The organism is Pseudochrobactrum lubricantis (assembly GCF_041929865.1).
Taxonomy (GTDB): domain Bacteria; phylum Pseudomonadota; class Alphaproteobacteria; order Rhizobiales; family Rhizobiaceae; genus Pseudochrobactrum; species Pseudochrobactrum saccharolyticum.
In genome coordinates, this window is record NZ_JBHEEE010000001.1 from 749,729 (window position 1) to 980,414 (window position 230,686).

At 51.6% G+C, this 230,686-nt stretch carries 217 protein-coding genes, 1 tRNA gene and 2 pseudogenes (1 of these 220 only partly in view); 99 read left to right on the forward strand and 121 right to left on the reverse strand.

Going from position 1 to position 230,686, the window contains the following annotated elements; translation table 11 throughout:
* A protein-coding gene (locus tag JNC80_RS03210) for a C40 family peptidase (RefSeq protein WP_376709494.1) crosses the window boundary here: on the forward strand, positions 1–439 show its 3' portion. It extends 422 nt beyond the left edge of the window; 439 of the gene's 861 nt are visible here — the last part of the coding sequence; its start codon lies beyond the left edge, outside the window; it ends in the stop codon at positions 437–439.
* Between the two features lie 49 nt (positions 440–488).
* Here JNC80_RS03210 and JNC80_RS03215 read toward each other — a convergent pair whose 3' ends face one another.
* Entirely contained in the window at positions 489–1,490 is a 1,002-nt protein-coding gene (locus tag JNC80_RS03215; RefSeq protein ID WP_075653989.1) for a 2-hydroxyacid dehydrogenase, read from the reverse strand.
* Between the two features lie 214 nt (positions 1,491–1,704).
* On the opposite strand from JNC80_RS03215, the gene JNC80_RS03220 reads away from it, so the two are divergent.
* The 17 genes from JNC80_RS03220 (at position 1,705) to pnp (ending at position 23,116) form a co-directional block, all read left to right on the forward strand.
* Complete coding sequence (locus tag JNC80_RS03220) at positions 1,705–2,358, forward strand: SH3 domain-containing protein (RefSeq protein WP_376709495.1); 654 nt, start codon at positions 1,705–1,707, stop codon at positions 2,356–2,358.
* Positions 2,359–2,517: 159 nt separating this feature from the next.
* Positions 2,518–3,945, forward strand: coding sequence for a tRNA (N6-isopentenyl adenosine(37)-C2)-methylthiotransferase MiaB (gene miaB / locus JNC80_RS03225; protein WP_376709496.1), 1,428 nt, complete (start codon positions 2,518–2,520; stop codon positions 3,943–3,945).
* Between the two features lie 229 nt (positions 3,946–4,174).
* A complete protein-coding gene (locus JNC80_RS03230) occupies positions 4,175–5,215 on the forward strand; it encodes a PhoH family protein (protein ID WP_033315941.1) in 1,041 nt (346 codons plus the stop codon).
* Positions 5,216–5,308: 93 nt separating this feature from the next.
* The gene (ybeY, locus tag JNC80_RS03235) at positions 5,309–5,818 is read left to right on the forward strand and encodes an rRNA maturation RNase YbeY (protein WP_022710346.1); all 510 of its coding nucleotides are present in this window, start codon (positions 5,309–5,311) and stop codon (positions 5,816–5,818) included.
* Between the two features lie 2 nt (positions 5,819–5,820).
* The gene (locus tag JNC80_RS03240; protein ID WP_022710347.1) at positions 5,821–6,858 is read left to right on the forward strand and encodes a hemolysin family protein; all 1,038 of its coding nucleotides are present in this window, start codon (positions 5,821–5,823) and stop codon (positions 6,856–6,858) included.
* Between the two features lie 241 nt (positions 6,859–7,099).
* A complete protein-coding gene (gene lnt, locus JNC80_RS03245; protein WP_376709497.1) occupies positions 7,100–8,701 on the forward strand; it encodes an apolipoprotein N-acyltransferase in 1,602 nt (533 codons plus the stop codon).
* A gap of 139 nt (positions 8,702–8,840) precedes the next feature.
* Positions 8,841–9,254, forward strand: a complete 414-nt coding sequence (locus tag JNC80_RS03250) for a helix-turn-helix domain-containing protein (RefSeq protein WP_022711333.1) — start codon at positions 8,841–8,843, stop codon at positions 9,252–9,254.
* Between the two features lie 384 nt (positions 9,255–9,638).
* Positions 9,639–10,904 carry a methionine adenosyltransferase gene (metK, locus tag JNC80_RS03255; protein ID WP_022711334.1) on the forward strand — a complete coding sequence of 422 codons (1,266 nt, stop codon included), beginning with the start codon at positions 9,639–9,641 and terminating at the stop codon, positions 10,902–10,904.
* A 195-nt stretch (positions 10,905–11,099) separates the two neighbouring features.
* Complete coding sequence (gene trmB, locus JNC80_RS03260) at positions 11,100–11,816, forward strand: tRNA (guanine(46)-N(7))-methyltransferase TrmB (protein ID WP_376709639.1); 717 nt, start codon at positions 11,100–11,102, stop codon at positions 11,814–11,816.
* A 178-nt stretch (positions 11,817–11,994) separates the two neighbouring features.
* A complete protein-coding gene (gene rimP / locus JNC80_RS03265) occupies positions 11,995–12,672 on the forward strand; it encodes a ribosome maturation factor RimP (RefSeq protein ID WP_376709498.1) in 678 nt (225 codons plus the stop codon).
* A gap of 107 nt (positions 12,673–12,779) precedes the next feature.
* Complete coding sequence (gene nusA, locus JNC80_RS03270) at positions 12,780–14,393, forward strand: transcription termination factor NusA (RefSeq protein WP_075653983.1); 1,614 nt, start codon at positions 12,780–12,782, stop codon at positions 14,391–14,393.
* Positions 14,394–14,698: 305 nt separating this feature from the next.
* Positions 14,699–15,352 carry an RNA-binding protein gene (locus JNC80_RS03275; RefSeq protein ID WP_084664797.1) on the forward strand — a complete coding sequence of 218 codons (654 nt, stop codon included), beginning with the start codon at positions 14,699–14,701 and terminating at the stop codon, positions 15,350–15,352.
* Positions 15,349–18,372, forward strand: a complete 3,024-nt coding sequence (gene infB / locus JNC80_RS03280; protein WP_376709499.1) for a translation initiation factor IF-2 — start codon at positions 15,349–15,351, stop codon at positions 18,370–18,372. Before JNC80_RS03275 ends, infB begins: the two co-directional genes overlap by 4 nt.
* Before the next feature lie 227 nt (positions 18,373–18,599).
* On the forward strand, positions 18,600–19,043 hold the full coding sequence (rbfA, locus tag JNC80_RS03285) for a 30S ribosome-binding factor RbfA (RefSeq protein ID WP_075653979.1): 444 nt from the start codon (positions 18,600–18,602) through the stop codon (positions 19,041–19,043).
* Entirely contained in the window at positions 19,043–20,017 is a 975-nt protein-coding gene (truB, locus tag JNC80_RS03290) for a tRNA pseudouridine(55) synthase TruB (protein WP_376709501.1), read from the forward strand. The genes rbfA and truB overlap by 1 nt, the downstream gene beginning before the upstream one ends.
* 323 nt (positions 20,018–20,340) lie before the next feature.
* Entirely contained in the window at positions 20,341–20,610 is a 270-nt protein-coding gene (rpsO, locus tag JNC80_RS03295) for a 30S ribosomal protein S15 (protein ID WP_022711344.1), read from the forward strand.
* Positions 20,611–20,974: 364 nt separating this feature from the next.
* Entirely contained in the window at positions 20,975–23,116 is a 2,142-nt protein-coding gene (gene pnp / locus JNC80_RS03300) for a polyribonucleotide nucleotidyltransferase (RefSeq protein WP_022711345.1), read from the forward strand.
* Positions 23,117–23,211: 95 nt separating this feature from the next.
* Here the strand turns inward: pnp and JNC80_RS03305 are convergent, their stop codons facing one another.
* Entirely contained in the window at positions 23,212–23,445 is a 234-nt protein-coding gene (locus JNC80_RS03305; RefSeq protein WP_376709502.1) for a hypothetical protein, read from the reverse strand.
* A 132-nt stretch (positions 23,446–23,577) separates the two neighbouring features.
* Here JNC80_RS03305 and JNC80_RS03310 point away from each other — a divergent pair, with 132 nt between their 5' ends.
* Positions 23,578–24,600, forward strand: coding sequence for a class I SAM-dependent methyltransferase (locus JNC80_RS03310; protein ID WP_376709503.1), 1,023 nt, complete (start codon positions 23,578–23,580; stop codon positions 24,598–24,600).
* 153 nt (positions 24,601–24,753) lie between these two features.
* Here JNC80_RS03310 and fabI read toward each other — a convergent pair whose 3' ends face one another.
* From fabI to fabA, 3 genes are all read right to left on the reverse strand, one after another.
* Positions 24,754–25,572, reverse strand: a complete 819-nt coding sequence (gene fabI, locus JNC80_RS03315; RefSeq protein ID WP_075653974.1) for an enoyl-ACP reductase FabI — start codon at positions 25,570–25,572, stop codon at positions 24,754–24,756.
* A 12-nt stretch (positions 25,573–25,584) separates the two neighbouring features.
* Positions 25,585–26,808 (reverse strand): beta-ketoacyl-ACP synthase I, encoded by a 1,224-nt coding sequence (fabB, locus tag JNC80_RS03320; RefSeq protein WP_075653973.1) that lies wholly within the window; start codon positions 26,806–26,808, stop codon positions 25,585–25,587.
* 181 nt (positions 26,809–26,989) lie between these two features.
* A complete protein-coding gene (fabA, locus tag JNC80_RS03325) occupies positions 26,990–27,505 on the reverse strand; it encodes a 3-hydroxyacyl-[acyl-carrier-protein] dehydratase FabA (RefSeq protein WP_075653972.1) in 516 nt (171 codons plus the stop codon).
* A 268-nt stretch (positions 27,506–27,773) separates the two neighbouring features.
* Here fabA and irrA point away from each other — a divergent pair, with 268 nt between their 5' ends.
* Entirely contained in the window at positions 27,774–28,211 is a 438-nt protein-coding gene (irrA, locus tag JNC80_RS03330; RefSeq protein ID WP_022711350.1) for an iron response transcriptional regulator IrrA, read from the forward strand.
* 90 nt (positions 28,212–28,301) lie between these two features.
* Here irrA and olsA read toward each other — a convergent pair whose 3' ends face one another.
* Genes olsA through tsaB form a run of 3 tightly spaced genes read right to left on the reverse strand, consistent with a single transcriptional unit; the run spans position 28,302 to position 30,309 of the window.
* The gene (olsA, locus tag JNC80_RS03335) at positions 28,302–29,117 is read right to left on the reverse strand and encodes a lyso-ornithine lipid O-acyltransferase (RefSeq protein ID WP_075653970.1); all 816 of its coding nucleotides are present in this window, start codon (positions 29,115–29,117) and stop codon (positions 28,302–28,304) included.
* A complete protein-coding gene (gene rimI / locus JNC80_RS03340) occupies positions 29,114–29,614 on the reverse strand; it encodes a ribosomal protein S18-alanine N-acetyltransferase (RefSeq protein WP_116088684.1) in 501 nt (166 codons plus the stop codon). Before rimI ends, olsA begins: the two co-directional genes overlap by 4 nt.
* A complete protein-coding gene (gene tsaB, locus JNC80_RS03345) occupies positions 29,611–30,309 on the reverse strand; it encodes a tRNA (adenosine(37)-N6)-threonylcarbamoyltransferase complex dimerization subunit type 1 TsaB (protein ID WP_376709504.1) in 699 nt (232 codons plus the stop codon). The genes rimI and tsaB overlap by 4 nt, the downstream gene beginning before the upstream one ends.
* A gap of 271 nt (positions 30,310–30,580) precedes the next feature.
* Between tsaB and dps the strand changes: the two genes are divergently transcribed.
* Complete coding sequence (gene dps, locus JNC80_RS03350) at positions 30,581–31,078, forward strand: DNA starvation/stationary phase protection protein Dps (RefSeq protein WP_116088682.1); 498 nt, start codon at positions 30,581–30,583, stop codon at positions 31,076–31,078.
* 63 nt (positions 31,079–31,141) lie between these two features.
* Here the strand turns inward: dps and JNC80_RS03355 are convergent, their stop codons facing one another.
* Together JNC80_RS03355 and JNC80_RS03360 are read right to left on the reverse strand one after the other, a co-directional pair.
* Positions 31,142–32,359: a serine hydrolase domain-containing protein gene (locus JNC80_RS03355; protein ID WP_376709505.1), complete on the reverse strand. Its 1,218-nt coding sequence runs from the start codon at positions 32,357–32,359 to the stop codon at positions 31,142–31,144.
* Positions 32,360–32,521: 162 nt separating this feature from the next.
* Positions 32,522–33,787 carry an aminopeptidase gene (locus JNC80_RS03360; protein WP_376709506.1) on the reverse strand — a complete coding sequence of 422 codons (1,266 nt, stop codon included), beginning with the start codon at positions 33,785–33,787 and terminating at the stop codon, positions 32,522–32,524.
* Positions 33,788–33,939: 152 nt separating this feature from the next.
* On the opposite strand from JNC80_RS03360, the gene JNC80_RS03365 reads away from it, so the two are divergent.
* Positions 33,940–34,227 carry a hypothetical protein gene (locus JNC80_RS03365; RefSeq protein WP_022709241.1) on the forward strand — a complete coding sequence of 96 codons (288 nt, stop codon included), beginning with the start codon at positions 33,940–33,942 and terminating at the stop codon, positions 34,225–34,227.
* Between the two features lie 70 nt (positions 34,228–34,297).
* Here JNC80_RS03365 and JNC80_RS03370 read toward each other — a convergent pair whose 3' ends face one another.
* The 9 genes from JNC80_RS03370 to JNC80_RS03410 form a co-directional block, all read right to left on the reverse strand.
* Complete coding sequence (locus JNC80_RS03370; RefSeq protein WP_022709194.1) at positions 34,298–35,248, reverse strand: cell wall hydrolase; 951 nt, start codon at positions 35,246–35,248, stop codon at positions 34,298–34,300.
* 546 nt (positions 35,249–35,794) lie between these two features.
* Positions 35,795–36,481, reverse strand: coding sequence for a phosphate regulon transcriptional regulator PhoB (phoB, locus tag JNC80_RS03375; RefSeq protein ID WP_022709193.1), 687 nt, complete (start codon positions 36,479–36,481; stop codon positions 35,795–35,797).
* Between the two features lie 123 nt (positions 36,482–36,604).
* The gene (phoU, locus tag JNC80_RS03380; protein ID WP_022709192.1) at positions 36,605–37,327 is read right to left on the reverse strand and encodes a phosphate signaling complex protein PhoU; all 723 of its coding nucleotides are present in this window, start codon (positions 37,325–37,327) and stop codon (positions 36,605–36,607) included.
* A 117-nt stretch (positions 37,328–37,444) separates the two neighbouring features.
* Positions 37,445–38,218, reverse strand: a complete 774-nt coding sequence (gene pstB, locus JNC80_RS03385; RefSeq protein WP_028233202.1) for a phosphate ABC transporter ATP-binding protein PstB — start codon at positions 38,216–38,218, stop codon at positions 37,445–37,447.
* A gap of 67 nt (positions 38,219–38,285) precedes the next feature.
* Positions 38,286–39,602 (reverse strand): phosphate ABC transporter permease PstA, encoded by a 1,317-nt coding sequence (pstA, locus tag JNC80_RS03390; protein ID WP_022709190.1) that lies wholly within the window; start codon positions 39,600–39,602, stop codon positions 38,286–38,288.
* Complete coding sequence (gene pstC, locus JNC80_RS03395) at positions 39,599–41,086, reverse strand: phosphate ABC transporter permease subunit PstC (RefSeq protein ID WP_022709189.1); 1,488 nt, start codon at positions 41,084–41,086, stop codon at positions 39,599–39,601. The genes pstA and pstC overlap by 4 nt, the downstream gene beginning before the upstream one ends.
* A 76-nt stretch (positions 41,087–41,162) precedes the next feature.
* The gene (locus JNC80_RS03400) at positions 41,163–42,209 is read right to left on the reverse strand and encodes a PstS family phosphate ABC transporter substrate-binding protein (RefSeq protein WP_022709188.1); all 1,047 of its coding nucleotides are present in this window, start codon (positions 42,207–42,209) and stop codon (positions 41,163–41,165) included.
* Positions 42,210–42,414: 205 nt separating this feature from the next.
* On the reverse strand, positions 42,415–43,488 hold the full coding sequence (locus JNC80_RS03405; protein WP_075654715.1) for an AI-2E family transporter: 1,074 nt from the start codon (positions 43,486–43,488) through the stop codon (positions 42,415–42,417).
* Positions 43,489–43,754: 266 nt separating this feature from the next.
* Positions 43,755–44,603 carry a DMT family transporter gene (locus JNC80_RS03410; protein WP_255560391.1) on the reverse strand — a complete coding sequence of 283 codons (849 nt, stop codon included), beginning with the start codon at positions 44,601–44,603 and terminating at the stop codon, positions 43,755–43,757.
* Positions 44,604–45,287: 684 nt separating this feature from the next.
* On the opposite strand from JNC80_RS03410, the gene JNC80_RS03415 reads away from it, so the two are divergent.
* On the forward strand, positions 45,288–46,610 hold the full coding sequence (locus tag JNC80_RS03415; RefSeq protein ID WP_075653963.1) for an MFS transporter: 1,323 nt from the start codon (positions 45,288–45,290) through the stop codon (positions 46,608–46,610).
* 58 nt (positions 46,611–46,668) lie between these two features.
* On the opposite strand, the gene guaD is transcribed toward JNC80_RS03415, so the two are convergent.
* The 4 genes from guaD to JNC80_RS03435 form a co-directional block, all read right to left on the reverse strand.
* The gene (gene guaD, locus JNC80_RS03420; RefSeq protein WP_376709507.1) at positions 46,669–47,994 is read right to left on the reverse strand and encodes a guanine deaminase; all 1,326 of its coding nucleotides are present in this window, start codon (positions 47,992–47,994) and stop codon (positions 46,669–46,671) included.
* A 53-nt stretch (positions 47,995–48,047) separates the two neighbouring features.
* Positions 48,048–49,280, reverse strand: coding sequence for a urate hydroxylase PuuD (locus tag JNC80_RS03425; RefSeq protein WP_306402203.1), 1,233 nt, complete (start codon positions 49,278–49,280; stop codon positions 48,048–48,050).
* A 94-nt stretch (positions 49,281–49,374) separates the two neighbouring features.
* Complete coding sequence (locus tag JNC80_RS03430) at positions 49,375–50,559, reverse strand: aminotransferase (RefSeq protein WP_376709508.1); 1,185 nt, start codon at positions 50,557–50,559, stop codon at positions 49,375–49,377.
* 54 nt (positions 50,560–50,613) lie between these two features.
* The gene (locus tag JNC80_RS03435; RefSeq protein ID WP_376709509.1) at positions 50,614–51,087 is read right to left on the reverse strand and encodes a YbaN family protein; all 474 of its coding nucleotides are present in this window, start codon (positions 51,085–51,087) and stop codon (positions 50,614–50,616) included.
* Between the two features lie 800 nt (positions 51,088–51,887).
* Here JNC80_RS03435 and JNC80_RS03440 point away from each other — a divergent pair.
* Positions 51,888–52,175: pseudogene (locus JNC80_RS03440) on the forward strand (septal ring lytic transglycosylase RlpA family protein); the annotation flags it as partial.
* A 245-nt stretch (positions 52,176–52,420) separates the two neighbouring features.
* On the forward strand, positions 52,421–53,050 hold the full coding sequence (locus tag JNC80_RS03445; protein ID WP_116088675.1) for a transglutaminase-like cysteine peptidase: 630 nt from the start codon (positions 52,421–52,423) through the stop codon (positions 53,048–53,050).
* A gap of 26 nt (positions 53,051–53,076) precedes the next feature.
* Here JNC80_RS03445 and JNC80_RS03450 read toward each other — a convergent pair whose 3' ends face one another.
* The 11 genes from JNC80_RS03450 to JNC80_RS03500 all read right to left on the reverse strand — a co-directional run bounded on the left by JNC80_RS03450 (position 53,077) and on the right by JNC80_RS03500 (position 64,652).
* A complete protein-coding gene (locus tag JNC80_RS03450) occupies positions 53,077–54,612 on the reverse strand; it encodes a YifB family Mg chelatase-like AAA ATPase (protein WP_376709510.1) in 1,536 nt (511 codons plus the stop codon).
* A gap of 128 nt (positions 54,613–54,740) precedes the next feature.
* Positions 54,741–55,682, reverse strand: a complete 942-nt coding sequence (gene gshB, locus JNC80_RS03455) for a glutathione synthase (RefSeq protein WP_376709511.1) — start codon at positions 55,680–55,682, stop codon at positions 54,741–54,743.
* A 101-nt stretch (positions 55,683–55,783) separates the two neighbouring features.
* Positions 55,784–56,077, reverse strand: a complete 294-nt coding sequence (locus JNC80_RS03460) for a DUF1330 domain-containing protein (protein WP_121992300.1) — start codon at positions 56,075–56,077, stop codon at positions 55,784–55,786.
* 22 nt (positions 56,078–56,099) lie between these two features.
* Positions 56,100–56,819, reverse strand: coding sequence for an orotidine-5'-phosphate decarboxylase (gene pyrF / locus JNC80_RS03465; protein WP_376709512.1), 720 nt, complete (start codon positions 56,817–56,819; stop codon positions 56,100–56,102).
* A 67-nt stretch (positions 56,820–56,886) separates the two neighbouring features.
* Positions 56,887–57,447: an NADPH-dependent FMN reductase gene (locus JNC80_RS03470; RefSeq protein WP_022710327.1), complete on the reverse strand. Its 561-nt coding sequence runs from the start codon at positions 57,445–57,447 to the stop codon at positions 56,887–56,889.
* A 131-nt stretch (positions 57,448–57,578) separates the two neighbouring features.
* Positions 57,579–58,178: a phospholipid N-methyltransferase PmtA gene (pmtA, locus tag JNC80_RS03475; RefSeq protein ID WP_028233481.1), complete on the reverse strand. Its 600-nt coding sequence runs from the start codon at positions 58,176–58,178 to the stop codon at positions 57,579–57,581.
* A 200-nt stretch (positions 58,179–58,378) separates the two neighbouring features.
* The gene (dnaJ, locus tag JNC80_RS03480) at positions 58,379–59,524 is read right to left on the reverse strand and encodes a molecular chaperone DnaJ (RefSeq protein WP_376709513.1); all 1,146 of its coding nucleotides are present in this window, start codon (positions 59,522–59,524) and stop codon (positions 58,379–58,381) included.
* Positions 59,525–59,914: 390 nt separating this feature from the next.
* Positions 59,915–61,822: a molecular chaperone DnaK gene (dnaK, locus tag JNC80_RS03485; protein WP_022709398.1), complete on the reverse strand. Its 1,908-nt coding sequence runs from the start codon at positions 61,820–61,822 to the stop codon at positions 59,915–59,917.
* A 317-nt stretch (positions 61,823–62,139) separates the two neighbouring features.
* Entirely contained in the window at positions 62,140–63,111 is a 972-nt protein-coding gene (locus JNC80_RS03490; RefSeq protein ID WP_376709514.1) for a Gfo/Idh/MocA family protein, read from the reverse strand.
* Between the two features lie 15 nt (positions 63,112–63,126).
* Positions 63,127–63,753: a nucleotidyltransferase family protein gene (locus tag JNC80_RS03495; RefSeq protein ID WP_151158809.1), complete on the reverse strand. Its 627-nt coding sequence runs from the start codon at positions 63,751–63,753 to the stop codon at positions 63,127–63,129.
* Between the two features lie 14 nt (positions 63,754–63,767).
* Positions 63,768–64,652, reverse strand: a complete 885-nt coding sequence (locus JNC80_RS03500; protein WP_376709515.1) for a LysR family transcriptional regulator — start codon at positions 64,650–64,652, stop codon at positions 63,768–63,770.
* 100 nt (positions 64,653–64,752) lie between these two features.
* Between JNC80_RS03500 and JNC80_RS03505 the strand changes: the two genes are divergently transcribed.
* Positions 64,753–65,733, forward strand: coding sequence for an aldo/keto reductase (locus tag JNC80_RS03505; RefSeq protein ID WP_376709516.1), 981 nt, complete (start codon positions 64,753–64,755; stop codon positions 65,731–65,733).
* A 53-nt stretch (positions 65,734–65,786) separates the two neighbouring features.
* Here JNC80_RS03505 and JNC80_RS03510 read toward each other — a convergent pair whose 3' ends face one another.
* Positions 65,787–66,983, reverse strand: coding sequence for an MFS transporter (locus tag JNC80_RS03510; RefSeq protein WP_245257276.1), 1,197 nt, complete (start codon positions 66,981–66,983; stop codon positions 65,787–65,789).
* A 136-nt stretch (positions 66,984–67,119) separates the two neighbouring features.
* Here JNC80_RS03510 and JNC80_RS03515 point away from each other — a divergent pair, with 136 nt between their 5' ends.
* The 3 genes from JNC80_RS03515 to JNC80_RS03525 are packed head-to-tail and all read left to right on the forward strand — an operon-like array spanning position 67,120 to position 68,496.
* Complete coding sequence (locus JNC80_RS03515; RefSeq protein ID WP_022709392.1) at positions 67,120–67,728, forward strand: TetR/AcrR family transcriptional regulator; 609 nt, start codon at positions 67,120–67,122, stop codon at positions 67,726–67,728.
* 20 nt (positions 67,729–67,748) lie between these two features.
* Positions 67,749–68,135 (forward strand): GFA family protein, encoded by a 387-nt coding sequence (locus JNC80_RS03520; protein WP_075653950.1) that lies wholly within the window; start codon positions 67,749–67,751, stop codon positions 68,133–68,135.
* Between the two features lie 7 nt (positions 68,136–68,142).
* A complete protein-coding gene (locus tag JNC80_RS03525) occupies positions 68,143–68,496 on the forward strand; it encodes a VOC family protein (protein WP_376709517.1) in 354 nt (117 codons plus the stop codon).
* Between the two features lie 76 nt (positions 68,497–68,572).
* Here the strand turns inward: JNC80_RS03525 and pheT are convergent, their stop codons facing one another.
* The 5 genes from pheT to infC all read right to left on the reverse strand — a co-directional run bounded on the left by pheT (position 68,573) and on the right by infC (position 73,776).
* On the reverse strand, positions 68,573–70,990 hold the full coding sequence (gene pheT / locus JNC80_RS03530) for a phenylalanine--tRNA ligase subunit beta (RefSeq protein WP_376709518.1): 2,418 nt from the start codon (positions 70,988–70,990) through the stop codon (positions 68,573–68,575).
* Between the two features lie 20 nt (positions 70,991–71,010).
* Positions 71,011–72,120, reverse strand: coding sequence for a phenylalanine--tRNA ligase subunit alpha (gene pheS, locus JNC80_RS03535; RefSeq protein WP_376709519.1), 1,110 nt, complete (start codon positions 72,118–72,120; stop codon positions 71,011–71,013).
* A gap of 178 nt (positions 72,121–72,298) precedes the next feature.
* Complete coding sequence (gene rplT / locus JNC80_RS03540) at positions 72,299–72,700, reverse strand: 50S ribosomal protein L20 (protein WP_022709387.1); 402 nt, start codon at positions 72,698–72,700, stop codon at positions 72,299–72,301.
* Positions 72,701–72,724: 24 nt separating this feature from the next.
* Complete coding sequence (rpmI, locus tag JNC80_RS03545) at positions 72,725–72,928, reverse strand: 50S ribosomal protein L35 (protein ID WP_028233248.1); 204 nt, start codon at positions 72,926–72,928, stop codon at positions 72,725–72,727.
* 308 nt (positions 72,929–73,236) lie between these two features.
* Positions 73,237–73,776 (reverse strand): translation initiation factor IF-3, encoded by a 540-nt coding sequence (gene infC, locus JNC80_RS03550; protein WP_075653946.1) that lies wholly within the window; start codon positions 73,774–73,776, stop codon positions 73,237–73,239.
* A gap of 367 nt (positions 73,777–74,143) precedes the next feature.
* Between infC and JNC80_RS03555 the strand changes: the two genes are divergently transcribed.
* The 9 genes from JNC80_RS03555 to JNC80_RS03595 all read left to right on the forward strand — a co-directional run bounded on the left by JNC80_RS03555 (position 74,144) and on the right by JNC80_RS03595 (position 83,106).
* Positions 74,144–74,911 (forward strand): alpha/beta hydrolase, encoded by a 768-nt coding sequence (locus JNC80_RS03555; protein ID WP_376709520.1) that lies wholly within the window; start codon positions 74,144–74,146, stop codon positions 74,909–74,911.
* 33 nt (positions 74,912–74,944) lie between these two features.
* Entirely contained in the window at positions 74,945–76,090 is a 1,146-nt protein-coding gene (locus JNC80_RS03560; RefSeq protein ID WP_213599644.1) for a benzoate/H(+) symporter BenE family transporter, read from the forward strand.
* A gap of 180 nt (positions 76,091–76,270) precedes the next feature.
* Positions 76,271–76,702: a DUF2852 domain-containing protein gene (locus tag JNC80_RS03565; protein ID WP_151158819.1), complete on the forward strand. Its 432-nt coding sequence runs from the start codon at positions 76,271–76,273 to the stop codon at positions 76,700–76,702.
* 102 nt (positions 76,703–76,804) lie between these two features.
* Positions 76,805–77,602, forward strand: coding sequence for a M48 family metallopeptidase (locus tag JNC80_RS03570; protein WP_376709522.1), 798 nt, complete (start codon positions 76,805–76,807; stop codon positions 77,600–77,602).
* A 69-nt stretch (positions 77,603–77,671) separates the two neighbouring features.
* Positions 77,672–78,334 (forward strand): phosphoribosylanthranilate isomerase, encoded by a 663-nt coding sequence (locus tag JNC80_RS03575; protein WP_376709523.1) that lies wholly within the window; start codon positions 77,672–77,674, stop codon positions 78,332–78,334.
* Between the two features lie 49 nt (positions 78,335–78,383).
* A complete protein-coding gene (trpB, locus tag JNC80_RS03580; protein ID WP_022709381.1) occupies positions 78,384–79,628 on the forward strand; it encodes a tryptophan synthase subunit beta in 1,245 nt (414 codons plus the stop codon).
* A gap of 2 nt (positions 79,629–79,630) precedes the next feature.
* A complete protein-coding gene (gene trpA, locus JNC80_RS03585; protein WP_151158822.1) occupies positions 79,631–80,470 on the forward strand; it encodes a tryptophan synthase subunit alpha in 840 nt (279 codons plus the stop codon).
* A gap of 130 nt (positions 80,471–80,600) precedes the next feature.
* Positions 80,601–81,506, forward strand: coding sequence for an acetyl-CoA carboxylase, carboxyltransferase subunit beta (gene accD, locus JNC80_RS03590; RefSeq protein WP_151158823.1), 906 nt, complete (start codon positions 80,601–80,603; stop codon positions 81,504–81,506).
* Between the two features lie 262 nt (positions 81,507–81,768).
* Positions 81,769–83,106, forward strand: coding sequence for a bifunctional folylpolyglutamate synthase/dihydrofolate synthase (locus tag JNC80_RS03595; RefSeq protein ID WP_376709524.1), 1,338 nt, complete (start codon positions 81,769–81,771; stop codon positions 83,104–83,106).
* A gap of 72 nt (positions 83,107–83,178) precedes the next feature.
* Here JNC80_RS03595 and trxA read toward each other — a convergent pair whose 3' ends face one another.
* The 12 genes from trxA to JNC80_RS03655 form a co-directional block, all read right to left on the reverse strand.
* Positions 83,179–83,499, reverse strand: a complete 321-nt coding sequence (gene trxA / locus JNC80_RS03600) for a thioredoxin (RefSeq protein ID WP_022709960.1) — start codon at positions 83,497–83,499, stop codon at positions 83,179–83,181.
* Positions 83,500–83,609: 110 nt separating this feature from the next.
* Positions 83,610–87,140 carry a double-strand break repair helicase AddA gene (addA, locus tag JNC80_RS03605; protein ID WP_376709640.1) on the reverse strand — a complete coding sequence of 1,177 codons (3,531 nt, stop codon included), beginning with the start codon at positions 87,138–87,140 and terminating at the stop codon, positions 83,610–83,612.
* A complete protein-coding gene (gene addB / locus JNC80_RS03610; protein WP_376709525.1) occupies positions 87,137–90,265 on the reverse strand; it encodes a double-strand break repair protein AddB in 3,129 nt (1,042 codons plus the stop codon). Before addB ends, addA begins: the two co-directional genes overlap by 4 nt.
* 32 nt (positions 90,266–90,297) lie before the next feature.
* Entirely contained in the window at positions 90,298–91,038 is a 741-nt protein-coding gene (locus JNC80_RS03615) for a nucleotidyltransferase family protein (protein WP_376709526.1), read from the reverse strand.
* An 11-nt stretch (positions 91,039–91,049) separates the two neighbouring features.
* Positions 91,050–92,570 carry a tRNA (adenosine(37)-N6)-threonylcarbamoyltransferase complex ATPase subunit type 1 TsaE gene (gene tsaE / locus JNC80_RS03620; protein WP_376709527.1) on the reverse strand — a complete coding sequence of 507 codons (1,521 nt, stop codon included), beginning with the start codon at positions 92,568–92,570 and terminating at the stop codon, positions 91,050–91,052.
* A gap of 87 nt (positions 92,571–92,657) precedes the next feature.
* Positions 92,658–95,273, reverse strand: a complete 2,616-nt coding sequence (locus tag JNC80_RS03625) for a sensor histidine kinase (protein WP_376709528.1) — start codon at positions 95,271–95,273, stop codon at positions 92,658–92,660.
* A 199-nt stretch (positions 95,274–95,472) separates the two neighbouring features.
* A complete protein-coding gene (gene ahcY / locus JNC80_RS03630) occupies positions 95,473–96,873 on the reverse strand; it encodes an adenosylhomocysteinase (protein ID WP_075653932.1) in 1,401 nt (466 codons plus the stop codon).
* Positions 96,874–97,042: 169 nt separating this feature from the next.
* Positions 97,043–97,354, reverse strand: coding sequence for an HPr family phosphocarrier protein (locus JNC80_RS03635; protein ID WP_022709257.1), 312 nt, complete (start codon positions 97,352–97,354; stop codon positions 97,043–97,045).
* Between the two features lie 52 nt (positions 97,355–97,406).
* Positions 97,407–97,808 carry a PTS sugar transporter subunit IIA gene (locus JNC80_RS03640; protein ID WP_022709258.1) on the reverse strand — a complete coding sequence of 134 codons (402 nt, stop codon included), beginning with the start codon at positions 97,806–97,808 and terminating at the stop codon, positions 97,407–97,409.
* A 285-nt stretch (positions 97,809–98,093) separates the two neighbouring features.
* A complete protein-coding gene (locus tag JNC80_RS03645; protein WP_376709529.1) occupies positions 98,094–98,576 on the reverse strand; it encodes an HPr kinase/phosphorylase in 483 nt (160 codons plus the stop codon).
* A gap of 19 nt (positions 98,577–98,595) precedes the next feature.
* Positions 98,596–100,437 carry a sensor histidine kinase gene (locus tag JNC80_RS03650; RefSeq protein ID WP_075653929.1) on the reverse strand — a complete coding sequence of 614 codons (1,842 nt, stop codon included), beginning with the start codon at positions 100,435–100,437 and terminating at the stop codon, positions 98,596–98,598.
* Between the two features lie 164 nt (positions 100,438–100,601).
* Positions 100,602–101,321 (reverse strand): response regulator transcription factor, encoded by a 720-nt coding sequence (locus JNC80_RS03655; RefSeq protein WP_022709262.1) that lies wholly within the window; start codon positions 101,319–101,321, stop codon positions 100,602–100,604.
* Positions 101,322–101,632: 311 nt separating this feature from the next.
* Here JNC80_RS03655 and JNC80_RS03660 point away from each other — a divergent pair, with 311 nt between their 5' ends.
* The 3 genes from JNC80_RS03660 to lysM all read left to right on the forward strand — a co-directional run bounded on the left by JNC80_RS03660 (position 101,633) and on the right by lysM (position 104,379).
* Positions 101,633–103,243: a phosphoenolpyruvate carboxykinase gene (locus tag JNC80_RS03660; protein WP_376709641.1), complete on the forward strand. Its 1,611-nt coding sequence runs from the start codon at positions 101,633–101,635 to the stop codon at positions 103,241–103,243.
* A gap of 103 nt (positions 103,244–103,346) precedes the next feature.
* Positions 103,347–103,787 (forward strand): alternative ribosome rescue aminoacyl-tRNA hydrolase ArfB, encoded by a 441-nt coding sequence (gene arfB, locus JNC80_RS03665; protein ID WP_376709530.1) that lies wholly within the window; start codon positions 103,347–103,349, stop codon positions 103,785–103,787.
* Positions 103,788–103,929: 142 nt separating this feature from the next.
* On the forward strand, positions 103,930–104,379 hold the full coding sequence (gene lysM, locus JNC80_RS03670; RefSeq protein WP_022709265.1) for a peptidoglycan-binding protein LysM: 450 nt from the start codon (positions 103,930–103,932) through the stop codon (positions 104,377–104,379).
* Between the two features lie 63 nt (positions 104,380–104,442).
* Here lysM and coaA read toward each other — a convergent pair whose 3' ends face one another.
* The 7 genes from coaA to hisB form a co-directional block, all read right to left on the reverse strand.
* On the reverse strand, positions 104,443–105,399 hold the full coding sequence (gene coaA, locus JNC80_RS03675; protein WP_022709266.1) for a type I pantothenate kinase: 957 nt from the start codon (positions 105,397–105,399) through the stop codon (positions 104,443–104,445).
* 52 nt (positions 105,400–105,451) lie between these two features.
* Positions 105,452–105,775 carry a phosphoribosyl-ATP diphosphatase gene (locus tag JNC80_RS03680; RefSeq protein WP_376709531.1) on the reverse strand — a complete coding sequence of 108 codons (324 nt, stop codon included), beginning with the start codon at positions 105,773–105,775 and terminating at the stop codon, positions 105,452–105,454.
* A 171-nt stretch (positions 105,776–105,946) separates the two neighbouring features.
* Positions 105,947–106,735, reverse strand: coding sequence for an imidazole glycerol phosphate synthase subunit HisF (hisF, locus tag JNC80_RS03685; protein ID WP_075653925.1), 789 nt, complete (start codon positions 106,733–106,735; stop codon positions 105,947–105,949).
* On the reverse strand, positions 106,732–107,475 hold the full coding sequence (gene hisA, locus JNC80_RS03690) for a 1-(5-phosphoribosyl)-5-[(5-phosphoribosylamino)methylideneamino]imidazole-4-carboxamide isomerase (RefSeq protein ID WP_376709532.1): 744 nt from the start codon (positions 107,473–107,475) through the stop codon (positions 106,732–106,734). Before hisA ends, hisF begins: the two co-directional genes overlap by 4 nt.
* Positions 107,472–108,122: an imidazole glycerol phosphate synthase subunit HisH gene (gene hisH / locus JNC80_RS03695; RefSeq protein ID WP_376709533.1), complete on the reverse strand. Its 651-nt coding sequence runs from the start codon at positions 108,120–108,122 to the stop codon at positions 107,472–107,474. The genes hisA and hisH overlap by 4 nt, the downstream gene beginning before the upstream one ends.
* Position 108,123: 1 nt before the next feature.
* Positions 108,124–108,657: a DUF2628 domain-containing protein gene (locus tag JNC80_RS03700; RefSeq protein ID WP_376709534.1), complete on the reverse strand. Its 534-nt coding sequence runs from the start codon at positions 108,655–108,657 to the stop codon at positions 108,124–108,126.
* 2 nt (positions 108,658–108,659) lie between these two features.
* Positions 108,660–109,262, reverse strand: coding sequence for an imidazoleglycerol-phosphate dehydratase HisB (gene hisB / locus JNC80_RS03705; protein ID WP_151158839.1), 603 nt, complete (start codon positions 109,260–109,262; stop codon positions 108,660–108,662).
* A 265-nt stretch (positions 109,263–109,527) separates the two neighbouring features.
* Here hisB and hslV point away from each other — a divergent pair, with 265 nt between their 5' ends.
* From hslV to JNC80_RS03725, 4 genes are all read left to right on the forward strand, one after another.
* Positions 109,528–110,085: an ATP-dependent protease subunit HslV gene (hslV, locus tag JNC80_RS03710; protein ID WP_022709154.1), complete on the forward strand. Its 558-nt coding sequence runs from the start codon at positions 109,528–109,530 to the stop codon at positions 110,083–110,085.
* 57 nt (positions 110,086–110,142) lie between these two features.
* Entirely contained in the window at positions 110,143–110,742 is a 600-nt protein-coding gene (locus JNC80_RS03715; protein WP_220158740.1) for a DUF2585 domain-containing protein, read from the forward strand.
* Positions 110,743–110,747: 5 nt separating this feature from the next.
* On the forward strand, positions 110,748–112,055 hold the full coding sequence (gene hslU / locus JNC80_RS03720; RefSeq protein WP_221720603.1) for an ATP-dependent protease ATPase subunit HslU: 1,308 nt from the start codon (positions 110,748–110,750) through the stop codon (positions 112,053–112,055).
* A gap of 181 nt (positions 112,056–112,236) precedes the next feature.
* Positions 112,237–113,205: a DUF1402 family protein gene (locus JNC80_RS03725; RefSeq protein ID WP_376709535.1), complete on the forward strand. Its 969-nt coding sequence runs from the start codon at positions 112,237–112,239 to the stop codon at positions 113,203–113,205.
* Positions 113,206–113,423: 218 nt separating this feature from the next.
* On the opposite strand, the gene JNC80_RS03730 is transcribed toward JNC80_RS03725, so the two are convergent.
* The 4 genes from JNC80_RS03730 to JNC80_RS03745 all read right to left on the reverse strand — a co-directional run bounded on the left by JNC80_RS03730 (position 113,424) and on the right by JNC80_RS03745 (position 116,427).
* Positions 113,424–113,801, reverse strand: coding sequence for a helix-turn-helix domain-containing protein (locus JNC80_RS03730; RefSeq protein ID WP_022709150.1), 378 nt, complete (start codon positions 113,799–113,801; stop codon positions 113,424–113,426).
* Positions 113,798–114,487, reverse strand: a complete 690-nt coding sequence (locus JNC80_RS03735) for a Smr/MutS family protein (protein WP_213599582.1) — start codon at positions 114,485–114,487, stop codon at positions 113,798–113,800. The genes JNC80_RS03730 and JNC80_RS03735 overlap by 4 nt, the downstream gene beginning before the upstream one ends.
* Positions 114,488–114,545: 58 nt before the next feature.
* Complete coding sequence (mltA, locus tag JNC80_RS03740; RefSeq protein ID WP_376709536.1) at positions 114,546–115,661, reverse strand: murein transglycosylase A; 1,116 nt, start codon at positions 115,659–115,661, stop codon at positions 114,546–114,548.
* Positions 115,662–115,722: 61 nt separating this feature from the next.
* The gene (locus tag JNC80_RS03745) at positions 115,723–116,427 is read right to left on the reverse strand and encodes a Tim44/TimA family putative adaptor protein (protein WP_376709537.1); all 705 of its coding nucleotides are present in this window, start codon (positions 116,425–116,427) and stop codon (positions 115,723–115,725) included.
* Between the two features lie 490 nt (positions 116,428–116,917).
* Here JNC80_RS03745 and JNC80_RS03750 point away from each other — a divergent pair, with 490 nt between their 5' ends.
* Positions 116,918–117,460 carry an FxsA family protein gene (locus JNC80_RS03750; protein ID WP_376709642.1) on the forward strand — a complete coding sequence of 181 codons (543 nt, stop codon included), beginning with the start codon at positions 116,918–116,920 and terminating at the stop codon, positions 117,458–117,460.
* Between the two features lie 324 nt (positions 117,461–117,784).
* The gene (gene secB, locus JNC80_RS03755) at positions 117,785–118,270 is read left to right on the forward strand and encodes a protein-export chaperone SecB (RefSeq protein ID WP_022709144.1); all 486 of its coding nucleotides are present in this window, start codon (positions 117,785–117,787) and stop codon (positions 118,268–118,270) included.
* 67 nt (positions 118,271–118,337) lie between these two features.
* Here the strand turns inward: secB and dnaQ are convergent, their stop codons facing one another.
* The 5 genes from dnaQ to JNC80_RS03780 all read right to left on the reverse strand — a co-directional run bounded on the left by dnaQ (position 118,338) and on the right by JNC80_RS03780 (position 122,139).
* The gene (gene dnaQ, locus JNC80_RS03760; protein ID WP_376709538.1) at positions 118,338–119,039 is read right to left on the reverse strand and encodes a DNA polymerase III subunit epsilon; all 702 of its coding nucleotides are present in this window, start codon (positions 119,037–119,039) and stop codon (positions 118,338–118,340) included.
* Positions 119,040–119,058: 19 nt separating this feature from the next.
* On the reverse strand, positions 119,059–119,649 hold the full coding sequence (gene coaE, locus JNC80_RS03765) for a dephospho-CoA kinase (RefSeq protein WP_376709539.1): 591 nt from the start codon (positions 119,647–119,649) through the stop codon (positions 119,059–119,061).
* Between the two features lie 11 nt (positions 119,650–119,660).
* Positions 119,661–120,512, reverse strand: a complete 852-nt coding sequence (locus JNC80_RS03770) for a shikimate dehydrogenase (protein WP_376709540.1) — start codon at positions 120,510–120,512, stop codon at positions 119,661–119,663.
* Entirely contained in the window at positions 120,505–121,104 is a 600-nt protein-coding gene (locus JNC80_RS03775) for a Maf-like protein (RefSeq protein WP_022709833.1), read from the reverse strand. Before JNC80_RS03775 ends, JNC80_RS03770 begins: the two co-directional genes overlap by 8 nt.
* A 111-nt stretch (positions 121,105–121,215) precedes the next feature.
* Positions 121,216–122,139 (reverse strand): pyruvate, water dikinase regulatory protein, encoded by a 924-nt coding sequence (locus JNC80_RS03780; protein WP_370627017.1) that lies wholly within the window; start codon positions 122,137–122,139, stop codon positions 121,216–121,218.
* A 330-nt stretch (positions 122,140–122,469) separates the two neighbouring features.
* Between JNC80_RS03780 and hemE the strand changes: the two genes are divergently transcribed.
* The 3 genes from hemE (at position 122,470) to rho (ending at position 125,535) form a co-directional block, all read left to right on the forward strand.
* Entirely contained in the window at positions 122,470–123,495 is a 1,026-nt protein-coding gene (gene hemE / locus JNC80_RS03785; protein WP_376709541.1) for a uroporphyrinogen decarboxylase, read from the forward strand.
* Complete coding sequence (gene hemJ, locus JNC80_RS03790) at positions 123,495–124,025, forward strand: protoporphyrinogen oxidase HemJ (protein WP_237121190.1); 531 nt, start codon at positions 123,495–123,497, stop codon at positions 124,023–124,025. The genes hemE and hemJ overlap by 1 nt, the downstream gene beginning before the upstream one ends.
* A gap of 244 nt (positions 124,026–124,269) precedes the next feature.
* Positions 124,270–125,535, forward strand: a complete 1,266-nt coding sequence (rho, locus tag JNC80_RS03795) for a transcription termination factor Rho (protein ID WP_022709829.1) — start codon at positions 124,270–124,272, stop codon at positions 125,533–125,535.
* A 160-nt stretch (positions 125,536–125,695) separates the two neighbouring features.
* Here rho and JNC80_RS03800 read toward each other — a convergent pair whose 3' ends face one another.
* On the reverse strand, positions 125,696–127,720 hold the full coding sequence (locus JNC80_RS03800) for a thioredoxin domain-containing protein (RefSeq protein WP_376709542.1): 2,025 nt from the start codon (positions 127,718–127,720) through the stop codon (positions 125,696–125,698).
* Positions 127,721–127,811: 91 nt separating this feature from the next.
* Here JNC80_RS03800 and mnmE point away from each other — a divergent pair, with 91 nt between their 5' ends.
* The 5 genes from mnmE to JNC80_RS03825 all read left to right on the forward strand — a co-directional run bounded on the left by mnmE (position 127,812) and on the right by JNC80_RS03825 (position 133,669).
* The gene (gene mnmE, locus JNC80_RS03805; protein WP_376709543.1) at positions 127,812–129,140 is read left to right on the forward strand and encodes a tRNA uridine-5-carboxymethylaminomethyl(34) synthesis GTPase MnmE; all 1,329 of its coding nucleotides are present in this window, start codon (positions 127,812–127,814) and stop codon (positions 129,138–129,140) included.
* 219 nt (positions 129,141–129,359) lie between these two features.
* Positions 129,360–131,255: a tRNA uridine-5-carboxymethylaminomethyl(34) synthesis enzyme MnmG gene (gene mnmG, locus JNC80_RS03810; protein WP_376709643.1), complete on the forward strand. Its 1,896-nt coding sequence runs from the start codon at positions 129,360–129,362 to the stop codon at positions 131,253–131,255.
* The gene (gene rsmG / locus JNC80_RS03815; RefSeq protein ID WP_376709544.1) at positions 131,252–131,884 is read left to right on the forward strand and encodes a 16S rRNA (guanine(527)-N(7))-methyltransferase RsmG; all 633 of its coding nucleotides are present in this window, start codon (positions 131,252–131,254) and stop codon (positions 131,882–131,884) included. Before mnmG ends, rsmG begins: the two co-directional genes overlap by 4 nt.
* Positions 131,885–131,938: 54 nt before the next feature.
* Positions 131,939–132,739 (forward strand): ParA family protein, encoded by an 801-nt coding sequence (locus JNC80_RS03820; protein ID WP_022709109.1) that lies wholly within the window; start codon positions 131,939–131,941, stop codon positions 132,737–132,739.
* 51 nt (positions 132,740–132,790) lie between these two features.
* Positions 132,791–133,669, forward strand: coding sequence for a ParB/RepB/Spo0J family partition protein (locus JNC80_RS03825; RefSeq protein ID WP_075653913.1), 879 nt, complete (start codon positions 132,791–132,793; stop codon positions 133,667–133,669).
* 59 nt (positions 133,670–133,728) lie between these two features.
* Here the strand turns inward: JNC80_RS03825 and holA are convergent, their stop codons facing one another.
* The 7 genes from holA to JNC80_RS03860 all read right to left on the reverse strand — a co-directional run bounded on the left by holA (position 133,729) and on the right by JNC80_RS03860 (position 140,733).
* Complete coding sequence (gene holA / locus JNC80_RS03830) at positions 133,729–134,775, reverse strand: DNA polymerase III subunit delta (protein WP_376709545.1); 1,047 nt, start codon at positions 134,773–134,775, stop codon at positions 133,729–133,731.
* A 108-nt stretch (positions 134,776–134,883) separates the two neighbouring features.
* The gene (locus JNC80_RS03835) at positions 134,884–135,678 is read right to left on the reverse strand and encodes an ABC transporter ATP-binding protein (RefSeq protein WP_022709106.1); all 795 of its coding nucleotides are present in this window, start codon (positions 135,676–135,678) and stop codon (positions 134,884–134,886) included.
* On the reverse strand, positions 135,675–136,556 hold the full coding sequence (locus JNC80_RS03840) for an ABC transporter permease (protein WP_022709105.1): 882 nt from the start codon (positions 136,554–136,556) through the stop codon (positions 135,675–135,677). The genes JNC80_RS03835 and JNC80_RS03840 overlap by 4 nt, the downstream gene beginning before the upstream one ends.
* A gap of 348 nt (positions 136,557–136,904) precedes the next feature.
* Complete coding sequence (locus JNC80_RS03845; protein ID WP_075653910.1) at positions 136,905–137,873, reverse strand: ABC transporter substrate-binding protein; 969 nt, start codon at positions 137,871–137,873, stop codon at positions 136,905–136,907.
* 221 nt (positions 137,874–138,094) lie between these two features.
* A complete protein-coding gene (locus tag JNC80_RS03850) occupies positions 138,095–139,222 on the reverse strand; it encodes an NAD(P)-binding domain-containing protein (RefSeq protein WP_376709546.1) in 1,128 nt (375 codons plus the stop codon).
* Positions 139,223–139,307: 85 nt separating this feature from the next.
* Positions 139,308–139,384, reverse strand: a tRNA-Arg gene (locus JNC80_RS03855).
* A gap of 152 nt (positions 139,385–139,536) precedes the next feature.
* Positions 139,537–140,733, reverse strand: coding sequence for a M20 aminoacylase family protein (locus JNC80_RS03860; protein WP_376709547.1), 1,197 nt, complete (start codon positions 140,731–140,733; stop codon positions 139,537–139,539).
* 425 nt (positions 140,734–141,158) lie between these two features.
* Between JNC80_RS03860 and JNC80_RS03865 the strand changes: the two genes are divergently transcribed.
* Together JNC80_RS03865 and JNC80_RS03870 are read left to right on the forward strand one after the other, a co-directional pair.
* The gene (locus tag JNC80_RS03865; protein WP_151158998.1) at positions 141,159–142,241 is read left to right on the forward strand and encodes a D-alanyl-D-alanine carboxypeptidase family protein; all 1,083 of its coding nucleotides are present in this window, start codon (positions 141,159–141,161) and stop codon (positions 142,239–142,241) included.
* Position 142,242: 1 nt separating this feature from the next.
* Positions 142,243–143,412, forward strand: coding sequence for a CobW family GTP-binding protein (locus tag JNC80_RS03870; RefSeq protein ID WP_376709549.1), 1,170 nt, complete (start codon positions 142,243–142,245; stop codon positions 143,410–143,412).
* 110 nt (positions 143,413–143,522) lie between these two features.
* Here JNC80_RS03870 and JNC80_RS03875 read toward each other — a convergent pair whose 3' ends face one another.
* The 15 genes from JNC80_RS03875 to JNC80_RS03945 form a co-directional block, all read right to left on the reverse strand.
* Complete coding sequence (locus tag JNC80_RS03875) at positions 143,523–143,756, reverse strand: sulfurtransferase TusA family protein (protein ID WP_022709333.1); 234 nt, start codon at positions 143,754–143,756, stop codon at positions 143,523–143,525.
* A gap of 1 nt (position 143,757) precedes the next feature.
* Complete coding sequence (locus JNC80_RS03880; protein ID WP_225685459.1) at positions 143,758–144,987, reverse strand: hypothetical protein; 1,230 nt, start codon at positions 144,985–144,987, stop codon at positions 143,758–143,760.
* Between the two features lie 342 nt (positions 144,988–145,329).
* Positions 145,330–146,283 (reverse strand): acetyl-CoA carboxylase carboxyltransferase subunit alpha, encoded by a 954-nt coding sequence (locus tag JNC80_RS03885; protein WP_376709550.1) that lies wholly within the window; start codon positions 146,281–146,283, stop codon positions 145,330–145,332.
* Between the two features lie 134 nt (positions 146,284–146,417).
* Positions 146,418–147,353 (reverse strand): site-specific tyrosine recombinase XerD, encoded by a 936-nt coding sequence (gene xerD / locus JNC80_RS03890; RefSeq protein ID WP_376709551.1) that lies wholly within the window; start codon positions 147,351–147,353, stop codon positions 146,418–146,420.
* Positions 147,343–147,570: a hypothetical protein gene (locus tag JNC80_RS03895; RefSeq protein WP_376709552.1), complete on the reverse strand. Its 228-nt coding sequence runs from the start codon at positions 147,568–147,570 to the stop codon at positions 147,343–147,345. Before JNC80_RS03895 ends, xerD begins: the two co-directional genes overlap by 11 nt.
* A 154-nt stretch (positions 147,571–147,724) precedes the next feature.
* Positions 147,725–149,131 (reverse strand): dihydrolipoyl dehydrogenase, encoded by a 1,407-nt coding sequence (gene lpdA / locus JNC80_RS03900; protein ID WP_151158856.1) that lies wholly within the window; start codon positions 149,129–149,131, stop codon positions 147,725–147,727.
* 72 nt (positions 149,132–149,203) lie between these two features.
* On the reverse strand, positions 149,204–149,737 hold the full coding sequence (locus tag JNC80_RS03905; RefSeq protein WP_075653903.1) for a hypothetical protein: 534 nt from the start codon (positions 149,735–149,737) through the stop codon (positions 149,204–149,206).
* A gap of 62 nt (positions 149,738–149,799) precedes the next feature.
* Positions 149,800–150,459: a LysE family translocator gene (locus JNC80_RS03910; RefSeq protein WP_376709553.1), complete on the reverse strand. Its 660-nt coding sequence runs from the start codon at positions 150,457–150,459 to the stop codon at positions 149,800–149,802.
* Between the two features lie 99 nt (positions 150,460–150,558).
* Positions 150,559–151,800: a 2-oxoglutarate dehydrogenase complex dihydrolipoyllysine-residue succinyltransferase gene (odhB, locus tag JNC80_RS03915; RefSeq protein WP_376709554.1), complete on the reverse strand. Its 1,242-nt coding sequence runs from the start codon at positions 151,798–151,800 to the stop codon at positions 150,559–150,561.
* 79 nt (positions 151,801–151,879) lie between these two features.
* Entirely contained in the window at positions 151,880–154,876 is a 2,997-nt protein-coding gene (locus JNC80_RS03920; protein ID WP_116088615.1) for a 2-oxoglutarate dehydrogenase E1 component, read from the reverse strand.
* 314 nt (positions 154,877–155,190) lie between these two features.
* Positions 155,191–156,093: a succinate--CoA ligase subunit alpha gene (gene sucD / locus JNC80_RS03925; protein WP_022712276.1), complete on the reverse strand. Its 903-nt coding sequence runs from the start codon at positions 156,091–156,093 to the stop codon at positions 155,191–155,193.
* 3 nt (positions 156,094–156,096) lie between these two features.
* Complete coding sequence (gene sucC, locus JNC80_RS03930; RefSeq protein WP_376709555.1) at positions 156,097–157,293, reverse strand: ADP-forming succinate--CoA ligase subunit beta; 1,197 nt, start codon at positions 157,291–157,293, stop codon at positions 156,097–156,099.
* Between the two features lie 152 nt (positions 157,294–157,445).
* On the reverse strand, positions 157,446–158,408 hold the full coding sequence (gene mdh / locus JNC80_RS03935) for a malate dehydrogenase (protein ID WP_022712278.1): 963 nt from the start codon (positions 158,406–158,408) through the stop codon (positions 157,446–157,448).
* Positions 158,409–158,847: 439 nt separating this feature from the next.
* On the reverse strand, positions 158,848–160,032 hold the full coding sequence (gene zapE / locus JNC80_RS03940) for a cell division protein ZapE (RefSeq protein WP_376709556.1): 1,185 nt from the start codon (positions 160,030–160,032) through the stop codon (positions 158,848–158,850).
* Between the two features lie 96 nt (positions 160,033–160,128).
* Complete coding sequence (locus JNC80_RS03945) at positions 160,129–160,671, reverse strand: protease inhibitor Inh/omp19 family protein (protein WP_028233952.1); 543 nt, start codon at positions 160,669–160,671, stop codon at positions 160,129–160,131.
* A gap of 568 nt (positions 160,672–161,239) precedes the next feature.
* Between JNC80_RS03945 and dapF the strand changes: the two genes are divergently transcribed.
* From dapF to JNC80_RS03975, 6 genes and pseudogenes are all read left to right on the forward strand, one after another.
* Positions 161,240–162,124: a diaminopimelate epimerase gene (gene dapF / locus JNC80_RS03950; protein ID WP_376709644.1), complete on the forward strand. Its 885-nt coding sequence runs from the start codon at positions 161,240–161,242 to the stop codon at positions 162,122–162,124.
* A gap of 2 nt (positions 162,125–162,126) precedes the next feature.
* On the forward strand, positions 162,127–163,407 hold the full coding sequence (gene mtaB, locus JNC80_RS03955) for a tRNA (N(6)-L-threonylcarbamoyladenosine(37)-C(2))-methylthiotransferase MtaB (protein ID WP_376709558.1): 1,281 nt from the start codon (positions 162,127–162,129) through the stop codon (positions 163,405–163,407).
* A gap of 451 nt (positions 163,408–163,858) precedes the next feature.
* Positions 163,859–164,866: pseudogene (ftsY, locus tag JNC80_RS03960) on the forward strand (signal recognition particle-docking protein FtsY); the annotation flags it as partial.
* Positions 164,863–165,537 carry a septation protein A gene (locus JNC80_RS03965; protein WP_022712285.1) on the forward strand — a complete coding sequence of 225 codons (675 nt, stop codon included), beginning with the start codon at positions 164,863–164,865 and terminating at the stop codon, positions 165,535–165,537. The pseudogene ftsY and the gene JNC80_RS03965, both read left to right, overlap by 4 nt.
* A gap of 15 nt (positions 165,538–165,552) precedes the next feature.
* Complete coding sequence (gene gloB / locus JNC80_RS03970; protein WP_376709559.1) at positions 165,553–166,317, forward strand: hydroxyacylglutathione hydrolase; 765 nt, start codon at positions 165,553–165,555, stop codon at positions 166,315–166,317.
* A gap of 28 nt (positions 166,318–166,345) precedes the next feature.
* Positions 166,346–166,849 (forward strand): hypothetical protein, encoded by a 504-nt coding sequence (locus tag JNC80_RS03975; RefSeq protein WP_022712287.1) that lies wholly within the window; start codon positions 166,346–166,348, stop codon positions 166,847–166,849.
* A 24-nt stretch (positions 166,850–166,873) separates the two neighbouring features.
* Here the strand turns inward: JNC80_RS03975 and JNC80_RS03980 are convergent, their stop codons facing one another.
* Positions 166,874–167,722: a DUF3108 domain-containing protein gene (locus JNC80_RS03980; RefSeq protein ID WP_376709560.1), complete on the reverse strand. Its 849-nt coding sequence runs from the start codon at positions 167,720–167,722 to the stop codon at positions 166,874–166,876.
* Between the two features lie 337 nt (positions 167,723–168,059).
* On the opposite strand from JNC80_RS03980, the gene rpmB reads away from it, so the two are divergent.
* Together rpmB and JNC80_RS03990 are read left to right on the forward strand one after the other, a co-directional pair.
* Positions 168,060–168,353 (forward strand): 50S ribosomal protein L28, encoded by a 294-nt coding sequence (rpmB, locus tag JNC80_RS03985; RefSeq protein ID WP_022712289.1) that lies wholly within the window; start codon positions 168,060–168,062, stop codon positions 168,351–168,353.
* An 81-nt stretch (positions 168,354–168,434) separates the two neighbouring features.
* On the forward strand, positions 168,435–169,103 hold the full coding sequence (locus JNC80_RS03990) for a VUT family protein (protein WP_075654701.1): 669 nt from the start codon (positions 168,435–168,437) through the stop codon (positions 169,101–169,103).
* Positions 169,104–169,181: 78 nt separating this feature from the next.
* On the opposite strand, the gene cobT is transcribed toward JNC80_RS03990, so the two are convergent.
* From cobT to JNC80_RS04005, 3 genes are all read right to left on the reverse strand, one after another.
* On the reverse strand, positions 169,182–171,068 hold the full coding sequence (cobT, locus tag JNC80_RS03995) for a cobaltochelatase subunit CobT (protein ID WP_376709561.1): 1,887 nt from the start codon (positions 171,066–171,068) through the stop codon (positions 169,182–169,184).
* Between the two features lie 94 nt (positions 171,069–171,162).
* The gene (gene cobS / locus JNC80_RS04000; protein ID WP_022709759.1) at positions 171,163–172,149 is read right to left on the reverse strand and encodes a cobaltochelatase subunit CobS; all 987 of its coding nucleotides are present in this window, start codon (positions 172,147–172,149) and stop codon (positions 171,163–171,165) included.
* A 318-nt stretch (positions 172,150–172,467) separates the two neighbouring features.
* A complete protein-coding gene (locus tag JNC80_RS04005; RefSeq protein WP_022709758.1) occupies positions 172,468–173,091 on the reverse strand; it encodes a J domain-containing protein in 624 nt (207 codons plus the stop codon).
* 180 nt (positions 173,092–173,271) lie between these two features.
* On the opposite strand from JNC80_RS04005, the gene JNC80_RS04010 reads away from it, so the two are divergent.
* Together JNC80_RS04010 and JNC80_RS04015 are read left to right on the forward strand one after the other, a co-directional pair.
* On the forward strand, positions 173,272–173,601 hold the full coding sequence (locus JNC80_RS04010; protein ID WP_022709757.1) for a BolA family protein: 330 nt from the start codon (positions 173,272–173,274) through the stop codon (positions 173,599–173,601).
* A 201-nt stretch (positions 173,602–173,802) separates the two neighbouring features.
* Positions 173,803–174,063 carry a DUF2798 domain-containing protein gene (locus JNC80_RS04015; RefSeq protein WP_022709756.1) on the forward strand — a complete coding sequence of 87 codons (261 nt, stop codon included), beginning with the start codon at positions 173,803–173,805 and terminating at the stop codon, positions 174,061–174,063.
* Between the two features lie 67 nt (positions 174,064–174,130).
* Here JNC80_RS04015 and aroB read toward each other — a convergent pair whose 3' ends face one another.
* From aroB to JNC80_RS04030, 3 genes are all read right to left on the reverse strand, one after another.
* Complete coding sequence (gene aroB / locus JNC80_RS04020; RefSeq protein ID WP_376709562.1) at positions 174,131–175,255, reverse strand: 3-dehydroquinate synthase; 1,125 nt, start codon at positions 175,253–175,255, stop codon at positions 174,131–174,133.
* Between the two features lie 22 nt (positions 175,256–175,277).
* Positions 175,278–175,886: a shikimate kinase gene (locus tag JNC80_RS04025; RefSeq protein WP_022709754.1), complete on the reverse strand. Its 609-nt coding sequence runs from the start codon at positions 175,884–175,886 to the stop codon at positions 175,278–175,280.
* A gap of 112 nt (positions 175,887–175,998) precedes the next feature.
* A complete protein-coding gene (locus JNC80_RS04030) occupies positions 175,999–176,970 on the reverse strand; it encodes a tyrosine recombinase XerC (RefSeq protein WP_376709563.1) in 972 nt (323 codons plus the stop codon).
* 91 nt (positions 176,971–177,061) lie between these two features.
* Here JNC80_RS04030 and rimM point away from each other — a divergent pair, with 91 nt between their 5' ends.
* From rimM to JNC80_RS04085, 11 genes are all read left to right on the forward strand, one after another.
* Entirely contained in the window at positions 177,062–177,685 is a 624-nt protein-coding gene (gene rimM / locus JNC80_RS04035; protein WP_376709564.1) for a ribosome maturation factor RimM, read from the forward strand.
* Positions 177,685–178,380, forward strand: a complete 696-nt coding sequence (trmD, locus tag JNC80_RS04040) for a tRNA (guanosine(37)-N1)-methyltransferase TrmD (RefSeq protein ID WP_376709565.1) — start codon at positions 177,685–177,687, stop codon at positions 178,378–178,380. The genes rimM and trmD overlap by 1 nt, the downstream gene beginning before the upstream one ends.
* Positions 178,380–178,733, forward strand: a complete 354-nt coding sequence (locus JNC80_RS04045) for a DUF4260 domain-containing protein (protein ID WP_151158869.1) — start codon at positions 178,380–178,382, stop codon at positions 178,731–178,733. Before trmD ends, JNC80_RS04045 begins: the two co-directional genes overlap by 1 nt.
* Before the next feature lie 212 nt (positions 178,734–178,945).
* On the forward strand, positions 178,946–179,380 hold the full coding sequence (gene rplS, locus JNC80_RS04050) for a 50S ribosomal protein L19 (protein ID WP_022709749.1): 435 nt from the start codon (positions 178,946–178,948) through the stop codon (positions 179,378–179,380).
* Positions 179,381–179,626: 246 nt separating this feature from the next.
* Positions 179,627–181,036, forward strand: a complete 1,410-nt coding sequence (leuC, locus tag JNC80_RS04055) for a 3-isopropylmalate dehydratase large subunit (RefSeq protein WP_213599517.1) — start codon at positions 179,627–179,629, stop codon at positions 181,034–181,036.
* Between the two features lie 448 nt (positions 181,037–181,484).
* The gene (locus tag JNC80_RS04060) at positions 181,485–181,952 is read left to right on the forward strand and encodes a GNAT family N-acetyltransferase (protein WP_022709747.1); all 468 of its coding nucleotides are present in this window, start codon (positions 181,485–181,487) and stop codon (positions 181,950–181,952) included.
* Positions 181,953–182,383: 431 nt separating this feature from the next.
* Positions 182,384–182,785, forward strand: a complete 402-nt coding sequence (gene sdhC, locus JNC80_RS04065) for a succinate dehydrogenase, cytochrome b556 subunit (RefSeq protein WP_376709567.1) — start codon at positions 182,384–182,386, stop codon at positions 182,783–182,785.
* A gap of 12 nt (positions 182,786–182,797) precedes the next feature.
* Complete coding sequence (gene sdhD, locus JNC80_RS04070; protein ID WP_022709745.1) at positions 182,798–183,181, forward strand: succinate dehydrogenase, hydrophobic membrane anchor protein; 384 nt, start codon at positions 182,798–182,800, stop codon at positions 183,179–183,181.
* Positions 183,182–183,189: 8 nt separating this feature from the next.
* The gene (gene sdhA, locus JNC80_RS04075) at positions 183,190–185,025 is read left to right on the forward strand and encodes a succinate dehydrogenase flavoprotein subunit (RefSeq protein ID WP_151158870.1); all 1,836 of its coding nucleotides are present in this window, start codon (positions 183,190–183,192) and stop codon (positions 185,023–185,025) included.
* A 17-nt stretch (positions 185,026–185,042) separates the two neighbouring features.
* Complete coding sequence (locus tag JNC80_RS04080) at positions 185,043–185,822, forward strand: succinate dehydrogenase iron-sulfur subunit (protein WP_022709743.1); 780 nt, start codon at positions 185,043–185,045, stop codon at positions 185,820–185,822.
* A gap of 172 nt (positions 185,823–185,994) precedes the next feature.
* The gene (locus JNC80_RS04085; RefSeq protein ID WP_376709568.1) at positions 185,995–186,366 is read left to right on the forward strand and encodes a VOC family protein; all 372 of its coding nucleotides are present in this window, start codon (positions 185,995–185,997) and stop codon (positions 186,364–186,366) included.
* A 151-nt stretch (positions 186,367–186,517) separates the two neighbouring features.
* On the opposite strand, the gene JNC80_RS04090 is transcribed toward JNC80_RS04085, so the two are convergent.
* Both JNC80_RS04090 and JNC80_RS04095 read right to left on the reverse strand, forming a co-directional pair.
* On the reverse strand, positions 186,518–186,955 hold the full coding sequence (locus JNC80_RS04090; protein ID WP_376709569.1) for an OsmC family protein: 438 nt from the start codon (positions 186,953–186,955) through the stop codon (positions 186,518–186,520).
* 93 nt (positions 186,956–187,048) lie between these two features.
* Positions 187,049–188,320: a ubiquinone biosynthesis hydroxylase gene (locus tag JNC80_RS04095; protein ID WP_376709570.1), complete on the reverse strand. Its 1,272-nt coding sequence runs from the start codon at positions 188,318–188,320 to the stop codon at positions 187,049–187,051.
* A 306-nt stretch (positions 188,321–188,626) separates the two neighbouring features.
* Between JNC80_RS04095 and tesB the strand changes: the two genes are divergently transcribed.
* The 5 genes from tesB (at position 188,627) to JNC80_RS04120 (ending at position 195,710) form a co-directional block, all read left to right on the forward strand.
* Positions 188,627–189,490, forward strand: coding sequence for an acyl-CoA thioesterase II (gene tesB, locus JNC80_RS04100; RefSeq protein WP_033315854.1), 864 nt, complete (start codon positions 188,627–188,629; stop codon positions 189,488–189,490).
* 215 nt (positions 189,491–189,705) lie between these two features.
* Positions 189,706–192,264 (forward strand): FtsK/SpoIIIE family DNA translocase, encoded by a 2,559-nt coding sequence (locus JNC80_RS04105; protein ID WP_376709645.1) that lies wholly within the window; start codon positions 189,706–189,708, stop codon positions 192,262–192,264.
* Positions 192,265–192,358: 94 nt separating this feature from the next.
* Positions 192,359–193,000 (forward strand): outer membrane lipoprotein carrier protein LolA, encoded by a 642-nt coding sequence (locus JNC80_RS04110; RefSeq protein WP_376709571.1) that lies wholly within the window; start codon positions 192,359–192,361, stop codon positions 192,998–193,000.
* 157 nt (positions 193,001–193,157) lie between these two features.
* Positions 193,158–193,964 (forward strand): exodeoxyribonuclease III, encoded by an 807-nt coding sequence (xth, locus tag JNC80_RS04115; protein WP_376709572.1) that lies wholly within the window; start codon positions 193,158–193,160, stop codon positions 193,962–193,964.
* Positions 193,965–194,117: 153 nt separating this feature from the next.
* Positions 194,118–195,710, forward strand: a complete 1,593-nt coding sequence (locus JNC80_RS04120; RefSeq protein WP_445482803.1) for an ABC-F family ATP-binding cassette domain-containing protein — start codon at positions 194,118–194,120, stop codon at positions 195,708–195,710.
* A 27-nt stretch (positions 195,711–195,737) separates the two neighbouring features.
* Here the strand turns inward: JNC80_RS04120 and JNC80_RS04125 are convergent, their stop codons facing one another.
* Both JNC80_RS04125 and JNC80_RS04130 read right to left on the reverse strand, forming a co-directional pair.
* On the reverse strand, positions 195,738–196,193 hold the full coding sequence (locus JNC80_RS04125; RefSeq protein ID WP_022709734.1) for a cyclic nucleotide-binding domain-containing protein: 456 nt from the start codon (positions 196,191–196,193) through the stop codon (positions 195,738–195,740).
* A 187-nt stretch (positions 196,194–196,380) separates the two neighbouring features.
* Positions 196,381–197,061: a response regulator transcription factor gene (locus tag JNC80_RS04130; protein ID WP_028233341.1), complete on the reverse strand. Its 681-nt coding sequence runs from the start codon at positions 197,059–197,061 to the stop codon at positions 196,381–196,383.
* 310 nt (positions 197,062–197,371) lie between these two features.
* Here JNC80_RS04130 and JNC80_RS04135 point away from each other — a divergent pair, with 310 nt between their 5' ends.
* Entirely contained in the window at positions 197,372–197,935 is a 564-nt protein-coding gene (locus JNC80_RS04135) for a L,D-transpeptidase family protein (RefSeq protein ID WP_376709646.1), read from the forward strand.
* A 12-nt stretch (positions 197,936–197,947) separates the two neighbouring features.
* Here JNC80_RS04135 and JNC80_RS04140 read toward each other — a convergent pair whose 3' ends face one another.
* Positions 197,948–199,321, reverse strand: coding sequence for an aminotransferase-like domain-containing protein (locus tag JNC80_RS04140; RefSeq protein WP_376709647.1), 1,374 nt, complete (start codon positions 199,319–199,321; stop codon positions 197,948–197,950).
* A 237-nt stretch (positions 199,322–199,558) separates the two neighbouring features.
* Here JNC80_RS04140 and JNC80_RS04145 point away from each other — a divergent pair, with 237 nt between their 5' ends.
* Positions 199,559–200,440: a DMT family transporter gene (locus tag JNC80_RS04145; RefSeq protein WP_116088596.1), complete on the forward strand. Its 882-nt coding sequence runs from the start codon at positions 199,559–199,561 to the stop codon at positions 200,438–200,440.
* A gap of 125 nt (positions 200,441–200,565) precedes the next feature.
* Here JNC80_RS04145 and JNC80_RS04150 read toward each other — a convergent pair whose 3' ends face one another.
* The 5 genes from JNC80_RS04150 to tsaD form a co-directional block, all read right to left on the reverse strand.
* Complete coding sequence (locus tag JNC80_RS04150) at positions 200,566–201,249, reverse strand: class I SAM-dependent methyltransferase (protein WP_376709574.1); 684 nt, start codon at positions 201,247–201,249, stop codon at positions 200,566–200,568.
* Between the two features lie 90 nt (positions 201,250–201,339).
* On the reverse strand, positions 201,340–201,768 hold the full coding sequence (locus tag JNC80_RS04155) for an EVE domain-containing protein (protein WP_022709673.1): 429 nt from the start codon (positions 201,766–201,768) through the stop codon (positions 201,340–201,342).
* Between the two features lie 32 nt (positions 201,769–201,800).
* On the reverse strand, positions 201,801–202,091 hold the full coding sequence (locus tag JNC80_RS04160; protein ID WP_376709575.1) for a YciI-like protein: 291 nt from the start codon (positions 202,089–202,091) through the stop codon (positions 201,801–201,803).
* Between the two features lie 12 nt (positions 202,092–202,103).
* Positions 202,104–203,081, reverse strand: coding sequence for an NAD(P)H-dependent glycerol-3-phosphate dehydrogenase (locus JNC80_RS04165; protein ID WP_376709576.1), 978 nt, complete (start codon positions 203,079–203,081; stop codon positions 202,104–202,106).
* On the reverse strand, positions 203,078–204,169 hold the full coding sequence (gene tsaD / locus JNC80_RS04170) for a tRNA (adenosine(37)-N6)-threonylcarbamoyltransferase complex transferase subunit TsaD (RefSeq protein WP_022709670.1): 1,092 nt from the start codon (positions 204,167–204,169) through the stop codon (positions 203,078–203,080). Before tsaD ends, JNC80_RS04165 begins: the two co-directional genes overlap by 4 nt.
* 214 nt (positions 204,170–204,383) lie before the next feature.
* On the opposite strand from tsaD, the gene hemC reads away from it, so the two are divergent.
* The 5 genes from hemC (at position 204,384) to JNC80_RS04195 (ending at position 209,991) form a co-directional block, all read left to right on the forward strand.
* Complete coding sequence (hemC, locus tag JNC80_RS04175) at positions 204,384–205,313, forward strand: hydroxymethylbilane synthase (protein ID WP_376709578.1); 930 nt, start codon at positions 204,384–204,386, stop codon at positions 205,311–205,313.
* Between the two features lie 3 nt (positions 205,314–205,316).
* Complete coding sequence (locus JNC80_RS04180; RefSeq protein WP_376709579.1) at positions 205,317–206,027, forward strand: uroporphyrinogen-III synthase; 711 nt, start codon at positions 205,317–205,319, stop codon at positions 206,025–206,027.
* An 80-nt stretch (positions 206,028–206,107) separates the two neighbouring features.
* Positions 206,108–207,526: a COG4223 family protein gene (locus tag JNC80_RS04185; RefSeq protein ID WP_376709580.1), complete on the forward strand. Its 1,419-nt coding sequence runs from the start codon at positions 206,108–206,110 to the stop codon at positions 207,524–207,526.
* Positions 207,527–207,550: 24 nt separating this feature from the next.
* Entirely contained in the window at positions 207,551–209,260 is a 1,710-nt protein-coding gene (locus JNC80_RS04190) for a heme biosynthesis protein HemY (protein ID WP_376709581.1), read from the forward strand.
* A 194-nt stretch (positions 209,261–209,454) separates the two neighbouring features.
* On the forward strand, positions 209,455–209,991 hold the full coding sequence (locus tag JNC80_RS04195; protein ID WP_022709665.1) for a tellurite resistance TerB family protein: 537 nt from the start codon (positions 209,455–209,457) through the stop codon (positions 209,989–209,991).
* 62 nt (positions 209,992–210,053) lie between these two features.
* Here the strand turns inward: JNC80_RS04195 and aqpZ are convergent, their stop codons facing one another.
* Entirely contained in the window at positions 210,054–210,740 is a 687-nt protein-coding gene (gene aqpZ / locus JNC80_RS04200) for an aquaporin Z (protein WP_028233318.1), read from the reverse strand.
* Positions 210,741–211,132: 392 nt separating this feature from the next.
* Between aqpZ and JNC80_RS04205 the strand changes: the two genes are divergently transcribed.
* Together JNC80_RS04205 and JNC80_RS04210 are read left to right on the forward strand one after the other, a co-directional pair.
* Positions 211,133–211,402, forward strand: coding sequence for a hypothetical protein (locus JNC80_RS04205; protein ID WP_075653856.1), 270 nt, complete (start codon positions 211,133–211,135; stop codon positions 211,400–211,402).
* A 69-nt stretch (positions 211,403–211,471) separates the two neighbouring features.
* Positions 211,472–212,251, forward strand: a complete 780-nt coding sequence (locus tag JNC80_RS04210; RefSeq protein WP_376709648.1) for a methyltransferase domain-containing protein — start codon at positions 211,472–211,474, stop codon at positions 212,249–212,251.
* A gap of 22 nt (positions 212,252–212,273) precedes the next feature.
* Here JNC80_RS04210 and metW read toward each other — a convergent pair whose 3' ends face one another.
* The gene (metW, locus tag JNC80_RS04215; RefSeq protein ID WP_220158698.1) at positions 212,274–212,945 is read right to left on the reverse strand and encodes a methionine biosynthesis protein MetW; all 672 of its coding nucleotides are present in this window, start codon (positions 212,943–212,945) and stop codon (positions 212,274–212,276) included.
* A gap of 4 nt (positions 212,946–212,949) precedes the next feature.
* Positions 212,950–214,131: a homoserine O-acetyltransferase MetX gene (metX, locus tag JNC80_RS04220; protein WP_225685374.1), complete on the reverse strand. Its 1,182-nt coding sequence runs from the start codon at positions 214,129–214,131 to the stop codon at positions 212,950–212,952.
* A 427-nt stretch (positions 214,132–214,558) separates the two neighbouring features.
* On the opposite strand from metX, the gene hisC reads away from it, so the two are divergent.
* Positions 214,559–215,668 (forward strand): histidinol-phosphate transaminase, encoded by a 1,110-nt coding sequence (gene hisC, locus JNC80_RS04225; protein WP_376709649.1) that lies wholly within the window; start codon positions 214,559–214,561, stop codon positions 215,666–215,668.
* A gap of 1 nt (position 215,669) precedes the next feature.
* Positions 215,670–216,608, forward strand: coding sequence for a prephenate/arogenate dehydrogenase family protein (locus JNC80_RS04230; RefSeq protein ID WP_376709582.1), 939 nt, complete (start codon positions 215,670–215,672; stop codon positions 216,606–216,608).
* Positions 216,609–216,789: 181 nt separating this feature from the next.
* Here JNC80_RS04230 and JNC80_RS04235 read toward each other — a convergent pair whose 3' ends face one another.
* Positions 216,790–217,806 (reverse strand): DUF2125 domain-containing protein, encoded by a 1,017-nt coding sequence (locus JNC80_RS04235; protein WP_376709583.1) that lies wholly within the window; start codon positions 217,804–217,806, stop codon positions 216,790–216,792.
* Positions 217,807–218,118: 312 nt separating this feature from the next.
* Between JNC80_RS04235 and JNC80_RS04240 the strand changes: the two genes are divergently transcribed.
* Both JNC80_RS04240 and JNC80_RS04245 read left to right on the forward strand, forming a co-directional pair.
* Positions 218,119–218,658: a gamma-glutamylcyclotransferase gene (locus JNC80_RS04240; protein WP_376709650.1), complete on the forward strand. Its 540-nt coding sequence runs from the start codon at positions 218,119–218,121 to the stop codon at positions 218,656–218,658.
* 170 nt (positions 218,659–218,828) lie between these two features.
* Positions 218,829–219,122, forward strand: coding sequence for a YggT family protein (locus tag JNC80_RS04245; RefSeq protein WP_022709656.1), 294 nt, complete (start codon positions 218,829–218,831; stop codon positions 219,120–219,122).
* 84 nt (positions 219,123–219,206) lie between these two features.
* Here JNC80_RS04245 and ppa read toward each other — a convergent pair whose 3' ends face one another.
* The 5 genes from ppa to ftsE all read right to left on the reverse strand — a co-directional run bounded on the left by ppa (position 219,207) and on the right by ftsE (position 223,292).
* Complete coding sequence (gene ppa, locus JNC80_RS04250; RefSeq protein WP_022709655.1) at positions 219,207–219,740, reverse strand: inorganic diphosphatase; 534 nt, start codon at positions 219,738–219,740, stop codon at positions 219,207–219,209.
* 112 nt (positions 219,741–219,852) lie between these two features.
* A complete protein-coding gene (locus tag JNC80_RS04255; protein WP_022709654.1) occupies positions 219,853–220,662 on the reverse strand; it encodes a lysophospholipid acyltransferase family protein in 810 nt (269 codons plus the stop codon).
* Positions 220,663–220,797: 135 nt separating this feature from the next.
* Complete coding sequence (locus tag JNC80_RS04260; protein ID WP_245293535.1) at positions 220,798–221,520, reverse strand: YdcF family protein; 723 nt, start codon at positions 221,518–221,520, stop codon at positions 220,798–220,800.
* A 124-nt stretch (positions 221,521–221,644) separates the two neighbouring features.
* A complete protein-coding gene (locus JNC80_RS04265; RefSeq protein WP_022709652.1) occupies positions 221,645–222,640 on the reverse strand; it encodes a cell division protein FtsX in 996 nt (331 codons plus the stop codon).
* Complete coding sequence (gene ftsE / locus JNC80_RS04270; protein WP_033315839.1) at positions 222,633–223,292, reverse strand: cell division ATP-binding protein FtsE; 660 nt, start codon at positions 223,290–223,292, stop codon at positions 222,633–222,635. Before ftsE ends, JNC80_RS04265 begins: the two co-directional genes overlap by 8 nt.
* A gap of 300 nt (positions 223,293–223,592) precedes the next feature.
* Here ftsE and hpt point away from each other — a divergent pair, with 300 nt between their 5' ends.
* A complete protein-coding gene (gene hpt, locus JNC80_RS04275) occupies positions 223,593–224,138 on the forward strand; it encodes a hypoxanthine phosphoribosyltransferase (protein WP_022709650.1) in 546 nt (181 codons plus the stop codon).
* Positions 224,139–224,301: 163 nt separating this feature from the next.
* Here hpt and JNC80_RS04280 read toward each other — a convergent pair whose 3' ends face one another.
* From JNC80_RS04280 to argH, 3 genes are all read right to left on the reverse strand, one after another.
* A complete protein-coding gene (locus JNC80_RS04280) occupies positions 224,302–226,821 on the reverse strand; it encodes a TIGR02302 family protein (RefSeq protein ID WP_376709584.1) in 2,520 nt (839 codons plus the stop codon).
* Positions 226,822–226,939: 118 nt separating this feature from the next.
* Positions 226,940–227,122 (reverse strand): lipoprotein, encoded by a 183-nt coding sequence (locus tag JNC80_RS04285; protein ID WP_022709648.1) that lies wholly within the window; start codon positions 227,120–227,122, stop codon positions 226,940–226,942.
* 170 nt (positions 227,123–227,292) lie between these two features.
* Complete coding sequence (gene argH, locus JNC80_RS04290) at positions 227,293–228,693, reverse strand: argininosuccinate lyase (RefSeq protein WP_075653840.1); 1,401 nt, start codon at positions 228,691–228,693, stop codon at positions 227,293–227,295.
* A gap of 45 nt (positions 228,694–228,738) precedes the next feature.
* Between argH and tlpA the strand changes: the two genes are divergently transcribed.
* Both tlpA and JNC80_RS04300 read left to right on the forward strand, forming a co-directional pair.
* Positions 228,739–229,452 carry a thiol:disulfide interchange protein TlpA gene (gene tlpA, locus JNC80_RS04295; protein ID WP_376709586.1) on the forward strand — a complete coding sequence of 238 codons (714 nt, stop codon included), beginning with the start codon at positions 228,739–228,741 and terminating at the stop codon, positions 229,450–229,452.
* 80 nt (positions 229,453–229,532) lie between these two features.
* Positions 229,533–230,153, forward strand: a complete 621-nt coding sequence (locus JNC80_RS04300) for a LysE family translocator (protein ID WP_376709587.1) — start codon at positions 229,533–229,535, stop codon at positions 230,151–230,153.
* Positions 230,154–230,161: 8 nt separating this feature from the next.
* Here JNC80_RS04300 and JNC80_RS04305 read toward each other — a convergent pair whose 3' ends face one another.
* Positions 230,162–230,662 (reverse strand): YaiI/YqxD family protein, encoded by a 501-nt coding sequence (locus JNC80_RS04305; RefSeq protein WP_376709588.1) that lies wholly within the window; start codon positions 230,660–230,662, stop codon positions 230,162–230,164.
* Positions 230,663–230,686 lie beyond the last annotated feature (24 nt).

Here is a 230,686-nt window from a genome sequence, read left to right on the forward strand (position 1 = left end):
CCGTTACGGCATGCTGCCGGATGGCACAGCGATTTTCGCCAAGCATCTGCGGGCGATCAACGAGACTATTGCCGATTATGTCACCACAGCCGAAAGCCTGATTAACACGCCTTATCTCTGGGGTGGCACCTCCGGTTTTGGCATTGATTGCTCCGGACTGGTACAGCTTGCCATGCTGGATGCAGGGCGCGATGTGTTGCGCGATTCCGATATGCAGGGCGATCATCTGGGTGATGTGATTGATGCCGGTAAGGATTATGCCAATCTGCAGCGTGGCGATCTGGTGTTCTGGCCGGGTCATGTGGCGATTATGGCAAGCCCCGATATGATGATCCATGCCAATGGCCACACCATGACCGTAGCCTATGAGCCGCTGCGTGAAGCAATTGAGCGAATTGCGTATCTTTACGATTTACCTTCTCACTTCCGCCGCCCATAAAATAAAAAAGCCGCCGGAAATTCCGGCGGCTTTTTTTGTAAGCTCTATCTCAAACCTTTGGCGGCAATACGCGGTCCGGTGTGCGATGCCCGTCCCAGAAGGCGCGGATATTGACGATGACCTTATCGCCCATATCAATACGTCCTTCCAGCGTGGCAGAGCCCATATGCGGCAGCATCACCACTTTGCCCTCAGAGGCCAGTTTCAGCAGGCGCGGATCAACTGCCGGATGCTGTTCAAACACATCAAGACCGGCACCGGCGAGCTTGCCCTGCTCAATCTGATGGATCAGCGCATTTTCATCAACAATCTCACCGCGTGACGTATTCACCAGATAGGCATTGGGCTGCATCAACTCGATGCGGCGTGCAGACAAAAGGTGAAATGTAGCCGGTGTCGAAGGGCAATTGACGGAAATAATATCCATCCGTGCCAGCATCTGGTCGAGGCTGTCCCAATAGGTCGCTTCCAGCTCTTCCTCAACTGCCGCATGAACCCGCTTGCGGTTGTGGTAATGGATAGCAAGGCCAAAAGCTTTGGCACGGCGTGCAACAGCGGTGCCGATACGCCCCATGCCGACAATACCGAGGCGCTTGCCCCAGATGCGCCGGCCGAGCATCCATGTCGGTGACCAGCCCGGCCATTCGCCGGAAGTGGAAAACACATTGGCTCCCTGCACAAGACGGCGCGGCACAGACAGAATCAGCCCCATCGCCATATCGGCAGTATCTTCTGTCAGAACATTCGGGGTATTGGTCACGGCGATCCCGCGCTTGGCAGCAGCGGTTACATCCACATTGTCCACGCCATTGCCGAAATTGGCGATCAGCTTCAGATTGGGGCCTGCCTGCTCAATCAGCTCCGCATCAATCACATCGCGAATCGTCGGCACCAGCACATCGGCCTCGCGCATGGCCGAAGCCAATTCTTCACGCGACATTTTATGATCATCAATATTCAGGCGCGCATCAAACAATTCGCGCATGCGCGTTTCAACAGGATCCGGTAATTTCCGGGTAATGACGACCAATGGTTTCTTTTTGCCCGACATTTCTACCCCTTTGATGTGTCGCGTTGAGACCTCCTTAACCAAGAAGGTGCAGAGTGCGGCATTGTCATGGTTCATACACTGTCTAGCAAGGCAGACGAACAAAGACAAAGAAAAAGCGCCGGTTCTGGTCTCCTAACGTCATATTGATCTTACAGACCAATCTTGCAAACCGTCGGGACGACTATACCAGAATATAAGCCGGTCAGGACTGCGAATGAAACAGCATATGCATAAAACAGAAAAATCAAATTTTTGTCTGTTACTGGCTATAGGCCTGCTTTCCTGCCTGTTTCTGCTGTCACCTTTATCCGGCTCGCATCATGCCTATGCACAGGACGCTTCCGAAGGTGCAGAACCGTCTTCCGCGGAAGAAGGTCCTTCCGGTGAAGATGCACCGAGCAAAGAAGCAGCCTCATCTGCCAATCTTGGGCCAAGCGGCCTGCCGATCCCGCGTTTTGTCAGCCTGAAGCCTGCCCGTGTGAATATCCGTGTGGGTCCGGGGCGCGATTATGCGGTGTCATGGCTTTATACCAAATCGGGACTGCCGGTTGAGATCATTCAGGAATATGACAACTGGCGCCGCATCCGCGATGCCGATGGCACAGAAGGCTGGGTCTATCAGTCACTTCTGGCCGGCAAGCGCACTGCTATCGTTGCCCCGTGGGAGCGCGGCAAAACGGATAATGTGATTGATCTTTACGCCAGCGCCAGCGACACATCCCGCGTTGTTGCCCGTGCAGAAGCAGGTGTCATCGCCACTATCCGTGAATGCACCGGCCAGTGGTGTCAGCTCGAAACACAGGGCACACGCGGCTGGATCCGTCAGGGAAAAATCTGGGGTGCCTATCCGGATGAGGTTTTTGACTAGAGCATAATTTTAAAATGTTAGAACGACCATTGTGTGCCAAGCTGGCACACGGCGCTCTAACCGGAGCCTTGATCCGCTTTTGAATATCTGGTCTTTCATGGTGTTTTGCGCGCATCTGTCCCCTTCTCAAGCTAAGGGAAAAGCGGTAAAAGCCGCGCCATGAAGGATCAAACAGCACCCAACCCGCATCATCCGGCTTCTGACACTCCGTTAACTGTCGCTGCCTCCGGTAATAATCTGGCCAATAGCCGTAAGGTTTTTGTCAAAACCTATGGCTGCCAGATGAATGTCTATGACAGCCAGCGCATGGCCGACAGTCTGGCTGCAGAAGGTTATGTCACCACAGACAGCCCCGATGATGCGGATATGGTTTTGCTTAATACCTGCCACATCCGCGAAAAAGCTTCTGAAAAGCTCTATTCTGCGCTGGGTCGCCTGCGTAATTTGAAAAATAAGCGTCAGGCGGACGGCAAAGATCTGATTATCGGTGTTGCCGGTTGTGTGGCACAGGCGGAAGGCGATGAAATTCTGCGCCGTTCGCCGACTGTTGACCTTGTGGTCGGCCCGCAGACCTATCACCGCTTGCCGCAGGCGCTTGCTCAGGTGCGTGAAGGCCGTCAGGTTGTCGATACCGAATATGCAGTTGAAGACAAATTCGAACATCTGCCGCTTGCCAGCCGTGAACAGGTACGCAAACGTGGCGTTTCCGCATTTCTGACGGTGCAGGAAGGCTGCGATAAATTCTGCACCTTCTGCGTTGTGCCTTACACACGCGGTTCAGAGGTTTCGCGTTCCGTTGCCCAGATCATCAATGAAGCGACAAAGCTGGTTCAGGCTGGTGTGCGTGAACTGACCCTGCTTGGCCAGAATGTCAACGGCTGGCATGGCGTTGGCGATGACGGCCGCGAATGGGGTCTGGGCGAATTGCTCTATCGTCTGGCGGAAATTCCGGGCATTGCCCGTCTGCGCTACACGACCAGCCATCCGCGCGACATGGATGATGCGCTGATCAATGCCCATCGCGATCTCGATATTCTGATGCCTTATCTGCATCTGCCGGTGCAGGCCGGTTCCGATCGTATTCTCAAAGCGATGAACCGCAAACATAAAGGTGAGGATTATATCCGCCTCATCGAGCGTATCCGGTCCGTGCGCCCTGATCTGGCACTGTCCGGTGACTTCATTGTCGGTTTCCCTGGTGAAACCGATGAGGATTTTGAGGACACAATGCGTCTGGTGCGCGAAGTGGGTTATGCGCAGGCCTATTCGTTCAAATATTCCTCCCGTCCGGGTACTCCCGGTGCCGATCTGCCCAATCATGTGGAAGAATCCGTGAAGGACGAACGTCTGCAGCGCTTGCAGGTGCTACTCAGCGGACAGCAATATGCATTTCAGAATAGTCTTGTCGGCACGGAAATGGATGTACTGCTTGAAAAGCCGGGACGCTTTGAAGGGCAGATGATAGGCCGCTCACCATGGCTCATTCCGGTAATCATTGAAAATATTCCGGGCGAAGTCGGTGATATGATCCGCGTACGTGTCAATTCCACCGGCACCAACAGCCTTGTCGCCGAAAAATTAGCTTAAATAACGCTAGCCGTTGTCCGGCTCTGCTTTCCCGCGTGACAGTGTCATTAATCTGTACCATAATCGTGTCAGATATGATCCGTCACGGCGGATCAGCGCACTGACAATTAAATAAAGCTAAACCGCAATCAAGGAGAGCCGGTTGAACGTCACCACGGGCAAACAGGTTAGCAAAGAACTGAAAAAACCCGCCACCACAATCCCTGCTCTGCAGGATGGCGCTTCTGATATGGCTCATATAGTCCTCGATTTCGACAGCAACCGGCTGGCGAGTGCGCTGTTTGGCCAATTCGACGAGAATCTCGCTTATATCGAGCAAAAACTTGGTGTCGATGTCCGCTCCAAAGGTAATCAGCTGATCCTGCGCGGTGAAGCAACTGCCACAGCACAGGCGCGGATGGCACTGGATCACCTCTATTCGCTTTTGCAAAAAGGTCATGACCTGAGCAAATCCGATGTCGATGGTGCCCTGCGGATGGCTGCAACTGCAACGCCGGTGCGTGATGACCAGCTGAGCCTGCCAACCCTTGAAACCAAAACCCGCCTTTCCGCGGCACAAATCTCCACACGCAAAAAGACCATCTTTGCCCGCACGCCGACGCAGGATGCCTATATGCGTGCGATGGAGCGCTCGGAACTGGTTTTCGGCACCGGCCCTGCCGGTACCGGTAAAACCTATCTCGCTGTTGCCCATGCCGCCATGCTGCTGGAGCGCGGACTGGTTGAGCGGATTGTATTGTCCCGTCCTGCGGTTGAAGCCGGTGAACGGCTCGGCTTTTTGCCGGGCGACATGAAAGAGAAGGTCGATCCTTATCTGCGCCCGCTCTATGATGCGCTTTATGACATGATCCCTGCGGATAAAGTCGAGCGAGCACTGGCCGCCGGTGTGATTGAAATTGCACCTCTGGCCTTCATGCGCGGTCGTACACTGGCACATGCGGCTGTTATTCTTGACGAGGCGCAAAACACCACATCCATGCAGATGAAAATGTTCCTGACCCGTCTGGGTGAAGGTTCGCGCATGATCGTCACCGGTGATCCGAGCCAGATCGATCTGCCCGCCGGTCAGAAATCCGGCCTTGTGGAAGCGCTGGAGATTTTGGGCGATGTTGAAAACATTGTCACTGTGCGCTTCAGCGATAAAGATGTGGTGCGCCATCCGATGGTTGCAGCTATTGTCCGCGCCTATGAAAAGCGCGGTGCTGCCAAAACGCTGAAACATCATAAAGTTAGTGTGACTGAGGGTGAAAACACGCCTTCGGAAACCTAAATAGGTTCTTGGATTACAAATTGACTTTTATAACAGCCCGTCTCTTTGCAGGCGGGCTGTTGTCTTAACAATAAACCGGTTCACGAAACAAAAATGATTACAATCGACATTCTCATTGAAAGTTCTCTTTGGGAAACCCCGTCGGGGGACGACAATGAAACCTATGAAACGCTTGCCCGATCCTGTGTCGATGCCGTCTGGGCGCGGCTTGAACTGCCGCAGCAAGAAACCGAGCTCAGCCTTGTTCTGACCGACGATGCCTCGATCCGCACGATTAATGCGCAATGGCGCAATAAAGACAAAGCCACCAATGTGCTGTCTTTTCCGGCCTTTGACATCGCGCCGGGCGATGCTCCGGGGCCGATGCTCGGCGATATTATTATTGCGCGGGAAACTGTCGAACGTGAAGCTCTTGAAGAAAACAAAAGCTTTAATCAGCACCTGCATCACATGATCGTGCATGGCCTGCTGCATCTGCTGGGTTACGATCATGAAGATGATGAGGAAGCAGAAGAAATGGAGGGACTGGAGCGCGAAATTCTTCATGCTCTTGCCATACCTGATCCTTATACTGTACATTCAACCGATAATGAAAACGATTGACCATGGCTGATCAGACTAATCACAATTCTTCAACGGGCGCTGTTCACAGCGACGCCGTTTCTCAGAACGATCCGGAAGCGCAGAGTACGGGGCAAAATCCTGCACGAGCGGCAGGATCTGAAAAACGCTCACTCCTTTCCGGATTATTTCCGTTTCTCCGTTCGCGCCAGACCAGCTCGATCCGCGAAGATCTGACGGATGCGCTGTCCGATGATGCGAACAGCGACACAGCTTTTTCCGCCGAAGAAAAGGCAATGCTCAACAATATTCTGCGCCTGCGGGAACTTCGCGTCGATGACGTGATGATCAGCCGCGCTGATATTGAAGCTATCGAATATTCAACACCGCTGGGTGAATTGCTGGAGCTGTTTGAGTCCTCCGGCCATTCCCGTATGCCGGTTTATGTTGAGACGCTCGATGATGCGCGCGGCATGATCCATATCCGCGATGTTCTCAACTACATCACCCGCATGAGCAGGCAACAGCCTGCCGGTTCGGAACAGCCAGCCGCTGCCAAGCGCTATGATCTGTCCAAAATTGATCTCACAACACCAATCAATGAACTGAACCTGATGCGCAAGGTGCTGTTCGTGCCTTCCTCCATGCTGGCAAGCAGCCTGATGGCGCGTATGCAGGCGAGCCATATTCAGATGGCGCTGGTTATCGACGAATATGGCGGCACAGACGGCCTCGTTTCGCTGGAAGACATTGTTGAAATGGTTGTCGGCGATATTGAAGACGAACATGACGATGAAGAACTGTCGCTGATCCGCAATCCGGACGGTTCCTATACAGTTGATGCCCGCGCGGAACTGGAAGAGCTGGAACAACTGATCGGCGCAGGCTTTACGCAGGGCGAAGACAGTGAAGATGTGGATACGCTCGGCGGTCTTATCATCTCGGCTCTGGATCATATTCCGGAAACCGGCGCGATCATTGATGTGTTGCCTGCCTACGAGCTGGAAGTACTGGAAGCCGATTCACGACGCATCCATAAAGTGCGCATCACACCGCGAAACGGGGATTATTTCCAAGGCTAGAGCGGTTTACGTCCAGATTGGAATCATAGCGCTCGCTCTGGATTCTTTATTTGGTCGCATTATCACGGGCGTCAAGTTGATCCAACTTGACTGTGAAATGCTCTAACAGCATCATAATCTATTAAAACACCGCCGCAACACCGGCGGTGTTTTTTATCGCTGTATTCTCTTCTCAGTTTTTCTTAATCTTCGGCTCATAAACTGAGTAGAGCGCCTTATCCCCATTGAGAGACCGAATATAGTGAACAGCCTTTATCTCCGCCTGACTGAAAACCTCACCGGCTGGCGTAAAGCGCTCCTGACCATTCTCGCCGGTGCAAGTGTCACGCTGGCATTGCCGCCTTTTGATTTTTTGCCCGCCGGATTTATCGGTTTTCCGCTGCTAGTGCTGCTGATTGACAGTTCGGGTACAACAACCGCAACCGGATGGAAGCGCCTGCTCCCTGCTTTTCGCACCGGCTGGTTGTTTGGTTTCGGCTATTTTCTCGCCGGTCTCTGGTGGATCGGCATGGCATTGCTGGTCGATGCAGAAAATTTCGCCTGGGCATTACCATTCGCTATTCTCGGCCTGCCTGCCTTTCTGGCGTTTTTCTTCGCTTTTGCTGCGGCATTTGCACGGGTTTTCTGGGGGGCAGGTCTCATCCGTATTCTGGTGCTGGCCATCGCACTCGGCGTTACAGAATGGCTGCGCGCTTTCATTCTCACCGGTTTTCCTTGGAATGCGCTCGGCTATATGCTGATGCCGACACCATTGCTGATGCAGTCAGTTACGATTACCAGTCTCTATGGCATGAATATTCTTGCTGTGGTGATTTTCGCCATGCCTGCTCTATTGTTTGGCAATAAACGACAGCGCTATGGCTGGCGCAGCGGATTAATTACCGCCTGTGCCCTGTTGATTGCCCATGCCGGTTATGGCGCATGGCGCTTACAGCAGGCTCCCGCTTTGTCAGAGCAAGGCGCTGATGCACCTGTTATCCGTTTGGTTCAGGCCTCCATTGCACAGGATGCCAAATGGGATAATCAGCTGCGCCGCGCGATTTTCGACAAGCATCTTGATCTCAGTACCCGCCCGCCTGCCAATGGCCAGCCGGTGCCTGATGTGATTATCTGGCCGGAAACCTCCGTTCCCTATGTGCTGCCACAGGTCGAGGAAGCCTTGAGCGCCATCGGCAAGGCACTTCAGCCGAATCAAATGCTGCTGGCCGGAGCGGTGCGTGGTGAGGGAGAGGATCTCTCCGCCTATTATAACAGTATTTTCGCGGTAAATGCCGCCGGTCAGGTGACCGCAACTGCCGACAAAGTGCATCTTGTACCATTCGGTGAATATCTGCCGCTGGAGGGTTTGCTACGCTCTGTCGGCATGCAGGAAGTGGTGGAATTACCCGGCGGCTTTACCGCAGCACCGGCGCGCCATGCCCTCAATGTCAGCCCGAGCCTGACCCTGCTGCCTTTGATCTGCTATGAGGCGATTTTCCCGTCCGAGCTTGGCTATCAGGGCAAGAGTGTTGATGCGATCATCAATATTACCAATGACGCATGGTACGGCAATACACCGGGGCCTTATCAGCATTTCCGGCAGGCACAATTGCGCGCTGTAGAACAGGGACTGCCTTTGCTGCGCGCAGCCAATAACGGTATTTCAGCGATTACCGATTCTTACGGTCGAATCACCAAACATCTCAACCTGAATGAAGTCGGATTTATTGATGGCCGTCTGCCACCAAAAGCGACAGGCTTCTGGCGCAAACCGGCAGGAGAAACACAGTTCTTCACACTTCTGTTCATCTTGCTCGTAATTTCATGTGGTTTACATGCCATCCGTACCGAGCGTTTCGGTTGACATCATATTTTTGATGTTATGATATACACATGAAACTGATGAAATTTCAGATGAACCCTATAATTCTCCGAAAAATATGCTGATTTAAGCAAACCATTTTTCATCAAGGAAAGCTCGCATAAGCGAGGAGCATTTGTGAATGACTGAGAATAAAAAGAAACCCAATCCCATTGATGTTCATGTGGGCAGCCGCATCCGGTTGCGCCGGAACATGCTTGGCCTCAGTCAGGAAAAACTCGGTGAAAATCTCGGTATTACCTTCCAGCAGATTCAAAAATATGAAAAAGGCACCAACCGCGTCGGTGCCAGCCGCCTGCAAGCCATTTCATCCATTTTGAGTGTACCGGTTGCCTTCTTTTTTGAAGATGCACCGGAGCAGGCCGGACAGCAGAACGGCGGTTTTGCGGAAGACAATGAAACAACCTATGTTGTTGATTTTCTTCAGACAAATGAAGGCGTGCAGCTGACACGCTATTTTACAAAAATCACTGATCCGAAAGTGCGTCGTAAAATCATTGATCTGGTAAAAACCCTTGCCAATGATGATGATTAATCTCTGAAGCGCCAGAGGCGCGAATTCGGTAAAAACAGAATCCCTGAAACTGCCCTATCCTATTGTTTTGTCGCATTATAGCAGGTGCTTAATGCGACAATTTGGCAGCTTCTTGCGTTAAATCTCGCACATAAACACATGCAGATAGTTGTATATCTTGTCATTTCGTGCTGATTATACGCGCAAATAACGTCTGATTTCTTTATAGAGCGATTGCTTCACTTTCATTCCGTAGCAGACAGGCTTTTCTGAAAGCGGCCTGAAACGGTTTGAAAACGGCGCGCAATGAATTATCAGCAGTTCGTGCGCAGAAATGCACAATGCTGAAAGCAACTGTTTCTCCGGAGAGTACAATGCTCCGCAGATTTTCAAGAGGGGTTTCCCGTGTCACGCAGTTCATATCTTTTCACCAGTGAATCGGTATCCGAAGGTCATCCGGATAAGGTTTGTGATCGTATTTCCGATGAAATCGTAGACATGATCTACAAGGAAGCACGTAAAACCGGTGTTGATCCGTGGTCTGTACGTATTGCCTGTGAAACCCTTGCCACTACCAACCGCGTCGTGATTGCCGGTGAAGTGCGTGTGCCGGACACATTCCTGAAAAAAGACAAAGCCGGTGAAATTCTGCTCGATGCCAAAGGCCATAAGCAGATCAACCCTTCCCGCTTCCGTTCCGCTGCCCGCAAAGCCATCCGTGAAATCGGCTATGAACAGGAAGGCTTCAACTGGCGCAATGTGAAAATTGACGTGCTGCTGCATCCGCAATCAGCGGATATTGCGCAGGGCGTTGATAATGCTGCCGACCGTCAGGGGGAAGAAGGTGCGGGCGATCAGGGCATTATGTTCGGTTATGCCTGCCGCGAAACGCCGGATCTGATGCCGGCACCAATCTATTATGCCCATAAGATTCTTGAGCTGCTTTCTGCTGCCCGCCACAAAGGCGAAGGCGATTATGGCAAGCTCGGCCCTGATGCCAAAAGTCAGGTCACAGTGCGCTATGCCGATGGCAAGCCTGCGGAAGTCACACAGATTGTGTTATCGACCCAGCATCTCGATGCTTCATGGGATTCCGCGAAAGTCCGTCAGGTCGTTGAGCCGGTAATCCGCGAAGCCCTTGGTGATCTGCCGATTGCTGCAAATTGCAACTGGTACATCAATCCGACCGGTAAATTCGTCATCGGCGGACCGGACGGTGATGCCGGTCTGACCGGACGTAAGATCATTGTTGATACTTACGGCGGTGCAGCTCCGCATGGCGGCGGCGCATTCTCCGGCAAGGACACGACCAAGGTTGACCGCTCCGCAGCCTATGCCGCGCGTTATCTGGCCAAGAATGTGATTGCTGCCGGTCTTGCCGACCGCTGCACCATTCAGCTGTCCTATGCGATCGGCGTTGCCCAGCCGCTCTCGGTCTATGTTGACCTGCACGGCACCGGCAAAGTTGCCGAGAGCGATGTGGAAACCGCGCTGCGTCAGGTGATGGACCTGTCGCCAACCGGCATCCGCAAACATCTCGACCTTAACAAACCGATCTATGCCAAGACCGCATCCTATGGCCATTTCGGCCGTAAAGCTGGTCGCGACGGCTCTTTCTCATGGGAAAAGACAGATCTGGTCAAAGCACTGAAAGCTGCGCTTAAGGTCTGATTTCATTCTCCATATTCCGGGTTTCAGGGCACCATGTTTCTCTCATGGTGCCCTGTTTCTTTAACAGCCACACAAAAAATCAGTAGACTTTCCGTCGCTGATTATGTGTAAAGCGGCTTATTCCGATTATCTGAACCATAAAGAAACGTGCCGATGTCTGATACTGAACGCAACTGTGACCTCAAGGATGAAGCCATGAGTGCAGAGTCCTCTGAACAACAGCCACGCGGCTCACGTGCGACGGAAGCTTTTTATGGCCGCCGTAACGGCAAACCTTTGCGCCCGCATCAGCGTTTTCTGCGCGAAGACCTGTTGCCGCAGCTCAAACTTGATCTTCTGAGCCCTGCGCCGCAGGATCTGCGCACACTATTTATGACCGATGTTTCGAAAGTGCGTATGGAAATCGGTTTCGGCGGCGGCGAGCATCTGGTGCATGAAGCCACCCGCAAACCGGAAGCCGGTTTTATCGGTGTTGAGCCTTTCGTCAACGGTATGGCGAAAATGCTTGGCGCACAGGATGCCAATCCGCTGCCGAACCTGCGTCTCTATGATGACGATGCAACGCTGGTACTCGATTGGCTGCCGGATGCCTCACTTGACGGTATTGATCTTTTCTATCCTGATCCGTGGCCGAAAAAGAAACATTGGAAACGCCGTTTTGTCAGCCAGAAAAACCTCAGCCGCTTCGCCCGCGTGCTGAAGCCCGGCGCTTTGTTTCGCTTTGCCTCCGACATTGATACTTATGTCAACTGGACACTGCAGCATTGCCACGACCATGGTGCGTTTGAATGGCAGGCACAAAGTGCTGCCGACTGGCACACACCATATGAAGCATGGCCGGGCACACGCTATGAAGCCAAAGCTTTCCGTGAAGGCCGTCAGGCTGCTTACCTTACCTTTATCAGGCGATAATTCGTCCTCAAGGACAAGGCTTGTCACAGGCGGCTTTTTTCTGTATAGTTGCCTCAAATTCTTGGTCGGTAGAACAAGAGTGGGTCCCACCGGTCCCGCTCTTTTTTGTTTGGTACACACTGAAAACTGCGCAGACTGCCGCCGGAAATCCTATTGCACGTATTTTAAGGAATACAGGGTGAACGAACAAACACAACAGGACCAGATCATTACAGCGCTTGACGCGACACAGGATGAACCACGCATTATCCGTGAAACGGGTATTGATGCAAAAGTGGCATCGCTGATCGAACCTGCGATTAATGCTGCGGGTTTCCGTCTTGTGCGCGTGCGTATTTCCGGCCTCAACGGCCTCACCCTGCAGATTATGGCTGAGCGTCCGGACGGCACCATGACCGTTGAAGATTGCGAAATTGTCAGCCGTACCGTTTCTCCGGTTCTCGATGTTGAAGATCCGATTGACGGCAAATATCACCTTGAAATTTCTTCACCGGGCATTGACCGCCCGATGGTGCGCAAATCTGACTTTTCCAACTGGCAGGGTCATATTGCCAAACTCGAAACCTCGATGCTGCATGATAACCGCAAGAAATTCCGCGGCCGCATCATCAAGGTTGAAGCTGAGACTGTCACTCTCGAAACCGATCAGGCCACTTACGGCGCGGAAGCTCAGACCACAATTCCTTTTGAGCTGATCGCTGATGCAAGACTGATCCTGACCGATGATCTGATCCGTGATGCGCTGCGCAAAGACAAAGCTCTGCGCGAAGGCCGTATTCCGGGCGACGAATTGAGTGATGAATTCAATCTGGACAGCGGCAATGCCGATGCTCCGGAGAGCGATAAAGACAACTAAGCATTTCACGGGCGAATGACTTCATTTGCTTGTCATGATAATGCGACAAAACAAAAAAGCTTTCGCACCCAGAAGCAAAAAACGGGTGCTGCACCAAGGAGAGACCAATGGCAGTCAGTGCAAACAGGCTAGAGCTTCTTCAGATCGCTGATGCGGTTGCGCGCGAAAAATCCATTGACCGCGAGATCGTGATTGCAGCGATGGCCGATGCCATTCAGAAAGCTGCCCGCTCCCGTTATGGTCTGGAAACCAATATCCGCGCGGATATCAATTCCAAGAGCGGTGAAATCAAGCTGCAGCGTCTGCTTGAAGTGGTTGAAACTGTAGAAGATTACGCCACACAGATCGCTCTGGAATCCGCACGTGAACGCAATCCGGATGCACAAGTAGGCGATTTCCTTGCCGACCAGCTGCCGCCAATGGATTTCGGCCGTATTGCTGCCCAGTCCGCCAAACAGGTAATCGTACAGAAAGTGCGCGAAGCTGAGCGTGACCGCCAGTATGACGAATTCAAAGACCGTCTGGGTGAAATCATCAACGGTACTGTCAAGCGCGTTGAATATGGCAATGTGGTTGTTGATCTCGGCCGCGGTGAAGCCATTGTCCGCCGCGATGAACTGATCCCGCGTGAAGCATTCCGCTACGGCGACCGCATCCGCGCTTATGTCTATGATGTCCGTCGCGAACAACGCGGCCCGCAGGTATTCCTGTCGCGTACCCATCCGCAATTCATGGCGAAACTCTTCACCATGGAAGTGCCGGAAATCTACGACGGCATTATTGAAATCAAATCGGTTGCCCGTGATCCGGGTTCGCGCGCCAAAATGGCCGTTGTGTCCCGTGACAGCTCGATTGATCCTGTCGGCGCCTGCGTTGGTATGCGCGGTTCCCGCGTTCAGGCCGTTGTCGGCGAATTGCAGGGCGAAAAGATCGACATTATTCCTTGGTCGCCGGATGCAGCGACTTTCATCGTTAACGCCTTGCAGCCTGCGGAAGTGGCCAAGGTTGTTCTGGATGAAGATGCAGAACGTATCGAAGTTGTAGTACCTGATGATCAGCTGTCGCTGGCCATCGGCCGCCGCGGTCAGAATGTGCGCCTTGCCTCGCAGCTGACCGGCTGGGACATCGATATTATGACGGAAAACGAAGAATCCGAACGCCGCCAGAAAGAATTCACAGAACGCTCTGCTTTGTTCATGGAAGCGCTGAATGTGGATGAAATGGTTGGTCAGGTTCTGGCTTCCGAAGGTTTCGGTTCGGTTGAAGAAATCGCCTATGTCGAAAGCGACGAAATCGCCTCGATCGATGGTTTCGATGCTGATACTGCTGCCGAAATTCAGGATCGTGCGAAAGAATATCTGGATCGTCTCGAAAGCGATCTGAATGATCGTCGTCTTGAACTGGGCGTCAGCGACGAATTGCGCGATGTACCGGGTCTGACCAGTGCAATGCTTGTTGCAGTCGGTGAAGACGGCGTGAAGACCATGGATGATTTTGCCGGTTATGCGGTAGATGATCTCGTGGGCTGGCGCGAGCGTAAAGACGGCGAAACTGTTACTCATGCCGGTGTTCTGACACCGTTTGAAGTTTCCCGCACAGACGCAGAGCAGATGGTTCTCGCAGCCCGCCTTAAAGCAGGCTGGATTACAGAAGATCAGCTGGAAGAAGCTGCCAATGAACTGGCTTCGACAGGCGATGATGAAGAGCAGGCAGATGCTTAATCAGCATCTTGCAACTGCCGCTCGCGCGGGCGGATTTTGATGTCCGCGCATCGGCATCTACAGCAATTTCAGGAAAAGTGGAAACCGGTTTTCCGTCCGAAATTGCGTCATAAAAACGGAAATAATGCCTGTGTCAGCTTTTTTGATACAGGCCTGTTTTCCGACAAACTGCATACAGCCGGAACCGCTCGGTTTACGGCTGTCTTGCGCACACATATTGCAGGGCTTCTTGCCCTTGCACTCATATTAAAGTAGAAAACAGTTCCTCTCCACCGGCGCTGTTTTCGAGCGAAGTGGAGTTCTGGTTGAAACCGGATAAAAACGACAGGACCTGTATTGTTACGCGCGAGAGCGGCCCGGCTGTAGATCTCATCCGGTTTGTGGCTGCACCCGACGGTAGTGTTGTACCGGATCTGAAGCGCAATTTACCCGGACGCGGATGCTGGATTAAAGCAGAACGGCATATTGTTGATGAAGCGGTTAAACGCAAACTGCTGCCCCGCGCACTGAAAACGCAAGTTTCGGTGCCGGCGGATTTGGGCTCTCTGGTCGACAGGCTATTGACAAAATCCGCGCTGGGCAGTCTAGCACTGGCCAGAAAGTCCGGTGCTGTGGTGACAGGATCGGCGAAAGTTGATTCTGCTGTGCGTACCGGCCGCGTTACAATGGTGCTTCATGCGACAACAGCGGCTCCCGACGGCATCCGAAAGCTGGATCAGGCGCGTCATGCGAGGAAGATGGCAACCGGAGCAGATATAAAAGCCTATTCCCTTTTTACAGGGGATGAAATGGATTTGGCATTTGGCGGCGGAAATGTAATACATGCCGCCGTGATTGAAGGAACGGCAGCAACCGGGTTCGTCACGCGGGCGCTTCAGCTGCATAAATATCGCGGCGAGAGCGCAGCGAACTTGGAAAATCTGGCAGCCACTGCTGCGAAGGAAACGGAATCAGAATGAGCGACAGTAATTCAAACGACGACAAGACGCTGAGCGTCGACACAAAAAAGACGCTGACCATCAAGCGGCCAGGAGTCGAACAGAGCACTGTACGGCAAAATTTCAGCCACGGACGCAGCAAGTCGGTTGTTGTTGAGACGAAAAAACGTAAGTTTACCCGTCCTGACGAAAAACCTGAAGCTGCAGCCGCTCCGGCTCCTGTTCAGCCAGTTGCACCGGCTCCGACACCGGCACAAGCTGCTCCTGCTCCGGTTGCTGAAAAGCCGGCCGTGATTGCAGATGCGCCTAAGCCTGCGCCTGTTACAGAAGCTGCTGCGCCTGTTGCAAAAACAGAAAGCGCACCGGTTGCTCCGCAGGCTGCCAAGCCTGTTGAAGCCGCAGTTGCAAAACCTGTTGCACCTAAACCTGCAGCGCCTGCTGCTGCCCGTCCGGCAGCACCGGCTGCTACAGCCCGTCCGGGTGCCCCTGCGGGCAATCGTCCGGCCGGTGGTGGCTATAACAAGCCGCAGGGTTCCCGTCCGGGTGGCCGCAATGAACAGCGCAACCGTTCCAATGACCGTCCGGGCATGGTGTTGAACACCCTGTCCTCTTCGGAAATGGATGCACGTCGCCGCGCCCTTCAGGATGCGGTAATCCGTGATGCGGAAGATCGCAAACGCGCAGAAGCAGAAGCTATCCGCCGCGCAGAAGAAGAAAAGCGCCGTGAAATCGAGCGTCTGGAATCTGAGCGCCGTCAGGCTGAAGAAGATGCACGCCGCAAGGCAGAAGCTGAAGCCAAGGCTAAAGCTGAAGCTGAAGCACGCAAGCGTGAACCGGCTGCACCTGTACGTCCTGCTGCTGCACGTCCAAGCGGCGATCGTCCTTCGGGTGATCGCTCTGGCGGCCAGAACCGTGGCCCTGCCGGTCAGAACCGTCCAAATCAGGGCGGCTACAACCGCACCGGCGGCGCACCTGCCCCACGCGATATTAATGCTGAAGCACCGCTGGCCGACAAAAAGCCGACCCAGCAGGTTCTGAACCGCAAGCCGCAGAATGATGATGATGATGATCGTCGTGGTGGTGCAGGCGTACGTCGTAACGTACCTGCGAAACCGGAAGTGCGCGCTACAAAACCGACCAAGGCTGAAGAAGATCGCCGTCGCGGCAAACTGACCCTGAACAGCAATCTGGAAGACGAAGGCCGTTCGCGTTCGCTTTCGGCTATGCGTCGCCGTCAGGAAAAGTTCAAGCGTTCGCAGATGCAGGAAGTCCGTGAAAAGATTTCCCGTGAAGTGACTATTCCTGAAACCATTACCATTCAGGAACTGGCACAGCGTATGACGGAACGTGCCGTTGATATCATCAAATACCTGATGAAACAGGGTCAGATGATGAAGCCGGGCGATGTGATCGATTCCGATCTGGCACAGCTGATCGCGGAAGAATTCGGCCATACCGTTAAGCGCGTTGCGGAATCCGACGTTGAAGAAGGTATCTTCAACGTGGAAGACAATCTCAGCGCAATGCTGCCGCGTCCGCCGGTTGTTACCATTATGGGTCACGTTGACCATGGTAAAACCTCGCTGCTCGACGCAATTCGTCAGGCAAATGTGGTCTCGGGTGAAGCCGGTGGTATTACCCAGCATATCGGTGCTTATCAGGTTGAACAGAACGGCCAGAAAATCACCTTTATCGATACGCCTGGTCACGCCGCCTTTACGCAGATGCGTGCCCGTGGTGCGCAGGCAACGGATATTGCCATTCTGGTGGTTGCCGCGGATGACAGCGTGATGCCGCAGACGATTGAATCGATCAACCACGCCAAAGCGGCCGGTGTTCCGATCATCGTGGCGATCAATAAGATCGACAAGCCGACCGCTGATCCGCAAAAAGTACGCAATGCCCTGCTGCAGCACGATGTGTTTGTGGAAACCATGGGCGGTGAAGTGCTTGATGTGGAAGTTTCCGCCAAGAACAAAATCAACCTCGACAAGCTGCTTGAAGCCGTTCTGTTGCAGGCTGAAATTCTTGATCTTAAAGCCGATCCTGAGCGTACAGCTGAAGGTGTGGTTATTGAAGCTCAGCTTGACCGCGGTCGCGGTGCGGTTGCAACCGTTCTGGTTCAGAAAGGTACATTGCATCCGGGCGAGATCATCATCGCCGGCAGTGCATGGGGTCGTGTTCGCGCCCTCGTCAATGATCATGGCGACCATGTGAAAGAAGCATCCCCTGCAATGCCGGTGGAAATTCTCGGTCTGTCCGGCACTCCGCAGGCTGGTGACCGCTTTGCGGTTGTTGCCAACGAAGCCAAGGCACGCGAAATTTCTGAATACCGTCAGCGTCTTGCCCGCGATAAGGCCGTTGCCCGTCAGGCAGGCTCGCGCGGTTCCCTTGAGCAGATGATGTCTAATCTGCAGTCGAGCGGCCTCAAAGAGTTCCCGCTGGTTATCAAGGGTGACGTGCAGGGTTCGGTTGAAGCGATTATTGCTTCTCTCGACAAGCTCGGCACTGATGAAGTCCGCGCACGTATCGTTCATTCGGGTGCCGGTGGTATCACAGAGAGCGATATCTCGCTGGCTGAAGCATCAAATGCTGCCATCATCGGCTTCAACGTCCGCGCCAATAAACAGGCCCGTGATGCAGCTGAACAGCAGGGTATCGAAATCCGCTACTACAACATCATCTATGATCTGATTGATGATGTGAAAGCAGCGATGTCCGGTCTTCTGCCGCCAGAACGTCGTGAAACCTTCATCGGTAATGCTGAAATTCTCGAAGTCTTCAACATCACCAAAGTCGGTAAAGTTGCCGGTTGCCGTGTTGTTGACGGTAAAGTCGAGCGTGGCGCCGGTGTACGCCTTATCCGCGACAACGTGGTTATCCACGAAGGCAAGCTCAAGACACTCAAGCGCTTCAAGGACGAAGTTGCCGAAGTGCCGATGGGTCAGGAATGCGGTATGGCATTTGAAAACTACGAAGATGTACGCGCAGGCGACATCATCGAAGCGTTCCGCGTTGAGATGATCACGCGTACGCTGTAATCAGCAAAGCAGCGGCAGTTATCAGAACTGCCGCTGCTTCATTTCTCGGGCGGTTTACACTCATCTTCAGACATAGTGCCGCTCTGAATTTTTAATTGGCCGCATTGTCATAATTGTCAGGCTGTATCAGTCTGGTTGTGCATAGGATGAAAGCCTCGCAGGCTTTTCCGCAATCATGCAATTTGTACAGTTGCCGACCGATATTTGGCTCAGATTTTGGAGTCCCCATGTCCCGTTTTTCTTCCACAGGACCATCACAGCGTCAGTTGCGCGTCGGCGAGCAGGTTCGTCATGCCGTGGCTCAGGTGCTGTCACGCGGCGAAATCCGTGACGATGTTCTGAATAATACCGTTGTTTCCATCACCGAAGTGCGTATGTCGCCTGACTTGAAAATTGCGACCTGCTTTATCAGCATCGTCGGCAATACAGATGTGCAGACAGTCATTAAAGCACTGGCAAATAATGCGAAATTTCTGCGTGGCCGCGTTGCGCCGCAACTGCGCCAGATGAAATATATGCCGGAATTCCGTTTCCGTCCGGATACCAGTTTCGACAATTTTGCCAAGATCGATGCCCTGCTGCGTTCGCCGGAAGTTGCGCGTGATCTGCAGCAGGATGACAGCGATGAATCCGACACAGAAACACATAAAGATAACGAGAATAACGGCTGATGGCACGCAGAGGTAAGAAAAAAGGCCGTCCGGTTTCCGGATGGGTGATTTTTGACAAGCCGAAAGGCATGGGCTCAACCGAGGCCGTTTCCAAAATCAAATGGCTTTTCAGTGCTGAAAAGGCCGGTCATGCCGGTACGCTTGATCCGCTTGCCTCCGGCATGTTGCCGATTGCTCTGGGCGAAGCCACCAAAACCGTACCTTACGTGATGGACGGCACGAAAATCTATTCCTTCACCGTGACCTGGGGCGAAGAACGCTCCACGGATGATCTGGAAGGCCCGGTCACCAAAACCTCTGACAAGCGCCCGACTGAAGAAGATATTCTGGCGCTTCTGCCAAATTATATCGGTACTATTCAGCAGATCCCGCCGCAATTCTCCGCCATTAAAATTGACGGTGAACGTGCCTATGATCTGGCACGCGGTGGTGAAACAGTTGCTATTCCTTCCCGTGAAGTTGAAATTTTTCAACTTGAGCTGGTGGAGATCAACGAAGCCGGACAGGCCGTGTTTGAAGTTGAATGCGGTAAGGGCACCTATGTGCGCTCGCTCGCCCGCGATATGGGACGCGATCTCGGCTGCCTCGGTCATATTGCGGAGCTGCGTCGTCTGGAAGTTGCGCCTTTCAACGAAGATGATTTTGTAACGCTTGCAGAGCTTGAAGCCGCATGGCCGCCACTGCCGCCGAAATCTGATGATGAAGATGCGGAACCTGCGCCTGTTGCACCGCGTGATTTCTCAGCCCTTGATGATTTTATCATTGATACCGGTGCAGCGCTGGAAGATCTGGTACAGGTTGCCTTGTCCGACGATCAGGCTCACCGTGTGCGTATGGGCAATCCGGTCATCTTACGCGGTCGCGATGCACCGCTGGAATCCGATGAGGTTTGCGCCAATCACAAAAACCGTTTGCTGGCTATCGGTTACATTGAACAAGGTATGTTCAAGCCGAAACGCGTTTTCACTTATTAAACTAGAGCATTTCACAGTCAAGTTGGATCAACTTGACGTCGGGATAATGCGACAAACTAAAGAATCTAGAGCGAGCACTGCGATTCAACATAAACGTAAACCGCTCTAGCGATTACAGCTTAGCGCATTTTATTAAAAAGCCTGCATTGCAGGCTTTTTTGAAATGTGTCTGGAAATAAGCCACAGTTTCGATTATATGATCCTCAGGTTCCGTATAAGGCATTCGTCAATGCTGACTGTACAGAACTGAAGTAAACGGCCCCGGCTGGACGACATCTTGGCCACGGGCGACATTTCTCCTCTTAAACAAAAAGGACATTCCGATGTCGATTACTGCTGAACGCAAACAGGCTCTTATCAAAGAATATGCAACCAAAGAAGGCGATACCGGTTCTCCTGAAGTACAGGTAGCCGTTCTTTCGGAACGCATTTCCAACCTGACCGGTCACTTCAAAGGCCACAAGAATGACAACCATTCCCGTCGTGGTCTTCTGAAAATGGTTTCTCAGCGCCGCAACCTGCTCGACTACCTCAAAGGTGTTGACGAAGCGCGCTATCAGAACCTGATCGGCCGTCTCGGCCTGCGCCGCTAAGCGCATCATCCGGCGAAAACCCGTAACGGTTTTCGCCGGAATTTTTACCGGAGCAGGACTTTTCATTAAATCTCTCCGGCAACAGGGTATTTACGGCTCAACAGCCTGAAAACGCTCTGTATTATACAATAATGCATTCTCCGTGCGTGTAAGCGCCAAAACGGGAAAAATGCAGCAGGGCTTTAACAATACTGTCGTAAAAGCCCGATATGGAACTGTATTGAACAGGTTCCGCAGGCAGGATTGCAGGCAGCTCGTCCTTATCCGAGCTTCTTGTTGTCTTGCCCGCTCCCTGTTCCAAACCGGAATATTACATGCGCTGACATCAGCGCAGAACATAAATATTCCAAACCAAGGACAAGATATGTTCAACACTCATAAAGTTGAAATCGAATGGGGCGGCCGTCCGCTCATTCTCGAAACCGGCAAAGTCGCCCGTCAGGCAGACGGCGCGGTTATCGCCACTTACGGTGAAACAATGGTGCTGGCCACCGTCGTTTCGGCCAAGGAGCCAAAGCCGGGTCAGGACTTTTTCCCTCTGACTGTAAACTATCAGGAAAAAGCCTATGCAGCCGGTCGTATTCCTGGCGGCTATTTCAAGCGTGAAGGCCGTCCGAGCGAAAACGAAACTCTGGTTTCCCGCCTGATCGACCGTCCGATCCGCCCGCTGTTTGCTGACGGCTATAAGAACGACACACAGGTTGTTATCACCGTTATTCAGCACGATCTGGAAAACAATCCGGACGTATTGTCGATGGTTGCCGCTTCCGCAGCGCTCACCCTTTCCGGCGTGCCTTTCATGGGTCCGATCGGTGGTTCGCGCGTTGGCTACATCAACGGCGAATATGTTCTGAACCCGCATCTCGACGAAATGGCTGAATCCAAACTGGATCTGGTTGTTGCCGGTACCAGCGATGCTGTTCTGATGGTTGAATCCGAAGCGCAGGAACTTTCTGAAGAAGTCATGCTCGGCGCTGTTGTTTTCGGTCAGAAAGGCTTCCAGCCTGTGATCGATGCAATCATCAGCCTTGCTGAAGTTGCTGCAAAAGAACCACGTGACTTCCAGCCGGAAGACCTGTCGGCTCCTGAAGCCGCAATGCTGGCAATCATTGAAGATGATCTGCGCGCAGCTTACAAAATCATCGACAAGCAGGCTCGTTATACCGCTGTTGATGCTGCCAAAGCTAAAGTTAAAGCGCACTTCCTGCCGGAAGATGCGGAAACAACCGAATATACTGCTGAGCAGATCGGTACTGTTTTCAAATCGCTGCAGGCTAAAATCGTTCGCTGGAACATTCTGGATACCGGCAGCCGCATCGACGGCCGCGATCTGGTAACCGTTCGTCAGATCGTATCCGAAGTTGGCGTTCTGCCACGCACACACGGTTCGGCTCTGTTTACCCGCGGTGAAACACAGGCAATCGTTGTTGCAACACTGGGTACCGGTGAAGATGAACAGTTCATCGACACTCTGGCTGGCCTGCAGAAAGAATCCTTCCTGCTGCACTACAACTTCCCGCCATATTCCGTTGGTGAAACCGGTCGTATGGGCTCACCAGGCCGTCGTGAAATCGGTCACGGCAAACTGGCATGGCGCGCAATTCATCCGATGCTGCCTGCCAAAGAACAATTCCCGTACACTCTGCGTGCAGTTTCTGAAATCACTGAATCCAACGGTTCGTCCTCCATGGCAACCGTATGCGGCACCTCGCTGGCGCTGATGGATGCCGGTGTACCTCTGACCCGTCCTGTAGCCGGTATTGCTATGGGTCTGATCAAAGAAGGTGACCGTTTTGCAGTTCTTTCCGATATCCTTGGTGACGAAGATCACCTCGGCGATATGGACTTCAAGGTAGCCGGTACTGAAAACGGTATCACTGCTCTGCAGATGGACATCAAGATCGACGGTATTACCGAAGAGATCATGAAAACCGCTCTGGAACAGGCTAAAGGCGGCCGTGTTCACATTCTCGGTGAAATGGCGAAAGCACTGTCCGGCGCGCGCGCTGAACTCGGTGAATTTGCACCACGCATCGAAGTGATGAACATTCCGACCGACAAGATCCGTGATGTTATCGGTTCCGGCGGTAAAGTTATCCGCGAAATCGTTGAAAAGACCGGTGCCAAAATCAACATCGAAGATGACGGCACAGTCAAAATTGCTTCTTCTTCCGCCAAGGAAATCGAAGCAGCGAAGAAATGGATCCACTCCATTGTTGCTGAACCGGAAATCGGCGAAATCTACGAAGGTACAGTTGTTAAAACGGCTGACTTCGGCGCATTCGTAAACTTCTTCGGCCCGCGCGATGGTCTGGTACATATCTCGCAGCTGGCTGCAGACCGCGTTGCCAAGACCACTGATGTGGTTAAGGAAGGCCAGAAGGTCTGGGTTAAACTGATGGGCTTTGATGAGCGCGGTAAAGTGCGCCTGTCGATGAAAGTCGTTGATCAGGAAACCGGCAAGGAAATCGTTGCCGAGAAGAAAGAAGAAACCGCAGCTGAATAAGCTGATTTCGAGTTTCAAAAAGCCCCGCATAGAAATATGCGGGGCTTTTCATTTAAGCATGGAGTAACTACAGTCTCAGTTCAGGAGTGCGTTGTTTAAACCGGATCAGCCTGTGTCTCAGCTTTTATGCCCTTTTGCAGCCAAGCCTCCTGATGGGCACAATCGACAATTGCCTGTGCCTCACTGACAGCCATAGTCAGCAAATAGGCAAAGAAACTCTGTTTGCTTTTATGGGCCTGTGAAATCATCTCATTCAGTTGCAACAAGCGCGCCTGATGTTGCAGCAGACATGTTGCAAAACATTGCGGCTGACAACATTTGCGCGCCATAGTACTACTCCCCCGCGAGCAACACAGCATTACAGATAGTTTGAAACTTTAACCGATAATAAGTTCAATATAATATCTGCCAGAAACCACCTACTGTCATCCTTCTCAGGTAGAAAAGACCAAAGAAATTTTATGATTACCGGCGCCCAAAACACCCTCTTTCTGCCCTTTGAGAATGAAACACTTGATCTGCCGCAGGCGGGAGAAAAATATCTCTGCTTCGGCATCAGTGCCGACACGACACTCAGCACAGAGTGGAAACAGGCAATGCATTGTATTCAGCCATTGAGGCCGGAATGGCTGGCGCTCAATAAAGCCGGATTTCATGTCACGCCGCAGATCAGCGAAAATCAGACCTATGACGGCGGTATGATTTTGCTCGGCAAACATCGCGGCCGCAATGAGGAATGGCTGGCGGCACTGCTGACCCAAGTCAAAGCCGGCGGGTTGATTATTATCGCCGGTGACAAAAAGCTTGGCATTGACAGTTTCCGCAAGCGCAGCGACCAGATTTCAGCTTCCATCGACCGCATGTCCAAAAACCATGCTGTAGCCTATTGGCTGGCGCGCCCTGAGGCGATTGATGCCGGGATCTCACAAAGCCTCATTCCGGAGCAAAAACGCGTAGACGGGCGTTTCTGGACGAAAGCAGGCATGTTCTCCCATGGCGAAGCCGACAAAGGTTCCGCTCTGCTGGTACCGCATCTCAAAAACATCGCCTTCGGTCATGTAGCGGATTTGGGGGCTGGCTGGGGTTATCTCAGCGCCGCCTGTCTCGACAATCCGGCCAAGATCAGCCGTATTGATCTTTATGAAGCGGATTTTGAGGCACTGGAAATTGCCAAAAGCAATCTGGCTGAACTCAACATTTCAGTACCGCTGCACTATTACTGGCATGACGTCGCTTCCGAGCCGATGACAGAGATTTATGACACGGTTATCAGCAATCCGCCGTTTCATACCGGTCGCAACACTGATATTTCGCTCGGCCAAAGCTTTATTACGGCTGCTGCCAAACGTCTTAAATCCGGCGGACGTTTCCTGATGGTGGCAAATCGCCAGCTCCCTTATGAGGCTGTCTTGAAACAGCATTTCCGGCAAGTGATGCCGCTCACTGATAAAGACGGTTTCAAAGTCATCGAAGCACGAAAATAAAGCAGTTTCAGGAAAAGTGGGAACCGCCTTCGCGGGGAAAATAGTTCACTGGACTATTTTCTTGTCCCGCTTCGATCCGTCCGAAACTGCGTTAAAATAAATCACAAAAAAGCCGCGCAATGCGCGGCTTTTTTCATATCATATGTAACAGGCTTATTCAGTGCCGGTTGCATCCGAGCTTTTCAGCTCTTCAAGCGTCGGCATGGAGACGATGTTGTAACCTGAATCCACAAAGTGAACTTCACCGGTTACACCGCTCGACAGATCCGACAGCAGATAGACTGCGGATTTACCCACATCATCAATATCAACGGTACGGCGCAGCGGCGAATTGCGGCGCTGATACGAGAAGATCGCACGTGCATCACCGATACCGGCACCGGCCAGTGTACGCACAGGGCCAGCCGAAATTGCGTTAACGCGGATATTCTGCGGGCCATAATCGGCAGCCAGATAACGCACCATGGCTTCAAGAGCAGCCTTGGCAACACCCATCACATTATAGTTCGGAATGGTGCGGGTTGAGCCGCCATAGGTCAGTGTGAGGATCGAACCGCCGTCTTTCATCAGCTTCTCAGCACGCTGAGCAACTTCCGTGAAAGAATAAGCAGAGATCACCATTGTACGGCTGAAATTTTCACGGGTGGTGACATCCGCATAACGGCCTTTGAGCTCTGTCTTGTCAGAAAAGCCAATGGCGTGAACGATAAAGTCGAGCTTGCCCCATTTTTTCTCGATCTCGTCAAAGACCGCATCAACGGTTGCAATATCTTCCACATCGCAAGGCAGTACGAAATCCGATCCGACCTGCTCCGCCAGCGGCTTCACGCGCTTGCCAAGAGCATCACCTTGATAGGTGAAAGCCAGCTCAGCGCCCTGATCGGCAAGATGTTTGGCAATACCCCAAGCAAGAGAATGGTTGTTTGCAACACCCATAATCAGCCCGCGTTTGCCCTTCATTAAATCCTGCATACTCTCTCTCCGTCAGCCCTGATAGCGCTGGAACACCAGCGTTGCGTTCGTTCCACCAAAACCGAAGGAGTTGGACAGTACCGTGTTAATTTCTGCATTATCGATGCGCTTGCGCACAATCGGCATATCCGCGAAATCCGGATCCAGCTCATCAATATGCGCGCTTTCGCAGATGAAATTATTATGCATCATCAAAAGCGAATAGATCGCTTCCTGAACGCCGGTTGCACCCAGTGAGTGACCGGTCAGCGATTTGGTTGCCGCAATCGGCGGGCAGGCATCGCCTGAACCAAAGACTTTACGGATTGCTTCAATTTCCGGTGCATCGCCCGCAGGGGTCGATGTGGCATGCGGATTGATATAGTCAATCTTGCCGTTCACGGTTGACAGCGCCATGCGCATGCAGCGCTCTGCGCCTTCGCCCGACGGGGCAACCATGTCATAACCGTCTGATGTCGCGCCGTAGCCGACAACTTCACCGTAAATCTTGGCACCGCGCGCCAGCGCAGTTTCCAGATCTTCCAGCACCAATACACCGGCGCCACCGGCAATTACAAAACCGTCGCGGTTTTTGTCATAGGCGCGGGATGCACGTTCCGGCGTATCATTATATTTCGAAGACATCGCGCCCATGGCGTCAAACAACACCGAGAGGGTCCAGTCGAGGTCTTCACAGCCACCGGCAAACATACGGTCCTGTTTGCCATACTGGATCATCTCAACCGCATTGCCGATACAATGGTTCGAGGTCGCGCAAGCCGAGGAGATCGAATAATTGATGCCCTTGATCTTGAAGAAAGTCGCCATCGTGGCCGATGCGGTGGAGCTCATGGCTTTCGGCACTGCGAAAGGACCAACGCGTTTCGGGCCTTTGTCGCGGGTAATATCAGCGGAATCCACGATTGTGCGGGTGGAAGGGCCGCCGGAGCCCATGATGATACCGGTGCGATCGTTGGAAACCTGTTCTTCGGTCAGGCCTGCATCGGCAATCGCCTGATCCATGGCCACATGGTTCCATGCGGTACCGCGACCGTGAAAACGCATTGCGCGGCGGTCAACCAGCGCTTCAACATCAATCTGCGGTGCGCCCGAGACCTGACAGCGAAAACCGAGTTCCGCCTGATCTTCAGCCCGCCGGATACCCGATCTGGCCTCAAACAAAGAGGTCAGCACCTCTTCGGTATTATTGCCAATCGAGGATACAATCCCCATTCCGGTAACGACAACACGCCGCATTGCGTTCTCCTTTGCACCTGTTCCCTGAATGACATCCTGTTTTTGCGGATGCCGCTACGCGGTTACATAAGTGCGACTTTTACATATTTTGAGAGCGGCCACATAAAAGCTTTCAATTAAATGTGGTCGCGCCCGTGGATAATACTCTTTTTGAGGCTATGCCCGTCGCGGTCTTTACGACTTACGACTCACTGTCTTTCGACAGGCCTACGCGCAGGTCAGTTGCCTTGTAAATTGTTTCACCGTCTGCCTTGAGCCAGCCGTCAGCTGTACCCAGAACCAGACGACCGCGCATTACGCGTTTGAAGTCGATACCATATTGCAGAAGTTTGGTATGCGGACGCACCATGCCTTTGAATTTTACTTCGCCGGTGGACAGCGCCATACCGCGACCCGGTTCACCGAGCCAGCCGAGGAAAAAGCCGGTCAGCTGCCACATACCGTCGAGGCCGAGACAGCCAGGCATGATCGGATTGCCCTGAAAATGGCAAGGGAAATACCAGTCATCCGGGCTCACATCATATTCAGCGCGGATATAGCCTTTGTCGAATTCACCACCGGTTTCGGAGATTTCGGTGATACGGTGTACCATCAGCATCGGCGGCAGAGGCAGCTGGGCATTGCCCGGACCAAACATTTCACCGCGAGCGCAGCTGAGAAGCTCCTCATATCCGTAACTTGACTTCTGCTCTGCCATTACCGACTCCAATCATTTATCTGTCTGTTGTCTGGACAGCCCGAAACGAACATATTCGTCGGGCTCAGACAAAATCTTTGCACACCCCTAACACAGAGTGTTTCCTGCTGTAAAACACCTGCAAGAAACTATTTGCCTGTCAAGATATACAGGAATAGCTATTGCCAGTCATTCGTTCAGCGCATATATCAATCTTGTGACAGGATGGGCAACAGCCCTCAAGCATTAATTTTGAACCAATTTGTTTCAAGCTTCTGACAGGTCAGTGATGAATATTCATTCCTCCCATGCCAGCAACGCTTCGATTGAGGAGCGCCTTCGGATCGCCGGTCTCAGACCGACGCGTCAGCGGGTTGCGCTTGCCAGCCTGATTTACGCCCATGGTGATCGCCATCTTTCCGCAGAAGAACTGCATGAAGAAGCTGTTTTTGCTTCCGTGCCGGTTTCTCTTGCCACCGTATATAATACGCTGCACCAGTTTACTGAAGCCGGTATGCTGCGGATTATTTCGGTCGAAGGATCGAAAACCTATTTCGACACCAATATTTCCGACCACCATCACTTTTTTGTCGAAGGCGAAAATATTGTCTTCGATATTCCTGATGGTGAAACCGGCCAGCCTGTCGTCAGCAATCTGCCGAAAGCTCCGGAAGGCATGGAAATCGTCAATGTTGACGTTATTGTGCGGTTACGTCGTAAAGATTGATACCACCATATATCGGCACCGCACGGGTTGACGTTATTGTGCGCTTACATCGTAAAGACTGACACGCCTGCTTAAAATAAATCCGGAAATTTACTGATCTTCCGCTGACGGGGTGATTTCGCGCCCCATCAGTGAACTTTGCAGCATTGTGGTCACGCGCTCTTCCATGATGCGTGCCAGTTCCTTGCGACTGGTATCCGCAGACACGCGCATCGGTTCACCAAAGCGGATCTCAACATCAATCGCGCCTTCTTTGAGAATACCTTTGAGATGCGGCATCAGCTGCACATCGCCCGGCCATGAGGCAATCGGACGGTGAAAGCGCCCCATCGGCATTCCGTGAACACCCGTATAGGCGATGGAAACCGGCTGTACGATCACCTGCTCCTCGCCTGCCTCACGGATGGCCGCATGGGCTGCGCCGAATAATGACGTTTTAAACGGCAGCACGCGGTTACCATCCGACGTTGTCCCTTCCGGAAACAGAACCATCGCATCACCGCCAGCCAGACGCAGGGCAATATCCGAGGCCTGCTGCGCTGTCCGGCCTTTTTTCTCACGTTCAACAAAGACAGTACGCTGCAAAACCGCAAAAGTACCGAAAACCGGCCATTTGCGCACTTCGGATTTGGCGATGAAACAGACATTGGCTACGGAGGATAAAACGACAATATCGCTCCATGACACATGATTGGCGACCAGCAGTAACGGGCGATCCTGCACGATCTCGCCCTTTACCTTCACGCGAAAGCCCAGCAACCATGCAGCAATCCGATGGAAAAAACGCGGCAGCGATTGCTGCCAGCCCAGACGCGCTTTGACAAACAGATATTGAAACGGCACCAGCGAAATAACCAGACTGACAAACAAGCCGAGTATGACCGCAATGCGTATGGCACCGATCATGATACGCTCATCGCTTCCGGAAATTGCCGGCGCAAAACCAGCGCATTGCTGCGTCCGTGACCGGTTTCATAATAAGCGGGCCGCTGCCCGACCTGAATAAATCCGAGGCGCCGGTAAAGCGCCTGCGCTGCCACATTGCTCTCATCCACCTCAAGGAACAGACTTTCCGCCCGCTCATGATGCAAATGGCGCAAAACAGCTTCCATCAAATCCCGTCCGATGCCACGACGCTGAAAAGCTGATGACACTGCAATGGTCAGAATTTCCGCCTCACCGGCGACCAGACGCGCCAGCACAAAACCGGCAGCCTGTTTTGGTTTACCCACAGGACGGGCGATAAAACCGAAAATATTGCCTTGCGAGAGCATGCCAGCAAAATCTTCCTCGCTCCATGCATGGTGGAAAGCCGGTGCATGGAGATCCGCAAGCTCAGCGCAATGTGCCTGCATCAGCGATTCATAGGCAAAACTCTGACGCGAAAAAGGAAGACCGATCATCCGCGCTCCTGATCCGACTGGCGGCGGGGCAGTGCAAATCCGGTCTGGGGCTTCACATCCGGCCCGCGCATATAAAGCGGCTCAGGGGGCGTGCCTGCATCACGCTGTGCCGCAAGACGCGAAAAAGTACCGATGGATGCATAGGCGGATGCAGTGATGATCCGGCGTTCGCTGCCCTCTGCTGCCTGCAATTGCTCTGCACCACTACCCGCCAGTGCATAATCATCGCCAAGCTGCTGCAAAACCGGCAGCAACTCTGCCGCACTGCCTGCAAGCGGCGTTGTGGAGGCGATACCATCGGCATCAAAACCCTGCGCATAAATATCACCGCGATAAGCAGACAGGGCAATCAGGACAGGTTGCGCCGGTGCCCCGACCTGTATTTCATGGCACAGCGCTTCAAAACCGCTCACACCAATCACCGGACAGGATAATGCCAGCCCGAAGCCACGTGCCGCAGAAACACCGACACGCACGCCTGTGAATGAACCGGGGCCGATATTAACCGCGATACGACTAACCTCATTGCGGGAGATTTTTGCAGCCTCAAAACACTGCGCAACATAGTCCAGCAGCAATTCCGCATGGCCTTTGCCGATATCATGGCTGACCTCAGCAAGAAGCTGCTGCGTCTGCGGGTCATAAAGGGCGGCAGCACATAAACTGCCTGCGGTGTCGAGAGCAAGTATAGTCATGGCTTACGACCTAAAACAGAATTCGGTTATCGGCAAGTACAGGCAGTCAGGTTGCGTAAGAATTCTGCCTTGTCAGCTCAATAGGGCAACACCGATATCTATACAGAATGATGCACAAAAATCTGCTTAAACTCTTTAAATCACTGGGAACAATCCTATCTTTGATACGTTAGGTTTATAGCAGTATCTGCTGCTTCCGGTTTCTTGTGCTGCCACCTCCCGGCAGCCCCTCAGGCAAACGAAAATTTGTCCCTTCATAAAGGAAATCACTATGTCTGCATCCAAACTGAAAAATCATCCGACAAAAAACAATCTGCCGACCAATGCCAAAACCACGGTTATTGCCCTGCTGAACAAAAATCTGGCTGCGATCCTTGATCTTGCGCTGATAACCAAGCAGGCACACTGGAACCTCAAAGGCATTCAGTTCATTGCCGTGCATGAGATGCTGGATACATTCCGCACCGATCTGGATGAACATTCGGATGCAATTGCAGAACGTGCCGTTCAGCTCGGCGGCACTGCGCTTGGCACAAGTCAGACCGTGACTGAGGCGAGCATTCTCAAGCCATATCCGGAAGATATTTACGCCATCAAAGACCATCTTCATGCGCTGATCGATCATTACGGCGCTGTGGCCAATCTGGTGCGCCAGTCCATCAAAGATGCCGCTGAGGCAGGCGACGATGACAGTGCGGATATTTTCACCGCTGCATCCCGCAGCCTCGACAAATCCCTGTGGTTCCTTGAAGCGCATATTCAGGAATAATCAGAACAGATTTCCGAAACACCGCCTGTCCCGGGACAGGCGGTGTTTTAAATTGGTGACGATTTAAAGAGCGTCAGCAATGGCCTGAAAAACAATAATGCTTTCATCTTTCATTTTCTGACCATCCTTATTATAATCCGCATAGGTGGAAGTTTTGGCAATCACCACTTTGCGCTCGGGATTGACGTAGATAAACTGCCCGTAAATACCGACAGCGACAAAATCCCCCTGCGGTTTCCCCGGTATCCACCACTGATAGCCATAGCCCAGCGGCTTGCCCTGTACAGGATCATCCCTGCCCGGCATCAGATGCGGTGCATCCGGTGTAACGGAAGCATGTACCCATTCAGCCGGCACCAGTTGCTCACCTCTGAAATTACGCCCTCCATTCATATAAAGCAGGCCGAAACGCGCATAATCACGCAACACTGCATTCAACCCGCCTGCCGAGACTGCATCGCCCTTTGCATCAGCCAGCCAATAGGCATCAGCTTCTGCGCCCAGACGCGACCATAAATTTTCCCTGAAATAATCAGTCATCGGTTTGCCGGTTGCGCCTTCCAGCACCATAGACAGCACCTGCGTATCGGCGGAAACATAAATATTGACCGTGCCCTGCTCCCGCACTTTCTGCAGATGAGCAGTGAAGTCCTTCACCGAGCCGGTCAAAATCTGAATAATGTAACGAACAATATCGGATGAGAGATCGCCATAATCCTCGTTAAAGCCGATTCCTGATGACATTTGCAGTGCGTTTTTGACGGTCACCCCTTTATAGCCGCCCTCCGCCAGCTGCGGTGCATAATGATCCACAGTCTGATTTATATCGATCAGACCATCCCGCACAGCATTGCCAATCAGAAACGAAATCATGGATTTCGACATCGACATGGCGATTGCCTGCGTTGCAACCGTATTGCCCCGCTCATAGCGCTCATAGGCAACAGCACCGTCTTTCAGCACGATGAAACCGGTCGTCTGCGTGCGTTCCAGCCAGTCCGCGATCCGTTTTGTCTCTCCCTGATAAAGATAGGTTTCAGGCAAAGGTTTTTCATTCTGCGGCAAGGGGCTGACTTCGCCGCTATGTTCTACACGGATAGACGGGTAAATTTTATAAAGTGAGCGGAAATTTTCATCAATCACATCGGGTTTGAATGTATTGGCATATTGATAGACCGCATAATATTCATGGATTTGCTTACGAAAAACAAAGCCCACACCTGCCGCGATAATCAGCAACAGAGCCAGACTATATAAGCTCATGCGCAGCGGTCTTTTCATGATACAGCCCCTCCCGACACAATTATCAGCCCGCTTACGATAAACCGGATTATCGCTCCGGCAAGCTGCAATTCCCGAAATGCTTTTAAAAATAAAAATAGCCGCCGCTTGTTAAAAAAAGCGGCGGCTATTGTTATGAAAGTATCGGGAATTCAGATACTATCAGGCAACCCATTCGCCTTTGCGCATCACAGGCACAGATGTACCATCCTGTGCAATGCCATCCACATCGATCTGATTGGAACCGATCATCCAGTCGATATGGATAAAGCTCTTATTGCCGCCCTGTGCCGCAATCTGTTCCGGCGTGAGATCAGCACCATTGATGAAACATTTGGAATAGCACTGACCAAGCGCAATATGGCTGGCAGCATTTTCATCAAACAGCGTGTTATAGAACAGCAAGCCGCTCTGCGAAATCGGTGAGGAATGCGGCACCAGTGCCACTTCACCCAGACGACGCGCACCTTCATCCGTATCCAGTACCTTGTTCAGCACGGATTCGCCCTTGCTGGCTTTGGCCTCAACAATCCGGCCGCCTTCAAAACGCACACGGATATCATCAATGATCGTACCCTGATGTGACAGCGGTTTGGTGCTGGAAACAGTCCCTTCCACGCGCAGAGCATGCGGCGTTGTGAAGACTTCTTCTGTCGGAATATTCGGATTGCAGGTAATGCCGTTTTTAGCGGTCGATGAGCCGCCATGCCATTCATGGCCATCAGCCAGACCAACGGTCAGATCTGTATCCGGTCCGGTGAAATGTAGCGCGCGGAAATTACGCTCATTGAGGATTTTAGTACGTTTGCGCAATTGCGCATTATGATCTGCCCATGCGGCTACAGGATCCGCATTATTCACGCGCGATGCGGCGAAAATTGCTTCGGCCAGTTTATGCGTCGCCACATCCGGCGCATCATCCGGAAACACCAGCTTTGCCCATGACGGGTTCGGATAGGAGACGATATTCCAGTTAATGTCGAAACCGGCAATTTTTTCCAGCGCAGGCTGATAGGCCATCGACAGCGCTTTATTGGCGCGGGCAACTTTTCCTGCATCCTGTGCGGAAAGCAGCATCGGATTATCGCCGGTGATTGCAAGGCGCGCTGCACCGCCTGCATAGGCTTTGGCCATGCCCTGATAGAGCCAGTCACTCGCGTGGTCGAAGCTCTCATCCGGCGCATATTGGAAACGCGACAGCGCCATATCTTCATCGGAGAAAAACGGCGTTACCAACCCTGCACCGGCTTTATAGGCATGTTCCGCAATACGGCGCACCAGCGGCAATGCGATAACCGGCGCGGTAATGACCAGATCCTGCCCTTTACGCAATTGTAGTCCGACTTTAACCGCGACCTCGGCCAGCTTATCCAGTTTAACCGGATCGATAATTGCATCCGCGTGATTGTTTTGGCTGAAATCTGTCATCACATACTCCGCTTATTTTCATTGATCATCACAGATACTCCTGCAAGAGCCTGTAAGCTAGAGCTTTGGCAGGATTTTATATTGTCGCTGTAGCCACCGATGCGGAACAGCGTTAATATGCCATATGAAGTCATATTTATCGGAACAAATCCATGAACCGAAACTCCAATAATGCGCGATCATTTCAGAAGCTGAGTCTTGTTGCAGGACTGTTTGCGATAGCGCTGGCAGGCTGCACGACACTTACACCGGAACAGCAGCGTGCTGAGGATGAGAAAACCTGTCTGAGCTATGGTTTTAAACCCAAGTCTGAAGCCATGGCCAATTGCCTGCTGCAAATCCATCTCGACCGCCGCGCCGATATCCGCGCATGGCAGAATGAACGGCCGCAATTCTCCACACCGATGGTTATTTACCAGCCGGTGGTGGTGCCGCGCTGATCTTCATCTCCATAAACAAAAGCCCGCTTCGAGCGGGCTTTTTCATTTCAGTCGATAAACAAGATGGGGATCAGCTTGCCGGTTCAGGACGATCCTGCGTCAGCAACAATGCACCGATTGCATCAACTTTCTGCTTGTTCATATCTTCCGCACCCGCTGCAAAAGCATTCTGCGTTGCAGAAGCTGCAACCGGTTTGGTTTCAAACGGAAGCTGCGCCGGAACCGGTGTGTTTACAGCCGGCGCATGATAGGCAAGCTGCACCGGTGCTTCCGCTGCAACCGGTTGTGCAGCCTGCACATCCTGCGCAGCCTGTCCGGCAGATGCCACCATCACCGGAGCAACGACAGGCAGGCGGTCGCCTTTACCGGCCTTAGCCGTATCCGTTACATCATAAATGCTATCCGGCATGGACTGGTTTCTTGGCTCATAGGCAGCCGCCAGATTATACGGGGTTTCAGGCAGCGGCGATTCCAGCGTACCGTCTCTGCGGCGCTTTTCGTAGAAAGAATTGCCACCGGCAACCAGCACATAATGCATATTTCTATACGGGAATTTCAGACCGGCCGTATGGAAGAACATTGCATTCTTCAGTTTCGGATGGCGTTCGCCTTTCAGCACCGAATCTGCGGCTTCTTTCACATCCGGCAAGGCTTTGGAATTCATGGCACGGGTCATAACGCCCGGTGCAAACTGGTTCTTCTGCCCGACAACGCCGCAAATGGTTTCCGGATATTTTTCCGAGACCAGACGGTTCATCACCACCGTGCCGACTGCAACAAGGCCATCACGGCTGGAGCGGGCAGATTCAAAGAACATTGCGCGCTCAAGGCACTCGCGGTCTCTGGAAGTGTATGTGTAGGTCTTTTTGCCATTACGGACAGTTACACCGGATTCCTTGGCAGGCTGTGCAGCCTTGGCAGATTTGGAACCGGTCGAAGTCGTGGTGCAGCCAGCAAGGATAAACGGCGTGGCAACCAGAGCACCGATAAACAGTGTTTTCGCTAAATAAGAGCGTTTCAACGGTTCATCCTTATCAATAATTTCCCGTACACCCGGGTCACACAGAGATCCTGTGCGCGAGCCCCGGGAAATTCGGGGGCTATTAGGGCTAAATAAAGGCGCAAGGCCCGATTTATATTCGTGTTCCGGTTAACGACAACCGGTTAAAATTTACCCCAAGAAAATGCGCCTCATTAGTTAACGCTTTGTTAACGCATTCTTTTGAGTGATTACTAAAATACGCAAGATTACGTAAAGACTTCACTAATCTTGTGAAATGAAGCAGTTTGCCGGATCATGGCTTTGCAGCAATTCCGGTGCGATATTGCCTTATTTCACAACCTGATAGCGCCTCAGACACGGGCGCATCATGCAATTGACCGCCCCGTTGCGTTAGTCATAATTCATTACAGCGCGTTACAAATGGCTGATATTTTGTGAAAGCAATTTGCTTTTATGACGCTATAGCCTTTGCAGACACGGCTTTTCACAGAATCAGAAATATAAAAACCGGCGTGAATTTTCTTCACACCGGTTCAGTATTTTTCACAAATATCCGGCCGGTTATCAGCCGAAAGCATAACCGGCACCGCGAACGGTGCGAATCGGATCCACCTCACGACCGGTATTGATCGCCTTGCGCAGGCGGCCGATATGCACATCCACCGTGCGGTCATCGACGTAAATATCCCGCCCCCAGATACCATCCAGCAATTGCGTGCGCGAGAAAACGCGCCCCGGTGCCATCATGAAATATTCCAGCAAACGGAACTCTGTCGGTCCGAGTTTGATTTCGCGTTCCTTGCGGTAAACGCGGTGCTGCTGACGGTCGAGAACAATCTCGCCGACTTTCAGCACATGGGAAAGCACACTCGGATTGGCGCGGCGCAACATCGCCTTGATACGTGCCAGCAGTTCCGGTGTGGAGAATGGCTTGACAACATAATCATCCGCGCCAACGGCCAGACCACGCACACGCTCGGATTCCTCACCGCGTGCTGTCAGCATGATAATCGGCAAACGTTCTGTCTCTGCGCGCTGACGCAGACGGCGGCAAAGTTCGATGCCGGAAACACCAGGCAGCATCCAGTCGAGAACCAGAAGATCAGGGACGTTTTCGCGTAAATAAATTTCGGCTTCATCGCCACGCAGGATCGTATCGACCTGATAGCCTTCAGCCTCAAGATTATAGCGCAGCAATTCGCTGATGGCTTCTTCGTCTTCAACAACCGCTATTCTTGGCGTGTGTGACATTGCGTATCCACTATTCGTTTAGACATAAGGGGGCATTTGCATTCCGGCGCAGCCGGAATGCATGACGTTTATTCTGACAGGCAGGGCTGAACGCCCTGCATATCCGCTGCCGGTTAGAACAGCTTAGTTTTTATGCAATTCGTCGAGAACGACGTCATGGCTCAGATCATCTTTCGGACGATCCGGAGGCATCTGATTACCGGTGACAATGTAATAGACTGTCTCGGCAATATTGGTGGCATGATCGCCGATACGCTCAATATTCTTGGCGCAGAACAGAAGATGCGTACAGGCCGTAATATTGCGCGGATCTTCCATCATATAAGTCAGAAGTTCGCGGAACAGCGATGTGTACATCGCATCAATTTCATCATCGCGGTCGCGGACAATATTGATCTGGGTCACAGAACGGGTTGCATAGGCATCCAGCACATCTTTAAGCTGGGTGCGGGCAAGCTCTGCCAGTGTTTCCAGACCGCGATAAAGCTTCACCGACTGGCGTGTTTCCGAAACGGCAACAACACGCTTGGCAATGTTTTTGCCCATATCGCCAACGCGTTCCAGATCCGCTGAGATACGGATCGCGCCGATAATTTCGCGCAGATCCACAGCCATCGGCTGACGCTTGGCGATAATCATAATCGCCTTATCATCAATTTCACGTTCGCCTGCATCAAGGATCAGATCCTCGGAAATGACCCGCTGTGCCAGCGCATTATCGGCAGTAACAATCGCCTTGATGGACTGCTCCACCATACGCTCCGCATGACCGCCCATTTCGGCGATTTTACGGGCGAGAAACTTCAGTTCTTCATCATAGGACGTAACCGTATGCTGTGACGGCATGGAAATTTCCTTATCCTGTGGCACTGCCAAAGCAGTCTGTAAAACTTCAGAGCATTTCCGGCTTATATTGCCTCATAGAAAATGCTCTATCTTGTTTGTTTTTACGCGTAAGCTCGATCAGCCGAAACGACCGGTGATATAATCCTGCGTACGTTTTTCTTTCGGCGTGGTGAACATCATATCCGTGTCACCGACCTCTACCAGATTGCCCAGATGGAACATGGCTGTGGTCTGCGAAATACGCGCAGCCTGCTGCATTGAGTGGGTCACGATGACAATCGTATAGTCACGGCGCAACTCGTCAATCAGCTCTTCCACTTTCGCGGTTGCAATCGGGTCAAGCGCCGAGCAAGGCTCATCCATCAGAATAACTTCAGGGCTCACCGCAATGGCGCGGGCAATGCAAAGACGCTGCTGCTGACCGCCGGAAAGACCTGTGCCTGCATCATTGAGGCGGTCTTTCACTTCTTCCCAGAGGCTGGCGCCACGCAGGCTCTTCTCAACGATGACATCCAGATCCGCACGACTGCGGGCCAGACCATGAATGCGCGGGCCGTAAGAAACATTCTCATAGATCGATTTCGGAAACGGATTTGGCTTCTGGAACACCATGCCGACACGGGCACGCAGTTCCACCACGTCGATTTTCGGATCGTAAATATCCTCGCCATCAAGCGTGATAAGTCCTTCAACGCGGCAACCTTCAATCGTGTCATTCATACGGTTGAGCGAGCGCAGGAAAGTCGACTTACCGCAACCGGACGGGCCGATCAGCGCGGTCACGCTGTTTTCTTCAATATCCAGATCAACGCCGTGCAAAGCCTGTTTTTCACCGTAGAAAACTTTGACCTTGTCCCCGCGCATTTTGATTTTTTTTGGCAAGGCGTTCATCTTTTCTCCGAGTGTTTTCTCTAAAGTATAATCATTCATCAGGTTCATGATCGCAACTCCGTCCCGATTACCATCTGCGCTCAAAACGGCGGCGCAGAATGATTGCGGCAATATTCATCACAGCGAGGAACAGGAGGAGCACAATAATCGCACCCGATGTCCGCTCTACAAAAGCACGTTCTGCTTCATTAGCCCACATGAAAATCTGTACCGGCAGCGCAGTCGCAGGATCCATAGGGGTAACAGGAGCATTGGCAACAAAAGCAACCATACCGATGAGCAGCAGCGGCGCTGTTTCACCCAATGCCTGAGCCAGACCGATAATCGTGCCGGTCAGAATGCCCGGCGCGGCCAGCGGCAGCACATGGTGGAACACAACCTGCGTTTTGGAAGCACCAAGCCCCAGAGCCGCAGCACGGATTGATGGCGGCACCGCACGCAAAGCTGCACGCGTTGCAATAATGATTGTCGGCAATGTCATCAGCGTCAGCACCAGACCACCAACCAGCGAGGCCGAACGCGGCATACCGAAGAAGTTGATGAAAACCGCCAGCCCCAGCAGACCGAACACGATGGACGGCACCGCAGCCAGATTGTTGATGTTCACTTCAATAATATCGGTAAAGCGGTTTTTACGCGCATATTCTTCTAAGTATATCGAAGCAGCAACGCCAATCGGCAGAGCAAACACCAGCACGATCAGCATCATATAGAGCGAGCCGATCAGCGCCACGCCCAGACCAGAGGTTTCCGGACGGCTGGAAGCACCCATTGTAAACAGGCCGGTATTGAAGGACTGACGCATAACGCCTTCATCCTTCAGTGTCTTCATCCAGCCAACCTGAAGATCGGAGACTTTGCGCTTGCTCTGGTCAACCGACAGGTCGATCTGACCTTTATTGGCCGAGTCAATATCCGCAGCCGCAAGGAATTTGATTGTCTGGGTTGTGCCGATCAGTTTCGGATCAGCCATCACCATTTCACGCAATTGCAGACGAACGCCATCCGAATAGAAACGGGTCATATCGCGCATGGCAGGACGGTTGGATTTCTCCACACCGAGCTTATCAGCCAATGCATTGCGCACCAACAGCGGATAATTCGCTGTAATCAGCACATTCGGATTGCTGGCACGTTCATTGGAAGGATCGATCACTTTCTCATCCAGCAGCACCGGAATTTCGATCGTTGTCTGCCAGAAGGCTGTGTAGCCTTTGGAAAACACCGAGAAAAACAGCGCGCAGAGGAAGAAGATGCCGATTGCAATTGCAATCACACCATACATGCGGAAGCGGCGTTCGGCAGCATAGCGGCGCTTGATGCCAATATCACGGCGGGCAGGTGCGGTTGAAGTTGTCTTGGGAGTGAAAACAGCGTCGGTCATTCATATTGCTCCCGATATTTACGCACAATGTAGAGAGCGAAAATATTCATCAGCAGGGTCAGGAAGAAGAGCGTAATACCCAGTGCAAAAGCCACCAGTGTCTGCGGTGAGTTGAACTCAAGGTCACCGGTCAACTGGTTGACGATTTTTACAGTGATCGTCGTCATTGCTTCAAACGGGTTGAGCGTCAGATTGGCGGCCACACCGGCAGCAAGCACCACGATCATAGTCTCACCAATGGCGCGGGAAGCGGTCAGCAGCAGCGCTCCGACAATACCCGGCAGTGCAGCAGGCAGGATCACACGTTTGATGGTCTCGGAGCGGGTGGCACCCAAGCCCAGAGAACCGTCACGCAGGGAGCGAGGCACGGCAGTGATAATATCGTCGGACAAAGAGGATACGAACGGGATCAGCATCACGCCCATCACTAAGCCGGCAGTGAGCACACTCTGCGCCATGATGAAACCCTGACCACCGGTCAGTGCGGCACTCAGGTCACGCAGGAACGGGCCGACTGTGACCAACGCGAAGAAACCGTAAACGATTGTCGGAATACCGGCCAGCACTTCCAGCAGCGGCTTGACGATAGCGCGGGTTTTGGCACCGGCATATTCCGACATATAAATCGCGGCGAACAGACCAACCGGCACCGCGAAGACCATCGCGACCAGCGCGATATAAAGCGTACCGGCAAGCAGCGGGATCAGACCGAACTGACCATGGGAATCTGTGGCACCGGCAGCGGCAAAACGCGGATCCCAAACCGTTCCGAAGAAAAATTCGTAGGCCGGAACATCGCTGAAGAAATTGATTGTCTGAAACAGCATCGAGAAGACGATGCCGACAGTGGTAAGAATGGCGATGGTTGAGGCAGCGATCAGCCCCCACAGCACAATGCTTTCCACATTGTTGCGGGCGCGGACGCGCGGTGCAATTGTCATCCAGCCAAAGATAAATCCGGCAATAGCCAGAGCAATCGTCAGACCTGCGCGGATATTCGAGGATAAGGCGGCTGCCTTGTTCCATTGTACCGCAACCGGCACCATCACATCCTGACCTTCTGTCGCCAGCGCGATGCCTTTTTCAGCCATCAAAGCGCGAACTTCAGAATAGGTCTGCGGCAGGTTTTCACGGCTCGACGGATCAAGACGCTCAAACCCGTGTGCGAGGCTTTTCACCACGCCGAGCGACAGGCTTTCGCTGTAATTTTCAGTATTGCCGAGAGCATCCTGCAACTGCGATTTGGCAGTCTGCTCCAGATAGACGGTGGCACTCAGCGACCAGACGACAAATAAAATAATTGCCGGCATGACTGTCAGAGAGAAAACCCACCATCCGTGATAATGTGGACGGGAATGTGGTTTCTCTTTTTTATCTGCCACGTTTTTTACGGTATTCAATTGTGCAACCGCTTTGGCGCGGCCAAGGAAAAATCCTGCGACGCCCAGCACGAAGACAATTGTTAAGACCAGCATGATCGACATTTAAATTCCCTGATCACCGTCCACGACAAAAGACAATCCGGGCGCAGAGCTTGTCTGCACCCGGACCATATTCAAATTATTTAACCTGCATTACAGTACCGGCTGCAAATGCATCGCGCTGTTCTTTGCGCTCTGCTTCCGGTGCCGGAACCAGACCATAGTCTGCCAGCGGGCTTTCATCACCAATCATCTGATCGGAAAGGAAGAATTCCACATATTCTTTCAGACCAGGGATCACGCCCAGATGCGCTTTCTTCACGTAGAAGAACAGCGGACGGGAAACCGGATATTCGCCTTTGGCAATGGTTTCAACGCTTGGAACGATATCGTTCACAGTTGCAACCTTCAGCTTGTCAGCATTGTTTTCATAGAAGGACAGGCCGAATACGCCAACGCCGGTTTTATTGGCGCTGATACGGGCGAGTGTTTCGCTGTAGTCACCGTCAATATCAACAGCCTTGCCGTCTTTACGTACAGCGATACAGGTCTTGGCAGCTGCCTTGTCATCTGCACCACCGGCTTTGATGACTTCCAGCGCGCCGCTTTCTTTACAACCGTCAGCGAGCAGCTTTTCTTCGAAAACTTCACGGGTACCGTGCTTTTCGCCCGGAATATAAGCAGCAATATCCCAATCCGGCAGAGCGGCGTTAACCTGATTCCACTTGGTGTTCGGATTATCTACCAGCTTACCGTCTACAACGATTTTCGCTGCAAGAGCCTTGTAAACATCAACCGGAGCCAGCTTCCAGTCCGGACCGTTAATGTCGGTTGCGAAAACGATACCGTCATAACCGATGCGTACTTCCTGAACATCTTTTACACCTGCATCAATGCAGGACTGCAGTTCAGAAGACTTCATTGCGCGGGATGCATTGGCGATATCGATTGTGTTTTCGCCTACACCTTTACAGAAGTCTTTGATGCCTGCGCCCGAACCGCCAGATTCAATAACAGGGGTTTTGAAATCCGGATAGGTTTCGCCGAAAGTTTCAGCAACGATCTTGGCATATGGCAGAACGGTTGACGAACCGGCAACCTGAATCTGGTCGCGAGCCTGAGCGGCAGTAGCACCGGCTACAGCAGCAATTGCCAATGCAGCAGTCGTTGTAATCAGCTTGTTCATAGGAGCAGCTCCAGTTAGAAGAATGAGGTAACGTTTTGGACGTTACCAGCCATCTACGCGCTCTATATAACAGCTATATGACACTAATATTACAGGTTTGTATCAGTGCTCAATTCAGCATTTTATAATAAAAAAATGCAGTTTCCCGAACGACCAATACAGAGCCAAAAAATTCAGACCTTGAAAGCAAAATGAAAACAATCGGTTAGGATGGCTTCGCTTTTTCCTCACCGGTTTCGTTCTCATCTTCTGTGGTCTGCGCCGACAAGAAATTGCCCACATGGCGCAATGTTTCAAAGTGGTCACAGAAAACTTTTATGACAACCAGAAGCGGCACCGCTATCAGGGCGCCGATGAAGCCCCACAGCCATGACCAGAAGGCAACGGCTACAAAAACCGCAACCGTATTCAGTTCAAGACGCCGGCCGATAATGGTCGGTGTCACAATCTGCCCTTCGAGAATATTACAGGCCAGCACAAAAGCCGGAGCCAGCATGGCATAGGCGATCTGGTCAAAGGACACGATGGCAATGATCCCGACCACGACAATTGTCGTCAATGCGCCGATATAGGGCAGGAAATTAAGCAGCGCCGCCATCACACCGAAGACAAACGGTGTCGGCATCCCCAATGCCCACAGCCCAAGACTGATTGCCAGTCCCAAAAGCCCGTTAATAACCGTGATCGTCAGCAGATAGCTGGAAATAACCTGTTCCACATCATAGACGACACGCAAAGCACGCTTCTTTTCGCTCAGTTTGCCAAAAGACTGGATGATCTTTTCATAGAACATGGTTCCCGAGGCAAGAATGAACAGCGTCAGGATAAATGTCACTGCAATTGTTGTGCCTCCTGACAAAACATTGCCCGCAGCCTGTGAAAGAATTCCGGGCTGCGCCAGCGAAACTGTCTGCACTTTCGGGTCTTGTCCCATTTGTGCGACCTGATCGACCTGTTTGCTGATATTGAGCAAATGTTCTGCGGGTGCGCGCAACCGGTGCAGCTTCTCTGTCAGCTCCCGCCCGATTTCCGGTGCTTCACTCACCATTTCCGTAACCGGCCCGCTTAAAAGATAGCCGGTCACTCCGATGAAGGAGAAAGAAAAGACCACAAGCAGAGTGGCCGAAATAGCTTCAGAAATGCCGAGTCGTTTTTTAGAGAAACGGACAATAGGTGTCAGCATCAGCGCCAGCAAAATGGCCAGCGTGACCGGCATGAAAAAATCCCGCGCAAAATACAGCGCATAAACCAGCATCATCAGAAAAATACCGGTCAGCATTGCGCGGCCTGTACGCACATATTTCGTCAGATTTTGCAGATTTCCGCTTTCAGGCAAAGGATGCGCCGGATAAATCAGCTCATTTTCAGCATCGGATATCGACGTCTTATTATCATGCGGCATCTGCATCCGCCTCCCCCTCATTCCTATGCGGATTATTCCCGCTATGCCGGTAAATTAAGGGAGACAGCAATGCCGTCAATATAAAGCGATAAATATAGTCCGCCAGCCGGCATGATCCGGCTGGTTTAAAGCAAAAGCATATCTTAATTCAGCACCAGCCAACCGGAAATCAGGATGACGACGGCACCGGCCAGCATGTGAATTTCCACCGGAGCGTTAAACAGCAGTGCGCCATAGAACAGCCCCCAGATAATCTGGCTATATTGAACGGGCGCAACAATCGCGGCAGATCCCAGACGGAAAGCTTTAACAATCATCGTCTGCGCAAAAGCAATCAGCCCGCCGCCGAGAAGCGCCAGCCCCAGATCCTGCCAGTCAGGTGTAATCAGACCATTATACAATGCCAGCAATCCGGCAAAACAGGACTGGACAATCAGCAGAGCAACAACCAGCGCCTTATCGGACTCATCGCTTTTGGCACGGCGCAGCAAAACCTGCGCAATGGCGAAAAACAATGCCGAGCCCAAAGCGGCCAGATGCCCCGCAGACAGTGGTGCCGCGCCCGGTTGCAAAATCCAGATCACACCGGCAAAACCGAGAAGAACGCCGAACCAGCCCCGCAAGGAGAGGCGCTCTCCCACCATGATAAAAGCAACAATCGCGACAAAAATCGGAGACAGAAAGCCCAAAACATAGGCTTCAGCCAGCGGCAAAGCCGAAAACGCATAATAGATCAGCAGCGTATTCATCGACAACAACAACGCACGGCCAAAGGCCAGTTTTGGATAAACCGGCAGCAAACGCTTGGCCTGCCCGCTGAGACAGCCATGAACAACAATGAAAGACAGAGCAAAAACGGACAGCAAAAATGTTGTCTCATAAACACCGATGCGGGCGCTCAGTGTTTTTACAATTGTATCCGCCCCTGAAAATGCTGTGAAAGCAATAAAGGCGATCAAAGCTGCGCGGAGATTATGCGTTTGCGTATTCATATTGTCACTGCCGTAAAGGTGCCTGGCCTTAAAAATATGGGGCCATAAATGTGCGGGTTTTCGGAGAGTATTCCGGCAGACTGGCGCTCCCCACACTCAGCCCCCTTCACATTAAGCATGTGACGTCAGATCAATTATCGGCACCAAAGCATAGTCTGAAACATAAGGCTCTGTTGCGAGCGCGACGTTACTGTTTCTTTTGAAGAAAGCAAGAGAGCTGTTTCGATTTCAACAATGGCCCGTATCTATTCTTTTCAGCAGCTATGCAGATGCAATTTTATAACATTTTAAAACTCTCATACGCACGAAACTTTCAAGCATTTAAAGAATACAAGCCAATGCCTCATAAATTGCCCGCCAGCCAGTAGACAAAACCGATTTATCGGCATAGGCCGTTTACGTTAAAGTCAAAGAACCTCTCTGTTCAGGCATTTTTCAGGCTGCATCTCCCGATCAGTCAGGCTGTTGTTAAACACATGGTCTGGCTCTGTGCGCCGGATAATATCTGCGGCAGCAGAGTGTTTTTCGTTTCCTTTTTAGAGAACGGCAACACCGGATAAAGCGTATCGCCTGAAACAGAACGGATAAACGTGTCTCCCAAGACGTTTCCGTTTTCAGTTTCTCAGGCCGATATTTCGCTTTGCAAAAACCGGTTTTGCTTTTTGGTGTAAGATTGGATTTGAAATGTCGCCTAAAGACAATGCTTCACCGGCTCATTCGCCGGCGCCGGAGCTCGACCGAAAAACCCGCATAAAATCTATTCTCGGCGGTTCTGCCGGTAATCTTGTTGAGTGGTATGACTGGTATGTCTATGCTGCTTTTACGCTTTATTTTGCGCCTAAATTCTTCCCGTCAGGCAACCAGACAGCAGAGCTGCTGAGTGCTGCGGCTGTGTTTGCAGTCGGCTTCCTGATGCGCCCGATCGGCGCATGGATCATGGGTATCTATGCCGACCGCAAAGGCCGCAAAGCCGGTCTGACCCTTTCTGTTACGCTGATGTGTATCGGCTCGCTGATTATTGCAGTGACACCGGCCTATGAAACAATTGGCGTTATGGCTCCGGCATTGCTCGTTTTTGCCCGCCTGTTGCAGGGTCTGAGTGTGGGTGGTGAATATGGCGCCAGCGCCACTTATTTGAGCGAGATGGCTGGCAAAAGCCGTCGCGGTTTCTTCTCCAGCTTCCAATATGTGACCCTGATTGCCGGTCAGCTGACCGCACTTGGTGTATTGCTGATCCTTCAGCGTCTTCTCACACCGGAACAGCTCGGTGAATGGGGCTGGCGTATTCCGTTTTTCATCGGTGGTCTGCTGGCGATCTTCGTATTCTGGGTTCGCCGTGGTCTTGTGGAAACAAAATCATTTGATAATGCCAAAACCAGCGACAAACCACGCTCCAGCGGTTTTGCCCTATTTAAGCATTATCCGAAAGAAGCCTTCACCGTTCTGGCACTGACAGCCGGTGGTACGCTGGCATTCTACACATACACAACCTATCTGCAGAAATTCCTCGTCAACACTTCCGGTTTCAGCAAGGAATCCGCCAGTGAAATCACGGCGCTCGCGCTGCTGATCTTCATGCTGATCCAGCCGCTGGCCGGTGCGCTTTCCGACCGCGTTGGCCGCAAGCCGCTGATGATCGGTTTCGGCGTGATGGGCGTATTGTTTACCTATCCGATCTTCTCCACCCTCTCAACAACAACCAATCCATATGTGGCTTTCGGTCTGTCGCTGGCAGGTCTGATTATCGTGACCGGTTACACCTCGATCAATGCGGTGGTGAAGGCAGAAATGTTCCCTGCACATATCCGTGCGCTTGGTGTTGCTCTGCCTTATGCACTGGCCAATACGATCTTTGGCGGTACCGCTGAATGGGTAGCGCTGAAATTCAAACTGTCCGGCTATGAAACATGGTTCTTCTGGTATGTGACAATCATGATCGGTCTTTCGCTGATTATCTATATCCGTATGAAAGAAACCCGCGATCACAGCCTGATCCACGAAGATTGAGAATAATGAGCCGGCCGGAAATCACTTTCCGGCCGGTTTTTCTTTAAACTGTTTTTTGTCAGTGAGCCGTTTTCACAGGCTGACCAGACACATAGGTTTCCACAATCGCACGGTCATCCCCGAGCGTCTGCAACAGGAACAATTCCTGCGCCAGACTGGAGCCTGCATCCATACGCAGCCGCATGGCAGATGTGGCACGACTGTCCAAAATCACGAAATCCGCTTCTGTACCCGCATCCAGCGTACCGATCTTGTCTTCCATCGACAGTGCCCGCGCATTACCCAAAGTCATCATATAGAATGAAGTGAGCGGATTGAGCCGCTGGCCACGCAATTGCAGCACTTTATAGCCCTCATCCAGCGTGCGAAGCATCGACCAGCTGGTACCGCCGCCAATGTCAGTCGCTACGCCAATACGCACACCGGCATCGCGCAAGCCGTCGCGGTCAAACAATCCGCTGCCGAGAAACAGATTGGAGGTCGGGCAGAACACCGCCACAGACCGGCTATCAGCAAGCACCTTCACTTCCCGCTCAGACAAATGAATGGAATGCCCGAGTAAGGTCTTATCCCCGAGCAGGCCGTAATGCTCATAAATGCCGGTATAATCCGGCGCATCAGGATAGAGCGAACAGGTAAATTCAATCTCGGCATGGTTCTCAGACAAATGCGTCTGCACATAACATTCCGGATGTTCACGCACCAAAGCCTGCGCTGCCTCAAGCTGTTCCGGTGTGGAGGTGATCGCGAAACGTGGCGTAATCGCATAATCCAGACGCCCTTTACCACGCCAGCGGGCAATCAGCGCCTTACTGTCATCATAGGAAGATTGCGCCGTATCGCACAACGCAGCCGGTGCGTTGCGATCCATCATCACCTTACCGGCAATGTTGCGCATATTCAGCCGCTCACTGGCGCGGAAAAATGCATCAACGCTTTGCGGGTGCACAGAGCCATAGGCCACAACAGTCGTCGTACCATGACGCAGCAATTCATCAATAAAGCGTTCGGCAATATGCTCGCCGAATTGCTCATCGGCATATTTCTGCTCTTCAATGAAAGTGTAATCATTGAGCCAGTCCAGCAGTTCCGCCGCGTAAGACGCAACCACCTGACTTTGCGGAAAATGGATATGCGTATCAATAAAACCGGGCAGGATCAGATGCGGGCGATGATCGGTTTCCGGTGTGTCCGCTGATTTTTGTGCCGCAACAGCTGCATAATCGCCGACTGCTTTAATTAGCCCGCCTTCAACAAGCAGTGCACCGTCCTCATGATAGATATAAGACGCTGTATCGCTGATATCCTGCGGCTCACGGATAAAACTCAAAACACGCCCGCGGATAAGACGCTGATTATGCTTTTGTGTCATATTCACAGACATGAAAATACCCTCGCTGAAAAGCAGAAATAGTCAGTATTACAACATAGTTTTGATCAGGGTTTAGAAGCTGACGCCGTCTCATACCAGCGACGCAGCAACAGACGCTCCTCCGCACTCATACCGGTGAGATTGGACGGCGGCATGGCATGGGAGCGCGCTGCATTGAGATAGATTTCTTTGGCATGGGCAGCGATCGCGACATCACTGTCGAGAATGACACCCTTTGGCGGCACCAGAATACCCTCCCATGACGGCTCCGCCGTATGGCACATGGAACAACGCCCCAGAACCGTATCACGCACTGTCTCAAATTCCGGCGTATTGATGTATTTTTGCTGGATTGTTGACGCCTGCGCTTCACCCGCATTGTCCAGCTGTTTCGGTTCGGTGGACAGCCACATAATCACGATAAACAGCAGCACTGTTGCCAGCCATGTCCAAGTCGGGCTGCCCTTGCGCGCGTGACGGGTATTGAACCAATGGCGAATTGTTACCCCCATCAGAAACACCAGCGATGCAATAATCCAGTTATATTTCGTGCCGAATGCCAGAGGATTATGGTTCGACAACATCAGGAAGATAACCGGCAGCGTCAGATAGTTATTATGGGTGGAACGCTGCTTGGCGATCACGCCATATTTGGGGTCAGGTGTGCGCCCCGCAATCAGATCCGCGACCACTTTCTTCTGGTTCGGAATGATAATCATGAACACATTGGCGGACATAATCGTGGCGGTGAAAGCGCCCAGATGCAGGAAGGCCGCGCGTCCGGTAAAGAGTTGTGTATAGCCCCATGCCATAAGAACCAGCACGAAATAGAGGATCACCATCAATTGGGTGGTATTGCGCCCGAGCGGGGATTTGCACAGCAGATCATAGATGATCCAGCCACCGGCAATGGAAGCCAGTGAAATGATGATCGCCGTGGTGCGGGAGACATTCAGCACCTGCGGATCAATCAGATAGAGATCAGCACTGCCGTAATAGACAATGGCCAAAAGCGCAAAGCCTGACAGCCACGTGGCATAGGATTCCCATTTGAACCAGATCAGGTCTTCCGGCATCCGCGACGGTGCCACCAGATATTTCTGAATGTGATAGAAACCGCCACCGTGAACCTGCCATTCCTCACCATAGGCACCGGGCGGCAGATCGGGCGCTTTGCGCAAGCCCAGATCAAGAGCAATGAAATAGAAAGATGAGCCGATCCACGCAATTGCGGTGATAACGTGGAGCCAGCGGGCAGCAAAGCCAAGCCAGTCCCACGCGATTGCCAGTTCAAACATGCATTCCTCCCCGATATGCAGCAGACCGTCTGCCACTATAGGGGAAGAATCAGCTTAAGCGCCAGATGGTTATCTGCGGCAGAATAGGCCCGTGTTAAAACCGCAGTGCAGCTACACGTTCCGGCAGTTTTGTAATGGTTTCCGCATCCACATTGGCAAAAGCAAAGCGCAGGAAATCCTGTTGACCTTCCCCGAAATACGCTCCCGGAATGGTGATAATCCCGCAGGTCTTTGCCAGTTTTTCTGACACAGCCGCAGATTCCACTCCTTTGAAGGGATGGCGGACAAAGGCGAAATAGGCGCCTACGGAAATGGCTTCCCAGCCTTCCATTTGCGCAATTGCACTACGCAAAGCCTGTGCCCGATGCGCAATTTCACGGCGGTTTTCATTACGCCATTCGGTCAGCGGTTCAATCGCCTGCGCAATGGCAGCTTGAGGCGGCAGCGGCGCACAAATCTGCAGATTGTCCATGATCTTGGCGATTTCTGAAATCACAGCCTCAGCCGCAATAATCGCACCAAGGCGGTGACCCGGAATACAGAAGGATTTGGAGAAGCTGTAGAGCTGGATCAGATAATCATTCCAGTCAGCCTCATCGAATAAATGATGCGGCACCGCATCGGCATCTTCGAGAAAATCGCGATAGGTCTCATCGAGAATCAACCATGTGCCATTGGCACGGCAAATTTCATAAATCTGCTTCAGCACGTCCGGTGAATAGACGGCGCCGGTCGGATTATTCGGCGTGACCAGCGCCAGCACTTTAATACCGGCATGCAGAACCTGTTTCAGTTCCTGCGGGTCAGGTACAAAACCATTTTGTGCACGACATGGCATCAGCTCCAGCTTGATACCGAGCATCGCCAGCGAAGTTTCATGGTTGAAATAGAGCGGATTGCTCAACATCACCGTATCACCGGCACCAGCCAGCGCCATCACGGCTGCGATAAAAGCCTGATTGCAACCGGCTGTAATCTGCACCTGCGCTGCATTGAGTTTGGCTTTGTAAAGCTGGCTCACATGCGCGGCATAGGCTTCACGCAGAGCCGGCAGACCTTCAATCGGCCCGTAATTGGCAAAAGCTTTGGAAGATGCCGCTTCGCCGGAAAAACGCAGCATTTCATCATGCGGCGGATAACCCGGTACGGCCTGCGACAAATCAATCAACGGCCCCAAAGCACCGTCATAGGCCTGCGCCCATGCTTTAACAGCAGGAATTGGCGGCAAAGATAAAGCAGAAACTGCCGGATTAATCCGCGGCGCAGCATTGTCACTCATAATAGGCTCCCAGATATTATGCATCCGGCAGCACCATCAGATATGCGCCGGATTTTACTCCTCTGGTCGGGATACCACATAGTAAGCACAAGCCAACATAAAAAGCGCAACGCCTGCGCCTAAATATAATCCGGGCTGAGCACTCCAGAGAAAAATCGCATAGCCGATCATCATACCGCCACAGGCAAATTTCTTGGCGCGGCGCGGAATCGCTCCGCGATCGCGCCACTTAATGACCAAAGGCCCGAATTGCGGGTGCGCCAGAATGCGCTTTTCCAGCTTGGGTGATGAGCGGGCAAAAAACCATGCTGCCAGAATAATGAAAATTGTCGTTGGCATCACCGGCAGAATTGCACCGATAATCCCTAATCCCAGCATCAGAAAACCGAGACACAGATAAAGAAAGCGTTGCGGGCCGGACAGAACAACCTCTTGAGCAGGCGTCTGCTCTTGCTGCACGCTCTCCGGTGTCGTGACCGGCTTGAGCTCAGGCCTGCTCTGGGAATGATCCGATGGAGGAAGCGACATAATACGATCCGATATAATCTTCTGTTCCGGCTTTTGCCTGCCAACGTTTGCTTGCCTACGTTTTCGGGCTGAGTTTGCACATTTTTCAGCAGCAAAACCATCCTCCCCGATTCTGCCTGCCGGTCTTATTGTGCATCCAAAAACGCCTGTATTAAGCTCTAAACCCAAAAGATGAGACAAGCAATCAGCTTTCAAAAACGTGATCACCGGCCAAAATCACAATTTCGCCACAATATTTACACCTTGGCGGAAAGCTTTTTAAACTTGGCCTGCAAACACAGATTGTACCGGCCGCCCCTTGGACTCAGTCTTGAATCCGAAAGTAAACATGTCCAGTTCTTGAAATGCGATCAGACGCAGAGTCATATTTTCATAAAAATAAATAATGGCAAATACATTTTCGATTCATAAAAGACAAACTTGAAAATATAAAAGTCTTAACTCATAATATATACTCAATATAACGAAATTTTACAGATTGTTAACCTAAAATTCAATCCAAAATATATTCCATTTGTGACCATTTCAGCGCCACATTTACATTGCAGTTGAGCGCCTGAACTTCTGTTACTTCAGATTATTGATAACGACAGACCGGATGACTGACTGCAATTTATCAGCATTCTGCGCCCGCGCTCTGACACAACCGTCGCGCCCGATATTTTGTACAATGATTGTACAACCTCCGGCTGCTGACACCGGTACGACCCATGACGACAATCCGCACCAAGCGCCTGCCTGCCCTCTTTGCATTTTCCGCCGCTGTCTTTTTAGTTTCTGCTTTTTCCAGCAGTCAGGCTGAAGCTGCTGCTGCCAATTGCGGCCGCGCCTCCTGGTATGCACTGACATCAAAAACCGCATCAGGTGAACGCATGAATCCGGCAGGTATGACTGCCGCACACCGCACCCTGCCGCTCGGCAGCAAAGTCCGTGTGACCAATCAGAACAACGGAAAATCGCTCGTGGTACGGATTAACGACCGCGGCCCATTCATCAAAGGCCGTGTTCTGGATCTTTCCAAAGGCGCAGCGCAGAAACTCGGTTTTGTCGGCGCAGGCCATACCAAGGTTTGCTACAACAAGCTGTAATCAACGCCGGAGCATTTCCTGTTCATCCTGACACACCGGAAATGCTCTGCCTGTTTGCTTTCACGCATTTCCGGTCGCAAACCGGTTTCCGCTTTTTCGGGAATATTAAAGGGGCAAAACTGCCCCTTAATGCTTGTTAACCATTTCTTAATAAACTCGGGTGCAGCGCGCCCCGCACAATTGACTCTTACCTGTTACCGATATTAACATTTCGTTAATAAGTAGCTGTGGCTGAGGCGTTGTGTATGTTCAGTTTTGTAAAATTTAAAAATCTGACACTGTCAGCCGCAGGCTTGGTAGCAAGTTTGGTATTGGCGCTTGGCTCATCAGCACTTGCAGCACAAACAGGCAGCCCGTTCATGGCAACCGGCGGTTTGACATCACAGCCAATCGGTCATTACGAATTCTGTAAACGACTGCCAGCCGAATGCAATGTTACTTCTGCGCAGACAGCGCCGGTCAAGCTCGATCAGGCAACATGGGCGAAAATTGTTCAGGTCAATATTGAAGTCAACGCGCTGATCCAGCCCATGACTGATATGGAAATCTACGGTGTAGAAGAATACTGGACCTATTCCACCACTGTCGGCGATTGTGAAGAATATGTCCTGCTCAAGCGTCGTGAACTGGCCAAAGCCGGTATTCCGCTCAGCTCATTGCTCATCACTGTTCTGCGTAAGCCGGACGGTGAAGGTCATGCGGTTCTGACCGTGCGCACTGATCGTGGTGATTTCATCCTCGATAATCTGACCGATGCCGTGAAAAACTGGCAGGAAACTGATTATACCTATCTGAAGCGTCAGGCTGCCAACCATACCGGTCGCTGGGTTTCCATTGAAACTCCAGGCAATCTGGTTGTCGGCGCTGTTAAATAAACCACTGCGTAATATAAACGGCCTGGTCAGGCACTAACCATTTCCGTCGATGTGCGATAGGAAACAGCCTCAGCCACATGTCTGCGCTCCACATGCGCCACCGCTTCAAGATCAGCCAGTGTACGAGCAACTTTCAAAACACGATGATAGGCACGCGCTGACAGTCGCAATTTCTCACTCACATCATAGAGCAATCTGCGTCCGTCATTGCTGACTGCGGCTACCTCCTCAAGAATATTGGGTGGACAGGCCGCATTGGTCATAATATGCGCCATACCTGATTGCCTGTAACGCGCCTGCTGGATTTGCCGCGCCTGCGCCACACGTTGTGCAACGGAAGCGCTGCTTTCTGCCTGCCCTGTTAAAATCAGATCAGAGGGTTTGAGAGCAGCCACATCCACCCGCAGATCAATACGATCCAGCAATGGCCCTGATATCCGCGCCTGATAATCGCTGCGACAACGCGGCCCCCGCGCACAAGTAAAGCCCGGTTCTCCCGCCATACCGCATTTGCACGGGTTCATCGCCGCTACCAGCTGAAACCGTGCCGGATAGCTGATGCGATGATTGGCACGGGCGATCATACATTCACCTGTTTCCAAGGGCTGACGCATCGAATCCAGCACCTGCGGAGAAAACTCCGGTAATTCATCAAGAAACAGCACCCCGTGATGAGCCATAGATATCTCGCCGGGCTTGGCTTTATGCCCGCCGCCAACCATTGCCGCCATTGATGCCGAATGATGCGGGCTGCGAAACGGCCGCCGGTCTGTGAGCCTGCCGCCGGATAACGTGCCGGAAACTGAGGCAATCATCGAGACATCAAGCATCTCCCGCGGCGACAAAGGCGGCAGAATACCGGGCAGACGCTGCGCCAGCATCGATTTACCCGAACCCGGAGGGCCGACAAACAGAAGATTATGATTACCCGCAGCAGCCACCTCCAGAGCGCGCTTAGCCGTCTCCTGCCCCTTCACATCCGCCAGATCAGGAAACATCTCCTGCCCCTCTGAAAAGCTCTGTATGGCCGGTTGCGGACGGGACAGCACCTGTGTACCGCGAAAATGATTAGCGAGCGCGATCAGACTACGCGGATTGAGGATCGGCATATCCGCATCAGCCCATGCAGCCTCCGCCCCGCAAGCCTGCGGGCAGATCAATCCGAGATCATGCATATTGGCGGTTATCGCTGCGGGCAGCACGCCGGCAACCGGCGCGATTGTGCCATCCAGAGCCAGCTCTCCCAGCACGACAAAGGATTGCAGGCAATCTTCCGGCAAAGCACCGACCGCCACCATCAGCCCCATGGCAATCGGCAGATCATAATGCGAGCCTTCTTTGGGCAAATCCGCCGGTGCCAGATTGATGGTCACTTTCTTCACCGGCATTGACAGACCGGAAGCATGAAGCGCCGCCTGCACCCGCTCACGGCTCTCAGCCACAGCCTTGTCCGGCAGGCCGACAATCGACATGCTCATCTTGCCCGGTGCAGCCATTACCTGCACATCAACAAGCTTGGCCTCTATGCCCTGAAAAGCAACTGTACTGACCCGTGCAATCATTTCATGCCCCCACCCGATACATCATTTTAAGCAGGGGAAATGCGCAACATCAACAAACAAAAACACCGGAACTGCAAATGAGTTTCCGGTGTTTTATTAATTATATCAATTAGTTATAAAGATGAAATTTAAGCGCGCTTGGCCTCAACCACATCCCAGAACAATTGTGCAATATCCGCACCGCCGAAGCGTTTAATCTCACGAATACCGGTCGGTGAGGTTACGTTGATTTCGGTCATATAGTCACCGATCACATCAATGCCGACGAGAATAAAGCCACGCTCTTTCAGCGATGGTCCGATGCGTGCGCAGATTTCTTTTTCACGTGGTGTCAGTTCTGTGGCTTCAGCACGGCCGCCGACATGCATGTTGGAGCGGGCATCGCTCTCCGCCGGTACGCGGTTGATTGCCCCCACCGGTTCACCATCAATCAGAATAATGCGCTTATCGCCGGAGCGTACATCTTTCAGATAACGCTGCGCGATGAACGGCTCGCGATACATCTGCTCGAACATTTCCAGCAGTGATGTCAGATTGCGGTCATCTGTCGTCAGATGGAACACGCCTGCGCCACCATTGCCGTAAAGCGGTTTGATGATGATATCGCCGAACTCTTTGCGGAATTTGAGCACTTCCTGCAAGTCTTTGGTAATCAGTGTTTCCGGCATCAGATCCGGAAATTCTGTGACAAAGATTTTCTCAGGGCTGTTACGCACCCATGCCGGATCATTCACCACCAATGTCTTCGGATGAATACGCTCCAGAAGATGCGTTGTGGTGATATAATTCATGTCAAAAGGCGGATCCTGACGCAGCAGGATAACGTCCATTTCCGACAAATCCGTATGCACGGCTTCACCAAGTGTGAAATGATCGCCTTCGATATCACGCACCTGCAACGGCTCCAGAGCCGCACTGACCACACCATCACGCATCGACAGGCGATCCGGTGTGTAATGATAAAGCTCATGGCCACGCTCTGCTGCCGCAAGGCACAAAGCAAAGCTGGTATCACCCGCGATACGAATGGAATTGATATGGTCCATCTGAACCGCAATTTTCAAAGCCATGGTGCCCTCTGTCTCATAATTTCAGTAACTGCTACGCATATTTAATACAAAATACCGGCCAGTAAAGGCCGGTATTTATAATGCTAACTACATTAATGTGATCAGGCTGCATTGCCTTCAACAATTATAACCTCACCATCGGCAACAGTCTGACGAATTACCACCGCTGCCTGATATTCCGGCGAATTATAACAATCCAGTGCATGCTGCATGCTTGGAAATTCAATGATGACGTTGCGCGCGCGGCCTTGTCCTTCTACCGCATGGGCAGCACCGCCACGGGCAATGAAATTGGCGCCGAAACGCTCAAAAGCGGGTTTGGCTGTGCTGATATAATCTTTGTAACGCTCAGCATCACGCACATCGACACGGGCAATCCAGTAAGCTTTCGTCATCATTTACTCCCATTCATGATTTTCACACAGCTGCAGCCATTTCTTCCAGAATACTCTGTGCCGCCGCTTTACGATCTGCAGCACCAACAATCGGACGCGCCACAACCAGATGGCTCGAACCGGCGCGAAGTGCATCTGCCGGTGTCATCACACGTTTCTGGTCTCCGGCTTCACTGCCCGCAGGACGGATACCCGGCGTGACAATCGCCATATCCGGCCCGACTATTTTACGGATAGCGGCCGACTCAGCGGCAGAGGCTACAATACCGCCCATACCTGCATCACGTGCCTGCTGTGCACGACGCAAGACCAGTTCTTCCGGCGACATAGTGTAACCGGCTTCCAGCATATCTGCCTGATCCATCGAGGTCAGCACAGTCACACCAAGCAGGCAGAGGTCTGAGCCTTTGGCAGCTTCCACAGCGGCACGCATCGCTTTTGGGTAGGCGTGCAGCGTCATCATGGTCACACCGCGCTTGGCGATATTTTCCACGCCCTTAGCGATTGTATTGTCGATATCGAGCAGTTTCACATCAAGAAAGACTTTTTTGCCCATTGAAAGCAGGCGTGAAGCAAAATCCAGACCGCCACCTTGCGCTGTCTGTGAGAAGACAAGCTGATAACCGATTTTATAGAACGAAACCGTATCGCCAAGTTCCTCAACGATCTTTTCCGCTGCAATTACATCCGGCACATCAAGGCCAACGATCAACCGGTCGCGCACGCTGCTCACATCCATCATCTTTCTCCGCACTTCATTCTGATCTGAAATTTATCCCTCATCGCACAACAAGCGCTGAGTGAAAAGATCAGATCTTGCTGATAAGGCTGCGACAGACACGGGCAAGGGTCTGCGCCGTGCGTTCATCGCGCAAAGCGCCGTCTTCATTGAATGCCTGATGGGCATGAGGAACAGAACATTGCTCGGAAATAATCTGGGTATTGAGCATCATCATAACCGAGCGCAGATGATACAGACCGCGCATACCGCCAAATCCGCCAGGTGACGAGGAGCACAGCGCCACTGTCAGATGCGATGTCGGCTGAAACGGCTTGCCACCATCCTCATGAATGCGGCTGATCCAATCCAGCGTGTTTTTCAGCAAAGGCGGGATTGAGGAATTATATTCAGGCGAAGCAATCAGCAGGCCTTTATGCGCCGCAAACAACCGTGCAAGCTTATAAGCATTTTCCGGAATGCCCTCTTCCGCTTCCAGATCCTGATCCATAATCGGCAACGGATAATCTTTGAGCGAAATATAGGTTACGTCTGCGCCCTGCCGCGTCAGTTCCTGCACGGCAGCTCCGGCAAGCTGACCGCTATAGGCATTTTTACGGGTGGATCCGGCAAAAACGAGAACTGAGGACATAGGGCTGATCCTTTCAATGGCGGCAAAACAAATAGTCAGAACATCACTATTTAGTGCCGCATATAAAAAAGCAACGCCGCATCAACATTCTGATACGGCGTTCTGTGCTGCATTTTACGGTTGGTCGTAATCTATACCAGAATCCGGCGATAAACCCACAGGCGCGCAGGCGGCAGGTTGCGCAGAATAAAATCAAAACCTTCGACACTATAGGCACCGCGCCCGACCGGCAGCGGTGAAACCGGCCCGTAAGAAATCTGCATCACCGGACGGCCGGCAGGAATACGGGTCAGCAAATCGCCAAGAAATGCCAGTCGTTTTTCCATCGGGAAATTGAGCAGCGGCACAGCGGAAATCACGCTGTCAAACTGCTGATCCCGCGCTTCACCGAGCACATTATCAAGATCAAAGGCATCGCCCTGCAGAAAGTTCACACCTGCATAAGTGCTCTGCAAATGGTGGAAAAACTCAGCCGAATATTCAACTGAATACAGGTTCTGCGGCTCAATTCCGCGCTCAAGAATGGCTTTGGTAATCACACCGGTGCCGGGCCCCAGTTCCAGAACCGGCAGCCCCGATGACGGGTTAACAATGCTGGCCATGCGACGTGCTGTAACACCACTTGTCGGCAGAATGGCACCGACAGCTTTCGGCTTATCGATCCAGCCTTTGAAGAAGCGGATCTCTTCATCGAATTTTTGTGCAAGTTTCTTTGGTATCAGCCCAGCCATCAAATACTCCCATATGTCGCCAGCAGACAAAGAATTGCCGCGTTTCGCGGCGGAAGCAAGGCAAAAACGGAGAGAGATGATATTTTTCTTTGTGAACCCCATAAAATAGGGCGCATAAAAAAAGCGGCATTTGCATGAAATACAAATGCCGCTCCGGTTATTTTCTGTAATAAAAGCGCTTAGAGCATAATTTTAAAGCTCTAATCGCGGATACCTTCAAAGAATTCTTTCATCCGCGAGAAAAAGCCGGTCGATTGCGGGCTGTTTTCCTTTGACGAAATCTGCTCAAACTCTTCGAGCAATTCACGCTGACGCTTGCTCAGATTCTGCGGTGTTTCAATCGCAATCTGGATATAGAGATCGCCCGTTGTCTGCTGGCGCAGCACCGGCATGCCCTTACCCTTGAGGCGGAACTGTTTGCTGTTCTGGGTGCCTTCCGGCACTTTCACACGGGTCTGCGTACCATCAAGCGTTGCCACTTCAAACTGACCGCCCAGTGCTGCTGTCGCCATTGAGATCGGCACTTTGCAATAAAGGTCTGATCCGTCGCGCTGGAAGAATTCATGCGGCTTGATCGACAAGAAAATATAAAGATCGCCGCTCGGTCCGCCGCGTGTACCGGCTTCACCTTCACCGGTAAGGCGAATGCGTGTGCCGTCTTCAATCCCTGCCGGAATATTGACCGACAGATTGCGTTCCTGACTGATACGTCCCGCACCGTCACATTTCGGGCACGGATCTTTAATCATCTGGCCACGGCCGTTACAGGTGTGACAGGTACGCTCCACAGAGAAAAAGCCCTGCGCCACGCGCACACGACCGGCGCCGCCGCAAGTTGTACAGGTAACCGGCTGTGTGCCTTTCTTGGCACCGGTCCCCGTGCATTCCTCACAGGAAATAGAACCCGGCACACTGATCTGTGCCGTTTTACCGGCATAAGCTTCTTCGAGCGTTACTTCCATATTATAGCGCAGATCGGCACCGCGCTCACGGCCGCCGGAGCGACGGTTGCGACCGCCACCCATAACATCGCCGAAAATATCCTCGAAAATATCCGCAAAGCCACCGGCACCAAAACCGCCGCCGCCAAAGCCACCAAATCCGCCGGCACCGCCGCCGCCATTTTCAAAGGCTGCATGACCGAAACGGTCATAGGCCGCACGTTTTTGCGGGTCTTTCAGCACGTCATAGGCTTCGCCCAGCTCAAGAAATTTGCGCTCTGCTTCCGCATCATTCGGATTGCGATCCGGATGATATTGCATTGCCAGTTTGCGATAAGCGGTCTTGATAACCTTATCATCCGCAGTTCTGACAACGCCGAGCGTTTCGTAGTAATCCACTTTCATAAACCATTCGTCCCGATGGCTGTTGTCTGATGATGCCGCCCCGATCAGAACATTTTCAGACAGTCATTGAAGGTTGTCGCAGCCCTAGAGCGTGTCGCGTTTAATCGTATCCACGGCTCTCGCTCTAACGGTTTGTTTTACGCATGTCTTAAACCCAAAACCGGTACCCACTTTTGGGAGACATGCTCTAGTTTTTAACAAACCAATATCCGGCGCTGACCTGTTCATCCCGTCCGGTTTATGTGGTGACACCGCAAACCGATGTCCAGAGACGGGTAAATTCATGTGCCCGGAATTTTGCATTTTGCCGTAAAAGACATGCAAAACCGCAGGCAACTGAATGGACAAAAGCCCGGCACTAAGCCGGGCTTTGCCTTTCAACCTGATAAATCAGGATTTCTTTTTGTCTTCGTCGATTTCTTCGAAATCGGCGTCAACAACATCGTCCTTATCAGCGCGGGCATCAGCAGCGTCTTCGCCACCTTCTTCAGCCTGTGCTGATTCATACATAGCCTGACCAAGCTTCATGGAAGCTTCAGCAAGGGTCTGTGTTTTCGCTTTGATGTCTTCCGCATCATCGCCTTCAACAGCGGTTTTCAGTGCAGCAAGAGCTGTTTCGATCGCAGCCTTGTCATCACCGGAAACTTTATCGCCATAGTCTTTCAGCGACTTCTCGGTCGAGTGGATCAGAGCTTCAGCCTGGTTCTTGGCTTCCACAGCTTCACGGCGTGCCTTATCGGCATCCGCATTGGCTTCCGCATCTTTGATCATCTTCTCAATATCAGCATCGGACAGACCGCCGGATGCCTGAATACGGATCTGATGTTCTTTACCGGTGCCTTTATCTTTCGCGGTCACGTTCACGATACCGTTCGCGTCGATGTCAAAAGTCACTTCAATCTGCGGTACGCCGCGTGGTGCAGGCGGAATGCCAACCAGATCAAACTGGCCGAGCATCTTGTTGTCTGCAGCCATTTCACGCTCGCCCTGCGAAACGCGGATCGTCACAGCCGACTGATTATCTTCAGCGGTCGAGAAGGTCTGCGATTTCTTGGTCGGAATGGTTGTGTTACGGTCGATCAGACGGGTGAACACACCACCAAGTGTTTCAATACCGAGCGACAGCGGTGTTACGTCGAGCAGCAGAACGTCTTTAACGTCACCCTGCAGAACACCGGCCTGAATAGCAGCACCCATCGCAACCACTTCATCAGGGTTCACACCCTTATGCGGTTCCTTGCCGAAGAAAGCTTTAACAACTTCCTGAATTTTCGGCATACGGGTCATACCACCGACCAGCACAACTTCACTGATTTCACCGGCTTTGAGGCCAGCGTCGCGCAGCGCAGCTTTACATGGTTCAATGGTGCGCTGAACCAGATCATCCACCAGGCTTTCAAACTTCGCACGCGACAGTTTGATGGCAAGGTGCTTAGGACCGGTTGCATCAGCGGTAATGAACGGCAGGTTGATTTCGGTCTGCTGAGCAGAAGACAGTTCGATCTTCGCTTTTTCAGCAGCTTCCTTGAGGCGCTGCAGAGCCAGCTTGTCGTTCTTCAGATCAATGCCCTGCTCTTTTTTGAATTCTGCTGCCAGATATTCAACCAGACGCATGTCAAAGTCTTCACCGCCGAGGAAAGTGTCACCATTGGTGGACTTAACTTCGAACACGCCATCGCCGATTTCGAGGATGGACACGTCGAATGTACCACCACCAAGGTCGTAAACAGCAATGGTTTTGGCTTCGCTCTTATCAAGACCATAGGCCAGAGCCGCAGCGGTCGGTTCGTTGATGATACGCAGAACTTCCAGACCGGCAATCTTACCGGCATCTTTGGTTGCCTGACGCTGAGCATCGTTGAAGTAAGCAGGAACTGTAATAACAGCCTGTGTTACATTTTCACCGAGATAGGATTCAGCGGTTTCCTTCATCTTCTGAAGGATCATCGCGGATACCTGCGAAGGCGAATATTTCTTACCATGGGTTTCTACCCATGCATCGCCATTGTCACCCTTAACGATCTTGTAAGGTACGAGATCTTTGTCTTTGGTGACCATTGGATCATCAAAGCGGCGGCCGATCAGGCGCTTAACAGCAAACAGTGTGCCTTCCGGATTGGTAACAGCCTGACGTTTCGCAGGCTGGCCAGCGAGACGTTCGTCACCATCGGTAAAAGCAATAATCGAAGGCGTTGTACGTGCACCTTCAGCATTCTCAATGACCTTCGCAGTCTTACCGTCCATAACGGCGACGCAGGAGTTGGTCGTTCCCAGATCGATACCAATTACTTTAGCCATATTTATTCTTCTCCATTCAGCGAACTGCCGGGACCTCTGCCGAGCATTCCATGTGGCAGCCCCTATCGGGTTTTTGACAAAACGAACCGGCTTTTAAACGCCTGATCGCCACGAGTCGAGGGGTATATAAGAAGGGGGGATTTTCACTGCAAGCCACAAGCCCGCGGTTGCGACAAAAATCCCGCATTTTGATGCGTTTTTTATCTGTTTTGAGCGATTTTGACGGTTTTTTCAGAATTTAAAAAATTATTACAGCACGAAGCATGCCGCACATCTTATCCAAAAACCGGTTTCCGCTTTTTAGGATGCGCTTTATGTCACTGCTTTTCGGCTGCTGCATAAATCCTGTCAATAACATGTTGGTTGGCTTTTGAGTTTTCAAGACTGAAAAGCACTTCTTTCTCTCCGCGGGCAAAGCGCACAAAAGCATCTGCCTGCAGGCTATATTGGTTGATATTGGAAAAAGTCCATTCCTGTGAAGCAGTGTGTGAACTGTCATACCATGTGACCCGTGCATGATCGTATTTTCCGGCGTTAAACGGTGCATGAACCGTAATCATCCCCTGATCGCCATGGAAAACCATCTGCTGACGCCCAGATAGCTGTGTTGCCACATAAAAACTCAGATCAAAAGCCGCGAAACGCGCCAGCACAGTTGCATAACGGTCGGTGCCGAAATCCGGATCGCGTTCAATACGGGCAAAAATCTCCTGCGGTTCCTGCCCCGCGACCATCCGCGTCACTACAGTCGGATAGACCCCGATATCCGGCAAGGCACCGCCGCCAAGTGCAACCTGATTGCGCATATTCGCCGGATCATTATTAAAATATGTGAAGCAACCCTGTACCATGCGCAAACGGCCGATCTGGCCGGAGGAGATCAGTTCACGCACCTTTGCCCATTGCGGATGATAATAGACCATGAAAGCTTCTGAAATCACCACCTGATGGCGATCACGCGCAGCGATCAGACGGTCAATCTCCTCCGCCTTCAAAGCGATTGGCTTTTCACAGAGCACATGTTTGCCCGCCTCTGCCGCTTTCAACGACCATTCAATATGCTGCGATGTCGGCAGCGGAATATAAACGCCGTCAATCTGATCGCTTGCCAGTAATTCTTCATAGGAGCCGAAGCTCAAAGGTGCGTTGAACCGGTCGGCCACAGCACGGGCACGCGCCGCATCACGGCTGGCAATGCCCTGAACCACACCGGTTTCGGATGCCGCGATTGCAGGAAGTACCTGCGTGATACCAATATTGGCGGTCGATAAAATACCCCAGCGGAACATAAGGATACCTTTCCGTTATGAATTGAGTGCGGTCATTTCAGGCCACGGAACAACCGTCACTTCCGGCCAGTTCTTCTGTGCCCGCAGACCTTTGACATGATGTGTTTCACGATTATCAGCCACCGGATTGGGTGTCATCCGAAGCGAGAAAATATCATCCAGACCGAAAGGCGCATAGAGTTTCAAGCTGCCATCCTGTTCAAGCCTTATGCCGACCGCATGGGTTTTCGAAGCAAAGCGGTCAATGCTGTTTTCACTGGAGCGCAAAGGCGGACAAACCAGTCCGAAATGCTTTTCATACCACAAATGCACCCGCGCCTGATTGCGGATTTCCACCGGCAAGGGCACAGCGGAAAACACCCCGTCACCTGTCTTGATGATCCGGTCTTCTGCCTCGTAGGATATGTCGGAAGCATCATAATAAAACAGGTCAATATCTTTGATAGCATGGGTTTCCGGCCTGCCGGTCAGCACATTCCACACCAGATTATAGAGCGCGCCGGATACAATATACCAGTCCGGCAGGTTCAGCTGCTGTGCGCGGCTCAGCACATCCTTCAGAAGCGGGCTGTTTCGGATAATATCCAGAAAAATATCTTGCTGCTCCTGTGCGGGCAGTCCGGAAAAACGCAAATGGGACATAGGATTTCCGACGGTTATAATTTGAAAAAATCAATAAAAGCACGAAGCGCCGGACGCATGTTACGCCGGTTCGGATAATAAATATACATGCCCGGAAATTGCTGTGTCCAGTCCGGCAAAACCTCTGTCAGCGCACCTTTCTGTATGTATTCTTGCACATAAGGTTCCAGCAGCGAAACCAGCCCTGCACCATCCAGTGCCGCCTGCAACAACAGGTGATTATCATCCAGTATCAGCGGGCCGCTCAGCTTGACATCCAGCCGGTGCCCCTGTTTTTCAAACTCCCAGTGATAAAGACTGCCGGAAGAAAACCGCTTGAGAATACAGCGATGTGTCATCAGATCCCGCGGATGCAGCGGTGTGCCATGGCGCTCAAGATAGGCCGGAGAACCGACTACCGGACTGCGCAATGCCTGTCCGAGCGGCACCGCAATCATATCTTTCTCAAGACTTTCTCCCAAGCGGATACCGGCATCAAAACCGGCAGCGACAATATCCACAAACTGATCTTCAATGTGGATATCCAGCACCACATCCGGAAAGGCCTCACCGAATGCCTGAAATTTCGGTGCCAGAAACAGATGCGCGGCAGAGCGTGGCGTGCTGATCCGCACCGTTCCGGCAGGTCTGGCACGCATATCCTGCACGGCCAGCAATGCGGCATTGATCCCACCCAGCGCCGGTGAAAGCTCCCCCAGCAAACGCTGCCCCGCCTCTGTCAGATGCACGGAACGGGTAGTGCGTGAAAGCAGCGTAATGCCAAGATCAGCCTCAAGCTGGGCAACAGCCTGACTGACGGCTGAGGGTGCAATAGCCAGTTCTTTTGCCGCCGCACGAAAACTGCCATGATCGGCAACTGTGGCAAAAACCGCCAATTGGGAGAGCTGAGAGCGTTTCATTGATCTGTTTTACAGAACAGGGCGTAAAAATAAAACCGGATTATCGAACAATCAAAACAAACATATGTTTTCGTCACCGGATGAAATAAGGAAAATCACCATGAAAATGCGCAAACTCGGCTCTGAACTGACGGTCTCGGCTCTTGGTCTTGGCTGCATGGGTATGAGCCATGCCTATGGCGGGCAGGATGAGGCAGAAGCCATTCGCACTCTGCATCATGCGGTGGACAGCGGCGTGACATTCTTTGACACGGCAGAAGTCTACGGGCCTTTTGAAAATGAAAAACTGGTTGGCAAGGCACTGAAACCGCATCGCGATAAAGTGACTATTGCCACGAAATTCGGCTTTAAAATTGAAGGCGGCACATCAAATGGTGTGAACAGCCATCCCGATCATATCCGCGCTGTGGCAGAAGCCTCCTTACAACGCCTTGGTATTGAGGTGATTGATCTGTTTTACCAGCACCGCGTTGATCCGGCAGTGCCGATTGAAGATGTGGTCGGTACATTGAAAGACCTGATTGCTGAAGGAAAAATCCGCACCATAGGCCTGTCTGAAGCGGGGCCTGAAACGCTGCGCCGCGCCCATGCAGTACACCCGATAGCTGCATTACAAAGCGAGTATTCGCTCTGGGTGCGCGATCCGGAAACCACAGTGCTACCGGTCTGTCGTGAGCTGGGCATCGGCTTTGTGCCTTACAGCCCGCTTGGCCGTGGTATGCTGGCAGGCAGTGTCCGCACACAGGCTGATCTGGCAGAGAATGATTTTCGCAAAACCCTGCCACGCTTCCAGCCGGAAAATCTCGCTGCCAATAATGCACAGATTGATCTGATCGAACAGATTGCAGCCGGTAAACAGGTCACCCCGGCACAGCTGGCGCTGGCATGGGTGCTCAATCAGGCAGAATTTATCGTGCCGATCCCCGGCACCCGTAAAATCAGCCGTCTCAATGAGAATATCAAAGCTGCAGAGATTGATCTCTCGGCTGAGGAGTTAAAACAGATCGGCGCTATCATCACGCCCGATCAGGTATCAGGCAAACGCTACACGGATGCTTCGCTGGCCATGACGGGTCTTTAAACAAAATGACGCTGTTTCAACGGATGAAACAGCGTCACTCAATCACACCCCCATCACAGACGGCGCAATGAACGGGGTGCCAGTGTCAGCAATGCTGCCAGTGCCATGCCAAAACCAACCCAGAGCGGGGCATGCAGGCCGGAGCCGTTTTCCAGCGCCAAACCACCTGCCCAGGGGCCAAAGCTCAGGCCGATATTAATCACCGAGGCATGCATGGCATTAACCAGTGCACCGGGATGGGCAATGCGCATGATACGGGCAACCAGCGGAGGATTAAGCGCAATCCCCGTCAGACCGATCAGAACAACAGAAAGAAGTGCCGCCGGTTTTGATTCTGCGAAACACGCAAAAATCAGCATTGCAACAACCATGACCGCGATACCGCCAATCAGAAGCGGCATCGTATAGCGATCAGCAAAACGACCGTTCAGAAAATTACCTGCAATATTGGCAATACCATAGAGGGCAAGCAGAAACGGCATAAGATGAACCGGAAACTGTGCCAGATCAGTCATAATCGGGGAGAAATAGCTGTAAAAAGCAAAGGACGAGCCGATTGCCAATGCGCTGGTGGCATAAGCTGCCCAGAGAGCAGGGTTGCGCATATCCTGAAGCTCAGTCTGCAATGTTGCCGAGTGACCCGCAGGGCTTTTCTCAATTTTCAGCGCAACAGTCAAAGCGCAGAATAATATCACCAGCACAATCAGCCAGAAGCTGACGCGCCAGCCAAACAGGCTGTCTATCCATGTTGCCAGTGGCACGCCCAATGCTGTCGCCAGCATCAGCCCTGCAAACACCAGCGACACGGCACGCCCCCGCATATTGGCAGCAACCAGACGCGCAGTGATTGCCAGCATCAGGCCAAATCCTGCCGCAGCTGCAATACCGGTGAGCACACGGGCAATCATCATCACCTCAAAACTTGAGGTCGAGGCTGCAACGCTTTGAGCAATGGCATAGAAGATCAGGAGACCAAGCAATCCGTTTTTATGTTCAACACGCAAAGCCAGAAACAGCAGCGTCACCACCGGCCCGCCAAACACCATACCCAAGGCATAGAGGGAAATCAGATTGCCGATATCGGCAATAGACCGGCCAAAGGCCTGCTGCAGCGACGGCAACAGACCGGAAATCATCAATTCGGATGTTGTTAAAGCAAAAACACCCAGCGATAAGCAATAAACAACCAGCGGAATTGCTGGTTTATGCGCTTCAGAACGCGTAATCGTGTTAACAGCAATATTAGTCATTCGCTCCGCGGGCAGCGCGGAATCGCAAATATCAGTCATCGTGAATCTCATTATGTAGTGATGATTACATAATTCATAGCAACTTGAATGCTGCGGTCAAGTGAATTATATAAGACATACTAAAGAAAGGTATGAAATGGCTTTACGCGGCAGACCGCGCAGCTTTGATCGCGAAGATGCGCTGGACAGAGTTATGAAAGTTTTCTGGGAAAAAGGCTATGAATGCGCCCAGATTAACGACTTTACTGCGGCTATTGGCATTACCCCGCCGAGTTTTTATGCCGCTTTTGGCTCCAAGGAGCAGGCCTTCCGTGAGGCGGTGGATCATTACACCGCAACAATCGGCGGAGCGCCTCTGGTTGCGCTGGATAAAGCGGAGACGATTCAGCAGGGCATCCGCGCCATGCTGGAAACTCATGCGGATAAAACCTATGCTTGTTCTGCAGGCGGCTGCATGGTCAGCGTCAGCAGCATCCAGTGCAAACCGGAAAACAAACAGGTCAAAGAATTTCTCAAAACCATTCGTCAAACGGCTTTTGAGCGGATTTTCGCCCGCTGTGAGCGCGCGCTGAAAGACGGCGACCTGCCGCAAGGCACAGACCTGACGCAGATGGCAGAATTCTACCATGCCATGTTGCAGAGCCTGTCCTATGAAGCCCGTGACGGCGGCAGCCGCGAGTCTGTGCAAAGCATTATTGAAATGGCTATGCGCGCCATGCCGGAGCGTGTAACAGTACCGGCCTGACAAACGGGACATCAGAAGAAATGATGAAAACCTATAGTGGCGGCTGTCTGTGTGGCTCCATCCGTTTTGAAGCGCAAAGTGATCCCTTAAAGCTCAAGCCCCATGGTTGCTGCTGCAAGAACTGTCAGCAACATACCGGTTCACTCACAGCCGTGTGGGTGGAGTTTGCGGCTCAGGCCGTGCGCTGGACAGGGGAAGGCGGCGAGCCTGCCACATATCGCTCCTCCCATTATTCCAAACGCGCTTTTTGCCCTGCTTGTGGCAGCTCTGTCGGAGCGATTGATGATGAACCGGTTGTGGCGCTGCTGCTCGGCTGTTTCGACGATAATAATCAGCCGGAATTCGCACCGGAATATACGTCTTTTGAAGATATGAAGCCCGACTGGTGGCATCCGGAACGCCGATAGAACTACAATGACCAGCCAGACAATCGCCTCCGTCCTCATCCATGTCAGTGATGTTGCTACAGCCTTGCAATGGTATCAGCGGGCTTTTCCGCAGGTTGTAGCCTGCCGACTAGATGAGTTTGATTTCAACTATCTCAAAATCGGTTCTGTTGATCTGGAGATCGTGCCTGCGGATGAAAAAGTGGCCTCAGGTACTGCCGGTTCAGTCGTCTATTGGCAGGTGGAGGATTTCGATCAGGCTGTCGCGCATATGCTTTCAGTCGGCGGAGTTCTCTATCGCGGCCCGTTAAATATTCAGGACGGATTGCGCATGTGCCAGATCCGCGATCCGTGGGGCAATTGCATAGGCCTTCGTGGCTAAATACAAAACTATAAAAAACCCGCCGGAATGGCGGGTTTTTTTGTTTTCAATATTAGCTAAATCAGCCGCGCCCGGATTAACCTCGCAATGTGCCGCCGGTCTGCTTGGTAACAGCTTCGACGATCCGCCTGGCTACGCCTTCCAGATCTTCATCGGTCAGTGTGCGGTCAAGCGGCTGCAACACCACTTCCACAGCCACAGACTTCTTGCCCTCACCCAGCGATGCGCCGGTGAAAATGTCAAACACCTGTGCACCGGCTATCAGCTTTTTCTCGGCGGAATTCACTGCACGGACAATCGCTGCTGCATCAACAGCGCTGTCGACAACAAAAGCAAAGTCACGCTTCACGCTCTGGAACTGCGACAGTGTCAGCGCTGGCTTGGTGGCACCGGATTTTTGTTTTGGCTCAGGAATCGCATCGATAAACACTTCAAAGCCGCACAGAGCGCCCGAAACATCGAGCAGTTCCAGTGCATCCGGATGGAACTCACCGAAAGTACCGAGCACCACTTTAGGACCGAGTTTCAGCGTGCCGGAACGACCCGGATGATACCATGACGGACCACCGGCTTCGATCTGAATACGGTCAACCGGCGCACCGCAGGCTTCAAGAACCGCCAGCGCATCCGCTTTCGCATCAAACACGCCAACATTTTGCGCATTGCCCGACCAGAAACGACCTGCACCTTCAACACCGGCTGTACCGCGACGGATACCGCCAGCCACACGGCGCTGATCTTCCGGCTTGTCGCCTTCATAGGTGCCCGACACTTCGAACAGCGCCAGATCAGCAAAACCGCGATCCGCATTACGCTGGGCTGCGGACAACAGACCCGGCAGCAGCGAAGGGCGCATATCCGACATATCGGATGCAATCGGATTTGCCAGCTTCAATTCCGGTTTGCCGCCGCCGAAAGCTTTGGCCTGTGCTTCCGAAATGAAGGAATAGGTCACCGCTTCCATCATGCCGCGTGTTGCCAGAATACGCTTGGCAAGGCGGGTACGGATCTGCAGCGTGGTCAGGATTTTTGTGTTTACACTGCCCATATTTGGCAGCGGCTGCGGTTCAATCTGATTGATGCCGTGAATACGCATCACTTCTTCAACCAGATCAGCCTTGCCTTCCACATCGCCGCGCCATGACGGTACCTTTACCTGAAGCACAGCCTTGCCGTCACCTTCAACAGCAAAGCCGAGGCGTGCCAGAATATCTGCAGATTCCTGATAGGAGACTTCAATACCGGTCAGGCGTTTGACTTCCGATACCGGAAATTCAATCGCGCGCGGGCTGTATGGCGTATAGCCGACAGTTTCTGTTTCGGTTGGCTCACCGCCGCAGAAGTCCAGCACCAGTTTCGTTGCCAGTTCAACACCGGATTCCATCATTTCCGGATCAACGCCGCGTTCAAAACGATAGCGTGCATCGGTGATGATACCCAGCTCACGACCGGTACGCGCAATCATACGCGCATCCCAGAGCGCGGATTCAATCAGCACATCCGTGGTGTTTTCATCGCAACCGGAATGTTCACCGCCCATGATACCGGCAATGGATTCCACGCCTTTTTCATCAGCAATCACATAATGATTTGCAGACAACTTATATTCGCGCTGATCGAGTGCCAGCACGGTTTCGCCTTCCTTGGCGGCGCGAACAGTCAGATTGCCCTGCACTTTGGCAGCATCAAACACATGCAGCGGACGGCCATAATCGAAGGTCACATAATTGGTAATATCCACCAGTGCATTGATCGGGCGCAGACCGATTGCTGTGAGGCGCTGCTGCAGCCATTTCGGGCTCGGGCCGTTTTTAACGCCCTTTACCAGACGCAGCGAGAAACCATTACAGAACGGCTTGTCAGCATCCTGATCGAGAATAACCTTAACCGGCGTTGCGCCTGCACCTTTAACCGGTGCAATCACATCACCTTTCAGCTTGCCGAGACCGGCTGCTGCCAGATCGCGGGCAATACCATGCACACCGGTGCAATCCGCACGGTTTGGTGTGAGGCCGATTTCGATGACCGGATCATCAATGCCCATATAGGTCGCAAAGCTCATGCCTACCGGCGCATCTTCCGGCAGATCGATAATGCCGTTATGCTCATCAGACAGTTCCAGCTCGCGCTCGGAACACATCATGCCGAAGCTCTCAACACCGCGGATTTTGCCGACAGACAAAGTAACATCGAGACCCGGCACATAATCACCAGGCTTACCAAGGACGCCCACCAGACCGGCGCGGGCATTCGGTGCACCGCACACGACCTGTACCGGCTGCCCCTCACCGGTATCAACGGTGAGAACGCGCAGCTTATCTGCATCCGGATGCTGAACGGCTGTCAGCACTTTGGCGATTTTGAATGTTTTGAAGGCCGCACGGTCATCAACCCCGTCCACTTCCAGACCGATATCTGTCAGCTTTTCGAGAATTTCTTCCAGCGTGGCGTCGGTTTCAAGGTGATCCTTGAGCCAGGAAAGCGTGAATTTCATCTGTTTATACCTTCCTGTATTTACGCGCTCAGACCGCCGAACAATGTCGGCAGATCAAGCGGGCGGAAACCATAGTGATTGAGCCAGCGCACATCCGCATCAAAGAAAGCGCGCAGATCAGGCATGCCATATTTCAGCATCGCGATACGGTCGATTCCCATGCCCCATGCAAAGCCCTGATAGACATCCGGATCATAGCCCGCATTGCGCAGCACATTCGGGTGCACCATGCCGCAGCCGAGAATTTCCAGCCAGTCATTGCCTTCGCCGAATTTCACATTGCCACCGGAACGGTCGCACTGAATGTCAACTTCCATCGACGGCTCAGTGAAAGGGAAGAAGCTCGGACGCAGACGCATCTTGACCGAAGGCACTTCAAAGAACGCCTTGCAGAACTCTTCCAGCACCCATTTGATATTGGCAACATTCGAGGATTTATCGACAACCAGACCTTCCACCTGATGGAACATCGGTGAGTGGGTGGCATCGGAATCCATACGATAGGTCTTGCCCGGAATAACGATACGGATCGGCTCATCGCGACCCTGCGTCTCACGCAGTTTCGCAAAGCGCTCCATCGTATGTACCTGTACCGGCGAAGTATGGGTGCGCAGCAGCTTGCGCTCACCATTTTCATCCGGCTGGAAGAAGAATGTATCGTGCATTTCACGCGCCGGATGACCTTCAGGGAAGTTCAGCGCCGTGAAATTGTAATAGTCGGTTTCAATGTCCGAACCTTCGGCAATAGAGAAACCCATATCGGCAAAAATTGCCGTAATCTCATCAATCACCTGAGAAATCGGGTGAATACGACCGCGCGATGCAGCGGAAGGGCGCACAGGCAAGGTCACATCGACCTTCTCGCGCTCCAGTTTCTCAGCAATTGCGATTTTACGCAGCTCGGCTTTACGTGACGTCAACGCATCCGTAACACGGTTTTTCAGACCATTAATGGCCGGCCCCTGTGTCTGGCGCTCTTCAGGGCTCATTGCGCCCAGCGATTTCAGCTTTTCTGAAACCGAACCTTTTTTGCCGAGAACGGCAACACGCACGGCCTCAATCGCCTGTTCATCACCGGCAGCGGCAATCTCTGCCAAAATGCCCTGTTCGAGTTGTTCAAGATCGCTCATTATTCAGATCCTTGATAATTGTGCCGTGCAACAACATCTGTTTTTCTCGCATGAAACAATGCGTAAGCCGCTTCTGCTCCATCCGGTATCGTTTTTATTTCAAACGAAAAACCCGCGCCAGTACCACCAGCGCGGGTTCTCCAAATACAATTTCAAAAGCTTTGGAAGAGCGGCTGGCTTAGTTGACAGCGGACTCAAAAGCGTTTGGAGTTGTGTCTTTCAGATATTCAAGCGCTTTCTTTGCGGATGCAACGAGCGCGCCGAATGCTGCTGGCTCATGAATAGCCAGATCCGACAGAACCTTACGGTCTACTTCGATGTTCGCTTTAGCAAGACCATCGATGAAACGGCCATAGGTCAGGCCATGCATGCGAACAGCAGCATTGATACGCTGAATCCACAGAGCGCGGAAAGTGCGCTTGCGGTTCTTGCGATCGCGGTATGCATACTGTTTCGAACGATCGACAGCAGCTTTAGCAGTGCGGATCGTATTTTTACGACGACCGCGGAAACCTTCAGCCTGCTTCAGGACTTTTTTGTGCTTTGCGTGAGCTGTCACGCCGCGTTTAACACGTGCCATAGTATGATATCCTTAAACTAATGCTTACAGGCCGTTCGGCAGGTAATTCTTGACAACAACTTTGGCATCGGCCTCGGAGAGAACCATGGTGCCGCGTGCATCGCGAATGAACTTGTTTGAACGCTTGATCATACCGTGACGCTTGCCAGCTGCAGCAGCCATCACTTTACCAGTACCGGTGATTTTGAACCGTTTCTTGGCAGCAGATTTGGTCTTCATCTTGGGCATTTTGCTACTCCTTAATTTTAGTCCCTGTCGTATCTGCGATACTCCACGCCTCTTGTTTAAATCCCCCTCGTGCGCTGCACTCCGGGGCTTATTTTCAAGACGTTTTGTCTGCATAAGACAAAGACTCGATTGTACTTTCAGGCCGACCAAAGCCCGAAAAGCATACAAAACCGCCACGGCATGCCCTGCCGGTCGGTTTGAACAGCGCTTCAATACGCACAAATACAGTAAAAAGCAACTCCAAAGAGTCTAAATAAAAAGCCGCCCGTAGGCGGCTATTTCATTTTACAAAACAGAAACTGTTATGCTTATCCGCGCGGTGCGAGAACCATCATCATCTGACGGCCTTCAAGCTTTGGCTCTGCTTCAACCTTAGCGATTTCCGCAGTATCTTCCTTAACACGCTGCAACAGCTTCATGCCAAGTTCCTGATGCGCCATTTCACGGCCACGGAAACGCAAAGTAACTTTGACCTTATCTCCGTCTTCAAAGAAACGTCCTGCAGCCTTCAACTTCACTTCATAATCGTGATCGTCGATATTCGGACGCATTTTGAGTTCTTTGATCTCAACCGTCTTTTGCTTCTTACGCGCTTCGGCAGCTTTTTTCTGGTTTTGATATTTCAGCTTGCCAAGATCAACGATCTTACAGACCGGCGGCTCCGCATTAGGAACAATCTCAACAAGATCCAGACCCGCCTCTTCAGCGAGTGCAATGGCTTCCTGAATCGTCACTGTGCCATGGTTCTGGCCTTCGGCGTCAATAAGCTGAACCCGGGGAACCCGGATATCTCGGTTGGAGCGCGGTCCGTCTTTCTGGACCGGCGTCGCTCTGAACGGTCGGCGAATGGTCGTATTCTCCTCGAATTATTAAACATATACGGTGAATTCATGTCCGGATACGGGCTACGAATACCGCAGCTGCACCTTCAGCCTGTCTAAGGCACGCAGTGCAGCGCGAAAGTCAATAGCATCTTTTGAAATGCAAATCACCCCCCTCGGGGCAATATCAATGCAGTAAAATCACCCGAAAACCGGCTTAAAAGCTGCTTCTCATCACAGTTTCATTACTATGATGACAAATCGGCATCTGTGTGGCTGCTTTTAAAATGAGCATTGCCTCGCAGAATTTCAAGTTTATAGCTTGTGACAGCAATGTTTCGCCACCAAACAAAATTTATACGCCTAAACTTATAAGCATAGTCAGGAGCACCCCATGACCGATCAGGCCCCGCAGTTTCTTGATGTCAAAGGCACATCAATCGCCTTGCGTCACAGAAAAGGTGACAAAGCTCCCGGTCTTGTCTGGCTCGGCGGTTATTGCTCCGACATGCTCGGCGGCAAAGCCCAGCATCTCGATCAATGGGCGGAAGCGCATAATCATTCCATGCTGCGCTTTGACTATTCCGGCCACGGCGAATCCGGCGGTGAATTCAAAGACGGTACAATCTCGCTCTGGCTGGAACAGAGCCTTGCCACCTATCGCGCCTTCACAACCGGCCCGCAGATTCTGATCGGCTCCTCGATGGGCGGCTGGATTGCGCTGCGGATGGCGCAGGAACTCATCAAAGCCGGTGAGAAGCCTGCCGGTCTGATCCTGCTTGCCCCCGCTCCGGATTTTACACAAGCCTTGGTAGAACCAGCACTGACGGAAGATCAGAAAAACCAGCTTGAAACACAAGGCTATATGGAAGAGCCGTCAGAATATTCACCACAGCCTTATATCTACACCAAAAATCTGATTGAGGACGGACGTAGTAATCAGGTGCTCAACGGCATTATTGAAACCGGTTGCCCCGTGCATATTCTGCAAGGCATGGAAGACCCTGATGTGCCTTATGCCCATGCGCTGCGCCTCGTTGAACATCTGCCGGTTGATAATGTGACACTGACGCTGATCCGCGACGGCGATCACCGCCTCTCGCGCCCACAGGATCTTGATTTGCTGACACGCACCGTGGAAGCCATGATCGCGCAAATATAACAATAAAAAGCCTGCAATAATCGGGAGGGGATCATGCGGTTTTCAGTGGTAGCATCGGCTGCAGTTGCGGCTTTTGTCGGGTTTGGCGGCACTTTAGCGCTGATTATTGCGGCAGCGACTGCACTTGGTGCAACGCAGGCCGAGACAGCAAGCTGGGTCACTGCCATATCACTAGCGCTTGCTGTCTCGTCCGGCTATCTCAGCTGGCGTTACCGCATCCCCATCATTACCGCATGGTCGACACCGGGGCTGGCACTGATCGGCGCCAGTATCGGCTTCACCATGCAGGAGGCTGTCGGCGCATTCATCGTCACCGCCGTCGCGATCATCATCACCGGCCTGATCAAGCCGGTGGCAAAATTTGTCGAGCGGATTCCCGCATCCATCGCCTCCGGCATGTTGGCCGGTGTTTTATCGAGCTTTGTCATCAATGCCGCCAAAACTCTGTCGCTTGACCCGTTGCTGGTCTTGCCGCTGATCGGCTTGTTTCTGATTATCCGGCTTTATAATCCGGCAATGGCTGTCATCAGTGTACTGATCGGCGGCGTGATTTTTGCGCTGTTGCTTGGCCGTGCCGATAATCTGCCAACACCGGAACTCTCCACCCTGACGATGATCATGCCGGAATTCTCCCTATCTGCGATGATCGGACTGGCATTGCCGCTTTATCTGGTGACCATGGCATCCCAGAACCTGCCCGGTTTTGCCGTGCTGCGCGCTGCCGGATATGAACCGCCAACCGCTGCCTGTCTGCAGGTAACCGGTCTTGTCTCGCTGATTTCTGCACCTTTTGGTGCGCATACCAGCAATATGGCGGCAATTTCAGCAGCAATCTGTACCGGCCATGATGCCCATCCCGATCCGAAACAGCGCTGGCTGACCGGACCGTTTTATGCACTGTGCTATCTGATTTTTGCGATTTTCGGCGCGTCACTGGTGGCGGTCTTTGCGGTGCTGCCACCGGCGCTGATTATGCTGATTGCCGGTCTGGGGCTGATCGGCCCGTTCATCAATGCCTTGTCGCTTGCTTTGAAAAACGAGCATGAGCGCTTTGCCGCTATCATCACTTTTGCCGTCACCGCCTCGGGCATAACAATCTTAGGCATCGGCTCCGCATTCTGGGCACTGATTGCCGGTCTGATCGTTGCCGGATCAGAATATCTTTCAAAATTTCGCTGAGAATTTAAAGCTTTGAAAAAGTTTAAAAATCAGTTCTGAAACACTGGTAAAACCGATATGCCAACCCCGTAAAAACACCGATTTTGCGGGGTTTTTCTTGAATTCCGGCTCCGTACACACCACGTATTTTAGCGATTGATGATTACTTCGGATCATCAAGCTGATTTACGGAGCCATCTCATGAACACATCCGCATTGATCCGTCCAGCCTGGACACCGGCAACAATTGCACTGATGGTCTTAGGCTTTATCTTTTTCTGGCCGCTTGGTCTTGCCATGCTGGCTTATATCATCTGGGGTGACCGTCTGCCCGGCGTGAAACGCGACATCAATCAGGCGACTGATGAATTTGTCGGTAAATGCCGCCGCAAAGGTCAGGATTTCTCCCGCTTCACCGGCGGTATGCAATCATCCGGCAACAGTGCCTTTGATGACTGGCGTGATGAAGAGTTGAAGCGTCTTGATGAAGAACGCCGCAAGCTTGATGAAGCCCGCTCTGAATTTGAAGCGCATATTCGTGAACTGCGCCGCGCCCGCGACCGTGAAGAATTCGAACGCTTCATGGCTGAACGCCGCAAAAACACATCAAAAGATGATGTGATTGAGCTGTAACCAGCGCACATATTTACACACTATCTCAGAGGCGCATCGGCAGATGCGCCTTTCTTATAGTTCCGCTTATAACTCCATTGGCGAATCACCTATGATCCCCGCATGATCCTGTCCTTGTTCCGCAAACCTCCGCTTAAAAAAGCAGCGAAAAAACAACCTGCTCCGAAAGCACTGCGTGCCGAGCGGGCTTATTCCGTTGCGGGACGCAGTCTGCCGCTGAGTGTCTGGGAAAATCCGCGCGCCAAAAGACTGACCCTGCGCATTGAAACCGGTGGCAAAGCTATCCGTGTTACCGTTCCGCCGCGCCTGCCGGAGCGTGAGCTTGATCTGTTCATTGCCCGTCATCACGGCTGGATCGAAGCACAAATTTCCAAAGTACCCGTCGCTGTGCCTTTTATGGACGGCAGTATCATTCATATTCGCGGCATTGCGCACCGGATCGTGCATGAACCGGCAAAGCGTGGCACCACAAGGCAGGATCGCGATGAAAACGGTCAGGCCATACTGATTGTGCATGGCGATGCCCAGCATATGGGACGACGCATTGCCGACTATCTCAAAAAACTGGCCAAGCTTGATATTAACGGGCTGGTGCTGGTGCATACGGGGCGCATCGGTAAACCGGCAACTTCCGTGCGCTTTAAAGACACAACCAGTCGCTGGGGCTCCTGCACCTCGAAGGGGGATCTGGCATTCTCATGGCGCATCATGATGGCACCGGCAGAGGTAATCAATTATCTGGTCGCTCATGAGGTTGCCCATCTGATCGAAATGAATCACGGGCCGGACTTCTGGGCGCTTTGCACCAGACTCTGCCCTGATACACCAACATCAAGGGCATGGCTCAAACGGCATGGCAGTGCACTCCATGCGGTTTCCTTTGCCTCAGTGACGGATTAAGCTGTCCCTATGGCTTTTTACGCGCTAAACTCTTCCTCTATATTCAATAAACAGTCTGAAATTAAGCAAATGTCCTCCTCCGCTATCGAAGTTAAAATCTGCGGCCTGAAAACGCCGGAAGCCGTGGAAACCGTGCTGAAAAACGGCGCCAGCCATATCGGCTTCATCTTTTTCCCGAAAAGCCCGCGTCATCTCGAGCCTGCACAAGCAGCCAGGCTTGCCGCTGCTGCCCGTGGCAAAGCCAAAATCGTCGCTGTGACTGTGAATGCGGATGATGCGCAGCTGGACGAAATTGTCGCTGTGCTACAGCCGGATATTCTGCAATTGCACGGTAATGAAACACCGGAACGGGTGGCTGAGGTGAAGCAGCGCTACGGCCTGCCGGTGATGAAAGCCTTTTCCATCCGTGAAAACAGCGATTTTGATGTGGTTGCACCCTATCAGGGCATTGCAGACCGTTTTCTGTTTGACGCGAAGGCACCAAAGGGTTCAGAACTGCCGGGCGGCAATGGTGTCTCTTTTGACTGGAACCTTCTGAAAGCACGGCAGGATCTGGGCAATTACATGCTTTCAGGCGGTCTGAACGCAGAAAATATTAATGTGGCTCTTGCCAAAACAGGCAGCTTTGCTATCGACATTTCATCAGGTGTTGAAAGCGAGCCGGGCAAAAAAGACGTGTATCTGATTGATGCGTTTTTTGCAGCCGTGCGTGAAGCAAGCAATACGAAATAAGACTGCCTTATCAGGCATCCATTTGAATCAAAGATCGGAAGCATATCTCATGTCGAGCGAGCTCAATTCTTTCAAAACCGGGCCGAATGAAGACGGCATGTTTGGTATTTACGGCGGGCGTTTCGTTGCTGAAACCCTGATGCCACTGATCCTCGATCTGCAGGCTGCTTATGATGCGGCCAAAGAAGATCCTGAATTCAAAGCCGAATTGCAGGCGCTCTCCACCCATTATGCCGGTCGCCCTTCCAAGCTCTATTATGCTGAAGGTCTGACCCGCTATGTGCGTGAACAGGCGCAAGCCAAGGGCGGCAAAGGCGGCGCGAAGATTTATTTCAAACGCGAAGACCTGAACCATACCGGCAGCCACAAGATCAATAACTGCCTCGGCCAGATTTTGCTTGCCAAGCGTATGGGCAAAACCCGCATTATTGCGGAAACCGGCGCCGGTCAGCACGGCGTTGCTTCGGCCACCGTTGCAGCCCGCTTTGGTCTGCCATGCGTTGTCTATATGGGCGCAACCGACGTTGAACGCCAGAAGCCGAATGTGTTCCGCATGAAACTGCTCGGTGCAAAGGTCAATGCCGTGACCGCCGGTAACGGCACGCTGAAAGACGCGATGAATGAAGCCCTGCGTGACTGGGTTACCAATGTAGAAGACACCTATTACCTGATCGGCACGGCGGCCGGCCCGCATCCTTATCCGGAAATGGTGCGTGATTTTCAGGCCGTGATCGGCACCGAAGCCCGTGAACAGATGCTGGAGCGTGAAGGTCGCTTGCCGGATGCGATTATTGCGGCTGTCGGCGGTGGTTCCAATGCGATCGGCCTGTTCCACCCGTTCCTTGATGATACATCGGTAAAAATCTACGGCGTTGAAGCCGGCGGCCTTGGTCTGGACGGTGACAAGCATTGCGCTTCCATGACCGCAGGCAATCCGGGCGTGTTGCATGGCAACCGCACTTACTTGCTGCAGAATGAAGATGGTCAGATTCTTGAAGGCCACTCGGTTTCTGCCGGTCTCGATTATCCGGGTGTCGGTCCTGAACATTCATGGCTGAAAGATACCGGTCGCGTGAATTACGTGCCGATTATGGATGATGAAGCGCTCGAAGCTTTCCAGATCACCACCCGCACGGAAGGCATTATTCCGGCACTGGAATCCTCCCATGCGATTGCACAGGCTCTGAAGCTGGCACCGGAAATGGATCAGGATCAGATCATGATCGTCAATCTCTCCGGTCGCGGTGATAAAGACGTGCACACAGTCGGCGAAATTCTCGGAATGGAAATGTAATCATGACAAAACGTATGGATGAGAAATTCGCGGCACTTCGCGCTGAAGGTCGCCCTGCGCTGGTCACTTATTTCATGGGCGGCGATCCTGATTACGCAACATCTGTTGAAATCATGAAAGCACTGCCGAAAGCCGGTGCCGATGTGATTGAAATCGGCATGGCGTTTTCCGATCCGATGGCTGATGGCCCTGCCATTCAGGCCGCAGCCCTGCGCGCACTGCATGCAGGCCAGACTTTGCCGAAAGCCCTGCAGATGGTGCGTGACTTTCGCGTGAGCGATGACACAACACCGATCGTGCTGATGGGTTATTACAACCCGATCTATATTTACGGTGTTGAGCGCTTCATCAAAGATGCGCTGGAAGCCGGTATTGACGGCCTGATCGTTGTCGATCTGCCACCGGAAATGGATAATGAACTGTGCATTCCGGCCATTAAAGCCGGCATCAATTTCATTCGTCTGGCTACCCCGACAACAGATGAAAAGCGTCTGCCGAAAGTGCTCGAAAACACGTCCGGTTTTGTCTATTACGTGTCGATGAACGGTATTACCGGCTCGGCGCTGGCAGATACAGCACAGGTTAGTGAAGCTGTTGCACGGATCAAAAGCCACACAGACCTGCCGGTTTGCGTGGGCTTTGGCGTTCGTTCAGGCGAGCAGGCAAAAGCAATCGGTGCATCGGCTGACGGCGTGGTTGTCGGCTCCGCGATCGTGGCTGCTATTGCCGGTACATTGGATGCCAATGACAAGGTTCAGGGTGATCCTGTTGCTGCCGCAACGGCTGTTGTCAGCGAGCTTGCATCCGGTGTTCGCAGCGCCCGCCTTGCTCCTGCCCAATAAGCAGCGTAAAATAGATAATTAAGCTTGCCGGAGTAATCCGGCATTCTTTGTGTTCTGAATTTTGCGCTTTAAGCGCAATTTGGTATAAGAGCACAAAGACTTCAGGAATTAAGAACAACGGAAAGCCCATATGAACTGGATTACGAATTATGTCCGTCCGAAGCTCAACTCCATGCTGGGGCGTCGGGATATGCCGGAGAATCTCTGGATCAAGGACCCGTCAACCGGTGAAATGGTGTTTCACAAAGATCTGGAAAGCAATCAGTGGGTGATCCCTGCTTCCGGCCATCATATGCGCATTCCGGCTAAAGACCGCCTGCGCTTCTTCTTTGATGAAGGCAAATATGAAGTTCTGGAAAACCCTAAAGTTGCAACAGATCCGCTGAAATTCCGCGATGAAAAGAAATATGTTGATCGTCTGAAGGACTATCGTAACCGCACGCAGCAGGATGATTGCATCATCAATGCGCTGGGTACTATTGAAGATCTGCCGATTGTTGCCACCGTTCAGGACTTCGCTTTCATGGGCGGCTCCCTCGGTATGGCTGCAGGTGACGCAATCATCAAAGCGGCAGAAACAGCCATTGCGAAGAAACGCCCGCTGGTACTGTTCACCGCTTCCGGCGGTGCCCGCATGCAGGAAGGCATCCTTTCACTGATGCAGATGCCGCGCACAACTGTTGCCGTGGAAATGCTCAAAGAAGCAGGCTTGCCTTATATCGTGGTACTGACCAACCCGACATTTGGTGGCGTAACCGCTTCTTATGCCATGCTCGGCGATGTTCATATTGCTGAACCGGGCACAATGATCGGTTTTGCCGGTGCACGCGTGATTGAACAGACGATCCGTGAAAAGCTGCCGGAAGGCTTCCAGAGCGCGGAATATTTGCTGGATCACGGCATGATCGATATGGTGGTTTCCCGTCTCGAGATGAAAGAAACCGTTGCCCGTATCCTGAAAATCATGATGAAGCAGCCTGCAGCCGAAGTAAAACCTGCTATTGCTGAAGATGCTGCACGCGCAGCTTCTGCCTGACGGATTTATCCTGACCGGCAGAGTTTTTTGCCGGTAAGATGACTTTTCGCGCCGCTAAACCAGCGGCGCGTTTTCTTTTATAAGTACCCTGTTGCAAAACAGACTGCAAACTGGTCAGTTCATCTGCGATTATCAGAGCGTATCCCGAAAAGTGTGAAGCGCCTTCGCAGGGAAATCAGTTCACTGGACTGATTTCTTTTCCTGCTTCGATTGGAATAAGATACGCGTAAAAGCAAATAGATAGAGCATTTTCGGATCTGCCATGACACAAAATCTCACCGCCGCACATCGTATTGAACGCCTTCTGGAAAAACACCCGAAGGGTTTTGATCTGTCACTTGAGCGCATCAGCCGCCTGCTGGAAGCGCTGGGCAATCCGCAGGATAAGTTGCCGCCAATCATCCATATTGCCGGTACCAACGGCAAGGGTTCAGCCACTGCTTTCGCCCGCGCATTGCTGGAAGCAGAGGGACTGGCAGTGCATGTGCATACCTCCCCGCATCTGGTGAACTGGCATGAGCGCTATCGTCTGGGGCGCAAAGGTGAAACCGGCCAGCTGGTTGATGATGCAACGCTGTCCGATGCCGTTGCACGGGTAACAGAGGCGAATGGTGAGCATATGATCACCGTATTCGAGCTTCTGACCGCCGTGACCTTTATTCTTTTCGCCGAGCATCCGGCAGATGCAGTTATTCTGGAAGTTGGTCTTGGCGGACGCTTTGACGCCACCAATGTCATCACCAAACCTGCTGTCTCATTGATTATGCCGGTATCGCTCGATCATCAGTCCTATCTCGGCGATAAAGTCGAAATCATTGCCGCTGAAAAAGCCGGTATTATCAAGCGCGGTTGTCCGGTGGTGATCGGCTTCCAGAGCAGCGATGATGCCCGTCAGGTGATGATTGATATTGCAGACCGTTTGCGTTGTCCGCTGAGCGTTTTCGGGCAGGATTTTCTCGCCTATCAGGAACATGGCCGCATGGTCTATCAGGATGAGAGCGGATTGATTGATCTACCGCTACCGCGCCTGCCGGGCCGCCACCAGATTGCCAATGCCGCAGCAGCCATCAAAGCCGTGCGCGAGGCCGGTTTTGCTCTAAGCGATCAGGCTGTTGAGAAAGCCATGACATCTGTGACATGGCCAGCGCGTATGCAGCGTCTGACACAAGGCGATCTGATGCGTTTTGCCCCTGAAAAGGCTGAAGTCTGGCTTGATGGCGGGCATAATCCTGGTGCAGGTGTGGTCATTGCCGAGGCGCTTGCCGAGCTGGAGGAGCGTGATCCGCGTCCGCTCTATCTGATTACCGGTATGATCAATACCAAAGATCCAGTCGGTTATTTTGAAGCTTTCACCGGCATGGCAAGACAGGTCTATACGGTAGCAATCAGTTCCAGCGATTCCGGTATTGACCATGAAACACTGGCCGATGCAGCGCGCAGAGCCGGTCTGGAAGCTCTGCCGGTTGCAAGTGTGGCTGAAGGGCTCAAAGCCATCAAAGAACAAGTCAAAGATGAGGTGATTGCGCCGCGCATTCTGATCGGCGGCTCGCTATATCTGGCAGGCGATGTGCTGGCAGCAAATAACACACCGCCGCAATAAGCACTGATCTGTATAAATAAAAAAGCCCCGCATGAGCACTCATGCGGGGCTTTTTTGGTAGTTCGTATCCGATTAAGCCGAAGCTTTAATCCAGTCGGCCAGACGGCTCTTTGGTGCTGCACCAACCATGTTGGCAGCGATTTCACCATTTTTGAACATCAGCAATGTCGGGATGGAACGTACGCCATATTGCGCAGCCAGTTCCGGATTTTCATCGATATTGACTTTAGCGATCTTCACCTGACCGGACATTTCCGATGAAATTTCTTCCAGAGCCGGTGCAATCATTTTGCAAGGTCCGCACCATTCCGCCCAGAAATCCACCACAACCGGCTCAGAAGCTTTCAGCACATCGGATTCGAAATTGCTATTGTCAATTTTAACGGTCGCCATAGGCTTTCCTCTTTCGCTGTTACAGGCCAAAACCTGCTATGAAATTCATTATTAGCTGATATGTGGTGTCATTGTGATGAAAGGTCAATATAGTTTTCGAAGCGACCTCTTCATACAGCCTTGCCCAGAGCAATCAGCGCATGTTCCATCACATCCTCATCCAGCACAATCAGATGCGGCCCTTCAGTGAACAGCAATGCAGCCTCAACACGTTTATGCGGATAAAGCGGCTCAACCAGCGCGCGATACAGTGCAAGCTGAGTGATATAGGCCTGCGGCACTTCCTGCTGCGTGCGGGCTGGCGGGCGATTGCTCTTATAATCCACAATCAGCACACGGTCTTCTTCAACACAAATCCGGTCGATCTGGCCGGAAACAACCTGTTCCTTGCCGCGCAATTGCAGTTTGCCCATCAATGAGACTTCAGCTTTGGAAGCGGGTGAAAATACCGCAGCAAATTGCGGATCATTCAGAATAGTACTGACCGCTGCCAGTGCTTTTTCACGCTGTGATTCATGCCAATCGCCGGCAGCAATATTCAGATAACGCTGCGCCGCCTGCTCGCGTTGTTCCGCAGGCAAATCCGGCAGGCGCTGCAACAATGTGTGGATCACTGTACCGCGCTGTAAACCGAAACTGCGGCCACCGCCCTCGGTCTGTACGCCCTGCTCCAGCACCGGCGAACCGCTGCGTACAACCTGCTCCGCATCAGCCTCAATCAGTGCAGAGGCGCCGGATGGCGTCAGCGGACGCGGCAGCCCCTGCTCCGGCTCCAGCGGCCTGCGATAATGCTCAGGCAATGACGGATAAGCGGTCTCAGTCGCATCCGCTTTGTCCTGTATCTCCAGTTCCGCCAGTTCTGTCTTGCGATAGCGGCGTGCGCTCACACCCTCAACCGGATGATCATAGGCCACGGCCTCATCTCCCAGCCCGTCAGAAGCCAGTTTCAGCCATGTGTTTTCGCTCTCGCGCTCGCCGCGATAACCGCACAGGATCAGCCGGTCTTCGGCGCGGGTCATGCCGACATAAAGCAGGCGGCGATATTCTTCCTCAGAACGGGTTTTGAGCTCTTCCAGCAGCTCCGCAGTAAAACCGGTGCCGTAATCGCTTTTCGGCAGCCAGAGAAAGCCTTTGCCTTCATAACCGTCCGGTTCAGCCATATCAAAGCTCAGCAGCTTTGGTGCACGCCCTGCCGACCATGCGGCATTGCCGGGATCAACCATGAAAACCACAGCCGCTTCCAGCCCCTTGGAGGCATGCACCGTCATGATACGCACTTCATCGCGGTTCTGATCCAGCTCGCGCTTAATCTCCGGCGAGGCTGCTTCCAACGTTTCCAAAAAGGCCTGTAACCCTGGCAGACCACTGCGCTCGGTTGCCAATGCGTAGTTCTGGAATTCGTCGATCACATCACCGGCTTCCGGCCCGAGCCGTGCCAGCAATTTACGCCGTCCGCCATCTTGCCCCAAAATACGGGCATAGAACTCAAAGACCGGCATTGTATCGGCCATATTGCGCCAGCGACGCAGCTTTGTGTACAGCACCTGCCATGCGCCCGCATCCGGCGCATCGCTTTCACCCAGCTTCTCCATCGCTGCATAAAGCGTCTGCTTTGTCCCTCGCGGCTGCGCAAGACGATAAAGCTGTTCCTCGGTTAAACCAAAGAGCGGGCTTTTCAGTACACTTGCCAGTGACAGATCATCCGCCGGTTGCAGCACAAAGCGCCCGACAGCCATCAGGTCTTTAATTCCGATATGGCTGGTCAGGCGCAGACGGTCAGCACCGGCCACCGGCACACCGCGATTTTTCAAGGCACGGGAAATTGCGGGCATGAACAGATCACGCTTGCGTACCAGCACCATAATATCGCGCGGCTCCATGCGCCGCCCCTTGCCATGGATCGGCTCGCCTGTATCCAGCCAATGACGTATAGTGGTGGCAATCTGCTCAGCCAGCTTGACGGCCGGTGCAGGTAACTGGTCGATCGGTGTACGCCAGTCCTCAACCTCTTCAACCTTTTCCGGCGTCAGAATATCCCAGACCTCAACCTCACCGGCGTCATTGGAACGGATCGCCGCATGAACGGTTGGCTGCCGCTCAATACCAAGTCCGCGAAAAGCTTCTTCGCGCGAAAATACCGTATCCACCGCCGACAACACATCCGGTGTCGAGCGGAACGAGAAATTGAGACTGACTTTTTCAAAGCTCAATTCCGCACGCGCTGCCATGCGTGAAACCGCCTTACCGGTCGCGGCAAAATCCTCAGGACGTGCGCCCTGAAACGAATAGATCGACTGTTTCTCATCGCCCACCGCAAAGAGAGTGCGGCGGACATCACGTTGCCCCGAGCCGGAGAAGAACTCGGCGGAGAGCATATTGATAACCTGCCACTGTTCAGGGCTGGTATCCTGCGCCTCATCGACCAGAATATGGTCGATACCGCGATCAAGCTTATACTGCACCCACATGCCCGCGCCGTTGCGTGACAACAGCGAGACTGTACGGTTGATCAGATCGTCAAAGTCCAGCAAGCCGCGATTGCGCTTCATCTTCTCATAGCGCGACAGCAGATCATCAATCAGCGTGAAGGCTGCAAGATTGAGCCGGATCAGCTTCAGCAATTTAAGCCGGTCGAGCCCTTCATGAATATCGGCAGCAACACGGTTAAAGTCGTCTTCGAAATCCGGTAGTTCCGCTTTGACCGCAGCAGTCGCCACCCATGAGCCGTTTTTCGGCTCGCCTGTGGACTTGAGAAATGCCTTGCGCAGAATATCCTGCATCTGTGCCGGTGTGGTCTGCGGTTTAATCATCCGCAATTGCAGCACCACATCCTGCGCACGGGCAGCAGGCTTGCGCAAATTCATCACCGCATCCAGCACATCTTCTGAAAATTCAGCCACCGGCCAGAGATCGGAGAGAATATCAGCTTCACTATCTTCCGGATCAAAGCCGAAATGACGGTAAAAAACATCCTGACGGGTTTCGGCAACGCCGGTCTGCCGGATAAAACCATGCAAGGCATGGCGCTTGGACACCGCTTCATCCAGCAGATTTTCCAGTCCCATTTCACCGGCGGTTTCCAGCACCGTGGCAAAAGCTTCAGCCAGACCCGCATGGGCAGAGGTGGAGGCCACTTCCAGCAATTGCCGCCGCGCTTCCCCTACCAGCGCCGTCTGCATCATATCGTCGAGCATTTCAAAATGACCGGCAATATTCGCTTCGAGCGGAAACTGGTGCAGAATGGATTCACAAAAAGCATGAATGGTCTGGATTTTCAGACCGCCCGGCGTTTCCAAAGCGCGGGCAAACAAACGCCGTGCAATTTCAAGACGGATTGCATCGGGCTCGCGTTTTTCCAGACTCTCAAGCTTTTTGCTCAAGCCTTCATCATCCAGTACTGCCCACTCCGACAAGCGCTGGAAAACACGGTTCTGCATCACTGCCGCTGCGGCTTTGGTATAGGTCAGACAAAGGATTTTTGACGGGTCTGTTCCCTCCAGCAGCAGCCGGATCACCCGTTCTGTCAGCACATGGGTTTTACCGGAACCGGCATTGGCCGATACCCAGACGGAATCGTAAGGGTTTGCAGCCTTGGCCTGTGCATCAATGGTTTCCTGCGGAATGATTTTAGGTTTCATTATACATCACCGCCTTCATCAGCACCACCGGCAGACCATTCCAGAACACGCGCCAGATGATCATAATCACCCGTCAGATCACTTTCACGAAACGGCAAAGCACGGGAACGATAGCCCTGCTCCTCGCGATTATATTCCGTGAGCAATTCTCCGAGACGCGTCCACGATTCTTCACCCAATTCCACAGCGGTTTTCACGCTGGCACCGCGATCCGTACTGAGAATGGATTCCGGCTTGAGCCTTCCGCCGCCCTGCAAACGCACATAGAGCAAATCCTGTGCATCGCTCTGGCCGATCTCTTTAAACGCACCACGGCGCAACAGAGCTGCTTCCAATGCCAGCTGCGGCGATAAAAGCACATGGGCTTGGCGCACCGATGGTGTGGAACCGGTCTTATAATCAATCACCACTGTCGTGCCGTCGCGCATTACATCAATACGGTCAGCACGTCCGGACAGTGTCACAGCCAGCGGCTCGACAACCGCTTTTGCCGATGAAATCTCCGCATGGCGCTCACGCACATAAGGCGCGCGTTCACGTTCCCAATGTAAGAACTCCGGTATCAGCGCAGTAAAACGCGGCCACCACACGGCTTCTATCTCCGGCGGCAGATCGGCATCAGTGAAAGCACCGCGCCCGATTTCCAGCAATTCTTCTTCCGCCTGCGGTGACAGAGGGTCAATATCGCGGCGGGTAAATTCGCCGAGAATATCATGAAACAGCGTTCCGCGTTCAGCTGCAGCCGGATCGCGGATCAGCGGTTCCAATGCACGCAGACGCAGGATTTTCTTGGCATAGATTGCATAAGGATCGCGGCGCAGTGTTTCAATTTCTGTCACCGAGAAATGTTTCGGTCGCGCATCCACCGGCGGTTTCGGTTCCGGACGCGAGACAAACGGCACATCGGGGCTGACATCGAGCAGACGCGCCCAGTACAGATATTTGCCGCCGCGTTCACGCATGGCGTCCGTTACCGCTTTACCCGTCACCGTTTCCAGTCGCAGCAACCAGCGCGACGGCACAGTCGGCGCATTTTCAGAGCGCTGCGAGCGAGAGAAAATCACCTGTTCCATACCCGTAGCCATGGCAAAATCATGCGCGGCAAGGCCGGTACGCACTTCCGGCGGATCAAGCGCGATCATGCCTTTCATCGGGCGCGACATGAACGGATCATTGCGGGTTTTGGCTGGCCAGATCCCCTCATTCAACCCGCCGACAATCACCGTATCAACAGTCTGAAGACGCGCCTCCAGCGCCCCCCAGATAAACACACGCGGATGGCCACCTGGATGCGGCTTGACCGTTTCATTGGCCAGCAGCGCTTCAAACATATCCGGCCATTCTTCCGGCAGAAAATCCAGTCCTGTATCAGCGGCAATCAGCTGGCGCAGAAACGCACTGAACTGCTCACCCTGCTGCCCCTGATAGAGCAGATGCACGGTATCATCGATATCCCGTGCCAGATTTTCCAGTGCCTCGACACTCGCCCGCATGATCTGCGGTACTTCAATCCGCGCCTGAATGCGGATGAGATCAGTTAGCGGTGCCACAGCTGCAGTCATAGCCGCACAGAAACTCTGCAACTGAAGTAGCTCTGCCGCCGCAATATTATCCTGCCACGCCGGTTCATAAGGCCTTGCAGAGGCTTCCATCATTTTTTGTTCAAGAAAGCCTGGCAAATCGGCAATATCCGCCCTGCCCGTACCGCCGCGTAACGCAACCAGTTCCAGCATTTCCGCGGCACGACGCAGATCACCACGCTTTTGCCCCAGCCGCACCAGCGGATGCTTGGCCAATGCCAGCAGTGCCACCGGATCACCCGGCTCAAATACACAGGTAATCAACAGGCGCAGCAGAATAACCGCCTCTGTATCGCGCAGGAGTTTACCGCCGGAATCATCCGCATCAATGCCGAAACGTGTAAGTTCCAGCACCACACGCCGCGCCAGATTACGGTCAACCGTCACCAAAGCTGCGGTTTTATTCGGCGCTTCAATCGCATCCCGCAAAGCCAGTGCCACTGCCAGCGCTTCTTCACGCTCATTGGCGGTTTCGATCAGTGCCACATTCTTCATCGCATCGCGCACAGCCTGTGCATCGAGCTTTAAATGCCCCCATAGGTCTGTGGTTTCTGCCGGACGCAGTGCCTCACTGACAATGTGCTCACGTATACGCTTAGCCGGATTCGTAATTTCCAGATGCTGCACATCTTCACGACGACACTGCATCTGATCCAGAAGCTTGCGCAACCCATATTGCGGGTGGCCGTAGGTAGACGGATTATTCAGCCCGTCGGCAAGCAAGGTCCACGCTTTCTCATCCAGATCACGATCCAGCCCCGGAAATACCACTGCACCTTTTGGCAAGCGAGCGATGGTTGCTACCAGTTTTGCCGTTGCCGGAATTGAGCCGGTGGAACCGGCCACAATCACAGGGCCTTGCGGCGGATTTTTCTGCATCCGCTGCGTTTCAAATTCAATCAGCCAGTTGCGGTGCTGCGAAGCATTAGAGCGATTGCGCTCAGCCAGAACATCCGGCCAGATCTTGGTGACGATTTCCAGAAATTGCAGTGTCACCCGCCACCAGTCGGCAAGTTCTTCCGGTGCGATCAGACCAAGCTCGCTCCAGTCTGCGCCTTCTGTCTCCACCTGATCCATCAGCCGCACCAGATCACGCGCCAGCCAGATGGCATCAGCAGTGGTTGCCGGAATGGCAATATCCTCTGCACCGAACATGGCACGGATATGCGACGGCAGGCTTTCGCGCCACGGGCGGATCAGCTGCGCGAGCAATAATAGGCGTTCCGGCTCACTCATCGGCGGGGCAAGTTGAAGAAACTCTTCTGCGGCACTGTCAAACAGCGCCGCACTTTCTTCCACATCACCGAGCGGGCGGATAGACGGCAAAAGAGCGGCATTAGCCGGATTCCGGTCAACCAGCAAAGCGCGCAGAGCACGGGCAGCACGGCGTGTCGGCACATAGATCACCGCGTCGGCCAGAGCCAGCGGATTGCCTGCATCAGCACCAAAGCCTTCAATCAGCTCACCATTCAGCAAAGCATCGGCAAAACGCGGCAGAAATGGTGTTCCCGATGCAATCGAATAAAGACGCGGACGCCGCTCGCTCATAGACCCGTCTCCCTAAAACTGAATATTCTGCTTTACGCGAGTGTCAAAAGGGCAGCTTCTGCCTCGCCGATTGCCTCCGGCGTACCGACCGTCAGCCAATGTCCCTGCATGACCATACCGTAAAGCCGGCCTGCGGCAATGGCGGCGTTAAAATAGCTGTTGAGCGAAGAAACGCTGATCTCTTTTCCGGCAAAAAGCTGCGGATTAACCAGTGCCGCACCGGCATAAATATAATCGGAACGCTCATCCACAGGCACACGGCGCAATGTGCTGTCTTCATTGAGATGAAAATCGCCGCGTCCTTCATGACCGGTGGAATGATGCCGGTCTGCCAGCATCAGCAGAATATCCATTCTGCTTTCATCCCAGCTTTGCGCAAGACGCTTCAGATTGGAATTCTGGCTATCAACCCAAAATGTATCGGCATTGAGGATATAAAATGTCTTATCGCCGAGCTCCGGCAGAGCTTTGAGAATACCGCCTGCGGAATCGAGCAGCAGTTCGCGCTCATCGGAAATGGTGATCGCAATGTCATCACGGGTTTTCAGATGCTCTTCCATCTGATCGGCCAGATAATGCACATTAACCACTGCCTTTTTAACACCGGCCTCAACCAACGCATCCAGCCCGCGATCAATCAAGGTGCGTCCTGCAACCTCGATCAGCGGCTTTGGCTTGGTCAGGGTCAGCGGGCGCATCCGCGTACCCAAGCCACCCGCCAGTACCATGGCTGTATCAGGGGCGAATGCTTCTGAGTTCTTCTTATCCGGCATGGGTATTAATCCTACAAAAGACCATTGTCCTGATACCATTTGCGTAACCGTGCGAGAGACGGATGCTGCAAGGCACGCGCTGCATAGGCCTGAATACGCGGCAGATGCTGCAAATAAGCCGGCTTACCATCGCGTTTGAACAAGCGTACAAAAATGCCAAGAATTTTGGTGTTACGCTGCGCAGCCATAATCGCATAGGCCGAACGGAAGGCCTCTTCGTCAAAAGCCTTGGCCAGCTTGCGGCGCTCATCACAATAAGCCACGACAATCTGATCTTGTAACTCATCAGGAATTGTCACACGGGCATCCATTGCCAGTGACGCCAGATCATAGGCGGACGGGCCTATCATCGCGTCCTGAAAATCAATAATGCCTAGGCGGGCTATGCCTTTCTCCTTATCCTGCCAGAGAATATTCGGCGAATGATAATCGCGCATCAGCAGGTTATATTCTGCGTTTTCAAGGCTTTTGAATACGCTGTCCCATGCCTGTTCAAAGCTCTGTGTCTGGTCTGCACTGGCAGGCTCGCCCTGCACATAGGGCAGATACCAGACCGGCAGCAATTCTGCTTCGATCAGCATCGCATCACGGTCAAACATATGCAAATGATGGGTACGGTCTTCACTGATCGCAATATCCTGCGGCCAATCATGTTGATGCAGATGCGCCAGCATCCGTGCTGCCGCTACATAGCGCTCTGCGATTGGTTTGCCTTCACTATCCAGAACGCCTTCTGCGCCCAGATGCTCCATCAGCAGAAAACCACGATCGAGATTAAGCGCCAGAATTTCCGGTGCGCGGAAACCTTTTTCACGCAGCAACCGGTTCATCGCAACGAAAGCATCCATATTCTCCGCCAGATGGGCAATCTGGCGATACGGACGTCCGTCTTTGACCGGCGGATCATAAGGCATTGCCGGTGCATTCATCAGGATTTCAGTGCCACTGTCACTGGTAATCAGTTCATAGCCGCGCGGCGATGCGTCGCCCAGCAAATAACGGCGGCTGGCATGATGACGACCTGATTTTCCGAGAAAACTACGAATACCAAGTGAACGGGAAATACGCCGTGCCGCTTTGGCTGTTACTTCCATCGTCAGGCGACGACCGTCACCTTCATGATCAATACTGATCGCAATAGTTGGTGCAGGCAAAACGCCCTCGCCCTGCTGTGGCCATTCCACCAGCACAGCACCGCTTTCCAGCGCCTCATCAAGCCCCAGCTCATCCAGTTCTTCCGGTGAGGACAGACGATAGAGATCTGTGTGGGCTATGGGTAAACGTAATTCAGGATACGACTGCACCAGCGTAAATGTCGGACTCGGTACTTCATAGAAATCATCATTGGCTATAGTGCGTATAATTGCCCGCGCTAAAGTGGATTTGCCTGCACCCAGATCGCCTTTTAATGTGACAAGATCACCCTTGGTGAGAGCCAGTGCGATATCTTCCGCAAAACGGATCATCGCGGCTTCATTTTCCAACACTAACTCTACCGTATAGAGAGTGCTGCTATCCTGTTCATCAGCCATATCAGCTTCCGTTATTATATGCTCTGCCCGTCATCTCCGGACATGATGAGAATAATGATATTCAGAGGAAAAGACAGCCTGATCCGGTTATTCGGCTGCTGCACGATACAGGCGCGCATCCAGCGGGAAACGAACAAGCACAGTTGTGCCTGACGACGGTGCCGTGCGGATATCAACCGTACCGCCATGCAGCTCCACAAAGCTTTTCACCAGTGACAAACCAAGCCCTGCACCACGGCGACGGCCGCCATTGCTGTGCGACTGGAAGCGTTTGAATACCGTATCCAGCACTTCTTTAGGCATGCCCGGCCCGTTATCGTGGACACTGAAAAGAATATGATCACCATCAAGACGCGCATCCAGACCGACAACCGAACCTTCCGGCGCATAATTGGCCGCATTGCTCAGCAGGTTGAACAGCACCTGATGCACACGGTTGGCATCGCCGCGGAAACTGGTGACAGCATTTTCAATATTGATCTGCAGCGCAATATTATGTTCGCGCAGACGGTCTGCGACGCGTTCGCTGGCAGCGGTAACAGCATCACGCACCGGTACATCGCTGACATCCAGCTCCATGATACCGGCATCGACGGTCGCCAGATCAAGAATATCATTCACAATGGTCAGCAGAGTCAGGGAAGATGTGCTGATATGTTCAACATATTCGCGCTGACGATTGTTCAACTCACCGAAGCCCGGTGTCTGCAACAGTTCGGTAAAGCCGATAATATTGGTGAGCGGCGAACGCAGCTCATAGGATACGTGCTGAACGAAATCATTCTTGATCTGATCGGCCAGTTCCAGCGCTTCATTCTTGTCTTTCAGCGCCCGCTCCACATGCACAGTATCGGACACATCGACAAAGGTCAGCATCATCTGCCCTTTTGGCAGCGGCACAACGGCATAAGAAAGGATCGTGCCGGTAGACAGTTCCGCCTGCCCCTGTGTACCTTCGCGCTTGTCGGCAATACCGGTGACTGCCGAGACAAACTCGTCCCAATAACGGTCATCGGCTAGTTCTTTGCACTGCTTGCGAATGACCGAAATATGCGTGCCTTCAACGGCAATTGTCGGCGGGATCGACCACAATTCGGCAAAAGCCGGATTGGATAGACGGATACGCCCGTCAGCACCGAACACAGCCACACCTTCCGCCAGATGATCCAGCGTTTCGCCCTGCACCTTCATCAAAGTATTATAGCGGCTTTCGAGATCGAATTTCTCGGTCATATTCTCGAAGAACCATGTCACACCGCCTTGCGGATGCGGATTGGCAACCACGCGCAAGGTGCGGCTGTCCGGCAGATGCCACCAATGTTCCTGCGGATCAACAGCACGATAGGCCGAGAGCATGGATTCTTTCCAGCGTCGCCATTCCGGCTGTTCCGGCAATTTGCCGTCACTGCGCAAACCATCAAACAGCATGGCATTGCTCGGATGGCTTTCCAGATAGGCAATATCCAGAGACCATAATTTGGCAAAAGCCTGATTGAAGAATTGCAGCTTCATTTCAGGATCAAAAATCGCCACAGCTGTTGAAAGCTGGTCGAGAGTTTCCGCATGGCTGCGGAGCGTGCGCTGCAATTCTGCCCGCACCTGCTCCAGGTCGCTCATATTGGCTGCAAAACCGGCAGAACCAGCCGAACAGGAAACCTCCGCCACATCCAGCATATGGCGGTCACCGGCAATTACAGTGGCCAGCCGGTCACGGAAAGTGGCAATGGATGCGCCCTGTTGTGTTGCCTGCATCATAACCGGCTGATGGCTCAGATTAGCCGCAGACGGATCAGCTGACAGAACGCGCTCGCGCTCAATCTTCTGGCGCGCCTGCTCGCCCAGCAATTCGCGCCCTTCCTGCAGAACCTGATCGAGATCACTCGCACCGACAGCCTGTACATAGGCATTATTCGCCCAGTTCAGCCGCCCTTCCACATCCCGTGTCCAGACAGTCTGATCCAGACGGTTCAGAAGTGCATGGAGCATTGTCAGCGTGTCGGACAGCTCATTATTCTGTACCTGTAATTGCGCGGCTCTGGCCTGAACACCGTCTACATTAATGAAGCGGGTAATGGCATAGGCACCGGTTGTCTGCCCCTGCACTTCGAGCATGGTGCCGTTATTGGTCTCAACCAGAAAATCAAAGGAGCGGCCATATTCGCGCAGCGATAAAATCGCGCGCTCCAATGCCACTACGGAATCGGTGCGCAACCAGCGCCCGAAACTTAAAAAAGCCGCCGGATCCTGCGGCACTCCGCTGGCTACCGGCAACTGACCCAGCACTTCTGTCTGCGTATTATGTTGTGGCGTCCCGCGTTTTGCCGGTTCTGCGCCTGCCCAGACCACAATACGCTGATCTTTCAAATTAAGCAGGGTTTCGCTGCGCGTCACTGCATGGCTGAGATCAGCAACACGGGCACGCAAAGCACTGTTCTCGCGGTTAACACGGTTACGGCTGCGGATGATCCAGCTGACCGACAAAAGTGCAGCACCTGTTACCCCCACAACAATGGCAAATTGCACCACTTCATTCGGGCCTAATGTGCTGCCGCCCGGCATCGGAATCCGCCCGATATCATAGCTTTGTGCCAGTGCCTGACCGGAGAATAAAACAGAAGAAAATGCGGCTGTCGCTGCCAGAGCTTTGCGAAAATGACGGCTTATAACAGAGCCAATATTTCGAAATGAACTGACACCTGACATGCCTTAAAATTCTCCGCCGCAGCATTTGCTGCTTCATAACTGTTTAAAAATCAGAGGCAGAATTTTCTGCCATTATCTTCGAATCATAGCACAATACAGCTACAGGGAATCTGTTTGAAGCGCTGCGGGCGCAAAAATAAAGGCCGGAAGAATGTCAATCCTTCCGGCCACAATATGTTGTATGTTAATTAAACTATAGTTAATACCTGTAGTGATCCGATTTAAACGGTCCCTGTGGTGTCACACCAATATATGCAGCCTGTTCCTCAGAAAGCACAGTCAGCTTCACGCCAAGCTTGGCCAGATGCAGCCGCGCAACCTTTTCATCGAGGTGTTTCGGCAGCACATAAACTTCGTTTTTATAAGTCTCGCCACGGGTGAACAACTCGATCTGACCCAGTACCTGATTGGTGAAAGAGGCCGACATAACAAAACTCGGATGGCCGGTCGCATTGCCGAGATTGAGCAGACGACCTTCAGATAACAGGATCAGACGTTTATCATCCGGGAAGGTGATCATATCCACCTGCGGCTTGATATTCGTCCATTTCAGATTGCGCAGCGCACCTACCTGAATTTCATTATCAAAATGGCCAATATTGCCGACAATCACCATATCTTTCATCTTGCGCATATGCTCGATAGTGATGACGTCTTTATTGCCGGTTGTGGTAATGACAATATCCGCATCCGCTGCGGCATCATCCAAGGTCACCACTTCAAAACCGTCCATAGCGGCCTGCAGGGCGCAGATCGGATCAACTTCCGTGACCTTGACACGGGCACCGGCACCAAGCAGTGATTGTGCTGAGCCTTTACCCACATCGCCATAACCGCAGACAATTGCCACTTTACCGGCCATCATCACATCGGTACCGCGACGGATACCGTCCACCAGCGATTCTTTACAGCCGTATTTATTGTCGAATTTCGATTTGGTTACGCTGTCATTGACGTTAATCGCAGGGAAAGGCAGCTGACCTGCACGCTGCAATTGATAAAGGCGGTTCACACCGGTGGTGGTTTCTTCCGTCACACCTTTCAGTGCCGCGCGCTGACGGGTGAAAAAGCCCGGCGTTTCAGCCATACGTTTTTTGATCTGAGCGAAGAGAATTTCCTCTTCTTCACTGCCCGGTTTTGACAGAACATCTTCACCGGCCTCAGCACGTGCACCGATCAGAATATACATGGTGGCATCGCCGCCATCATCGAGGATCAGATTGGAAGGCTCGCCATCCGGCCATTGGAAGATTTTGTCCGTATAGGTCCAGTATTCCTCCAGTGTTTCACCCTTGATTGCGAAAACCGGTGTACCTTCAGCCGCAATTGCCGCCGCAGCATGATCCTGTGTCGAGAAGATATTGCAGGACGCCCAGCGCACTTCCGCACCCAGCGCCTGAAGTGTTTCAATCAGTACGGCAGTCTGGATTGTCATATGAAGGGAACCGGAAATCCGTGCGCCTTTCAATATCTGTTTCGGCCCGAATTCCTCACGCGATGCCATCAGACCCGGCATTTCTGTTTCCGCAATGACGATTTCCTTGCGTCCCCAGTCAGCCAGACCGATATCCTTGATGATATATTCTCCCGATACAGACATCTGCACTCCGCTTTCAGCTGTTACAACTTCAATAAAAATATGTGTAGCAGATCAGAGAAAGCGGCTCAAACAAAAATATAAGGCAATCTTTATATCTTTATGTAACCTGAGTCAGCCAATAAAAAAGCACCGGAGTGACCGGTGCTTTTAAAAACTGAATTAAGTCTCTTTAGCATTCTTCGCCGAATTTATCGCCGACAAGCTGCTCCAGCGCATCAAGTACGGCTGTTGCCTCAACGCCGCAGGCGCTGACATCAATGCAACATCCCGGTGATGCGGCAAGCATCATCAACCCCATAATCGATGTGCCGCCAACACTCATTCCGTCTTTTTCAACACGGACATGAGCGTCAAAACTATCCACCAATTGCACGAATTTTGCCGAAGCCCGCGCATGCAGACCCCGCTTATTCACGATCGTAAATTTGCGGGTCTCTGCCTTATCAGGCTCATAACATCCGCTGACAGCAACCTGAGCCATATTTATTTTTCCCGTCAGTGCCTTATCTGATTACCCGTAGTGCCTGACTTTGTTATTTGCTCGTCAGTACCTGACTGGCAACATTAATATATTTACGGCCTGCATCCTGCGCTTCACGCAATGATGCTTCCATATCACCGGACTGACGCACACTGGTCAGTTTAATCAGCATCGGCAGATTAACACCGGCAATGACCTCAACCCTGCCCGCATCAAGCACCGAAATTGCCAGATTGGAAGGTGTTCCGCCGAACATATCGGTCAGAATAATAACACCCTGCCCCTGATCGGCCTTAGCAACCGCCGCGACAATATCCTCACGACGTTTTTCCATATCATCATCGGCACCGATACTAACGGTTTCGAAATTTTCCTGAGGGCCGACAACATGCTCAACAGCATGGTGAAACTCTTCGGCCAGCCTTCCGTGCGTAACAAGCACGAGTCCGATCATTATTAAACTGCTCCTGCTGGTCGCTTTTCCATTGTCGCACTCACAATATAAAAGCTTGTAAGCTCAATCCGAACCAAAAGTTCAGACATTTACCCCTAAGACATAAATTCTATGGCCGCTATTTTCTGAATTCAGGCTCAGATTTTTAATATTGGCCAGACCTTCTATGTTGGCACCGAGAATAATGAGTGCAAGCAAAAAATAAAGCCCCCCACGGCTTTCGTCGGTTATGCCGCACTGAAACACAGATTTTATTCTAAACCAGCCGTTAAAAAACAAAGGCTTTCAGGCAGTTTCACGGCTACCCCAGCGTTTCATAAATAAAGTCGCTTCTATCGCTCTGGCACATTGCAGCGAATCGCAATCCCCTGCCAATTCCGGCAAGACCAGCACAGGAACCATAACTCCTGCCAGTTCGCGCTTTTCATCTGCCGGATAACGGGGCGCTTTATCTGCACTCACCAGCTCGACCAGCAGATTTATTTCTGCCTGTGGCTGATACGGCACCTCAAATAAACCTGCCCCGCGAATTTCAACAGCACCGGCAATCGCTGAAGGTGTGGAAGCGATCAGCTTCCCCTCTTCTGTACTGATCGTTGTCTGGTCATCAGAAATCAATGTGCCGACACGGCCTGTCTGCTGCGCGCGTTCGATCAGAGTGAGCGCCAGTGATGATTTTCCCGAGCCGGAAGCTCCGCATATTAAAATGCCAAAGGAACCAAGAACCAGAGATGTGGCGTGAAACACAAAACTTTCAGAATTGCTCATGCGTTTCTCCGCTTTGTTATCAGTTTTCCGTATTCTGTGCCGCCTGTGCACGCTGACGTCTGGTGTTTTCCGGTAATTCCGCAGGCAAATCAATCAGGAACCGCGCGCCCAGCCAATGTTCAGCATCTTCAGGATCAGGAATATTAGAAGCCGTTAGTGTACCACCATGTGCTTCGATAATCTGCCGGCTGATTGAAAGTCCCAGACCGGAATTCTGACCAAAAGCCTCCGAAGACGGGCGATCCGTATAGAAACGCTCGAAAATACGTTCAATATTTTCAGCGCCGATACCCGGACCATTATCCTCAACGACAACCTGAATTTTTGAACCTTTATGGTTCAGGTAAATTCTGATTTCACCATTATCTTCCGGCACAAAGGTACGGGCATTTTCAATCAGGTTAGAGACAACCTGACCAAGCCGCAAATCATGCCCCGGCAGATAAAAACCTTTTGCCCCTGCCGGAAGCTTGCCGATATCCAGCAGGATTTTTGTACCCACTTTATTACGGCGCACTTCTCTCGCAGCTGCGACAATATTATTAAGCAGCGCCTGCATATCCACCCGATCCGTATGTTCACGGGCAAGTTCGGCATCCAGACGCGATGCATCGGAAATATCGGTAATCAAACGATCAAGACGCCGCACATCATGCTGGATCACGTCAAGAAGACGTTTTTTAGCACTCTCGGTTTTCGCCAGAGGCAGCGTTTCAACTGCACTGCGTAAGGAAGTCAGCGGATTTTTCAACTCGTGACTGACATCGGCCGCAAAACTTTCAATCGCCTCAATACGTGCATAAAGCGCATCGGTCATATCGCGGATCGATGTGGAAAGATGGCCGACTTCATCCTGACGGTCGGAGAAATCCGGAATTTCAACACGGCCTTTAATACCGTGGCGCACACGATCCGCTGCTTCAGACAATTTGCGCAACGGATTAGCAATCGTAGAAGCCAGAAACAGCGACAGGATTACCATCACCAGCGACACAACAACAAAGACACGCAGGATCGCATTGCGCTCACCACGAACAATCTTATCAATATCACCGCCCTCGGTCGACATCAGCAAAACGCCGAGCACCGCACGGTAACGCTGGATCGGAACGGCAACCGAGACAACCAACTCGCCTTTTTCATTCCGGCGCTGTGCTTTACCGGAAGAACCGGTCAAAGCTGTAATCACTTCCGGATAGACAGAACCATTACCGCCCGGCGGCTCCTGATAGAGCGGCAGACTGTTGCGGTTAATCAGATTATTGAACCATGTGCTGATCTGCTCGCCAAAACTCTGATCGTCCTCATCCAGTACCGGCAAATCATAGCTCAGCACCTGTCCGCGCGAATAAAGATGGCGCGAGTCCAGCAGGATATTGGCATTATTATCGTAAATACGCGCACGGGTACTGGTCGGAGAAATCAATGTTCGCAGCAGTGGCGCTACTTTTTCCGGATTGATCGGAAATTCCCAGTTATCCGGAGAATCCGGAGAAGGCGTAATACTCTGACCGGCCTGCAGCTCCAGCAGCTTATCCGGATCGATCATAATCGAATTGGTATCAACGCTTGCCGATGAGGCAATGGAAGCCGCGATAATCTTACCTTGCGTCAGAAGACTTTCAATCTTCGCGTCCACCAGACCATCACGAAACTGGTTGAGATACATAATCCCCGAAACCAGCACCGCAAGCGCTGCCAGATTAAGAAACAGAATACGCTTGGTCAGACTGGAGAAAACATAATTGCCCAATGTACGGCGCAGCGGTGAAAACAGACGCCGCCAGACAAGCGAGCGCTGACGGCGCGCAAGACGTTCCTTGCGGCGCAATGTCGTTCTGTTTTCTGTTTCAGCGACCATTGAGGGCGATCAGTTCCTTCAGCGAATTAAGACGGAGCGGTTATGCAATGCATTATAACCGCTCCGTGCCTTTATATCAGCTATATTTGCAAAGCTTCACGCTTCGGGCTTTTTTTTATATTACGAAACGCTTACGCTTCGTACTTTCTTATATTGCGAGGCTTTTACGCCTCGCGGAAGCGATAGCCAACACCGTAAAGCGTCTCAATCATTTCAAAATCATCGTCAACAACTTTGAACTTCTTACGCAGACGCTTGATATGGCTGTCGATCGTGCGGTCATCCACATAAACCTGCTCGTCATAAGCGGCATCCATCAGCGCATCACGGCTTTTCACAACACCCGGACGCTGTGCCAGCGAATGCAGGATAAGGAATTCAGTCACTGTCAATGTAACCGGTTCGCCCTTCCATGTGCAGGTATGGCGCTCCTGATCCATTTCCAGCTGGCCGCGCTGCAATGACTTTGTCGGCTGACCCGGATTTTTAACCGCACCTTCACGAGCCGCCACACGGCGCAGCACCGCTTTAACACGTTCTACGAGCAGACGCTGGGAGAACGGCTTGGTGATAAAATCATCCGCGCCCATTTTAAGGCCGAATAATTCGTCAATCTCATCATCTTTCGATGTCAGGAAGATCACCGGCAGATCAGATTTCTGGCGCAGACGGCGGAGCAGTTCCATACCATCCATACGCGGCATTTTAATATCGAAAATTGCAAGATTTGGCGGACGCGCCATCAGACCATCCAGCGCGGAAGCACCGTCTGTATAGGTCTCGACCCGATAGCCTTCCGACTCCAGAGCAATGGAAACAGAAGTCAGGATATTGCGGTCATCATCTACGAGCGCAATGGTCTGTGTTACCGGAACTTCCCTCATCAGGTCGCTTCTCCTCAATCAAATTCGACTATTCAACTTATATAGCACGTCTTTTAAGCAGGACAAATTAAGTACAAAGTAAGGCAGCAGCAATTTTTCTGATGCTTCGCCTGCAATTTATACCCGCTCCAGACACCTTGCTTATGTGGATAGCGGCATAATAAATTGCCATAAAAACGATTTAAAAAAAATTTAAAAAATTTTAAACGATTAAAGATTTGAAATTGTCTCGCTAATCTGGTTGTGACTTTGCCTTAGCGCGGAGAGAAAATGCGCTGTCGACCAACCAATGAAAACTGCGAGTGAAAATTATGATCGAGACTGGCAATCGCAATCCAGCTGCTTCCATTGCAACGACGGGGCTAAAAGACCTCGCCGCGGTCTATTATAATTTCGGACCGGCTCAGCTCTATGAGGAGTCGATCCGCCGCGGTGAATCAACTCTGACTGCACAGGGCGCTTTGATGGCCGTGACCGGACAACATACCGGACGTAGCCCTAAAGACAAATTCGTTGTGCGTGATGCAACCACCGAAGACCAGATCTGGTGGGACAATAACAAGCCGATGAGCCCGGAAAATTTTGCCAAGCTGCATGCCGATTTCATTGAGCACGCCAAAGGCAAAGAACTGTTTGTTCAGGATCTGATCGGCGGCGCCGATGCCGAGCACAATATCAAGGTTCGCGTTGTAACCGAATTTGCATGGCACTCGCTGTTCATCCGCAACCTGCTGATCCGTCCTGAAATTGCTGCCCTGCAGAGCTTCATGCCGGAAATGACCATTATTGATTTGCCATCCTTCCGCGCTGATCCTGAAAAATACGGCTGCCGTACAGAAACCGTGATCGCCTGCGATCTGGTCAACAAAGTTGTGCTGATCGGCGGTACTTCCTATGCCGGTGAAATGAAGAAGTCGGTCTTTACCGCTCTGAATTACATTCTGCCTGCAAAAGGCATTATGCCGATGCATTGCTCGGCTAATGCAGCACCAAACGGCGACACCGCGATTTTCTTCGGTCTGTCCGGCACCGGTAAAACCACCCTCTCCGCTGATCCGACACGCACGCTGATCGGTGATGATGAGCATGGCTGGAGCGAAAACGGCATCTTCAATTTTGAAGGCGGCTGCTACGCCAAGACCATCCGTCTCTCGGCAGAAGCTGAGCCGGAAATCTATTCCACAACACAGCGTTTCGGCACTGTGCTGGAAAATGTTGTTCTTGATGAAAACCGCCAGCCGGATTTCAACGATGGTTCGCGCACTGAAAATACCCGTGCAGCCTATCCGCTGGATTTCATCTCCAATGCATCCAAGACAGGCACTGCCGGTCAGCCTAAGAATGTTATCATGCTGACAGCTGATGCGTTCGGCGTCATGCCTCCTATTGCCAAGCTGACCCCTGCTCAGGCTATGTACCACTTCCTGTCCGGTTACACCGCTAAGGTTGCCGGTACTGAAAAAGGTGTGACCGAGCCGGAAGCAACCTTCTCCACCTGCTTTGGTGCGCCTTTCATGCCGCGCCATCCGTCGGAATATGGTGATCTGCTGCGTAAGCTGATTGCTGAGCACAAAGTTGACTGCTGGCTGGTCAATACCGGCTGGACCGGTGGCGCTTACGGCACCGGTAACCGTATGCCGATCAAGGCAACACGCGCCCTGCTCTCCGCAGCACTTGACGGTTCGCTCAATGGCGCGGAATTCCGCACAGACCCTAACTTCGGTTTTGAAGTTCCGGTTGCAGTTCCGGGTGTTGATTCAAGCATTCTCGACCCACGTTCAACATGGGCGGATAAAGCTGCTTATGACGCACAGGCTAAAAAACTGGCCAACATGTTCATCACAAACTTTGCCAAGTTTGAAGATCATGTAGATGCTGAAGTCCGTTCGGCGGCACCGGCTCTGGCAATTGCTGCTGAATAAATAAATCTGCATTTCTGAAATTAAGAACGGTGCCTTTCAGGCACCGTTTTTTATTTCTGCACTTATCTTCGCAGATTTCAGATATTCCGTTATAAAACCGCTCATGACGGAACAAAACAAACATCTTATCCGCATTACCAACCGGATCAGCATTCATGAAAACCTGCTGGAGGAGAGCTTTATCCGCTCTTCAGGTCCAGGCGGACAGAATGTGAATAAGGTTTCAACAGCCGTGCAGCTGCGCTTTGCAGCCATGCAAGCGGGCTTGCCGGAAGATGTCTATGCGCGTCTCATCAGCTTTGCTGGGCAGCGTGCCAATAAAGACGGTGAGATTGTGATTGAAGCCAGCCGCTTTCGCAGTCAGGAAAAGAACCGTGAAGATGCCCGCAACCGTATGATTGCGCTGATCATCGAGGCTGCCAAACCGCCGCCGCCACCGCGGAAAAAGACCAAGCCGACCAAAGGCTCTGTCGAGCGGCGCCTGAAAGCAAAGTCCGGTCGCGCAGATGTCAAGAAAATGCGCCAGCGTGTCAAAGGTGATTAGAGCGACATTTGTGTGCCAGATCTGGCACACGGCGCCCTAATACCCAATAATCCCTGTTATTTTATACGGGTGGCTTCCTTAATTCATTTACCTGCCTATATTCTTTAAGCGGATGATATCTGACACTCAAAGGAGAAACGGAATGGGCATATTTGATTTTGTGAAATCGGTTGGTACCAAACTTGGCTTTGGTGACGATGAGCCTAAAGCAGAAGATCTGAAAAAAGAGCTGGATTCCCATAATCTCGGTACCAGTGATGTGCAGGTAACTGTTCAGGGCGACAAGGCTGTACTTTCCGGCAATGTCAAAGATCAGTCCGCTTTTGAAAAAGCGATTATTGCTGTCGGTAACTCCCTCGGTGTTTCCAAAGTAGAAGCTTCGGAACTGAAAGTTGACGGCGCTGCTGAAGGTGCGGCACCGGTTTTCTACACCGTGAAAAAGGGCGACAATCTCTGGAAAATCGCTGAAGCCCAATATGGCAAAGGCCATGGCGATAAAAACCCGAAAATCTTTGAAGCCAATAAGCCGATGCTGACCTCGCCGGATAAAATCTATCCGGGTCAGGTTCTGCGCATTCCGCCGCTGGCATAATTCAGGCTCAAAACAAAAAGCCCCGCTGTCATCAACAGCGGGACTTTTTTTACAACTTGAAGTTCAGATTTTGCGCAGAGCGACTTCTTCAATCATATGATTTTCGCCTTTGCGCAGGATCAGATCAGCACGCGGACGGGTCGGCAGAATATTCTCAAACAGGTTTTTGAGATTGATATTCGTCCACAGGCCTTCGGCAATCGACAATGCCGCCTCTTCTGACAATTGCGAATAGCGGTGGAAGAAGCTCTGCGGATCACGGAATGCCGTTTCACGCAGCTTCATGAAGCGGTTGATATACCATTTGTGGATCAGCACCGGATCAGCATCAATATAGATTGAGAAATCAAAGAAATCCGACACAAACGGCACGGCTTTGCCGTCCGCAGGCAGATCACGCACCTGCAGCACATTGATGCCTTCAAAAATCAGAATATCCGGCCGGTCAATGGTCACATGCTTACCGGCAACCACGTCATAGGTCAGATGCGAATAGACCGGCGCCTGAACATGGCTCATGCCTGCCTTCATAGATGACAGGAAGTTGAGAATGGCACCGGCATCATAACTGTCCGGAAAGCCTTTACGCTCCATCCGGCCTTCAGCACGCAGTACTTCATTGGGATAGAGAAAGCCGTCCGTCGTCACCAGTTCGACTTTAGGGCTTGATGGCCAGCGGCTCAGCAATTCCTTCAGAATACGCGCTGTGGTCGATTTTCCGACCGCAACGGAACCGGCAATGCCGATGATAAACGGTGTTTTGACCGTATCATCCTTCATCAGGAACTGTTTGCGCTGTTTATAGAGCGATTGCAGCGCTTCCACATGGGTCGACAGTAAACGCGACAAAGCCAGATAAATCCGGCGCACCTCATCCAGATCCACCGGATCGTTCAGCGAACGCAGACGTTTCACTTCATCCAATGTCAGGGTCAGCGGCGTATCGGCACGAAATTCTGCCCATTCCGCAGCGGTAAAAACCTGATAAGGCGAATAATGCTTCTTTTTGAAAAGATCCATGGAGTGCATTTCGATCTCTGAATAAACCCGGGAACCAGATGAATGCTTCAGTCTATTCCGGTTTTCGTGCAGCTTTTTCCTGAAGACCGGTTTGTGATGTACGTTTATCCAGTTCCTGCATCACGGATTCCAGCGACACACCCGCAATCTTCCAAACCACCATCAAATGATAGAGCAGATCGGCACTTTCAGAAATGACAGCTTTTTCATCCTGCATCATCGCCGCAATAACAGTTTCAACCGCTTCTTCGCCCAGTTTCTGGGCGGCCTTATGCTGACCTTTGGCAATCAGTGAGGCTGTATAAGATGAGCCGTCTGTTGCAGCCGCGCGATTAGCAACAATCTGCTCAAGCTCAGCAAGGGTGAAATCTGTCATGCTGCACTCCTGTTTCAGTGCAATTTATAGAATGCGCGATGAGAATCCCGCACAGCAATGCGAATGGTCTTTAAAGCAAATGAGGGATGAAAAGCACCCCTCATTGCATGAAACAACTTAATTTTATCAGTAAATCAAACTGGTTTCCTCTCAGAAAACCAGTTTGATCTGTTAATTTCGAACATCATCCAGACGCATAGCAATACCGTGACTTGCCATATAGCGTTTGGCTTCTTCAATTGTGTAAGTGCCAAAGTGGAAAATAGATGCTGCCAATACCGCGCTGGCATGGCCTTCCTTCACGCCGGCCACCAGATCGTCCAGAGAACCGACACCACCGGAAGCAATCACCGGAACGCTCACGGCATCTGCCACAGCGCGGGTCAGCGCCAGATCATAGCCAACTTTGGTGCCGTCCCGATCCATCGAGGTCAGCAGAATTTCCCCTGCTCCGCGATCAACCATTGTGCGGGCAAATTCAATCGCATCGAGACCGGTTGCATTGCGACCGCCATGGGTGAAAATCTCCCAGCGATCCGCCTCTCCTGCACCGGATACTTTCTTGGCATCCACGGCCACGACAATGCACTGATTGCCGAATTTATCTGCCGCTTCTGCGATCAGGTCAGGATTTTGTACCGCAGCAGTATTGATAGAAACCTTGTCAGCACCGGCCAGCAAGAGTTTGCGGATATCAGCAACCGCACGCACACCGCCGCCAACAGTCAGCGGCATGAAACATTGTTCAGCTGTGCGGGCAACCACATCGAAAATCGTCTCGCGATTATCCGATGAAGCGGTGATGTCGAGAAAACAAAGCTCATCGGCACCCGCTGCATCATAGGCTTTTGCAGCTTCCACCGGATCTCCGGCATCAATCAGATCAACAAAGTTGACGCCTTTCACCACTCTTCCATCTTTAACGTCCAAACATGGAATAACCCGTGCTTTCAAAGTCATTGCGCGGCCTCCTTCGCGGCACGTAACAGTGCCAGCGCTTCAGCCGGATCAATACGGCCGTCATAAAGCGCACGACCGGAAATCGCACCTTCCAGCTTACGGGCGTCAGGTTGCGTCATGCGATGAATATCATCCATCGAGGCCAGACCGCCGGATGCAATCACCGGAATGGACACGGCTTCTGCCAAGCCCAGAGTTGACGGCCAGTTGATGCCTGCCAGAATACCGTCGCGGTCAATATCCGTATAGATAATAGCTGCGACCCCTGCCCCTTCAAATTTCTGCGCCAGTTCAATCACGCCGAGTTCTGAAGCCTCTGCCCAGCCCTCAACCGCAACCTTACCGCCTTTGGCATCAATGCCGACAGCGACTTTGCCCGGAAATTCTTTACAGGCTTCAATCACCAGCTGCGGATCACGCACGGCAACGGTGCCGAGAATGACACGGGAAAGCCCTTTGGAAAGCCATACCTCAATATGCTCCAGCGTGCGGATACCACCGCCGAGCTGAACCGGATTTTTGGTTGCTTTGAGAATAGCCTCAACCGCCGCGCCATTGACGCTGGAACCGGCAAAAGCGCCATTCAGATCAACCACATGAAGCCACTCAAATCCCTGATCTTCAAAGGCTTTCGCCTGAGCCGCAGGATCAGTGTTATAAACCGTGGACTGGTTCATATCACCCAGTTTCAGGCGAACGCATTCACCGTCTTTCAGGTCAATTGCCGGAAAAAGTATCATGGCTTCCACTTCAGGAAATTAGTAATGAGTTTAAGGCCGAGGCGCTGGCTTTTTTCCGGATGGAACTGCGTGCCGACAATATTATCGCGCGCAATTGCCGCCGTTACCGCTCCGCCATAGCTGGTGGTTGCCAGCACATCAGCGCTGTTTTTCACATCAAACATATAGGAATGCACGAAATAGGCATGCAAGCCATGCTCGCCGGTTTCTATATCGTTGAATACCGGATGGGCATGGTTCAGCTCAATCGTATTCCAGCCGATCTGCGGAATTTTCAGCGCGGCATCAGACGGCTTCATCTCGCGCACATCACCTTCAATCCAGTTGAGACCATTGGTTGTGCTTTTTTCCAAACCGCGCGTTGAAAGCAGCTGCATCCCAACGCAAACGCCGAGAAACGGCCGTGCTTTATGCTGAACAACTTCGCTCAAAGCATCAACCATGCCGGAAACAGCATCCAGACCGCGACGGCAATCGGCATAGGCGCCAACACCCGGCAACACAATATGATCTGCGGCCAGTACGGCTTTGGCATCACTGGTCACGTCCACATGAATGGGACTGCCCATATCCGATACCGCACGTTCAAAAGCCTTGGCTACCGATTTGAGATTTCCGGAACCATAATCAATAATGGCAACACGCATGTCACGACCTTCCGTGATAATCAACCAGACCGATCATAGCGCCGTCTGCAGCATGTATTGCCGCAGGAACCGCCGTGCCGGTCACAGTGCCGGACAAAACCTTATTGTCAGAAGATACAGAGACAGGCTCTGCTTTTTCTGCCGGTTTTGCAGCACCATAAAAATAAAGAACTTCCGCATCGCTCAAGTCATTGGCGCTGATCAGTGCCACTTCCTCATAACCCTTGCGTCTGAGCGCTGTGAGATACCAGTTACGCCCTTCCAGCGCAACAAACAGCGACAGCAAAAGTGACAGGCCGGAAACGACAAAAGCAGAAGAAAGATAAGAGCCCAAAACACTGAATGCACCCCAGCCGATCAGAGCCACCATCAGCGCATGCCACCACAGGCGATGCGTAAGCAGCCAGAGAAACGGCAGGATCAGCGCGAAGACGGTAAACTCATCGCGCACAAAAATCGTATGGTCACCCGCAACAGCTTTAACCGGTTTCAGTTTTACCGCGTCCGTTGGTTCCAGAACGATATAGCTGGCCATAATCAGCCTTTCAGCGTGCCTTTTGTCGAAGGAATGGCATCTTTCTGCCGCGGATCGGTTTCAATCGCCATACGCAATGCGCGCGCTACAGCCTTGAAACAGGTCTCAGCAATATGATGATTATTGATACCATAGCGCATATTCACATGCAGGGTAATGCCTGCATTCTGCGCCAGCGCCTGAAAGAATTCCCGCACCAGCTCCGTATCGAAAGTGCCGATTTTCGGTGCATTGAAGGCCACATTCCACACCAGAAACGGACGTCCCGACACATCCAGCGCCGCAGAGGTCAGTGTCTCGTCCATAGCGAGATCAATCGAGGCATAACGGACAATACCACGGCGCTCACCCAGAGCTTCCGCAATGGCCTTACCAATGGCAATGCCGGTATCTTCAACCGTATGATGGTCATCAATATGCGTATCACCCTTGGTGGTGATTTTCATATCAATCAGCGAATGTCGCGATAATTGCTCCAGCATATGATCGAAAAAGCCAACGCCGGTCGAAATATCGAAACGGCCCGTACCATCCAGGAAAACTTCAGCTTCAATGCTGGTTTCTTTGGTGCTGCGGCTGACTTTTGCTATACGCTGATTGCTCATATTGATAACCCGATCTTGTTCTTCTCCAGCCTTGTTCTAGAGCACATCCCGAAAAGTGTGAAGCGGTTTTCGGGTAAGATGTGCTTTAATTCTAACAAGCAGAGCATTTCCAAAAATTCTAATAATTACAAATGCTCTGTTCAGTGGTTGAGTTTTGCCAAATGCTTTGATGAAGCAGGCTGTATTATTGTCCGTTGTAATTTACGTATGAGATCATAAATACAGCAGATCGATTTGATGAAGACCAATCAGCGGAGTTGCGCAAATGATTGAACATAATCCGAATACAATTTACGGCACCACCATTGTCACCGTGCGCAAGGGCAATAAAGTGGTGATCGCCGGTGACGGACAGGTGTCCCTCGGCCAGACCATAATGAAGGGCAATGCCCGCAAAGTGCGCCGTATTGGCAAAGGCGGCAGCGTGATTACCGGTTTTGCCGGTGCGACTGCCGATGCTTTCACCCTGCTTGAACGGCTGGAAGCCAAGCTGGAACAATATCCGGATCAGCTGATGCGCGCATCCGTAGAGCTGGCTAAAGACTGGCGTACAGACCGCTATCTGCGCAAACTGGAAGCCATGATGCTGGTTGCTGATAAGAATATCACGCTGGCCATTACCGGCCTTGGTGATGTTCTGGAGCCGGAAAACGGCGTGATGGCCATCGGTTCCGGTGGTAATTATGCGCTATCGGCAGCCCGTGCACTGATCGACACAGACATGGATGCGGAAACAATTGCCCGCAAAGCAATGACCATTGCAGCGGAAATCTGCGTTTACACAAACAGCAATTTCACTGTCGAAAGTCTTGATTGCGCGTAAGAACCTGCCAATTATGCGGTATCGTTATTTAGTTTTGTAAAACACTAAAGGTTTATCGTGACCGCATCATCACTTCCGCCTGCCGCGTCAAAGCCCTATTGGCAGTGGGATAAAATCCTGCTCATCATTGCAATCACAGCAGCCATTCAGGCGGTTATTTTGTACATGATGGGGCGCGTTCCGGTCTGCGAATGCGGAACAATCCGTCTCTTCGTCAATGAAGTGAACAGCAATGAAAATTCCCAGCAATTCTTTGACTGGTACACGCTGTCTCACATCATTCACGGTTTTATTTTCTACGGATTGTTCTGGCTGATTGCACCAAAAGCACCGCTGCATGTGCGGTTGCTGCTGGCGCTCGGACTGGAAATCGGCTGGGAGCTGGTTGAGAATTCGAATTTCATTATTGAGCGCTACAGAGCCAATACATCCTCCGTGGATTATTTCGGCGACAGTATTCTCAATTCCGTATTCGATACGCTCTCCATGGTACTGGGCTTTTTTCTAGCAGCCCGGCTTCCTATATGGGTGATTATCGTCACGGCAGTGTTTTTCGAAATTCTTGCCCTTATCGTTATTCGAGACAACCTTATTCTCAATGTTATCATGCTGCTGCATCCGGTTGACTTTATCCGGCAGTGGCAAAGCGGATCCTGATAAATATGACCACATTTTCTCCACGTGAAATCGTCTCTGAGCTTGATCGCTTCATTATCGGTCAGAAAGCTGCCAAGCGCGCTGTTGCCATTGCCCTGCGCAATCGCTGGCGCCGTCAGCAGCTGGAAGGTAATATGCGCGAAGAAGTGATGCCGAAAAATATTCTGATGATCGGACCAACCGGCGTCGGTAAAACGGAGATTTCACGCCGTCTTGCCAAGCTGGCCGGTGCGCCTTTCATCAAGGTTGAAGCAACAAAATTCACTGAAGTCGGCTATGTCGGCCGCGATGTGGAACAGATTATCCGTGATCTGGTGGAAATCGCCATTGGCCTCGTTCGCGAGAAAAAGCGCGAAGAAGTGAAAGCCAAAGCCCATATCAATGCGGAAGAACGCGTATTAGACGCATTGGTCGGCAAAACTGCCAGCCCTGCGACCCGTGACAGTTTCCGTAAAAAACTGCGCGAAGGCGATCTTGATGATAAAGAAATCGAGATTGAACTGGCTGATAACAGCTCCGGTATGCCCGGTTTTGAAATTCCGGGTATGCCAGGCGCCAATATCGGGATGATCAATTTAAGCGATATGCTGGGCAAAGCCATGGGCGGCCGTACCAAGCCGCGCAAAACAAGCGTTAAAGAATCCTATGCGCTGCTGATCAATGATGAATCCGACAAGCTGCTCGATCAGGATCAGGTGACACAGGAAGCACTGGAAGTCACCCAGAATGACGGTATCGTCTTCCTTGACGAGATCGACAAGATCGCATCCCGTGAAGGCGGTATGGGGGCAGGGGTTTCCCGCGAAGGCGTGCAGCGCGATCTGTTGCCGCTTGTCGAAGGTACCACCGTTGCGACCAAATACGGGCCGGTTAAAACCGACCATATCCTGTTTATCGCTTCGGGCGCTTTCCATGTTTCCAAACCATCGGATCTGTTGCCGGAATTGCAGGGACGTCTGCCGATCCGTGTTGAGCTGAATGCTCTGACACGCGAAGATTTCCGCTCGATCCTGACGGAAACCGAAGTCAGCCTGCTGAAACAATATGTGGCACTGATGGCGACAGAAGAGGTGACGCTGGAAATTACAGACGATGCCATTGATGCGCTTGCGGATATTGCCGTTGATCTCAATTCCACCATTGAGAATATCGGTGCGCGCCGTCTGCAAACGGTAATGGAAAAAGTATTGGATGATATTTCATTCAATGCGCCGGATAAAAGCGGCTCCACTTTCACCGTGGATGCAGCTTATGTGCGCAGCAGCATCGGTGATCTGGCCAAGAATATCGACCTGTCACGCTTCATCCTTTAATGCGGATATAAGCCGACTATAAGCATTGTGTGACATTCACACATCATATGCAGTTAAGTTTTTGAAACCCTCTCGACTTGTGCGCGAGGGTTTCATATTTTCTGCGCGAAGTTAAAATGCCGTGCTTTCCTGAAATTCCCATTCAGCAGGACAAGCAAATGCGAACGGAGCAAAAATACCTATGAACCTCGGCAACAGTTTTAAACGGATAGCAATTGCTGCCGGAACAGGTTTTTTTGCACTTACACTCGTCTCAAATGCACAGGCTACAACGGTTGTTCCGGCCGGTAACCGCAATGCCGAGCAGCCGACCATTCCCGGCGCTTCCGCCAACCGCACCAAAAAAATGCGCACGACTTATGAAGCCAAATATCAGAAAATCTACGGATTGCTGAAATCGGATCGTGGCTTGCGCACCAAAATCAAATCGGCGGCCGCAGCCTATAATATTGATCCCGTGCATATTGCCGGTGCGATTATCGGCGAGCACACCTATAATGTTGATGCCTATGACCAGCTGCAGACCTATTATGTCAAAGCTATTTCTTATGTGAAACAAGGCGTCAGCTTCAGCTATAAAGGTGAATCTGTCAGCGATTTCATCAAGCGTCCTGAATTTGAGAAATGTGCCGGTCTGTCAGATAGTTATTCCCTCTGGACCTGCCGTGAAAATATCTGGGACAGCAAATTCCGCGGCAAAAAAGTTGACGGTAACGCCTATCCGAATAACCGCTTTGCTGCCGTATTTTTCCAACCTTTCTATGCAGGTCAGACCTTTGGTCTCGGCCAGATCAGTCCGCTGACGGCTTTGCAAATGTCTGACATGGTCAACCGCGTATCCGGCCTGCCGAAGCTCAGTGCTGATGATGGTGCACAGGTTTATAAAACCATTATGGACCCTGATTTGAGCCTGCACTATATGGCGGCGACCATCAAACATTCCATCACGGCCTATAATAAATATGCTGATTTCGATATTTCGAAAAATCCGGGTATTACCGCAACTTTGTATAATACCGGCGGTGCAGATAGCCGCGCCCGTGCTCTGGCGGCTATCAATGCAGGCAAACAGAATAAACAGCTGCCGCAGGAAAATTACTATGGCTGGCTGGTCAATTCCAAAATCGATGATCTGAAATCATTATTTTAAATTGAGGTTTCAGAGCGTGTCGCGTTTAATTGTATCCGCTGCGCTCGCTCTGTCTTCTTGTTTTTACGCATGTCGTTATCGGAAAACCGGTGTTCACTTTTCCGCGACATGCTCTAGAGCGGTTTACGTCCAGATTGGATCACAGCGCTCGCTCTAGATTCTTTATTTGGTCGCATTATCACTGCCATCAAGTTGATCCAACTTGAATGTGAAATGCTCTAACGCAGGCTGCGGTGTTTTTTATGAGCCAGCCGCAGCGTTGTGCTGAGGCTTTCGATCATATTCCTGTCCAGAATACGGATATGATTAGCCAATAGATTAGCTAATTCTGTAGCCTCCGGTGACAGGCCAGAAGTGTCGATTGTCACACGCGGATGCGAGATCATTGCCAGATTTTGCAATTCCTCTGCCTCATCCCAGATAATATTGAAATAGCCAATAATTCTTTGCAGCAGATCCCATGTCGGCTGACCGCGGCGCCCGTGCTCCAGTGCTGAAAGATAGGCGGCCGACACGCGGATAGCTGTCGCCATTTCCTTCTGGCTGACACCGCGTTCCTCACGCAATTTCCGTAAACGCTGACCAAATGGTGTCATGATAATGGCCGCTTTCCTGACGGGAAGGACTGGCGCTCTGCGAGCTTCTCAGCCGGTGTTTTGCGCAGCCTGACATAGAGCGCACCTTGCCCGCCGTGATGGCGCACAGCATCCTCATAGGCGCTCACATAGAGGCGGAAGAGGGGCGTGGAGAACCAATGCGGCACAGCCTGTTTTAACACGCCGTCACTGCCCATAGATGTACCTTTACCGGTAATCACCAAGACAAAGCGCAGACCTCTGTGCCAGGCATCTGAGAGGAAACCATATAGCAGATCATGCGCTTCATGCTGGCGCATACCATGCAGATCGATCCGCGCCTGAATTTCAACGCGCCCCTTGGCAATCTTACGGATTGTCGGCCGGTCGATATCGTGAAGCGGATTGGTGACCACATCTTGTTTTTTACGGCTTTGCAGAGATGTTTCACCGGCTGCTTTGGCAACAGACGCTTTGACCGGCTCGGCCTCCACACGCTGCGGAATATTGATGCCATTCTCAATATCCCACAGATGCATATCCTCGATCACAAAGGCCTGTCGTGGCTTAACAGGACGCAAAGGACGGGTTGTGCGTGCAACTGTTTCCCAGAGAATACGATCCTCATTTTTGAGAAAGCCAGAATTCTGTTTTGATAAAACCTCAGCCGGATCGGGTTCCACTTTCGGATTTTTTGGTATTTTCATTGTATTTTTATCCGAAATGCGCGTGGCAGAGCGCTTATTCTTTTTGTGTTTCATAATGCTAATCCGCCACCTTTTTTCGGGGAACCAGCATTATAAAATCAGCATCATGGCGTATTCCGCCGGCAAGCTCGCCAGCCGCATCGCCGGAACCGAAAAACAGATCGCCGCGGGCAGGGCCAAGAATGGCTGATCCGGTATCCTGAGCAATCATCAAATGACGAAAAACCTCGCCATTTTCTAAATTCTTATGTGTGTTTATGAAAAACGGCGTACCAAAGCAATGATATTTACGATCCACCGCCAGTGATCTTTTGGCGGACAGAGGCACTTTGGCAGCTGCTACCGGCCCGGACAAAGGATCATCCACCGGAGCTTCACGGAAGAAAATATAAGACCGGTTATGCCACAGAATTTCATCAATACGGGCAGGGTGCTCTGCCAGCCATTGCCGGATTGTCTGCATAGTGACTTTTGCAGTTTCCAGCTCGCCTTTATCAATCAGAACCCGTCCTGCACCGGTAAAAGCGTGGCCTGATTTAGCCGCATAGGTCAGGCGCATCTGCGTGCCATCGTCAAAATTCAGACGCACAGCCCCTTGTACATGAGCGAAATAGGCATCCACTCTATCGGCTACATAGGCAATTTCCAGACCTTGCCCTGCCAATGCTCCCTCATCAATCGCCTGCCGGTCAAAATATTCGGTGATCTTCCCGTTATGATAACGGCCAAAAGCCATGACCTCAGGCAAATTTTTCGGACGGTTATCCGCATCCAGCTTAATGAGATCTGGCGGCTTTCGATAAAAAGGCACAGAATATTGTGCAGTTTTTACACGGGATGCAGCAATTTCCGGCTCGTAAAAACCGGTTACAAAACCGGTTTTCCGGTCATGGGGAATGATTTTAACGGGATAAAAACAGCGCTCAAAGAATGCACGCGCTGTCTGCCGGTCAATTTGTTGCCCCGCCGGCAATGAACGGGCTTGCGCGAAAACAGGTAAAAGGTCTTCAAATTGCGGACCGAGACTACCGCTCTTATAGAGATGTGTTTCGGCATAAATGGCGGATTTCAAAAAAGCAGAAAAGGCTGCAGCGTGATCATCTTCCGCCCAGCCGGCACAATCTTTGAAATCGAGAAGCTCAGTGAAGCAGTGCGCAGCAGACAGATCTGACATAACACTGCTCCTCAAATATTTTACGTTCTGACAATTACCGATGCTGTTTCAGCACCAAAAATTAATCTTCCGCTTCGGTTGCCACCAGTTTCCAGTTCGGATCGCGGTTTGCTGTATTGCGGGCAAAAGTCCAGACATCGCGGATTTCCGCAACTGTTTCCAGATCGCCGTCGATAATATTGCCCTGCTTATCCTGTGTCGCAGAGATCATCTCGCTGACAATCCGCACTGTAACCTGTGCATCTTTGCCTTTCATATCAGCCGCAATGATTTTTGCCTGATTGATACCAACAAAGGTGGAATTCACTTTTTCACCACGGGTTTCGCGCTCTTTAATCGCAGCATCAAAACCTTCGTAAACATCTTTGGAAAGCAGGTTTTTCAAAGTTTTACGATCACCGTCGGCAAAGGACAGCACAATCATCTCATAGGCCATTTTGGCACCGTTGAGGAATTCTTTCGGATCAAAACCGGCATCCTGTGCGCGAATATTGCGCAGGCCGTTGTTCAGATCCGAGCCTTCTGGTGCCATTGCATCGATTGTTGTAAAATCTTTTGCCTGACTTTCAATTGTCTGGCGTTGCGGCAGCGAAACAACATTATCTTTCTGCTGCGACAGAGCGGCAGTATCATCCTGACGCGTTGTATAAGGATCAAAAGGCGGCCGCTCATTGCCTGTGCGTTTGCCCAATACACTGCGCAGCTGCAGGAAAATAATCACTGCAACAATGAAGAAAAAGAATGTGCCAAAACTGAAAAAATTCATACCGCTCGCCAATTATCTCCGCAGTGATCTGCCGGAACTCACAATGAACTTCTAGAGCATTTCCAGTTTAAATTGAATCATTATAAATGCTCTAGTCTTTTTGTTTTTATGCATATCTTGTTCCGAAAACCGGTTCCCACTTTTCGGGATGCACTCTAGCTGTTCAGTTTCAGGTTTTGCCTGTACTGAAGAATTATACAATATCTTTTTTACAGAACATATTCTGAATATGCTGTACCAGACCGGATATTGTATAATTCTTCAGTACGGGCAATCCGCCAGATATGCTGCAACCAGTTATTAAGACGGCTCAAAGATACCATAAAAACGCTATGTTTTGAAAAAATATATAGTTCACCGCATTCCGGCATTCAAATGCCAAACCGGAATTCTTATCTGTATATCCTGTTTAAAATCATAATCCGGCATATTTACGGTAAAATCCGTTCGTGCCGCTCCAGTATCAAGAGGTTCATCACCCGTGACAAAAATGCTTGGTCCGATCAGCCTGCTGCTGTTTTTAGCCCTGCCATTTATAGAGATCGCCGGTTTTGTCATTGTCGGTTCAGAAATCGGTGTGCTGGCAACACTTGGTCTGATTATCCTCAGTGCGGTTCTGGGTTTTGCATTATTGCGTCGTCAGGGTCTGAGCCTGCTTAACCAGATGAAAGCAGAAACCGCCGCAGGACGTGCACCGCAACGTGAAATCATTCACGGAACCTTGCTGATTTTTGCCGGTATTTTGCTGATTATTCCGGGATTTCTGACCGATATTATCGGGCTTTTGCTGTTTATCCCGTTTGTCCGCGACCTGATCTGGAACCGTTTTTTACGTAACCGTGTGGTGATGGCGACTGATTTTCAGGCGGGCAGCGCCGGCTATCAGCATTACGGACAAAGACATACGCCACAGAATGACGATATTATTGATCTCGACCCTGAGGATTATTCCAGTTCATCGGATGCAGACAAAAAGAGTAAGAACTCTCCCTGGGGCACAGATCCGAAAGAGATTGAAGACAACAGAAAATGAATATGCGGCATGAAAACCGCAGAACAGCATAATTTATTGCCGGTACTGCGTTTTTACGCCTGTCTTTTTAGTATTATCAAATAATGCGCCGCGTTATTGCCTGTAAAAGGTACATATGCTAGCCAAAAGACACATGTTTCGGATTGCTTTTGCAACAGCCATTGTTTTCTGAAATCAGGGGTTCAATTTTATGGTTCAATTGCTTCTTGCGAAGTTTGTTTTACAATAAAATTGTATAAGCTTTCAAAGTGTTACAGCACAAATCATGTGTTGTCATACTGTTCGACGGTCTGTCGATCATCGTTAACAAAAAGGTATATGATAATGGCAGAGACGCCAAACGAAGCACAGAACGGTAACGGTAGTGCACAGCCATCCCTCAACATTCTGGCTCAGTATATCAAGGATTTTTCCTTTGAAAGCCCGAATGCACCGCTTTCCCTGCGTCCGCGTGAAAATGCGCCAAACATCAGCATCAATGTTAATGTGAACGCAAATCCGATCGCTGAGGGCGATTTTGACGTTGTTCTGACCCTGACCGCACAGGCCGGTGAAGGCAAAGAAGTTCTGTTCAGCACAGAGCTGGTTTATGGCGGCGTTTTCCGCATTCAGAACATTCCGCAGGAACATATGCTGCCGATCCTGTTCATCGAATGCCCGCGTCTGCTGTTCCCGTTTGCCCGTCAGATCATTGCTGATGCAACACGCAATGGTGGCTTCCCGCCGCTGATGATCGACCCGATCGATTTCGCCACCATGTTCCAGCAGCGTATGGCTGAAGAACAGGCAAAAGCTCAGGTTAAAAACTAAGCTTTCTGAAGAGTTTTTAAAAAGCCGCTGTGTCTGAGACACAGCGGCTTTTTATTTTGGGCAATAATCAGTTCAGATATTTTTTCCAGATTGCCTTATCACCCATTTTATCAATGAGCTTCTGATGCGCAGCAAGATCATCAGCAGTCAGGCGTGAGGGCAGGGGCTGAGGACGCGCTTTCAGAACAATCTCTGCAACAGGTTCATTGCCGTTCTTGTCTTCATTGGCAGATTGTACGCTCAGACCCAAAGATGTCTGGCGGCCGCCGAGCAGCTCAATATAAACTTCTGCCAGCAATTCCGTATCAAGCAATGCACCGTGCAATTTACGATGCGCATTATCGACGCCATAGCGCTTACACAGTGCATCCAGCGTGTTTGGCCCCATAGGATGCTTGCGTCGCGCCAAAGCCAGCGTATCGATCACCACGTCAGTAGAAATCGGTGTCCGGTCAATCCGCTCCAGTTCGGCATTCAGAAAGCCGATATCGAACATCGCATTATGCGCGACCAGTTTTGCGCCTTCGATAAAAGTCAGAAACTCATCCGCAATTTCAGCGAAAGTGGGCTTATCCAGCAGGCTTTCATCGGTAATACCATGAACAGCCAATGCGTCCGGATGAACCTTTTTGCCCTGCGGATTGATATAGATATGAAATGTTTTGCCGGTGATGAATTTATTCACCATCTCGATACAGCCGATTTCAATCACCCGGTCTTCATTTTTCTCAAGGCCGGTGGTTTCCGTATCGAAAACAATCTCGCGCATAGTACGTCCTGTAAATTGCTTATGCAGCTGTGTTTAACAGCTTTTCTAAAATCTCTGAAACTTGCTGACGGGCAAATTCTTTGTCCTGCCCCGTATCAACAATAAAATCGGCTTTTGCGCGTTTTTCAGCATCCGGCATCTGACGCGCCAGAATAGACTGAAATTTCTCTTCCGTCATATTCTCCCGGGAAAGCACCCGTTCCCGTTGCATTTCATAAGGCGCACTGACCACAAGGATTTTATCCACACGGTGCGTTCCGCCGGTTTCAAACAGCAGCGGAATATCCAGAACCACCAGCTTGGCTCCTTTGGCCTCAGCATCGCGTAAAAACTGCTGTTCTTTAGCATGGACAAGCGGATGAACAATGTTCTCAAGCTTTTTAAGCTCATCCGGCTTGCCCAGAACACTGGCCGACAGGATTTTACGATCAACTTGCCCGTCAATAACAGCTTCAGGAAAAGCTTCTGCAATCAGCGGTACGGCTTCAGACTGATAAAGCTGATGCACGACCGCATCGGCATCATAAACCGGCACACCTCTATCCGCAAAAATCTGTGCGGTTGTGGATTTCCCCATGCCGATTGAGCCTGTCAGTCCAAGCTTTATCATAAGTCTGCCTATCAAGATTTTTGAACATCATTCAATATGATCTGACGCAGTTCATCTGTCACCTCAGGACGCACGCCGAACCAGTGTTCAAAGCCCGGCACTGCCTGATGCAGCAACATACCAAGACCATCCACACAGCGTAATCCAGCCTGACGCGCCTGAGCCAAAAACGGTGTTTCCAAAGGAATATAGACAATATCCGTTGCAACCGCACCGGCTTTGGCTGCAGAAAAATCAAGCGGAAAGGCCTCTGCCTCGCCGTGGCCGCTCATGCCCAGCGAAGTTGTATTCACAATCACATCAGCAGAGCTGACAAAGCCCTGTGCCTGATCCCAGCCTGTAGCTTCAATTTTTGAACCAAAATGATCGGCCAGAGCCTGCGCCCGCTCCACAGTGCGGTTCACTACAATGATTTTCTCAAATCTACGGTTCAGCAAAGCATAAAGTATCGCGCGGCTGGCACCGCCTGCGCCCAGAACCAAAGCCGTTTTGCCGCCTTTGTCCCAATCCGGCAATTGCGCATCGAGATTTGCGGCAAAACCATAGGCGTCCGTATTGCCGCCATTGAGTTTATTTTCCGCATCTATCCACAGCGTATTCACAGCCCCGATAGCCTCTGCTGCGGCATCACGTTTTTCACATAATGCAAAGGCAGTTTCCTTATGCGGAATCGTCACATTCCCGCCACGCAAGCCTTGTTCTGCAAGGGTTTTAGCAAAATGCGGAAAGTTCTCAGGGTTGTTTTCAATCGCCTTGTAAGAGCCGGTCAAACCATAGCGCTGCAGCCAGTAATTATGAATTAAAGGCGAGCGCGAATGTTTAATCGGAAAGCCGGTTACAAAGGCCTGTTTCATCTCAGCCATCAATAATTCCTCTGGCACGCAATTCTTTCAGCAAAGGCAGTAATGGCAGGCCGACAATGGTGAAATAATCACCGTCTATCTTGTCGAAAAGCTGAATGCCTTCACCTTCAACCTGATAAGCACCGACACTGGAAAGCGCAATATCACCGACCCGCGCCAGATGACGGCCAATAAAGCCCGGCTCCAGATGACGCATTGTCATATTGGCAACTGAAACATGACGCCATACGGTCTGGCCGTTTTGCACCAGCACCACCGCGCTGTTCAGCTGATGGGTTTTACCGGACAAAGCCAATAAATGACGGCGCGCGCCGTCCATATCCGCAGGCTTGTGAAAAATTTCATTGCCGAGTGATAATGTCTGATCGCAGCCGATAATCAGTGCATGCGGAAAACGTTCACTCACTTCTTCCGCTTTGGTTTCTGCAAGGATCAGCGCCACGTCTTCCGGCGTTGCACCGGTTTCATAAAGCGGTGCTTCCACCGCGCGCTCATCAATATTGGCTTTCTGCGATGTAAACTGAATGCCCGCATTTTTTAAAAGTGCTGCACGAAAAGGGCTTTGAGAAGCAAGGATCAAAGGCAGTGCCATATTGAAAACTCCGTTCAAATATCAAAAAACTCACTGCCATATACGCAGCACAAAATACTTCTCTGAAGAATATCAGATATTTCACTACACAGCACAGTAAAAAAATACCTATCAATCATCCGTTCTGACGCGCGGGCGCAGAGCCAGAATAGCTGCGGCTGTCTCTTCAATAGAGCGGCGTGTCACATCAATCACCGGCCAGTTATTGCGCTCGCAAATATTGCGTGCATAGGCCAGTTCCTGCGCAATATTGATACGATCCGTATAGCTCTCCGTATCCAGCCCCGGAGACGTACCCAGCAAACGGTTCTGGCGGATATGAGAAATACGCTCGGCACTGGCAATTAGTCCGACAACAAGCGGCTTTTTCACATGAAGTAGTGCTTCCGGCAGCGGTATGCCTAAAACCAACGGAATATTGGCCGTTTTGATCCCGCGATTGGCCAAATAAATGCTGGTTGGCGTTTTGGATGTGCGGGAAATACCGATCAGAATAATATCTGCTTCTTCCAGATCTGGCGGCAATTGCCCGTCATCATGTTCCATCGTGAAATTCAGCGCATCAATCCGGCGGAAATAATCGGCATCCAGCACATGCTGCGCACTGGCACGACGATGGGCAGGCGCACCGAGATAGGACTGAAAAGTTGCCAGCACCGGTTCCAGCACCGAGACGCTTGGAATACCCATCTGCGAACAGGCTTCATCAATCTTCAAAGCCAGTTTCTGATCCACCACTGTGTAGAGAACAATGCCTGGTTCGGCATCAATATTCTCCAGAATTTTAGCCAGCTGTTTCTCGGTGCGGATCAGCGGATACATATGCTCTATAGCCCGCGCATGGCTGTATTGAGCGGCTGCCGCACGGCCTGCTGCAAGGAGAGTCTCTCCTGTTGCATCTGAAATCAGATGAAGATGAAAGTAAGAAAGAGTCTTTGTCACAGATTTCTCACATCCCTGTTGATGGCTGTGTGTAAAAAGTACCGGCTCAGAGACGTCTTTCTTTGCCTGTTGATTTAAACAGGATTCATCCACAGCGCGCCGGACTGTATATTCGTGACAATAAACACTGTGGGTAACAGGAGCAATTCAAAGTTGCACAGAATTCATTCAATGGTTTTCCACAGGATAGGTTTAGTGATATTTCCAATAAGTGTTGGTTTTTATTGAGAAATTTTTGGTCGCATTGCTTTTTCCCGTTTGATGGGCAATTTATCCACATCAGCCGGTTTTCATGATCGTCCTGTGGGAAAACTCAGGGAAACATTTAATCCCCGTTATCAACAGACTCTAAGAATCATAAGAATCCAAAAATCATCACTTTCTTTATGGGATAACCGGGGAAAACCGGTGTGGGTAAATCGCATGACACGTAAAGTTCTGAACGTTCTCAAAGGTGAAACCGTCTTTCCACCACCAATCTGGATGATGAGACAAGCAGGACGTTATCTGCCAGAATATCGCCAGACACGACAGCAGGCAGGAAGCTTTCTTGATCTGTGCTATAATCCTGAACTGGCAACGGAAGTGACACTTCAGCCTATCCGCCGTTATGGCTTTGATGCAGCCATTCTCTTTTCAGATATTCTTGTCATCCCTCACGTTCTTGGACGTGACCTTCGCTTTGAAGAAGGAAGGGGACCTTTAATGACACCTGTGACAGTTGATGAAATCAAAGATCTCGACATTACAGGTAAAGCAGCCAAATTAAGCGCTGTTTATGAAACCGTCAGCCGTTTGCGCGAGCAATTGCCGAATGAAACCACGCTGCTCGGATTTTGCGGTGCCCCGTGGACTGTTGCCACCTATATGATTGCCGGCCACGGCACACCGGATCAGGCACCGGCACGTTTGTTTGCCTATCAGCACCGCGATGTTTTCATCAAGCTGCTGACTGATCTTGCAGATATTTCTGCGGAATATCTGATTGAACAGCTTAATTGCGGTGCCGATGCGGTTCAGATCTTCGATTCATGGTCCGGCGTACTGGATGAAGATTGCTTTGAAGATTTCTGTATCAAACCGGTTGCCCGTATTGTTAAAAAAGTCCGTGAAACCCATCCTGATGCAGTGATTATCGGTTTTCCGAAAGGGGCAGGGATGCTCTATCAGGACTACCGCGCCAAAACCAGCGTCAATGCTCTTGGACTGGACTGGTCTGTGCCTTTGACCTTCGCTCAAGGATTACAGCAACAAGGCGCTGTACAGGGCAATCTCGACCCGTTGCGTGTGGTTGCCGGTGGCAAAGCTTTGGATGAAGGCATTGATGTTATTCTTGAGAAGCTGGGGCAGGGACCGCTGATCTTTAATCTCGGTCATGGCATCACACCGCAGGCGCCGCTCGAAAATGTCGCTCAAATGGTCAACCGTATCCGTCAAGCAGGTGCATAATGGATAAATCCGGCACAAATACAGGCAATCCTGCTGTGAGAGCAGTGGTTGCTGTCGCTATAACTGCCATTGCTGCCTATGCGCTGTTTTTTGCAGCGACAGATGCAGCCTATCTCTGGATCAAAGCATTTCATATTATTGCTGTGATCGCATGGATGGCGGGCATGTTATATCTGCCGCGGCTTTTTGTGTATCACAGTCAGGAAAAGACCGGATCACAAGCATCCGAAACTTTTAAAATCATGGAACGCCGGTTGCTGCGCTATATCATCAATCCGGCGATGATTGTGACCTGGGTTTTGGGCCTCTGGCTGGCGTGGAAAATCTTTGAATTCCGCGGCGGCTGGCTGCATGGCAAGATTTTGCTGGTTGTTTTGCTGTCCGGCCTGCACGGCTATCTTTCCAAAAGCGTGCGGATGTTTGCTCAGGATAAAAATACCAAATCAACCAAACATTGGCGCATTGTGAATGAAATTCCGACAGTTCTGATGATTTTGATCGTCATTCTGGTTGTCGTAAAGCCGTTCTGATCCCTATATAAGAATAAGAAATTACGCTTTGAGCGCTGTTCAGAGCGTAATTTCATCTTCTGATACGATTTTATAGAGCTGCAGAGCGGTCTGCCTCTTGCTCAAATCACCGGAACCGGTTAAGGAAAGACACCTTCCTTCAAGAATAGCAGGTTTCCGATGCCGGTCATGCCCCTCATGACCATTATGAGCGCTCAACTGCATTTTTCTTTTTTCAATCTTTTATAATATGAGTTCCGCACCCATGCAGGAAATGAAACTACAAGATCTTAAGAACAAGACACCTGTCGATTTGCTCGCTCTCGCTGAAGAGCTGCAGGTTGAAAACGCCAGTGTTATGCGTAAACAAGAACTGATGTTCGCTATTCTGAAGAGCCTTGCCTCTCAGGAAGTTGAAATCATCGGTGAAGGTGTCGTCGAATTATTGCCAGATGGCTTTGGCTTTTTGCGTTCGGCAAATGCCAATTATCTTCCGGGCCCGGATGATATTTACATTTCTCCTTCGCAGATCCGCCGTTTTTCGCTGAAAACCGGTGATACGGTTGAAGGACCGATCCGCAGCCCGAAAGAAGGCGAACGTTATTTCGCACTTCTCAAAGTGAATACGATCAATTTTGAGGATCCGGAAAAGATCCGTCATAAAATCCATTTTGATAATCTGACACCGCTCTATCCGAATGAGCGTTTTAAAATGGAACTGGATGTTCCGACCAATAAAGACAATTCAGCCCGTGTGATCGATCTGGTTGCACCGCTTGGTAAAGGTCAGCGTGGTCTGATCGTGGCGCCGCCACGTACCGGTAAAACGGTTTTGCTGCAGAATATTGCACATTCGATTACCGCCAATCATCCGGAATGCTATCTGATCGTCTTGCTGATTGATGAGCGTCCTGAAGAAGTGACCGATATGCAGCGCTCGGTGAAGGGCGAAGTTGTATCCTCGACTTTTGACGAACCGGCATCCCGTCACGTTCAGGTTGCCGAAATGGTGATTGAAAAGGCAAAACGCCTTGTTGAGCATGGCCGTGATGTGGTCATTCTGCTTGACTCGATCACCCGTCTCGGCCGCGCTTATAATACCGTAATTCCTTCATCCGGTAAGGTTCTGACCGGTGGTGTGGATGCGAATGCGCTGCAGCGTCCGAAACGTTTCTTCGGTGCGGCCCGTAATATCGAAGAAGGCGGTTCGCTGACCATTATCGCAACCGCGCTGATCGATACCGGTTCGCGTATGGATGAAGTTATCTTTGAAGAATTCAAGGGTACCGGTAACTCGGAAATCGTGCTTGACCGTAAGGTTGCTGATAAGCGTATCTTCCCTGCAATGGATATTCTTAAATCCGGTACACGTAAGGAAGATCTGCTGGTACCGCGTCAGGATCTGCAGAAAATATTTGTTCTGCGTCGTATTCTTTCGCCAATGGGTACAACCGATGCGATTGAGTTCCTGATCGATAAGCTGAAACAGACGAAGAATAATGCTGAATTCTTTGATTCAATGAATACGTAATTTGTATCACTATGCTGATATTGAAAACGCCGCCTCAAAAGGGCGGCGTTTTTGTTTAGAGCATTTCACAGTCAAGTTGGATCAACTTGACGACCGTGATAATGCGATCAAATAAAGAATCTAGAGCGTGCGCTGTGTTTCAATCTGGAAATAAATCGCTCTAGAGCAGCTTTTCAAGATCAGCGGCATCATAAACCGGCGGTAAACAGACCTGATTGCGGCACAGAATGGCACAGGAGCGTTCGCCAGCCAGAGACAGGAAAGAAGCCCATTGCGGCTGCTGGGAGGCTTGACTACGGCTTAGAATGATATCTGTGCGGCAAGGATCAGCATGACGTGACGCACAGCGATATAATTCATCATTCGTATTCTCAATAATCAGCACAAGCTTAACCGGATCAAGCAGTTGCACTGAGGCATTGAGAATTCCTGCTTGTCCATAAGCCATTGTTTGACCGCGCCCCAAGGCACGCTCTGCAAGCCTGTTGGCCTTTGTTAAAAGCTCTTCATTCTCAGCTATCAACGCCAGTCTTGTACAGGCTTCAATAATCTGGCTGGTGCTGCTTGGAATAGCTTCATCCTGATCGCCAAAAAGATAGAAAATGACATCAGCATTATCTAGCGCTGTTAGCCGGTAATCCCCATTCTGATCGAGATGGTGCTGACTAAGCGAGATCAATAATGATTTGGCATCATCAATATAGTTTTGCTGCGGATCAGCCTGATAAAGCGATAAGGCTGCATTGATGAGTGCTGCATAATCAGAGGACAGGGCAGGGAGCTTTGATGCTGTCTTTGACCAGACATGGCTGATCGCTGCGCCTTGTTGAGGATATAATAGGTGATAGGTTGTTTTTGCGAGTTCCAGCCAGTCGGTACGTTTAAAAACACGGGCAGCTTCAGCCAAAGCACGAATGAAATAGGCATTCCAGTCGGTCAGACATTTTTCATCACGACCGGGTCTGATGCGCAAGTTTCTGATATCAAGCAGTTTTTTCCGCAGTGGTTTTAAGATTTCATATTCTTCCTGGCTAAAATTCAGCATATTCAGCCGATGAAGAATATTACTGTTTTCCCAGTTTCCTGCAGGACTGACATTGTATTTTGTGATGAACTCAGGAGCATCTTTGCCGAGAATGCTCTCTATTTCTGACTGATCCCATATATAAAATTTGCCTTCAACACCTTCGCTATCAGCATCAAGGCCCGAGGCAAAACCGCCATCCGGCAAAGCCATTTCAGATGTAATCCAGTGAATAATTTCTTCGATTCGATTCCGAAACAATGGATCCTGTGTGCTGCTCCATGCCCACAGACACTGCCGGATGGTCTGCGCATTATCATAAAGCATCTTTTCAAAATGCGGCACGAGCCAGAATGCATCAGTGCTATAGCGGGCTAAGCCACCGGCGAGGTGGTCATAAATACCGCCATTGAGCATTTTTTCCGTGCTGAGAACAAACAGATCATGATGCTGTTGCTGCTGGCTGATTTTCCATGATGTCCAGAGCATCGACATGAACGGAAAATTCGGAAATTTAGGTTGTCCGCTGAGACCGCCATATGTCGTATCAATACGTCTGGCTATTGTATCAGCATAGCGTTGGAAAGCGCTTTCATCATTCTCAGCAGGTTTAGCATCCGGTGTTAAAGCAGTCTGCAAATGTGTTTTAAGCGCTGTCACATTGCCGCTAATCCGCTCGCGGTCATTCTTCCATAAAGTGCCGAGGCTTTGAAGAATATCCATAAAGCCGGGCAGACGACCATTGGCATGTTTTGGAAAATATGTGCCACCCCAAAAAGCATCCCCCTGAGGCGTTAGAAAAATTGTGAGCGGCCAACCGCCTTGTTCCCCCATGGCTGTGAGGGCTGACATATAAATCTGGTCAATATCCGGTCGTTCTTCCCTATCCACCTTAATATTGATGAAATGCTCGTTCATCAGATGAGCGACTTGCTCATCCTCAAAACATTCATGCGCCATGACATGGCACCAGTGACAGGCGGAATAGCCGATCGAAAGCAAAATCGGCTTGTCATGAAGACGAGCGAGTTCGAGCGCTTCATTGTCCCAGAGCTGCCAGTTGACCGGATTTGCACTGTGCTGTTTCAAATATGTGCTGTTCGCTGTATGAAGGCGATTAGAGCTGGCATTGTTTTGTGTCGGGCTTTGCGTCGGGTTCATGGCTTTGCCTTTCCGATTTTCAAGCCGATACAGTAGTGCTTCAGGCAGCTAAAGAACGGCAATCATTCTCTTAACTTGTAACGGATTTTCGATGTCAGTGCAGTCTTTTCATCACGATACTATTTTTGCGCTTTCAAGCGGGCGTTTGCCTTCAGGCGTGGCAATTATCAGATTATCAGGCCCAAAAACTCGATTCATTACCGAAACTATCATTGGAAAATTGCCGGAAGCGCGAAAAGCCGTATTCAGTAATCTTAGAAGCAAAACAGGAGAAGTTCTGGACAGTGGTTTATCGCTCTTTTTTGAAGGTCCGAAGAGCTTTACCGGAGAAGATTGTGCGGAATTTCATATTCATGGCGGAATTGCTGTGGTGGAAAAATTTCTGGAAAGCCTGTCAGAATTTGAAAAATGTCGTTTAGCCGAAGCCGGAGAATTTACGCGTCGCGCATTTGCGAATGGCAAGATGGATTTGACGATGGCCGAAGGGCTGGCCGATCTGATTTCCGCTGAGACAGAAACGCAAAGACGTTTAGCGCAGCAAGTTGCTTCCGGCGCGCAACGCAATCTTTACATGGACTGGCGACAGAAACTCATTCAAGCGCGTGCATTTATCGAGGCGGAACTTGATTTTGCCGATGAAGGCGATGTACCGGGATCAGTATCGGATCGCGTCTGGAGTGAGATGCAGGATCTTAGTGTAAAGATTGAAAAGCATATTGAAGATGGCAAGCGCGGTTCGATGCTGCGTGACGGTTTTCATATTGTTATTATTGGCGCACCAAATGCCGGAAAATCCAGCTTGATGAATTTGTTAGCTGCACGTGATGTGGCAATTATTTCTGATGAAGCCGGCACAACACGCGATCTGCTTGAAGTGAAGCTAAATCTGAATGGCGTTGCAACTTATGTAACAGACACAGCCGGCATTCGGGAAACCTCTGGTAAAGTTGAACAGATTGGTATTCAGCGCGCTATGGATAAAGCTGCCGAAGCTGATTTGATTTTATACATAGAGGATATATCAAATCCCATCACGGTAGATATTTCTGAGTTCCAGACAGATATCTGGACGATTGGAAACAAAGCCGACCTTAAACCTGAAACCATACCAAACTATGATTATTTGATTTCGACCAAAAATAATGAAGGCATAAACAATCTTCTAAACAGGTTGAGTGCTTATATTTCAGAGAAAACAAAACTTCAAAACGATATCATTCCGACGCGCCGCAGACATATTGATTTATTAAATCAATGCAAATCTGAAATTGAGAAATCCGTTAATTCGAAAACCCTACCACTGGAGTTAAGAGCTGAAAATTTACGCATCGCCTCCCAACACCTTGGAAAAATTACCGGCGATGTAGACGTAGAGGACATTCTCGATCTCGTATTCTCTCAATTCTGTATCGGAAAATGATTCACGTGAAACAAATTTCATGATATAGGCTGATTAACAATCAGAGATGTTTCACGTGAAACATTCTGTGGAATCTAAAAACACAATTTGACTCGATTGAATTATTCTGAGTCAACAGATTCCCGCTTCTGAAATTCTTGTACACTCTTGAGTTATGTGTTCCCTTTTCAGAGAGAACATGAGAATGATGATTCACGTGAAACCAAACAAGTTTTGGATATGATTATGACAGGTTTTTACGACGTCATTGTTATTGGTGGTGGTCATGCCGGCACAGAAGCTGCCGCAGCATCAGCAAGAACCGGCGCTAAAACTGCTTTAGTAACGCATCATTTTGATACGATCGGTGTTATGTCCTGTAATCCAGCTATTGGTGGATTAGGAAAGGGACAGCTTGTCCGTGAAATTGATGCACTTGATGGTTTGATGGGTAAAGCTGCCGATCAGGCAGGTATTCAGTTTCGTTTGTTGAACCGTCGTAAAGGTCCTGCTGTTCGTGGGCCGCGCACTCAGGCGGATCGCAAATTATATCGTCTGGCTATTCAGAGCTTCATAAAAGAACAGCAAAACCTGACGGTCATTGAAGGTGGTGCAGCAGATATTCTTGTTGAAAATGGTGTAGTCAAAGCTGTTCAACTCATGGATGGCACCATTATCAATTGTGCATCTGTAGTGCTGACAAGCGGAACATTCTTGAATGGCCTTATTCATATTGGTGAGAAAACTATCCCTGCTGGACGCATGGGTGAAAAACCGGCACTGGGACTATCTGAACGTTTGATTGGTCTTGGCTTTGCTTTAGGTCGTTTGAAAACCGGTACGCCTTGCCGTATTGATGGCAAGACGATTGACTGGGCAAGTCTGGATAAACAATCAGCAGATGAAGATCCGGTTCCGTTTTCAATGATGACGGATAAGATCACAGTACCACAAATTGATTGCGGAATTACACGGACAACGGATGCGACGCATCAATTGATACGCGATAACATCCATCGCTCGGCAATGTATTCAGGGAATATTGAAGGCATTGGCCCTCGTTATTGTCCGTCGATTGAGGATAAAATCGTCAAATTTGGCGATCGTGACGGGCATCAGATTTTTCTTGAACCGGAAGGTCTTGATGATGATACTGTTTATCCGAATGGTATTTCGACTAGCCTGCCGGAAGATGTGCAGCTTGATATTTTGAAAACCATACCCGGATTGGAGTATGCGAAAATGCTGCAGCCAGGCTATGCTATTGAATATGACTTTATTGATCCGCGCGAATTGCAGCGCAGCCTTGAAACTCGTCGGGTTAAAGGTCTGTTCTTAGCTGGCCAGATTAATGGTACAACCGGTTATGAAGAGGCCGGAGCACAAGGCTTACTTGCTGGTTTGAACGCTTCCAGACATGCCGGTGGTAGTGAGCCGGTTATTCTTCAGCGTACAGAAGCCTATATCGGTGTGATGATTGATGATCTGACAGCGCGTGGTGTTAGTGAACCATATCGCATGTTTACATCGCGTGCAGAGTTCAGACTTTCACTTCGTGCAGATAATGCCGACAGTCGTTTGACGCCTTTGGGTGAAAACTGGGGACTTATTGGTTCAGCACGACAAACACGCTTTAATGACAGAAAACAAGAGCTGGATCAGGCAAGGGAGCTTGCTCAATCCTTGTCTATTACACCGAATGCTGCGGCTGGTTTTGGTTTGAATCTCAACAAAGATGGGATTCGCCGCACGCTTTATGATCTGCTTTCCTATCCGGATATTAATCTCGAGCGTCTCACAGAAGTCTGGCCGGAGCTTTCTGGCTTGTCTTCGGCGACAAAAGAAGCTTTGGAAATTGAAGCGCAATATTCCGTTTATCTGGATCGTCAGACAGCGGATATTGCCGTGATGGAACGTGAAGAGCAGTTGATTATACCACTATCAATCCAATTCTCGACAATTTCTGGTCTTTCCCTTGAATTGAAGCAAAAGCTTGAGAAGCGTAAGCCTTCAAATATTGCAGAAGCGCAAAGAATTGAGGGGATGACGCCTGCTGCGATCGCATTGTTGATAACACATATCCGCAGACATGGTATTGCACAGGATATTTCGGGTGATTTGGCAAAACCAGCATGACAAAAGATAAATATTTTGATTCACTGAAACAAATATACCCATCTGTTTCACGTGAAACAGCCGATGATTTGATTGGTTTTGAAACGCTGTTCAAAAAATGGTCCAAAGCAATCAATCTGGCTTCGCCGAATACACTGGAAACACTGTGGGAACGACACATTCTTGATAGTGTTCAGCTTTTTAAACTGGCACCTCAAGCAAAACAGTGGCTGGATTTGGGGTCAGGCGGCGGTTTCCCAGGTGTGGTTTTGGCAATACTGCTGAAAGAAACCGGCGGTTCAATAAGACTGGTTGAGAGTAATAGTAAGAAATCAGCGTTTTTGAGAAATGCATTGGCTCAGTTCCAGACGCGCGGACAGGTTGTGAATGCCAGAATCGAAAGCTGTTATCAGCAAGTTCAGGTTCCGGAAATCATCACTGCCAGAGCCTTGGCTTCGCTGGACAAGCTGTTTGAACTGACAGAACCCTGGATGGTAAAAGGTGCTAAGGCTTTGTTTCAAAAAGGGCGGGACTATCAGCGTGAAATTGATGAAAGCCTGCTGAACTGGAAATTTGACCTTGTACGACATGGAAGCGCAATAGAAGCGGATTCAGTCATTCTGGAAATCAGTAATTTACAACGCCGTTGAATGGCAATGACATTGAATGAGCATTGAAAACGGAAGTTATTCGGGACAATTATTATGAATAACAGAACACGGATTATAACGATCGCGAACCAGAAAGGCGGTGTGGGAAAAACCACAACGGCTATTAATCTGGCGACTGCTTTGGCTGCAATCGGTGAAAATGTATTGATTGTTGATCTCGATCCGCAGGGCAATGCCAGTACCGGACTTGGAGTAGACCGTAAAAATCGTCCATTGTCATCTTATGATGTGCTGACGCAGAATGCTTCTGTGCCGGATGCAGCAATTGCGACTGATGTACCAAATCTTTATCTGGTTGCATCGACGCTGGATTTGCTCGGTATTGAAATGGAAATTTCCCATGCGCCGGACAGAACCAGACGTTTGCGTGATGCACTGCGCTTTGATTCAGGTATTGCCGATCATTTCAGCTATATTCTGATTGATTGTCCGCCGTCACTCAATCTTCTGACATTGAATGCAATGGCTGCCGCAGACTCTGTTCTGGTGCCGTTGCAATGTGAGTTTTTTGCTCTGGAAGGTCTGAGCCAGTTGCTCGAAACTGTCAATCAGGTGCGCAATTCACTTAATCCTGAATTGTCGATTCAGGGGGTTGTGCTGACCATGTATGACAGCCGAAACAATCTGGCCAATCAGGTTGTTGATGACGTGCGCGCCTTTATGGGCGAGAAGGTTTACCGGACTGTTATTCCGCGCAACGTGCGGGTATCGGAGGCACCGTCTCATGGTAAACCGGCTATTCTTTATGATCTGAAATGCGCGGGAAGTCAGGCTTATCTTCAACTGGCATCCGAAGTAATCCAGCGGGAACGCCAGCTTCGTACCGCAGCATGAAACTGACTATTCGATTCGACTACGTAACAATTTGCAGAAAGCATTCAACTGATGAACGATGATCCTTCAAAAAAGCGTCTTGGTCGCGGTCTGGCAGCTCTGATTGGGGATATCGACCGGCCTGTGGAAGAACGCAAGGCACCGGTTCCGCTTGAACGTTATGTGCCTATTGAATTTGTAAGCCGTAATCCGCGCAACCCGCGTCGCATTTTTACGGAAGCTGAGCTGGAAGATCTGGCACAGTCCATTCGTGAGCATGGCATTGTACAGCCAATTGTCGTGCGTCCGGCACCGGAAAATCGCGAGCATTTTGAGCTGATTGCCGGTGAACGCCGCTGGCGTGCGGCACAGCGTGCCGGATTAACCGAAATTCCGGTTATTATGCGCGATGTGGATGATCGCGTTGCTCTTGAGCTGGCAATTATCGAAAACGTTCAGCGTGCTGATCTGAACCCTGTTGAAGAAGCAATGGGTTATCAGCTACTGATTGATGAACATGATTACACGCAGGCCGATCTGGCGCAGGTTATCGGTAAGAGCCGCAGTCATGTTGCAAATACGTTGCGTCTTCTTAAGCTACCGACAGAAGTGCAGGGACTGATCAATGATGGTGCTTTGACTGCCGGTCATGCGCGCACACTGATTACAATGGAAAATCCTCAGGCTGTTGCAGAACGCATCGTCAAAGAAGGTCTGTCAGTCCGTCAGGTTGAGGCTCTGTCTCAGGCTGAGAGCAAGGGTATTCCGGCGGTTAAGCCGGAACGTGCGCCGGTTGAAAAAGATGCTGATACTCGGGCATTGGAAAAACTGCTTTCTGATGTAACCGGTATGAAAGTTGAAATTAATCATCGTGATCGTGGTGGTGAAGTTCGCATCCGTTATAGTTCTCTTGAACAATTGGATGAAATTTGCCGCCGCTTGCAAAGCTGATTTACTAAAAAATAAAAGAAAAGCCGGTCTGAGTACCGGCTTTTTTTATTATGATAAAATCAACGTCTTTGTTTATTTCTTATTGCTTCTACTGTCAGAGCAATAAAAGCCTGTCTGATGATTGCAGTTGAAAGTGCCGAATTCTGTCGGCTTTCAAGAACTGTGCGCTGAAGCCTGTCAGTCACCTTGTTGAGCGCTGCAACGCTCCAAAGTCCTAAAGCCGTCTCAACCAGCTTTTTACGGGCGAAGAAAATCGGTGGTTTTGCAGAATTGACAACAAGTCCTGCTGGTACATTTCCTGTTTCCATAGCATAGCGCAATGTCTGTAATTGGCTGAACTGGCGGATAGCCGAATTGACGAGCAGGAAAGGGTGAGTGCCGGTATTGACTACGCGGTCAAAGGCAATGTTGAACTTTGACAGATCACCGATCAGAACAGCGTCGATCACCTCATCCTGAGAAAGAGCGGCGACATCGCCGACAGATTCCCGCACATCTTCAAGCTCAATACGCTGCTGGCCACGCGCATAAAGGCAAAGCTTTTCAAGTTCACCGCGTGTGGCCAGACGGTCACCGCCAAGGCTCAGGCGCAGAAACTGACGGGCATCATTGGAAATTTGCAAATGATTGGCTTGCAACACATCGTCGATCAAACCGTCAATGCCGCGCGCATCATCGCTATAGCAGGGCAGAGCCATGGCTGTGGAGCCGTTTTCCACATTGGTGCGCAGTGCTGCACCTTTTTTCAGATCACCGGCCTCAACCAGAATATAGGTGTCCTGAGGTGGTTCTGAAATTAGGTTTTTAACGGCCTCAGCCAGATTTTTTTGTGCCGAAGCATTTTTAATCCAGATCAGACGATCTCCGCCGAACATGGAAATTGTTCTGGCTTCATCGATCAGGCGGGCAGGGTCTTTGTCTATTTCATCCGCTTCAATCCGTAAAACCGCAAACGGATCATCGAGAGGCAGGCCGGTCAATTTAGCGAATTTTGCGCCGCGCTCACTAACAAGACCTTTGTCGGGACCATAGAGCAAGACTACCGTTCCGGTTTGAGCCGGACGTGCGAGAAACCCGTCAACTTCATGTGCTTTTTTCTGTGCCATAAGTCTGCTTACAACAAAGGCAGCTAAAGTGAAATCCGTGTTTCAGCTTTCAAATAAAAATGCCGCGGGATGAGCGCGGCATTTTCAAGTTTCAGATGACAGAGCTATTTATTGGATCAGCAATGCATCATCATCCAGTGTTTCACCGCGTACTTTTTTGAACATATCAATCAGGTCTTTAACGGTAAGGTTCTTACGCTCATCGCCGGAAACATCGAGAATGATATTACCGCCATGCAGCATGATTGTACGGGTACCGTAATCAAGTGCCTGCTGCATGGAGTGGGTCACCATCATCGTCGTCAGCTTATTTTCACTGACAAGTTTGGCTGTGAGTTTCATGATGAAATCTGCCATGCCCGGATCAAGCGCAGCCGTATGTTCATCAAGCAGCAAGACTTCTGATTTTGTCAGGGTGGCCATGATGAGAGACAGTGCCTGACGCTGACCACCGGAGAGCAGATCCATACGATCCTGCACACGGTTTTCCAGACCGAGATTAAGCCCTGCAATGCGTTCGCGGAACAGTTCACGACGCTTATGATTAAGCGCATGGGACAGGCCACGCTTTTGACCGCGCATGGCTGCGAGGGCAAGGTTCTCTTCAATCGACAATGCACCGCAGCTGCCGGTCAGGGGATCCTGAAACACACGTGCAACCATGGAGGCACGGTCAGCGGTCGATTGTTTGGTGACATCTTTATTACCGATCAGGATTTTTCCTTCAGAGGCCTGAACATCACCGGCGAGGGCACCGAGCAGGGTTGATTTACCCGCACCATTGGAACCGATTACAGTAACAAATGTACCTTCTTCAATCTTAAGATTGATGCCGGAAAGTGCCTGTTTCTGCAGTGGTGTGCCACGTCCGAACACAACACCAAGATTTGAGACTTCAATCATTTGGAAGCTCCTCCGCGACGAAGGCGTGGCAGAATGAGTGCCAGTGTGACCAGTACGGCTGTTGCCAGATTAAGGTCAGACGCTTTGAGCCCGATGAAATCACTGCTCAGCGCCAGCTGGATGGCGATACGATAAAGTATGGAACCAATGATACAGCCGATCAGCGCCCAAAGCAAAAAGCGCGTGCGGAATAATGTTTCACCGATAATCACCGCGGCAAGACCGACAACAATTGTACCGACACCGGAGGTGACATCTGCAAAGCCGTTTGTCTGGGCAAATAATGCGCCGCCAAGAGCAACCAGAGCATTGGACATAGCCATGCCGAGATAAATCTGACGATCGGTTTTCACGCCCTGTGCGCGTGCCATACGCGCATTGGTACCGGTTGCACGCATGGCAAGGCCGATATTGCTTTCCAGAAAACGCCAGATGAGCAGGGCGGCGATGATAACAAGAACGCCAACAAAAAGCGGACGCACATAATATTCAGGAACACCTAACCCATAAAAAGGTGAGATCATTGTATCCTGATTAATCAGAGCGACGTTCGGCTTGCCCATCACACGCAGATTGACTGAGAAAAGCGCAGTCATGGTAAGGATGGAGGCCAGAAGATTAAGGATGCCGAAACGGATATTCAATGTTGCGGTTACAAGTCCGGCAACAGCGCCTGCCATCATGGCAATCAGCGCGGCAAGCCACGGATTAACACCGGCAATAATTAAAACAGCAGTAACAGCGGCGCCGAGTGGAAAGGAACCATCCACAGTCAGATCTGGAAAATCAAGCACACGAAACGACAGATATACGCCGAGGGCTACAAATGAAAAGACCAGACCTAATTCGACCGCACCCCAAAAAGCGATCAGACTCACAATAATGTTCCTTCGGCTTGTGCAGACGGCCGGCACTCTCAAACGGGTCAATCACAGTTCTGTTTTGACCGTCTGATAATACGGGGCAGCCTGCCTGTTGAAATCTGAGTATCTTTTGTTTTGCGGTCTGTGCCGGATTTAAAAGATACAAAGGAGATGATCCGGATATTGAGGTCTTAAAAATTGAACCCGAATATCCGGATGATGAAAAACCGGTAAAGCAGCTTTACCGGCTAGAGCATAATTCCTTAAACTTGAATCAGTTTAAGGTAAAATTATGCTCTAATTTTAAAGTGTTAGAGCGAGTTTTGTGTGCCAAGTCTGGCACACGGCGCTCTAGAATATAGATTATTCTTTGATGACTTTGCTTGCGCGGTCGACCACAGCCTGCGGGATTTCAATACCCATTTTCTTTGCTGCAACCAGATTGACAACCAGATCTGTACCGGCGGCAACTTTCACCGGAATATCACCTGGCTTTTCGCCCTTCAGAATACGGACAACAACTTCACCGGTCTGCTTGCCAACATCATAATAGTTGAAACCGAGAGCGATGAAAGCACCGCGGCTGACGGAATCTGTATCGGCAGTCATCAGAGGAATCTTGGCTTCTTCTGCAACACTGACCGCACCTTCAAGCGCAGAAATAATAGTGTTGTCGGTCGGGATATAAATCAGGTCTGCTTTACCGATCAAAGCGCGGGCTGCGCCCTGAACTTCAGCCGATTTGGTTGCAGCTGATTCAACCACTTCCAGACCACCTTCTTTAGCCGCAACTTTCAGGCCTTCGAGAAGCGAAATCGAATTGGCCTCACCGGAATTATAAAGGAAGCCGATGGTCTTTACATTCGGAGCAACTTCTTTGATCAGTTTGATGTGATCAGCAACCGGTGAAAGATCGGACAGACCGGTGACATTGCCGCCAGGCTTTTCCATGCTTTTAACAAGTTGTGCGCCAACCGGATCAGACACGGCAGTAAACACAACCGGAATATCACGGGTGCCGGAAACCACGGCCTGCGCAGATGGTGTGGAGATCGGTACAATTACATCCGGTGCTTCACCGATGAACTGACGGGCGATCTGAGCAGCTGTCGCAGGATTGCCCTGAGCAGACTGATAGGTGAATTTCAGATTTTCACCTTCTTTAAAACCGGCTGCGGCCAGTGCATCTTTTACACCGTCGCGGGCAGCATCAAGAGCCGGATGTTCAACAATTGCTGTGACAGCAACACTGACATCTTTGGCATTTGCCGGTGCAGCAATCATTGTTGTGGCCATAGCTGTCGACAGCAAAGCCAGGAAAAGTGTACGCATGAAAATCTCCCTCTGTTCCGCGTCCCGATCAAAACGAATAATCAGTTCTCGGAGAGAGGTCAACGCGCATCATATGGGATAGTCAAGAGGCGGACACTTTAGCGCTATTCTTACCGGCAGGCGTGGCGGTAAAAGCATAGTTGTTTCACGTGAATCATCGTGGTTAGCAAAAACTTAACGGTGTTTTTTATGATTTACAGGTTTCACGAAATCAAAATCCGTTATGCATATTGTTTATTCAGCTCGAGATATTCGCTCAGCTCTTTAGCTGCCGCAGCGCCTGCGCGATTAGCCCCGATGGTTGATGCCGATGGTCCATAACCAACCAGATGTATGCGCGGATCTTTGACAACTTCTGTTGCCAGTCTGCCGCCCATAATAATACCGCCATTGGCTTCGCGGATTTGTAATGGCGCCAGATGATCGAGGGAACTGCGGAAACCGGTACACCATAAGATGACATCGGCACGTTGTTCTGTGCCGTCTGCCCAACGGATACCTGTTTCTGTTATCTCACTGAACATTGGCAGGCGGTTTAATGCGCCACGTTCACGGGCAGCACGCAAAGCAGGGGTAAGGGGAATACCGGTTACAGAAACAACAGAGCCGGGTATCAAACCGCGGCGGACACGATCTTCGACAATAGCCACAGCTGCTCGGCCATCTTCTTCTGTAAATGGTGTTTCACGAAATTGCGGTTCGCTGCGGGTTACCCATGTTGTTGTGGTGACCTGTGAAATTTCATCAAGCAGCTGCAGAGCGGAAATACCGCCACCGACAATGACAACATGTTTACCGGTGAATGCTTCAGCTGTCTGATAATCGCGGGTATGAAGCTGCTGTCCTTTGAAAAGTTCAGCACCGGTATAATGCGGTATGACCGGTGTCTCCCAGGTGCCGGTGGCATTGATTAAACCGCGGGCAGTGAAAGTTTCCCGATCGGTTTCAATACGAAAACGTTCATTACGCTCACAAACAACATTGACGCTCACCGGTCTGTAAACCGGCAAATGAAACTTCTTTTCATAGGCCGCATAATATCGGGGAACAGCAATGGATGCTTTGACCTCTGATACTTCCGGCTCCAAAACATCTGCGAAAGACATGCCCGGAAGGTCATGAATCCGGTTTACTGTGCTGAGTGTGAGGGTAGGCCAGCGATATTGCCATGCGCCGCCGGCATCGGGCGATTTATCGAGAATGATAAAATTGCGGCCCGCCTGCAGGCCAAGTTTTTGTAAATGATAGGCAGAAGACAGACCGGCTTGTCCGGCACCAATAATGAGAATATCGGTTTTAAAGGCCATATGCAGTGCCGGTTTTGTTACAGTCTCTTGATTATCATTCATAGCCAGAATCCGCTTTATCGAACAACTAAACCTTACTTAGGTTTTTGTTCCGTTCATACAAGCGGTTGGTAGGGGGAGAGAGAAATGGTGATCCCGACTGGATTCGAACCAGTGGCCTACAGATTAGGAATCTGTCGCTCTATCCTACTGAGCTACGGGACCGGATAGTATGGTGCACACATACTGATTTTTTGACCGTAAGCCAAGGGCAGGCAGGGCAGAAAATACCGGAATAGTTTGATGAGAAATAAAAAAGCGAAGAGGGGATTATGCCTCTTCGCTGAACAGAAACCTGTTTAATTTGCAGTCTGAGATCAGGCTGCGATTTTCTCAGCCGGCGCTAGCTGCGCGTCTTTGAGACGATATTGTGCAAGCTCAACCCAGTAGCTCATGCCATAGGGCAGGGCATCATCGTTGAAATCATAGGCCGGATGATGCAGGTTTGCGCTCTCGCCATTGCCGAGGAAAATATAGCAACCCGGACGCGCTTCGAGCATATAGGAGAAATCTTCGCCACCCATCATCGGTTCAACTTCACGGGTGATCGGACCATTGATACTGACCTTGTCAGCAACATCGGCGGCGATTTCTGTCTGGCCGGAATGGTTGAATGTCACCGGATAGTTGTTTTTAAAATCAAGATCGATCTTGATATTGTTGAGCAGACCAAAGGCTTCACAATGGGCACGCATACGCTGCTCGGCAAATGCACGGTTGTGCTTTGTGAGGCTGCGTACTGTGCCCGCGAGCACGGCTTTTTCCGGAATAATATTATAAGCTTCACCGGCATTAAATTTGGTGACCGAGATTACCAGTGAATCCAGCGGGTTTGATCCACGTGAAACAATGCTCTGCAATGCGGTGACCAGCTGGGAGCCGATAACGATCGGATCAATGTTGCGATGCGGCTGTGCGGCATGGCCGCCTTTGCCGTTGATGGTGATGGTAAATTCATCAGTCGCGGCCATGATCGGGCCTTTGCAAACGGCTAGTTCACCGACAGGAATGCCCGGCATATTATGCATGCCGTAAACTTCAACAATATTGAAGCGCTCCATCATACCGTCTTTGACCATGGCCAGACCACCGGCACCGCCTTCTTCGGCAGGCTGGAAAATGACGATGACTTCGCCGTAGAAATCACGGGTCTCGCAGAGAATTTTTGCAGCACCGAGCAGCATGGAGGTGTGGCCGTCATGGCCGCAGGAATGTGCCTTACCCGGATTTTGCGAAACCCATTCCGGTGTGCCGGTTTCGGTTAGCGGTAATGCATCCATATCCGCACGCAGACCGATTGCCTGACCCGCACCTTTTTTGCCTTTAATGACGCCGACAACACCGGTGCGTCCGATACCGGTCACAACTTCATCACAGCCGAATTCACGCAGTTTTTTTTCTACAAATGCCGCAGTTTCATGCACGTCATAGAGTAATTCCGGTTTGCTGTGTAAATGTCTGCGCCACAGGCTGACTTCCTGTTTTAATTGTGCGGCGCGATCTAAAAGCGGCATTTCTGTTCTCCAAACCTGTGTGCCTCTCCTCCGAGGCATTATGAGCGAGGCGGTATGTGGACTGCATAAAACTGAAATCACTCGTCACAGTAATGATGCAATAAAATTATACACACTATGAGCGGGTGTGGGTAAAACACAACGCTCTCAGATAACATAGTGTGTTTTATAAAATTTCGCCAATCGGTCTTTGCCTTTTATGCGGTGTCTGAGGTAGAAAAGTTTACTTAAGAAAAATGTGCAGGCATTTTTTCTGATGACCGGATTTTTGCCGCTTTATACCGTTTGAAGACCTGACGAAACAAATGCAGGTTCTGATCTGCGGTGAAGCAGGATATAGTTCCGGATATCTGAATACCGAATATTACGCCTTGAAAGGTGGTCATCCCATGATCCCGAATATTTTAAAACAATCTGTTCTGGCAATGACTGTCTCATGCCTTGCAATTTCGCAGGCTGTTTCAGTGGCGCAAGCCAATCCCTATATGGCTGTTGATGTGTCTACCGGTAAGGTATTGGCGCATAATGATGCTTTTAAACGCTGGTATCCGGCATCGCTGACCAAAATGATGTCAGCCTATGTGGTGTTCCGCGCTTTGCGCTCCGGTCAGAAAACACTGGAATCGCCGGTGCGTATGTCTGTTGCAGCGACAAAAGAACCGCCGAGCAAAATGGGCTATAAGGCCGGTTCGGTAATGACACTGGACAGTGCTTTGAAAATCATGATGGTGAAATCCGCCAATGACGTGTCCGTTGCAGTGGCTGAATCCGTTGGCGGCAGCAAAGCCGGATTTGCAAAAATGATGAATGCCGAGGCAAGACGCATTGGCATGTTCGGTTCAAACTTTACCAATCCGCATGGTCTGCCTGATCCGAACAATTATTCGACCGCGCGCGATATGGCTTTGCTTGCCGCGCAGCTGCGTCGTGAATTTCCTGAATATGCCCATTACTTTAATACGGAAGCGATTGATCCGGGTGAGGGCAAAAAAGTTCAGGCCAATTACAATATTCTGCTCGGCCGGTTTAACGGCGCTGACGGTATGAAAACCGGCTTCATCTGCGCTTCCGGATTTAACCTCGCCGGCTCTGCAACCCGAAACGGCCGTACAATTGTTGCTGTTGTGCTGGGGGCTGCCAAACAGGAAGACCGCGCTGTGCAGGCTGCGGAATTGCTGCAAAATGGGTTTGCTACCCGTGGCGGCGGCGGTGCAACGCTTGCCAGCCTTGTGCCTTATGGCAGCAATAATAATCAGGCCACAGATTTGCGGGCGCAGATTTGCAGCCAGCAGGCTATGTCGGACCGCTGGGACGGACGTGATGTGGAAGGCCGTTTGAAAATCAATTCGCCTTATATTACGGCGATGACCCGTGAACCGGTTGCGGTTCCTGTAGGACTGGTTGCCAAAGCACCGGAAGTGCAGGCCGGCGGCGTGCTGCATATTTCACAAGTGCCGATTCCGCTACAGCGTCCTATGCGCGGTAATCTGACAACAGCAGTGAATTAACATGTCCTTCAAACCTATCAGCGTTTCTGTGCTCACAGGTTTTCTGGGAGCAGGAAAAACCACATTGCTCAACCGGCTGCTGAAGGATCCTGCCTTGCAGGATACGGCGGTTATCATCAATGAATTTGGTGATGTCAGTATAGATCATCTGCTTGTTGAGCAGACGGCTGACGGGGTTATCCAGCTTGCAGATGGTTGCCTCTGCTGCACCGTTCGCGGTGAGTTGGTGGATACGCTGGCGGATCTGATTGAACGGGTGCAGACGGGCAAAATCAATGCCTTGCAGCGCATTGTCATCGAGACAACCGGTCTGGCTGATCCGGTGCCGGTATTGCAGGCGCTGATGGGGCATCCGGTTTTAATGCAGGTTCTGAAACTGGACGGTGTGATTACCGCAGTTGATGCTGTGAATGGTATGGCGACATTGGATGCCCATATCGAGGCCGTGAAACAGGTCGCTGTTGCCGACCGGATTGTTCTGACCAAATCTGATCTTGCCGATACAGCACAGCTTGCAGCTTTAAAGACGCGGATCAGAAACCTTAATCCGGCAGCCGAAATCTATGACAATGTTGCAGACGATATCGGTTATGCAGCTTTGTTTGATTGCGGCCTGTACAATCCGGCAGGCAAGACACCGGACGTGCAGAACTGGCTGAAAGCAGACAGTTATGACGACCATCATGACCATCACGACCACGTTTGTGAAATACATGGTGCAGGCTGTTCCGGCCATCATCACGGTGAACATGGACATCATCATCATCATCATCATCACGATGAGACAATCCGTTCATTCTCGCTGAAACATGATGCGCCGGTACCTTTCGCAGCCATTGAAATGTTTCTGGATTTGCTGCGCTCTACCCACGGCGACAAGTTACTGCGCATGAAAGGGATTATCGCTGTTGCTGAAGATGCTGAACGACCGCTGGTTATTCACGGTGTGCAGCAGATTTTGCATCCGCCTGTGCGCCTGAAAAGCTGGCCGCTGGAATTACAGGACAGCAAATATCAGACACGTCTGGTTCTGATTACCAAAGATCTGGATGAGGCTTATATACGTGATCTGTTTGATGCGTTTTTAGGCAAGCCGCGTATTGATCAGGCTGATGCACAGGCGCTGACTGATAATCCGCTGGCAATTCCCGGTTTTTCCATGAAGGGCTAAAAGTCTTAGAGCGGTTTACGTCCAGATTGGATCATAGTGCTCGCTCTAGATTCTTTATTTGGTCGCATTATCACGGGCGTCAAGTTGATCCAACTTGACTGTGAAATGCTTTAGCCCTTTTGTATCAGAAAATGAAAAACCCGACCCTCATTCTGCTGTTCCAGCAGAATATGCCCTTCTGACTGGCAGAAATGGGCAATATCGAGTGGGGAAAGCGGATCAGTGGTTTCAATCCTGATCCGGTCACCGGCAGACAAGTCTTGCAATTTTTTACGGGTTTTCAAAACAGGTAAGGGGCATTGCAGCCCCTTAAAATCATAAAAAACTTCAGCTTCAGCGGTCATTTTATTGGCCGGTCAGCCGGTTCCAGAGAGATTTCTTCTCAGCTGTTGCCGCCGGCATATCCGGTGTTACCTGAGGGGCAACAACGGCTGCTGCTGCCGGATTGTTGTTCGGCACAGGAACAGAAGCGGTTGCATTCTGATCCAGAACAGGCTGGGCTGCCGGTACATTAGCTGCAACCGAGGTTGCAGCAGGTGCTGTTACAGGTGTCTGAGCGATCGCTGTCGGTGCTGCAGTATCCGGCGCGCCCGGTGTCTCGGAAGAGGCAGGGCTTAAGGATGGCGGCGTGCGGGATACTTTCTCACCACGTGCGCGACGTGCACTCCAGTCAGATACCAGTTTTGCTTCCTGAACACCCATGATTGAAGGCGCAGGCTGTTTTTTCGATGATTTATTCAGCGCGCTCGAAAAAGCTGCATCATAGGTTTTCTGATAGCTGGAATAAGCAGACTGGATTGAATCCGGCTGCGACATTGGCGGGCAGGCGGCAGAAGCCGAAAGTCCCTGCTGTCCCGGGAAATTCTGATTAAAGACGTAACGCTTGCCACAAACATCGACTTTCGGCGGTACTTTTGTAATTTCGAACTGGTCATAGCCTTCTTTAAGCATGGTCCAGAACTGATAATTCGGATCATTCTTATAGCGCGCCATATTGGCGGCTGTCATACGGAACGGATAGGCCTGAACCTGAAAATCGCGCTGACCGCCCTTAAAGGCATCGCGTCCGAAAGCATAAATTTCAGACATGCTTTCGTCAGTCATGGAATAGCAACCGGCAGAAGAACAAGCGCCATGCACCATCAAATGCTGACCGGTACGGCCATTGGCACGGTCATAGGCATTCGGAAAGCCGAGATTGAACGACAGGTAATATTGGGAGTTCGGGTTCATCTGCGCAGCAGAAACCGAATAGAAACCTTCCGGTGCCTGACGGTCACCCTCTACATATTTAGGACCGAGCTTGCCTGACCATTTGCAGATCTCATAGGACGCAACCATGTCATAGCGGCCGTTGGTTTTCTGTTTCCAGACTTCCAGAACGCCTTCTTCCTTGAAGATACGCGCCATAACCGGCGATGTCTTGTTCATGCCCTTGGCTTTGATTTTAGCCAGAACTTTGGAAGGCAGCTCACGCTCTGCTTTAGCGCCGACACCATCAAAGACTGAACCCTGACAACCGGCAAGTGCTACGGTTGCGATCAGTGAAGCAAAAATTGCAGTTCTGAGTTTCATGAGTGTCACCGGCAATATTAGGCAAGAGTTGGAACAAAATATCCTGAAATAGCAAAAAGGCAAATTTTCAGCCGCAATCAGTTTGTCCCGTAGTATCGGTCAGTATGATTGATAAAGTGTTATTAACTTAGCATCGGGCAATATTTACAACAAATGACCCGTATTGACCATATGCCTTAGAGCAGTTCCTGTGACGGCTGAATTGCCGGAACAGCTCTCTTTTTTTGTTAAGCACATTGTCCAACGTAAAACGGCTTAGCACTTTTGCCGGAAATGCTCTTAAAACATAAAGGCCGCGCTGGTTGCGCGGCCTTTATGTGGAATAAGTGGTTGAAATCACAATCAGAGATTACGACCCATGGCCAGATATTTCTGACGACGTTCCTGTTTCAGTGTTTCGCCGTCCATGCCTTCAAGAGATTTCAGCGCTGTTGCAATCACTTCGCCTGCAGCATCGATAATCGCATTTTTACCGCGATGTGCGCCGCCGAGAGGCTCAGGAATAATATTATCAATGATTTTCAGCTCAAGCAGATCCTGCGCTGTGATGCGCATATTGGTGGCTGCATCTTTGGCACGGGTCGAATCACGCCACAGAATAGAAGCAGCACCTTCCGGTGAGATCACCGAATAGATTGCATGTTCGAGCATGTAAACGCGGTTAGCGACAGCAATCGCAATCGCACCACCGGAACCGCCTTCACCGATTACAACCGTGATAACCGGTACACGCAGTTTCAGGCTCATTTCCAGCGAGCGGGCAATGGCTTCTGCCTGACCGCGCTCTTCCGCACTCACACCCGGATAGGCACCGGCAGTATCAATGAATGTGATTACCGGCAGTTTGAAACGGTCAGCCAATTCCATGATACGGATGGCTTTACGATAACCTTCGGGACGCGGGGAACCGAAATTATGTTTCAGGCGGGTCTTGGTGTCATTGCCTTTTTCCTGACCGAGCACCGCAACAGCCTGACCGTTAAAACGCGCAAAACCGGCCTGAATGGCCTGATCTTCGGCAAAGTTACGGTCACCGGCCAGCGGCGTGAATTCTGTAAACAAGCGGTTCACATAATCCAGACAATGCGGACGGTCCGGATGACGGGCGATCTGCACTTTCTGCCAAGGGGTGAGTTTACGGTAAATATCTTTCAGCGCGTCGCTAGAGCGCTTTTCAAGGCGCCGTATCTCATCACTCATCTCGACACTGCCGCTTTCCTGCGCCAGCTTTTTCAGTTCGAGGATCTGACCATCGAGATCTGCGACGGGTTTTTCGAAATCAAGGTAATTATACATATGACCTGACTATTACGCTCCGGAGACTAAAACCATCAGACATTAAGGTCTGAGAGAGGGTTTCATCTGTCCTATATAGATTGTCTGACAGAAAAATCTATCTGCCGAATATGTTTCTCTTAAACTTCATAGCGTCAATCGGCAAGCGGATGATGCGTTGCAACGAGCTGATGCAGTCTTTCTTCCAGCATATGGGTATAAATTTGTGTCGTAGAAATGTCCGAATGGCCTAATAATTGCTGAACGGCACGTAAATCTGCACCATTTTGCAAAAGATGACTGGCAAAGGCGTGACGCAGCACATGGGGAGAAACCGCAGCCGCTGCAATACCGGCACGCGCTGCCAGTGCTTTCAGATCACGGGCAAAGACCTGCCGTGCCAGATAACCGCTTTCTGAGCGGGCAGGAAACAGCCAGGGACTATCCTGCCATTCCGGTACTCTGTCACGCAGACCCACATAAAGCTGCAGGACATTCTGCGCTTTGACCGAGAGCGGCACCATGCGTTCCTTGGCACCTTTACCGCGCACCAGCAGAAAGCGTTGATTGCTGCGGATGGTTTTTTCCGGCAATCCTACAAGCTCGCTGACACGCATACCGGTGGCATAGAGCAGTTCCAACAACGCATGCAGACGCACGGCGTTGAAGTAGCCGCTCATATCTTCCTGGGGCTGCGCTTCTGTTTCAGCCTGCGCCAGCAGCCTTGAAACTGTGTCTTCGCTCATAATTTTAGGCAGTGCCTGATTTTTCTTCGGCGCATCGATGATACCGGTCGGATCGTCGCTGCGCATGCCTTCAGTATAGAGAAAGCGGAAAAATTGCCGCAAAGAGGAGAGGCGGCGTGCCTGTGAAGTGGAAGCGAAGCCTTGAATATTCATCTCATCAAGGCAGGCTTTAATATCGACGGAATTGGCTGAAACCAGTCCGGTTTTGCGGCCTGCCATAAATTCCGCAGCGGTTTCCAGATCGCGGCGATAGGATTCCAGCGTATTCTCGGCGGCACCCCGTTCCGCACTCATCATTTCCAGAAACGAGTCGATTGCAGCATCTGTTGAGAGATTATTCTGCATCTTCAGCCTCCGGTTCACCCTCTGTATAGGGCGATGGCACAGGGGCAGGGCTGACAGGTGCTGTATCGCGCGGTTGCTGCACCATTTTATGTGCCGGTACGCGAACAATAATCTCTGATGTCACCGGACTGACCGTTTTCACAAGTACCAGCATCAGCCCGTAAATACAGGCAGAAATCAGAGCCAGAAGGATAATCAGGCGGGTGAGGGTCGGCATAAGGGTAATAGTGCTTTCACAGTGACAAAGATATTTGGTGCCATTGTGCCCTGATAATCTCAATAAAGCCTAACCAAATTCGACAGGAAAAAGAAAAGGCCCGGTAAAAACCGGGCCTCGCATTCTGTATAATCCGCAGATTATATCTGACCAATTACATATGGATCGGCTTATCGTAAGTGGCCATTGCCGATTCACGAACAGCTTCCGACATGGTCGGATGTGCGTGGCAGGTACGGGCCAGATCTTCGGAAGAACCGCCAAACTCCATCAGAACGGTCAGTTCGTGGATCATTTCACCGGCATTGTAGCCGAGGATATGCGCACCGAGAACTTTGTCTGTAGCTTTGTCAGCCAGAATTTTCACAAAACCGTCTGTGTGCTGCATAGCACGAGCACGGCCATTGGCTGTGAACGGGAATTTGCCGACTTTATATTCAATACCGGCAGCTTTCAGTTCTTCTTCGGTTTTGCCGACAGAAGCAACTTCCGGCTGGGTGTAAACAACGCTCGGGATCACATCAAAATTGACGTGGCCTTTCTGACCGGCGATGATTTCTGCAACGGCAACGCCTTCATCTTCGGCTTTGTGCGCCAGCATCGGGCCTTTAACCACGTCGCCGATTGCATAAATGCCGGCAACATTGGTCTGCCAATGATCGTTGATCGCAACGCGGCCGCGTTCATCAACAGCAACACCGGCTTCGGCCAGACCCAAACCATCTGTGTAAGGGCGACGGCCGGTCGAAATCAGAACAGCTTCAGCTTCAAGTGTCACTGCATCGCCGCCTTTAACAGGTTCGAAAGTCACCTTGGCGCCATTGCCGGATTTTTCAACTGCAGTCACTTTGGCGCTGAGTTTGAAATCAATGCCCTGTTTAGCCAGCATACGCTGGAACTGCTTGGAAACTTCGCCATCCATGCCGCCGAGGATCTTGTCGAGATATTCAACAACAGTCACTTTGGCGCCCAGACGCGACCATACGGAACCGAGTTCCAGACCGATCACGCCGCCGCCGACAACAACCAGAGTTTCAGGCACTTTGGTGAACTCCAGCGCGCCGGTTGAAGAAACAATGACTTTCTCGTCAATATCAACATTAACGCCCGGAATACCGGCAACATCAGAACCGGTGGCGATGATGATGTTTTTGGTTTCGAGTTCTTTGACAGAACCGTCTTCAGCAGTCACAGAAACTTTGCCTGCAGCAACAACTTTACCAAAACCGGTGAAAGCTTCGATCTTGTTCTTCTTGAACAGGAATTCAACGCCGCTGGTGTTGGCTTTAACAGTTGTTACTTTGTGCGCCAGCATTTTTTCGAGGTTCAGCTTCGGTGCGCTCACTTCAACGCCGAGCGCGTCGAAAGAATGACCGGCTTCAGCAAAAACTTCAGAAGCGTGCAGCAATGCCTTTGAAGGGATACAGCCGACATTGAGGCAGGTGCCGCCGAAAGTGCTGCGTTTTTCAACAACGGCAACTTTCAGGCCGAGCTGGGCAGCTTTGATAGCTGCAACATAACCGCCAGGGCCGGTACCGATAACAACGACATCATAAGACATTGCTTAATCCTTTTAACTCTTTTTAAGTCCGTTCAGGCAGGGGATTTCTGCATGAAGACAAGGGTCGATCTTTTATTCTTCGGGTGTGCAGGCTTTAAAGCGAAACACTTCCCAGTTCAGCGGCTCGGCCGGTTTGGCCGTTCCAAAATCATAACTGTCCAGCATACTGACAAAATCCGGCAGGAGGATTGCTGCGGCAGCCGGTTCATCATTGCGGGGCAGAAACTCTGCATCTGCACCATCTTTAAGCGCATATACTACGCCCTGCCAGATTGTGCAGTCATCAATTTCATCTTCAGCATTATCGTCACCCGCACAATTATAGGTGATCATGGCTGTCGGGCGGGCTGCACCGTCTGTCCATTGCACAGTGCCCTGTAATTTGAATTCAGGTTTGTCATTGGCAATGATGGTGAAACTGTTGCCTGACTGCTCATCATCTTTTTGAACAGGGCTGAAAGTCAGTGTGTAATTCTGGTCTTTGTCGGAATAGGCGGCGCGGTTCTGCATACAGGCGGCTGAGGCAGCAGCAGTGGCGGTCAGCAGAATCGTACAGCTTGCGAGACAGGCAATAGTCTTTTTGAAAATGGCTGATTTGATAGGCATTGTTCCCTCACCGGGCTTGTCAATTCTGATTTACAGCATCGGCCTGAGCACGATCCGTAGTTCTAATGGGCTTGCTGACTGGCCAGCTTAATTCCTAATCCGATAAATACCATACCGGTCACGCGATTAAACCATGCACCCAGAGCGAAAAAGCGTTTACGCACGGGTTCCAGCGTAAAGAACAAAGTCACAATTGCAAACCAGCCGATGACGACGATTGCGATCAGAATCCCGTAAATACCCTGAATTGCAGCCGGTGTTTCATGGCTGACAAGGGATGAGAACAAGGAGAGGAAAAACAACACGGCTTTCGGGTTCAGCGCATTGGTGATGAAACCCATAGTAAAGCAGCGCTTGGCCGAAATTGCTTTTTGTTGTGGTTGAGCAGCTTCGCCGTCTGTCTGAAGAATTTTATCTGCATCGGCTGCATTGAGCGGTTTTTCCCGCAGCGCCTTGATGCCGAGATAAAACAAATAGGCAGCACCCGCCCATTTAATCAGCGAAAACAGAAACAGAGACTGGGATACGATCAGGCCGATACCGAGGATCGTATAGGAAATGTGGAACATCAGCGATGCGCCGATGCCAAGACTGGTGATGAAGGCTGCACAGCGGCCATGCACAATGCTCTGACGCACAATCAGCGCGAAATCCGCACCGGGTGCTACGAGCAGGATCACGAATACCGCCATCAGACCGGTGAATTCGATCACATACTGCATGAGAGGCTCCGTGAGATCAGAAAAAGAAAGAGCCGCAGGGCTCAGAAAAGATGCAGTTGAAAAGAGCGCTGTCGGGAGACAGCGCTCTTAGTCAGTTTATTACAGGTCGAGAACCAGACGTTCCGGATCTTCCAGGCTGTCCTTAACGCGAACGAGGAAGGTCACAGCTTCTTTGCCGTCTACGATACGGTGATCGTAGGACAGAGCCAGATACATCATCGGACGGATAACGATCTGACCGCCGACAACAACCGGACGTTCCTGAATTTTGTGCATGCCGAGAATACCGGACTGCGGTGCGTTCAGGATCGGGGAAGACATCAGGGAACCATATACACCACCATTGGAGATGGTGAATGTGCCGCCCTGCATATCAGCCATGGAAAGCTGACCGTCACGGGCTGCACGGCCGAGACGACCGATTTCTTTTTCGATTTCAGCAATCGACATCTGGTCGGCATCGCGCACAACAGGAACCACGAGACCCTTGTCAGTACCGACAGCAACGCCGACGTGAGCAAAGTTCTTGTAGATGATGTCTGTGCCGTCGATTTCGGCATTAACAGCAGGGATTTCTTTCAGAGCATGGGTCACAGCTTTGGTGAAGAAACCCATGAAGCCGAGCTTAACGCCGTGCTTCTTCTCGAAGATATCTTTGTAGCGTGAACGCAGATCCATAACCGCGCTCATATCCACTTCGTTATAAGTGGTCAGCATGGCTGCAGTGTTCTGAGCATCTTTCAGACGACGTGCAATGGTCTGACGCAGACGGGTCATTTTCACGCGTTCTTCGCGTGGTGCATCACCGGCAGGGGAGGCCGGACGAGCAGCAGCAGCAGGTGCGACGGCTGCAGGTGCAGTGCCTTTTGCAAGCGCTGCAAGAACATCACCTTTAAGAACCTGACCACGCTTGCCGGAACCGTCAACCTGATCGCTGTTCAGGCCGGCTTCAGCCATCAGCTTGGCAGCTGCCGGCGCCGCAGGCATAGAAGAAGCTGCCGCAGGCATGGAAGAAGAAGCAGTTGCAGCAGGAGCAGCAGCGGCTACAGGTGCAGCGGCTGGCGCAGCAGCAGCAGGTTTGGCTTGAGGAGCAGCAGCTGCGCCCGATGCATCAATCTGGCCGAGCAGGGCATCGAGACCAACATTGTCACCTTCCTGAGCGGTGATTTCTGTCAGAACGCCGGAAACAGGCGCAGGAACTTCGATAGAAACCTTGTCGGTTTCCAGTTCAACCAATGGTTCATCAGCAACGATAGCGTCGCCGACTTTTTTGAGCCATTTGCCGATGGTTGCCTCTGTGACGGATTCCCCGAGGGTGGGAACGCGGATTTCGGTTGCCATGGTTTTATCTTCCCTGGATCTTTAATCTGAATGATAGGCGACCCGCTGAGGATAAATCAGCGGGTCAGAAATTTAAACTTTAAGAACCGAGCGCATCTTCAAGGAAGGCTGCGAGCTGTTCAAGATGCTTGGACATCAGACCTGTTGCAGGCGATGCGGCAGCCGGACGGCCTGCATAGCGGGCACGCGGATATTTCGCATCAATATGCGCCAGAACCCATTCCAGATAAGGTTCAATGAACGACCATGCGCCCATATTCTTCGGCTCTTCCTGACACCAGACGATTTCTGCACCGCGGAAACGGGACAGTTCGTTGATGAGGGCTTTTGCCGGGAACGGATAAAGCTGTTCAACGCGCAGCAGGTAGATATCGTCGATACCGCGTTTTTCACGCTCTTCGTAAAGATCGTAATAGACTTTACCGGAGCAGAGAACCACGCGACGGATCTTGGCATCTTTCTGCAGCTTGATCGGCTGATCCTTGAGATATTGCGCATCATCCCACAGCAGGCGGTGGAATGTGCTGTCTCCGGACAGTTCGCTCAAGGAAGAAATCGCACGCTTGTGACGCAGCAGGGACTTCGGTGTCATCATGATCAGCGGCTTGCGGAAGTCGCGTTTCATCTGACGACGCAGAATGTGGAAGTAGTTTGCCGGTGTCGTAACATTGGCAACCTGCATATTATCTTCAGCGCAAAGCTGCAGATAACGTTCCAGACGTGCGGACGAATGTTCAGGCCCCTGACCTTCATAGCCGTGCGGCAGAAGGCAGACGAGACCGGACATACGCAGCCATTTGCGCTCACCCGAAGAGATGAACTGGTCGAAAACAACCTGAGCACCGTTGGCGAAGTCACCGAACTGGGCTTCCCACAGCACGAGTGCGCGCGGATCTGTCAGCGAGTAACCATATTCGTAACCGAGCACGGCTTCTTCCGAAAGCATCGAGTTGATGGCTTCGTAGATCGCCTGACCCTTCTGAAGATTATTCAGAGGAATATAGCGGCTCTGATTTTCCTGATCGTAAAGAACAGTGTGACGCTGTGAGAATGTACCGCGTTCCACGTCCTGACCGGAGAAACGGATCGGGTGGCCTTCGAGAGACAGCGAACCGAATGCCAGCGATTCAGCTGTTGCCCAGTCAATGCCTTCACCGCTGTCGATCATCTTTGAGCGATTGTCGAGGAAGCGCTGAATGGTGCGGTGTACGTTGAAGCCTTCAGGGGTTTCGGAAAGTTTCTTACCGATTTCCTTGAGGGTTTTCGCCGGTACGCCGGTTTTACCGCGACGCTGTTCATCAGCATTGTCAGCTGTGCGCAGACCTGCCCATGCACCGTCGAGCCAGTCGGCTTTATTCGGCTTGTAGTTCTGGCCGGCTTCGAATTCTGTTTCCAGCTTGTCGCGCCAGTCAGCTTTCATCTGGTCGATGTCAGCCTGTGTCAGAAGACCTTCGCCAATCAGCTTTTCACTGTAGAGCTGTACAGTGGTTTTGTGCTTGCGAATTTCTTTGTACATCAAAGGCTGTGTGAACGCAGGCTCGTCGCCTTCGTTGTGACCGAAGCGGCGGTAGCAGAACATGTCCACAACAACCGGCTTATGGAAGGTCTGGCGGAATTCGGTTGCAACTTTTGCAGCGAAGACAACAGCTTCCGGATCATCACCATTGACGTGGAAAATCGGTGCTTCAATCATTTTCGCTACATCGGAAGGATATGGCGAAGAACGGGAGAAGGCCGGATTGGTGGTGAAACCGATCTGGTTATTGATGATGAAGTGAACTGTACCGGCAACGCGGTGACCGCGCAGACCCGACAGGCCGAGGCACTCAGCAACAACGCCCTGACCGGCAAATGCCGCATCACCATGCAGCAGCAGCGGCATGACTTTGGCGCGTTCTGCCAAAGGTACGATTTCATCACGGGTACGACCAGCCAGCAGATCCTGCTTGGCGCGGGCTTTACCCATAACAACCGGATTGACGATTTCCAGATGCGAAGGGTTGGCTGTCAGCGACAGGTGAACGGAGTTACCGTCAAATTCGCGATCCGAAGACGCACCCAGATGGTATTTAACGTCGCCTGAACCTTCCACATCATCCGGCGCATAGGAGCCGCCTTTGAATTCGTGGAAAATAGCGCGGTGCGGTTTGCCCATAACCTGAGAAAGCACGTTCAGACGGCCACGGTGAGCCATACCGAAAATGATTTCCTTTACGCCCATGGAACCGCCGCGTTTGACGATCTGTTCAAGGGCAGGGATCAGGGATTCACCGCCATCGAGACCAAAGCGCTTGGTGCCTTTGTATTTCACGTCGATAAACTGCTCAAAGCCTTCAGCTTCGATCAGTTTGGACATGATGGCTTTCTTACCTTCCGGTGTGAAAGCAATGCTCTTATTGGCGCCTTCGATGCGCTCCTGAAGCCAGGCTTTTTCAGCCGGATCAGAAATGTGCATGAATTCAAAGCCGATTGTCGAGCAATAAGTGCGCTTCAGAATATCGAGCATTTCGCGAACGGTCGCATATTCGAGGCCGAGCACGTTGTCGATGAAGATTTTGCGGTCAAAATCAGCCGGTGTGAAACCGTAATTTTCCGGAGCCAGTTCATTGTGATCATTCGGCTTTTCGGAAAGACCGAGCGGATCGAGATTGGCATGCAGGTGGCCGCGCATACGGTAAGCGCGGATCATCATGATCGCGCGAACACTGTCACGTGCTGCCTGTGTAATTTCTGCTTCAGACAGAGCCGGTGCAGCAGCAACAGCTTTGCCGCCTTTGCCTTTCAGCTTGTCTGTCATATGTTTTTCAACATCTGCCCAGTTGCCGTCGAGAGCATTGGTCAGCTCATCTTTCGGCGTCACAGGCCAGCTGCTTTTTTCCCAGGATGCACCGCGGGCATTTTCAATCACATCTTTCGGATTGTCACCGAGATTTGCGAAAAAATCGCGCCATTCTGCATTGACCGAATTCGGATCGGTTTCATATGCAGCATAGAGCTCCTCAATATAGTCGGCATTGCCGCCATAGAGAAACGAGGTCAGGGCGAAAACGTCATTGGCTTCTTCTTGCCGTGCCATTGTCCTTGCCGGAGTATCCACTCCGTCTCCTTATACCGGCCATACCGGAAAATCTTCCGGTCCCGTTTTAAGTTGCTGGTCTGTTGTCTCTGTTCTGAGAAATAGTGCGTTTGTACTGATTTCCAACAGAAACGGGCATAAGTTTTAGTCTAGTGAACCCGGTTCGGGGCTTGAGGCGTGCCATGGGCCACGAACCGGGCTTTTTAGAGGCAGTCACGTTGCGCGACTGCCAATATTGTCAGAGTTCCAAGGGATTAGCCCTGAGAGCTTCAACCCAAAGGTCTTAGCCCTTGAGAACTTCAACCCAAAGGCAATTAGCCTTTGAGAACTTCAACAAGAGTCTTGCCGAGCTGTGCAGGCGATGGGGAAACGCGGATACCGGCTTCTTCCATAGCTGCAATCTTGTCTTCAGCGCCGCCCTTGCCGCCGGAGATAACAGCACCGGCATGACCCATGGTGCGGCCTTCCGGAGCAGTACGACCGGCGATAAAGCCAACCATTGGCTTCTTACGGCCGCGCTTGGCTTCGTCTTTGAGGAACTGAGCTGCTTCTTCTTCAGCCGAACCACCGATTTCACCGATCATAACGATCGATTTGGTGTTGTCGTCTGCGAGGAACATTTCCAGCACGTCGATGAATTCTGTGCCTTTAACCGGATCGCCGCCGATACCAACAGCGGTTGTCTGGCCGAGACCTTCATTGGAGGTCTGGAACACAGCTTCGTAAGTCAGTGTACCGGAACGGGAAACAACGCCGACCGAACCTTTTTTGAAGATATTGCCCGGCATAATGCCGATTTTGCATTCTTCAGGGGTCAGGATGCCCGGGCAGTTAGGGCCGAGCAGGCGTGATTTTGAACGTTCCAGACGTTCTTTCACGCGTACCATGTCCATAACCGGAATACCTTCGGTGATGCAGACGATGAAGCCGACTTCAGCTTCGATTGCTTCGATGATGGCATCAGCTGCACCTGCAGGCGGAACGTAGATTACGGATGCATCTGCACCGGTACGTTCTTTTGCTTCAGCAACAGTTGCAAAAATCGGCAGGTTTTCGCCCTTGGAACCTGTCCAGGTTTCGCCGCCCTTTTTAGGGTGGATACCGCCGACCATCTGGGTGCCGTAATAGGCAAGAGCCTGTTCAGTGTGGAAAGTACCTGTCTTCCCGGTCAGACCCTGAACGAGAATCTTGGTGTCCTTGTTTACAAGAATAGACATGGATCAATTTCCCTTCACTGCAGCAACGATTTTTTGCGCTGCATCGTCGAGATCGTCAGCTGAAATAACATTCAGGCCGCTCTCGTTGATGATTTTCTTGCCGAGCTCAACATTGGTGCCTTCGAGACGAACGACCAGAGGAACTTTAAGGCCAACTTCTTTAACAGCAGCGATCACGCCTTCAGCGATAACGTCGCATTTCATGATGCCGCCGAAGATGTTCACGAGAATACCTTCAACAGCCGGATCAGCAGTGATGATCTTGAATGCAGCTGTTACTTTTTCTTTGGTAGCGCCGCCGCCAACATCGAGGAAGTTTGCCGGTTCTGCGCCGTAAAGCTTGATGATGTCCATGGTTGCCATAGCAAGACCGGCACCATTGACCATGCAGCCGATATTACCGTCGAGGGCAACATAGGCCAGATCATGCTTGGAAGCTTCGATTTCTTTTTCGTCTTCTTCCGACAGATCGCGCAGTTCCTGAATGTCAGGATGACGGAACAGAGCATTGCCGTCGAAGGATACTTTGGCATCCAGCACGCGTACACGACCATTGGTCATGACGATCAGCGGGTTGATCTCCAGAAGGCTCATGTCTTTTTCAACAAAAGCTTTGTAGAGGATCGGGAACAGCTTCAGAGCGTCTTCACGGGCTTCGCCTTCGAGCTTCAGAGCATCGGCAAGCTTGGCATTGTCTTCATCGGTCACGCCTTTGGCAGGATCGATTGCAACATTGATGATCTTTTCCGGTGTTTCTTCTGCAACAGCTTCGATGTCCATACCGCCTTCGGTGGAAACAACGAAAGCCGGACGGCCGACGGAGCGGTCGATCAGCAGGGAGAGATACAGTTCGCGGTCGATGTCCGCACCATCTTCGATGTAAAGACGGTTAACCTGCTTACCGGCAGGACCGGTCTGCTTGGTCACCAGAGTATTGCCGAGCATTTCTTTAACATTGGCAACAACTTCTTCGTTGGATTTGGCAAGACGCACGCCGCCTTTAGCATCGGCTGGCAGTTCTTTGAACTTACCTTTACCGCGGCCACCGGCATGGATCTGGCTCTTGACCACATAAAGCGGGCCAGGAAGGGTCTTTGCCCATTCTTCAGCCTGTTCAGCGGAGTAAACAGCCACGCCGTTGGCAATCGGTGCGCCGTAGGAGTGGAGCAGGCGCTTAGCCTGATATTCGTGAATATTCATCTGGTTGTCCTTTTAAGGGCGCTCCTGAAACCTGTGGTTTCAACTTGTGTTGATAGACAGGCTTCGTGATTTTTATATGAAGTTCCAGAGACCAGTTCGGGGCCACTTTGGGAAAAGCGCCCCGAAACATCCCAGAACTTGAATAAGGGAGCTTATTTCAGATTTGGTGCAATCGCGATGCAGGCGTCGCAAAGACCCTGAACTGCAGCAACTGATTTCTCAAATGCGGCCTGTTCTTCTTTGTCGAGCTGGATTTCGATAACCTGTTCAACGCCGTTCGCACCGATAATGGTCGGTACGCCGACATACATGTCTTTCACGCCGTACTGGCCGGTCAGCTGAGCTGCAACAGGCAGAACGCGGCGCTTATCCTTGAGGTAGGATTCAGCCATCTGGATAGCGGAAGAAGCCGGTGCATAATAAGCAGAACCGGTTTTCAGCAGGCCGACGATTTCAGCACCGCCGTCACGGGTGCGCTGAATGATCTTGTCGAGCTTGTCCTGTGTGGTCCAGCCCATTTTGACCAGATCCGGCAGAGGAATACCGGCAACGGTCGAATAGCGGCTGGAAGGAACCATAGTATCGCCGTGACCGCCGAGAACGAATGCGGTGACGTCTTCAACGGAAACGTTGAATTCTTCAGCGAGGAAGTAGCGGAAACGGGCGCTATCAAGCACGCCAGCCATACCGACAACTTTGTTTGCCGGCAGACCGGAGAATTTCTGGAGAGCCCAAACCATCGCATCAAGCGGGTTGGTGATGCAGATCACGAAAGCATCAGGGGCGTATTTGGCAATACCGGCGCCGACCTGTTCCATGACTTTCAGATTGATGCCCAGCAGGTCATCGCGGCTCATGCCCGGCTTGCGCGGTACACCGGCGGTAACGATAACAACATCTGCGCCTTCGATGGCGGCATAGTCATTGGCACCGGTGAACTTGGCATCGAAACCGTCAACCGGTGAGGATTCCGCGATATCGAGGCCTTTGCCCTGCGGGATACCTTCGGCGATATCGAACAACACAATGTCACCGAGCTCTTTGAGACCGGCCATATGGGCGAGCGTTCCGCCGATCATGCCTGAACCGATGAGAGCAATCTTATTGCGAGCCATGCTGGTTACTTCCCTGATCTAAAATCTAACTAAAACAGCTTTACCTCTGCTTGAGCTTTCCGATCGGTTACGCCCGCAGAGGCCATTACGCTGTATGGTCGATATGCCCGTTTTCAAAATAACTCAACTAATAATTTTGTATTTAAAGATTTCAATCGTTTAGCTAAATATGTTCTTACGTAAACGTAAATCATTTTTGACAAAAGCCGAAGTTTTTCCTGTTTCATATCATGAAATCAGGGAAAGGAATTTTACCGGAATTTTTGTCCGCTTACAGCTGATTTTTGTTTGTTCAGAATGGCTTACAGTCAGCCCGATTGCGGAATGCTTATTTGATGAATCATAAGTGCGCTTATGATTCCCCTGATTGGCATAAATTAGGCCATGATCGTCACAAAATAGTGACGATCAGAGAATTGGCCTGTGTTTCACATGTTACTCAGGCTGTTGCCCGTATTGCAGCTGATTCATTTGTCTCAAATGCTTCTAGATATTCCGCACTCTGCATCTCAAAAAGACGCGATGCGGTACGGTCAAATTCAAAAGCTTCTGTGCCGCTGGAGGCACTATAGAGTTTGTCGGGTGTAGCTGCGGCAGAGATGATAACACGGGCGCGCTGGTCGTAAAGTGTATCCACCAGCAGAATGAAACGTTTGGCTTCATTTCTCTTGGCAAGATCCAGCACCGGTACATGATCGATAAACATAGTGCGGAAACGCGCCATGATCGCCAGATAATCAGCAGCAGCCAGCGGTTTGGTGCAGAGTTCATCAAAAGTCACACGCACGGCTTTGCCGACAGTGCGGTTCAGATGAATGCTGCGGCCTTTGACCTTGATAATCTCTGCCGTCTCAAGCCCGCCTTCCGTCAGAATATGCCATGCCTCGTCCATTCTGGCATCTGTTTTGAGCCCGAGCGGTGTGAGATAGACCGGCTGGCGGTCGAGCTTTTCAAGCCGGTAATCCGTGCGCGAATCCAGATTGATCACATCAACACGGGTTTTGAGAATGCTGACAAAAGGCAGGAACAGCTGACGGTTGAGACCATTCGGATAGAGATTATCCGGTGCCACATTGGATGTGGCAACCAGCACCACGCCACGCTCGAACAGCGCTGAGAACAAACGCGACAGGATCATCGCATCGGCAATATCTGTGACGGTAAATTCATCAAAGCACAGAATCCATGCCTGTTTTTCCAGTGCTTCAGCAACCGGTGGGATCGGGTCTTCCTGTTTGGTTTCACCTTTTTTGAAAGCCTGACGGTGAGCATGAATACGCTCATGCACATCGGCCATGAAATCATTGAAATGCGCACGGCGTTTGCGTTCAACCGGCAGCAATTCAAAGAACATATCCATCAGCATGGTTTTACCGCGGCCGACTTCACCATGAATATATAAGCCCTTGATCGGCTCAGCCACTTTTTTGGATTTGCCGAACAGCCAGCCCAGTGCGCTGGATTTGCGCGAAAGGCGCTTGCTGCAAATTGCATCAATCAGAGCATCAAAGCGCTTTGCCAGAATTTGCTGCTGCGGGTCTGCTTCAATATCTCCGGCCATGGCCAGAGAGTCGTAGCGTTCTAATACGGACGGATAGGCTTTCAGCGTTTCATTGAAAGACATGACAACCTCATTCGGGCTCATTCAGGCGCTGTTCTATAAATGAAAAGCCGCAGATTGTGTCTGCAGCTTTTATAATTCTATAATGTCAGCAAGTTTTTAGCGGGACAGGCTGATAGGCTGGCCGCCGGAAGTCTGACCGTCAAAGCGGCCGTCAGCAGACGAATAGAGCGAAGCTACAGTGCCGCCATTTGCATCATAGAGAACCAGCTGCTTACCGTTGACCGACCATGAGGACAGATTGGCGAGTTCACCCGGGCAACGCAGCGGACCCGCGCGGTAACCCTGACCGAATTTGGTCTGCGGGGTGGCAACTTTACAGCTCTGACCGGCAAGCGATGCATTCCACACACCGGCAACTTTGCCCGGTGTCAGGTCTACGGACGATGCAGGCGGCAGGCTGGCAACCTGTGTATTGCCCTGCGGCTGTGAATTCATATCATTCGGATTGGCCGGAAACTGCGATGCGTTGACATCATTCAGCGAGCCGGACTGAACCGATGTCGTCGGAGCAGGGCGCAAAGGAGCAGGCTGTGCCTGCGGGGGAGTGTTGCTGGCCATATTGTCAAAACGCGAACTCTGGCAACCGGCGAGAATGGTGGCAGCTGCAAGTCCGAGCAGGCCAATCTTAGAAACTCCCATACCCATCTCCTTGATAGTGTGGTTTCCGAAGCGGAATCTTTGAAACAGTTCCGTCCTCAGGTCAATATTGAGGCAAAATCCGCTGCACTTTAGACCATTTTGTAATCAAAAGGAATCATTGAACAAAAGGGAAATAAGTAGGATTGCACGATTTTACGGCTTCAGCCTTGTTTTAATCTGACAGGTTATGGCCTGACAATGTGAAAGCCTGTCTGGCAGCAAAATTTGAGCAGATTATGTTTTAAAGATAAACATATTTTACCGGCAGGCCAAGGCACGATCTGCCTCCAAGGCAGATTTCAGGCAAAAACGCATCACTGCTTTTCGAATCATTGGCACATATACTGGCAATTTGAGAGAAGTTCCGCCATATAGGCCTGTAAATGTATATCCGGAGTGCCTTGCGCAAAGTGTGAAGCGCTTTCAGGATGTGCTTTCAGGCAAAATCTCCGGATGCTGCCTGTTTTTCGTATCTCTGCGAACCGAATTTTGTCGATGTTCCGCATTAAGGCTGCTGATATGCCATAACCGGAATATATCTTATAATTGTGAAACTATGTCTGTAGCTATGTCAGTTGATGCTGCTTTTGCCAAAATGAATGGTCTTGGCAATAAAATTATTGTGGCGGATATGCGCGGCCGGAGTGACCGGATCACGCCTGATGCCGCACGCGCACTGAATGCTGATGCTGCGACCGGTTTTGACCAGATCATGGCGATCCATGATCCGAAAACGGCGGGTACGGATTATTATATCCGCATTATTAATTGCGATGGCAGTGAAGCGCAGGCTTGCGGCAATGGCACACGCTGTGTGGTGCAGGCACTTGCTGCGGAAACCGGCAAATCGCAATTTACCTTTGAGACACTGGCGGGACTGTTGCTGGCAGAAGAATTGCCGGATGGCCAGATCCGTGTCGATATGGGCAAGCCGCGTTTCGATTGGCAGGCTATTCCGCTTGCAGAAGAATTTCGCGATACCCGCATGATCGAATTGCAGATCGGGCCGATTGATGCACCGGTGCTGCATTCGCCGTCTGTGGCTTCGATGGGCAATCCTCATGCGATTTTCTGGGTGGATCAGGATGTTTGGTCCTATGAGCTGGATAAGTTCGGGCCATTGCTGGAAAATCATCCGATCTTTCCGGAAAAAGCCAATATTTCTATCGCGCAGGTTACAGGCAAAGACGAGCTGACCATCCGCACCTGGGAGCGTGGTGTTGGTCTGACACGGGCTTGTGGTTCTGCTGCCTGTGCCGCTGGTGTGTCGGCGGCACGCACACGCCGTACGGGGCGCAATGTAAAAGTCATTGTGCCGGGCGGGCCATTGCAGATCGACTGGCGCGATGATGATCATGTTTTAATGACAGGACCGGCTGAATGGGAGTTTTCGGGGCAGTTTGATCCGGCAACAGGTCTTTGGGCAAAAGACACAACAGCGGAAGGTGCCTGATTATGGCGGTTGAGGTTGTAACATTCGGCTGCCGGCTGAATACTTATGAATCCGAAGTGATGAAACGCGAAGCTGATGAGGCCGGTCTCGGTACATTGGAAAACGGCGCGATTATTTTCAACACCTGTGCGGTAACGGCGGAAGCGGTGCGTCAGGCACGCCAAGCCATTCGTAAAGCACGACGCGATAATCCGGAAGCCCGTATTATCGTGACCGGTTGTGCAGCGCAGACCGGTGCCGATGATTTTGCGGCGATGGATGAGGTTGATCTGGTTCTCGGCAATGAAGAAAAACTGAAATCCAATTCCTATCGCATGTTGCCGGATTTTGGTGTGAACCAGTTCGAGAAGGTGCGCGTCAACGATATTATGGAAGTGCGTGAAACCGCCAGCCATATGGTGGACGCGATTGAAGGCCGTGCCCGTGCTTTTGTACAGGTGCAGAATGGCTGTGATCATCGCTGTACTTTCTGCATTATTCCCTATGGCCGCGGTAATTCCCGTTCTGTCCCGATGGGCGGTGTGGTTGAACAGGTCAAGAGACTGGTTGGAAACGGCTATGCGGAAGTGGTGCTGACTGGCGTGGACATGACCTCCTATGGGCCTGATCTGCCGGGGAATTTGCGCCTTGGTAAGCTGGTGAAAACCGTCTTGGCGCAGGTACCGGATTTGCAGCGTCTGCGTTTATCTTCTATCGATTCGATAGAGGCGGATGAAGACCTGATGGAAGTGCTGGCTAATGAAAAACGCCTGATGCCGCATCTGCATCTCTCATTGCAGTCAGGGGATAATATGATCCTCAAGCGGATGAAGCGCCGTCATTTGCGTGATGACTCCATCCGCTTCTGCGAGGATGTGCGCAAATTGCGACCGGATGCAGTGTTTGGTGCGGATATTATCGCCGGTTTCCCGACCGAGACGGAAGAGATGTTCCAGAATTCTATCCGTATTGTCGAAGAATGCGGTCTCAGCCATTTGCATGTTTTCCCTTACAGCCCGCGTGAAGGCACACCTGCAGCACGCATGCCGCAATTGCGTCGTGAGGTGATTAAGGAACGCGCTGCCCGTCTGCGTGTTGCCGGTGATGCGGCTTATCGCCTGCATCTGGAAAGTCTCAAAGGCACCGTGCAGAATATTCTGGTAGAACGTGATGGCTTAGGCCGGACTGAAGGCTTTACACTGACTGGGCTGGATACACAGGATCTGACAGCAGGACAGATTGTCAGCCGCGTGATCTCCGGTCATGATGGGGACAAGCTGCTGGCTGTTCCGCAAAATATCTGATTATCATTCGAAAATAAGAAGCGCTGTATTCATGGCTATGGGTTTTATAAAAAAGATTTTTTCTTTCGGCAAAAAGGAAGAGGCTTCTTCCGCTCCGTCAGAGGAAGTCCTGTCGCCTTTAGCGGAAGAGGGCGCACCGGTTGCAGCAAAGCACACGCCTGTTGAACCGCATCATGAGACTGTGCTGGAAAAGATCGAAGACCTGCTTTCCCAGCCGGTCATCGCTGATCCGGCGACGATTGAACTGACGCCGGTTTATGACACGCCGGAGCCGGATGAGACCGACCTTGAAGAGAAGCTGCAGACGGAAGAGCCGCCTCACGAGACTTTTCTGGAAAAGGTTGAGGACCTGCTTTCCCAACCGGTGATTGCCGATCCGGCAACCATTGAGCTGACACCGGTCTATCCTGAAGCCGAGCCTGAAATTACCGATGCTGATGCGGAAGTGGTTCCTGTACCAAAACCGGTAAAGGTGACAGTCAGCAAGTCGGTTGAGGCAAAACAGGAACCGGTTGTTGTTGAAGCCGAACCGGAAAAGAAACTGTCATGGTTTGAGCGGCTGCGCAGCGGTTTGTCGCGCTCTTCACAGCAGTTGGGCGACTCCATCGGCGGTATTTTCACCAAGCGTAAACTGGATGAAGACACACTTCAGGAACTGGAAGATGTGCTGATTCAGGCTGATCTTGGTCTGGAAACCGCAATGCGCATCACAGACAGCCTGTCTTCCGGCCGTTACGGCAAAGATATTTCGACCGATGAAGTGCGCCGCATTATGCGCTCCGAGATCGAAAAAGTTCTGGTGCCGGTGGCAAAGCCTCTGGAACTTGACCTGTCGCATAAACCGCATGTCATTCTTGTGGTTGGTGTGAATGGTACCGGTAAAACCACAACAATCGGCAAGCTGGCGGCAAAACTGACCGCAGGCGGATTGAAAGTGATGCTGGCCGCGGGCGATACATTCCGCGCCGCAGCGATTGAGCAATTGCATATCTGGGGCGAGCGCACCGGTTCTCCGGTCGTATCCTCCAAGCTTGGTGCTGATGCGGCGGGTCTGGCATATGACGCATGGCAGCAGGCCAAAGACGCAGGCAGTGATGTTCTGATTATTGATACGGCAGGGCGCTTGCAGAACAAAGCCGAGCTGATGGATGAGCTTGCTAAAATTGTGCGCGTGCTTGGTAAACATGATCCGGAAGCGCCGCATACAGTGTTGCAGACGCTGGATGCTACCACCGGTCAGAATGCGCTTAATCAGGTTGAGATTTTCAAGAATATTGCCGGTGTGAACGGCTTGGTCATGACCAAGCTCGACGGTTCCGCACGCGGCGGTATTCTGGTGTCGATTGCCGCCAAACATAAATTGCCGGTCTATTTTGTTGGTGTCGGTGAGCAGATTGATGATCTTGAACCGTTTACGGCGCAGGATTTTGCCGGAGCGATTGCAGGAGAAGCACGATGAACGATCATATTTTTGAACGCGATCCGTCTGACCCGCAGCGCAAGGAAGTGCCGCCGCTGTTAAAACTGGCACTGGAACTCGGGCCTTTGCTGGTGTTCTTTTTTGCCAATTCGCGCGGTGAATGGCTGGTTGAGCGTTTTCCGGTTCTGGCACAGATCGGTCAGCCGATTTTCATTGCAACGGCCTTGTTTATGGCCGCTACTGTGATTGCGCTGGTTGTATCATGGATCATGACACGCAGCCTGCCGATTATGCCGCTGGTTTCGGGTATTGTGGTGCTGGTTTTCGGCGCGCTGACCCTGTGGCTGCACAATGATACTTTCATAAAAATGAAACCAACCATTGTTAACAGCCTGTTCGGTGCGATTCTGCTGGGCGGTCTGCTGTTTGGCAAAGCTTTGCTCGGCTATGTCTTCGATCAGGCTTTCAAGCTGGATGCGGAAGGCTGGCGCAAGCTGACATTGCGCTGGGGTTTGTTTTTCTTCGTGCTGGCTGTGATTAATGAAGTTGTATGGCGGAATTTCCCGACCGATACATGGGTCACATTCAAAGTGTGGGGCGTCATGCCGCTGACCATTGCTTTTACAATGTTCCAGCTGCCACTGATTAAAAAACATTCTCTGGTGCCGTGGGGCACAGAAGATGACGCAGCATCGGCGGATAAAAAATAATCGGGAGCGAAACGGATGGCTCGTCTTGAAATTGAACAGTTCTATTGTCGCGAAGATAATTTCGGCGTTCTGATTCATGACCCGGAAACGGGGCTGACAGCATCAATTGATGCGCCGGAAGAACTGGCAATCCGTTCGGCTTTGGCGCGTCGCGGCTGGAAGCTCGATTATATTTTTACGACCCATCATCATCTCGATCATGTCGATGCGAATGAAGCATTGAAACGCATCTATGGTGCGCAGATCACAGGACCCGTAGCGGAAAAGATTCCGGGTGCGGATCGTGGCGTGAAAGACGGTGACAGGTTTCAATTCGGCTCGTTTGAAGTGCAGGTGATTTCTACACCCGGTCATACGGCCGGAGAGGTGAGCTATTATCTGCCGCAGGCAAAAGTTGCTTTTACGGGCGATACATTATTCGCGCTGGGTTGCGGCCGCCTTTTTGAAGGCACACCGGCAGATATGTATGCATCGCTGCAAAAGCTGGCTTTGCTGCCGGTTGATACAAAAGTCTATTGCGGGCACGAATATACGCTGAATAATCTGCGTTTTGCGCTGGATGTTGACGGTACCAATCCGGCATTGAAAGAGCGCGGTCGTGAGATTGAGCGGCTGCGGGCGGAAGGTCTGCCGACCCTGCCAACCAGTATCGGGCTGGAAATGGCCACCAATCCGTTCTTGCGCGTGCATGACAGTGCAGTGCGCAAACAGCTTGGGATGGAAGATGCCAGCGAGTTGCAGGTTTTTGCGGAACTGCGTAAACGCAAAGATCATTTTTGACAAAAGCCGTTTGAGGCAAAGGTATAGTATGGTTTGTCTGTTCCGCCGTCCGGCTGTTACAATTATTGCCGGTTCTTTTCTCGCAGCGGGTTTTTTCGCTGTTATGCCTTTGACCGGTCATGCGGCATTTGCGCAGAGCTTTTCGGAAGTGGCCAAACCGGAAGTGCCGGCGGAAGTGAATAATTATCCGCTTGATGAGAAGTTTCTGACCAAGATGGAAGCCGCACAGGCCGAGCTCAACACGATGGATATGTCCGGCAGCGGTGATGATGAGGCCGGAACCGGCGATCATTCACCAAAGGCGCTGGCTGCCCGTATTGAAAAGCAGCCGAAAGTGATGGCTGTGCTCGAAAAACACGGACTGACCGCACAGGATTATATTTACGGTTATTTCGCGCTGGTCAGCAGTGTGAGCGCTGTGGAATCTGAAAATGAAGAACAGCTTGTTGATGAATTAAAAGGCATCAATCCGGCGCATATCACTTTCGGCAAACAATATATTGATCGTATCCATAAGCTGTTGGGCGAATAATTGACCCTCTGGGCATATTGCTGATCATTTCGTCTGCTCGAAACGTGTTGCGCGGACTTTAACCGTGCCGATCTGTGTGCCGACACTGGCGGCCACAGGGGCGTAAATTCCCGCACCCTGTTTATCCGTATTCAGCGAGGCAAAGCTGATAGTGATTTTGCTTTTGTCCGCCAGATAGCGCACGGATTTCTTGTCTTTTTCATAGCCGGAGACAGGGACAAATTTAGCATTGCAGGTGATTGCAGTGCCGTCGAAACCTTTGATCGAAAAGGCCTCAGTTCCTGCCGGACTTAATCGGATCTGCGCGCGTGTCTGCCCGTCAAAAATCTGTAATGTCCGGTTACAGACTGCTGCGGAAGTGGGGCTGGTAATCATCATCGCGCTGATCGGATCAAAGACTGCTTTCAGATCATCGGGGCGGGTTTCTACCCACGGATCGTTTTTCCGGATCGGCGGCTGATTGTCGAACGCACTGACAGAACCGTTTTTGAAGCTGATGGCTGTGCGCTTGTGTTTTTTACCGCTGCGATACGTGGTGAGATAAGAAACGGGCTGAACAGCGGCAGCAGCGCCTTGCTTGCGCATATTGCCATTAATAGTGATGGAGCCTTTGGTACTGTCAAAAATACGGGCAACACCGGAGCTGCGAAAACTTCCGTCGAGTGCGTAAGCATTATTCGTGATTCTGGTGTTCAGTTCGGAACGCGCGATTGTTATGCCGAAAACGGAAATACCATATTCCGTACGGTAGCCGGAATCAGCGGCAAAAGCAGTAGCGGGCATCACGGAGAGGGCAGAGAGAATTGCTGCTGCAAATATCCGGTTCTGACCGGTTGCGGTATGGATTCTTGCAGCCTTGTCCGTAAACATCATTCAGATCTCCCTGAGACTCACCTGAGCGGATAATGTGCAGCACTCAGTCTGAAAATGCAGAACTGGTGACTTTTGTGCCCGCTATTTGTATGATAAAAGCGGCAAAATGCAGTCAATGACAGTCAATTCCTTGTCATTCCTGCAATTGAACCCGTAATCAGCTTGAAACGGCTTGACGGGAAGGGCTGCTTTCACTATAGAAACCCGACTTTCCCAATGGGCCGCTGTCCGATATTGCGCGCCGCGACATATCAATCACGGATTGATTATGATAGTAGCGAAGACGGTATCGGATATTTGTGCCGGGGCCTGAAACAGAATTTTGAAGGTGAGACCAATGTCCCGCGCTTGTGAACTGACCGGTAAAGCGGTCCTCTACGGCAACAATGTAAGCCATGCGAACAACAAGTCGCGTCGCCGTTATTTGCCAAATCTTTGCAATGTAACCCTGATGTCCGATGCAATGGGCCAGAGCTACCGTCTGCGCGTTACTGCGCATGCGCTGCGTACTGTTGAGCATCGCGGTGGTCTGGATGCATTCCTTGCGAAAGCTTCTGACAATGAACTGTCACAGCGCGCACGTCTGCTGAAGCGTCAGGTTGCCAAGAAACTGGCCGAAGCTGCTGCTTAATAGCTTTTACGGCTGAATTTAGTTTTGCTAAAGGCCGGTTCGTCCGGCCTTTTTGCTGGTTCCATTACCCAGGATAAAAAAATGCCTCTACAGCATAATTCCGCTATTAAAGCGTTGATTTTTCCCGTTCTGGCCATGTGTGCGGCCGTCGCCGCCTCCAATATCCTTGTGCAATATCCGGTTCATTATTTCGGCTTGCAGGATATTCTTACCTATGGCGCATTCACTTATCCGTTTGCATTTCTGGTCAATGATCTGACCAACCGCCGCTTTGGCCCGCAGCGCGCACGTCAGGTCGTTTATGCCGGTTTTGCGCTGGGTGTTATCATGTCGATCTGGCTTGCAAGCCCGCGCCTTGCTGTGGCCTCAGGAAGTGCGTTCCTGTTCGCACAATTGCTGGATATCAGTGTGTTCAGCCGTTTGCGTCGTCTGCGCTGGTGGAAAGCACCGCTGGCGGCAGCACTTTGCGGTTCTGTGCTGGATACGATCCTGTTCTTCTCGCTGGCTTTTGCGGCACCGTTCAGCATGCTTGATACGGCTTTCGGACTGGCTGACAGCTCTATGACCGATCAGGTGCAGTGGTTTGGCCTTGCAATGCCGCTGTGGCTGTCTCTGGCGCTTGGTGACTTTGGTATCAAGGTTCTGATGAGTGTGGTGATGCTGGTGCCTTACGGAGCGATTCTGGCACTGTTTGCCCCGTCTATTTATGGTGCAGGTAAATCCGACACTGCAAAACCGGCTATCCGGTAAGCGCCTGCAGAACAAGCATATCAAAAAAGCCTCCCGAAGAGATCATCCTCGGGAGGCTTTTTTATTCAGCTTTGCAAATCAGCGCCGTGCTGTCCGGCCTTTCGGCTGATCCTGATCATCAAACAGCGAGGCGAGCTGCTCAGTCATCGCACCGGCCAGTTCTTCCGCGTCAACAATGGTCACCGCGCGCTGATAGTAGCGGGTCACATCGTGGCCGATACCAATCGCAATCAGCTCAATCGGTGAGCGGTTTTCGATTTCATCAATCACTGCACGCAAATGACGTTCCAGATAATTGCCCGGATTAACCGACAGGGTCGAATCATCAACCGGCGCACCATCAGAAATCACCATCAGGATTTTGCGCTGTTCAGGACGGCCGAGCAGACGGTTATGCGCCCACATCAGCGCTTCACCGTCGATATTCTCTTTCAGCAGGCCTTCACGCATCATCAGGCCGAGATTGCGTCGTGCGCGACGCCAAGGGGCATCAGCGCCTTTATAAACAATGTGGCGCAGATCATTGAGGCGACCCGGCTGGGCAGGTTTGCCGCGATCGAGCCATGCCTCACGGGACTGGCCGCCTTTCCACGCTTTGGTGGTAAAGCCGAGAATCTCAACCTTCACGCCGCAGCGTTCCAGCGTGCGTGCCAGAATATCGGCGCAGGTGGCAGCCACAGTAATCGGGCGTCCGCGCATCGAGCCGGAATTGTCGATAATCAGGCTCACAACCGTATCGCGAAAATTGGTATCGCGTTCGGTTTTGAAAGACAGCGGCTGAGTCGGGTCAATCACCACACGCACCAGCTTGGCGCTGTCGAGATGACCTTCTTCCAGATCAAACAGCCATGAGCGGTTTTGCTGCGCCATCAGACGGCGCTGCAGTCGGTTGGCGAGACGTCCGACCACGCCTTGCAAATTCGCCAGCTGCTTGTCGAGGAAACCACGCAGACGATCCAGTTCCGCATCATCGCAGAGATCGGTTGCTTCTACGATCTCGTCAAATTCACGGGTGAAAACTTTATAGTCATGATGCTTGTCGAAATCGGAAAACGGCTGGTTAGACCGGCGCGCTTCGCCCGGTGTTTCCGCATCTTCCTCTTCACCGTCATCAGCATCTTCATAGGCGGCATCTTCAGCTTCAAGATCACCGCGCTCACGGTCATCATTGGTGTCTTCAGAACTGTCGCCGTCGCCGGACTGGTTTTCTGCATCTTCTTCTGATGCACCTTCCTGCGATTCTTCCGGATCAGCCTGTTCTTCCTGCTGGCTTTCCTCGTCATCGCTCTCGGATGGTTCGGCCAGCTCTTCAGCCATATCCAGTGCAACCAGCATTTCACGCACCAGACGGGCATAATCCTGCTGGCTGTTCAGACGGTCGCTGAGTGTTTCGAGGCGGTCGCCGGTTTTGTCTTCAATCCAGTCGCGCCACAGCTCAACAACATTGCCTGCCTGTACTGGCGGGCGGTAGCCGGTGAGTTTTTCACGAACCAGAAGGGAGATGGCTTCTTCAATCGGCGCATCATCACGCGAGGTAATCGCGGAATAATTGGCGCGGCTGTATTTGTCAGCCAGCATGGCCGACAGATTGCTTGCCACGCCTTCCATAGCCAGAGCGCCGATGGCTTCAACGCGGGCCTGTTCAACCGCGTCGTAAATAGCGCGGGCTTGGCTCCCCTGCGGTGCAAGCTGCGCATGAATGCGCGGATCATGACGTGCATGACGCAGCGCCATAGAGTCACCAAGACCACGGATGATGGAAATATCTTCTGCAGTCGGGCGCTTTGGCAGATCCGGCAGGCGGGCATGATTGCCGGTCAGTGCCGGACGGTCATGGCTGAAGCCGACCTCAAATTCATTGCTGCCGGCGATTGCACGCACACAGGCTGTGACCGCGCGTTTGAAAGGTTCGGAATCGACCGGACCTTTAGGACGTTCGCGTGTGTTATCGCCGGGGCCTGCCATGATGAAACTGCCTTATATCAGAAGAACTTAACCTTGTTTCGCTGTCTTAGTGAAGCGAGAGCGCCCCTGTGATGACAGGGACGCTTTGTGCGTTTTATGCAAGCACGACATTAACTGCGGATTCAGGCAGTTCCTGTCCGAAAGCACGCTGGTAGAACTCAGCAACAATCGGGCGCTCCAGCTCGTCGCATTTGTTCAGGAAGGTTAAGCGGAATGCAAAGCCGACATCGGTGAAAATATTGGCATTTTCGGACCATGTAATCACAGTACGCGGGCTCATAACGGTCGAGAGATCGCCATTGATGAAAGCCTGACGGGTCATATCGGCAACGCGAACCATTTTCGAGACGATCTCACGGCCTTCCGCATTCTGGTAATGCTTGGACTTGGCGAGAATGATCTCAACTTCATTGTCATGCGGCAGATAGTTCAGCGTGGTGACGATCGACCAACGGTCCATCTGCGCCTGATTGATCTGCTGGGTGCCGTGGTAAAGACCGGTGGTGTCGCCGAGACCGACAGTGTTCGCGGTTGCAAACATACGGAATGCCGGATGCGGGTTGATAACACGGCTCTGATCGAGCAGGGTCAGACGGCCGGACGATTCCAGAACACGCTGGATAACGAACATCACGTCCGGACGACCGGCATCATATTCGTCGAAAACCAGAGCAACATTGTTCTGATAGGCCCATGGCAGAATACCGTCTTTGAATTCGGTAACCTGCATACCGTCTTTGACGACGATGGCATCTTTACCGATCAGATCAATACGGCTGACATGGCTGTCGAGGTTAACGCGAACGCAAGGCCAGTTCAGACGGGCTGCAACCTGTTCAATATGGGTGGATTTACCGGTACCGTGGTAACCGGAAACCATAACGCGGCGGTTATAGGCAAAGCCGGCGAGAATCGCCAAGGTTGTCTGGCGGTCAAAAATGTAATCCGGATCTGCATCCGGTACATGCGGATCTTTTTTGCTGTAAGCGGGCACGATCATATCGGAATCAATCCCGAACACGTCACGCACCGATACAGTTGTGTCCGGCATATTGTTTATGTCGAGATCAACCTTGCTCATCATGCCTCCTGAGCGGCGCCTGCATGCCGCTGTATCATCATATGTTCAGAGAGCCTTTCCCTTTTCCTGCAGCGGAAAACCCCTCTATCGCTTTCTGTTCGTCTTGGCTCAGTTCTTCCGGCACAAACAGTTCCGGTTTTTGCTGAAACTGTCTGAAGTGCTGTGCCGGTGTAGTTGTTTCGGCAGGTTAACAGGGAACGAAAGTTTTTTGCTTCCGTAATTTCCCTTTGTTCCCTGCAAATAATCTTTGTTTTACCGCATGTCTTTCACCCAAAACCGGTATCCGTTTTCGGGCGGCATGCTTTAGTCTTTGCCTGTTTAGCAAAAACCTGCGGTCTTTAGCAATTGATAAGCTTGCACAACTTCGCGGAAACGTTCTTCCGAACCGCGATCGCCGCCATTGGCATCCGGATGATGCTGCTTTACCAGCTCTTTATAGCGCGATTTGATCGCGTCGCTGGTCGAATTTGCCGCAATGCCCAGGGTCGCAAAAGCCTTGGATTCGAGCGGACGCGGGCGTCTGGTCGGGGTTGCCGCTTCCGCACGGGCGCGTGTTTGTTCAAAGAGGTTCAGCGGATCACGGATCTTGTTGTGATAGGCTGCAGTGCCTGAACGCATACGGGCAAATTGCGGGGCTGACTGGCGCGAAGTGGAGTTTTTGGTGGTTGTCCATGTCGGACGGTCACCAACGGCCGCATTTTTCTGGAACTTGGCGATTTCCTCATCGCTAAGACCGGAGAAAGCATTGAAGTTTTTATTATATTCGCGGACGTGATCCAGACAGAAGTGCAGATAAAGACCTTCACGCGCACCGCCCGCAGGCGCTTTGTGTGTTCCGGTTTCTTCGCATCCTTCCCACTGGCACTGCGGGCCAGCCGGTTTTTTGTCTTCCTTGCGGGAACGGATACGGATGCTGTCAAAAAATTTTGAATTCGTTGCCATGATATCAATATTACGGGGTCAGATCTGATGATACAAGAATTGACATTTCACGACGCATGACCGAACCCTGCGGGGCCGAGAGTCGAAGCAGACGTGAAATCGGGATTTAGCTGCATTATGTATACCGGAATGGTAACGCATGCACATAACATAGTCCCTATATGGGGGCAGGAGATCAGAATGTCTATTCCTTTGACGCGTCAAGAACGGATTACCGCAAAACTATCTGAGGCTTTTCAGCCTGTGTTGCTTGATGTCATCAATGAAAGTCATCTTCATGCCGGTCATCATCACACAGACGGCGGTCATGAGGAAGTGTTCGACGGTACCGGTGAAACACATTACCGCGTTATAATTGTGGCAGAGGCTTTTACAGGTTTGAGCCGCGTTGACCGTCATCGTGCGATCAATGCGCAGCTGGATGAAGAATTGCAGAGCGGTCTGCATGCGATTGCGCTGGAACCGAGCGCACCGGGGGAGCCGACCCGCCGTACCCGCAAACCGGCCTGATTATTCAAAACAAGTACCGCAGACTTCCGGTTACTTGTTTCCTTTGTCATCTGCTGTTATGAGGCAGCAGTGAGCTTTTGGCTCTTTCGTAAGCGTTTAACGTTAAGCAACGCATCCATGCCGGTCTTACACCGGACAAGCTCCTGCCTCGGGCGGGAGGGATGTGCTGATGTGTAGGATCGCAAATTTACGGAAATGATTATGCAATCTTCCAAATCTGTTCCTGCTTTTCCGAAACTTCCGGCACGTTATATTCCGGTTGTGATGCCTTTTATTCTCTCTGTCCTGATGACTTTTGTCGTGTCGCTGATTGCCACACTGAAAAATCTCGGGTTCAGGGCTGATCTTTTATCGCACTGGATGCCCGCATGGGGGCTGTCGTGGATCGTGGCATTTCCGGTGCTGTTACTGGTGCTGCCGCTGGTGCGGCGTCTGGTCGGCATTGTGTGCCACAAGCCATAAGGGCTTAAACAAAAACCGGCCGCAAAACTCATTTGCGACCGGTTTTTTAAATTGATGATAAGGAGTTTTAAGCCAGTTTTTCCTGCAGGAAAACCTCTACATCAGCCGCATTCACATCTTTGGCGATGAAAGACTGGCCAAGACCACGGGTCAGGATGAAAGTCAGCGAACCGCGCGACACTTTCTTGTCCTGTGCAATATAAGACATCAGCACATCTGCGGAAGGCAGACCGGCAATCTCTTTCATGGAAACCGGCAGGCCGACAGCTTTCAAATGCGCTTCAACCCGTGCAGCAATATCTTCTGAAATCAGGCCGAGACGTGCGGAGAATTGATGCGCCAGTACCATGCCGATGGCAACGGCTTCACCATGCACAAGGCGTGAGGAATCGTAATTGGTGGCAGTTTCCAATGCGTGACCGAATGTATGGCCGAGATTGAGCAAGGCACGGTCGCCGGTTTCACGCTCATCGCGGGCAACAACGGCTGCCTTGGCGCGGCAGGAGGTAGCAATGGCCTGCTGGCGTGCAGCACCGCCTGCAAAGACATCCTGCCAGTTATTTTCCAACCATGTGAAGAATTCCGGCTGATCGATCAGACCATATTTGGCAACTTCTGCGTAACCGGCAGCGAATTCACGCTTGCTCAAAGTGTCGAGAATATCCGTATCGGCCAGTACCAGTTGCGGTTGATTGAAAACGCCGACAAGATTTTTACCGTAAGCGGTGTTGATGCCGGTTTTGCCACCGACAGAAGAATCAACCTGCGCCAGCAGTGAGGTCGGGATTTGAATGAAATTCATACCGCGGCGCACAATACCGGCAACGAAACCGGCGAGATCACCGATCACACCGCCGCCCAGAGCAATCACGGCATCGCCGCGCTCAAGACGGGCTTTGAGAATGTCATTGGTCACGGTTTCAAGCGTGGCAAAGCCTTTAGATTTTTCACCGGCTGCAACCACAACCGGTGTCGCATTAATACCGGCGGCTTCCAATGCGCTGAGCAGGGACGGCAGATGCAGCTTGGCAAGATTTTCATCGGTGACCACAGCCGCACGGATGCCCGGCAGGCGTGCAGCAATCTCCTGACCGGCGCGGGCAATCAGACCGCTGCCGATGAGAATGTCATAAGAGCGGTCTCCCAGTGATACATGAACGGTTTCGGTTGCAACATGTCCGGTAGATGTCATGGGAGATACTCGTGATTATGATTTAGTCTTGGATTGGTTCGGTCTTGCGTAAATGATCGAGCAGCAAGGTGATGACTTCCTGTGCAATCACTTCACGTTTTTCATCGCGGGAGATGATGCTCAGATCAGCTGTGGCATAGACCGGATAACGTTCGGTCATCAGCTTCTGCATCACTGCACGCGGATCGTCATTTTTCAAAAGCGGACGATCCTGACGGCGTAAAACGCGCTCCATCAGCACATCCAGTTCCGCATTGAGCCAGACGGAAATACCGGCAGAAGCAATATTCTCGCGGGTCTGTTCATTCATGAAAGCGCCGCCGCCGGTTGCGAGGATCATTGATCCGCCTTCCAGCAGGCGCTGCATAACACGGCGTTCAAGATCGCGGAATTCCGGCTCGCCATAGGAGGCAAATAATTCAGTAACGCTCATACGGGAGACATTTTCGATTTCCGTATCGAGATCGAAAAACGGTAAATCCAGCATTGCGGCCATTTTCTTGCCGATAGTGGATTTTCCTGCTCCCATAAGTCCGACAAGCACCACAGGGCGCTGGTTGAGGAGGGCTTTAATTTCGTCGGCCTGACTGCGCAAATGCGTCTGGTCAGCTTTTTTATTTGGGTTCGGCATCGTCTTCTTCTCGTGACGGTGCTTCCATTTGAAACACTTGAGTAAAGTCAATCGCTGCTGATCTGCGGCTTGTCAAGAAAGATCGGAGATTTTCTGCCGCTATTGATGGTGCTTAAGGGTGCGCACGGGGGTGTGCTTTGTCGTAAATCTCAAGCAGACGATCTGTATCCACGCCGGTATAGACCTGTGTGGTGGAAAGGCTGGCATGGCCAAGCAGTTCCTGAATAGTGCGAAGATCGCCGCCGCGTGCCAGAAGATGGGTCGCAAAAGAATGCCGCAAAGCATGGGGAGTTGCGGTTTCCGGCAGGTTGAGCGCGGAGCGCATCTTCTGCATTTCCCGCTGGATAATACCGGCATGGAGTGCGCCACCTTTAGCACCGCGAAACAGCGGCATGCTGCCGTTTAAATGAAAGGGACAGAGGCGGCTATATTCGGCAATTGCCTGATGAACAGCAGGCAGTAGCGGTACCAGACGGCTTTTGCCGCCTTTACCCTGAATGGTCAGGGAGCGGGCTGTTGTGTCGGCCACGGCATCGGGTGTCAGACCAATCGCTTCGGAAATACGCAAGCCGCAGCCGTAAAGCAGAGTGAGAACAGCGGCATTGCGTGCGGCAATCCATGGCTCTTCCGCCAGCTGTTGCTGTGTGTTGACAACCCGCAGTGCTGCATCTGCGCTCAAAGGTTTAGGCAGGGATTTCGGCTGGCGTGGTGCGCGTATAGCGCTGGCACCGGCTGCATTGGCCAGCCCCTGTTTTTCGAGATAGCGCAACAGCGAGCGCACACCGGCAAGACCGCGCCCGAGAGTGCGGGCACCGGCTCCGTCATTACGGCGTGAGGCCAGATAGGAGCGCAAATCTGCAATGCGTAAATTCGAGACATCTTTCAAAGCCGGTGGTGTGCCCAGATGGCCGGTCATGAATTGCAGAAACTGACGGGTATCGCGCTCATAGGCATTCAGCGTATGGGCGGCCAGTCTGCGGCTGTTGGTTAAGCTGCCGAGCCAGTCCTGACGCGCCTGATTGAGGTCGGGCGCAGCGATAATCAGAAATTCTGCTTTTGAGGTTTCGGTTTTGGCCGTTTGCATGGATTGAATCTGTAATCCGGTTATCTTAATAAAAATAGAGTTTCTCACGGCGAGGTTACGGAACCGTTGCCGCCACAGTTTAAGGTTTTTCATGTCTTCTCAGAAAAAAGGCAGTCCTGTGCGGGTTGCAAATCTTGATAATCCGGTTCAGCTCGCCGTTATCGGCGCTGCCCATGGCATCAAAGGGGAAGTGCGCGTTAAAACCTATACGGGCGACCCTATGGATCTGGGCTCCTATGGTCTGCTTTATGATGCGTCCGGTAAAAGCTATGAAGTGCTGTCGATCCGCCCGAGCAAAACTGTGGTCGTGGTGCGCTTTGCCGGTGTTGAGGATCGCAATGCGGCGGAAGCGCTGAATGGCAAAGAGCTCTATGTCGATCATGCGCAGCTGCCGCAGGATCTTGATGAGGACGAATTTTATTATACTGATCTGATCGGCCTTGCCGTGCGCGACAGCGCAGGCGTGTCCTATGGTAAAGTCTCTGCCGTGTTTAATTTCGGTGGCGGCGATGTGCTGGAGATTAAGGAAAGCGGCAAAAAGCCGGTTATGATCCCGTTCACACTGACTTCTGTACCGGAAATCCTGATGGAAGAAGGTGCGATTCTGATTGATCCGCTGGCGGCAGGTCTTGTTGATGATGGTTCACCCTCTGCGGATGAAGAGGGTGATGAGCCTGAGGCACCTGAGACTGATGATGACGGATGGGCGCGGTAATGAGTTTCAAAGCATCTGTCCTGACCCTTTATCCTGAGATGTTTCCGGGGCCGCTGGGCTCTGCCCTTGCAGGGCGCGCCTTGCGCGATGATAAATGGCAACTCGAAACCGTTCAGATCAGAGATTTTGCGCTCGATAAACATCGCATGGTTGATGACACACCGGCTGGCGGCAGTGCCGGTATGGTGATGAAGCCGGATGTTGTGGCGCGTGCACTTGATAGCCTAGAACAGGATAACCGCCCGCGTATTCTGATGAGCCCACGTGGGCGACCTTTGACTCAGGATCTGGTGCGCGAACTGGCGAGCGGCGAGGGTGCAGTGATTCTCTGCGGGCGCTTTGAAGGCGTGGATGAACGGGTTATTGAAGCGCGCAACCTGATGGAAATATCAGTCGGCGATTATATTCTCTCCGGCGGTGAAACCGGTGCGATTGTGCTGCTTGACGCGATTGTCCGGCTGATTCCGGGTGTGATGGGGAATCATGAATCCGGTGAGACCGAGAGTTTTGAAACCGGCCTGCTTGAGCATCCGCATTATACTCGTCCGCAGGAATGGGAAGGGCGCTCTATTCCCGCTGTGCTGACGTCCGGTAATCATAAGGCTGTCGATCAATGGCGGTTGGAAGAAGCAAAGCGCATTACCAGTGAGCGCCGTCCCGATTTGTGGGAGGCCTATCAGAACAGGAGTAAATAATGCAGATTCTGAGACGTGCGGAATATGCAGCTATTTTACTGATTGCTCTGGGGTTTTATGCGCAAAGCGGTGAGGGCTGGTGGTGGTTTGCGCTGTTGTTTCTGGTGCCTGACATTACTATGGCAGGTTATGCATTTGGCAACCGTATCGGTGCGCTGGTCTATAATGCCGGTCATAGTTTTCTGAGTGTGGCCGCGCTTGGCCTGCTGATGTATGTGTCAGGGCAGCAATGGTTGTGGCCTTATGTGCTGATCTGGACTGCGCATATCGCTTTTGACCGGATGCTGGGCTACGGGCTGAAATATGCGTCCTCTTTTCAGGATACGCATTTGGGACGGATCGGTCGCAACTGAATCAGAACTTCTTGCAGAGTTGAGTTGATTCACGGGCGGTAATGGTGTATTGCCGCCTCACATTTCGGGATTTCCTGAAATCCGATTTTCGTTGACCTGAAATCAATGAGTAGTGAAACCGCTCCTGCCTTTACGGCATAGCATGACGGCAAAGACTGTTTTGCAAGTGATAGCGCTCTGACTGTTCGAGAAGAATCAGAAGGATTAAAACTATGAACATTATTAAGCAGCTTGAAGCTGAACAGATTGCAAAGATCGCTGAAAAGCGCGTTCTGCCAGATTTCGACGCCGGTGATACAGTTCGCGTTCTCGTACGCGTAACTGAAGGTACACGTACCCGTGTACAGGCTTACGAAGGCGTTTGCATCGGCCGTTCGGGCGCAGGTCTGCAGGAAAGCTTCACCGTTCGTAAGATTTCTTACGGCGAAGGCGTAGAGCGCGTATTCCCTGTTTATTCTCCGCTGGTTGAAGGCGTTGAAGTTGTTCGTCGCGGTAAAGTCCGTCGTGCGAAACTTTACTACCTTCGTGGTCTTACCGGTAAGGCTGCCCGTATCGTTGAGAAAAAAGACAATCGTTCGAAAGCTGAACGTGAAGCAGACAAACGCGCTGCTGAGCGTGATGCTGCTGCCAAGGCAGCTGCAGAATAATTTTCTGCATCTTTCTGCGATTATAAAATTTCCAGGGATAAGGGCGGCCTCAGGGTCGCCCTTTTTCTATTTGCAAAGATTAAATGCCGCTTGGGTAATAATCTTGCTGCGACACCCTGTTCCGCTTGTCATTTCTTGACGAAATCGCATAGCGGGTGCATATGAACCATAATCATATCGGTTCTGTGGTCCTGTGATTGCCGGGAGGTAATGGCTGCAGAACGCTTGCAAAGGATACTAAGAGCCATGAGCGCGCCGCGTACACTCTATGACAAGATCTGGGACGATCATCTGGTAGATCAGCAGGATGACGGTACCTGCCTGCTTTATATTGATCGCCATCTTGTGCATGAAGTAACCAGCCCTCAGGCTTTTGAAGGTCTGCGTATGGCTGGCCGCAAAGTGCGCCATCCGGAACGCACCCTTGCTGTTGTTGACCATAACGTGCCGACTTCGGCAGATCGTGTGAATGGCATCAAGAATGAAGAAAGCCGTATTCAGGTTGAAGCTCTGGCCAAAAATGCGGCCGAGTTCGGTGTTGAATATTATTCCGAGCGCGATAAGCGTCAGGGCGTTGTGCATATTGTTGGTCCTGAACAGGGCTTCACCCTGCCGGGCATGACGATTGTTTGCGGCGACAGCCATACTTCTACCCACGGTGCTTTCGGTTCGCTGGCGCATGGTATCGGTACGTCCGAAGTGGAACACGTACTGGCCACCCAAACCCTGATCCAGAAAAAAGCTAAAAACATGCTGGTGCGTGTGGATGGCAAACTGGCAGCAGGTGTGACTGCGAAAGACATTACACTGGCGATCATCGGTAAAATCGGCACTGCCGGCGGTACCGGCTATGTGATCGAATATGCTGGCGATGCAATCACCTCTTTGACGATGGAAGGCCGTATGACGGTCTGCAACATGTCGATTGAAGGCGGCGCACGCGCTGGTCTGATCGCGCCTGATGCGACAACTTTTGATTATATCCGTGGCAAGCCGCGCGCACCTAAGGGTGAGCAGTTTGAACAGGCACTGGCTTACTGGAAGACCCTGAGCTCTGATGAAGGTGCGCATTTCGATAAGATTGTGACCCTTGATGCCGCTGAAATCTCACCGGTTGTCACATGGGGTTCTTCGCCGGAAGACGTGGTTTTTGTGACCGATGTGGTGCCGAACCCTGATGACATTCAGGATGATACCAAGCGTTCATCGAAATGGCGTGCGCTGGAATATATGGATCTGAAGCCTGGCACCAAGATCACCGATATTGCGATTGATCGCGTCTTTATCGGCTCCTGCACCAATGGCCGCATTGAAGATCTGCGCGATGCTGCACGTATGGTTGAAGGTAAAAAAGTTGCCTCCACTGTCAATGCGATGATTGTTCCGGGTTCCGGCCTTGTAAAAGAAATGGCTGAAGCTGAAGGTCTGGACAAGATTTTCATCGAAGCAGGCTTTGACTGGCGTGAGCCGGGCTGCTCGATGTGTCTGGCAATGAATGATGACCGTCTGAAGCCGGGTGAGCGTTGTGCATCCACTTCAAACCGTAACTTTGAAGGTCGTCAGGGCTTTAAAGGCCGTACTCATCTGGTGTCGCCTGCAATGGCAGCGGCAGCAGCCGTGGCGGGGCATTTTGTTGATATCCGTGACTGGAACTAAATACCTGATCTAAAAGTCGCCATGCTTGGCTGCAAATGGCAATTTCTGTGCTTCCGATGCTCACGTACTTTTATGTACGCTGTGCGTCGGTTCTCGAAATCACCATTTTCGCTTGCGCCTGCCGCTTTTTGATTCAGGTATTAATTCGGCATCCTAAGAAAAAACCCGCTCATTGCGTAAGATCAATGGGCGGGTTTTTCTTTTCAGCTAAAGCAGCATTGATTAGGCTGGTTTTTTTTAACGAAGCAGCTACTCTAGTGGATTGAATTTGACGTTTGGCTGCCGACTGACACAAGCGCTGCTCCAAACGTCAAATTCAAAAAATCCACTAGTTTTATATAGTCTTTAGTGGTCTTTTTGATTCCGACATTTGCTCTGCACAATACCCCACGGAATGCAAATGTTGGAATCAGACCACTAGTTCTTATTCGCCAAAAGGGAAGGCATCATGACACAGGATCACGCTATTGATATTTCATTGCTTCACTTACGTGATGCCCGTGAACTTGCGCCTTTGCTGGCCGATTATGCGCAGGCGCTGAAGCGCGGTGCACCGCGTCGTCCGGATGAATATTATGCGGAAAAGCTGTTGCAGGATCGCAGTGCTGAATTGCTCGGTGCGCGGCTCGACGGCGTGCTGGTCGGTTTTGTGATTTTCTACGATCTGCCGGAGCCGGTATCGGGCATGCGCGCAGGGCAGGTGGATCATATTTACGTCCATCACGAGCACCGCAAAAAAGGTATCGCCAAGGCTTTGATTGATGTGCTGGCTGATAAGGCCGAAGAGCGCTCATGGAGTAAGCTGGCACTCAATGCACCGCGTCAGCCGGAAGATGGCCGCAAGCTGTATGAACAGGTCGCGGCCACAGCGGACTGGAGCAGTTTTGTGATTCGTTTTGCACCACATCTCCAGTAAACCTGTTGAAACACTGTCCGGCGGCTCATAATCAGGACAATTTAAACGCCGCCGGATTTTATTTTTATCGCGGATGTCCGGTAATAGGCCGCATAAAACCGTTTAAAACGTCATCTCTCTGCTCAGGTGCGACTAATTGCATGGCTGGTCGCATGGTTGTGACTTTGACGTGGTGACAAAAGCGCAGTAGATAAGCCCTAACATGGTCGTCCTTTAAACGATCTTGGCCGTATTCGCTCTACTGCGCGGCTCCTGAGCCTGTGAAGCTTCAAGAATTGCGCAGCATGTTAAAATGACAGAGTTTATATCTATGCTGGGCGCAGGTTCATCATAGATATAAACTCTGTTGGGCATGAACAGACCATAGATTTTGCCGGTATAGCGGCATGTTTAGCAAGGCCTGTTTATCGGTAACATTTACCAGGATAGCTATGACAACAAGACCAATAGTCAAAAGCCAGCGCCCGCTGTCACCGCATTTGTCGATTTATAAACCGGCAATTACCATGACAACGTCGATCATTCACCGCATTACCGGCGGCGCACTCTATTTCGGCACCGTATTGCTTGCCGTATGGCTGATTTCCGCAGCGGTCAGTGAAGAATGCTTCAATTTCGTCAACGGCCTGTTCGGCTCATGGATCGGACGTCTCGTTCTGTTCGGCTACACATGGGCTTTGATGCAGCATCTGGCAGGCGGTATCCGCCATTTCATCTGGGATATGGGCGCAGGTCTCGAAAAACACACCGCCAGCAAAATGGCCTGGGCGACTGTGGTATTTTCCGTGATTGCGACAATCCTGATCTGGGTTGTGGCTTACAGCCTGCGCTGAGAGGACTGATATATGCAAGATATGCGCACCCCTCTGGGTAAGGTTCGCGGCCTTGGTTCCGCCAAGGAAGGCACCGGACATTTCTGGACACAGCGTATGAGTGCCGTCGCACTTGTGCCGCTGGTGATTTATTTCATCGGCCTGATTATCTGCCTCAATGGTGCAGATTACGCCGAAGTCCGCGCTGCAATCGCCCATCCGTTTAATGCGATTGTGATGGCACTGTTTGTTCTGACCGGTGTTTATCACATGCGTCTGGGCATGCAGGTTATTATCGAAGATTATATTCATGGCGAAGGCCTGAAGATTGTTTGCGTTATGCTCAACACCTTCTTTGCGATTGTTGTTGGCGGCGCGAGTGTATTTGCAATCCTCAAGCTCAGCTTCGGAGGTTGATAGGCCAAATGGCAACAACTAAAGACACAGCTGCTAACGGCAGCAAATATACCTATGTCGATCACAAATTTGACGTTGTGGTTGTCGGTGCCGGTGGTGCAGGCTTGCGTGCAACACTGGGTATGGCAGAGCAGGGCTTTAAAACAGCCTGCATTACCAAAGTTTTCCCGACGCGCTCCCACACGGTTGCAGCGCAGGGCGGTATTGCTGCTTCGCTTTCCAATATGGGACCGGACAGCTGGCAGTGGCATATGTATGACACTGTTAAAGGCTCCGACTGGCTCGGTGATACAGACGCCATGGAATATCTGGCCCGTGAAGCGCCTGCGGCGGTTTATGAGCTGGAACATTACGGCGTGCCATTCTCCCGTACTGAAGAAGGTAAAATCTATCAGCGTCCGTTCGGCGGTCATATGCAGAACTTCGGTGACGGCCCTCCGGTACAGCGTACCTGTGCTGCTGCTGACCGTACCGGTCACGCTATTTTGCACACACTCTACGGCCAGTCACTCAAGAACAATGCGCAGTTCTTCATTGAATATTTCGCGCTTGATCTGATCATGACTGACGGTGTTTGCACCGGCGTTGTGGCATGGAATCTGGATGACGGCACCATTCACCGTTTCTCCGCTAAAATGGTCGTTCTGGCCACCGGCGGTTACGGTCGTTCGTATTTCTCGGCAACCTCTGCCCATACCTGCACCGGTGACGGTGGCGGCATGGTTGCACGTGCCGGCCTGCCTCTGCAGGATATGGAATTTGTTCAGTTCCACCCGACCGGTATTTACGGCGCAGGCTGCCTGATTACAGAAGGCGCACGCGGTGAAGGCGGTTATCTTGTGAACTCTGAGGGCGAGCGCTTCATGGAGCGTTATGCACCTTCCGCCAAGGATCTGGCATCGCGTGACGTTGTGTCCCGCTGCATGACCATTGAGATCCGTGAAGGCCGCGGCGTTGGCAAGAACAAAGATCACATCTATCTGCATCTGGATCATCTTGATCCGGCAATTCTGCATGAGCGTCTGCCGGGTATTTCGGAAAGCGCCAAGATTTTCGCCGGTGTTGATCTGACCAAAGAGCCGATTCCGGTTCTGCCGACAGTTCACTACAATATGGGCGGCGTGCCGACCAATTATTGGGGTGAAGCGCTGAACCCGACGGAAGAAAACCCTGATCGTGTACAGCCTGGTCTGATGGCTGTGGGTGAAGCCGGTTGTGCGTCCGTGCATGGTGCAAACCGTCTTGGCTCAAACTCACTGATCGATCTCGTGGTATTCGGCCGTGCGGCTGCAATCCGCGCCGGTGAAGTGATTGACCGCGCTGCAAAAATTCCTGATCTCAATCTCGCTGCCTGCGATAAGATCATGGAACGTTTTGACCGTCTGCGCTTTGCTGACGGCGGCACTCCGACTGCTGTTCTGCGTGAAAAAATGCAGCGCACTATGCAGGAAGATGCTGCAGTGTTCCGTACCTCAGAATCCCTGAAACAGGGTTGTGAACGTATGGCCGCGATCTGGAAAGAAATGCCGGATATTAAAGTGACTGATCGCTCCTTGATCTGGAACTCTGATCTGATGGAAACATTGGAGCTGGAAAACCTGATGGCCAATGCGATGACCACTGTTGTGGCCGCTGAAGCCCGTAAGGAAAGCCGTGGCGCCCATGCCCATGAGGATTTCCCGAACCGTGATGACGTGAACTGGCGCAAGCATTCGCTGTCCTGGCTCTCAGAAGACGGTAAAGTTACGCTTGGCAGCCGCCCTGTTCATCTTGACCCGCTGGTCAAGGAAGAAGACGGTGGCATCAGCCTCGCTAAAATTGCGCCTAAAGCGCGCGTTTACTAAGGATTGGGGAAAGAGCAATGGTAGAACTGGCACTTCCCAAGAATTCGCAGATCCGTCCCGGCAAAGTCTGGGACAAGCCTGCGGGTGCAACGAACCTGCGTGAATTCAAGATTTATCGCTGGTCGCCGGATGACGGTCAGAACCCGCGTCTCGACACATTTTATGTCGATCTTGATGATTGTGGCCCGATGGTTCTCGATGCACTTTTGTATATCAAGAACAAGATTGATCCGACTCTGACGCTGCGCCGCTCCTGCCGTGAAGGTATTTGCGGCTCCTGCGCTATGAATATTGATGGTTCGAATACGCTTGCATGCACCAAAGGCATGGAAGACATTAAAGGCACTGTTAAGATCTATCCTCTGCCGCATATGCCGGTTGTGAAGGATCTGGTGCCTGATCTGAGCCATTTCTATGCGCAGCATCGTTCTATTGAGCCATGGCTGAAAACGGTTTCGCCTGAGCCGCAGAAGGAGTGGCTGCAGAGCCATGAAGACCGCGCCAAACTGGACGGCCTTTATGAGTGCATTCTCTGTGCCTGCTGCTCGACCTCGTGCCCGAGCTATTGGTGGAACGGCGATCGTTATCTCGGCCCTGCCGTGCTGCTGCAAGCTTATCGCTGGTTGATTGACTCGCGTGATGAAGCAAAAGGCGAACGTCTCGATAACCTCGAAGATCCGTTCCGTCTTTATCGCTGCCACACAATCATGAACTGTGCGCAGACATGCCCTAAAGGCCTGAACCCTGCGAAGGCGATTGCCGAGATCAAGAAAATGATGGTCGAGCGCCGCGTATAATCACGGCGAATAACCAAAAAACTAAAAGGCACCGTTCGCGGTGCCTTTTTTATTGGCTTCATAAATCTGCCTGATTAAGCGCGCTTAAATTTTTATGCTTTAGTCTGCAACTCTTACGCGCTGTCAGCGTTTCGTGTTTGCATAAGTTGTGTAATCTTTGGCGGAGGCCGCTATGCTGGATCAGATCGGATTTATGGTCACCAATAAAGATAAAGCGCGGGCTTTTTACTCTGCTGCTTTGGCACCACTGGGCATTGATGCTGTCACGGAATTTGGCAACTGGCAGGGCTATGGCCGTCATGGCAAGCCGGAATTCTGGATCGGCTCACAAAAAGGTTCGGCCTATCAGGGGCAGATGCATCTGGCATTTCTGGCGGGCACACGCGGCGAGGTTGAGCGCTTTTATCAGGCAGCACTCAGTGCAGGCGGTCTTGAGCACAGCGCACCGGTTTTACGCCCGAATTATCATGCGGACTATTTTAGTGCTCAGGTTAAAGACCCCGACGGGCATATTATTGAAGTTGTCTGTCACATGCCCGCTTAGAGCGGTTCCAGTTAATGCTAATCGATAGAACCGCTCTTTTTATATGATTTGACGCGCATCTTATTCCGAAAACCGCTTCACACTTTTCGGGATGCGCTTGAAAGAAAAAAGCCGCAGATCAAATCTGCGGCTTTTTTAATTGTACTCAGATTTAAAGCAATGTGGCCGTGAGATTGATTTCCAGCGCATTCAAAGCGCGGGAGACAGGACAATTTTCTTTGGCCTGTTTGGCCAATTTCTGAAAATCATTTTCGGAAATATTGGCAACGCGCGCACGCAAAGTCAGATCGCTTTTGGCAATGGAAAAACCGCCGCCTTCATTCGGCACGGTGCTGATGGTCGCGGTTGTCTGTAATTCCGTTGGCGGTGTGCCATTGGTGGAAAGCAGGGACGACAGCATCATGGCAAAACAACCGGCATGGGCAGCACCAATCAGTTCTTCCGGATTGGTGCCTGCATTGCCGTGTATATCTTCAGTCCGTGATTTAAAGCTGTAAGGCAGTTCATTGAGTGCGGTGCTCTGGGTTGTCAGTTTTCCGGTGCCGGTTTTCAGGTCGCCGTTCCAGATGGCCGTGGCAGTTCGGTTCATTGTCTCTCTCCTAATTGATCCCGTGTCTGAGACTCTATGAAAAGAAATAGTTTTGACGTGCCTATTATCCAGTGCAATCCAAGCAGATTTTTGTCAGATCGCCTCACCCTGTAACAAGCGCGGGTTTTCCTTGCCGAAACCTGCGGCCTGTTTGATGAAATAGTTTTTCATCACCGGCAGGCGGTCAACAAGACCGAGGCCGATATCGCGCACGGTGCGCAGTGCCAGATTGTCATTAGAAAACAGTCGGGTCAGAACATCGGTGCTGACGCCCATCTGCACTGTGTCGAAGCGGCGCCATGTCTGGTATTTTTCCAGCGCAGCAAATGAGCCGATATCAAGACCGAGACGCTCGGTATCAACAATCACCTGTGCCAGCGTTGCCGCATCGCGGAAACCGAGATTCAGCCCCTGTCCGGCAATCGGGTGAATACCGTGCGCGGCATCACCGACCAGTGCGAAGCGTGGCTTTACAAATTCACGCGCCAGTGTGAGCCCCAGCGGGAAAGCCCGCTTGTTGCCTTCAACACGGATTTCACCCAGATGGTGACCGAAGCGCTGTTCCAGTTCGGCTTCAAAAACAAAATCATCCTGCGCAACCAGACGGTTTGCATCTTCAGTGCGCTCTGCCCAGACCAGCGATGAACGGTTGCCTTTGAGCGGCAGAATGGCAAAAGGCCCGGCAGGCAGGAAGTGTTCAATCGCGCGGCCTTCATGCGTACGCTCATGGGAGACATTGCAGACAATGCCGGACTGACCATAGCTCCAGTGAACGGTTTTAATACCGGCCTGATCGCGCATGCGTGAGCGCACGCCATCGGCGCCGACCAGCAGTCTTGTTTCCAGTATGCGGCCATCGGCCAGTGTTACAGTCACAGCATTGGATTCGGTGGTGAAACCTTCAACACCGCAGCCTTCAATCACATGAATACCGAGTTCAGCTGCCTTGGCATGAAGCGAGGCATTGAGAACCTTGTTTTCAACCATATGGGCGAAAGGTTCACCCGGATTTACTTCACCGGCAAAGGTCAGGAAAACAGGGCGCACCGGATCGGACACGCGGGAATCGGTGATCACCATGTCATTGATCGGCTGTGCATCCGGTTTGATTGCCTGCCAGCAGCCAAGCTGTTCCAGCATGCGGGTGGCGGCAGCGGCAATGGCCGAAGCGCGCGGATCTTTTTTCCACTGACCGGCCGGTGCGGCATCAATGATTGTGACATCCAGCTGAGGTGCGCCGGTTTTAATGGCAACCGCCGTGGTCATCCCCACATAACCCGCGCCCGCGATCAGAACATCTGTTTTGACCGGAGCAGATGCCGCCTCAGCAGCAGCCGGAGATGATTTGCGGGACGATTTGGCCATGACGGTTTCCTTCTCTGCACGACAGGTTTGCAGGACTGTCAGTTCTCTTTCAACCAGTTCGTGCTTTATAACACATAGATGTAGATAGGCTTTAAGCCGGTTTGTCTCAAGCGGAAATGCCGCAGTTTTTACCCGCAATCCCTTGCGCCGTCAGACGACCGGTTGTAGCCATAGTATAGAGCGGTTTACATCCGGAGTGGGGCACAGCGCTCGCTCTAGGTTTTTGTTTGGTCGCATTGTCACGGGCGTCAAGTTGATCCAACTTGACTGTGAAATGCTCTAGCTGTCGCAGAAAATGAGTTTCCTATGTCTGAAGCAATGAAAGAACTTTTGTCGATCCTTGATCTGGAGCCGCTGGAGCATAATCTGTTTCGTGGTCGCAGCCCTCAGGTGGGCTGGCAGCGGGTTTTTGGCGGGCAGGTGATCGGTCAGGCACTGGTTGCGGCACAACGCACCGTTGAGGAAGGGCGTTTTGTCCATTCTCTGCACGGCTATTTCATGCGCCCCGGCGATCCTTCAATTCCGATTATTTATCGTGTGGAACGGCTTCGTGACGGTTCGAGCTTTTCGACCCGTCAGGTTGTGGCGATCCAGCATGGCGAAGCTATTTTTACTTTGTCTGCCTCGTTCCAGATTGATGAAGCAGGGCTTGAGCATCAGATTCCGATGCCGCTTCATGTGCCGATGCCGGAAAAACTGCTCAGCATCAAAGATATGAAAGAGCAATATATCCAGATGGCGCCAAAGGCCGTGCGCAAATATCTGGAGCGCGACCAGCCGATCGATATGAAACCGGTATCGCTCAGCCATTATCTCACCAAAGATCCGTTGCCGCCGGAGCAAAATGTCTGGGTGCGCGCCTGCGGTGAGGTGCCGGATGACCGTGCATTGCAGGCGGCAATTCTGGCCTATCTCTCAGATATGACTTTGCTGGATACGTCGCTGCATGCGCATGGACGCGCAGTGTTTGATCCGGGTATGCAGGTTGCCAGTCTTGATCATTCGATGTGGTTCCATCATCCGTGTCGGCTGAATGACTGGCTGCTCTATAGTCAGGACAGCCCGATGGCAACCGGTGCGCGCGGCTTCAACCGTGGTTCAATCTTTACCCGTGACGGTGTGCTGATTGCCTCCACGGCGCAGGAAGGTCTGATCCGCGTCCGCGATTGATATATGCACTGTAAAACAGAGTGAAATTACAAAACACGCCCGAAAACGGGCGTGTTTCTGTATTTTAAGCCTGCTGAATATGTCAAGGAATGACGGACTCATGGTTAATGCTGTCTTAACTACCGTTATTGTATGATCGGACGCGATTCATAAAATTTACCTGTCTTCCGCATTTCTGCGGGTTGAAACAGGTGAAAAAAATTGAGGCAGGTTTCATGCGGCAAGGCTATTCACCGTCCTACGGGCCAGATGAACAGGAAATTCGGGGAGAACGTCTGAGGCTCAGCGCTTTGCTGCGTCGTCAGATTGATATTTTCTCCGGCCTGTTGCTGCTGGCTTTGGTGGCGGGCGCTGTTGCCGCACTTGCCACATGGAATGTGGCTGATCCGAGTTTCAGCCATGCGACTGCCAATGAAGTGACCAATGCTGCAGGTTATCCGGGTGCGGTTTTTGCCGATCTTGCCATGCAGTTTTATGGTCTTTCCAGTGTCGTTGTGCTGCTGCCGCTGGTTTTCTGGGGCATTTTGATGATCGTCAATGGTCGTATTGACCGTTTGGCACGACGTATTTCTGCATGGTTTTTTGCATCATTGTTGTTTGCTGCGATTGCCAGCTGTGTCACGCCGCCGGAAAGCTGGCCGATGCAGATCGGCCTTGGCGGTGTGTTCGGCGATATGGTGCTCAAAGTGCCGGGCGTCTTCTTAGGTGAATTTCCTACCGGTGTGATTGCGCTTGGTATTGCTGTTATTTTGTCTGTTCCGGCTTTGTGGTTATGCGCCTTTGCCAGTGGTTTGATCGGCCGTGAGCGCAGCCTGACAAAACCTGTCCGCGCCAAAGCACGTCAGGTCGCAGACGATCATTATGATGAAGATTTTGATGAGGAAACCGGCGAGATCCGCGCGGGCTTCTTCTCAACTCTGTCCGCATCGACCTTGGGTGCTGCATCGCACTGGATGCTGAGCGCCAAGGCATCGGTACGGCGCATGTTCGGTCTGAAGCGCAATCCGTCTTCATCGCGCAAACGCAACCGTGATGATGATCCGTTTGGTGATGTAACAGTCGCGCGTCGGGGAGCAGGCCAGCGCTTTGAACCGGGCTTTGAACCTGCCGGTCATGCTGCTGATGACATGCATTTTGACGATGATGATTATGATGATGCACCGGCACCGCAACAACCTGCAGCTGTACAAGCTCCGCGCATGCAGGCGGCACGCAAAGCTCCGACAGCCCGCGCACCAACGCATCCGGTGAATAATGGCGGCCGCTTCATGCTGCCGGATCTCAATTATCTGAGCGAGCCGAAAGTGGTTGCGCGCGATCCGTCACTGTCGAAAGAAGCACTGGAGCAGAATGCCCGTGTTCTGGAAGGTGTGCTGGAAGATTTCGGCGTGCGCGGTGAGATTATTCAGGTCAAGCCGGGTCCGGTTGTGACCATGTATGAGCTGGAGCCGGCGCCGGGGATTAAATCTTCCCGTGTCATCGGTCTGGCTGATGATATTGCCCGTTCAATGAGTGCGATTTCTGCCCGTGTGGCGGTGGTGCCGGGGCGCAATGCCATTGGTATTGAACTGCCTAATCCGAAGCGCGAAATGGTATTCTTGCGTGAAATGCTGGCGAGCCGTGATTTCATGCAGACCAAAACCAAACTGGCACTAGCATTGGGCAAGACCATTAATGGCGAGCCGGTGATTGCCGATCTCGCCAAAATGCCTCACGTGCTGGTAGCCGGTACCACAGGTTCCGGTAAATCTGTGGCGATTAATACCATGATCCTGTCGCTGGTCTATCGCATGACCCCGCAGGAATGCCGCCTGATTATGATTGATCCGAAAATGCTGGAACTTTCCGTTTATGACGGTATTCCGCATTTGCTCACCCCTGTCGTGACTGATCCGAAGAAAGCGGTTGTCGCCCTGAAATGGGCTGTGCGCGAGATGGAAGACCGCTATCGCAAAATGTCGAAAGTCGGCGTGCGCAATATTGACGGTTTCAACAGCCGTGTTTCACTGGCTGAGAAAAAAGGCGAGCAGATTTCCCGCACGGTGCAGACCGGTTTTGACCGCAATACCGGTGAGGCGGTTTATGAAACCGAAGAGCTGGATCTGTCGCCAATGCCATATATCGTCGTGATTATCGACGAAATGGCTGATCTGATGATGGTTGCCGGTAAAGATATTGAAGGTGCGGTGCAGCGTCTTGCGCAGATGGCGCGTGCTGCCGGTATCCATGTGATTATGGCAACGCAGCGCCCGTCGGTGGATGTGATTACCGGTACGATCAAGGCGAATTTCCCGACCCGTATTTCGTTTCAGGTTACCTCCAAAATTGACAGCCGTACGGTGCTGGGCGAGCAGGGCGCTGAACAGCTTTTGGGTATGGGTGATATGTTATTTATGGCCGGTGGCGGTCGTATCCAGCGTGTTCATGGGCCTTTTGTCGGCGATGATGAAGTTGAACAGGTGGTTCAGCACCTTAAAGCGCAGGGCGTGCCGGAATATCTGGATGCCGTTATGGAAGATGATGAGGACGAGGGCGGTTCCGCACCGTCCGGAACGTCCAATCTGGAAAATTCCGACGATCCTTACGATCAGGCTGTAGCCGTGGTGCTGCGCGATAAGAAGGCTTCAACCAGCTATATCCAGCGCCGTCTCGGCATTGGTTATAACCGTGCAGCTTCGATCATCGAGCGTATGGAAGAAGAGGGAATTGTGGGGCCTGCCAATCATGCGGGCAAACGCGATATTCTCGTCCCGACGCAGGATGATGATTACTGATCCTGTTCTGCCACACTCAGGTCAAACTGCCGGTTTAAAAGATAAAAGAACACGGTGAAAACCGTCATAACGAATACGGGAGCATATGTCTCTGATGAAACTGAAATTGCCTTTCATGGTCGCAAAATATCTCACTGTTGCATCCGTTGCTCTGGGCGTGCTGTTGCCTGCCGGTTTTGCGCAGGCGCAATCAGCAAATAGTGGTGCGCAGGCGCAGGCTATTGCCAATCAGTTTACAGCTGTGAAAACCATGACCGGTGAATTTGTGCAGTTTGGCCCGAAAGGTGATCAGACCGGCGGTAAATTCTATATTGAGCGTCCGGGTAAAATCCGTTTCAACTATGATAAATCGCCGATCACCGTGATCTCTGATGGTGAATCCGTCGTCGTCAATAATAAGAAGCTGGATACATGGGATTTGTATCCGCTGTCGAAAACACCACTGAAACTCTTGTTGAGCGACCATGTTGATTTAGGCGGCGGTCGTTTGCGCGGTTTGAAAAACGAACCGGATGCGCTGACCATGATTTTGGGCGACAAAGCGGTTTTTGCCGATGCCACAATTGCGCTGATGTTTGATTCGGCCAATGCGGAACTGAAGCAGTGGACGATTACTGATGCGCAGCGTCAGGATACCACGGTGATGATCTTCAACGTGCAGAAAGGTGTGCGTTTTGCGGATAATATGTTCAAGATTGACTATCAGCGTCTGGCTATGAAGCGCAAAAATCGCTGATCCTTGTTCAAACTATTGAAAATGCCGCGCTTGCTTTAGCGCGGCATTTTTTATTTATCCGGCATTTGCACATCCTGCATAAGCGGCTTATGTTACGCAAACTATGGTGAGATCTCACCTGTTTCGTCTTTTACCCTTCAGCCCGTTGAGCAGTTTAATGAGTTTTTCCGTCGCCACCTGGAATATCAATTCAGTTCGCCTTCGTTTGCCGCTGGTTCTGGACTTTCTGGAGAAGCACACACCGGATGTGTTGTGCCTGCAGGAAACCAAATGTCCTGATAACCAGTTTCCGCTCAAAGAGCTGCGTAACGCCGGTTATGAACATATCGCGATCAGCGGCCAGAAGGGCTATCACGGCGTGGCCACTCTGTCGCGCCGGCCGATGGAAAATACGGAAGTTATTGGCTTCTGCGATATGGGTGATTGCCGTCATCTCAGCAGTGTTGTGCAGGCAGGCGGTAAATCAATCCGCATCCATAATTTCTATGTGCCTGCCGGCGGGGATGAACCGGATGTGACGATCAATCCGAAATTTGCCCATAAGCTGAATTTCCTTGAGGAAATGCGGGCAGTAACGGCAGATCGGGGTGATGGTTTTTCTTCCATTCTGGTGGGCGATCTCAATATTGCACCGCTGGAAAATGATGTCTGGTCACATAAGCAGATGCTGAAAATTGTCAGCCATACGCCGGTTGAAACCGAGACACTGGAAGATTTGCGGGTGAAAGGCGGCTGGAGTGATCTGATGCGGCAGGTCATCCCTGCAGATCAGAAAATTTACACCTGGTGGAGCTACCGAGCCAAAGATTGGGATGCATCTGATCGCGGCCGTCGTCTCGATCACGTCTGGGGTTCCAAAGATCTTGAACAGCATATGAAAGAATTGCAGGTTCTGCGCCATGCCCGTGGCTGGGAGCGTCCTTCCGATCACGTGCCGGTTATTGCCCGCTTCGATCTCGACTGAAACATTCAAGGCATCGTGACTTGAATAAGTCACGATGCCTGTTTAAATAAATTTTACGGCTACTCATGCCGGTTAAAAGTGTATTTGAGGAGTTCATCACAATGAAGCAGACAGCACAGTTTTTCTTAACTGATGTTTTTGTTGTTTCACGGGATGCTGCTCTTGATAACTCTGTACACACTGCAAAATATTTCTGCGCAAACGCCTGACGGCCGCAGTCTTTTTCAAAATCTTTCTCTTCATCTGTCCCGTGAACGTACCGGTCTGATCGGACGTAACGGCACGGGTAAATCAACTCTATTGCGTATCATTGCCGGTGAAACAGCACCGGCCAGTGGTTCGCTGACCAGTCATGCCAAACTCGGATTCCTGCATCAGAATACGAATGAAGCGCATGAAACGATTGCCGACTTGTTTGGTGTGACGGCGCAACTGGCTGCGCAGGCGCGTATTCTGGCAGGTGAAGGCAGCGACGATGATCTGGCTGATGCGGACTGGACATTGGAAAGCAGGATTGAGGATGCGCTTTCCCAAATGGGTCTGCCAGAACTCCACCCGCAAACGCAGCTGGATAGTTTGAGCGGCGGGCAGAAAACCCGTGCCGCTTTGGCTGCCCTGATTTTCCACGAGCCGGATCTGATCCTGCTGGATGAGCCGACCAATAATCTGGATATGCAGGGACGTGAGGCTGTGCTGCATCTGCTGCGCAACTGGCGTGGCGGGGCGCTGGTGGTCAGCCATGACCGCACATTATTGCGCGAGATGGACCGGATTATTGAGCTGACGCCGATTGGTGTGTCGTCTTATAGTGGTAACTGGGATTTTTATGAGATGCGCAAAGCGGAAGAACTTGCCGCTGCCCGTCATGATCTTGCTGTGGCGGAAACAGCTGTCAAACAGGCGGAGAAACAGGCACGTCTTATCAGAGAGCGGCAGGAGAAACGGGATTCTGCCGGTAAGAAATCCCGTTTCAGTGCAGGGCAAAGCAAATTGCTGCTGGATGCCAGAGAAGATCGCGCACAGGCAACCGGCGGGCGTAATAATCAACTGGCGCAAAAGCAGGCAGAAAGCAGCCAGAAGGCGCTGAGTGAGGCGCAGAGCAAGTTTGAGCGGCTGATCCCGCAGAATTTTGGCCTCGGCAATCTCAGTCTTGCCGCAACGAAAACGGTACTCGTTGCGGAACATCTGACAATGACTTTTAATGATCGTCAGCCGTTATTTCAGGATTTGTCTTTGCAGATTACAGGCCCGGAACGCATTGCATTATGCGGGCCGAACGGATCAGGAAAAACGACTTTGCTGCATATATTGGCGGGAAAGCTGACACCGCAGCAGGGCAGCGTACAATATTATGTCCGTCATGCCATGCTGGATCAGCATGTGAGCCTGTTGAATGATGATCTGAGTATCAGGGATAATTTCAAGCTTCTGCAACCTGAAGCTACGGACAATGATTGCCGCGCCGCGCTGGCGCGCTTTATGTTCCGTGCGGATGCGGCTTTGCAAAAGGTTGGAGAACTCAGCGGTGGTGAGAGGCTGCGGGCAGGTTTGGCCTGTGTGCTGGGTGGTGTTCAGGCACCGGAACTGCTCATCCTTGATGAGCCAACCAATCATCTGGATATTGTCGCACTGCAATCGGTGGAAACGGCGCTCAACTCCTATGAAGGCGCATTGCTGATTACCAGCCATGATGAGGTGTTTTTGAACGCAATCGCACTTACGCGGCGTATCGAATTGCCGCTTTAAAGCATGTCAGGCAAAGCCGGAGATGTTTTAATCGGAAAAACGGGATGACAGCTTGTCGATCTGCTCGACCATCTCATTCAGATTATTGCTGATATGCAGATAGAGCGAAGCGGCAAGCTCCGGATATTCTTCCAGAATGCGGTGGAAGATGGAGCGGCTGAGACGGATGACTTCGGTTTCTGTATCGGCGACGGCGCCGGTCAGACGACTGGTCTGTGCAATCAGTGCCATTTCACCCAGCACTGAGCCGGTGCTGATTGAGCGCAGATTGACGCGTCCCTGCTTGCCTTCATGAAAAAGGGTAATGCTGCCGCTGACAACAATATAGGCGCAGTCAGCACTTTGCCCTTCATGAAACAGTTCCCTGCCGGTACGCAGAACCATGCGTTCTGCGCCAAAGGCAAGCAGCCGCAGGTGCTGAGCCGAGAAGGCCTCGAAAAGGCCAATCGTACTCAGGAACTGAATGTCATCATCGAGCGCCATATGTCTCTTTCTTACACATAATCCTTATTCCGGAACCGGTTCCCGCTCGGGAATAATCGTGTCCTGTTCCGGAAGAATTATGCTGTAACCCAAATTACCGAAAAATATCTAAAGTTTTCGATAAAATCATCTTTTATGCAGAATATTAAGCAGCCCGGACAGAATGAATGCCGGGCTGTCTTCATTCTCAGGGAACCAGCTTATACCCGCCGCTTTCGGTAATCAGCAGGCTGGCATTGGACGGATCCAGCTCAATTTTCTGACGCAGGCGATAGACATGGGTTTCCAGCGTGTGCGTGGTAACGCCGGAATTATAGCCCCAGACTTCTTCCAGCAAGACATCGCGTCCGACCACGCCACCGGCGCGGTACAGGAATTTGATGATTGCCGCTTCTTTTTCAGTCAGGCGGATTTTATCGCCTTTCTGATCGAGCAGCAGCTTCTGGCTTGGTTTGAATGTATAAGGCCCGACGATAAAGGTCGCGTCTTCGCTCTGTTCATGCTGGCGCAGCTGCGCGCGGATGCGGGCAAGCAGCACTGCAAAACGGAACGGCTTGGTCACATAGTCATTGGCACCGGACTCAAAGCCCAGAATGGTGTCGCAATCTGTATCGTGACCGGTCAGCATGATGATCGGTGATGTAAAACCACCGGCACGCAGCTGTTTGACGGCATCACGGCCATCCATATCCGGCAGGCCGACATCCATAATCAGCAGGCTGATATTATTTGCCCGTGCGGTCTGAATTGCTTTGCCGGCAGTATCTTCCTGCAGGATCTGAAATTCAGGATGAAGTGACAGCTGGTCGATCAGGATGGAACGAAGATCCTCATCATCATCAACGATCAGAAGTGTATGGGCGATCATATCTGCCTCATTCGGTTTCAAAAACGGGAGCTGAACATCAGCAAGATGGGTGATTTATGACATTTAACGAAGAAAAACTAAAGAGAGGTCAGATGAAACAAAATTTACCTTATAAAATACGCCTTTAATGCTGCTTTTAAGCGATCTGACATCAGTTTATGGATGTGAATAAAATTAGCTGTGTAAATATATGGCAGGAGAAATGATTCTCTGGTGTTTCCAGAGCGTTACCGGAAAATAGCATACAAAACCGGTCCGGAGGGGGCCTATACATATGATACTCGGCAGAGAAGCAAAGCAAAGCGGCCTGATGCAGGGCGACACAGGCAGAAAAACATCCCGCACGATTAAAGTTATGGATGTTCATGTGCGTCCCGGGCATCGCAGTCAGGGTTATCTGATTGCCGGACCGCTGGTGCTGCGCTGTGCTTTGGGCAAGGGCGGCGTGTCCTCCCGCAAGCGCGAAGGGGATGGTGCAACGCCTTTGACGCAGATGCGTCTGCTTTACGGATACCGCCGTCAGACACCGGTGATCGGGGATCAGCCGGCAACAGCATTGCGCTTTCGGCCTACGCAGCCACAGGATGGCTGGTGTGATGCCGCCAATGACCGCAATTATAACCGGCCGGTCGCAGCCACCTATCAGCGCAGCCACGAGAAGATGTGGCGCAAGGATGAGCTCTACGATATTTGCGTGGTCATGGACTGGAATATTACCGAGCGCAAAAAAGGCTGCGGCAGTGCAATATTTTTCCATCTTTCACGGGAAACCTATACGCCGACAGAAGGCTGTATTGCCCTGAGCCGTCGCGACATGATGCGTTTATTACCGCATCTTTCGGGAGATACGGTTATCCGTGTGCGACGCGGCTGATTTATCTCACATTCATGTCGCAGGCAGATACATGATCTGTCTGAGCGTATCGAAAATCTTCGGATGAACGGACTGGGCAACATTAAAGCGCATGAATTGGCTGCATGTCTGTGACTGGCTGAAAATATTACCGGGCGCCAGAACGATATTGTGATCCAAAGCGCGTCTGGCAATCGTGTCGCTGTCCACACCTTCCGGCAGATCATCCGGCAATTGTGCCCAGAGAAACATGCCGCCAACCGGCTCACACCAGAGCTTGAAGCCTGCATTAAGAAGCTTCTGCCGCGTCCGTGTCTGACATTCTGCCAGCCGGACGCGGATTTTTTCAATATGGCTGCGGTAACTGCCGTCTGTCAGCAATTGATAGATGATCTGTGAGGACAGTGCATTACTGGCGAAGTTGGTTGCCAGTTTCATGTCGGTGAGATTTTCCAGCCAGTCAGGACGCGCGGCAATATAACCGGTGCGCGTGGCTGCTGACAGGGATTTGGAGAAGCTGCCAATATGGATCACCCGCTCCAGACCGTCGAGTTCTGCTAAGAGCGGTGGCGGATTCTGATGAAAATCTGCAAAAATATTATCCTCAACCAGAATCAGATCATGCTGTTCGGCAAGTTTGAGCAGGCGGTGTGCCGTTGCCGGCTGTATGGTGGCGCCGGTCGGATTGTGAATGCCGGAATTGCAGAGATAGAGTTTTGGCCGGTATTGCGTGCAAAGGCGTGCGAAGCTTTCCAGATCAGGTCCTTGGGGGGTGTAAGGTACGCCGACAAGATTGACGCCCTGCGCGAGTAACAGACCACGGAAATTGAAATAGCACGGATCATCAATCAGCACCGTATCGCCGGAGCGGATAAATGTACGGCAGATCAGATCAAGTGCATTGGTGCCGGAATCGGTGAGCAGGATTTGTGACGGGGCTGCTGTAACGCCCTGTTCACGAAGACGGGTGCTGAGCAACTGGCGCAGCAATGGCAGGCCGAGCGGTTCGTCATATTCCGATATATTCGATGCGGGATTGCGGGCAATCTGGCGCAAGGCGCGGCGGATGGCTTCTTCCGGCAGCCAGTCTGACGGCAGCCAGCCGCAACCCGGTCTGAAGGTGGTTTCTGTATTGCTCAGCGATTGCCGCATTACCCAATAGGGATTGATATTGCGGTTATGAGTGTCTGCAAAATCCGAGCTGATGAGCGGCGGATGATTTTTCTCAGCGACATAAAAACCGGCACCGCGCCGTGCCTGAATAATGCCTTCAGCCACCAGCCGGTCATAGGCCTCCACCACTGTGGATTTGGATATGGACATGGTTTCCGAAAGGCGTCGGATGGAAGGCAGACGCGCGCCCGGCATCAGGCTCATGGCGCTGATACGGTCGCGGATGATTGTCATCACCTTCTCAACCAGCGTTGTCGCTTCCAGAATTTCCTGACTGACGGAAAGCTGATCAGCCGTATCGCTTGCTGTTTGCAGCGCGTCCGGCGCTGTATATCCGGAATGATAAGTCATCTGTATCTCCGAATTGAGCAGTACAGTTTGTTTAAATTGTACTGAAATTGTATCTGACAATTTTGCCTGTGTATCAATACTTATCGCGAAATACGCAATAAATTTCGAGAATATGTGAAAATGAATAAGCAAGCGGATAGCCAAAGTGCTGGCTGGATCAGCGGTTTTATAGGTGTTTTAATTTTCAGCGGCTCTCTGCCTGCAACGCGTTTGGCTGTCTTGCAGATTGATCCGGTTTTTCTGACAGTGCTACGGGCGACCATTGCCGGTCTTTTGGGCGGCGCTCTGTTGCTGGCATTTCGCGAGAAATTGCCGACGCCATCTGAGCTGATTTCACTCGCGCTGGTTTCAGGCGGTGTTGTGGTCGGGTTTCCGTTATTTACAGCGCTGGCTTTGCAATATGTGACCTCTGCCCATGCAATTGTCTTTATCGGTCTGCTGCCGCTCAGTACTGCAATTTTTGCGGTGTTGCGGGGAGACAGCAATCCGTCATGGCGGTTCTGGATGTTCTCGCTGGCGGGCAGTGCAGCGGTGGCATTTTTTGCCTTGGCGAAAGATCAGTCGGGCGGAGAATTTTCGCTCTATGGCAATGTAATGATGCTGTTGTCGATCATTGTCTGCGGTTATGGCTATGCGGAAGGTGCGCGGCTGTCCCGCACGATTGGTGGCTGGCAGGTGATCTGCTGGGCGCTGGTATTGGCGCTGCCGGTAATGCTGGTGCTGGCTGTCGCGTTGCGGCCGGATAATTTTGCGGCCATTGAAGCGCCTGCATGGCTGGGTGTGGGATATGTATCGCTGTTCAGTATGCTGATCGGTTTTTTCTTCTGGTATCACGGGCTGGCACTTGGCGGTGCGGCAGGCGTGGGGCAGTTGCAATTATTGCAGCCGTTTTTCGGTCTCGCTCTGGCAGCTTTTGTGCTTGGCGAACCGGTGAGCATCGCGATGATGGCGGTGGCATGTGTTGTGGTGATGTGTGTTGCCGGAGCTAAGCGCTATATTTGAGCACTATTGCACAAATATAGCGCTTAGCGACAAAACTAAAAAATGTGCGATGCGATATATCTGAATAATATCGCTATACTTCGCAAATCATCATATGGATCAAACCAATCAGGCGTGGCTTTTAGCTACGCCTTTTGCGTTTCACCATAGTGCCAGACAGTGGTGCGCTTTACGTCTGCATCTTCCAGAGCGCGGGTGACCGGTACGGAATAGACTTCCAGCTCTGTCAGACGGTGCCGCGGCAGATAAGACCGTCCGGGATCTCCGACGATAATCTGCATGCCTTTAGCAGCCAGCATGTCAAACCAGACGATCAGCCGGTCAGCCAATGGCTTGTCATAAAAGACATCACCGGCCAGCAGAACATCAAAAGAGCCGCTCATATCCTGACCGATCAGATCAGCATTGCTGAAGTTACAGGACACTTTGTTCAAAACACTGTTCAGGCTGATGGCATGGCGGGCAAAAGGATCGATATCATTGGCAGTTACAGAACTTGCGCCGCTCAAAAGGGCTGCAATGCCGACCAGACCGGAGCCGGAGGCAAAATCCAGTGCGCGTTTATTTTGTACAGCCTGCGGATGATCGAGAATATAGCGGGCAACGCCCTGACCGCCTGCCCATGCGAAAGCCCAATAGGGCGGCGGTAATCCGATTTCGGAAAGTTCTTCTTCGGTCTTATGCCAAAGCTCATGAGCCTCATCGGCAAGATGAAGCGCGATTTCCGGCACATGGGGTGGGTGGTGAATGCCGGTATTGTCGAGGATGAATTGCGTTGCGCGCGTCGAGTCCGGGATCAGGAGGGGCATAGACGCTCCGGATCAAGCAGAGGATAAGCGACTGCAAACGCAGAACGCTTCCGGAATAGTGTTTGGGTTGCGTTCTGCATTGTTGTGCTCTTAAATTTTGGTGTGGTCTAATCCGCCCATGCGGCAGACCTCGATCCATTCGTCTTCTTTGACCGGCTGTACGGAAAGACGCATGGATGTGACCAGCGCCATATCGCTCAACAGCGGATTGACCTTCACATCTTTCAATGTCACCGGCTTCGGCATATCGCAGACGGCGCGGATATCCACACATTCCCAGCGGTGATCGTCCGTTGTACTGTCAGGATGCGCCAATGCACAAACTTCCACAATGCCGACGACTTCCAGTCCTTCATTGGAATGATAGAAAAAGCCTTTATCGCCAAGCTGCATAGCGCGCATATTATTGCGTGCCTGATAATTGCGCACGCCGTCCCATTGCTCGCCGACAGCGCCTTTGGCCTTTTGCATTTCCCACGACCATTTGAATGGTTCAGATTTAAACAGCCAATATGCCACAGTTTTCTCCGGATTTATTCAGCAGGCCAAGTTTATTCAGCAGGTTTGTTGATGACCCAGTTCCACGGGCGCACAGTCACATTATCGAACAGGCCGGCCAATGCATAAGGATCTGCAGCGGCAATGGCTTTTGCATCTTCAATGGTTTCAGCTTCAACCATCAGCATGCTGCCAACCGGTTTCTGATCGGCTTCGCTCAGAAAAGGGCCGCCGAATTTTATCTTGTAGCCGAGGCTTTTCAGATAATCGAGATGGGCAGGACGGGTATCAAGGCGCAGTTGCAGATGATCGGCTTTGTCATTGCAGAGAATGGCGAACAGCATGAGGTCAGGTTCCTAATCTTCGTTTTTCAAAGGACGGGACAATAATCCGGTAACAGCGGCATCAATGGTGATACTGCCATTGAGCAAGGCCGCAATTGTGGTGATGATTGGTGCATTGATTTGCTTGCGCGCGCAAAGCTCGGCAATCACCGGCGCTGTGGCCACACCTTCGGCGAGCAACAGGCCTTCCAGCGGTTCACCGCGTCCCAAGGCCAGCCCGTAGGAATAATTGCGCGATTGCGGTGAGGAGCAGGACAGCATCAGATCGCCGAGGCCGGATAATCCCATCAGGGTTTCAGGTCGTCCGCCAAAGGCCACGGCAATACGGCGCAGTTCTGCAAAAGCGCGGGTGACCAAAGCTGCCTGTGCCGATGCGCCAAGACCTTTACCGATCGTGGCACCGGCTGCAACGGCAATGACGTTTTTCAACGCGCCGCCGATTTCAACGCCGGTCAGATCATCGGAGGAATAGCAACGGAAGGTGCAGCCGGAAAACTGTGCGGCCAGATCATCGGCAATGGCAATATTTTCACAGGCAATGGTAACGGCAGTCGGAAAGCCACGGGCAACATCGCTGGCAAAGCTCGGGCCGGAAAGGGCTGCAATCGGATGGTCAGGCAAAATATCGGCAATGATCTGCGACATCAGCCGTCCGGTGGAGCGTTCAATCCCTTTGGCGCAAAGCACAACAGGGCAATCAGCCGGAATGAGCGGTTTCAGTTCCTGTAATGCCGCAGCCATGGATTGCGCAGGGATAACGGCCAGAACCGTATCGGCATTGTTCAGCGCTGCGGCTGCATCGCTGGTCGCACGAAGATTATCATGTAGGGCGATATTGCCAAGATAGCGGCCATTGCGGTGGTTGTGGTTGATATCATCAACCGTTGCCGGATCGCGCGCATAGAGCACGACCTCATGTCCGTTCTGCGCGGCCATGCAGCCGAGCGCTGTTCCCCATGCGCCGCCACCTAAGATCGTAATTTTACTCATGCTTTTGCTCCCCTGCGGCCAAAGCCGACCAGCGGCGCTGATGTGCTGTCCAGCGGCCAGCGCGAGCGCGGTGCAAAATCGAGATTATCCGGCTCCGTGCGTGCTGCATGTTCGGCGCCTGCCCATGCAATCATGGCCGCATTGTCGGTGCACAGAATATGCGGAGGTGCGAGGAAATCGAAACCGTGTTTTTCACAAAGCGTTTCAAGGCCTTTGCGCAGCACTTTATTGGCAGCAACACCACCGGCAACAACCAATGTCGGATTTTCTTTATCCGGATAGGTTTCACGAAAACGGAGCAGAGAACGCTTCACACGGTCATTCAGCGTATCGGCAACGGCAGTCTGAAAAGATGCGCAGATATCCGCCACATCCTGATCGCTCAACGGCACAAGCTGAGTTGCTGTCTGGCGCACGGCGGTTTTAAGGCCGGAGAAAGAAAAGTCCAGCCGCGCTTCACCTTTGAGCGGGCGCGGCAGTTCAAAACGTGAGGCATCACCTTTCAAAGCCGCCTGTTCAACGGCAGGGCCACCCGGATAAGGTAGTCCCAGCAGCTTGGCGGTCTTGTCAAAAGCTTCACCGAGCGCGTCGTCAATCGTGGTGCCGAGGCGTTCATAGTGACCAAGGCCGTGCACGAGAATAACCTGCGTATGACCGCCGGAAACCAGCAATAACAGATATGGAAAAGCCAGTCCGTCGGTCAGGCGTGCTGTCAGGGCATGGCCTTCGAGATGATTGACGGCATAGAAAGGCTTGTCCGCAGCAAAGGCCATGGCTTTCGCCGTCATCAGTCCGACAATCAGCCCGCCGATCAGGCCGGGGCCTGCGGTTGCAGCGACAGCATCCACATCATTGATGGTCATATCCGCATCGGAAAGTGCTTTGGCAATCAATCCGTCGAGCGCTTCCACATGGGCGCGTGCGGCGATTTCCGGCACCACGCCGCCATAGGGTTCATGCTCGGCAATCTGGCTCAGAACAACATTAGACAGGATGCGTGAAGACACCCCGCCTTGTTCATTTTCATGGCGTTCAATGATAGCTGCGGCTGTTTCGTCGCAACTTGTCTCTATTCCAAGCACGCGCATAAGCGATTAGACCCGTATTAACAAAGCATTTCCGGCAAAAAGCGTGAAGCACTTTTGCATAAGGAGAATGCGTTCAATAAACAAACTTCGCTGATCTTTCTGTCTTGCACCGGATAGTGGCATTATATTCATGATATTACAGTCATGAATTTGCCCCTGAGGTGAAAGGCAGTTAGAGAAGCCTTTGACATTCGCGTATCACGGACAGAGCCAGATGCAAACACCACGTTTAAAAATCGGAACACGTTCCAGCGCTTTAGCACTGGCACAGGCAGAAGAAACACGCGCACGCCTGATGGCTGTACATGGTTTAAGCGAAACGGATGTTGAAATCGTGCCGATGTCCACACAGGGCGACCGTATTCAGGATCGTGCATTGTCGGAGATAGGTGGTAAAGGCCTGTTCACCCAAGAGATTGAAGATGCACTGTTACAGGGACGTATTGATATTGCAGTGCATTCTTCCAAGGATATGCCGACGGTTTTGCCGGAAGGTTTGCATCTTTCCACCTATCTGGAGCGTGAAGACCCGCGTGATGCTTTTGTCGGTAAAACCAGCGCAAAACTGACCGATCTGCCGCATGGGGCGACAGTTGGTTCATCCAGTCTGCGTCGTCAGGCACAAATCCGGCATATCCGTCCTGATCTCAATGTTATTATTTTTCGCGGTAATGTGAATTCCCGTCTGCGCAAGCTCGATGAAGGTCAGGTTGATGGTACATTTCTTGCTTTTGCAGGGCTGAAGCGCCTCGGGCTGGAGCATGTAGTCACAGAACTGATGGATACAGAGCGGTTTTTGCCTGCTCCGGGACAGGGCGCGATAACCATTGAAAGCCGTGTGAATGATGCGCGGGTTGATGCGCTGCTTAAGCCGCTCAATCATGAAGAGACATTTATCCGCCTGACTTGTGAACGTGCATTTCTGGCGCAGCTTGACGGTTCCTGCCGCACGCCGATTGCCGGTCTGGCGGAAGTTAAAGATGGGCATTTGCATTTCTCCGGTATGATTTTGACACCGGACGGTTCACGCCTGCATCGCGTTTTCATAGATGGTGCTGCAGCAGATGCGGCGGCGCTGGGCAAGGAAGCCGCGGAGCGGATCCGTGCAGAAGCCGGTGCTGATTTCTTCACCAGCTGGGCTTGAAACATGCGCAGGGTTCTGGTCACACGCCCGCAACCGGATGCAGCTTTAACCGCCGCTAAACTTGAAACGGCAGGTTATCTGCCGTCTTGTCTGCCGGTGAGTGAAACTGTGGCGACGGGCGCATCATTGCCGCTGGGCAGTTTTGATGCCGTTGCTGTGACCAGCGCCAATGCCTTGCGCCATATCAATTCTGATTTACTGGCACCCTACCGGCATTTGCAGCTTTATGCAGTTGGCGAGAAAACGGCATCTGTTGCGCGGGATGCGGGCTTTGAGACAATCTATGCCGGTGACGGCTGGGGGCTGCATCTGGGGCGCCATGTGGCAGCTGGGATGCCAACGGGCAGCCATGTGCTTTATCTGACCGGCAAAATCCGGCGGCCGGATTTTGAGGCGCAATTGTCGGCCGCTGGTATCAATCTGACGGTTGCTGAGACCTATGACACCCACCCTGTTACCTATAGCGATGCCGAGTTGAACCGGATTGCTGATACCGGCAGGGCAGAGGTGATTTTGCTCTATTCCGCTGTCGCTGCACGGCAGTTTGTTGCACTGGACAAGCAGGCAAAGGGTGCTTTTATCCAGAACGCGAAATATATTTTTTGTCTTTCTCAGCGGATTGCTGCAGAATTACCAGATAACTGGAATGCGCAGGTGCGTATCAGTGAAACGCCGGATGAGAATGCTTTATTACGCCTGCTGGCATTGATCTGACGAAAATATGCAACCATTTGTTCAATTTCGTCATTTAGGTTGCATCTGAAGTTTAAAATACAGATTTTGCGAGAGGACTCATGGCTAAATCCACAGTGTCACGTCACAGCAAGACCACCCGTAAACCGGTGGTGATTGATCTTGATCCGTCTGATGTGAAGGCTGTTGAGGCATCCGCTGCAAAATCTGCGGGTAAAACTGTGCCGGATGCAGAGCCGGTGGGCGATCCAAAACCTGTGGCACAACCGGCTGCAAAATCTTCCGCACCACCACCGCCAAAAGCGCAAGTTGAAGCGAAACCTGCAACCTCGGTTCCGCCGCAGAGCACATCCCGACCGGCTTCTTCAGCCGGTGTCTCTGGCCCTAATCCTTTTGCATCAGGAAAAACCATGAATTCTGCCACTAGTTCCGCACCGCAGACGAAAAAAACAACTTCGCCCTGGATTGCCGGACTGGCGGGTGGTGTGATTGTTCTGCTGGGCACGACCGCACTGCAATGGGCGGGGCTGGGTTTGTTTCCGGCACAGACCAGCAATCGTGATGAGGCGGCAATTGCAGAAATCGCAGATCTGAAACAGCAGATTTCCGGTTTGCAGGCTGCAACCAAACCGGATGCGGATTTGTTAGCACGTCTGGAAGCCGCAGAGAAAAATGCTGCAGAAGCTCAGCAACGCCTGAATGCACTGCCGCAGTCCAGTGAAACACCAGCCGGAAATGATGAGGCGATCCGTGCCGATGTGACAGCTCTGCAAGAGCAACTGAAAACACTGGCAGGGCAGGCGCAGCCTGCGGATAGCGCGCTGGTGAATGGTCTGACCGAGCGCCTGAATGCGATGGAAACAAAGCTCAATACGATCGGCTCTCAGGCAGAACAGGCCAATGCCGCATTAAATACTGATACGGACGAGGTCAAAGCGCTGCAACAGCAATTGGGTGCTTTGCAGACGAAGATAGATGCGCAGGCCACGCAGCCGGATATGGCAGCGATTATTGCGGCCAATGCTTTGAAATCAGCGATTGATCGCGGCGGTTCTTATCTGAATGAATTGCAGACCTATAAGTCATTGCTGCCGGAGCAGGCAGGTTCTGTTGCCGCGCTTGAAGCGCAGGCGGAAACCGGTATTTCGACACTAAGCCAGCTGAACACACAATTTGCATCATTGGCGGATGATATGGTGGCCGCGGTTAACAAGCCTGCGGCAGATGCCGGTATCTGGGATCAGCTGGTGGGCAGTGCAAAAAATCTGGTACGGTCACGGCCAATCGGTGATGTCGCTGGTTCCGGCGTCGGGCCGGTGACTGCCCGTATTGAATTTGCTTTGCAAAATGGGGATGTGCAGCGGGCTATGACGGAATGGGCGCAATTGCCGGAAGCCGCCAAACAGGTTGGTCAGAGCTTTTATAATGCATTGAATGCACGGCGCGATGCGGATGCATTGTTGGCACAGCTGATGACCGCTTCAACGCAGGCATCTGAGCAAAAACCGGCTGCGCAATAAGCGAAACAGGAAAGGGAGAACGGTATGATACGGGTAATCCTGTTTCTTGTTGTAGTCGCAGTGCTGGGGCTGGGGTTTGGCTGGCTGGCGGATCGTCCCGGTGATCTGGTGTTCACATTTGCCGGAGAGCGACACAATATTTCTCTGATGACTGCCGCCAGTATGGTTGTGGCTGCCATTGCCTGTGCCATGCTGTTGTGGTGGATCGTCAAAAATCTTATTCGCTCGCCTTATATTTTGCAGCGTCATTTTCGCGCCCGCAAGCGTGACCGTGGCTATCAGTCACTCTCAACCGGCCTGATTGCTGCCGGTGCGGGTGATGCCGAAGCGGCGCGGCGTATGAGCAAACAGGCATCCAAATTGCTGAGTGTTGATCAGGAGCCGCTGATCCGTTTGCTTGATGCGCAAACCGCTTTATTGGAAGGGCGTAAAGATGATGTGCGCCGTTATTTTGAAGAAATGATTGCGGATCCTGAAACCAAATTGCTGGGTTTGCGGGGACTATATCTCGAGGCCAGCCGTGAAGGCGTGCAGGAAGCAGCCTATCAATATGCGCAGGAAGCCAGCACGATGGCACCGCAGCTGGAATGGGCGTCGAATGCAGTGCTTGGACATAAGGTTTTGCAGGGCGATGTTACCGGTGCATTGCGGGTACTTGAGGCACGCAAGGCGGTTATTCCTTATGGCAAAGACGGTAAAGCTGCCCGTGAGACATTGAAACGCAACCGTGCGGTTTTGCTGACAGCACAGGCGATGGACAGTTTTGAAACGGATGCTGTGGCTTCCCGTGAGGCCGCGAATGAGGCGTTCAAGCTAGAACCGGAACTGATACCGGCTGCATTGATTGCTGCGCGTTGCTTGCTGCGTGACGGCAGTATCCGCAAGGGTAATCGTATTCTTGAAGCGGCATGGAAACGCGAGCCGCATCCTGAGATTGCCGAAGCCTATATTCACGGGCGCGCCGGAGATACGGCGCTTGACCGGCTGAAAAAGGCGCGCCAGCTCGCAAGTTTGCGCAGTCACCATGCGGAATCTGTTTTGATTGTTGCACGGGCTGCGCTGGATGCCGGAGAGCTGACGCTGGCACGGGAAAATGCCGAAGCTGCATTGAAGCTTAATCCGCGTGAAAGCGCTTATTTGCTGATGGCTGATATTGAAGAAGCGCAGACAGGCGATCAGGGGCGCGTGCGTGAATGGCTTGCACGGGCTGTCAAAGCGCCGCGCGATCCGGCATGGACGGCTGACGGTATTGTTTCGGACCATTGGGCACCGGCCTCGCCGGTGACAGGTCGCCTGAACGCCTTTGAATGGAAGGTGCCGTTTACGGAAATAGCGGCGGATACGTCTCCGGTTCTCGATGATGACAGTCTGAAAGAGCCGTTTTTACCCGTCACTTATTCGCGTGTGGAAGAGGCTGAGCCGGTAAACATGCCGGCTGTGAAGGAGCCGGTCTTTGCCGATGATCCTGATGATGCGGAAACTATGCCTCTTGTTGCGGATAAAACTAAAGCTGCTCCGAAGAAAATGGAACCGCAGGACAATAATCTGCGCAATGCCAAAGTAACTATTCTCACTGAGACGGGCGATAATCCTGCGGTGCAGGTCGTTAAAGATTTGCAGCCTGATAATTCTGGCACTGCGAAGGATAAGCATAGTCTGATTGTTGATGATCCGGGTGTGGCGGCAGAACATGATGTGCCGATACGCAAGGAAGGGACGTTCCGGCTGTTTTAATACTGCGTCCGGTCGGGTTTGCAGAATGAAGTCCGTTAATTCCGTTGCAAAACAGTATTTTTGTTGCAGCTTGGTGACTCTGAGAAAGATTAGAAGATACTTGTAAGACAAAACATGTCTGTATGCTTGGCATCCTTCCGGATGCTGGTCTATGTGTAAGACCTGTCAAAGGCTGTATAAGCACTGGAGCATGTATGTTTGAGCGTCTGATCAGTTTTTTCAAAGAATTGCCGGGTTTTGATCCCTCGAAGAAAAAACAAACATTCTCTGATGAAGACCCGCGTCTGGCCGCTGCTGCACTGATGTTTCATGTCATTGAAGCGGATGGTGAGCAGCACGAAAAAGAGCGCAAACGTTTGTCGGATTTGCTGTCGCAGGCTTATGATTTGCAAGGCGATGACTTGCAGGCTTTGATTAAAGCGGCAGAAGTTGCGGATCAGGAATCGATTGATCTTTATCGTTTCACCAGTGTTTTGAAACGCCATCTGGATGTGCCGGCTCGTTTGAGCTTTATCGAGGTGCTGTGGGAAATGGTTTATGCCGATGGTGATGTCGGTGAAATCGAAGATAATATTATGTGGCGTATTGCCGAGCTGATCGGTGTGGATCAGGAGCAGCGCATCGGGATTAAATTACGGGTCGCTGAGCGTGCCCGTTCAATGCGCGATGCCTTGGCTTCGATATCCATGGCTGAAGAGCAGACCAATGCAGAGGCCGAAAAGGCTGAATAAAAGCAGCGGATTTGAAAGAGTGAAGGCCGTCATTGACGGCCTTTTTTATTTGTCGCGGTCAATCAGTCTTTCGCGAGAAGACCTTTCCAGATGATTGCGCCGATAGCGGCACCGATCAGCGGAGCAACCCAGAACAACCAGAGCTGGCTGATGGCAGCTGTATCTGCGAACAGGGCTGCAGCTGTGGAGCGGGCCGGATTGACGGATGTATTGGTCACCGGAATTGAAATCAGGTGGATCAGTGTCAGACCGAGACCAATCGCGATTGGTGCAAAACCGGCCGGTGCCCGCGATGAGGTGGAGCCGAGAATAATAATCAGGAAGAAGGCAGTCAGCACGACTTCAATGGCAAGGGCTGCCCCAAGGCTATATTTGCCTGGTGAAAGATCGCCGTAGCCGTTGGAAGCGAAGCCGCCTGCGCTGAAATCAGCTTTACCGCTGGCAATAAAATACAGAATTGCAGCAGCAATAATGCCGCCGACCAGCTGTGCGATCCAGTAGGGAATGAGGTCTTTAGCCTCAAAGCGCCCGCCCAGAGTAAGGCCGAGAGTGACAGCCGGATTGAAATGTCCGCCCGAAATACCACCAACAGCATAGGCCATTGTCAGGACAGTCAGACCGAATGCCAGCGCGACACCGGCAAAGCCGATACCCAGTTCCGGAAAGGCTGCAGCGAGAACGGCGCTGCCGCAACCGCCGAAGACCAGCCAGAATGTGCCAAAACACTCTGCCGACAATTTATTCATCATGGAAGGCGTATCTTGCATGTTAATCCCCGTAGACGATTGAACAAAAATGAAATCTGCACGGAACTTATATTGCCCGCCGAATATGGACAGATTTGTCAGGATTGAACAGTCTTTTTTTGAACACAATTGGTGTAAATATTTGTCTTACAAAGAAATATTCTGTCTTATATTATAATTATTATAAAATAGGCGCAGATGTCAGGCCGAGGATAAGCAACTATCCTGTTATTAACCGGCAGCAACAGGCGGCTGGTTGCAGGATTGTGGCGGTTTTCATTTTTTCGGGCTGTTATGGTGTTTTAAAGTGTTGTACCGTCTTGGGAATTCATGAGCGGTTTCGACGCTTTATAAGGTTTCGGGATAATATTAACGGTTTCCGGAGTACCGGCTTGATGTCTAGGTTCGAGCGCCGACTGGCTTTTAATTTCAAACTGTTCTGTTTGCCTTTGGCTGCTGTGCTGGCAGGTTGCACAGGGACTGCAACGGCATGGACTGAAAAAGTCACGATTGAACAGGTTGAACTGCCAAAAGAATGCGCCGGATGGCAAAAGATTAATATGAAGCAGCGTGCTTATTACATGCTGATGCGTGATGATCCTGCGCTGATTATGGAAATCGATTCCCATAATCTTAAAGGCAAAAATCTTGGTTGCTGGCAATAGCCATATGCCGGTGTGACATAGCAGCTTCATTGAAACATGCAGGGCTGCTCAACTGATTCAGGGTAAATGATGCATCTGGATATTATAGAGCTGCAGTCATTTTATTCGACAGCATTGGGCAAACTGGCTGCTTCGGTTATTACGTCAGCACTGGATCCTTTATGGCTGCCAATGCCGCAGGAGCGGCTTGTCGGGATCGGCTATACGCTGCCTTATCTGGATCATTTTGCATCACAAGCGGAGCGTGCATTTGCTTTTATGCCTGCACGGCAGGGCGCAACCGGCTGGCCGTATGGCGAGGCGCTGAGCACGGCGCTGGTCTATGATGAGGAACTGCCTTTGCCGGATAGTTCTGTAGACCGCATCTTACTGGTACATACGCTTGAATTTTCTGAAAGCAGCGCGGAAACGCTGAAAGAAATCTGGCGTGTCTTATCACCGAACGGACAGTTGATCGTCGTCGTACCGAACCGCCGTGGTGTCTGGGCGCGTATGGAACATACGCCTTTCGGCAGCGGGCGTCCCTTCAGTCGCGGACAATTATTGCAGGCTTTCAGAGAAGCAAATTTCACACCGGGAAAAGTGGTCAATGCGCTGCATGTGCCGCCGACACGCTGGCGCTGGCTGCAACAATCATCCGGCCTGATAGAAACGGTCGGAACCCGTCTCTGGCCGTTGTTTGGCGGTGTGGTGATCGGGGAGGCGCATAAGCGTCTTTATCAGGGATTGCCAGTGCTGAAGCGTGCTTCACGCCGTGTTTTCGTGCCGGTGCTGACACCTCAGGGGACAGCACGGCAGCAGCCGGTGAAGGTGAAAATTCACGACCACCGTGAGCGCTCCGGTCAATAAACCGGATTTAAGAAATTATGCTCTAGCGTTTAAGCAGAAAAACAGCCTGCTGGCCGAGCAGGTTCCACATGCCCCATGGCAGGCTGAACGGCATACGCTCACCATTACGGTTCAGTGCCACAGCATCTTCAACTGTTGCACCAACCTCTTTGGTCATATCGACAAAATCGCGGATCGTGCAGAAGTGAATATTCGGCGTATCATACCAGCTGAACGGCAGTTCTTTGGTTACTGGCATACGGCCGCGAAACAACAGTGAACCACGCACCCGCCAGTAGCCGAAATTCGGAATGGAAACGATCGCGCGCTCGCCGATGCGCAGTAATTCGCTCAGAACCTTTTTCGGATTAAGCGTGGCCTGCAAAGTCTGCGACAGGATCACATAATCGAAGCTGGAATCGGGGTAATAGACCAGATCACGGTCAGCATCGCCTTGTATCACCGACAATCCGCGCATCAGGCACTGGTTCACACCGCTTTGCGACAATTCCACGCCGCGTCCGTCTACATTGCGGCTGTCGCGCAGCAATTGCAGCAATTCACCATCACTGCAGCCCACATCCAGAACCCGTGTTCCGGGGCGTACCAGCGAGGCGATAATATCAAAATCAACGCGGTTATGGATATGCAGGTTTTCGGTATTTTCAGCTGTGAAAAACGTCGCGTCGCCTGAACCGGCTTTGGTATCAGTCATCGGATTACAGACCTTTCGCACGGGCTGCGGAGCGGATGAAACCGTCAATGGTTGAGAAAAGAACCGGTTCATCCAGCAGGAAAGCATCGTGCCCGCGGTCGGTTTCGATTTCAACGAATGAAACAGACGCCCCTGCCGCATTCAGTGCATGGACAACGAGACGGCTCTCGGATGTCGGGAACAGCCAGTCGCTGGAGAAGGATGCAACGAAAAAGCGGGTTTTGGTACCGGAAAAAGCCGAAGCCAATAAGCCGTTATGTTCTGCTGCCATGTCGAAATAATCCATGGCACGGGTCAGATAGAGATAGGAATTGGCGTCAAAACGGTCAACGAAGCTGTTACCCTGATGGCGCAAATAGCTCTCAATCTGGAAATCAGCTTCAAAACCGAAAGTAATATTGGTGCGATCCTGCAGATTGCGCCCGAATTTACGGTGCAGTGCGGCTTCCGACAAATAGGTGATATGCGCTGCCATACGCGCAACCGACAGGCCTTTGCGCGGAACGGAGTCCGATTGCGTGAGATATTGACCGTTGAGCCACAGCGGATCGGCCATGACCGCCTGACGGCCAACCTCGTTAAAAGCGATATTCTGCGCTGACAAACGCGCGCCGCTGGCCAGAACCACAGCCGAGAAAACCTTATCGGGATAGCTTGATGCCCATTGCAGCACCTGCATACCACCAACGGAGCCGCCGACAACAGCCAGCAATTGCTCAATACCGAAATGTTCAACCAGCATTGCCTGAGCGCGCACCATGTCGCCGATCGTTATGATCGGCAGATCAAGCGCATAAGGTTTACCGGTTGCCGGATTAATGGATGCAGGGCCGGTTGAGCCCATGCAGCTGCCGATAACATTGGAACAGAGCACAAAATAACGGTCAGTATCAATCGGCTTGCCGGGGCCGACAAGCGAAGTCCACCAGCCGTCTTTGCCGGTGAGCGGATTGGTGCTGGCAACATGCTGATCGCCGGTCAGGGCATGGCAGATCAGGATGGCATTGCTCTTATCGGCATTGAGTGTGCCATAGGACTGATAAGCGAGCTGAAACGGGCTCAGAACGGAACCGCTGTCGAGCTGAAGCGGTTTGTCTTCACCAAAATACACCACAGGACTGTTCGGCTGAACAGCTTCCTGATTGCGGTTGTCTGATAGGGCGGCAGTTTCAGCTGATATCGTCATAAAACATGTCTGCGTCAGAGCATTTTCAGGTCTGTTTGCAACAAACCCAATGCCCTAATTCCCTGATTTTACGCATAATCCTCTCCGAAAGCCGATTTGTTTTTCGGGATTATGCGTTAGAATTTGTCCGGTGACCGGAACTGGATGCGGATATGCAGGCAATTTCTGCCTGTTTTGCGCATTTTTGACTGGCCGGCCGCGTTGGTGATTTCAGATATTTTTATCTGAAACTACTGCGATCTAGGGGCTAGAGGGGTTTAAAGTCAAGGTTTCTCTCGACTTGTTCTGCGATGCGGTTTATGCCGCTAAAGTCATTCGGTTTCAGCGGGAATATTTCGCTGGTCACAAACCGGCAAATGTTACTGCAATGCTGTTTCCGTACATAATCTCTATCAACAATACAGGCTCTTAATATTGGATAAGAATGATGAACGATTTCGCGAAAGCTCAACGCCCGACACCTAAAGCCGGCGTCATGGATATTGCTGCTTATGTTCCTGGCAAAGCCACCGTTCACGGTGTTGCCAAAGTGCACAAGCTGTCTGCCAATGAAAGCCCGCTGGGTGCAAGCCCGCATGCTGTTGAAGCCTATCGTGCAACCGATCATTATCTGAGCTCTTATCCGGACGGCGAAGTCATTGCGCTGCGTCAGGCTATTGCGGAAACGCAAGGCCTGAATATTGAGAATATTCTCTGCGGCAATGGTTCGGATGAATTGCTTGGCTTGCTGTGCCAGACCTATCTGGCACCGGGCGATGAAGCGATTTTTACCGATCACGGCTTTCTGGTCTATAAAATCCAGACATTGGCGGCTGGTGCAAAACCGGTAATCGTGAAAGAAAAGGACACGGTGATTGATGTGGATGCGGTGCTTGCTGCGGTCACAGACAAGACCAAGGTTGTTTTCATCACCAATCCGGGCAATCCGACCGGCACGTATGTCCCGTTTGAGGAAGTGAAACGCCTGCATGCCGGCCTGCCGCCGCATGTTCTGCTGGTGCTGGATGCGGCCTATGCGGAATATGTGCGCAAGAATGATTATGAGGCCGGTGTGGCGCTGGTTTCTGCGAGCGATAATGTGGTGATGACCCGCACATTTTCGAAGATTCACGGCCTGCCTGCGCTGCGCATCGGCTGGATGTATGCGCCACTGCATGTCACAGACGCGGTGAACCGTGTGCGCGGACCTTTCAACATGAACAGCGCGGCAATTGCTGCCGGTACTGCGGCGATCCGCGACCGCGATCATGTGCAGAAAGCCTGCGCGTTCAATGCGGAATGGGCGCAGTGGCTGACAGACGAGTTCACCAAGCTCGGTCTGAAAGTTACGCCATCGGTCACCAATTTCCTGCTGGTGCATTTCCCTGACACACAGAACAAGTCTGCCGCTAAAGCTGACGAATATCTGCAGTCCAAGGGATATATTCTGCGTCGCGTAACATCCTATGGCTTCCCTGAAGCCCTGCGGATGAGCATCGGCTCGGAAGAAGCCAATCGCGGCGTGATTGCCGCTCTCACAGAATTTTTGAAGTCTTGATATGTCTGATATTCATTTTAATAAAATTGCGCTGATCGGTATTGGTCTGATCGGTTCGTCGCTGGCTCGTGTCATCCGCCGTGAAGGTCTGGCCGGTCATATTGCTATTGCTACCCGCAGTGCGGAAACGCTGAAACGCGCGGAAGAATTGGGGCTGGGCGACAGCTACACGACGGATAATGCTGAAGTTGTCCGCGATGCCGATCTGGTGATTGTCTCCGTGCCTGTGGGCTCGTCTGGTCTGGTTGCCAGCCAGATTGCCGGCAGCCTCAAAGCCGGTGCGATTGTCACCGATGTGGGCTCCACTAAAGGCTCGGTGATTGCGCAGATGCAGCCGGAATTGCCGGATCATGTGCATTTCATTCCGGGACACCCGATTGCCGGTACCGAATATTCAGGGCCGGATGCAGGCTTTGCCGATCTGTTTATCAACCGCTGGTGCATTCTCACACCGCTGCCCGATACGGATGCAGATGCAGATGCGCTGGCAAAGCTCAATGCATTTTGGGAAGCCTGCGGTTCCAAAACAGACCAGATGGATCCGCAGCATCATGATCTGGTGCTGGCGATTGTTTCGCATCTGCCGCATATCATTGCCTATAATATTGTTGGCACGGCCAATGATCTGGAGAAGGTAACGGAGTCGGAAGTGATTAAATATTCCGCTTCCGGTTTCCGTGACTTTACCCGTCTTGCGGCATCTGATCCGACAATGTGGCGCGATGTTTGCCTGCATAATAAGGATGCTATTCTGGAAATGCTGGGGCGTTTTTCGGAAGATCTGGCTTCGTTGCAGCGGGCAATCCGCTGGAGTGACGGCGATGCCTTGTTTGACCTGTTTACGCGTACCCGCGCAATCCGCCGCGGTATTATTGATGCCGGTCAGGAAGTGGATGCGCCGAACTTTGGCCGCGAAGCTGCAAGCAAGCCAACAAAATAATGCGAAGCTGCAAGCAAGCCTAAAGTCTGATCTAAAAGTCGTTATACTTGGCTGCAAATGGCAATTTCTGCGCTTGCCTAGGCTCATGTACATTTAAGTACACTGCGCTCCGGTTCTCGAAATCACCATTTTCGCTGTGGTATAACGCTTTTTGCTTCAGACTTTGCGTTGGAGTTTTTTATTAGAGTAGTGGCAACCGTCCCAGCGGGATAAAGCCGGCGCTGATTTTGCCTTCTTTGATGACTACCGGAACAATCGTTGCTCCTGTTTCATCTTTCGGCATGGAGCCGAGAGCAAAAACCACCGTATTGATATTTTTAGCCTGATCGGGAAAGGCGGCCTGCAATGTCTGGCCGATTGCCGGAGCATTGGTCAGACGGATTTTCAGATCCGCATTGGCCAGCCCTTCGCTGTCGACAGCAAGCGGGCCGCTGATGCTGATGCTGGCGCCGGAAGGCAGCAGAAACAGCATCTGATTAAGCTGCAAGGATTTTCCGCGCAGCAGACTGCCGTTTTCATCCGGCTCTTTGAAGGCCGCGAGGCTTGCCGGAGAGGTGATATCAATCAGACCGTCGAGCTCCGGCAGGGCAGCCAGAGATTTGTCACCGGTGAGGCGCAGATCATCAAAGGTCATTTTGGCCTGAAGCGGCTCTTCAAGACTGTTGAGATCAAATTGCAGGCCGAGGAGGGAAAGTGTTGCCGGTGCAGCCGCATTTTCAGCGGTCACAGTTTGCACGCGCAGATTATCGGCACTGAGGCTGATATTCTGTGGTGAGCGACCATCAATGCGCGCAGATGCTTTGAGATTATCCCAATCTGCTTTCAACGGGTCAGCGCCGGACATGGCAAGTGCCGCAGGGCCGGTGAGCTGTGTCTGCACCGTGCGGAAAGAGAACAGGGAAGCGCCGACATTTACAGCACTGGTTGCTGCATTCAGCGTCTGATCTTTGTCACGGAAGTTAAAGCCGGAACAGCTTATATACATGGAGAAGGGATAGCCGCGTGCCGAGAGGGACTGACATTCCAGCGTTTCGCCCTGACCGGCAGTATTGGCAAGCTCAGTGCGAACGCGGTCTTTGGCCATGGAAGCGAGATAAAACCAGCCCGCCGTGTATAAAATGACGATGACCAGAGCAAAGAGAATGCCCCATGTCATGCGTTTTGAGCTTTGCGGGTTAGGACGCGATTTAGCTACCATAGCTATGCCTCTCAGATTTCAAAGGGCATTCTGCTGACAGGGCAGAAGAACTCTTCTATAATCTTTTTATTCACAATGCCGCGCTGACAACACATCATGCGGTATTGTTTTGCAGATAAAAGTCATTCGGCGGTACATTTTTCTACACAAAACCATGCCGGAAAAATGTTTGCCTGTTGGGAAATGCGGGACACAGAGTGTAAACTATATGCCTGTGCATTCTATGCATTATATGAATTTGGCGAGACAAGCAAAAGCAAACAAATGACCCCAATGGATAGTTCACACACGGATTTCGTGTTCCAGAATAATGTGGCTGATTCCGGTTCTGACTTCTGGGTATTCGGTTACGGGTCACTGATGTGGCGGCCGGGTTTTGACAGTGCCGAGAATATTCCGGCGCTGCTGACAGGCTTCAGCCGGTCTTTATGCATCTATTCTCATGTTTATCGCGGTACGCCTGAATTGCCGGGGCTGGTGCTGGGTCTGAACAGCGGCGGCTTCTGTCACGGGCAGGCATTTCGCGTGACAGCGGACAACAGACTACCGGTGATGAACTATCTGCGTGAACGTGAACAGATCAGCGGAGTCTATGTGGAAAAATGGCTGACGGTTGAGCTGGCAGACGGCCGTGATGTCGAGGCGCTGGTCTATGTGGCCGATCCCTTGCATAAACAATATGCAGGCGGGCTCAGTGCTGAGGATATGGCTTTGCTTGTCCGGCGTGCCAGCGGTCAGGCCGGCCCAAACCGCGATTATGTTGCCAATACTGCCCGTCATTTGCAGGCAATGGATATCAGGGATGAGCGGCTGGAAGCTGTTTTAAAGCTGCTGGACAGCCATGCGGACTGACAGGATTGCAGGTTTGTCCAATCTTTGTCTGGTCTTTACCTGCCTTTGATTGACTTTTTCCGGCCGGTGATCTTGTGAATGGCAAGAGCGCTGTTTAAATGTGTCTCATCCTTTGCCCGTGCTAATCATACACCGGTGCAATGAACAGTCCGTCTGAGTAGGAGACATTTATGCTCGCAATTTTGCGCACCGTTGATCTGGCGCTGGATATTTATACCTGGATCATCATTGCCAGTGCGGTGTTTTCCTGGCTGTATGCTTTTAACGTGGTCAATTCCCGCAACCGCTTTGTCGCCTCGATCGGCGAGTTTCTCTACAAGGTGACAGAACCGGCACTGCGTCCGATCCGCAAGATTTTGCCGGATCTCGGGGGGATTGATATTTCGCCGATTGTTCTGCTGCTGGCGATCTTTTTTATCCGCCAGTTCATGTGGACGACATTGGCTCCGATGCTCTTAAGCTAATCAATAAAAAACCCGCTTGAAAGCGGGTTTTTTATTATCTGTGATTGAAAATCCGGCCACTTGGGAGACTGGCCAGTTTTGCAATTATTTCGCGTTTTTAGCGCGTTCGATCGCTTCAACGATGAATTTACGTGCGTAATCTTCGTCGCCCCAGTCACCGATCTTTACCCATTTGCCTGGCTCCAGATCTTTGTAATGTTCAAAGAAATGAGCAATCTGCTGCAGAGTGATTTCCGGCAGATCGGTGTAGTTATGAACTTTTTCATAACGACGGGTCAGCTTTGGTGACGGTACGGCGATGATTTTTTCATCTTTACCGGCATTGTCTTCCATCACGAGAACGCCGATCGGGCGAACATTGATGACGCAGCCCGGAATCAGCGGACGGGTGTTGCAAACCAGAACGTCAATCGGGTCGCCATCTTCCGACAGAGTGTGCGGAACAAAGCCGTAATTGCCCGGATAGGTCATTGGTGTGTAGAGAAAACGGTCGACGATCAGAGCGCCGGCGCTTTTGTCCATCTCGTATTTGATCGGATGACCACCGACCGGTACTTCGATAATGACGTTAACGTCTTCAGGAGGGTTGGAGCCGATGGAAATGGCATCGATATTCATGGGCGTGTCCTTTCATTTGGCGTTCTGATATCGGTTTTCGTGAAACCGTGCAACAAAAACGCAATTTCAGATAAAGCGGCTTATTGTCATGTTCGTGAAATTCTGAGCGCTGTTATGCCTTTGTTTCAGCCTCATTGCGCTGCGCCTGCAATTCCGCGAGGCGGGCTTTGGCTGTCGGCGGCATAGGCGGCGCATTTTTATCCTGTGAGGCCTGTACCAGAAATTCGTCACAAGCTGTTTCTGTGGCTTCAATCAGGCGCTGCAAAAAGACTTCCTTATCCAGACCCGCTTCAATCGGTGGCAAAATACGGCAACGGATGGTGCCGGGATAGCGCAAGAATTTACGGCGCGGCCAGTACAGACCGGCATTATGGGCAATCGGTACGACCGGCAGGCCGAGATTGGCATAGAGATGGACGACACCATATTTATAGGCCGGCGGCGCACCGGGTGCGCGGCGTGTGCCCTCCGGATAGATCATGATCTGGCGCCCGTCAGCAATGGCTTCCTGCGTGCCGCCGGAAATGGAATGCAAAGCCTTGATCCCCGTACCGCGATCAACAGGGATCATTTTCATTTTCTTCAGATACCAGCCGAATAGCGGAATACGCATCAGGTCGCGTTTGAGAATATAAACCGGATCGGGCGTGTAAGATAAAAACGCATAAACATCCCAGAAAGACTGGTGTTTTGGTGCGCAAATATAGGCGCCTTCCGGCAGGTTTTCTGCCCCTTCGACCACAAAATCGGTGCCGACAATATATTTTTGCAGAAACAGATTGGAGCGTGCCCAGAATTTAGGGACGATCCATGCTTTTTTGCGCGGCAAAATCAAAGTGAGCGGTAAAAACAGGATCATCTGTATGATCAGACTGATATAGAAAGCCAGATTAAACAGCACTGACCGGATGACTATGATCATATCTTGTATCAGCCTTTTAATACGTGCATGACAGGTAAAATCGCTCGGTTTTCAACAGAGCGGTTCTTCAAATAGAAGAAAAATCAGCGCTTATCAATTCCGGACATCATTGCGTATCGATCAGCAACTTGTGTTTTAATCATTTTGGCTGAGACTGATATGCGCAAGAGCGCCAATATATTTGACATATTCGGTAAATAACACGCGCAGCGTATCGCCCTGACGCATCCAGTTGTTGTTTTTCAGATCGCTGTTAATGACCGGATAGGGCAGGAGTTCGACATTACCGACCTGCCGCGACAATTCCAGAATTGAGCGCGGAATGTGATAATTATTGGTTACAATGAATATGCGCTTGTAATTATGCTGTTTAATCCATTTGGCGCTTTCAACCGCATTGCCGATTGTGTTGAGTGCCGTACGATCGAGATCTACGCAGCAGGCAAATAAAGCCGGATCCGTTCTGGTAACACGCTGCAAGGCCTCGCGTTTGGTAGACGGATGAACACCGCTGATCAGCAGCCGTTCGCCGCGTTTCTCTGCCAGCAGTTCCAGTGCGACTTCAATACGGGATTTTCCGCCGGTCAGAACGATAATCGCATCGGCTTTCTGATCGGCAGGTGGTGCCTGTAAATTGCTGACATGCTCGCTGAAAATGACAAATCCGATGCCGAGAGCGACGATCAGCGAGAACAGGACAACGGCGACCGGCGGAATGCGTCTGCGCAGACGCTTCAGCCAATGGCGAATAAAGCCGTCTTTAGAGACATGCACGGATGCTTCGCGGCCGGTTGTTTCTGCCGGTCGTTCGTCATTCTGCCGGTTTTGTTCCGCAGTGTCTGAAGCATTGTTTTGCACATGCATTGCCGTTTGGCCTGTTCATTTTCTTGTATCAGCGCAGATTGCTGTAACCTGCGCAAATCAGTCTTATAGTATAGAGCAGACAGGACAGCGGAGGAAACTGCTTTGTCCGCTGACTGCCCTAATCTTTGCTGCCGCTGATACTGTCCATATCTTTGAGCTGCCGGATCACGGTCAGACGGCTGGTCAGCATTGTGAGAATGCTGACAATGATAATTGTGGCAGCAATGCCGATATAGCCTTCGCGTCCGATGGCAAAACTGCCAAACAAAGCTGCGGCCTGATCGCCTTCCGGCGTTGCCAGATTGCGGCTGGTCCACCAGGAAACAATCAAAAATACCAGCAAGGCTGCCGCGCCGCCGTAGCAGGCACCTTTGAGTGCTGTACGGAAGAAATGCCATTCAAATTCACGGGCAACAAAGCGGGCTTCAGCACCGATAAAATGCAGCACTTCAATAATATGGCTGTTTCCGGCCATCGCGCCACGCGTGGCAAAAATCACGGTCAGCACTGTGGCAGACAGCATCAGAAACAAGACACCCATACCGATCAGTACGGTTGTGTGCGCCATGGAAACCAGACGATCCACCCATGTGCGATGATCGTCAAAACTGGCACCGGGAATATTTTTCTGCAATTCCGAGCGCAGAGTTTCAAAATCCGGTGGATTTTGCTCGTCAATTGTCACCACCACGAGGCGGGGTACCGGTAATTCGTCAATGTCCAGACCTGTACCGAGCCATGGCTCCAGCAGGCGTGCTGTAGCTGCACGGTCAACAATATTGGTGCCTGTGACACCGGCAAAACCGGAAGCAATCTGACTGGCTTGTGCGAGGGCAGCTTCCATATCCTGACCGTCGACCGGCCGGATCTGAATTGTTGCTTCACGTGAAATCTGGCTCTGCCATTGGGCTGCCGATGCGCGCACCAGACTAACCCCGCCGATAGTGATGCAGGCGAGAAAGGTCATAATCGCGATAACGGTAATCAGCGTGGTGCCGGAAACACTGACCGGCGGTACAATCGGCGTTGGTCCGCGTTTTTCCCGTTTGCGCTTGCCCAGCAGTTCCAGAAAAATCCCGTGATAATGATCAATCGTTGCACGCAGGTCAGCCATAAATATCCAGCCTTCCCTGATCGAGAATCATACGGCGCGCATCCACCTGATCCATCAATGTCAGATCATGGGTGGCGATAATCACTGCAGTGCCGGAACGGTTAAGTTCCGCGAACAGGCGCAACAGGCGGCGTGCCAGCGGCGGGTCCACATTACCGGTTGGCTCATCGGCCAGCAGAATTTCCGGCTGGTCAATCAGCGCTCGGGCAATGGCGGCACGTTGTTTTTCACCGCCGGACAGAACCGGAGGCAGCACATGCATACGATCACCGAGACCAACCCACTGCATCAGTTCCTGCACTTCATGGCGGTAGGTTGCTTCTTCTTTGCCGCGAACACGCAATGGCAATGAAACATTCTCATAGGTCGTCATATGGTCGAGCAGGCGAAAATCCTGAAAGACGATGCCGATACGGCGGCGCAGCAACGGAATTTCACTGCGCTGCATTGTGGAGATGTCTTTGCCGAAAATCGTAATCAGGCCGCGTGTCGGTTTCAGCGCCATGAAAAGCAGGCGCATCAGCGATGTTTTACCGGCACCTGACGGGCCGGTCAGAAACTGAAAGGAGCGCGGCGGAATATGAAAGGAAACATCCCGCAGGATTTCCGATCCCATGCCGTACCGTAATCCTACATTTTCAAAGCGAATCACTGATTATTTTCCCGATGTTTTTGCCGGTTTTCTTATGGTTGCCGAACATTGACCCTTGTGGTTAATCTCGCGTTAATCTGCATGCAAGTTTGGCATTTTGAGGTTGAAAAAAGAATAGAAATTTTATGGCTCTTTGTGCACAGACCTGCTGTGTGTAACCGGATAAAACGCAGATTTGATGCGGAACAGGCGTAAATAATGTAAAACTGCCCTTTCAGCAAAAGGCGTAGTACTGTAACAGCTACTTTTTTCTTGCCGGAGATATTTCGGTATAATCGGATTTAGACCGGAGACGTGTTTATGCCTTATGTAGGTGGCAGAAATCTTGAAGTTCTGTTCAGTGCGGAGCAGATTGCAGAACGCAATCGTGAACTGGCGCAAAAAATTGCCGAGCGTAAGCTGGAACGGCCGCTGGCAGTTTCTATCCTCAAAGGCTCATTCATTTTTGCGGCAGACCTGATCCGCGCCATGCATGATGCCGGTGTTGAGCCGGATGTGGAATTCATTACTGTCTCCAGCTATGGCGCAGGCACAAAGGGCGGCGAAATCCGTCTGGTGCGCGATATCGACAGCGATGTTGAAGGCCGCGATATTCTACTGATTGATGATATTCTTGAATCCGGCAAAACACTGAATTTTGTGCGTGAACTGATGATGTCACGCGGCGCACGCAGTGTGAGTATTGCCGTGCTGCTGGACAAGCCGGGTCACCGTAAGCTTGATCTTTATGCGGATTTCACAGCTTTTGAATGTCCGGATTATTTCGTTGTCGGCTATGGCATGGATGTGGCGCATTCTTTCCGCCAGCTGCCTTATGTCGGCCGCGTTATGGATGAGCAGGAATAAGCTTCCGACCATTCGCTGAATTTAAAAAGCCGCTCATGATTATGAGTGGCTTTTTTATGAAATAGAGTAGTTCCAGTTAAGTCTGAATTTTTGGAACCGCTCTATCCTTTTGTTTTGCGCATTATCCAACGCAAAACCGCTTCGCACTTTTTCTGGAAATGCTTTATTGATCGCGTTTCAGCAGACGTTCCAGATAGTCTTTTTCCTGCTGGGGACTGAGTGCATCGCCGAGTTTTTTGCGGATTTCATCAAGAATGCGGCGGGCTTTCTGGATATCAATCTGGTTCGGCAGCTGATTGCCGGTGCCTTCCGAACTGCCCTGACCGGTTTGACGCCCTAACGGATCCTGACCTTCACCGGTTTGCTGCCCCTGACCTTCACCCTGCGCCTGCTGCAATTGCTGCATCATGGAGCGGGCACCGCGGCGCAAGGCATCAAGCGCCTCGGCCTGCTGATCTGTGGCCTGTCCGCTTTCGCCATTGCCCAGCGAGCGGCCTGCACGCCCCATGGAGTTCAGCGCCTGATCCATTTCTTTCGAGGATTCCAGCCCTTGTTGTTTTAGCTGGTCTGTCAGCGCATTCAGCTCATTTTGCAAGTCGCGCTGCTGCTGCTGTAAATCTTTCAGAGCCTGTTCTGTTTCCTGACGGGACTGGCCGTTTTGCGGGCGCTGCTCTCCTTCGCCGTCATAATTGAAATCATCAGACTGTTCCTGCAATTGCTGATCCAGCTTGAAAGTTTCGTTCATCAGCTCCTGCTGACGGCGCATCAGATCACCGAGCTTATTCAGCTGTTGCTGTGCGCCGCTGCCTTGTCCCTGACCTTGGCCTTGACCGCTACCCTGACCTTGCTGAGCACTCTGACCAGGCTGGAGATTGTTGAGCATTTCCTGCAATTGCGACAGCATCTGCTGAGCTTCCGCATGATTGCCGGAACGGGCAAGATCTTCAATCTGCTGCATCATCCGGTCAATATCGCGCTGGCTGAGCACGCGGGTATTGGGATTATTCTGGGCGTTTTTATTCGGATTAGTTTGCTGACGGCGCGCCATTTCGTTTAAGTATCGGTTCATGGCTTCGCGCAATTCTTTCGTCAGACGGGCAATTTCCTCAGGACTGGCATTATTCTGCAATGCCTGACTTAACGCCTCCTGCGCTGCACGCAGGGCTTTTTCCGCATCGGAAAGCTGACCATCTTCAATGCCGCGCGCGACATTCCACATATAGCTGACAATCTCGCGCAGCTCCCCATCATTGCGCGCCAGTTTCAGACGTTCCCGCACAGAGCGCAGACCCAGAAAATGGCTGACATTGGCAATGGTGGTCTGCGGATGCATGGTGAGCGCATCCAGCATTTGCACAACAGGTGTTTTCTGATTGCTGTCGAGCGCCAGCACCTGACGCTGTTCGGCAATGGCGCGTGCCAGCGGATTGATAAACGGGCGTTGCGGCAGCACAAAACGGATTTCTTTGCTTGTGCCTGTCTGGCCTGCATCATCAATCGCCTGCAATTGCAGGGAGACATATTTGCCAGCCCACGGATGCATAGTCAGATCCTGAAGGGCTGTGGTCTCGTCCGTGCTGTTTTTGCCGCGCTTGGGTATAGTCAGCCGTAGTTCCGGCGCGTCTGTCAGCGATTGCGCGCTTTCTTCCGGCTGTTCCAGCAGTTTGATGACAGGCTGTAATTTAGTCACGCCATAGTCATCGCCAGCTTTATAGTGCAGTTCCAATGTGCCGTTCAGCGCATAGGTCGGATTGCGGGTAAAATCGACGACGGGCGGCGTATCCGGCGTGATGTTAAACTGCCACGCCTGACGACGTGAACCGGCCTGCAGACTGGCAGCGACCGTTTTATTCAGAAGCAGTTCAAAATTGGTGCTGTCTTGTGTTTTCGCTGTACCGGAAGCCGGTTTGGCCTCAACAGAATAGGCTTTGCCGTCCTGACCGGTCATAGTCAATTGATTGCGTGTACTGCCGCTGATCTGAACGCTGAGAATACTGCCCTGAGGCACATCCAGCGGTTTTACATCTGTATTGGCATTCAAAAAGACCGGTGCTTTGCCCGTATAGGCGGGTGGCGTAATCCATGCATCAATGCGGCCTTCCGGCCCTGCAAAGCCTTCAGGCGGGTTCCACAGATCACTGATTTTACCGGACGACGGGCTGAAGGAATAAGCTGCGGTTGAAGCAAACAGCAGAATGACAAATGTGCGCAGGGCATAAGGATCGCGCTGCGGAATATCGGGATGGGGCAGAAATCCGTGCAGCCTGTCCGTCAGCGCGGCCATACGCTTGCGGTGTTCTTGCCAGAGCGCCTGTGCCAGCGGATCGTCACTCTGTCCGGCAAGCTGGTCGTCGCTCAGTTGCAACGGGTTGTGCTGCAAGCCGTTTTCACGCTCTATACGGCTGTTGACCGTCTGATCGTCCGGCAATTGAAAATGCCGGAAACGGAAAAGCGCATAGGCATAGGCCAATATAAAAGCGGCAGACAGCGTGAAATGCAGCCAGCGCGGCATGGCCTGAAACAGACCGAGCCAGGCCAGGCTGGCTAATAATGCCGTTAAAAGCAAAACCGGTAATATCAACGGCCATAAACGCTCAAAGCACAAGACCAATGCCGCTTTGATCCGCAGACGATAAAGCCTGCGGTCTGCGTTTTCAAAAGATCTGGTGTCCGGTTCAGGCATTCAATATCCGGTTCTGTATCTTAGCGCAGTTAAATTGACTGAATTTAACCTCAGCGAACATGCGGCTGCTCAAAAAATCTGAAGCGGACGCAGTGGATAGGTTGAAATGCGACCCGCTTTAAATCAGCTTATCCAGAATAAATGGTTTTTCTTCGACAGCTTTTTTATCCGGTTTGCGCCAGTCATCATGCACTGTCGCATTTGGCGGGGCTTCCAGTGCGCCACGACGGCCGCAGCCGGATACAATGCTGCCAACGGCAACAAGCATAATCACAGAGGTCATGAATACGCGGCTATTCATCAAAAAATATCCTGAAACTGGTGGTTGGCCACAAAGCCGTGAGTAATTTTCGCTGACAGTTTTAGCTGAATTACCGGACAACGCAAACTGTTCGGAGACAAACACAAATCTTTGAAGGGATGCAGACCGGAGACGTGAACGGCCACCGGTCTGTTGTATAGCGGGGCGGATCAGGCCTTAATAAGGCGTTTTTTCCAGTATTTGATTTGGCGGCGCACTTCCTGCGGTGCGGTGCCACCGAAAGACTGGCGGCTTTTTACCGATTTATCCACAGTCAGGAAACCGAACACTGCATCATTAATCTGCGGATGGATCGACTGCATGTCTTCCAGCGTCAGTTTGGACAGATCGACTTTCTTCGATTCTGCCAGTGCAACGGCACGGCCTGTCACATGATGCGCTTCACGGAATGGCAGGCCAAGCTCACGCACCAGCCAGTCGGCGAGGTCAGTTGCCGTGGAATAACCGGAACCGGCAGCCTTTTTCATCGAGGCTTCAATCACGGTGAGGTCGGAAACCATACCGCTCATGGCTGCGAGTGCCAGTTCGATGGATTCAGCTGCATCAAAAACCGCTTCTTTGTCTTCCTGCATATCTTTGGAATAGGCCAGCGGCAGGCCTTTCATCACCATCAGCAGGCCGACAAGCGAGCCGGTGATACGACCGGTCTTGGCACGCACCAGTTCTGCGGCATCCGGATTTTTCTTCTGCGGCATGATGGATGAGCCGGTGGAGAAAGCATCGGACAGGCGGATGAAATTGAACTGCGAGGTTGACCAGATCACAATTTCTTCGGCCAGACGCGACAGATGGGTTGCGCAGATCGAAGCAATCGACAGGAATTCCAGCGCATAATCGCGGTCGGAAACGCTGTCGATCGAATTGCGGGTCGGTTCGCGGAAACCAAGCGCTTCGGCAGTCATATGGCGGTCAATCGGGAAGCCGGTACCGGCCAGTGCTGCGGCACCGAGCGGAGATTCATTCATACGCTCAATCGCATCGCGCACGCGGGAGAGATCACGGCCGAACATTTCCACATAGGCCATGCAATGATGGCCGAAAGTCACCGGCTGTGCTGTCTGCAAATGGGTGAAGCCCGGCATAACCGTTGCTGCATGTTCTTCCGCACGGATGAGAAAGGCTTCGATCAGAATTTTCAGCGAAGCAGCAGTTTTTTCCAGCTCATTTTTGACCCAGAGACGGAAATCCAGCGCCACCTGATCGTTGCGCGAACGGGCAGTGTGCAGACGACCTGCAGGTGCGCCGATCAGATCAGCCAGACGGGCTTCCACATTCATATGAATATCTTCAAGCTTGCGCGAGAAGGTAAATTTGCCATTTTCGATCTCGGCTAATATGGTATTGAGACCATCGGAGATCTGTTTGTGATCATCTGCAGAGATAATGCCGGTCTTGGCAAGCATGGCAGCATGCGCCAGCGATCCGGCAATGTCCTGAGCATAGAGTTTGCGGTCATAACCGATCGAAGCATTAATCTCTTCCATGATGGCAGAGGGTCCTGAGGCGAAACGGCCACCCCACATCTGGTTACTGGATTTTTCTGTCGTCATGCGCTTATGCCCTGAGCCGGAACTGTGAAGTAAAAGAACGATATTATGGCCGAAGATAATAAAGAGACAAAACCGAAAAGCGCAATCAGCCCGAAGATGATTTTGTTCGCCGGTATTGCCGGACTTCTGGCCGGTGCCCTTGCGGTATACGTGATGGAACCGCCTTCTGGCAATGTTGTTCCGACAGAGAATACGGCCAGTAATGCCGCAGCAGGCGGCGCAGAGGATGCAAAATGTGCGTTGAATCAGGAGCAGTTAGCTAAACTTTCTGCTGCTGCAACCGGTGAAGTTGCCGGAATGCAGCCATCCGATAAGCCTGCTTTGCTGACACATCTGCAATTTGATGCGCCGGATGGCTCCAAAACCACCATCGGCAATATGAAGGGTAAAACGCTGCTGGTTAATCTCTGGGCGAGCTGGTGCGCGCCGTGCCGTGAGGAAATGCCAGCGCTGGATAAATTGCAGGCCGAGCAGGGCAGTGATGATTTCGAGGTCGTAGCGCTGAATATCGATACCGGCGATATTTCCAAGCCGAAGAATTTTCTCAATGAAATCGACGTTGAAAAGCTCGGATTTTATCGTGATGCCAGTCTGACTGTTTTTAATGATCTGAAACGCAGAGGTTTGGCTTTTGGTTTGCCTGTAACTTTGCTGATTGATGAAACCGGTTGTCAGATTGCGGCAATGAACGGACCAGCACACTGGGCGGGGCAGGACGCTGTTAATCTGGTGAATACAGCCAAGAGCCTGCGTAACTGATTGGTCGCCAAATCCTGTATAATGTGATTTTACAGGATTTGGGTTTTCTGCTCTGCTGAAGATCTTAAGGGAGATTTTCTATGGGGCTGGATGTCTGGCTTGCCTTTACGGCTGCATCAATTGTTTTGCTGGTGATACCGGGACCAACAATTTTATTGGTGGTTTCCTATGCTTTGGGGCAGGGCTGGCGCACTGCCATGCCGATGGCCGCCGGTGTAGCGCTTGGTGACTTTACGGCTATGACATTGTCGATGCTCGGCATCGGTGCATTGCTTGCGGCCTCTGCCACAATATTTACAATCGTGAAATGGCTTGGTGCTGCCTATCTGATCTGGCTTGGTATCAAATTATTCCGCTCCGGTGCCTCGATGCAGGCAGAAGCGCGGGATGCCGATGTATCACCTGTGAAAATGCTGGCGCATGCATGGCTGGTGACATCTCTCAACCCGAAAAGCATCACGTTTTTCGTGGCTTTCCTGCCGCAGTTTCTTGACCGGTATGGCGATTTCTGGACGCAGATGCTGATCTTTGAAGCCACATTTCTGGTGTTGTCTTTCAGCAATGCGCTTCTCTACGCTTTTGCAGCGCATCGTGCGCGCGCAATGTTTAAAAGCCCGCGGATTTTGCGTGCTTTCAACCGTACCGGCGGCACATTGCTGATCGGCGCCGGTGTGGCAACGGCAACAATGCGCTCTTCGTAATTTTTTTGTTATGCTGTGAAACCGTCGCGCTTCAACCGCACAATTGCGAGGTTCAGCGCCGAGAGAAATGCGGAGCGGTCGCGGGCTGAAAACGGCTTTGAACCGCCGAATTGGCCTGATGAAACCGGATTGGCGGAACGTAACTCATCCATCAGATTGCGGGTGGCAAGAATATTGCCGATATTGGCCGCACTGAACAGGCGGCCATCCGGTGCAAGCGCAACAGCTCCGGCGGTGACTGCACGATGTGCCAGCGGAATATCTGCCGTGATAACAACCGCACCGGCACGGGACCGCTCGGCAATCCAGTCATCGGCCACATCCAGACCGGCAGGGACGATCACACGTTCAATCAGCGGTTCATCACGCGGAATAGCGATGAAGCTGTTGGCGACCACAAAGGTTCTGATGCGGTGGCGCTCAGCAACTTTATAGGTCTCGTTTTTAACCGGACAGGCATCGGCATCGACATAAATGCAGATGGTTTTGTTTTCATCGGAGTGTGTCATTCATGCTTCATGGCAAAGCCAAAT

Bases quoted from the DNA above. Each gene is read 5' to 3' on its own strand.
- JNC80_RS03215 (WP_075653989.1), bottom strand. From the start codon at position 1,490: ATGTCGGGCAAAAAGAAACCATTGGTCGTCATTACCCGGAAATTACCG.
- JNC80_RS03220 (WP_376709495.1), top strand. From the start codon at position 1,705: ATGAAACAGCATATGCATAAAACAGAAAAATCAAATTTTTGTCTGTTA.
- miaB (WP_376709496.1), top strand. From the start codon at position 2,518: ATGAAGGATCAAACAGCACCCAACCCGCATCATCCGGCTTCTGACACT.
- JNC80_RS03230 (WP_033315941.1), top strand. From the start codon at position 4,175: ATGGCTCATATAGTCCTCGATTTCGACAGCAACCGGCTGGCGAGTGCG.
- ybeY (WP_022710346.1), top strand. From the start codon at position 5,309: ATGATTACAATCGACATTCTCATTGAAAGTTCTCTTTGGGAAACCCCG.
- JNC80_RS03240 (WP_022710347.1), top strand. From the start codon at position 5,821: ATGGCTGATCAGACTAATCACAATTCTTCAACGGGCGCTGTTCACAGC.
- JNC80_RS03250 (WP_022711333.1), top strand. From the start codon at position 8,841: ATGACTGAGAATAAAAAGAAACCCAATCCCATTGATGTTCATGTGGGC.
- trmB (WP_376709639.1), top strand. From the start codon at position 11,100: ATGAGTGCAGAGTCCTCTGAACAACAGCCACGCGGCTCACGTGCGACG.
- nusA (WP_075653983.1), top strand. From the start codon at position 12,780: ATGGCAGTCAGTGCAAACAGGCTAGAGCTTCTTCAGATCGCTGATGCG.
- infB (WP_376709499.1), top strand. From the start codon at position 15,349: ATGAGCGACAGTAATTCAAACGACGACAAGACGCTGAGCGTCGACACA.
- rbfA (WP_075653979.1), top strand. From the start codon at position 18,600: ATGTCCCGTTTTTCTTCCACAGGACCATCACAGCGTCAGTTGCGCGTC.
- truB (WP_376709501.1), top strand. From the start codon at position 19,043: ATGGCACGCAGAGGTAAGAAAAAAGGCCGTCCGGTTTCCGGATGGGTG.
- rpsO (WP_022711344.1), top strand. From the start codon at position 20,341: ATGTCGATTACTGCTGAACGCAAACAGGCTCTTATCAAAGAATATGCA.
- pnp (WP_022711345.1), top strand. From the start codon at position 20,975: ATGTTCAACACTCATAAAGTTGAAATCGAATGGGGCGGCCGTCCGCTC.
- JNC80_RS03305 (WP_376709502.1), bottom strand. From the start codon at position 23,445: ATGGCGCGCAAATGTTGTCAGCCGCAATGTTTTGCAACATGTCTGCTG.
- JNC80_RS03310 (WP_376709503.1), top strand. From the start codon at position 23,578: ATGATTACCGGCGCCCAAAACACCCTCTTTCTGCCCTTTGAGAATGAA.
- fabI (WP_075653974.1), bottom strand. From the start codon at position 25,572: ATGCAGGATTTAATGAAGGGCAAACGCGGGCTGATTATGGGTGTTGCA.
- fabB (WP_075653973.1), bottom strand. From the start codon at position 26,808: ATGCGGCGTGTTGTCGTTACCGGAATGGGGATTGTATCCTCGATTGGC.
- fabA (WP_075653972.1), bottom strand. From the start codon at position 27,505: ATGGCAGAGCAGAAGTCAAGTTACGGATATGAGGAGCTTCTCAGCTGC.
- irrA (WP_022711350.1), top strand. From the start codon at position 27,774: ATGAATATTCATTCCTCCCATGCCAGCAACGCTTCGATTGAGGAGCGC.
- olsA (WP_075653970.1), bottom strand. From the start codon at position 29,117: ATGATCGGTGCCATACGCATTGCGGTCATACTCGGCTTGTTTGTCAGT.
- rimI (WP_116088684.1), bottom strand. From the start codon at position 29,614: ATGATCGGTCTTCCTTTTTCGCGTCAGAGTTTTGCCTATGAATCGCTG.
- tsaB (WP_376709504.1), bottom strand. From the start codon at position 30,309: ATGACTATACTTGCTCTCGACACCGCAGGCAGTTTATGTGCTGCCGCC.
- dps (WP_116088682.1), top strand. From the start codon at position 30,581: ATGTCTGCATCCAAACTGAAAAATCATCCGACAAAAAACAATCTGCCG.
- JNC80_RS03355 (WP_376709505.1), bottom strand. From the start codon at position 32,359: ATGAAAAGACCGCTGCGCATGAGCTTATATAGTCTGGCTCTGTTGCTG.
- JNC80_RS03360 (WP_376709506.1), bottom strand. From the start codon at position 33,787: ATGACAGATTTCAGCCAAAACAATCACGCGGATGCAATTATCGATCCG.
- JNC80_RS03365 (WP_022709241.1), top strand. From the start codon at position 33,940: ATGAACCGAAACTCCAATAATGCGCGATCATTTCAGAAGCTGAGTCTT.
- phoB (WP_022709193.1), bottom strand. From the start codon at position 36,481: ATGTCACACACGCCAAGAATAGCGGTTGTTGAAGACGAAGAAGCCATC.
- phoU (WP_022709192.1), bottom strand. From the start codon at position 37,327: ATGCCGTCACAGCATACGGTTACGTCCTATGATGAAGAACTGAAGTTT.
- pstB (WP_028233202.1), bottom strand. From the start codon at position 38,218: ATGAACGCCTTGCCAAAAAAAATCAAAATGCGCGGGGACAAGGTCAAA.
- pstA (WP_022709190.1), bottom strand. From the start codon at position 39,602: ATGACCGACGCTGTTTTCACTCCCAAGACAACTTCAACCGCACCTGCC.
- pstC (WP_022709189.1), bottom strand. From the start codon at position 41,086: ATGTCGATCATGCTGGTCTTAACAATTGTCTTCGTGCTGGGCGTCGCA.
- JNC80_RS03400 (WP_022709188.1), bottom strand. From the start codon at position 42,209: ATGAACAAGCTGATTACAACGACTGCTGCATTGGCAATTGCTGCTGTA.
- JNC80_RS03405 (WP_075654715.1), bottom strand. From the start codon at position 43,488: ATGCTGACCGGTATTTTTCTGATGATGCTGGTTTATGCGCTGTATTTT.
- JNC80_RS03410 (WP_255560391.1), bottom strand. From the start codon at position 44,603: ATGAATACGCAAACGCATAATCTCCGCGCAGCTTTGATCGCCTTTATT.
- JNC80_RS03415 (WP_075653963.1), top strand. From the start codon at position 45,288: ATGTCGCCTAAAGACAATGCTTCACCGGCTCATTCGCCGGCGCCGGAG.
- guaD (WP_376709507.1), bottom strand. From the start codon at position 47,994: ATGTCTGTGAATATGACACAAAAGCATAATCAGCGTCTTATCCGCGGG.
- JNC80_RS03425 (WP_306402203.1), bottom strand. From the start codon at position 49,280: ATGTTTGAACTGGCAATCGCGTGGGACTGGCTTGGCTTTGCTGCCCGC.
- JNC80_RS03430 (WP_376709508.1), bottom strand. From the start codon at position 50,559: ATGAGTGACAATGCTGCGCCGCGGATTAATCCGGCAGTTTCTGCTTTA.
- JNC80_RS03435 (WP_376709509.1), bottom strand. From the start codon at position 51,087: ATGTCGCTTCCTCCATCGGATCATTCCCAGAGCAGGCCTGAGCTCAAG.
- JNC80_RS03445 (WP_116088675.1), top strand. From the start codon at position 52,421: ATGTTCAGTTTTGTAAAATTTAAAAATCTGACACTGTCAGCCGCAGGC.
- JNC80_RS03450 (WP_376709510.1), bottom strand. From the start codon at position 54,612: ATGATTGCACGGGTCAGTACAGTTGCTTTTCAGGGCATAGAGGCCAAG.
- gshB (WP_376709511.1), bottom strand. From the start codon at position 55,682: ATGGCTTTGAAAATTGCGGTTCAGATGGACCATATCAATTCCATTCGT.
- JNC80_RS03460 (WP_121992300.1), bottom strand. From the start codon at position 56,077: ATGACGAAAGCTTACTGGATTGCCCGTGTCGATGTGCGTGATGCTGAG.
- pyrF (WP_376709512.1), bottom strand. From the start codon at position 56,819: ATGATGGATGTGAGCAGCGTGCGCGACCGGTTGATCGTTGGCCTTGAT.
- JNC80_RS03470 (WP_022710327.1), bottom strand. From the start codon at position 57,447: ATGTCCTCAGTTCTCGTTTTTGCCGGATCCACCCGTAAAAATGCCTAT.
- pmtA (WP_028233481.1), bottom strand. From the start codon at position 58,178: ATGGCTGGGCTGATACCAAAGAAACTTGCACAAAAATTCGATGAAGAG.
- dnaJ (WP_376709513.1), bottom strand. From the start codon at position 59,524: ATGAAAGTGGATTACTACGAAACGCTCGGCGTTGTCAGAACTGCGGAT.
- dnaK (WP_022709398.1), bottom strand. From the start codon at position 61,822: ATGGCTAAAGTAATTGGTATCGATCTGGGAACGACCAACTCCTGCGTC.
- JNC80_RS03490 (WP_376709514.1), bottom strand. From the start codon at position 63,111: ATGTTCCGCTGGGGTATTTTATCGACCGCCAATATTGGTATCACGCAG.
- JNC80_RS03495 (WP_151158809.1), bottom strand. From the start codon at position 63,753: ATGTCCCATTTGCGTTTTTCCGGACTGCCCGCACAGGAGCAGCAAGAT.
- JNC80_RS03500 (WP_376709515.1), bottom strand. From the start codon at position 64,652: ATGAAACGCTCTCAGCTCTCCCAATTGGCGGTTTTTGCCACAGTTGCC.
- JNC80_RS03505 (WP_376709516.1), top strand. From the start codon at position 64,753: ATGAAAATGCGCAAACTCGGCTCTGAACTGACGGTCTCGGCTCTTGGT.
- JNC80_RS03510 (WP_245257276.1), bottom strand. From the start codon at position 66,983: ATGACTAATATTGCTGTTAACACGATTACGCGTTCTGAAGCGCATAAA.
- JNC80_RS03515 (WP_022709392.1), top strand. From the start codon at position 67,120: ATGGCTTTACGCGGCAGACCGCGCAGCTTTGATCGCGAAGATGCGCTG.
- JNC80_RS03520 (WP_075653950.1), top strand. From the start codon at position 67,749: ATGATGAAAACCTATAGTGGCGGCTGTCTGTGTGGCTCCATCCGTTTT.
- JNC80_RS03525 (WP_376709517.1), top strand. From the start codon at position 68,143: ATGACCAGCCAGACAATCGCCTCCGTCCTCATCCATGTCAGTGATGTT.
- pheT (WP_376709518.1), bottom strand. From the start codon at position 70,990: ATGAAATTCACGCTTTCCTGGCTCAAGGATCACCTTGAAACCGACGCC.
- pheS (WP_376709519.1), bottom strand. From the start codon at position 72,120: ATGAGCGATCTTGAACAACTCGAACAGGGCATTTTGGCAGAGATTGCC.
- rplT (WP_022709387.1), bottom strand. From the start codon at position 72,700: ATGGCACGTGTTAAACGCGGCGTGACAGCTCACGCAAAGCACAAAAAA.
- rpmI (WP_028233248.1), bottom strand. From the start codon at position 72,928: ATGCCCAAGATGAAGACCAAATCTGCTGCCAAGAAACGGTTCAAAATC.
- JNC80_RS03555 (WP_376709520.1), top strand. From the start codon at position 74,144: ATGACCGATCAGGCCCCGCAGTTTCTTGATGTCAAAGGCACATCAATC.
- JNC80_RS03560 (WP_213599644.1), top strand. From the start codon at position 74,945: ATGCGGTTTTCAGTGGTAGCATCGGCTGCAGTTGCGGCTTTTGTCGGG.
- JNC80_RS03565 (WP_151158819.1), top strand. From the start codon at position 76,271: ATGAACACATCCGCATTGATCCGTCCAGCCTGGACACCGGCAACAATT.
- JNC80_RS03570 (WP_376709522.1), top strand. From the start codon at position 76,805: ATGATCCTGTCCTTGTTCCGCAAACCTCCGCTTAAAAAAGCAGCGAAA.
- JNC80_RS03575 (WP_376709523.1), top strand. From the start codon at position 77,672: ATGTCCTCCTCCGCTATCGAAGTTAAAATCTGCGGCCTGAAAACGCCG.
- trpB (WP_022709381.1), top strand. From the start codon at position 78,384: ATGTCGAGCGAGCTCAATTCTTTCAAAACCGGGCCGAATGAAGACGGC.
- trpA (WP_151158822.1), top strand. From the start codon at position 79,631: ATGACAAAACGTATGGATGAGAAATTCGCGGCACTTCGCGCTGAAGGT.
- accD (WP_151158823.1), top strand. From the start codon at position 80,601: ATGAACTGGATTACGAATTATGTCCGTCCGAAGCTCAACTCCATGCTG.
- JNC80_RS03595 (WP_376709524.1), top strand. From the start codon at position 81,769: ATGACACAAAATCTCACCGCCGCACATCGTATTGAACGCCTTCTGGAA.
- trxA (WP_022709960.1), bottom strand. From the start codon at position 83,499: ATGGCGACCGTTAAAATTGACAATAGCAATTTCGAATCCGATGTGCTG.
- addB (WP_376709525.1), bottom strand. From the start codon at position 90,265: ATGAGCGAGCGGCGTCCGCGTCTTTATTCGATTGCATCGGGAACACCA.
- JNC80_RS03615 (WP_376709526.1), bottom strand. From the start codon at position 91,038: ATGCCGGATAAGAAGAACTCAGAAGCATTCGCCCCTGATACAGCCATG.
- tsaE (WP_376709527.1), bottom strand. From the start codon at position 92,570: ATGGCTGATGAACAGGATAGCAGCACTCTCTATACGGTAGAGTTAGTG.
- JNC80_RS03625 (WP_376709528.1), bottom strand. From the start codon at position 95,273: ATGTCAGGTGTCAGTTCATTTCGAAATATTGGCTCTGTTATAAGCCGT.
- ahcY (WP_075653932.1), bottom strand. From the start codon at position 96,873: ATGTCTGTATCGGGAGAATATATCATCAAGGATATCGGTCTGGCTGAC.
- JNC80_RS03635 (WP_022709257.1), bottom strand. From the start codon at position 97,354: ATGGCTCAGGTTGCTGTCAGCGGATGTTATGAGCCTGATAAGGCAGAG.
- JNC80_RS03640 (WP_022709258.1), bottom strand. From the start codon at position 97,808: ATGATCGGACTCGTGCTTGTTACGCACGGAAGGCTGGCCGAAGAGTTT.
- JNC80_RS03645 (WP_376709529.1), bottom strand. From the start codon at position 98,576: ATGAGCAATTCTGAAAGTTTTGTGTTTCACGCCACATCTCTGGTTCTT.
- JNC80_RS03650 (WP_075653929.1), bottom strand. From the start codon at position 100,437: ATGGTCGCTGAAACAGAAAACAGAACGACATTGCGCCGCAAGGAACGT.
- JNC80_RS03655 (WP_022709262.1), bottom strand. From the start codon at position 101,321: ATGAGGGAAGTTCCGGTAACACAGACCATTGCGCTCGTAGATGATGAC.
- JNC80_RS03660 (WP_376709641.1), top strand. From the start codon at position 101,633: ATGATCGAGACTGGCAATCGCAATCCAGCTGCTTCCATTGCAACGACG.
- arfB (WP_376709530.1), top strand. From the start codon at position 103,347: ATGACGGAACAAAACAAACATCTTATCCGCATTACCAACCGGATCAGC.
- lysM (WP_022709265.1), top strand. From the start codon at position 103,930: ATGGGCATATTTGATTTTGTGAAATCGGTTGGTACCAAACTTGGCTTT.
- coaA (WP_022709266.1), bottom strand. From the start codon at position 105,399: ATGGATCTTTTCAAAAAGAAGCATTATTCGCCTTATCAGGTTTTTACC.
- JNC80_RS03680 (WP_376709531.1), bottom strand. From the start codon at position 105,775: ATGACAGATTTCACCCTTGCTGAGCTTGAGCAGATTGTTGCTAATCGC.
- hisF (WP_075653925.1), bottom strand. From the start codon at position 106,735: ATGACTTTGAAAGCACGGGTTATTCCATGTTTGGACGTTAAAGATGGA.
- hisA (WP_376709532.1), bottom strand. From the start codon at position 107,475: ATGATACTTTTTCCGGCAATTGACCTGAAAGACGGTGAATGCGTTCGC.
- hisH (WP_376709533.1), bottom strand. From the start codon at position 108,122: ATGCGTGTTGCCATTATTGATTATGGTTCCGGAAATCTCAAATCGGTA.
- JNC80_RS03700 (WP_376709534.1), bottom strand. From the start codon at position 108,657: ATGGCCAGCTATATCGTTCTGGAACCAACGGACGCGGTAAAACTGAAA.
- hisB (WP_151158839.1), bottom strand. From the start codon at position 109,262: ATGAGCAATCAGCGTATAGCAAAAGTCAGCCGCAGCACCAAAGAAACC.
- hslV (WP_022709154.1), top strand. From the start codon at position 109,528: ATGATTGAACATAATCCGAATACAATTTACGGCACCACCATTGTCACC.
- hslU (WP_221720603.1), top strand. From the start codon at position 110,748: ATGACCACATTTTCTCCACGTGAAATCGTCTCTGAGCTTGATCGCTTC.
- JNC80_RS03725 (WP_376709535.1), top strand. From the start codon at position 112,237: ATGAACCTCGGCAACAGTTTTAAACGGATAGCAATTGCTGCCGGAACA.
- JNC80_RS03730 (WP_022709150.1), bottom strand. From the start codon at position 113,801: ATGACACCATTTGGTCAGCGTTTACGGAAATTGCGTGAGGAACGCGGT.
- JNC80_RS03735 (WP_213599582.1), bottom strand. From the start codon at position 114,487: ATGAAAATACCAAAAAATCCGAAAGTGGAACCCGATCCGGCTGAGGTT.
- mltA (WP_376709536.1), bottom strand. From the start codon at position 115,661: ATGTCAGATCTGTCTGCTGCGCACTGCTTCACTGAGCTTCTCGATTTC.
- JNC80_RS03745 (WP_376709537.1), bottom strand. From the start codon at position 116,427: ATGAATTTTTTCAGTTTTGGCACATTCTTTTTCTTCATTGTTGCAGTG.
- JNC80_RS03750 (WP_376709642.1), top strand. From the start codon at position 116,918: ATGCTTGGTCCGATCAGCCTGCTGCTGTTTTTAGCCCTGCCATTTATA.
- secB (WP_022709144.1), top strand. From the start codon at position 117,785: ATGGCAGAGACGCCAAACGAAGCACAGAACGGTAACGGTAGTGCACAG.
- dnaQ (WP_376709538.1), bottom strand. From the start codon at position 119,039: ATGCGCGAGATTGTTTTCGATACGGAAACCACCGGCCTTGAGAAAAAT.
- coaE (WP_376709539.1), bottom strand. From the start codon at position 119,649: ATGATAAAGCTTGGACTGACAGGCTCAATCGGCATGGGGAAATCCACA.
- JNC80_RS03770 (WP_376709540.1), bottom strand. From the start codon at position 120,512: ATGGCTGAGATGAAACAGGCCTTTGTAACCGGCTTTCCGATTAAACAT.
- JNC80_RS03775 (WP_022709833.1), bottom strand. From the start codon at position 121,104: ATGGCACTGCCTTTGATCCTTGCTTCTCAAAGCCCTTTTCGTGCAGCA.
- hemE (WP_376709541.1), top strand. From the start codon at position 122,470: ATGACACGTAAAGTTCTGAACGTTCTCAAAGGTGAAACCGTCTTTCCA.
- hemJ (WP_237121190.1), top strand. From the start codon at position 123,495: ATGGATAAATCCGGCACAAATACAGGCAATCCTGCTGTGAGAGCAGTG.
- rho (WP_022709829.1), top strand. From the start codon at position 124,270: ATGCAGGAAATGAAACTACAAGATCTTAAGAACAAGACACCTGTCGAT.
- JNC80_RS03800 (WP_376709542.1), bottom strand. From the start codon at position 127,720: ATGAACCCGACGCAAAGCCCGACACAAAACAATGCCAGCTCTAATCGC.
- mnmE (WP_376709543.1), top strand. From the start codon at position 127,812: ATGTCAGTGCAGTCTTTTCATCACGATACTATTTTTGCGCTTTCAAGC.
- mnmG (WP_376709643.1), top strand. From the start codon at position 129,360: ATGATTATGACAGGTTTTTACGACGTCATTGTTATTGGTGGTGGTCAT.
- rsmG (WP_376709544.1), top strand. From the start codon at position 131,252: ATGACAAAAGATAAATATTTTGATTCACTGAAACAAATATACCCATCT.
- JNC80_RS03820 (WP_022709109.1), top strand. From the start codon at position 131,939: ATGAATAACAGAACACGGATTATAACGATCGCGAACCAGAAAGGCGGT.
- JNC80_RS03825 (WP_075653913.1), top strand. From the start codon at position 132,791: ATGAACGATGATCCTTCAAAAAAGCGTCTTGGTCGCGGTCTGGCAGCT.
- holA (WP_376709545.1), bottom strand. From the start codon at position 134,775: ATGGCACAGAAAAAAGCACATGAAGTTGACGGGTTTCTCGCACGTCCG.
- JNC80_RS03835 (WP_022709106.1), bottom strand. From the start codon at position 135,678: ATGATTGAAGTCTCAAATCTTGGTGTTGTGTTCGGACGTGGCACACCA.
- JNC80_RS03845 (WP_075653910.1), bottom strand. From the start codon at position 137,873: ATGCGTACACTTTTCCTGGCTTTGCTGTCGACAGCTATGGCCACAACA.
- JNC80_RS03850 (WP_376709546.1), bottom strand. From the start codon at position 139,222: ATGAATGATAATCAAGAGACTGTAACAAAACCGGCACTGCATATGGCC.
- JNC80_RS03860 (WP_376709547.1), bottom strand. From the start codon at position 140,733: ATGCCGCTTTTAGATCGCGCCGCACAATTAAAACAGGAAGTCAGCCTG.
- JNC80_RS03865 (WP_151158998.1), top strand. From the start codon at position 141,159: ATGACTGTCTCATGCCTTGCAATTTCGCAGGCTGTTTCAGTGGCGCAA.
- JNC80_RS03870 (WP_376709549.1), top strand. From the start codon at position 142,243: ATGTCCTTCAAACCTATCAGCGTTTCTGTGCTCACAGGTTTTCTGGGA.
- JNC80_RS03875 (WP_022709333.1), bottom strand. From the start codon at position 143,756: ATGACCGCTGAAGCTGAAGTTTTTTATGATTTTAAGGGGCTGCAATGC.
- JNC80_RS03880 (WP_225685459.1), bottom strand. From the start codon at position 144,987: ATGAAACTCAGAACTGCAATTTTTGCTTCACTGATCGCAACCGTAGCA.
- JNC80_RS03885 (WP_376709550.1), bottom strand. From the start codon at position 146,283: ATGTATAATTACCTTGATTTCGAAAAACCCGTCGCAGATCTCGATGGT.
- xerD (WP_376709551.1), bottom strand. From the start codon at position 147,353: ATGCAGAATAATCTCTCAACAGATGCTGCAATCGACTCGTTTCTGGAA.
- JNC80_RS03895 (WP_376709552.1), bottom strand. From the start codon at position 147,570: ATGCCGACCCTCACCCGCCTGATTATCCTTCTGGCTCTGATTTCTGCC.
- lpdA (WP_151158856.1), bottom strand. From the start codon at position 149,131: ATGTCTTATGATGTCGTTGTTATCGGTACCGGCCCTGGCGGTTATGTT.
- JNC80_RS03905 (WP_075653903.1), bottom strand. From the start codon at position 149,737: ATGCCTATCAAATCAGCCATTTTCAAAAAGACTATTGCCTGTCTCGCA.
- JNC80_RS03910 (WP_376709553.1), bottom strand. From the start codon at position 150,459: ATGCAGTATGTGATCGAATTCACCGGTCTGATGGCGGTATTCGTGATC.
- odhB (WP_376709554.1), bottom strand. From the start codon at position 151,800: ATGGCAACCGAAATCCGCGTTCCCACCCTCGGGGAATCCGTCACAGAG.
- JNC80_RS03920 (WP_116088615.1), bottom strand. From the start codon at position 154,876: ATGGCACGGCAAGAAGAAGCCAATGACGTTTTCGCCCTGACCTCGTTT.
- sucD (WP_022712276.1), bottom strand. From the start codon at position 156,093: ATGTCTATTCTTGTAAACAAGGACACCAAGATTCTCGTTCAGGGTCTG.
- sucC (WP_376709555.1), bottom strand. From the start codon at position 157,293: ATGAATATTCACGAATATCAGGCTAAGCGCCTGCTCCACTCCTACGGC.
- mdh (WP_022712278.1), bottom strand. From the start codon at position 158,408: ATGGCTCGCAATAAGATTGCTCTCATCGGTTCAGGCATGATCGGCGGA.
- zapE (WP_376709556.1), bottom strand. From the start codon at position 160,032: ATGTCTTTCAATGAAACGCTGAAAGCCTATCCGTCCGTATTAGAACGC.
- JNC80_RS03945 (WP_028233952.1), bottom strand. From the start codon at position 160,671: ATGGGAGTTTCTAAGATTGGCCTGCTCGGACTTGCAGCTGCCACCATT.
- dapF (WP_376709644.1), top strand. From the start codon at position 161,240: ATGTCAGTTGATGCTGCTTTTGCCAAAATGAATGGTCTTGGCAATAAA.
- mtaB (WP_376709558.1), top strand. From the start codon at position 162,127: ATGGCGGTTGAGGTTGTAACATTCGGCTGCCGGCTGAATACTTATGAA.
- JNC80_RS03965 (WP_022712285.1), top strand. From the start codon at position 164,863: ATGAACGATCATATTTTTGAACGCGATCCGTCTGACCCGCAGCGCAAG.
- gloB (WP_376709559.1), top strand. From the start codon at position 165,553: ATGGCTCGTCTTGAAATTGAACAGTTCTATTGTCGCGAAGATAATTTC.
- JNC80_RS03975 (WP_022712287.1), top strand. From the start codon at position 166,346: ATGGTTTGTCTGTTCCGCCGTCCGGCTGTTACAATTATTGCCGGTTCT.
- JNC80_RS03980 (WP_376709560.1), bottom strand. From the start codon at position 167,722: ATGATGTTTACGGACAAGGCTGCAAGAATCCATACCGCAACCGGTCAG.
- rpmB (WP_022712289.1), top strand. From the start codon at position 168,060: ATGTCCCGCGCTTGTGAACTGACCGGTAAAGCGGTCCTCTACGGCAAC.
- JNC80_RS03990 (WP_075654701.1), top strand. From the start codon at position 168,435: ATGCCTCTACAGCATAATTCCGCTATTAAAGCGTTGATTTTTCCCGTT.
- cobT (WP_376709561.1), bottom strand. From the start codon at position 171,068: ATGGCAGGCCCCGGCGATAACACACGCGAACGTCCTAAAGGTCCGGTC.
- cobS (WP_022709759.1), bottom strand. From the start codon at position 172,149: ATGAGCAAGGTTGATCTCGACATAAACAATATGCCGGACACAACTGTA.
- JNC80_RS04005 (WP_022709758.1), bottom strand. From the start codon at position 173,091: ATGGCAACGAATTCAAAATTTTTTGACAGCATCCGTATCCGTTCCCGC.
- JNC80_RS04010 (WP_022709757.1), top strand. From the start codon at position 173,272: ATGTCTATTCCTTTGACGCGTCAAGAACGGATTACCGCAAAACTATCT.
- JNC80_RS04015 (WP_022709756.1), top strand. From the start codon at position 173,803: ATGCAATCTTCCAAATCTGTTCCTGCTTTTCCGAAACTTCCGGCACGT.
- aroB (WP_376709562.1), bottom strand. From the start codon at position 175,255: ATGACATCTACCGGACATGTTGCAACCGAAACCGTTCATGTATCACTG.
- JNC80_RS04025 (WP_022709754.1), bottom strand. From the start codon at position 175,886: ATGCCGAACCCAAATAAAAAAGCTGACCAGACGCATTTGCGCAGTCAG.
- JNC80_RS04030 (WP_376709563.1), bottom strand. From the start codon at position 176,970: ATGCAAACGGCCAAAACCGAAACCTCAAAAGCAGAATTTCTGATTATC.
- rimM (WP_376709564.1), top strand. From the start codon at position 177,062: ATGTCTTCTCAGAAAAAAGGCAGTCCTGTGCGGGTTGCAAATCTTGAT.
- trmD (WP_376709565.1), top strand. From the start codon at position 177,685: ATGAGTTTCAAAGCATCTGTCCTGACCCTTTATCCTGAGATGTTTCCG.
- JNC80_RS04045 (WP_151158869.1), top strand. From the start codon at position 178,380: ATGCAGATTCTGAGACGTGCGGAATATGCAGCTATTTTACTGATTGCT.
- rplS (WP_022709749.1), top strand. From the start codon at position 178,946: ATGAACATTATTAAGCAGCTTGAAGCTGAACAGATTGCAAAGATCGCT.
- leuC (WP_213599517.1), top strand. From the start codon at position 179,627: ATGAGCGCGCCGCGTACACTCTATGACAAGATCTGGGACGATCATCTG.
- JNC80_RS04060 (WP_022709747.1), top strand. From the start codon at position 181,485: ATGACACAGGATCACGCTATTGATATTTCATTGCTTCACTTACGTGAT.
- sdhC (WP_376709567.1), top strand. From the start codon at position 182,384: ATGACAACAAGACCAATAGTCAAAAGCCAGCGCCCGCTGTCACCGCAT.
- sdhD (WP_022709745.1), top strand. From the start codon at position 182,798: ATGCAAGATATGCGCACCCCTCTGGGTAAGGTTCGCGGCCTTGGTTCC.
- sdhA (WP_151158870.1), top strand. From the start codon at position 183,190: ATGGCAACAACTAAAGACACAGCTGCTAACGGCAGCAAATATACCTAT.
- JNC80_RS04080 (WP_022709743.1), top strand. From the start codon at position 185,043: ATGGTAGAACTGGCACTTCCCAAGAATTCGCAGATCCGTCCCGGCAAA.
- JNC80_RS04085 (WP_376709568.1), top strand. From the start codon at position 185,995: ATGCTGGATCAGATCGGATTTATGGTCACCAATAAAGATAAAGCGCGG.
- JNC80_RS04090 (WP_376709569.1), bottom strand. From the start codon at position 186,955: ATGAACCGAACTGCCACGGCCATCTGGAACGGCGACCTGAAAACCGGC.
- JNC80_RS04095 (WP_376709570.1), bottom strand. From the start codon at position 188,320: ATGGCCAAATCGTCCCGCAAATCATCTCCGGCTGCTGCTGAGGCGGCA.
- tesB (WP_033315854.1), top strand. From the start codon at position 188,627: ATGTCTGAAGCAATGAAAGAACTTTTGTCGATCCTTGATCTGGAGCCG.
- JNC80_RS04105 (WP_376709645.1), top strand. From the start codon at position 189,706: ATGCGGCAAGGCTATTCACCGTCCTACGGGCCAGATGAACAGGAAATT.
- JNC80_RS04110 (WP_376709571.1), top strand. From the start codon at position 192,359: ATGAAACTGAAATTGCCTTTCATGGTCGCAAAATATCTCACTGTTGCA.
- xth (WP_376709572.1), top strand. From the start codon at position 193,158: ATGAGTTTTTCCGTCGCCACCTGGAATATCAATTCAGTTCGCCTTCGT.
- JNC80_RS04120 (WP_445482803.1), top strand. From the start codon at position 194,118: ATGCTGCTCTTGATAACTCTGTACACACTGCAAAATATTTCTGCGCAA.
- JNC80_RS04125 (WP_022709734.1), bottom strand. From the start codon at position 196,193: ATGGCGCTCGATGATGACATTCAGTTCCTGAGTACGATTGGCCTTTTC.
- JNC80_RS04130 (WP_028233341.1), bottom strand. From the start codon at position 197,061: ATGATCGCCCATACACTTCTGATCGTTGATGATGATGAGGATCTTCGT.
- JNC80_RS04135 (WP_376709646.1), top strand. From the start codon at position 197,372: ATGCAGGGCGACACAGGCAGAAAAACATCCCGCACGATTAAAGTTATG.
- JNC80_RS04140 (WP_376709647.1), bottom strand. From the start codon at position 199,321: ATGACAATCATCCGCGACCGTATCAGCGCCATGAGCCTGATGCCGGGC.
- JNC80_RS04145 (WP_116088596.1), top strand. From the start codon at position 199,559: ATGAATAAGCAAGCGGATAGCCAAAGTGCTGGCTGGATCAGCGGTTTT.
- JNC80_RS04150 (WP_376709574.1), bottom strand. From the start codon at position 201,249: ATGCCCCTCCTGATCCCGGACTCGACGCGCGCAACGCAATTCATCCTC.
- JNC80_RS04160 (WP_376709575.1), bottom strand. From the start codon at position 202,091: ATGCTGTTCGCCATTCTCTGCAATGACAAAGCCGATCATCTGCAACTG.
- JNC80_RS04165 (WP_376709576.1), bottom strand. From the start codon at position 203,081: ATGAGTAAAATTACGATCTTAGGTGGCGGCGCATGGGGAACAGCGCTC.
- tsaD (WP_022709670.1), bottom strand. From the start codon at position 204,169: ATGCGCGTGCTTGGAATAGAGACAAGTTGCGACGAAACAGCCGCAGCT.
- hemC (WP_376709578.1), top strand. From the start codon at position 204,384: ATGCAAACACCACGTTTAAAAATCGGAACACGTTCCAGCGCTTTAGCA.
- JNC80_RS04180 (WP_376709579.1), top strand. From the start codon at position 205,317: ATGCGCAGGGTTCTGGTCACACGCCCGCAACCGGATGCAGCTTTAACC.
- JNC80_RS04185 (WP_376709580.1), top strand. From the start codon at position 206,108: ATGGCTAAATCCACAGTGTCACGTCACAGCAAGACCACCCGTAAACCG.
- JNC80_RS04190 (WP_376709581.1), top strand. From the start codon at position 207,551: ATGATACGGGTAATCCTGTTTCTTGTTGTAGTCGCAGTGCTGGGGCTG.
- JNC80_RS04195 (WP_022709665.1), top strand. From the start codon at position 209,455: ATGTTTGAGCGTCTGATCAGTTTTTTCAAAGAATTGCCGGGTTTTGAT.
- aqpZ (WP_028233318.1), bottom strand. From the start codon at position 210,740: ATGATGAATAAATTGTCGGCAGAGTGTTTTGGCACATTCTGGCTGGTC.
- JNC80_RS04205 (WP_075653856.1), top strand. From the start codon at position 211,133: ATGTCTAGGTTCGAGCGCCGACTGGCTTTTAATTTCAAACTGTTCTGT.
- JNC80_RS04210 (WP_376709648.1), top strand. From the start codon at position 211,472: ATGCATCTGGATATTATAGAGCTGCAGTCATTTTATTCGACAGCATTG.
- metW (WP_220158698.1), bottom strand. From the start codon at position 212,945: ATGACTGATACCAAAGCCGGTTCAGGCGACGCGACGTTTTTCACAGCT.
- metX (WP_225685374.1), bottom strand. From the start codon at position 214,131: ATGACGATATCAGCTGAAACTGCCGCCCTATCAGACAACCGCAATCAG.
- hisC (WP_376709649.1), top strand. From the start codon at position 214,559: ATGAACGATTTCGCGAAAGCTCAACGCCCGACACCTAAAGCCGGCGTC.
- JNC80_RS04230 (WP_376709582.1), top strand. From the start codon at position 215,670: ATGTCTGATATTCATTTTAATAAAATTGCGCTGATCGGTATTGGTCTG.
- JNC80_RS04235 (WP_376709583.1), bottom strand. From the start codon at position 217,806: ATGGTAGCTAAATCGCGTCCTAACCCGCAAAGCTCAAAACGCATGACA.
- JNC80_RS04245 (WP_022709656.1), top strand. From the start codon at position 218,829: ATGCTCGCAATTTTGCGCACCGTTGATCTGGCGCTGGATATTTATACC.
- ppa (WP_022709655.1), bottom strand. From the start codon at position 219,740: ATGAATATCGATGCCATTTCCATCGGCTCCAACCCTCCTGAAGACGTT.
- JNC80_RS04255 (WP_022709654.1), bottom strand. From the start codon at position 220,662: ATGATCATAGTCATCCGGTCAGTGCTGTTTAATCTGGCTTTCTATATC.
- JNC80_RS04265 (WP_022709652.1), bottom strand. From the start codon at position 222,640: ATGGCTGACCTGCGTGCAACGATTGATCATTATCACGGGATTTTTCTG.
- hpt (WP_022709650.1), top strand. From the start codon at position 223,593: ATGCCTTATGTAGGTGGCAGAAATCTTGAAGTTCTGTTCAGTGCGGAG.
- JNC80_RS04280 (WP_376709584.1), bottom strand. From the start codon at position 226,821: ATGCCTGAACCGGACACCAGATCTTTTGAAAACGCAGACCGCAGGCTT.
- JNC80_RS04285 (WP_022709648.1), bottom strand. From the start codon at position 227,122: ATGAATAGCCGCGTATTCATGACCTCTGTGATTATGCTTGTTGCCGTT.
- argH (WP_075653840.1), bottom strand. From the start codon at position 228,693: ATGACGACAGAAAAATCCAGTAACCAGATGTGGGGTGGCCGTTTCGCC.
- tlpA (WP_376709586.1), top strand. From the start codon at position 228,739: ATGGCCGAAGATAATAAAGAGACAAAACCGAAAAGCGCAATCAGCCCG.
- JNC80_RS04300 (WP_376709587.1), top strand. From the start codon at position 229,533: ATGGGGCTGGATGTCTGGCTTGCCTTTACGGCTGCATCAATTGTTTTG.
- JNC80_RS04305 (WP_376709588.1), bottom strand. From the start codon at position 230,662: ATGACACACTCCGATGAAAACAAAACCATCTGCATTTATGTCGATGCC.